This is a genomic window from Streptomyces sp. NRRL S-31 (genome assembly GCF_000718775.1).
Classification (GTDB): domain Bacteria; phylum Actinomycetota; class Actinomycetes; order Streptomycetales; family Streptomycetaceae; genus Streptomyces.
This window is the reverse complement of the sequence record NZ_JOCB01000001.1, coordinates 57,160-218,757: the sequence shown is the minus strand read 5'-3', so window position 1 is coordinate 218,757 and position 161,598 is coordinate 57,160. Positions and strand designations below refer to the sequence as shown.

At 71.3% G+C, this 161,598-nt stretch carries 145 protein-coding genes, 2 tRNA genes and 3 pseudogenes (1 of these 150 only partly in view); 104 read left to right on the top strand and 46 right to left on the bottom strand.

Annotated features, from left to right (window positions below):
* A partial coding sequence (locus IF37_RS0101005; RefSeq protein WP_367647021.1) for a zinc-ribbon domain-containing protein occupies positions 1-833 on the top strand: 833 nt, incomplete at its 5' end.
* Between the two features lie 100 nt (positions 834-933).
* Here the strand turns inward: IF37_RS0101005 and IF37_RS0101000 are convergent.
* Complete coding sequence (locus tag IF37_RS0101000) at positions 934-1,482, bottom strand: DUF4232 domain-containing protein (protein ID WP_030734492.1); 549 nt, start codon at positions 1,480-1,482, stop codon at positions 934-936.
* 804 nt (positions 1,483-2,286) lie between these two features.
* Between IF37_RS0101000 and IF37_RS0100995 the strand changes: the two genes are divergently transcribed.
* A complete protein-coding gene (locus IF37_RS0100995; RefSeq protein ID WP_079165482.1) occupies positions 2,287-2,943 on the top strand; it encodes a bifunctional 2-polyprenyl-6-hydroxyphenol methylase/3-demethylubiquinol 3-O-methyltransferase UbiG in 657 nt (218 codons plus the stop codon).
* Positions 2,940-3,947 (top strand): HNH endonuclease domain-containing protein, encoded by a 1,008-nt coding sequence (locus IF37_RS0100990; protein ID WP_030734486.1) that lies wholly within the window; start codon positions 2,940-2,942, stop codon positions 3,945-3,947. Before IF37_RS0100995 ends, IF37_RS0100990 begins: the two co-directional genes overlap by 4 nt.
* Positions 3,948-4,203: 256 nt before the next feature.
* Here the strand turns inward: IF37_RS0100990 and IF37_RS0100985 are convergent, their stop codons facing one another.
* Positions 4,204-4,548: a MerR family transcriptional regulator gene (locus IF37_RS0100985; RefSeq protein WP_030734483.1), complete on the bottom strand. Its 345-nt coding sequence runs from the start codon at positions 4,546-4,548 to the stop codon at positions 4,204-4,206.
* Positions 4,549-5,189: 641 nt separating this feature from the next.
* Between IF37_RS0100985 and IF37_RS0100980 the strand changes: the two genes are divergently transcribed.
* Complete coding sequence (locus tag IF37_RS0100980) at positions 5,190-5,564, top strand: hypothetical protein (protein ID WP_030734480.1); 375 nt, start codon at positions 5,190-5,192, stop codon at positions 5,562-5,564.
* 242 nt (positions 5,565-5,806) lie between these two features.
* On the opposite strand, the gene IF37_RS0100970 is transcribed toward IF37_RS0100980, so the two are convergent.
* The 8 genes from IF37_RS0100970 to IF37_RS0100935 all read right to left on the bottom strand — a co-directional run bounded on the left by IF37_RS0100970 (position 5,807) and on the right by IF37_RS0100935 (position 11,005).
* Entirely contained in the window at positions 5,807-6,112 is a 306-nt protein-coding gene (locus tag IF37_RS0100970) for a CBS domain-containing protein (RefSeq protein ID WP_030734477.1), read from the bottom strand.
* A gap of 131 nt (positions 6,113-6,243) precedes the next feature.
* Complete coding sequence (locus IF37_RS0100965; protein WP_030734474.1) at positions 6,244-7,734, bottom strand: DEAD/DEAH box helicase; 1,491 nt, start codon at positions 7,732-7,734, stop codon at positions 6,244-6,246.
* A 181-nt stretch (positions 7,735-7,915) separates the two neighbouring features.
* On the bottom strand, positions 7,916-8,119 hold the full coding sequence (locus tag IF37_RS0100960; protein WP_028799214.1) for a cold-shock protein: 204 nt from the start codon (positions 8,117-8,119) through the stop codon (positions 7,916-7,918).
* 369 nt (positions 8,120-8,488) lie between these two features.
* Positions 8,489-9,097, bottom strand: coding sequence for a hypothetical protein (locus tag IF37_RS0100955; RefSeq protein WP_030734468.1), 609 nt, complete (start codon positions 9,095-9,097; stop codon positions 8,489-8,491).
* Between the two features lie 28 nt (positions 9,098-9,125).
* Entirely contained in the window at positions 9,126-9,812 is a 687-nt protein-coding gene (locus tag IF37_RS38880) for a DUF6286 domain-containing protein (RefSeq protein ID WP_030734465.1), read from the bottom strand.
* Between the two features lie 52 nt (positions 9,813-9,864).
* A complete protein-coding gene (locus IF37_RS0100945; protein ID WP_030734463.1) occupies positions 9,865-10,272 on the bottom strand; it encodes an Asp23/Gls24 family envelope stress response protein in 408 nt (135 codons plus the stop codon).
* Positions 10,269-10,436, bottom strand: coding sequence for a hypothetical protein (locus tag IF37_RS44780; RefSeq protein WP_030173833.1), 168 nt, complete (start codon positions 10,434-10,436; stop codon positions 10,269-10,271). The genes IF37_RS0100945 and IF37_RS44780 overlap by 4 nt, the downstream gene beginning before the upstream one ends.
* 80 nt (positions 10,437-10,516) lie before the next feature.
* The gene (locus IF37_RS0100935; RefSeq protein WP_030734460.1) at positions 10,517-11,005 is read right to left on the bottom strand and encodes an Asp23/Gls24 family envelope stress response protein; all 489 of its coding nucleotides are present in this window, start codon (positions 11,003-11,005) and stop codon (positions 10,517-10,519) included.
* A gap of 153 nt (positions 11,006-11,158) precedes the next feature.
* Here IF37_RS0100935 and IF37_RS0100930 point away from each other — a divergent pair, with 153 nt between their 5' ends.
* From IF37_RS0100930 to IF37_RS0100900, 7 genes are all read left to right on the top strand, one after another.
* Positions 11,159-11,749, top strand: coding sequence for an RNA polymerase sigma factor (locus IF37_RS0100930; RefSeq protein ID WP_173456655.1), 591 nt, complete (start codon positions 11,159-11,161; stop codon positions 11,747-11,749).
* On the top strand, positions 11,740-12,399 hold the full coding sequence (locus tag IF37_RS0100925) for a hypothetical protein (protein WP_030734453.1): 660 nt from the start codon (positions 11,740-11,742) through the stop codon (positions 12,397-12,399). Before IF37_RS0100930 ends, IF37_RS0100925 begins: the two co-directional genes overlap by 10 nt.
* Complete coding sequence (locus IF37_RS0100920; RefSeq protein ID WP_030734450.1) at positions 12,396-12,773, top strand: hypothetical protein; 378 nt, start codon at positions 12,396-12,398, stop codon at positions 12,771-12,773. The genes IF37_RS0100925 and IF37_RS0100920 overlap by 4 nt, the downstream gene beginning before the upstream one ends.
* A 253-nt stretch (positions 12,774-13,026) precedes the next feature.
* Positions 13,027-14,145 (top strand): hypothetical protein, encoded by a 1,119-nt coding sequence (locus tag IF37_RS0100915; RefSeq protein WP_030734447.1) that lies wholly within the window; start codon positions 13,027-13,029, stop codon positions 14,143-14,145.
* 309 nt (positions 14,146-14,454) lie between these two features.
* The gene (locus IF37_RS0100910; protein WP_030734446.1) at positions 14,455-15,630 is read left to right on the top strand and encodes a glutathione-independent formaldehyde dehydrogenase; all 1,176 of its coding nucleotides are present in this window, start codon (positions 14,455-14,457) and stop codon (positions 15,628-15,630) included.
* 309 nt (positions 15,631-15,939) lie between these two features.
* Positions 15,940-16,878: an SRPBCC family protein gene (locus IF37_RS0100905; protein ID WP_030734444.1), complete on the top strand. Its 939-nt coding sequence runs from the start codon at positions 15,940-15,942 to the stop codon at positions 16,876-16,878.
* On the top strand, positions 16,875-18,050 hold the full coding sequence (locus IF37_RS0100900; protein WP_030734441.1) for a zinc-dependent alcohol dehydrogenase: 1,176 nt from the start codon (positions 16,875-16,877) through the stop codon (positions 18,048-18,050). Before IF37_RS0100905 ends, IF37_RS0100900 begins: the two co-directional genes overlap by 4 nt.
* Before the next feature lie 666 nt (positions 18,051-18,716).
* Here the strand turns inward: IF37_RS0100900 and IF37_RS0100895 are convergent.
* Together IF37_RS0100895 and IF37_RS0100890 are read right to left on the bottom strand one after the other, a co-directional pair.
* On the bottom strand, positions 18,717-19,463 hold the full coding sequence (locus IF37_RS0100895) for a hypothetical protein (RefSeq protein ID WP_030734438.1): 747 nt from the start codon (positions 19,461-19,463) through the stop codon (positions 18,717-18,719).
* Positions 19,460-19,864, bottom strand: coding sequence for a hypothetical protein (locus tag IF37_RS0100890; protein ID WP_030734435.1), 405 nt, complete (start codon positions 19,862-19,864; stop codon positions 19,460-19,462). The genes IF37_RS0100895 and IF37_RS0100890 overlap by 4 nt, the downstream gene beginning before the upstream one ends.
* Positions 19,865-20,305: 441 nt before the next feature.
* On the opposite strand from IF37_RS0100890, the gene IF37_RS0100885 reads away from it, so the two are divergent.
* Entirely contained in the window at positions 20,306-20,812 is a 507-nt protein-coding gene (locus tag IF37_RS0100885) for a hypothetical protein (protein WP_052844905.1), read from the top strand.
* Here the strand turns inward: IF37_RS0100885 and IF37_RS38875 are convergent.
* Positions 20,754-21,560 (bottom strand): IS5 family transposase, encoded by an 807-nt coding sequence (locus tag IF37_RS38875; protein WP_106981688.1) that lies wholly within the window; start codon positions 21,558-21,560, stop codon positions 20,754-20,756. The genes IF37_RS0100885 and IF37_RS38875 overlap by 59 nt on opposite strands.
* A gap of 351 nt (positions 21,561-21,911) precedes the next feature.
* Here IF37_RS38875 and IF37_RS45425 point away from each other — a divergent pair.
* Positions 21,912-22,049 (top strand): annotated as a pseudogene (locus IF37_RS45425) (site-specific integrase); the annotation flags it as partial.
* Positions 22,050-22,481: 432 nt separating this feature from the next.
* On the opposite strand, the gene IF37_RS38870 reads toward IF37_RS45425, so the two are convergent.
* A complete protein-coding gene (locus tag IF37_RS38870) occupies positions 22,482-23,774 on the bottom strand; it encodes a TerD family protein (RefSeq protein ID WP_253915587.1) in 1,293 nt (430 codons plus the stop codon).
* Between the two features lie 687 nt (positions 23,775-24,461).
* Between IF37_RS38870 and IF37_RS0100870 the strand changes: the two genes are divergently transcribed.
* The 18 genes from IF37_RS0100870 to IF37_RS0100790 all read left to right on the top strand — a co-directional run bounded on the left by IF37_RS0100870 (position 24,462) and on the right by IF37_RS0100790 (position 38,720).
* Positions 24,462-24,728 (top strand): CopG family transcriptional regulator, encoded by a 267-nt coding sequence (locus tag IF37_RS0100870; RefSeq protein ID WP_030734427.1) that lies wholly within the window; start codon positions 24,462-24,464, stop codon positions 24,726-24,728.
* Positions 24,725-25,168: a PIN domain-containing protein gene (locus IF37_RS0100865; RefSeq protein WP_030734423.1), complete on the top strand. Its 444-nt coding sequence runs from the start codon at positions 24,725-24,727 to the stop codon at positions 25,166-25,168. The genes IF37_RS0100870 and IF37_RS0100865 overlap by 4 nt, the downstream gene beginning before the upstream one ends.
* 1,267 nt (positions 25,169-26,435) lie before the next feature.
* Positions 26,436-27,548, top strand: a complete 1,113-nt coding sequence (locus IF37_RS41345; RefSeq protein WP_158727261.1) for a DUF262 domain-containing protein — start codon at positions 26,436-26,438, stop codon at positions 27,546-27,548.
* Between the two features lie 2 nt (positions 27,549-27,550).
* Positions 27,551-28,198: an MAE_28990/MAE_18760 family HEPN-like nuclease gene (locus IF37_RS44240; protein ID WP_158727260.1), complete on the top strand. Its 648-nt coding sequence runs from the start codon at positions 27,551-27,553 to the stop codon at positions 28,196-28,198.
* Between the two features lie 313 nt (positions 28,199-28,511).
* Positions 28,512-29,360, top strand: coding sequence for a helix-turn-helix transcriptional regulator (locus IF37_RS0100855; protein WP_079165478.1), 849 nt, complete (start codon positions 28,512-28,514; stop codon positions 29,358-29,360).
* Positions 29,361-29,457: 97 nt separating this feature from the next.
* Positions 29,458-29,847: an ATP-binding protein gene (locus tag IF37_RS0100850; protein WP_030734418.1), complete on the top strand. Its 390-nt coding sequence runs from the start codon at positions 29,458-29,460 to the stop codon at positions 29,845-29,847.
* Positions 29,848-30,022: 175 nt separating this feature from the next.
* Positions 30,023-30,874, top strand: a complete 852-nt coding sequence (locus IF37_RS0100845; RefSeq protein ID WP_030734414.1) for an RNA polymerase subunit sigma-24 — start codon at positions 30,023-30,025, stop codon at positions 30,872-30,874.
* On the top strand, positions 30,871-31,692 hold the full coding sequence (locus IF37_RS0100840; protein WP_030734412.1) for an integrase: 822 nt from the start codon (positions 30,871-30,873) through the stop codon (positions 31,690-31,692). The genes IF37_RS0100845 and IF37_RS0100840 overlap by 4 nt, the downstream gene beginning before the upstream one ends.
* A 183-nt stretch (positions 31,693-31,875) precedes the next feature.
* On the top strand, positions 31,876-32,223 hold the full coding sequence (locus IF37_RS0100835) for a hypothetical protein (protein ID WP_030734408.1): 348 nt from the start codon (positions 31,876-31,878) through the stop codon (positions 32,221-32,223).
* A gap of 5 nt (positions 32,224-32,228) precedes the next feature.
* Entirely contained in the window at positions 32,229-33,590 is a 1,362-nt protein-coding gene (locus IF37_RS0100830; protein WP_030734406.1) for an FtsK/SpoIIIE domain-containing protein, read from the top strand.
* 86 nt (positions 33,591-33,676) lie between these two features.
* Positions 33,677-34,375, top strand: coding sequence for a DUF2637 domain-containing protein (locus tag IF37_RS0100825; RefSeq protein ID WP_030734403.1), 699 nt, complete (start codon positions 33,677-33,679; stop codon positions 34,373-34,375).
* A 13-nt stretch (positions 34,376-34,388) separates the two neighbouring features.
* The gene (locus IF37_RS0100820; RefSeq protein WP_030734401.1) at positions 34,389-34,568 is read left to right on the top strand and encodes a mobile element transfer protein; all 180 of its coding nucleotides are present in this window, start codon (positions 34,389-34,391) and stop codon (positions 34,566-34,568) included.
* A gap of 14 nt (positions 34,569-34,582) precedes the next feature.
* A complete protein-coding gene (locus tag IF37_RS43275; protein WP_106980647.1) occupies positions 34,583-34,738 on the top strand; it encodes a hypothetical protein in 156 nt (51 codons plus the stop codon).
* Between the two features lie 19 nt (positions 34,739-34,757).
* Positions 34,758-35,057, top strand: a complete 300-nt coding sequence (locus tag IF37_RS0100810; RefSeq protein WP_030734398.1) for a hypothetical protein — start codon at positions 34,758-34,760, stop codon at positions 35,055-35,057.
* A gap of 88 nt (positions 35,058-35,145) precedes the next feature.
* Positions 35,146-36,489: a replication initiator gene (locus IF37_RS0100805; RefSeq protein WP_030734395.1), complete on the top strand. Its 1,344-nt coding sequence runs from the start codon at positions 35,146-35,148 to the stop codon at positions 36,487-36,489.
* Positions 36,486-36,698 carry an excisionase family DNA-binding protein gene (locus tag IF37_RS0100800; RefSeq protein ID WP_030734392.1) on the top strand — a complete coding sequence of 71 codons (213 nt, stop codon included), beginning with the start codon at positions 36,486-36,488 and terminating at the stop codon, positions 36,696-36,698. The genes IF37_RS0100805 and IF37_RS0100800 overlap by 4 nt, the downstream gene beginning before the upstream one ends.
* Positions 36,698-37,843: a tyrosine-type recombinase/integrase gene (locus tag IF37_RS0100795; protein ID WP_030734388.1), complete on the top strand. Its 1,146-nt coding sequence runs from the start codon at positions 36,698-36,700 to the stop codon at positions 37,841-37,843. The genes IF37_RS0100800 and IF37_RS0100795 overlap by 1 nt, the downstream gene beginning before the upstream one ends.
* A 154-nt stretch (positions 37,844-37,997) precedes the next feature.
* On the top strand, positions 37,998-38,720 hold the full coding sequence (locus tag IF37_RS0100790) for a DUF5677 domain-containing protein (protein WP_030734385.1): 723 nt from the start codon (positions 37,998-38,000) through the stop codon (positions 38,718-38,720).
* 97 nt (positions 38,721-38,817) lie between these two features.
* Here IF37_RS0100790 and IF37_RS0100785 read toward each other — a convergent pair.
* A tRNA-Gly gene (locus IF37_RS0100785) sits at positions 38,818-38,891 on the bottom strand.
* A gap of 519 nt (positions 38,892-39,410) precedes the next feature.
* On the opposite strand from IF37_RS0100785, the gene dcd reads away from it, so the two are divergent.
* Both dcd and IF37_RS0100770 read left to right on the top strand, forming a co-directional pair.
* Positions 39,411-39,986 carry a dCTP deaminase gene (dcd, locus tag IF37_RS0100775; protein WP_030734381.1) on the top strand — a complete coding sequence of 192 codons (576 nt, stop codon included), beginning with the start codon at positions 39,411-39,413 and terminating at the stop codon, positions 39,984-39,986.
* Positions 39,987-39,999: 13 nt separating this feature from the next.
* On the top strand, positions 40,000-40,503 hold the full coding sequence (locus IF37_RS0100770) for a phosphoribosyltransferase (protein WP_030734377.1): 504 nt from the start codon (positions 40,000-40,002) through the stop codon (positions 40,501-40,503).
* Positions 40,504-40,662: 159 nt separating this feature from the next.
* On the opposite strand, the gene IF37_RS0100765 is transcribed toward IF37_RS0100770, so the two are convergent.
* The gene (locus tag IF37_RS0100765; RefSeq protein ID WP_173456653.1) at positions 40,663-41,706 is read right to left on the bottom strand and encodes a YIP1 family protein; all 1,044 of its coding nucleotides are present in this window, start codon (positions 41,704-41,706) and stop codon (positions 40,663-40,665) included.
* A gap of 108 nt (positions 41,707-41,814) precedes the next feature.
* On the opposite strand from IF37_RS0100765, the gene IF37_RS0100760 reads away from it, so the two are divergent.
* A complete protein-coding gene (locus IF37_RS0100760; RefSeq protein WP_030734373.1) occupies positions 41,815-42,141 on the top strand; it encodes an antibiotic biosynthesis monooxygenase in 327 nt (108 codons plus the stop codon).
* Between the two features lie 77 nt (positions 42,142-42,218).
* On the opposite strand, the gene IF37_RS0100755 is transcribed toward IF37_RS0100760, so the two are convergent.
* Positions 42,219-44,486: a (Fe-S)-binding protein gene (locus tag IF37_RS0100755; protein WP_030734371.1), complete on the bottom strand. Its 2,268-nt coding sequence runs from the start codon at positions 44,484-44,486 to the stop codon at positions 42,219-42,221.
* A 194-nt stretch (positions 44,487-44,680) separates the two neighbouring features.
* Between IF37_RS0100755 and IF37_RS0100750 the strand changes: the two genes are divergently transcribed.
* From IF37_RS0100750 to IF37_RS0100730, 5 genes are all read left to right on the top strand, one after another.
* Positions 44,681-45,706, top strand: coding sequence for an MraY family glycosyltransferase (locus tag IF37_RS0100750; RefSeq protein ID WP_030734369.1), 1,026 nt, complete (start codon positions 44,681-44,683; stop codon positions 45,704-45,706).
* 94 nt (positions 45,707-45,800) lie between these two features.
* Positions 45,801-47,648, top strand: coding sequence for a molecular chaperone DnaK (dnaK, locus tag IF37_RS0100745; protein ID WP_030734367.1), 1,848 nt, complete (start codon positions 45,801-45,803; stop codon positions 47,646-47,648).
* Positions 47,645-48,304 (top strand): nucleotide exchange factor GrpE, encoded by a 660-nt coding sequence (grpE, locus tag IF37_RS0100740; protein WP_030734365.1) that lies wholly within the window; start codon positions 47,645-47,647, stop codon positions 48,302-48,304. Before dnaK ends, grpE begins: the two co-directional genes overlap by 4 nt.
* A gap of 33 nt (positions 48,305-48,337) precedes the next feature.
* The gene (gene dnaJ, locus IF37_RS0100735) at positions 48,338-49,510 is read left to right on the top strand and encodes a molecular chaperone DnaJ (protein ID WP_030734363.1); all 1,173 of its coding nucleotides are present in this window, start codon (positions 48,338-48,340) and stop codon (positions 49,508-49,510) included.
* Positions 49,511-49,514: 4 nt separating this feature from the next.
* On the top strand, positions 49,515-49,964 hold the full coding sequence (locus IF37_RS0100730; protein ID WP_030734361.1) for a helix-turn-helix domain-containing protein: 450 nt from the start codon (positions 49,515-49,517) through the stop codon (positions 49,962-49,964).
* Between the two features lie 67 nt (positions 49,965-50,031).
* On the opposite strand, the gene IF37_RS38865 is transcribed toward IF37_RS0100730, so the two are convergent.
* The gene (locus IF37_RS38865) at positions 50,032-51,501 is read right to left on the bottom strand and encodes a fibronectin type III domain-containing protein (RefSeq protein ID WP_079165477.1); all 1,470 of its coding nucleotides are present in this window, start codon (positions 51,499-51,501) and stop codon (positions 50,032-50,034) included.
* 295 nt (positions 51,502-51,796) lie between these two features.
* Between IF37_RS38865 and IF37_RS0100720 the strand changes: the two genes are divergently transcribed.
* Together IF37_RS0100720 and IF37_RS0100715 are read left to right on the top strand one after the other, a co-directional pair.
* Positions 51,797-52,903, top strand: coding sequence for a substrate-binding domain-containing protein (locus IF37_RS0100720; RefSeq protein ID WP_030734358.1), 1,107 nt, complete (start codon positions 51,797-51,799; stop codon positions 52,901-52,903).
* 163 nt (positions 52,904-53,066) lie between these two features.
* Positions 53,067-54,107: a LuxR family transcriptional regulator gene (locus IF37_RS0100715; RefSeq protein ID WP_052844901.1), complete on the top strand. Its 1,041-nt coding sequence runs from the start codon at positions 53,067-53,069 to the stop codon at positions 54,105-54,107.
* A gap of 45 nt (positions 54,108-54,152) precedes the next feature.
* On the opposite strand, the gene IF37_RS0100710 is transcribed toward IF37_RS0100715, so the two are convergent.
* Positions 54,153-55,163: a helix-turn-helix transcriptional regulator gene (locus tag IF37_RS0100710; RefSeq protein WP_173456650.1), complete on the bottom strand. Its 1,011-nt coding sequence runs from the start codon at positions 55,161-55,163 to the stop codon at positions 54,153-54,155.
* Positions 55,164-55,291: 128 nt separating this feature from the next.
* On the opposite strand from IF37_RS0100710, the gene IF37_RS43270 reads away from it, so the two are divergent.
* Together IF37_RS43270 and IF37_RS0100700 are read left to right on the top strand one after the other, a co-directional pair.
* Positions 55,292-55,453, top strand: coding sequence for a hypothetical protein (locus IF37_RS43270; RefSeq protein WP_173456636.1), 162 nt, complete (start codon positions 55,292-55,294; stop codon positions 55,451-55,453).
* Between the two features lies 1 nt (position 55,454).
* Positions 55,455-55,790 carry a hypothetical protein gene (locus IF37_RS0100700; RefSeq protein ID WP_030734352.1) on the top strand — a complete coding sequence of 112 codons (336 nt, stop codon included), beginning with the start codon at positions 55,455-55,457 and terminating at the stop codon, positions 55,788-55,790.
* Between the two features lie 139 nt (positions 55,791-55,929).
* On the opposite strand, the gene IF37_RS0100695 is transcribed toward IF37_RS0100700, so the two are convergent.
* Positions 55,930-56,343, bottom strand: coding sequence for a pyridoxamine 5'-phosphate oxidase family protein (locus IF37_RS0100695; RefSeq protein WP_030734350.1), 414 nt, complete (start codon positions 56,341-56,343; stop codon positions 55,930-55,932).
* A gap of 126 nt (positions 56,344-56,469) precedes the next feature.
* Here IF37_RS0100695 and clpB point away from each other — a divergent pair, with 126 nt between their 5' ends.
* Positions 56,470-59,067, top strand: a complete 2,598-nt coding sequence (gene clpB, locus IF37_RS0100690; protein WP_030734348.1) for an ATP-dependent chaperone ClpB — start codon at positions 56,470-56,472, stop codon at positions 59,065-59,067.
* A gap of 277 nt (positions 59,068-59,344) precedes the next feature.
* Complete coding sequence (locus IF37_RS0100685) at positions 59,345-59,875, top strand: YbjN domain-containing protein (protein WP_030734346.1); 531 nt, start codon at positions 59,345-59,347, stop codon at positions 59,873-59,875.
* A gap of 45 nt (positions 59,876-59,920) precedes the next feature.
* Here IF37_RS0100685 and IF37_RS0100680 read toward each other — a convergent pair whose 3' ends face one another.
* The gene (locus tag IF37_RS0100680) at positions 59,921-61,105 is read right to left on the bottom strand and encodes a pyridoxal phosphate-dependent aminotransferase (protein WP_030734343.1); all 1,185 of its coding nucleotides are present in this window, start codon (positions 61,103-61,105) and stop codon (positions 59,921-59,923) included.
* An 811-nt stretch (positions 61,106-61,916) separates the two neighbouring features.
* Here IF37_RS0100680 and IF37_RS0100675 point away from each other — a divergent pair.
* The 12 genes from IF37_RS0100675 to IF37_RS0100620 all read left to right on the top strand — a co-directional run bounded on the left by IF37_RS0100675 (position 61,917) and on the right by IF37_RS0100620 (position 74,607).
* Complete coding sequence (locus IF37_RS0100675) at positions 61,917-62,459, top strand: DUF2617 family protein (RefSeq protein WP_030734341.1); 543 nt, start codon at positions 61,917-61,919, stop codon at positions 62,457-62,459.
* A gap of 79 nt (positions 62,460-62,538) precedes the next feature.
* Positions 62,539-64,170 carry a polyamine aminopropyltransferase gene (locus tag IF37_RS0100670; RefSeq protein ID WP_030734339.1) on the top strand — a complete coding sequence of 544 codons (1,632 nt, stop codon included), beginning with the start codon at positions 62,539-62,541 and terminating at the stop codon, positions 64,168-64,170.
* Between the two features lie 144 nt (positions 64,171-64,314).
* Positions 64,315-65,163: an SRPBCC family protein gene (locus tag IF37_RS0100665; protein WP_030734336.1), complete on the top strand. Its 849-nt coding sequence runs from the start codon at positions 64,315-64,317 to the stop codon at positions 65,161-65,163.
* Between the two features lie 47 nt (positions 65,164-65,210).
* Positions 65,211-65,999, top strand: coding sequence for an aldose epimerase (locus tag IF37_RS0100660; protein ID WP_030734333.1), 789 nt, complete (start codon positions 65,211-65,213; stop codon positions 65,997-65,999).
* 10 nt (positions 66,000-66,009) lie between these two features.
* Positions 66,010-66,582, top strand: a complete 573-nt coding sequence (gene pyrE / locus IF37_RS0100655) for an orotate phosphoribosyltransferase (protein ID WP_030734330.1) — start codon at positions 66,010-66,012, stop codon at positions 66,580-66,582.
* Between the two features lie 143 nt (positions 66,583-66,725).
* Positions 66,726-67,748: a class II fructose-bisphosphate aldolase gene (fbaA, locus tag IF37_RS0100650; protein ID WP_030734326.1), complete on the top strand. Its 1,023-nt coding sequence runs from the start codon at positions 66,726-66,728 to the stop codon at positions 67,746-67,748.
* A 73-nt stretch (positions 67,749-67,821) separates the two neighbouring features.
* Positions 67,822-69,279: an MFS transporter gene (locus tag IF37_RS0100645; RefSeq protein ID WP_030734323.1), complete on the top strand. Its 1,458-nt coding sequence runs from the start codon at positions 67,822-67,824 to the stop codon at positions 69,277-69,279.
* A gap of 102 nt (positions 69,280-69,381) precedes the next feature.
* The gene (locus IF37_RS0100640; protein ID WP_030734320.1) at positions 69,382-69,795 is read left to right on the top strand and encodes a DUF3151 domain-containing protein; all 414 of its coding nucleotides are present in this window, start codon (positions 69,382-69,384) and stop codon (positions 69,793-69,795) included.
* Between the two features lie 153 nt (positions 69,796-69,948).
* A complete protein-coding gene (locus IF37_RS0100635) occupies positions 69,949-70,797 on the top strand; it encodes a tryptophan 2,3-dioxygenase family protein (RefSeq protein WP_030734317.1) in 849 nt (282 codons plus the stop codon).
* Positions 70,790-71,974 carry a kynureninase gene (gene kynU / locus IF37_RS0100630; RefSeq protein WP_030734314.1) on the top strand — a complete coding sequence of 395 codons (1,185 nt, stop codon included), beginning with the start codon at positions 70,790-70,792 and terminating at the stop codon, positions 71,972-71,974. Before IF37_RS0100635 ends, kynU begins: the two co-directional genes overlap by 8 nt.
* A 222-nt stretch (positions 71,975-72,196) precedes the next feature.
* Positions 72,197-73,105: an alpha/beta hydrolase gene (locus IF37_RS0100625; RefSeq protein WP_030734311.1), complete on the top strand. Its 909-nt coding sequence runs from the start codon at positions 72,197-72,199 to the stop codon at positions 73,103-73,105.
* 281 nt (positions 73,106-73,386) lie between these two features.
* On the top strand, positions 73,387-74,607 hold the full coding sequence (locus tag IF37_RS0100620) for a cytochrome P450 (protein WP_030734309.1): 1,221 nt from the start codon (positions 73,387-73,389) through the stop codon (positions 74,605-74,607).
* 136 nt (positions 74,608-74,743) lie between these two features.
* Here IF37_RS0100620 and IF37_RS0100615 read toward each other — a convergent pair whose 3' ends face one another.
* The gene (locus IF37_RS0100615) at positions 74,744-75,580 is read right to left on the bottom strand and encodes a hypothetical protein (RefSeq protein ID WP_030734306.1); all 837 of its coding nucleotides are present in this window, start codon (positions 75,578-75,580) and stop codon (positions 74,744-74,746) included.
* Positions 75,581-75,777: 197 nt separating this feature from the next.
* Here IF37_RS0100615 and IF37_RS0100610 point away from each other — a divergent pair, with 197 nt between their 5' ends.
* Positions 75,778-77,061 (top strand): adenylosuccinate synthase, encoded by a 1,284-nt coding sequence (locus IF37_RS0100610; RefSeq protein ID WP_030734303.1) that lies wholly within the window; start codon positions 75,778-75,780, stop codon positions 77,059-77,061.
* Between the two features lie 111 nt (positions 77,062-77,172).
* On the opposite strand, the gene IF37_RS0100605 is transcribed toward IF37_RS0100610, so the two are convergent.
* From IF37_RS0100605 to IF37_RS0100595, 3 genes are all read right to left on the bottom strand, one after another.
* Positions 77,173-77,823, bottom strand: a complete 651-nt coding sequence (locus IF37_RS0100605) for a hypothetical protein (protein WP_030734300.1) — start codon at positions 77,821-77,823, stop codon at positions 77,173-77,175.
* 111 nt (positions 77,824-77,934) lie between these two features.
* Positions 77,935-78,630: a GntR family transcriptional regulator gene (locus IF37_RS0100600; protein WP_030734297.1), complete on the bottom strand. Its 696-nt coding sequence runs from the start codon at positions 78,628-78,630 to the stop codon at positions 77,935-77,937.
* Positions 78,631-78,787: 157 nt separating this feature from the next.
* The gene (locus IF37_RS0100595; protein ID WP_030734294.1) at positions 78,788-80,158 is read right to left on the bottom strand and encodes an aspartate aminotransferase family protein; all 1,371 of its coding nucleotides are present in this window, start codon (positions 80,156-80,158) and stop codon (positions 78,788-78,790) included.
* Between the two features lie 192 nt (positions 80,159-80,350).
* On the opposite strand from IF37_RS0100595, the gene IF37_RS0100590 reads away from it, so the two are divergent.
* Positions 80,351-82,360 carry a serine/threonine-protein kinase gene (locus IF37_RS0100590; RefSeq protein WP_030734291.1) on the top strand — a complete coding sequence of 670 codons (2,010 nt, stop codon included), beginning with the start codon at positions 80,351-80,353 and terminating at the stop codon, positions 82,358-82,360.
* 101 nt (positions 82,361-82,461) lie between these two features.
* On the opposite strand, the gene IF37_RS0100585 is transcribed toward IF37_RS0100590, so the two are convergent.
* Positions 82,462-83,211: an SLATT domain-containing protein gene (locus IF37_RS0100585; RefSeq protein ID WP_030734288.1), complete on the bottom strand. Its 750-nt coding sequence runs from the start codon at positions 83,209-83,211 to the stop codon at positions 82,462-82,464.
* A 261-nt stretch (positions 83,212-83,472) separates the two neighbouring features.
* Between IF37_RS0100585 and IF37_RS0100580 the strand changes: the two genes are divergently transcribed.
* The 7 genes from IF37_RS0100580 to IF37_RS0100550 all read left to right on the top strand — a co-directional run bounded on the left by IF37_RS0100580 (position 83,473) and on the right by IF37_RS0100550 (position 89,941).
* Positions 83,473-83,814, top strand: coding sequence for a YbaB/EbfC family nucleoid-associated protein (locus IF37_RS0100580; RefSeq protein ID WP_037855302.1), 342 nt, complete (start codon positions 83,473-83,475; stop codon positions 83,812-83,814).
* 73 nt (positions 83,815-83,887) lie between these two features.
* Positions 83,888-84,487, top strand: coding sequence for a recombination mediator RecR (gene recR / locus IF37_RS0100575; RefSeq protein WP_030734281.1), 600 nt, complete (start codon positions 83,888-83,890; stop codon positions 84,485-84,487).
* On the top strand, positions 84,480-85,142 hold the full coding sequence (locus IF37_RS0100570) for a DUF5063 domain-containing protein (RefSeq protein WP_030734278.1): 663 nt from the start codon (positions 84,480-84,482) through the stop codon (positions 85,140-85,142). Before recR ends, IF37_RS0100570 begins: the two co-directional genes overlap by 8 nt.
* A 163-nt stretch (positions 85,143-85,305) precedes the next feature.
* Positions 85,306-86,577, top strand: coding sequence for an aspartate kinase (locus IF37_RS0100565; RefSeq protein ID WP_030734275.1), 1,272 nt, complete (start codon positions 85,306-85,308; stop codon positions 86,575-86,577).
* Positions 86,577-87,653 (top strand): aspartate-semialdehyde dehydrogenase, encoded by a 1,077-nt coding sequence (locus IF37_RS0100560; RefSeq protein ID WP_030734272.1) that lies wholly within the window; start codon positions 86,577-86,579, stop codon positions 87,651-87,653. Before IF37_RS0100565 ends, IF37_RS0100560 begins: the two co-directional genes overlap by 1 nt.
* A gap of 345 nt (positions 87,654-87,998) precedes the next feature.
* On the top strand, positions 87,999-88,655 hold the full coding sequence (locus IF37_RS0100555; RefSeq protein WP_106981686.1) for a SigE family RNA polymerase sigma factor: 657 nt from the start codon (positions 87,999-88,001) through the stop codon (positions 88,653-88,655).
* Entirely contained in the window at positions 88,652-89,941 is a 1,290-nt protein-coding gene (locus IF37_RS0100550; RefSeq protein ID WP_253915586.1) for a hypothetical protein, read from the top strand. The genes IF37_RS0100555 and IF37_RS0100550 overlap by 4 nt, the downstream gene beginning before the upstream one ends.
* Positions 89,942-89,969: 28 nt before the next feature.
* On the opposite strand, the gene IF37_RS0100545 is transcribed toward IF37_RS0100550, so the two are convergent.
* Entirely contained in the window at positions 89,970-90,761 is a 792-nt protein-coding gene (locus IF37_RS0100545) for an SURF1 family protein (protein WP_173456647.1), read from the bottom strand.
* A gap of 146 nt (positions 90,762-90,907) precedes the next feature.
* Between IF37_RS0100545 and IF37_RS0100540 the strand changes: the two genes are divergently transcribed.
* A complete protein-coding gene (locus IF37_RS0100540; protein ID WP_037855301.1) occupies positions 90,908-92,740 on the top strand; it encodes a prolyl oligopeptidase family serine peptidase in 1,833 nt (610 codons plus the stop codon).
* Positions 92,741-92,743: 3 nt separating this feature from the next.
* Here IF37_RS0100540 and IF37_RS0100535 read toward each other — a convergent pair whose 3' ends face one another.
* Both IF37_RS0100535 and IF37_RS0100530 read right to left on the bottom strand, forming a co-directional pair.
* Entirely contained in the window at positions 92,744-94,609 is a 1,866-nt protein-coding gene (locus IF37_RS0100535) for a TrkA family potassium uptake protein (protein ID WP_030734259.1), read from the bottom strand.
* Positions 94,610-94,748: 139 nt separating this feature from the next.
* Positions 94,749-96,803 carry an NAD(+) synthase gene (locus IF37_RS0100530; RefSeq protein ID WP_030734256.1) on the bottom strand — a complete coding sequence of 685 codons (2,055 nt, stop codon included), beginning with the start codon at positions 96,801-96,803 and terminating at the stop codon, positions 94,749-94,751.
* 168 nt (positions 96,804-96,971) lie between these two features.
* Here IF37_RS0100530 and IF37_RS0100525 point away from each other — a divergent pair, with 168 nt between their 5' ends.
* The 5 genes from IF37_RS0100525 (at position 96,972) to IF37_RS0100500 (ending at position 102,357) form a co-directional block, all read left to right on the top strand.
* Positions 96,972-97,385 (top strand): hypothetical protein, encoded by a 414-nt coding sequence (locus IF37_RS0100525; RefSeq protein WP_030734253.1) that lies wholly within the window; start codon positions 96,972-96,974, stop codon positions 97,383-97,385.
* Between the two features lie 445 nt (positions 97,386-97,830).
* Positions 97,831-97,920: a K(+)-transporting ATPase subunit F gene (gene kdpF / locus IF37_RS41145; RefSeq protein ID WP_037855298.1), complete on the top strand. Its 90-nt coding sequence runs from the start codon at positions 97,831-97,833 to the stop codon at positions 97,918-97,920.
* An 8-nt stretch (positions 97,921-97,928) separates the two neighbouring features.
* The gene (gene kdpA, locus IF37_RS0100510) at positions 97,929-99,590 is read left to right on the top strand and encodes a potassium-transporting ATPase subunit KdpA (RefSeq protein WP_030734251.1); all 1,662 of its coding nucleotides are present in this window, start codon (positions 97,929-97,931) and stop codon (positions 99,588-99,590) included.
* Positions 99,590-101,719, top strand: coding sequence for a potassium-transporting ATPase subunit KdpB (kdpB, locus tag IF37_RS0100505; protein WP_030734247.1), 2,130 nt, complete (start codon positions 99,590-99,592; stop codon positions 101,717-101,719). The genes kdpA and kdpB overlap by 1 nt, the downstream gene beginning before the upstream one ends.
* A gap of 5 nt (positions 101,720-101,724) precedes the next feature.
* Positions 101,725-102,357, top strand: a complete 633-nt coding sequence (locus IF37_RS0100500; RefSeq protein WP_030734243.1) for a potassium-transporting ATPase subunit C — start codon at positions 101,725-101,727, stop codon at positions 102,355-102,357.
* Positions 102,358-102,583: 226 nt separating this feature from the next.
* Here the strand turns inward: IF37_RS0100500 and IF37_RS0100495 are convergent, their stop codons facing one another.
* A complete protein-coding gene (locus IF37_RS0100495; RefSeq protein WP_030734241.1) occupies positions 102,584-103,150 on the bottom strand; it encodes a universal stress protein in 567 nt (188 codons plus the stop codon).
* Between the two features lie 275 nt (positions 103,151-103,425).
* Between IF37_RS0100495 and IF37_RS0100490 the strand changes: the two genes are divergently transcribed.
* The 6 genes and pseudogenes from IF37_RS0100490 to IF37_RS0100465 form a co-directional block, all read left to right on the top strand.
* On the top strand, positions 103,426-103,761 hold the full coding sequence (locus IF37_RS0100490; RefSeq protein ID WP_030734237.1) for an SAV_915 family protein: 336 nt from the start codon (positions 103,426-103,428) through the stop codon (positions 103,759-103,761).
* Between the two features lie 15 nt (positions 103,762-103,776).
* Positions 103,777-105,105 carry a diaminopimelate decarboxylase gene (gene lysA / locus IF37_RS0100485; protein WP_030734235.1) on the top strand — a complete coding sequence of 443 codons (1,329 nt, stop codon included), beginning with the start codon at positions 103,777-103,779 and terminating at the stop codon, positions 105,103-105,105.
* Between the two features lie 220 nt (positions 105,106-105,325).
* Positions 105,326-105,691, top strand: coding sequence for a hypothetical protein (locus IF37_RS0100480; protein ID WP_030734231.1), 366 nt, complete (start codon positions 105,326-105,328; stop codon positions 105,689-105,691).
* Positions 105,681-109,943 (top strand): DUF6531 domain-containing protein, encoded by a 4,263-nt coding sequence (locus IF37_RS0100475; RefSeq protein WP_253915585.1) that lies wholly within the window; start codon positions 105,681-105,683, stop codon positions 109,941-109,943. The genes IF37_RS0100480 and IF37_RS0100475 overlap by 11 nt, the downstream gene beginning before the upstream one ends.
* Positions 109,944-109,956: 13 nt before the next feature.
* Positions 109,957-110,400, top strand: coding sequence for a hypothetical protein (locus IF37_RS0100470; protein WP_030734225.1), 444 nt, complete (start codon positions 109,957-109,959; stop codon positions 110,398-110,400).
* A 2,592-nt stretch (positions 110,401-112,992) separates the two neighbouring features.
* A pseudogene (locus IF37_RS0100465) lies at positions 112,993-113,289 on the top strand (tyrosine-type recombinase/integrase); the annotation flags it as partial.
* Between the two features lie 97 nt (positions 113,290-113,386).
* Here IF37_RS0100465 and IF37_RS0100455 read toward each other — a convergent pair.
* The 3 genes from IF37_RS0100455 to IF37_RS0100445 form a co-directional block, all read right to left on the bottom strand.
* Positions 113,387-113,460, bottom strand: a tRNA-Pro gene (locus tag IF37_RS0100455).
* 66 nt (positions 113,461-113,526) lie between these two features.
* Positions 113,527-114,288 (bottom strand): Pr6Pr family membrane protein, encoded by a 762-nt coding sequence (locus IF37_RS0100450; protein WP_030734219.1) that lies wholly within the window; start codon positions 114,286-114,288, stop codon positions 113,527-113,529.
* 177 nt (positions 114,289-114,465) lie between these two features.
* Positions 114,466-115,392, bottom strand: coding sequence for a metallophosphoesterase (locus tag IF37_RS0100445; protein WP_030734216.1), 927 nt, complete (start codon positions 115,390-115,392; stop codon positions 114,466-114,468).
* A gap of 93 nt (positions 115,393-115,485) precedes the next feature.
* On the opposite strand from IF37_RS0100445, the gene IF37_RS0100440 reads away from it, so the two are divergent.
* On the top strand, positions 115,486-115,953 hold the full coding sequence (locus IF37_RS0100440) for a GatB/YqeY domain-containing protein (RefSeq protein ID WP_030734213.1): 468 nt from the start codon (positions 115,486-115,488) through the stop codon (positions 115,951-115,953).
* A 323-nt stretch (positions 115,954-116,276) separates the two neighbouring features.
* Here the strand turns inward: IF37_RS0100440 and IF37_RS0100435 are convergent, their stop codons facing one another.
* Complete coding sequence (locus IF37_RS0100435; RefSeq protein WP_030734210.1) at positions 116,277-118,622, bottom strand: transglycosylase domain-containing protein; 2,346 nt, start codon at positions 118,620-118,622, stop codon at positions 116,277-116,279.
* A 559-nt stretch (positions 118,623-119,181) separates the two neighbouring features.
* On the opposite strand from IF37_RS0100435, the gene wblA reads away from it, so the two are divergent.
* On the top strand, positions 119,182-119,520 hold the full coding sequence (gene wblA / locus IF37_RS0100430; protein ID WP_030734205.1) for a transcriptional regulator WblA: 339 nt from the start codon (positions 119,182-119,184) through the stop codon (positions 119,518-119,520).
* 443 nt (positions 119,521-119,963) lie between these two features.
* Here wblA and IF37_RS0100425 read toward each other — a convergent pair whose 3' ends face one another.
* Both IF37_RS0100425 and IF37_RS0100420 read right to left on the bottom strand, forming a co-directional pair.
* Positions 119,964-121,352: an ArsA family ATPase gene (locus IF37_RS0100425; protein ID WP_052844899.1), complete on the bottom strand. Its 1,389-nt coding sequence runs from the start codon at positions 121,350-121,352 to the stop codon at positions 119,964-119,966.
* Positions 121,349-122,326 carry an ArsA-related P-loop ATPase gene (locus IF37_RS0100420; RefSeq protein ID WP_030734199.1) on the bottom strand — a complete coding sequence of 326 codons (978 nt, stop codon included), beginning with the start codon at positions 122,324-122,326 and terminating at the stop codon, positions 121,349-121,351. Before IF37_RS0100420 ends, IF37_RS0100425 begins: the two co-directional genes overlap by 4 nt.
* A gap of 105 nt (positions 122,327-122,431) precedes the next feature.
* On the opposite strand from IF37_RS0100420, the gene IF37_RS44775 reads away from it, so the two are divergent.
* The 4 genes and pseudogenes from IF37_RS44775 (at position 122,432) to IF37_RS0100400 (ending at position 125,059) form a co-directional block, all read left to right on the top strand.
* Complete coding sequence (locus IF37_RS44775; RefSeq protein WP_173456645.1) at positions 122,432-122,602, top strand: hypothetical protein; 171 nt, start codon at positions 122,432-122,434, stop codon at positions 122,600-122,602.
* Positions 122,599-123,063, top strand: coding sequence for a RidA family protein (locus IF37_RS0100410; RefSeq protein WP_030734196.1), 465 nt, complete (start codon positions 122,599-122,601; stop codon positions 123,061-123,063). The genes IF37_RS44775 and IF37_RS0100410 overlap by 4 nt, the downstream gene beginning before the upstream one ends.
* Before the next feature lie 68 nt (positions 123,064-123,131).
* Positions 123,132-123,983: pseudogene (locus IF37_RS0100405) on the top strand (NUDIX hydrolase); the annotation flags it as partial.
* Between the two features lie 245 nt (positions 123,984-124,228).
* Positions 124,229-125,059, top strand: coding sequence for an MBL fold metallo-hydrolase (locus tag IF37_RS0100400; RefSeq protein ID WP_030734188.1), 831 nt, complete (start codon positions 124,229-124,231; stop codon positions 125,057-125,059).
* 5 nt (positions 125,060-125,064) lie between these two features.
* On the opposite strand, the gene IF37_RS0100395 is transcribed toward IF37_RS0100400, so the two are convergent.
* Both IF37_RS0100395 and IF37_RS0100390 read right to left on the bottom strand, forming a co-directional pair.
* Complete coding sequence (locus tag IF37_RS0100395) at positions 125,065-125,886, bottom strand: nucleotidyltransferase domain-containing protein (protein WP_030734185.1); 822 nt, start codon at positions 125,884-125,886, stop codon at positions 125,065-125,067.
* Positions 125,887-125,985: 99 nt separating this feature from the next.
* Positions 125,986-126,660, bottom strand: coding sequence for a Crp/Fnr family transcriptional regulator (locus tag IF37_RS0100390; protein WP_030734182.1), 675 nt, complete (start codon positions 126,658-126,660; stop codon positions 125,986-125,988).
* A 458-nt stretch (positions 126,661-127,118) separates the two neighbouring features.
* Here IF37_RS0100390 and nth point away from each other — a divergent pair, with 458 nt between their 5' ends.
* The 3 genes from nth (at position 127,119) to IF37_RS0100375 (ending at position 130,078) form a co-directional block, all read left to right on the top strand.
* A complete protein-coding gene (gene nth / locus IF37_RS0100385; protein ID WP_253915589.1) occupies positions 127,119-128,036 on the top strand; it encodes an endonuclease III in 918 nt (305 codons plus the stop codon).
* Positions 128,037-128,091: 55 nt separating this feature from the next.
* Positions 128,092-128,787: a CoA pyrophosphatase gene (locus tag IF37_RS0100380; protein WP_030734176.1), complete on the top strand. Its 696-nt coding sequence runs from the start codon at positions 128,092-128,094 to the stop codon at positions 128,785-128,787.
* Positions 128,788-128,878: 91 nt separating this feature from the next.
* The gene (locus IF37_RS0100375; RefSeq protein ID WP_030734173.1) at positions 128,879-130,078 is read left to right on the top strand and encodes a MarP family serine protease; all 1,200 of its coding nucleotides are present in this window, start codon (positions 128,879-128,881) and stop codon (positions 130,076-130,078) included.
* Positions 130,079-130,094: 16 nt separating this feature from the next.
* Here the strand turns inward: IF37_RS0100375 and IF37_RS45420 are convergent, their stop codons facing one another.
* The 5 genes from IF37_RS45420 to acs all read right to left on the bottom strand — a co-directional run bounded on the left by IF37_RS45420 (position 130,095) and on the right by acs (position 135,616).
* Positions 130,095-130,274, bottom strand: a complete 180-nt coding sequence (locus IF37_RS45420) for a hypothetical protein (protein WP_079165470.1) — start codon at positions 130,272-130,274, stop codon at positions 130,095-130,097.
* 139 nt (positions 130,275-130,413) lie between these two features.
* The gene (locus IF37_RS0100370; protein ID WP_030734170.1) at positions 130,414-131,349 is read right to left on the bottom strand and encodes an alpha/beta fold hydrolase; all 936 of its coding nucleotides are present in this window, start codon (positions 131,347-131,349) and stop codon (positions 130,414-130,416) included.
* Positions 131,346-131,834 carry a phage holin family protein gene (locus tag IF37_RS0100365; protein ID WP_030734167.1) on the bottom strand — a complete coding sequence of 163 codons (489 nt, stop codon included), beginning with the start codon at positions 131,832-131,834 and terminating at the stop codon, positions 131,346-131,348. Before IF37_RS0100365 ends, IF37_RS0100370 begins: the two co-directional genes overlap by 4 nt.
* A gap of 121 nt (positions 131,835-131,955) precedes the next feature.
* Entirely contained in the window at positions 131,956-133,404 is a 1,449-nt protein-coding gene (nhaA, locus tag IF37_RS0100360) for a Na+/H+ antiporter NhaA (protein WP_030734164.1), read from the bottom strand.
* Positions 133,405-133,618: 214 nt separating this feature from the next.
* Positions 133,619-135,616 (bottom strand): acetate--CoA ligase, encoded by a 1,998-nt coding sequence (gene acs, locus IF37_RS0100355; RefSeq protein ID WP_106981684.1) that lies wholly within the window; start codon positions 135,614-135,616, stop codon positions 133,619-133,621.
* A 304-nt stretch (positions 135,617-135,920) separates the two neighbouring features.
* On the opposite strand from acs, the gene IF37_RS0100350 reads away from it, so the two are divergent.
* Positions 135,921-137,186: a hypothetical protein gene (locus IF37_RS0100350; RefSeq protein ID WP_030734159.1), complete on the top strand. Its 1,266-nt coding sequence runs from the start codon at positions 135,921-135,923 to the stop codon at positions 137,184-137,186.
* A 3-nt stretch (positions 137,187-137,189) separates the two neighbouring features.
* Here the strand turns inward: IF37_RS0100350 and IF37_RS0100345 are convergent, their stop codons facing one another.
* Entirely contained in the window at positions 137,190-138,170 is a 981-nt protein-coding gene (locus tag IF37_RS0100345) for an ATP-binding protein (protein WP_030734156.1), read from the bottom strand.
* A gap of 101 nt (positions 138,171-138,271) precedes the next feature.
* Between IF37_RS0100345 and IF37_RS0100340 the strand changes: the two genes are divergently transcribed.
* Positions 138,272-139,096, top strand: a complete 825-nt coding sequence (locus IF37_RS0100340) for a hypothetical protein (RefSeq protein WP_030734153.1) — start codon at positions 138,272-138,274, stop codon at positions 139,094-139,096.
* A 434-nt stretch (positions 139,097-139,530) separates the two neighbouring features.
* Here the strand turns inward: IF37_RS0100340 and IF37_RS0100335 are convergent, their stop codons facing one another.
* Positions 139,531-140,361, bottom strand: coding sequence for an HAD family phosphatase (locus IF37_RS0100335; protein WP_030734150.1), 831 nt, complete (start codon positions 140,359-140,361; stop codon positions 139,531-139,533).
* A gap of 626 nt (positions 140,362-140,987) precedes the next feature.
* Between IF37_RS0100335 and ssd the strand changes: the two genes are divergently transcribed.
* The 7 genes from ssd to IF37_RS41320 all read left to right on the top strand — a co-directional run bounded on the left by ssd (position 140,988) and on the right by IF37_RS41320 (position 146,212).
* The gene (gene ssd, locus IF37_RS0100330) at positions 140,988-142,094 is read left to right on the top strand and encodes a septum site-determining protein Ssd (protein ID WP_030734147.1); all 1,107 of its coding nucleotides are present in this window, start codon (positions 140,988-140,990) and stop codon (positions 142,092-142,094) included.
* Positions 142,091-143,299 carry a TadA family conjugal transfer-associated ATPase gene (locus IF37_RS0100325; RefSeq protein ID WP_030734144.1) on the top strand — a complete coding sequence of 403 codons (1,209 nt, stop codon included), beginning with the start codon at positions 142,091-142,093 and terminating at the stop codon, positions 143,297-143,299. Before ssd ends, IF37_RS0100325 begins: the two co-directional genes overlap by 4 nt.
* A 78-nt stretch (positions 143,300-143,377) precedes the next feature.
* The gene (locus IF37_RS0100320; protein ID WP_030734140.1) at positions 143,378-144,244 is read left to right on the top strand and encodes a type II secretion system F family protein; all 867 of its coding nucleotides are present in this window, start codon (positions 143,378-143,380) and stop codon (positions 144,242-144,244) included.
* Positions 144,241-145,029 (top strand): type II secretion system F family protein, encoded by a 789-nt coding sequence (locus IF37_RS38850; protein ID WP_030734137.1) that lies wholly within the window; start codon positions 144,241-144,243, stop codon positions 145,027-145,029. The genes IF37_RS0100320 and IF37_RS38850 overlap by 4 nt, the downstream gene beginning before the upstream one ends.
* Positions 145,030-145,147: 118 nt before the next feature.
* Positions 145,148-145,348 (top strand): DUF4244 domain-containing protein, encoded by a 201-nt coding sequence (locus tag IF37_RS38845; RefSeq protein WP_030734133.1) that lies wholly within the window; start codon positions 145,148-145,150, stop codon positions 145,346-145,348.
* A 22-nt stretch (positions 145,349-145,370) separates the two neighbouring features.
* A complete protein-coding gene (locus IF37_RS0100305; RefSeq protein ID WP_030734130.1) occupies positions 145,371-145,712 on the top strand; it encodes a TadE family type IV pilus minor pilin in 342 nt (113 codons plus the stop codon).
* Positions 145,709-146,212: an Rv3654c family TadE-like protein gene (locus IF37_RS41320; protein WP_079165468.1), complete on the top strand. Its 504-nt coding sequence runs from the start codon at positions 145,709-145,711 to the stop codon at positions 146,210-146,212. Before IF37_RS0100305 ends, IF37_RS41320 begins: the two co-directional genes overlap by 4 nt.
* Here IF37_RS41320 and IF37_RS0100295 read toward each other — a convergent pair.
* Positions 146,118-148,631 carry a DEAD/DEAH box helicase gene (locus IF37_RS0100295; protein WP_079165467.1) on the bottom strand — a complete coding sequence of 838 codons (2,514 nt, stop codon included), beginning with the start codon at positions 148,629-148,631 and terminating at the stop codon, positions 146,118-146,120. The two genes, IF37_RS41320 and IF37_RS0100295, sit on opposite strands and share 95 nt — an antisense overlap.
* 76 nt (positions 148,632-148,707) lie before the next feature.
* On the opposite strand from IF37_RS0100295, the gene bldG reads away from it, so the two are divergent.
* The 8 genes from bldG to tmk form a co-directional block, all read left to right on the top strand.
* Positions 148,708-149,049, top strand: a complete 342-nt coding sequence (gene bldG / locus IF37_RS0100290; RefSeq protein ID WP_010986038.1) for an anti-sigma factor antagonist BldG — start codon at positions 148,708-148,710, stop codon at positions 149,047-149,049.
* Between the two features lie 180 nt (positions 149,050-149,229).
* Complete coding sequence (locus IF37_RS0100285; protein WP_030734118.1) at positions 149,230-149,661, top strand: ATP-binding protein; 432 nt, start codon at positions 149,230-149,232, stop codon at positions 149,659-149,661.
* A gap of 271 nt (positions 149,662-149,932) precedes the next feature.
* Positions 149,933-152,341 carry a sodium-translocating pyrophosphatase gene (locus IF37_RS0100280; protein ID WP_030734115.1) on the top strand — a complete coding sequence of 803 codons (2,409 nt, stop codon included), beginning with the start codon at positions 149,933-149,935 and terminating at the stop codon, positions 152,339-152,341.
* A 215-nt stretch (positions 152,342-152,556) separates the two neighbouring features.
* Positions 152,557-153,171: a hypothetical protein gene (locus tag IF37_RS0100275; protein ID WP_030734112.1), complete on the top strand. Its 615-nt coding sequence runs from the start codon at positions 152,557-152,559 to the stop codon at positions 153,169-153,171.
* Positions 153,172-153,246: 75 nt separating this feature from the next.
* On the top strand, positions 153,247-154,767 hold the full coding sequence (locus tag IF37_RS0100270) for a class I SAM-dependent methyltransferase (protein WP_030734109.1): 1,521 nt from the start codon (positions 153,247-153,249) through the stop codon (positions 154,765-154,767).
* A 567-nt stretch (positions 154,768-155,334) separates the two neighbouring features.
* Positions 155,335-155,532 (top strand): hypothetical protein, encoded by a 198-nt coding sequence (locus IF37_RS0100265; RefSeq protein ID WP_030734106.1) that lies wholly within the window; start codon positions 155,335-155,337, stop codon positions 155,530-155,532.
* A gap of 257 nt (positions 155,533-155,789) precedes the next feature.
* On the top strand, positions 155,790-158,627 hold the full coding sequence (gene topA, locus IF37_RS0100260) for a type I DNA topoisomerase (protein ID WP_030734103.1): 2,838 nt from the start codon (positions 155,790-155,792) through the stop codon (positions 158,625-158,627).
* A gap of 125 nt (positions 158,628-158,752) precedes the next feature.
* Positions 158,753-161,598, top strand: the 5' portion of a protein-coding gene (gene tmk, locus IF37_RS0100255; RefSeq protein WP_030734100.1) for a dTMP kinase. 445 nt of this gene lie beyond the right edge of the window; 2,846 of the gene's 3,291 nt are visible here — the first part of the coding sequence; the start codon lies at positions 158,753-158,755; its stop codon lies off the right edge, out of view.

Sequence of the window (161,598 nt, the reverse complement as noted above, 5' to 3'; positions counted from 1 at the left end):
GTCCACCCGCCATCCCGCCCACCACCCCCCGGGCCCCCCAGGCACCGGCGCCGGATCCCGTCCTGCCCGTACAGCCCGCCAAGCCGGTGGCCCCGCGCCCCGTCGTACGCCCCGTGGCGGTGCCGGACGAGGTGGCGGGGACGCCGTGTCCCTCCTGCGGCACGCCCAACGCGCCGGGCCGCCGGTTCTGCCGACGCTGCGCGACGCCGCTGAAGACGACCGCGCAAGCCGCTCCGCTGCCGTGGTGGCGGACCGTCTGGCCGCTGCGCCGCCGGGTGCGGGCGAGTTCGGGCCGGGGCGTGCGGCTCCTGGTGATCCTGGCCGTGGTGGCGGCACTGTGCGTGGGCGGCTTCCTGCTCCTGCCGGCCGGACGTGCCCTGATCGAGGACACCCGGGACAAGATGGGCAAGCCGAAGGCCGTCACCCCGGTGAGCGTCGAGGCTTCCGCCGAGGTCCCCCGGCACCCGGCGGCGAACACGACGGACGGGCTGAGCAACCGCTACTGGGGCTCACCCGCGCCGGGCGCCTCGATCACCTACACCTTCCGCAAGCCGTTCCGGCTGGTCGACGTGATCATCACCAACGGAGCGTCGAAGTCCCCGCAGGAGTACGCCGGCGAGGCCCGCGCGCTCGAGATGGACCTGGAGGTGACGACGGAGGACGGCGAGCAGCACCACAAGCGACTCACCCTCGCCGACAAACCGGGCTCCCAGACCATCCCCACCGGCATCAGCGACGTGACGAAGGTCCGCCTGGTCCTCCGCACGGCAACCGCCCTGGCCCCGGACCGCCATGTGGCCCTGGCGGAGGTGGAGTTCTTCGAACGAACCTGAGCCGCACGCGCCACCGCCGCCGTACCGGGCGTCCCCCTCGGCGCAGGGGGACGCCCGGTACGGCCGGACGGCGGCTGTGCGCTGGTACGCCAGACGGCGACTACCAGGAGAGGGCGTCCTGCGGGTTGTCCTGCCAGTAGGTGACGGTGGCGGCGCTATTGAAGAAGACACCGTCGTTCGGCAGCTTCAGGGTCTTCTCCTTGCCGGCCGGGTTGTCCTTCCCGTCGGCGAAGATCACACCGAGGGTCTTCTCGGTACCGCCGCCCTCGCCGTCGGGGGAGTAGGTCAGGATGCCGGCGTACGCGGACTCACCGGGCTTCAGCACCACCACGGCCTGCGGCGTCGTCTCCGGCGCCCACGGCAGCGGGGCCTGGGCGTCGGCGCCGGCCCTCAGGTAGGGGGCGCTGTAGGCGTAGCAGGGCTGGGTGCCGGTGTTGGTGGCCTTGAGCAGCAGGTGGTTGATCGGGCGGGGCGCCTCGGTGACGGACAGCGCGGTGTTCGCCGCGGTGCAGGTGACGACCGTGGCGGCCCGCTTGGTGGCGGCGGAGGCCGTCTGCCCGGCGGCCTGGACGCCGACGAGGGCGAGAGCGGCGGCGACGACCAGGGAGGAGGCGGCCGTACGGGAGGCGAAACGAGTGGTGATACGCATGAAGGGACTGCTTTCTCGATCGATACGGAGGCTGGACTTCCGTTTGCGAACCATGCCGGTAGGCCGAGTTGTGGCCGTACGGGAAGGAACACACGTGGACGGCGCCCGAAACACGCGCCGCGCCCCGCGAACGGAGTCGACCAGACCCGAACACCGCCTCCGGTGAGGCGCCGTGCCCGGATGTCCCAAGCCTGTGCCGAGCCCCGTCCCATCCGCCATCCCCCACGGCCTTTCCGGAACGCTGGAACGCCCGAACCACACATGACCTGCGGATACTCAACTCCTCTGGAACGCCGAACGGAACGCGGAACGGGCAACGCCGACCGAGGAGCGAAGGGCAGACCCAAGGCAGGACGACAGGGAGCCCCGCGTGACCGAGCAGGCGTGCGACGGACGTTCTTCGCGGGGCGGGGGTTGCGCGGCTAGGCATCGCGTAGCGGAAGGTGCGGTCTGCCACGGACAAGCCGTGTCCCACCCATCCCCGGAGTTCAACGTGAACGGTTCCGACACCCACCCACCGCACTGCTGCCGACGCGAGTCAGCGGTACGTGTACGCACCCCGCTGTTCGAGTGCGCCGACAGTGGCCGGGAAGGCTTGAGGACCGGGCCGCCCTGTAGGCACAGGAAGCCAACGCCCACAGCCGCGAAACGGCCTGGCCGAAGTGCCCGTACCTGCGCAGTCAGCCAAAGTCCAGGCGTCTGGCTGGGCGTTACGCATGGAGCGGGTGACGAGAACCGAACTCCGCACCCACCCTTCGCCTTGATACGTCGGCCGTTGTCGGTGCGGTCCCGTAGCTTGAGGCCATGGTTGGTACAGGCGAGAACCTCCCTCACCTCGGCGAGTCGTCGGCGGTGGGCCAGCCCGCTGCGGGCGTCCAGCCTTACTACGCGCAGCGCGCCGCATCACTGGGGCAGAGGTACGGGAGCGTCACCTTCGAGGACGTGCATGGCGGGATGTTGGATCTGCTTCCGCCCGCGCCGGCGAAGGTGCTGGACGTAGGTGCTGGCACTGGGCGGGACGCCGTGGCACTCGCACGGCGCGGTTACCAAGTGGTGGCGGCGGAGCCGGTCCATGAGCTTTGGGAGGTCGCGCAGAGCCTCAACCCGTGTGAGGACGTCCGTTGGGTCGAGGACTCGCTGCCCGCACTGGCCAACCTGCAAGGGCCTTTCGAGCTGGTGCTGCTGTCGGCAGTGTGGATGCACCTGGCGCCGGTCGAGCGTGGGCAGGCGATGGAGCGGCTGGCCACGCTGCTGGCTCCGGCGGGTCTGCTGGTCATCTCGCTTCGGCGCGGAGTCCCGCCGACAGACCGGGTGATGTTCGATGTGCCCGCGGAGGAGGTCGTGCGGGACGGTGAGCGGCAGGCGCTGCGGTTGGTGCGACTGGTAGACGAGGGCGCGGACCGGCTCGGCCGGGCCGAGGTGCGGTGGCAGACGGTTGTCCTGCGCAAGGGGGGCGAGTGAGCGGGCGCGAGTTCTACACCCAGGATTCCTCGGCGCGCGCGTCGTGGCGGTTGGCAGTGTTGATGGGGGCCAACTCGCGCACCTACAAGTTCGCTCTCGGGCAGGCCCTGCTGGAGTTCGGGCGGACCGGGCGAGAGGAGATCTCCCTTGCCGAGCTCGCCGCTGCCTACAGCCTGGGCCTGGTGCAACATTTGGCCCAGGACCCGCAGGCGCCGCAGACGGTGGAGCTGGGCGAGAAGGACTTCCTCACCGTCGCTGAGCGGGAGAGAGCCGCGACGCTGGAGGCCGGCCGACCCACCGAGCGTCTGCTGGCAGCCGCAGTGCGTTCCATACCGACGATGGTGATGCAGAAGTTCCACAATCTTCGCGGTGAAACTGCGGTGCCCCACACCTTCTACGAGCTGGCAGGGACGGGACGGCAGCGTGTCGTGCGCCTGACTCCTGACCTGCTCCGGCTGGCCCAGTCGGAACAAGGCCCAGGCCTTGCCGCGGAGTTGGGCGCGCGCTGGAGCATCGTTGAGAGCTCCTTCGCCGCCGGCGTCGGGCGCAGCCTCGTCGAGGAGGGTGTCACGGTCGACTGGGACACCCTTAAGATCACCGACAAACGCCGACGCCGCTCGGTGACCGGCATTGTTGACGCCACGGTCGGCTTTCAACACGGCCGCTGCCTGATCTGTAGCGATGTTCTGGCCCCGGGGGAAGCCGTAGCCGTCGACCACGTCTTCCCGTTCTCCCTGATGCGTCGCTTGGACAGCGTCGGCTCCTGGCACGGTCCGGATCTGGACGCCCTGTGGAACCTTGCCCCCGCACATGCAACCTGCAACGGAGCCAAGAGCGACCGACTGCCTACCCCGGCCGAACTCGCCCGCCTCGCGGCCCGGAATGACGCAATCATGCAGTCCCCCCATCCTCTGCGCCGCACACTGCAACTCAGCCTGACGCTGCCCGGCCGGAAGGCGTCCTCGTGGACCGAGTTCCTGGCAGCGGTGCAGACGGCAGTCTGATTCCGACCCCGGGGGTCCTGGGCCGATTACGGGCGGCGTGCATGGCTCAGAAGTGATCGCGACACATGAGCACCGCTTCAGGAGTTCGATCACGGCCTGCTTCTACTGCGGTTGGGCTGGAGCTGCTTTGGCGCGAGTGATCAGCCGACCGCCCCAGCCGCGACGTACCCCTTCTCTGACGTCAGGCGGCTGATTGCTGTGCGCGCGGCACTCCTTCGGCCAGACGGCGTTCCGGTCACGGCCCGAGCCCACGTGTTCAGCCGGCGCCGACACTGCCCGCCGATTCGCTGGCGGCACGGCGGTACTCGGCGTTGATGCGCTGCGCTTCCTCGAGCTGGTCCTCGAGGATGACGATGCGGCACGCCGCCTCGATCGGAGTCCCCTTGTCGACGAGCTCGCGGGCGCGCGCGGCGATCCGCAGTTGGTAGCGGGAGTACCGGCGATGTCCTCCCTCCGAGCGGAGCGGAGTGATCAGACGGGCCTCGCCGATGGCCCGGAGGAAGGCCGGGGTGGCGCCGATCATCTCGGCCGCCCGGCCCATCGTGTATGCGGGGTAGTCGTCGTCGTCCAGACGATCATTCAGTGGGTTGTCCGATGTCATGTCACCTCGCTGTGCAACGCGTCGAGGGGCCCTGGTGCCGTACGGCACCAGGGCCCCGAAGGAAATTGAACACCATCTGTCGGCCCTACTGCTGTGCCGACCTTCTGTTTCCGCTACCCGGCCCGGCAGAGGGGGGTGCGGGGGGATCGCAGCTGCTTGACCGGGGACCACCATCCATTCCGGGGTCTTGCGGTACCCGGGCCGAGGGCTTCTCGGACCGGGCGATCCTGATGGCGTCTGCTCCTCCGTTCCTCTCTGAACCAATCACTGAGTGAACCGGTACTGCTGTCGGCAGCTCCTCGAGGTGCGAGCCGCCCAGTGCGGCTCTCTGTCCCGTCACCTTCTGGGAACACTCTGGCTTCGAGGCCCGAGAGCCGCACTGACCTGCGTACTTCGTATTCAGCCACCCGCCAGTTCGTGTCTGGCGGGTCTCGTCGACCATGTCTACGAGAAGAACCATACACACGGCAGAAGCGAAAATCTACTCATGCAAAAGTAGATTCAGTCTTCTGGTGGAGGCAGGAGTCTGCCGCGACCGGGTCTCGCCGGTTGGCGGAAACCGCCTTCTGCCGAGTGCGCGACCGCTTCGGCCCCACGGGCGGTTCCTGATCCGAGCCGTGGGCCGCATAAGCTCTGCTGTCATGTCGAACCCTGATGAGCTGCTCGTCGCCATCTCCGCCGCGGTGGAGACCGAGCGAAGCAATCAGATGTCGCTGACCGTGGTCGTCGGTGGCGCCGTCATCACCGGCCGGCTCGCTCCCGAGGCCGTATGGAGGGAGCGGGTGGCGGAGGTCCTGAAGGACTCGGACCGTCTCGGCCCGTTCTCGGAGGTCTTCGCCCGCGGTCCGCGAGGGAACCGGCCCGGTCGCGGTGAGGCGCCCACGCATCTGCACTTCCATCTCGCCCGGATCCTTCAGGGCAGCCTCGGGATCCCGGAGACGGGTGGCATGTACCGAGTCGCCATCAAGGACGTCAGCGCATGGACCGTAGGGGATCTCATCCACTTCGACCGGTGAGACGCCGTCGCCGCCCCGCTGCCCCCCCCGGCCGGCTTCCGAGCGGACGGCGACACAGCGGTGGGGGCCCTGCCGACGCGCGTCGGCAGGGCCCCCACCGGGATCCCGAGGGCGGTCTCCCGCCCGTCATCTACTGCCCTGGGGCCGGCGCCGCCGAGGAGTGCGGACGCGGTTCGGAGTGCAGCGGGTCCACCCACGCCCACGGGCGCGCCCTCGGGGCGGTCGTGCCAGGTGAAGCGGACTCAGTACGAGAGGGCGGGTGCGCCCGCAACCGGGCCGTACCCGCCGACGCCGGGCGAGGGCAGCGGTCCGTCGCGGACGTCCCGCAGACGGATCCGGTCCGTGTAAGCGCGACTGCCGCGGACCACGGCGAGTCCGGCCCGGGTGACCAAGCCTGTGCTCTCGTCGTCCCCGTCGCACACGGTCAGGTACTCGACCCGGGCACCCGCCATGACGGCCAGGGCCACCTCGACGGTCATGTCGTCACTCACCCGAGGGCCGTGCCCTTCGATGTCCTCGACCGCGGTCACGGGAGCGGGGTCCGGCATACGGTGCTGCGTCCGCACTGGCCTCAAGGGTGTCTCCTTCGGTAAGGGATGATCTGCGTGGCTGCCCTCGCGGCCCCGGGAGACCGCGGCGGCTTGCGGGAGGCCAAGGAGCGCCGGGGACCGCGCCGGTCTCAGGCAGCCGAGTCCTTCCCGGGCAGCCGCTGTGCCCGTCGGCGCGCTCCCGCGCCGACGGGTCGGCCCTGGCCGTTGCGGCCCCGGCGGTCCCGGGACGGCGCGGAGGCGCGGCGGGTGCGTTCCACGACGGGCACGGTGATGACCACGGGAATCCCGGAGGGCGCCTGGGCGCCTGTGATCCGGCTCAGTTCCGCCTCGCCCGAGCGGACCGGGGTGACGCGCGGGGTGATGCCGGCCGACGCCATGAGCCGGGTCATGCCGCGGCGCTGGCCGGGGGTGACGAGGGTGACGACGCTGCCGGACTCCCCGGCGCGGGCCGTACGGCCGCCACGGTGCAGGTAGTCCTTGTGGTCGCTGGGCGGATCCACGTTGACGACCAGGTCGAGGCTGTCGACGTGGATGCCGCGGGCCGCGACGTTGGTGGCCACCAGGACGGTGACGTGACCGTTCTTGAACTGCGCCAGGGTCCGGGTGCGCTGCGGCTGGGACCGGCCACCGTGCAGGGCCGCGGCGCGGACACCGCTGTTCAGCAGGTGCTTGGTCAGCCGGTCCACGGCGTTCTTGGTGTCCAGGAACATGATGACCCGGCCGTCCCGGGCCGCGATCTCGGTGGTCGTGCGGTGCTTGTCCGCGTCGTGCACATGGAGTACGTGGTGCTCCATCGTGGTGACGGCACCGGCCGAGGGGTCGACGGAGTGCACCACCGGGTCGGTCAGGTAGCGGCGGACCAGCAGGTCGACGTTGCGGTCCAGGGTGGCCGAGAACAGCATCCGCTGGCCTTCCGGCCGCACCTGGTCCAGCAGGGCGGTGACCTGGGGCATGAAGCCCATGTCGGTCATCTGGTCGGCCTCGTCGAGCACCGTGATGCCGACGTCGTCGAGCCGGCAGTCGCCCCGGTCGATGAGGTCCTTGAGTCGACCGGGCGTCGCTACGACCACCTCCGCGCCGGCGCGCAGCGCACCGGCCTGCCTGCCGATGGACATTCCGCCGACGACGGTGGCGAGCCGCAGGTTCACGGAGCGGGCGTAGGGAGCGAGCGCGTCGGTGACCTGCTGGGCCAGCTCACGGGTGGGGACGAGGATCAGCGCCAGGGGCCGGCGCGGCTCGGCGCGCAGGCCCGCCGTACGGGCCAGTGTCGCGAGGCCGAAGGCGAGGGTCTTGCCCGACCCGGTGCGGCCGCGGCCGAGCACGTCGCGGCCGGCCAGGGAGTTCGGCAGGGTGGCCGCCTGGATCGGGAACGGCACGGTCACCCCTTCGTGGCCGAGCGTGGTCAGCAACGGCGCCGGCAGGTCGAGATCGGCGAACGCCTCGACAGCGGGCAACGCGGGCGTGACCGTCTTCGGCGGCGCGAACTCGCCTCCCGCGGGCTGCCGGTTTCCGTAACCGGTGGAGCGCCGCGGAACGCCGGAGCGGCCCGCGGCGGCGCTTCCTCCGGAGCGGTCGTATGTGCGATTGCCGCGTGCGCGACTGGTACGGGTGCGGTTCATGCGGAACCTTCCTCGATGCGGGCACGTATCAAGGAATTTCCGCAGCGGAACGAGCGGCGCAGAGAATCGCGAGAACGGGCCGGAAAATGGCAGGGGCGAATCACCCTGGGAGCGAAACGAGCTGGGGCCCGCACCCCAAGGTGCGGGCCCCAGTCGCGAAGTGTGCGGCAGTGCCGGTGCGTCAGGCGGGAACGATGTTCTCGGCCGTCGGGCCCTTCTGGCCCTGCGCGATGTCGAACGACACCTTCTGGCCTTCCAGCAGCTCGCGGAAGCCCTGGGTGGCGATGTTCGAGTAGTGGGCGAAGACGTCGGCGCCGCCGCCGTCCTGCTCGATGAAGCCGAAGCCCTTTTCCGCGTTGAACCACTTCACAGTGCCAGTAGCCATGTTGTTTCTCCTTCGGGGCGGTGTCAGGAATGCGCCCTGTGCGCATTCCGTGTCGCCGTGATGATCGGCCGTCGGAAAAACCTTCTGGCAACCACACCTGCAACTGATGACGACAGTAGCACGGTGCGACCGGCCTTGCGCGGTCGATAATTCCACTCCGCCGGGCGGCCGAGGAATACTCGTCATACCCCACACCTATTTCTCATTTCACGGAAACAGATATTGCTCTCCGCAGGCGTGGCCTTCCTGCCGTGCGCTTCCGCCCGCACCCCTGTGACCTCCCTCGACGGGGCGGGTGCCGCTGCCACCGCCGTCGGCGGGCGGTACGACGGCGAACGCGCCCGGGACTCCCATACCGCAATGAAGGTCTCACTCCACGCGGTGTGGTGTGTGGCGGGCGACCTGGAGGCGGACGTCGGCGTACAGGTCGGGGAGGCCGGTGGACCGGCGAGCGGTGCTGATCGGACCTTCGCAGAGGGCACAGAGAGCGGCGCCGGGCGCGCCCTCAGGGGTAAGGGTGAGCGTGACGTGGGCGCGGGGATGGGCAGGCCGGCCGGTGATGCGTACGGCCGCACGCTCGATCCCCGGCAGGGCACCGGCTTCGGCCGCGATCGCGTCGCCGAGCGCGCGGTCGCGCAGTTCGACCCCTTCCTGCGGTGGTGTGCCGCCGACGGGCAACCCTCCGGGGCGGCGTCGGCTCAGCTGGGCGAGCAGCCACCACAGGGCGAGCAGGGCGGCGAGGGCGAGGGCGGCGATGACCGCGGGCCACCACCACCAGCCCTGGCCGCTCCAGCGGGCCCGGTCGGCGGAGCCGAGCAGGACGTCGTCCGGGGTGATCAGGGGCCAGCCCGCGGGCGGGGTCAGATCGTGTCGCCGGTAGAGGTCGAGCCCGGCGAAGAGGACCAGCAGCCCGCCGCCGAGCAGGACCAGTCCGGCGAGGACCAGCAGAGTGCGGTTGAGTGCGGATCGCGACGTCATGGCGGACTCCCGGTGCTGCGGTTGTCGGTCAGCCGGTGCGTTGCCGCACCCGTACGACGATGCGGGGAGGACGGGCGAGGGCCAGCCGGTCGCGTTCCTCGTCGAGGACGGTGGTGAGGTCGTCCTTCACCTGTCGGGGGTCACGGAAGCGGACGTCCGCGCGCGCTGTGATGCGGTGACGGCGCACCCGGATGCGCGCCGCGCCGACTCCGGGGACCCGCAGGGCGGCGTCCCGCAGCAGGCCGGCGGCGCCGTCGCGGCCCAAGGAGGCCCGCAGCCGCGGACAGCCGGCGGGGCAGCGCTGGGGCAGCCGGTGGCGTAGCCCGGGGGTGAGGGCCAGGACGATCAGCCAGACGCCGACGGCAGCGGCCACGGCGGCTCCCGTGAGCATCCACACGTCGTCCACGGAGCGGGTGGCCAGTTCGTCGGCCAGGTGACGTCGCCAGGCCGCGGCCGGGTGCCCCGCCCGGACGGCGATGACATCGACCAGCGCGGCGACCGCCGCCACGAGGATCACCGAGGCGACCAGCGCGGCCGGGACGCGGCGCGCGGACCACGGCCGGTGGGACCGGTGCCCTGCGTCGCGCCCACCGGACGCGGGGTCCGGGCCGGACACGTCGCGTTCGGGGGGTTCGTGCTCCTTCGCCGGCGGGACCGCGGCACGCGACGCGGACGGCGTGGAGTCGCGGCCGGAAGGGCCGGGGCCGGGTGTCATCACGGGGCACCTTCCTCCACCGCGTGCCCGGCGGGCCGGGCCGCGTGGCCGCTCACCGGACCCGTCCCCGGCTCGTGTCGGCGGCGGTCATCAACCGCCGGACGGTGAGGACGACCTCTCCCACCCGCAGGCCGGTCAGCTGGGCCACTTTTCCGGCGACGTCCCGCTGGATCCGCTCGCACACCCGGGGGATGTCGATGGGGTAGGGCAGATCCATGGTCAGATGCAGGCGCACCGAACCGGTACGGACGGCGGCGGAGGCGCGGGGCGCCTCCGGGCTGCCCCGGTCGGGCGGTACGGCGGCGCGCCGGGTCTGCGCCGTGCGTGCGGCCTGGGCGGCGATACGGGCGACCACCCGGTCCGGGATGACGGTGGCGCCCCGCTCGGCAGGGGGCGGCAGGCCGGTGGTCCGCGCCGGTGGGCCCGACCCCGCGCCGGGGGACCCCGGCCGGGTCTTCACCGCTGCCTCCGGGTCCGGACGTCGAGGTCGCCCTGCACGACGAGACCGACGATCAGCCCCGCCGCACCCAGGAAGAGGACCAGCAGAAATGCCCAGAAGCCACCGAAGTAACCGGCGAAGCCCAGGGCCATGCCGGCCGCGAGGCCGGTCGTTCCCGCGTTCATATCGCACTCACCCGTCTCGCGGACGTACGTGTGCCGCCGTCCGCGCGATCACCCGCGCCCGCACAGGACACGGTGGTGGATCACTTGACGCGACCCTCGTCCGGTTCGGCCTGTTCCTCCTCGTCGGGGAGATGGACGTCGTCGACGGCGATGTTCACCTCGACGACCTCCAGCCCCGTCATCCGCTCCACGGCGTTGATGACATTGGTGCGTACGCCCCCGGCGACGTCCACGATGGAGACGCCGTACTCGACGACGACGTCCAGGTCGACCGCCGCCTCGCGCTCGCCGACCTCGACCTTCACTCCGCGCGTGACGGCTCCGCCTCCCCCTCCGCCGGGGACGCGTTCCCGCATGGCGCCGAAGGCGCGGGCCATCCCCGCTCCCAGGCTGAAGATGCCCGGTACCTCGCGGGCGGCCATGCCCGCGATCTTGGCCACCACGCCGTCCGCGATGGTGGTCCTCCCCCGTGTCTCGGCCGGAGCACCGGCCCCGGTACGGCCCTTCAGCGCGCTCACGCCCGCATCCGGCCGGTTGCCCCCGCCGACGCTGGTGATGTTCTCCGTCATGGCGGTCGCCTCGATCGATAGGTCGGACACCGGTGTGGTGTCCGTCGATATGTTGGACATCCGGGGCGGCGGATGTCTCACGCGCTGAGTGCGACGTGCTTTGTGAACGGCCTCTCGGGTACCCGGACGCTCCGAGCCTTGTGCGGGGGCGCCATGATGGAACGCGCTGTATCCCCATCGCCGCATCGCGGCCTCTTGGAACGCGACCTGCCGGACCGGCTGCTGGCCGTACGGGCGGCCGAGGGGGACGAGGACTCCTTCGCCGTTCTCGTCCGACGGCACGGCCGAGCCCTCCTTTCCCTGGCCCGCTGCATGCTCGGCAACCCCCAGGACGCCGAGGAGGCGGTACAGGACGCCTTCGTCAGTGCCTGGCGTCGACTGCCGGAATACCGTCACAGCGCGGAGTTCCGTACCTGGATGTACCGGATCACCGTCAACCGCTGCCTGACCATGCGCCGGCGCCGACCGCCGCCCGTCTCCCTGGACACCGTCGTCGAGCCCGCCGCGGGAGACGCCTGGAGCCAGCCCGCCCGGTCCGCCGAGCGGGACGCGGCCACCGCCGCCCTGTCTCACGCGCTCGCCGAACTGGACGCCGGCCAGCGGCTCTGCTGGATCCTGAGAGAAGTGCATGGCCTGTCCTACAAGGAGATCGCCCACGTGACGCGGACCAGCGAACAGACGGTGCGGGGCAGACTGTTCAGGGCACGCCGATCCCTCCAGGAGGCGATGGGCCCATGGCGCTAGACGACCCGCACGCGCGGCCTTGCGAACCCCCCGGAGCCGACGGGCCCGGTACCGGCCCGGCCGCCGCTGACTCCCCGCCGTTCGCAGGGGACGAGGTACTGCCCTGCGGCCGACTGCTCAGCCGGGTCTGGGAACAGGCCCGGGACGCGGCACCGGCCGCCGACCCGCACACCGTCTCCTGTCCACACTGCGGCGAGGCCGTCGAGGGACTGGCCACGGTGAGCGCGGCCACCCGGGCGCTGTGCGCCGAGGCTCCCGGCCTCCACGCACTCGCCGACCGCGTCATGAACATCGTCAGAGCAGAGGTACGGCTCGGGCGGCTGCTGCCTCTGGCCGACCCGGACCGGGACCTGCGGATCTCGGAGAGCGCCGCGGCGAGGGTATTGCGGCAGGCCGGGGACACGGTCCCCGGTGTCAGGGTCGCGACCTGCCGACTCGTACCCGAGGGCGAAGGCACCGATGTGCGGGTGACCATGACCCTGGCCGCCGCTCTCGACGGCCCGTTGCCCGACCGGGTCCGCCAGGTGCGCCGATCCGTCCTCCACTCGGCCGTACAGGACCTGGGTCTCGCCGTGACGGCCGTCGACATCACCGTGACCGACGTCCTGGAGCCGGAGCCGCTCCTCCCGCCCGGCGGTGGTCCGTCATGACCGTCGTCCGCACAGCCACCCTCCTCGGCGTCGCGGCCGAGGCGGCCCTCGCGGTTCCCGGCGTGACGGGCCTGCAACCCCGTCTCTCCCGTCGCCTCGCGGCAGCCGCCGCGCCCACCCCGACCGACGCCACGCCGTACGGCACGGCGCCCGAGGCGGGTGTCCGCGCCGACCGGGCGCCGGGCGGATCGGGATGGCACATCGAGGTGCGCTGCGTCCTGGCCGAGGGCCGGCGGGCACTGGACGTCGCCCGGAACGTCCACGACCGGGTGGAGGCCGCCGTCATCTCCCACCTCACCGCCCTCGACGCGGTGGAGCCGGTCACCGTCGAGGTCACCGTGACCCGTATCGCCACCCGGTACGACGGGGCGTGAGACCGGCTGTCCGGCGGGCAACCGGTGCCGCTTCCGCGGGCTTTCGAAGACGCTGCCCGCAAACAGGCGTGCGTACGGCGTGCGTCCGTTGTCCGGTGATCGATCACCGTGGCGGAGCCTTGCACCGAGGCAGTGGTTCCTGTCCCGGTTCGCCCGCCGACGGGGGCAGCGTGTCAGGGGGCGCCCTTGTTGTCGCACGGGCATCCTGGGGGCACTGGTGAGCGCCGGGGCAGCCGACGAGAAGGGTCCGGTCATGCGGGAGTCGTCGCAGGGCGTTACGGTCGTGGCTCTCCTGGCGGATCCGGACGCGCCGACGGAGATCGCGCAGCGCATGGCCCGGGTGCTTCCCGCTCGGCTCGCCGACAGGTCGGGCCAGGGGCGGCGGTTCGACGTCGAGGTGGTCAGCGAGCCGTTCACCGCGGGGACCGAGGACCTGTCGACGCTGACGCGCCGGATCATGGACCGCAGGCGTGCGGAGCATTGGGACATCGTCGTCGCCCTCACCGATCTTCCGCTGCACTCGCACGGGCGCAAGCTCGTGGTGGATCTGAGCCATGAGTTCGGCCTGGCACTGCTGTCCCTTCCGGCGCTGGGAGGTCTGCGGTTCCGCGGAAGGGCCCTGCGGGCGGTGGAGGAGACCGTGCTCAGCTTGGCGAGTCAGCGGGCCACCGGAGCCGGGGAACCTCCGCGGCGCCAGTCGCTGGGACGCTTCGTCAGTCGTCTTGCGCCCATTCACCCGGGCCCGATCGGTGAGGAGGAGACCGCCGATCTGCGGTACGTCGTCAGCGGGCCGGGCGGTTACCTGAGGGTCCTCGGCGGTATGGTCCGCGCCAACCGGCCGTGGCGGTTGGTGCCGGGTCTGTCGAAAGCCCTGGCGGCCGCCCTCGCCACGGGAGCGGTCGCCACCGTGAACTCCACCATCTGGAACCTGGCCACCTCCCTGAGCACGCCTCGCCTGGTGATCGCCACGGTCGGATCTGTCGCGCTCATGATCGGCTGGCTGATCGTGGACGCGAACCTGTGGCATCGAACGGATGAGGTCTCGCCGGAGGCGAGGAAGAGGGCGGCTCTCTACAACGCCTCGACGATCGTGACCGTGGGTATCGGGGTGACCGTCTGCTACGCGGGCCTGATGGTCATCAACCTGGTGTGGGCGCTGTTCATCCTCAACGACCGGCTGTTCGCTTCCACGACACGAACGCCGCTGCACGCCACGGAGTACTGGACGCTGTCCTGGTTCGTCGCTTCGGTCGCCACGGTGGGCGGCGCGCTGGGATCGGGCCTGGAGAGCGACGAGGCGATCCGGGCAGCCGCCTACTCCAAGCGCGAACAGGAACGTCGCCGCATGCTGGCGGACGACCACGACGACTAGCCGGTGGCCCGAGTCGGAGACGTGCCTCGCACCGGTGGCCGTCCGAGTACGGAAGAACCGCTGATCGATCGATGAAGGGCCGTTTCACGTCGCATGCCGACGGGGACCCGCACCGCACACCGCCGGAACGCCGAAGCTCCGCCGAGCAGGCCGGCGGCGGAACCACCGTTCCACCTGCTCCGGGTGAACGGCCCGCAGAGGCGTGCCGGAGCCACGGACCCCGTCAGAGCAACTTCCGAGAGCCAGGCTCTTCGCGCCGTCCCATCGAAGCCGTGCCGCGGTCATGCCGCGACATCAAGGGAAGTCATCATGAAAGCAGCGGTATACGAAGGACCGCGAACGGTCACAGTGAAGGACGTACCGGACGCGAAGATCGACCATCCCTGCGACATCATCGTCAAGATCACCACCACCAACATCTGCGGTTCGGACCTGCACATGTACGAGGGCCGCACCTCGTTCGAGTCCGGCCGCACCCTGGGACACGAGAACATGGGCCAGGTTGTGGACGTCGGCTCGGCCGTCCGCAAGGTCCGGGTCGGCGAGTACGTGGTCCTGCCCTTCAACATCGCCTGCGGGTTCTGCAAGCAGTGCGAGCGGGGTCTGACCAACTACTGCCTGACCATGCAGCCGGAACCGGACCTGGCGGGAGCCGCCTATGGATTCGCCGACATGGGCCCGTACAGGGGCGGCCAGGCGGAGCTGCTGCGCGTGCCCTACGGCGACTTCAACGCGCTGCGTCTGGGCGAGGACGCCGCCGAGCGGCAGACCGACTACGTGATGCTCGCCGACATCTTCCCGACCGGCTACCACGCCACCGAGATGGCCCACGTCAAGCCGGGCGACCAGACCATCGTCTTCGGTGCCGGTCCCGTCGGGCTGATGGCGACCTACTCCGCCCTCCTCAAGGGCGCCGGCCGCGTCTGGACGGCCGACCACCAGCCCGACCGGCTGCGCAAGGCGGAGGAGATCGGGGCCATCCCGATCAACACCGCCGAGCAGAACCCGGCGGAGGTCGTCAAGGAGGCCACCCTCGGACTGGGCGCCGACAACGGCTGCGAATGCGTCGGCTATCAGGCGCACGACCCCCAGGGGCACGAGGACGCCAGCCTCACGCTCAACGGCCTGATCGACTCGGTCAGGTTCACGGGCGACATCGGCGTGGTGGGCGTGTTCCTGCCCCAGGACCCCGGTGGCGCGGAGGCCCAGGGAGAGCTGGAGGCCCAGGGCAAGGTCCCGATCGACTTCGGAAAGATGTGGTTCAAGGGCCAGCACATGGGGACCGGGCAGGCGCCGGTGAAGAGGTACAACCGGGCGCTGCGGGATCTGATCGCCGGAGGGAAGGCGGAGCCGAGCTTCGTCGTCTCCCACGAACTCAGCCTGGACGAGGCCCCCACCGCCTACGAGCACTTCGACGCCCGTGACGAGGGCTGGACCAAGGTCGTCCTGCACCCCGACGGACACGGCAACGGCCACAAGCGGTAGGGAGCACAGGGCCGCCGCCCGCCTGCTCACCCGAGACCGGGCCGGTCGGCGAGTGGCGTCCGACCCCGGCTCCGGCCGGGGTCGGACGGGCGACTGCCGCCTGCGCTCCTGTCGTACCCGGCAGTGCCGAATCAACCGTGTCCGGCTCACCACTGCGACGCCGGCGGGTGACAGAAGTCGAGGATTGGTCGCGGTCCACGCGGAAACCCCGCCGCCGTTGTCCACTCCGCCGTCGGCCACTCCGCGCCTTTCACCTTCTCGCTCAAGCGGCCCGCCATCCGTTCACCTCACCGCACGTGGGGAGCCCTCATGAAGACAGACACCCGTTCCACCTCCCGCCTCCGGCACGATCCACTCGTCCGGGGCCTCGGCTGGGCCAGTGCGTTCCTGGGCGTACCGCAGGTCGTCGCCCCAGCGGGCTTCGCGCGGGCCCTGGGCGTGGGCGACGCCTTCCGGCACCGCTCGGCCACGACCGCCGTCGGGGTACGCGAGCTGGCGGCGGCGACCGGGCTGCTGGGCCGGCCGCATCCGGCCTGGCTCTGGGGCCGCGTCGGCGGCGACCTCATGGATCTGACGATGCTGACCCGGGCCCTGAGGAACCACAACGGCCGCGGCCTGGGCCGCACCGTCGCCGCGACCGCCGCGGTCACCGCCCTCACCGTCACGGACGTCTACGCGGCCGTGACCCGCACCCGTAGGAGCACCCCCATGGAACTGACCGCGGCCACCTCCGTCAGCCGGCCCCCGGACGAGGTATACGCCCTCTGGAGGGACCTGGAGCGGCTGCCGGACTTCATGGCGCACCTGGAAGAGGTGCGCGTCACCGGCCCGCGCACCAGTCACTGGCGGGCCGGCGCGCCGTTCGGCAAGGCGGTCGAATGGGACGCCGAGACCACGGAGGAGGTCGCCGGCCGGCTGATCGCCTGGCGGTCGGTGGACGGCGCCGACATCGACAACTCCGGCGAGGTCCGCTTCGAGCCCGCCCCCGGCGGCCGGGGCACGGAGATCCGGGTGACCCTGCGCTACGACCTGCCCGGCGGGGCGCTGGGCCAGGCCGTGGCGCGCTACTTCGGCGAGGAACCGCACCAGCAGCTGGACGACGACCTGCGCCGCTTCAAGCAGATCGCGGAGACCGGCGAGGTCGTCCGCTCCGAGGGCGCACCCGGCGGCAAGCGGGCCCGCGGAGAGTTCCCGCAGCACCCGGCCCGACCGCTGACCGAGGACGAACTGAAGGAGGCCCTGGCATGAAGGCGAACTGCTGGACGGGACGCAACTCGGTCGAGGTGCAGGACGTTCCGGACCCGTCGATCCTGAACAGCCGCGACGCCATCGTGAAGATCACCTCGACGGCGATCTGCGGCTCCGACCTCCATCTGCTCGACGGCTACGTCCCCACCATGCAGAAGGGCGACATCATGGGCCACGAGTTCATGGGAGAGGTCGTCGAGGTCGGCCCCGGCATCACCGACGGCAAACTGCGCGTCGGGGACCGGGTCGTCGTGCCCTTCCCCATCGCCTGCGGCGCCTGCGCGTCCTGCCGCGCGGAGCTGTACTCGTGCTGCGAGAACACCAACCCCAACGCCGGCATCTCGGAGAAGTTCTTCGGCCACCCCACCGCCGGCATCTACGGCTACTCCCACCTCACCGGCGGCTTCGCCGGCGGCCAGGCCGAGTACGCCCGCGTGGTCCTCGCCGACGCCAACGCCCTCAAGATCGAGTCGGACCTCACCGACGAGCAGGTGCTGTTCCTGTCCGACATCCTGCCGACCGGGTACATGGGCGCCGACATGTGCGACATCCGGGAAGGCGACGTCGTCGCCGTCTGGGGCGCCGGTCCGGTCGGCCAGTTCGCCATGGACAGCGCCCGGGTCCTGGGCGCGGAGAAGGTCATCGCGATCGACAAGGAGACCTACCGGCTCGACATGGCCGCCGCCCAGGGCTACACCACCATCAACTTCGAGAACACCGACGTACGGTCCGCCCTGCTCGAACTCACCGGCGGCCGGGGCCCCGACAAGTGCATCGACGCGGTCGGCCTGGAGGCCACCCACGGCGCCTCCCACGTCAACCTCTACGACCGCGCCAAGCAGGCGGTCCGCTCCGAGACCGACCGGCCGCACGCCCTGCGCCAGGCCATCCTGTCCTGTCGCAGCGGCGGCGTGGTGTCGGTCATCGGCGTCTACGGCGGACTGATCGACAAGTTCCCGGCGGGTGCCTGGATGAACAGGTCCCTGACCCTGCGCACCGGGCAGTGCCACGTGCACAAGTACATGAAGCCGCTGCTGGGCCTGATCGGGCAGGGCAGCATCGACCCCACCCGGGTCATCACCCACCGGCTGCCCCTGACCGATGCGCCGACCGGCTACGACCTGTTCAAGAACAAGAAGGACCACTGCGAGAAGGTCGTCCTCAAGCCGTGAGGGCAACACCGACGAACCGGCTCCATACGCCCGGAAGAACCGGCCGGCCTCCGGCCCGGGGCGTCGACGCCGATCACGCTGATCCACCTGCTCTACCGGCACTCCGACGAGGAGCGACAACGCGATGGGGCGGCTGGGCTGAACCACGCACAGTGGTCCGGCCAACAAACAACCCCCGGGTCTCGGACCTGGGGGTCCGTGTTGGAGCGGGTGACGAGAACCAAACTCGCGCTCTCAGCTTGGTGTTCCGAACGATTGCTAACGAGCGTAGGCGTAGATCAACACGGTGATCACCACGATGCCGAGCCAGATCGGTATCCCGGTCTTGGTGAATCGGCCGCGACTGTCCCTGGGCTGCGGCCTTCGACGCTTCGCCATGCCTCCCCCTCTGGTAGCGACGCTCTGCTACGCCTCAGGGTGTGGTCGGCTGGAATATGTGGGTAGAGCGCCAAGCGGACACGCCGCGCGGACATCGCACGTGTACAGAACCGCGACGCAGGGGGATGACTGACAAGTCTGGACCTGCATGACGACCGAGCCGTGCGTGGCTGAGTGCTTGCTCCCGCCCAGGTCGGCGTCTCCGGGAGAAGCTCTTCTCCCAGTCTTCTCCCAGCGACTTGGGTCCCGTGATCGAGACCACAAGTGAGTCCGTCACGGCCCTTCGCGCTACGTGTAGGTCACGACCACGATCGCTATGGCGATCCCAAGAAGGACGCCTATGCCAAGCCAACGCCACCGCCCTTCCCAGTCGGGCAGAACCACCGGCGGGGGTGGGGTAACCCTTGCCTCTACGCGCCTCGCAATCTCAGCGAGCGATATGGTCACGTGCTCTAGCTTGCCCGTCTGAGGGCTGTGCCCCTTCAGATTTCCAACCCGGTGCGTTGCCTCGCTGAGCTCGTTCAGACTGCCCTCCAGCCGGGTGGCAACCCTGTGCAGATTGTCGCTGCCTTGGGGGTCGAGAAGCCCTTCCAGGCGCCTGACCATGTGGTCGAGCTTGTCAAAGTCGAGCTTCTTGGAGGCGCTGGCCAGCTGTTCCGCGGCGAGACTCAGTTGGTGGGCGACGTCTTCGTTGATGCTCTTGCTTGCATGACCGAGTAGGCCAGCGACGTCTTCGTTGATACTCCGGGAAGCGCGCGAGATCTGGCCGGCGACGTCCTCGTTGATACTCCGGGCGGCCAAGGAGAGCTGGCTTGCCGTTTCAGGGGAGATGACGCCGTCTCGCAGGGCCTGTTCGAGCATCTGGGACAGCCCAGGCGCGATCCTCCCAATTTTCGTGAGCGTGACCCTGGTCTGCGGGTCGATCTCGTGATGAATGTTGATGTCACCGTGGTGGTCGCGGCCGACAAAGGCCCCGTTGCCGGAATTGATCTGGACGTGGTGTTGTTCTGGAAGCGCCGCCTCGTCGGTGGTCATCGGCCGTCTCGGGTGTTGATGTTGATGTCGCCGTAGTGGTCGCTGCCGATGAAGGCCCCAGAACCGTGGTTGTGCTGTGAGCCGATGTTGACCGTCTTCGTCGGTGCCGTCGTCTTGAGTTCCTCGATGTCGGCTCGGGCGTCGGGGTGAGCCTGGAGAAAGGCGGCAAGTAGTTCGGTCCACGCGTCTGTGACAGTGCGTCCCGTGATTTCATGCCGGGCCAGGGCTGCCACCTGCTCGTTCAGTACCTGTAGGGCAGCGGCCTCCTCTTGAGGGTTGCCACCGCGACGGAAGATAGACGAAATCCGAGTGCGCAAAGCGTCGGCCTGGCCTTGGAGCAGGTAGGAGAGGACTCCGCTGGCAGCTCCTGTACTCACGGCCATGACTGCTTCTTCGTACATAAGACGGTTCCCCCTTCGGCTGGTGGATGGCGCGCTCGTGCAGGGCGGTGCGACCTAGTTGGGGTCGCTGCGTGCGCCCGAGCCGATTGACTGTACTGGCCATGCCATAGCAGGGGCTGGGCAATGCAGGGTGCTGACCGAAAACCTCTGTTGAAGGCGTGTTCGCAGCTAGGCGGTTGCCCCCGGTCGCTTCGACTCCTTCGTCCCCAAGCAACTTGGGTGGGGGCGCTGCCTTGGGCTGATCTGGCTCTCACCTGGTGCAACGGTCCGCAGGCGTCCGCGGATGTCCGCCGCTGTTCGTCTGCGTTGTCACGCAGTTAGAGGTCGTTCTCTTTCCGAACCTCGTGTGCGGTTTCCGCTGGTCCGGCATGACATGGCGGCTGGCGAGGGAGTCTCGGTCCGTTGCTGATCGAGACGTCGTGGGGGTGGCGGATGCCGTCGATGCGGGCGGTGTTGGAAACGCGGCAGAAGGCCGCGGCGGTGCGGGTGGAGGAACTCGAAGCCGAGTTGGAGCGGGTGCGAGCGGCTCTGGCGGAGGCCGAAGAGGCGCTCAGGTGCCGGGTGATCGGCCTGGAGCAGTATCTGGAGGCGCTGGCCGAGGAGGAGGCGCCCGCCGTGGTGGTCGGCAGAGCACCGCAGAAGAAGCCGGTGGGGCCGCGCCGGGCGGTGCCCCACCGGGACAAAGCCTCCGGAACCGAGGAGTTGTCGGTGGACTACCAGGCGTTGATGGCCGCCGCCCTGGAGGCGGGAGGCGACGGGCTCGGCGCCCGGCGGGCGGCGGTGGTGCTGGGATGGGACAGTGCGTCCGCCTCCCGCGTCGAGGGTGCGAGGGCGCGGCTGAAGAGACTGGTGGAACGGGGCTGGCTGGTCGAAGTCAAACCGGGCAGGTTCACGCTGCCCGCAGCGGATCAGGGCTCTGCTGCCGGGCGGCCAGGCGGCGGCTCATGAGGGTGGTCATCGACCACAGGATGACGGCTTCGCTGGTGTCGGTGCGCCGTTCGTAGTCACGGACCAGGCGCCGGCTGCGCAGGAACCAGGCGAAAGATCTCTCCACCACCCAGCGGCGGGGCAGCACCTGAAAGCCCTGGACGTCGTCACTGCGGCGGACGACGTCCAGGACGAGTCCGAGGTGCGCGGTGGCCCAGTCGACGAGGTGGCCGGTGTAGCCGCCGTCGGCCCAGACCCGTGAAAGCCGCCGGAAGCAGCCAGTCGCCGCCGACAGCAGGGTCCGGGCGGCGTCCCGGTCGGTCGCGGACGCCGGCGTGACCCGCACGGACAGCAGCAGTCCGAGGGTGTCGGTGAGCAGGTGCCGCTTGCGTCCATTGATCTTCTTCCCGGCGTCGAAGCCCCGCGAGGTGAGGGCGACGGTGGCGTCCGCCTTCACCGACTGCGAGTCGATGACCGCCGCACTCGGCTCCTCATCACGGCCCTCAGCCCTGCGGACGGCACCGCGCAGCCGGTCGTGCAGCTCGGCGATCAATCCCGTGTCCCGCCAGCGGGCGAAGAAGGCATACACCCGTGGCCAGGGCGGGAAGTCCGACGGCATCGCCCGCCACTTGATGCCGTTGTCCACGAGGTAGCGCACCGCGTCGATCATCTGCCGGTGGCAGTAGCCCTCCGGCCGCCCGCCCCGGCCCGCCAGCCATCCAGGAACCGGCAGCAGATCCCGCACCAGAACCCACTCAGCATCGCTCATGTCCGAGCCGTACCGGGGCCGACGCCCCGGCCGGTCGGCCGCGTTCCCGAACCTGTGGGCGAGACAGTCACACCCAGGAGTGGACGGACTGGACCCGGCACCCATGACCACGCGACACTTCGACAACAGGGCCTCTTGCTCCTCGCTGGACTCGACATCCGCGAGCTACCAAGAGGCCCTTCTTCCATGCGTCCGCACCGGCCGACTCACCCGAACCAGGCCCCTGTTCGAACCCCGCCGATCAGCCGAGCGGATAGAGAACAGCCAGTTAGACACTCAATCGGGACACGGACCACCCGGAAGGTGCTGCGCGGGTTCGACTGGGGAGCCTGCTGCCTGCGTCAGATGGCTTTCTACGACCTTCGTCACACCGGACACACGCTGTCGACCCGTTCCGGCGCCACCCTCAAGGACACGATGGTCCGTGCCGGGCAGTCCTCCGAGAAAGCCGCGCTGATCTACCAGCACTCCGACGAGGAGCGCGTGCGAAGCACCACACCGACAACTGCGCGCATCACAAGGAGAAGCCCACCGGCAGCTAGCCGCCGCTTGTGGTGCGGATGTGGTGCGCAGCCCGCCAACCGGTCTAGACAACAAACAACCCCCCAAGTCTCTGACCAGGGGGTTTCTCATGGAGCGGGTGACGAGAATCGAACTCGCGCTCTCAGCTTGGGAAGCGACGGCGCTTGGGCAGGTCCCGTGGGCCCTGATTAGCGCAGATATTTGGTCCTTGAGGCGGTCGTGCGGGTCGGATTGCACCGCTGACCGTAGGTTTCCGTCCTTACGGGCACGCTATGGGCACGGCGCCGGAGCCATTGGTCTGCGGGACGGAGCGACGGACATTGGGAGGATCCCGGATCCAGGCGTCGGGCCCAGGACATGCGTGGTTGCGGTTGCGTAGGTGGGGTCGGCTTCCGGCTGTCATTCGACGTCGACTCCGTAGGCGCGGGTGAGGCCGTCGAGGCCGTCTGCCCATCCTTGACCGAGGGCCCGTAGCTTCCAGGCGGGTAGGCCGTCAACGGTGTGCCGATACAACTCGGCGACGATCATCGCTCGGATCTCCGGGTTGGCGGAGGGCTGAAAAGCCCATGCGGCCCCGGTCACGTAGTCCATGTGCAAGGCGGCGTGGGTGAGAGCGCCGCAGTTCAGGCCCGTGTCGACGTCCATGTTGATGGCGATGGCGACGCGGCGCACTCGCTCGGGCAGAACAGCCAGGTGAATGGTGGCGCGTTCGACGAAAAAGGAACCCTCCTGCCGCTTGCCCAGAAGCCGTGCGGCACCGTCCGCAGAGCAGGGCTGGTTGTAGAATACGAAGTCTTTGTCAGCCGCCACCCGGCCGTCCTCCCCGGTCAGGAAGAGGGTGAGGTCCGCGTCCGCGCCGGCGAAGCTGAACGCGGCGCGCAGCCCCTGCCAGGCGTCCTCGGGCAGGACCAGGGCTTGACCGGGGATGAGCGAGGCAGGCAGTGCGGGCGGTGTAACGGGTACAGGAGGCGGTCCTGCCGACGTCTCCTGCTTCCATTCGACGAACGGCTTGATCCGGTAGGAATCGGTGAGTGGCGCCCTGTCGTCGGGCGGGGTACCCGCGCCGAGGGTGACGTCGAGGTCGGCGAGTGACGGTTCGCCGGCGCCGGGTTCGTCCTGAGCATGGTCGAGCAGCTCCTGGAAGCCGGGCACGCGGCTGGTCTCCAGCGACTTGATCGAGCTGGACAGATTGCCCGATGCGGTGGTGGTGACGGAGCAGGCGACGTCCTGCCCGATGTCCTGGAAGCGCAGGGCGTCCTCGGGTTCCCGCCAGGGCGTGGACTCGATCGCCTGGCGCGTCCAGCGGCCGTAGGCCACGAAGCCGAGGCGCTGGGTGTCGGGCAGGCGGGTCAGTATGGCGCGGTCGATGGCGGTGATGCCGGGTGCCGTGGCGAAGCCTTCCTTCAGCGTGGCGACGATGTTGGAACCCATGGACGTCAGCCACCACAGGACGCGGTCCCGCTTGGTGAGGTTCTTCAGTGTCGGGCGTCCGGCGGGGGTGAGCCCGGGCGTCTGACCGGGCATAGAGTCGAGCTCCTGTTGCCGCACGACGACGGACAGAACCGCGCCGTCCACGCCTACGGCACAGCCGGCGGCCGGGCTGTCCGAGAAGGCGGTGTTCACCGCTTCGCAGACGGTGGCCTCGTCATTGGCAAGCAGGGCTTGCCACCAGTGTTCGGCGTCGTCCGTCAACTGATGGCGGATCTCTCGCAGTCGCGCCGTCTCGGCGGCCAGGTAGGCGGGCGCGTCCTGTTCCGCCCTTTGTCTGGCCGCAGCCTTCGCTGCGCGTGCCAGCCGCCCTACGCCCTGAAGATGGAACGTCCGGGCTTCGGCGAGCGCCCAGGACAGGCTCAGTTGGGGCGTTATCCGGGATGACGGGTGGATGCGCGGTGGGAAAGGACTCCAGATGAACGCTGGTCACCTGCCGCCTCAGCTCGCGCAACTGAGCGATGGCGGCATCGCGCTCCGCCTTTTGCTGAGCCCGTTCCGCCTGACGGCGCGCCCGGTCCAGTTGCGTGGCCGACGGGGCGACTATACGAGAGCGTGTCGCACGCCGCGTACTGGTGCGCCGTCGATTGCCGCCGAGGGAACTCGACGCGTAGAAGGGGCCGAGTCCGGTCGACATCCTGGCGCCGCCACTGCCCACGCTGAGCCTCGCCGCACGGGGCCCGATCGAGGTGCGCACTCCTCGAGTGGACACCCGCACACTCATCCCGGGCACACCGACACGGAAACCGAACCCCATGACATACCCCTCTCCCCAGCCACAGTCTGGCACCCGAAAGGGGGCGTGTGAGGTCGACTCGGCTGGTCCTCAGCAACACGACATGGGGAGGTCCTCCAGATACATCAACCCGGTACATGGACTACTCTTGGTACATGTCCATGAAGCGCACGAACGTCTACGCGGACCCCGAGGACCTGGCGATCATCAAGGAGGCCGCCAAGCGCCGAGGTATAAGCGAGGCCGAGATCATCCGCCAGGGCATCCACCTGGCAGCCATGGCGAACCGGGTCTGGGACGAGCCGCTGTTCTCGCGCACCTTCGAGGGGCCGGGGCGCACGCTGCCCAAGTCGGAAGTCCGCGACACGGTCGCTGAGGCTGTCCGGCGTGAGACCGGCTCGGGCTCCGGATCCGCCGCGTGATCATCGTCATCGCCGATACGTCCGGCCTTCTGGCAGCTCTGGACTCGGCTCACCCGGAACACCGGGCAGCGAACGAGGCCATCATGGCGGCGGGCCTGCTGGTCATGTCCCCGCTCCTGCTGGCCGAACTGGATCACGTGGCGACGCGTGAGCTCGGCAGGAAGGCCGCACTCAGCGCTGTCGACGACCTGCGGCGCTGGATGAGCCGGGGTCGTGTCGTCCTGCCGGAGATCACGGAGGACCACCTGGGCGCAGCCCAGTCCGTCCGTGTCCGTTACCGCGCGCTGGACCTCGACCTCGCCGACGCGGTGAACGTGGCGCTTGCCGCCGACTACGACACGGACGCGATTCTCACCCTCGACCGACGAGACTTCCGGGCCGTACGCCCGCTGGGCCGTTACAAGGCGTTCCGGGTACTCCCCGACGACCTCCCGCTCTGACACAGGGCCCCGGCGGTCAAGAGCCCGCTTCTACAAGGGGCTTGTGCCCGCCCACGCAGCATCGGCCCCTCAATGAACAAGCCCCAGGTCGCTGACCTAGGGCTCCAAAAGAGCGGGTGACGAGAATCGAACTCGCGCTCTCAGCTTGGGAAGCTGCGATCGTTTGGAGCTGATTCGGGCGCTGACCTAGGCGAACGGCCACGATGCGGTCTCGTCGAACCCGGCTGGTTTCACCGTGATTCCCCGCTGTTCCCCGCTCGATCTGGTGCGGTTGTGGTGCGAGTCTTGGTCCGTCTGCGCCTCGTCGGGCTAGCGGGCGTAGGCGTACAGCAGGACGACGACCACCACGACGCCCAGCCAGACCGGCATGCCGGTCTTGGTGAATCGGCCGCGGCTGTCCCTGGGCTGCGGCCTTCGACGCTTCGCCATACCTCCCCCTACGGTCGTGACGCTCCTCTATGGCTCAGAGTGCGGTTGGACGGAGCATGTAGGTAGAGCGCGAATTGGACACGGAGCATGGCAAGGTCCTGCGCGTACTGGTGCTCGCTGCACTGCGCTGGCGGATGCGGTCATGCGTGGGACAACTTGCCGGGTCCGCCACGCAGCCCAACCTGAGATGTCTTCTTGCCCCGGGTCTTGTCGGGGATCTTGGTGAGCTGGGTTTTTGCTGGTCAGGGCGGTGGGCTCGTGCGCCTGGTGGTCATCCTTGGCCGCTGTCGAGCGACCTCGGACGGCCCAGGGACGGCCCAGCTTCACCCGGTGCAGGAGCTCGCTCGACTGACGGCCGGCGCCCTCGGTGGCCCGGTCTGAACCTCAGCCGACGACAGTCAGCCATGACGGCGGGTGCGCTGACCGCCCACGCACGCGTGTGCCTCGCTACACCCCCACACGCCTCAGCCACGCTGCCATTGGCGTCGACCACAGCAAGCCACGACGGCCGGCCCGTGACCACGATGCCGAAGCCCTCACAGCTTGGGAAGTTCGGGTTCGCGAGGGCCAGTCGCTGGGTTGCCCTGCGCCCGAAGGTGCGTTGGTGCGTAGCTGGCTGCCGATTTGGTGTCCAGTGGTCCCCGTAGTTCCCCGCGCGATCTGGCATGTAGCTGGCACCCCGTCACCTTCGGCAGCCAGCCAACGGGGGTCCTTGGCCGCGGTCGTGGTGGTTGCTGTATCTCGCTACCTGCCCGTTGACGGTTGCCCCATCATCGTCTGAGCAGAGAGGATAGTCTGGCTCCTGCATCGCCAGAAAAGTGAATGTAAAGGATAGCCTGTGGGGATTCTTGAGGAAGTAGAGACCAGCCGTCAAAATATCCGATCTGACGGATATACCATGTCGATCGGAGAGGTGGTGAATCTCTACCGAGACAAGGAAATCCAAATCAGGCCAGAGTATCAGCGCCTGTTCCGCTGGCCTATCGAGAAGCAATCGCGACTGATCGAGTCCATTCTGCTTGACATCCCGCTTCCCACCATTTTCGTCGCCCAGCGCGAGGATGGTGTTTGGGAAGTTGTTGATGGTCTGCAGCGACTTTCCACGATCCTGTCATTTATGGGAGAATTGCGCGATGAGGCAACAGGCGCTACCCTTCCGCCGAGCAAACTCACCCGGACCAAGTATTTGCCTTCATTGGAGGGGATGAGCTACTCAGGAGAGGAGCCTAGGTTCTCTCCCGAGCTTAAGATCCATTTCAAACGGGCTCGCCTGGATTTCCGGATTCTGCTGCGCGAATCCGACGAACGAGTAAAGTACGAATTGTTCGACAGGTTGAATAGTGGCGGCGTTCCGACTTCACCGCAGGAAGTTCGAACTGCTCAGCTACTGATGACTAACGCCGAATTCTATGTTTGGCTAGATCGACTCCGTACCGAGGGGCCGTTTGCCGATTGTGTACCTTTGACGGATAGGCAGATTTCTGAGCAGTATGATCTAGAGCTTGCGACGCGCTTCTTCGTCCTAAAGAATGCAACACCATCCGAGCTGAACAGATTTTCCGACATGGATACATTCCTGTCAGATCAAATTTTGGACATGGCTACATCCGGCGATTTCGACACGGCGCAGCAACAAGTGATCTTCGAGGGCGTGTTCGGCGTTCTTTCGTCACTGGGGCCGGATGTCTTCCGGCGGTACGACGTTCGTCGCGAGAAGCCGTCTGGCGCTTTCAGCGTATCGGCCTTCGAGGCTATTACCCTCGGAGTGGCGGGTCACCTCGATGACTGGAAGAATCTTCGAGTCGACGAACAGGCGGATCGTCTGAGGAGTGCAGTATCTGAACTCTGGAAGGACGATCAGTTCAGAAAATATTCGGGGGCAGGAGTTCGCGCCACTTCTCGCGTACCAATGATGCCACTCGTAGGTAATCGCATTTTCAGTGTGGATTAGCGATGGCCTCGATTCGGACGATCGAGAACCTTGAATCCGTTCTGACGGAAGACTTGAAATGGCGCACACATGAGATGCAACTCTGGGAGCAAGTTGCCTCCTCGTGTAGATCGCATCAACTACCAGGGGTCCTCCGCGGCGGCGTAGCGCTTGTTTACGCGCATTGGGAAGGATACGTAAAAGAGGGTGCTCGTGCGTATCTTGAGTACGTGAGCAGGAAAGGCCTAAAAGTTGGCCAATTGAGGTCTGAAATAGCCGCGGTTGCCCTTAGGTCAAAACTAGGTCGCGGCGAGGCTTCAAAGAGTTCCTTGGCGCATACTGAGATTGTCGAGCTTCTCAGGAGCGCCGATGCCCTACCCGCTAATATTCCGTACAACTCGGCAATGATTAGAACGAGGTCGAACCTATATTTCGACGTCTTTGCCGACATTATGCATTCCATTGGCTGCGACGCGAGTCGACATGAGATCTACAGATCCATTATCGACAAACGATTGCTGCGCCATCGCAATGATATTGCTCACGGAAGGGAGGAATATGTCTCGCTCGCGGATTGGGTGGATATCAGAGACCGCGTGTTGGTCATCCTGAAAGATGTGCGCACTCAGATTTCTAATGCGGCGGCCAATGAAGAATACAAGCGGAAGTGAGGGCGCTTGAGGTCGGCACGGAGCGGCTTTGGGGTGACGCTGCTTTTGCGCGAGTGATCGTAGGCTTGTGGACAGCCTCAGCCACGACGTACCCCTTCTACGGTAAGCGGCTGATTGCTGTGCGCGGCACGGGCGCCGGCCGGGCTGGAGCGGGGCGGAGACAGGAGCGCAGGCCCGGCCGGGGGCCGGGCCGCGCGCGGGGAGCGGAGCGAGCCGCCTTGAACCAGTAGAGAAAGTTTGAATCACGCTCGGCTGGTGGTCGCTGGGTCTGGTCGTACCAGTGCCTGCTGGCTCGTGGTGTAGAACCCTGGACATGGGGAGTGAGCGGCGGGAGCGGATGAAGGCGCTGGGTGCGCGTCTTCGTGTGCTTCGTGGAGAGTCGGGTCTGACGGGTGCCGTGCTGGCGCAACGGGCCGGCGTAGGTCAGCCGACCGTGTCCAAGATCGAGACCGGGCGCATGGTGCCGAGCCGGGATGTGCTCGACCGGCTCCTGGGCGCCCTCGGCGTGGATGAGTCTGTCTCTCGTGAGGTGCGGGAGCTGCTGGCCGGCGTCGTTGCCGCCGAGGACGACGAGCCGACCGCTGTTGACGTCGCCGAGGGCACGACTGTTGACGAAGAGGTGCGGTCCGCTCAGTCGGTCCGCTCGTTCCAGTGCGTCGTTCTGCCGGCCATGTTGCAGAGCGCCGAGTACGCCCGGCACGTCTTCCAGAGCGCCCCGTGCTCGACACCCGAGACTGTCGGCCGGGCCGTCGCTGCCCGTGTGGATCGGCAGAGTGTGTTGTACGAGCCGGGGCGGGAGTCGGTGTTCGTGGTCACCGAGGCCGTCTTGCGGACCTGGCCGGGAAGTCCGGCGCTGATGCTGGCGCAGTTCGACCGGTTGCTGGCGGTGGAGAGTCTGAGCACGGTACGGCTCGGGGTGATTCCCTGGCGCCGGCCGGTGCCGGTGCTGCCGAGGCACGGCTTCACCTTGTGCGACCGGCGGGCGGTCGTGATCGAGACCTTCGACAACGAACGGGTGTCCACTGACGCTGCTGAAGTGGCCGCCTACGAGGAGACCTTCGAGCGCTTCGAGTGCGCTGCCGTCTTCGGTCATGAGGTGCGCGAGCTGCTGTTGCGGGTGATGAAGGAGTTCCGTGACCTGGGGGACACCCTCATCCCTTAGGGGAATAATTCCTCAGCATGCCTAGAATGCTGCTTGCTGCTAGGAATACTCTGCCGTCACGCTGTCTAGCCCCCTAGACGAACGGAGAGGTTCCCCCATGCTTACCAAGTGGTGCCGTGTCTTTCCCGGCCTGCCGGCAGAGGTGTCCAATGCCCGTCACTTCGTCGCCTCCCTGCTCGCGGAGCGTGGCCCGGTCGAAGACGCCGTCCTGGTCGTGAGCGAGCTGGCGACCAACGCCCTGCGGCATACGAGGAGTGGCATGCCTGGTGGGTGGTTCTTGGTGGTCGTCGGCCTCGGCGACGATCTCGTGCGCATCAAGGTGGTCGACCAGGGCGGCGATCGCGTGCCTCACCTGTGCCCCGTCACCAGTCGTGAAGAGGGAGGTCGTGGGCTACGGCTGATCGATGCCCTGGCGAAGAACTGGGGCTACACGATCTTGCCTGACGGGCGCTTCGTCTGGGCCGATCTGGTGCGGGCGAGCGTATGAGTGCACAGAAAGCGGTGCGATCGCGGGTTCGCGTAGTCGGCGGTGAGGTGTGAGCCCGAGAGGTGTCCCCCGGAGGAGATCACGCTTCTACGTCATCGGCGTGCGTACCGGGCGGCGGCTGCCTCCCATTCCGTCTAGGGCCCTAGACTCCTGGGTACTGCTAGGAGGTGAGGTCATGTCGGACGAGCTCCAACGGATCATGACGATCGATGATCCGTACCTGCTGTTGCGCGAGGTGACGACTCGCTTGGCGGACGCGCAGCAAGAGGTGACCGAGCTGGCCCGCCTTCGTCGCCGAGTGGTTCAGGACCTGCACGCCCAAGGGTTGTCGTACGCGCAGATCGCCGCGAAGGCCGGCCTGAGCCGCGGGCGGATCCACCAGATCCGGCACACCGGCCCAGCGCCGGAAGGGGCCTTCCTCGGCCGGGGCGCCGTCACCGTCGCCACACCGCTGCGGCGGGACGACGAACGCGGCCGGACCGTCGTCGCCGTGGACGACGTCAGTTCCGGCAAGCGGCTGGAAGACCTGGCGCGGTCGTACGGGCTCGACGTCGCCTCGGAGCATGTGCCGGTGACCGGCGAGATCGACCTCAACCGGGACGGCCTGATCGTGGTCTGCGGCCCCCGCATGTCCCAGGCCATGTGGGACACCTACGCCCAGGACCCGGTTCTCCAGTGGGAGCGTGCGGAAGACGGGCCCTGGACCGTGGTGGACCGGCAGACCGGCACCATGCACCGCTCGGGGCAGGACAGCGACCCGGCCCGGCCGTACGACGTCGGCTACCTCGGCCGGCTGCCGCGACCGGACGGCAACGGCTCGCTGCTCGCGATCGCCGGTATCCACACGCAAGGCTCCCTCGGTGTCGTGCAACTCCTCGCCAACGACCTGAACGTGATGTGGGGCCAGGTCGGCGACCGCCGGTTCTCCACCCTGGTGGGTGTCGAGTACGACCCCGAGACCAGCGAACCGCAGTCCGTGGAACTGCTCTGCCCCTTGTACCGGCACGACGAGGAGACGGCGGCGTGAGGGTCGACCTCGCCACGCTCCCCGCCGACCCGGAACGAGAGAACGAGGATTTCACCGCCGCCACTCCCGGCGCGGCCGTGCTCCTCGATGGCGCCGGCGTCGGCGGTGCCGAGACCGGGTGCACACACGGTGTCGCCTGGTTCTCCGGGATGCTGGGCGGCCTGCTGCTCCAAGCCATCGCCGGGTCCCCCACCCGTCCGCTCGCCGAGTGCCTGGCCGACTCGATCGACCGCGTCCGCTCGCTGCACAGCGACAGCTGTGACCTGACGTACCGGGCCAGTCCCACCAGTACGGTCGTCGCCGCACGGATCAACGGGGAAAGGCTGGAGTACCTGGTCCTCGGCGATTCCTCCTTGCTCCTGGAGGAGAACGATGGCGGTACGACCGTCGTCACCGACCGGCGCCTGGACGAAGTCGGCAAGCGACTGCGCGGGCCGGTCGACGCGCTGCCCACCGGCTCGCCCGAGCACTCCGCCGCGCTCGCCGACTATCGGGAGGCTTTGACGGGCCTGCGCAACCGGCCGGGCGGCTTCTGGATCGCCGGCCCCGACCCGCGGGCGGCCGAACACGCGCTGACCGGCACGGTGCCACTTGACTCGCTGTCCACCGTGACGCTTTTGAGCGACGGTGCAACTCGGCTCGTCGATCGCTTCCAACTCGCCGACTGGGCGCAGTACTTGGAGGTGCTCGCTTGCTCCGGTCCGGACGAACTGATCCGCGGTGTCCGAGAGACCGAGAAGAGCGACCCCGACGGCCGGCGCTGGCCGCGAGGTAAGGCGCACGACGACGCGACCGTCCTCCACTGGGCCATTCGGTAGCCCTTTCGCGCGGTTTCGCGGCCACACCGTATACCCCCCTGGACAGTTGATGGGCTGTCGGCTACCTTCACTGTCAACCCCCCTAGACAGTTGGGGGTGGTTGCCCCCGCTGCTGTCTAGGGGGCTATCCAAGTTGCTCGGCGCCGATCTCAGGGCGCCCGAAGACTCCGTGAGGTACTGACAGTGCGTGTGATCCCCGTAGACACCTCCGCCGCGACGCTGCTCGTCACCAAGCTCCCTGAGGTCAAGGTCAGGGACCGTCAGACCGGCGAGGTCGCCATGGACCCGGTGACCAACCAGCGGCTCATGACGCTGGAGCTGGTGTTCATCGCGGCCGGCGGCTCGGACATGATTAAGGTGACCATCCCCGAAGAGGGGATCGGAGACGGCCTGGTCATGGGCGCGCCGGTCATCCTGTCGGGCCTGGTCGCCCGGCCGTGGGAGAGCGAGTTCGGCGGGCGTAGCCGTCACGGCATCGCCTACCGGGCCGACGCGGTCATGGTCAACGCCCCGATTGCGGCACAGGGTTGATCGCCATGACTGACCTCGCCTGGGTGCTGCTGGTCCTGCTCCTCGTGGTCGCGCTGCTGGTGGTCCGTCGGCGGATTCCGGTGGTGTTCTGGTGGCTGGTCGGGTATCCGGTCGTCGCGTTGCGGGTGCTGCTGTCGTACCGGGCGACGATGGACGCGTGCGGTCTGACGGTCCCGGCTTCCGCCGTTCGGATCGCCACGGCCCGGGTGGTCGGACGGCAGGCGGCACCCGTCCCGCCTCGGCGGTCTTTCCCCCGGCCCAACGCATCCGGTCTCGTCATGCGGCTGCGCATGGCGACCGGGCAGGCGCCCGAGGACTTCACCGCCTCGGCCGACCGACTGCGCCATGCCTGGGGCGCCCACGCCGTCCACGTACGCCCCACGAAACCGGGCTGGCTCGAACTGCGGCTGGTCGGGTGGGACGTGCTCGCCGATGTGCGGCCCGCCCGGCGTCAGGCTGCGGCCGAGCCGCTTCGCCTGCCGCTGGCGCTGCGAGAGGACGGCGACTGGCACGTACGCGACTTTCGCACCGTGCCGCATGAACTGATCCTCGGTGCCACGCAGTCCGGAAAGTCCGTCTACCTGCGCAACTTGTTGTGCGGCCTGGCCCGGCAACGGGTCGTCCTCGTCGGGATCGACTGCAAATGGGGTGTCGAACTGGCGCCCTTCGCACCTCGGTTGTCAGCGCTGGCTGACGACCCGGATCGGGCGAACGACCTCCTCGACGTGCTGCTGGAAGAGATGGAGGACCGGTTTCGGCTGATCGGTCTCAGCGGTGCCGATCCGGATGCTGTTCTCACCTCGGACGTGTGGGGGCTGCCGGAGGCCGTGCGGCCAGTCCCGGTAGTGCTGGTCGTTGACGAGGTGGCGGAACTCTTCCTCGCCGCGAACAGGGATGACGAGAAGCGGCGGGACGCGATGGTCACCAAGCTCATCCGCCTCGCCCAGCTCGGTCGCGCGGCCGGCATCTACCTCGAAGTCTGCGGGCAGCGCTTCGGTTCGGAACTCGGCAAGGGCGCCACCATGCTGCGTGCCCAACTGACCGGCCGCGTCTGCCACCGCGTCAACGACGAAGCGTCGGCGAACATGGCCCTGGCCGACATCTCTCCCGAAGCAGCACTGGCCGCCACGTCCGTTCCGGCCGACCGGCCCGGCGTCGCGGTCGTCGGCGACTCGTCCGGCGGATGGTCCCGCGTCCGCTCTCCTCTTCTCTCGCTCGAAGATGCGGCGGCCGTCTGCCGCGACACCTCGGCTCTGGTCCCTGAACTGCCCCGGCTCGACCGCTTCCGGCCCGCCATCGCCGTCGCCTCGGCCGGGCCGTCCTCCTCGACCGGCGCCACGCCCACCGCGCGCCCGGTGACCGAGTAGCCCCCTCCCTTCCCTACGGCCGGCGTGACCGCCTCGCGCCATGTCCCTACCCCTCGCATGCCCGAAACAGGAAGGAACCGGAGCCGATGCGTGCCCACCTGGCCCGCGTGGACGCCGTCGTCGTCCAGGCCGTCATCGCGGGCGCCCTGTCCTTCTCCCACTTGCACGACCTCGCCGCAGCGGCCGGACAGGGCGGATGGAAGGCGTGGGCCTATCCCGTCAGCGTCGACCTGTTGCTGGTCGCCTCCTGGCGCCGAATGCGCCAGTTGCAGCGAACGGGGCAGGCGGCGGGCAGTCCCCGGCTGTGGTTCCTGGTGGCCCTTGCCGCCTCCCTCGGCGCCAACGTCGCCACCGCCGGACTCCTCGACCTGGACCACGTTCCCGCCTTGCTCCGCGTGGTGGTCGCGGGCTGGCCTGCCATCGCCTTCTTCGGCGGCACTCTGCTGGCCCACACACCGCACGGCCAGGAATCCCCGGGGCTCCCAGACTCGCCGATGGCTGCCCCGCACGAGGAACAGGACCCCGCTCCGGCTGCCATCGACGTTCAGGGGTCGGAGGAACTGCCGGCGCCAACCCCCGATCCAGCCCCCGCCGAACCGGAAGCCGTCCCGGCTCCACCTCCGCCCGGTCCCGCCGTCGCGCTCCCGCCCGCCCTCATCCAGCGCGCCCGGGCACTGGCCGACGAACAGCGCTCGACCACCGGCCGCCCCGCCGACCCCGACGCCGTCCGCGCCCGGCTCGGCCTTCCCCCGTCCATGACCGCCTCCGTCGCCGCCCACCTGTGAGAGGAGCACCGCCATGAACCGCCGCTTCCGCAACGTCCGCCGTATCGGCCCCGTGAACGTCGCCTCCTACATCGACCGCGGCAGGCATCGCCACCTGGCCGCCTGCACCGCACCCCGCTGCGACTTCTCGGCCGAGTACGACTCCCGCGCCGCCGCCGAACTCGCCGCCCGCACCCACCGCTGCTCGGCCTGACAGGAGATCACCGCATGCGCGTCCCACTCTGGCTCGCCCTGCTCTGCGTCGCAGTCCTGGGCGTCAAGCTCATCCGCCCGCCCTGGTGGCTCGTCGCCGTACTCCTCCTCGGCGGCTACCTGCTGACCGACAGCCTGCTGGCCCCCGTCATCGACTCCCTCCTCAAGTGACCCGTAAGGAGCCCTGCTCATGATCCGGCCGAAGATCCCCACCATGCCGCAACCGACCGTCCCGGTCGCCACGCCCGCCACTGTCATGGAGCCGACCGCAGTCACTCCGGCCAAGCCGTCGACGCCCGCTCCTCCGGCGCCGGCCCGCCCGACCATCCAGTTGACGCCCGGCACGGTGCTCGCCCTCGTCGGCGGCGGCACCGCCGTGGTCCTGGTCGTGGGTGCCGTCCTCGTCTCCACGCTGCTCGCCGTCACCGTGACCGCCACATCGGTCGCCGTGTGCGCCGTCGTTCTCCGCTCTCTCCTCACCCGCCGCTGAACCAACAACTCCTTTCTTCTGCCCTGACTGTCTAGGCCCCTAGACAGTCAGGCCAGGCAACACCCGCACCACAAGGAGGAACCTGCACATGCGCCCACCGGCTCCCCTCGGAGCCATCCGTCACCTGGCCACCCTCGCCCGGCACGGCGACCTCGGCTCCTATGCCCGGCAGATCCAGCGCCTGGGTGGCTGCGAGCGGCCCGTACGAATGGAAGGTCACCGACTCGACGTCCACGCGGCCACCGGTGAGATCGTCCGGGAGATCACCGACCGCGACCTTCCGGCCGGACAGCTCCTCATCCGCTGCAACAACCGTCGCGCCACCCGGTGCGCCACCTGCGCGGAGACGTACCGCAAAGACACCTTCCACCTCGTCACGGCCGGGCTGAGCGGTGGCAAGGGCATCGGCCCGGTGGTCGCCCGGCACCCCCGCGTCTTCGCTACCTTCACCGCGCCATCGTTCGGCCCGGTCCACAACCGCCCGGCCGGCGGCCGGTGCCGCTGCGGGCGTACACACACCGAGGACGACCCCACGCTGGGCACGCCGCTCGACCCGGAGCGCTACGACTACCGGGCGGCCGTCCTCTGGAACGCGCACGCCGGTGCCCTCTGGGGCCGCTTCACCACCTACCTCCGCCAGCAGATCGCCACCCGCGCGGGCCTCACCCGCTCCGCGTCGCGTGATTGCGTCAGGGTGTCGTACGCCAAGGTCGCCGAGTACCAGCGGCGCGGCGCCGTCCACTTCCACGCGGTCATCCGCCTCGACGGTCCGGGAGGCGCGGAGGACGACCCGCCGGCCTGGGCGACGACCGAACTCCTCACCGACGCGATCCGCTCGGCCGCCCGCCTCGCCGAGACACCCGGCCCGGTCATCGACGGCCGCGCCTACGCCTTCCGCTTCGGCGACCAGCTCGACATCCGCCCCATCCGCTCGGCGGACTTCGCGGGCACCTCGGAACTGTCCAGCCGGGCCGTCGCCGCCTACATCGCCAAGTACGCCACCAAGGGCGCCGAGACGGCCGGCACCCTCGACCGTCCCGTCCGCAACCCGATCACCGACCTGATCGGCTCCGGCGTCACCGACCACGCTCGCCGGATGATCCTCACCTGCTGGCACCTCGGCGCGCTCCCCGAACTCGAAGCGCTGCGCCTGCGCAAGTGGGCCCACATGCTCGGCTTCCGCGGCCACTTCTCCACCAAGTCCCGCACCTACTCCGTCACCCTCGGCGCCCTCCGCCAGGAACGCGCCGACCACAACGAAGCCCTTGCCCGCGCCCGCGCGGCCGAAGCGGGCCACCCCTTGCCCGACCCGGACACCGTCCTCGTCCTCTCCCACTGGCGCTTCGCCGGGACCGGACTGACCACCGCAGAAGCCTGGCTCTCCACCTCTCGCGCAACCGCGACCAGTACGGAAGGGGATCTCGCAGCATGAACGACCGCTACCTGTCCGTGGACCAGGTCGCCGAACTGCTCGGCACGACCGCTCGCTTCCCCCGGCGGCTGATCGAGGAGCGGCGCATCCGGTACGTGAAGGTCGGCCGTCACGTACGCATCCCCGAGAGTGCCGTGGAGGAGTTCATTAGGGCCCGCACGGTGGAGCCCGTCAGGGTCCGTCGCGCCGCTTTCCGGAGGGCTGCGTAGTGGGCAACAAGAAGGGTCGACGCCGTCGCTTCGGCGCGGTCAGGCAGTACCGTTCCGGCCGCTGGACGGCGTCCTACCTCGGCCCGAACGGCGAGCGCGTCCGAGCAGAGGAGACCTTCCAGACCAAGAAGGACGCCGAAGTCTGGCTGTCCCAGGTAGAGGCAGACCTCAGCCGCGGGGACTGGCGCGCTCCTGATGCGGGCGCGGTCAACTTCCGGGTCTACGCAGAGAAGTGGGTCGAGGAACGGGAGCTGGCCGTTCGCACGGAAGACCTGTACAAGCACCTTCTACGGCTCCACATCCTGCCGACGTTCGCGGAACTCGACCTGGACGAGATCACCGCTCCCCGCGTCCGTGAGTGGCGGGCGGAACGCCTGCGCACCACCAAGGCCAAGACCACCGTTGCCAAGGCGTACCGGCTCCTCAAGGGCATCCTTGAGACGGCCGTCGACGACGACTTGATCAGCCGCAACCCGTGCCGGATCAAGGGGGCGGGCAAGGAGTCCGCCACCGAGCGGCGCATTGCCACCGTCGCCCAGGTCGACGCCCTCGCCGACGCGATCGGTATCCGCTGGCGGCTCATGGTCTACCTCGGCGCATACGGCCCGATGCGCCCGGAAGAACTGGCCGGCCTCCGCCGCCGGGACGTCGACGCCGACAACCTCGTCATCCGTATCCGCCGCGCCGAGCCGGAGCGGACCAACGGCAAGCGCGCTCCCGGCCCGACCAAGTCCGACGCGGGCGCCCGGCCCGTCGTACTCCCGGCCTTCCTCCGCAAGGAGCTGAGGCAGCACCTCGCGTGGTTCGCCGAGAAGGGACCTGACGGCCTGGTCTTCGTCGGCGAGAAGGGGGCGCCGTTCCGTCGTACCTCCTTCGGACGGAAGTGGCGCCGTGCCCGAACCGCCGCCGGTCTCCCCGACGACTTCCGCTTCTACGACCTTCGTCACACCGGACACACGCTCTCGACCCGTTCCGGGGCCACCCTCAAGGACACGATGGTCCGCGCCGGTCAGTCCTCCGAGAAGGCCGCGCTGATCTACCAGCACTCCGACGAGGAGCGGCAGCGCGACGTTGCCGCCGGCCTGGACGACATGGTCCGCGCCGAGCGTGCCAAGCGAAGGTGCGATGAGGCTGGTCCGGTTTAAGGGGCCACCTTGCGCTGTGTGAGGGGTAGGGGGAGGCAACCCTCCCCCTACTCCCGTTGATTAGCGAACGGTCATGACGATGAGGGAATGAAATTCCGCGAACGGACATGCTCATAGCAAGTACTCTTGCTCCCCATTCGAGACAGGGGGGCGCATGAGTAACGTCACTCCGCAGCAGTACCGCGAGGCCGTTGAGAGGATGGTCGCCGACTATCGGGCGGCTGGTCCCGTCGAGACCAAGCAGCGCAGGTACCGGTCAGTTCTTCTCGCGCACGGTTGGTGCACTGAAGTGCATCGCCTTGCCGAGGCGGTTCTGCACCTCATCGATAGCGGATACCGCCACGAGACGCTCATTCTGCTCCGCACCATGGTTGAGACGACCGTCAGCCTGCAGTGGCTCTCGCAGAAGGGTGACGCCGGCGCGGTTGGCGTGTTCGCTGAGGGAGGCCGAACGAACCGGGCTGCCGCCGAGGACATGCAAAAGGCGTTCAATGTGCCGCAGGACCTGATCGACGCGATCAAAGGCGCTCCGGTTGAGAAGACCGATGAAAGCGAGATCTTCCGTAAATTTCAGGCGCAGTGTGACGAGCTGGACCCCAAGAGAGAGCTGTACTCGGTGTACCGCTTCCTCTGTGGTTACGCGCACCCCAGCGCAACGAGCGCGGCCGCTTTCACGGAGTGGACGACTGATCCTCCTAGCCTGCGCATCGCGCCGAAGGACGGACCGGCATCCGTGGCGGAAGCGACGCTGGCCATGTGTCTCATATGGGCTGGGCGAGCCTACGACGAGATGATCATAGGCAAGCCGCGGAAGCAGTTCTTGCGTTCGGTGGCGAAGGACCTCGGGCTGCCACATGCTCTGCCCCTGATCAACTAGGCCCTGGCGCGGCTGAAGTGGTGCGGATGTGGTGCGCGGCCCGCACAGTGGTCCAGACAACAAACAACCCCCAAGTCTCTGACCTGGGGGTTTCTCATGGAGCGGGTGACGAGAATCGAACTCGCGCTCTCAGCTTGGGAAGCTGATGTTCTACCATTAAACTACACCCGCGTATGTACGGACATGGTATCTGCTGATCCCTTGTCCGGACGCTCGCTCACTCTACATCATCGTCGCCTCCCGGTGCTGCGACGCGGGATGTTCCCGTGTGGGATTCGGCTGCGGGCGGCATGAGTTGGGGCGTACCGTGGGGGGCGGAGTGCCGCCTGGAGACTCGTCTCTTTGATCCCGTAATGTGGCTTTTGGCGTCCGGGGAGCAACGCCGGACGCGGCTCCTGGGGAAGGGACTTGAGGGACTTGATGGAACCCACCGTCGTCCGCTGCGCGGACGGGCACGTCTTCAGCACCGTTTCGTTCCCGATGCAGCAGGCCGGGCGGCTCGGCCCCGGCCGGCTCGTGCGGTGTCCGCGATGTGCCCGGCTCCGCAGCGCGGTGCCCGTGGTGCTTCAGAAGCGGTGAACGGAGAGGTCGGGACGCGGTCGGGGGACCGGCTGTAGTCGGAGTGTGACAGCGGGCGCGCGGAGCCGTCGCGATTGCGATGGTTGCGCGCGCCTTGCGTATCCTCGCTACGTGCTTCTCTCAGACAAGGACATCCGGGCCGAGATCGACGCCGGGCGGGTACGGATCGATCCCTATGACGAAACCATGGTGCAGCCGTCGAGCATCGACGTCCGGCTGGACCGGTACTTCCGGGTGTTCGAGAATCACCGCTACCCGCACATCGACCCCTCCGTCGAGCAGGCGGACCTGACGCGGCTGGTCGAGCCCGAGGGCGACGAGCCGTTCATCCTGCATCCCGGGGAGTTCGTGCTGGCCTCCACCTACGAGGTCATCACGCTGCCCGACGATCTCGCCTCGCGGCTCGAGGGCAAGAGCTCGCTCGGACGGCTCGGGCTGGTCACGCACTCCACCGCCGGGTTCATCGACCCGGGGTTCAGCGGCCACGTCACCCTGGAGCTGTCCAACCTGGCCACGCTCCCCATCAAACTGTGGCCGGGCATGAAGATCGGACAGCTGTGCATGTTCCGGCTGACCTCGCCCGCCGAGGCCCCGTACGGCAGTGAGCGCTACGGCTCCCGGTACCAGGGGCAGCGCGGGCCGACCGCCTCGCGGTCCTTCCTCAATTTCCATCGGACCCAGGTGTGAGGGCTACGACGACATGAGCGACGCAGACGTGCGGGAGAACCTGACCTACGAGCGGTTCGGCACGGCCGTCCGGGAGCTGGCGCAGTCCATCGCCGACGACGGGTACGAGCCCGACATAGTGCTGAGCATCGCGCGCGGTGGCGTCTTCGTCGCCGGCGGGCTCGCCTACGCCCTCGACTGCAAGAACATCCACCTGGTGAACGTGGAGTTCTACACGGGCGTGGGCACCACCCTGGAGATGCCGGTCATGCTCGCCCCCGTGCCGAACGCGATCGACTTCTCCGACAAGAAGGTGCTGATCACCGACGACGTCGCCGACACCGGCAAGACGCTGAAGCTGGTGCGCGACTTCTGCCTCGACACCGTCGCCGAGGTGCGTTCCGCGGTGGTCTACGAGAAGTCGCACTCCCTGGTGAAGTGCGAGTACGTGTGGAAGCGGACCGACGACTGGATCAACTTCCCGTGGTCCGTCGAGCCGCCCGTGGTGAAGCGGGCCGGGCAGGTGCTCGACGCCTAGTCCGGCGGCGGTCGGACGAGCGGCAGGCACGACGAGCGGCAGCTGCGACTAGCGGCAGCTGCGACTAGCGGCAGCTACGACAAGCGGCAGGTACGAGGAAGGGCCCCCGGCAGCCGGGGGCCCTTTCCCGTGGGTCGGCCGTGCGGGCGGCCGGCGTCGTCAGAACGTGCCCAGCTTCACGATCGACAGCAGGGCCACCAGCTGGATCGCCGACGCGCCCAGCGCCTTCGGCCAGGGCAGGTCGTGGGAGCGGGAGACCATCAGGGTCAGCAGGGCGCCCGCGCCGATCCAGGTGGCCCAGCCCAGGATCTGGACGAAGCCGGCGTCGCCGCCGAAGAACATGGCGACGATCAGGCGGGGCGCGTCCGTGAGGGCGGTGATCAGCATCGACAGGCCCACCGTGGGCTGCCAGGCGCCGTCGCCGCCGAGCTGGCGGGCCAGGGAGTGGGTGACCACGCCCAGGACGAACAGGCCGAGCACCATCACGACCGCCGTCACCAGCACGATCGGCACCGCGTTGGACAGCGTGGCGCTGATCGCGTCCTCGCGGGCGGTGTCGAAGCCGAAGACGGCGAGCAGGCCGTAGAGGAAGGTCACGACGAGGGCGGGGACCCACATCGTGTAGTCCCGCATGCGCAGGAAGGTGTCGTCGGGGGAGAGGATGATCCCCTTCAGCAGTTGCTTCCAGTGCAGCGGCGGGCCGACCGGGCCGGCGGGCGCGGCGGCGGCACCGGCGTGGTAGGTCGCGCCCTGGGTGTAGTCGGCGGCCTCGTCGACTGAGAACGCCTGGGTGTGGCCCGGGTTGTCGGCGGCGTAGGGGTCGTGCGCGCCGTGCCCGGGGGCCGCGTAGCCGCCGTCGCCGAAGTACTCCGGTCCGTCGTCGGCCGGTCCCGGGTAGCCGTACTGCTGTTGTCCCTGCCGCGGGTACGGCGGCTGGGGCGCCGACGGGTAGCCGTACGAGGGGCCCGACGGGGCCGGCCGTCCGTGCGGCGGTTGACCGTACGAGGGTCCGCCGGGCTGCGCGGGGCCGTGCCCGTGCCCGTACGACGGTCCCTGGGGCGCCTGCTGTCCTTGGGGGGTGCGGTCGTCCCGGCCCCCGCCTCCGTTCCTGAATCCAGCCACGTCATCGAACGTACCCGGTCCGGGCGGCCGGTGTGCCGGGCCCGGCGGTCCGCGGCCGGCTTTGCGGCCGACCTGTGACATCCCCTAAGGGGTCGTCAGGCGGGGTGCCGGGGGTTCTTCGGGGTTCCGCCGGGTTTTCCGGCAGGCCGGGTGCGGGTGGTGGGGGCGCCCGTGCGTCAGGATGGGTCCATGAGCGTAGTGAAGATCAACGTGTTGACCGTTCCCGCCGAGCAGCGGGAGGTGCTGGAGAAGCGGTTCGCCTCGCGGGCGCACGCCGTGGAGGGCTCCGACGGCTTCGAGTGGTTCGAGCTGCTGCGGCCGGTGGAGGGCACAGACCAGTACCTCGTCTACACCCGGTGGCGGGACGAGGAGTCGTTCCAGGCGTGGATGGAGGGTCCGATGAAGTCCGCGCACCAGGGCGGCGGTGAGGGCGGCGAGCGGCCGAAGCCGGCGGCCTCCGGCTCGACCCTGTGGTCCTTCGAGGTGGTGCAGCAGGCGGCGCCGAAGAACGGCTGACCGCACCGCCCGGCGGACGCGAAGGCGCCCCCTGCCTGTGCGGGTCAGGGGGCGCCTTCGCGTCCTTCAGGGGGCGGTCACTTCGCCGGTTCCGGCTCCGGCTCGCGCTCGTTCTCCGGCTCGCCCGCCGGGTCGGCCGGCGTCTTGACGGAGTCGAGCAGCAGCTGGGCGACGTCCACGACCTGGATGGACTCCTTGGCCTTGCCGTCGTTCTTCTTGCCGTTCACGGAGTCCGTGAGCATGACGAGGCAGAACGGGCAGGCGGTGGAGACGATGTCCGGGTTGAGGGAGAGGGCCTCGTCGACGCGCTCGTTGTTGATGCGCTTGCCGATCCGCTCCTCCATCCACATCCGGGCGCCGCCGGCGCCGCAGCAGAAGCCGCGCTCCTTGTGGCGGTGCATCTCCTCGTTGCGCAGACCCGGGACCTTGCCGATGATCTCGCGCGGGGGCGTGTAGATCTTGTTGTGGCGGCCCAGGTAGCAGGGGTCGTGGTAGGTGATGATGCCCTCGACCGGGGTGACGGGCACGAGCTTGCCCTCGTCCACCAGGTGCTGGAGCAGCTGGGTGTGGTGGATGACCTCGTAGTCGCCGCCGAGCTGCGGGTACTCGTTGCCGAGCGTGTTCAGGCAGTGCGGGCAGGTCGCGACGATCTTCTTCGCGGACTTCGGCTTCTTCGTCGCCGGGTCCTCGTCGTCCTCGCCGAAGGCCATGTTCAGCGCGGAGACGTTCTCCATGCCGAGTTCCTGGAAGAGCGGCTCGTTGCCCAGGCGGCGGGCGGAGTCACCGGTGCACTTCTCGTCGCCGCCCATGATCGCGAACTTGACGCCCGCGATGTGCAGCAGCTCGGCGAAGGCCTTGGTGGTCTTCTTGGCGCGGTCCTCCAGGGCGCCGGCGCAGCCGACCCAGTACAGGTACTCGACCTCGGTGAGGTCCTCGATGTCCTTGCCGACGACCGGGACCTCGAAGTCGACCTCCTTGGTCCACTCCAGCCGCTGCTTCTTGGCCAGGCCCCAGGGGTTGCCCTTCTTCTCCAGGTTCTTGAGCATCGTGCCCGCCTCGGACGGGAACGCGGACTCGATCATGACCTGGTAGCGGCGCATGTCGACGATGTGGTCGACGTGCTCGATGTCCACCGGGCACTGCTCGACGCAGGCGCCGCAGGTGGTGCAGGACCACAGCACGTCCGGGTCGATGACGCCGTTCTCCTCGGCGGTGCCGATCAGCGGGCGCTCGGCCTCGGCGAGGGCGGCGGCCGGCACCGCGGCCAGCTGCTCCTCGCTGCCCTTCTCCTCGCCCTCCGCCGTCTTGCCGCCGCCGGCCAGCAGGTAGGGCGCCTTGGCGTGCGCGTGGTCCCGCAGCGACATGATCAGCAGCTTCGGGGAGAGCGGCTTGCCGGTGTTCCAGGCGGGGCACTGCGACTGGCAGCGGCCGCACTCGGTGCAGGTGGAGAAGTCCAGCAGGCCCTTCCAGGAGAACTGCTCGACCTGGGAGACGCCGAAGACGTCGTCCTCGCCCGGGTCCTCGAAGTCGATCGGCTTGCCGCCCGAGGTCATCGGGAGCAGGGCGCCGAGGGAGGTCTCGCCGGTGGCGTTGCGCTTGAAGAAGATGTTGGGGAAGGCCAGGAAGCGGTGCCAGGCCACGCCCATGTCGGTCTTCAGGGCGACCGTGATCATCCAGATGAAGGAGGTGGCGATCTTCAGGCCGGCGAAGAAGTAGGTGAGGTTCTGGAGCGTGGAGACGTCCATGTCCCGCAGCCAGGCGACGACCGGGTACGAGATGAAGAACGAGGCCTCGTAGCCGTCGACGTGGTGCTGGGCGCCTTCGAGGGCGTGCAGCATGAAGATGCAGACGCCGACGATGAGGATGACGGTCTCGACGAAGTACGCCTGGCCGAAGTTGGAGCCGGCGAAGCGGGACTTGCGGCCCGGCTTGCGCGGGTGGCTCAGCTGGCGGATGACGATCAGGGCGAGGATGCCGATCACCGTCATCGTGCCGATGAACTCGACGTAGACGTTGTAGGGGGCCCACTCGCCGAGGACCGGCAGGAGCCAGTCCGCCTCGAACAGCTGGCCGAACGCGTTGACGATCGTCAGCAGCAGGGTGAAGAAGCCCACCGCCACGAACCAGTGCGCCACGCCGACGATGCCCCAGCGGTTCATCCGGGTGTGGCCGAGGAACTCCTTGGCCACGGTGAGGGTGCGCTGTGTGGGATCGTTGGTCCGCGTACCGGCCGGCACCGGCTGGCCCAGCCGCATGAAGTTGTAGATCTGTAGGAGGGCGCGGCCGAACAGTGCCACGCCGACCACGATCAGGACCAGCGACACGATGATCGCGGCGAGTTGCATTGGGGCTCCTGAGGCGGCCTCGGTCTGAACGAGCTGTCTGCGGACATTACTAAGCGGTAACTTATGTAGTCCGTCTGAGACTACCCCCATCTTCCTTCGGGATGCAGCAGAGCGTGGGGTGATCTGGGTCGCCGCCAGGCAATCGGATCGTGTTATTCGTACCGATTTGATACTTTCGCCCCTACCTTAGAGCCGTGCTCTACGGGATCGCCGCCGCCACCGCCGCCCTCCTCCTCGCCGCCGTTCTCGCGGCGGCGCTCCGGACGCCCGCCCTGCGGGCCGGTGTGCTGGACCGGCGCCGGCAGCGGCCCCTGCCGCTCCTCGGCGGGCTCGCCGTCGTCGCCGTCACCTGCCTGGTCGCCGGGGTGGGGGAGTGGAGCCGGGTCGCCCCGCTCGGCGAGGGCGTCGGCAGGCTGCTCGTGGCCGCCGCCGCGGTCGCCGGGCTGGGTCTGGTGGCCGACGTGTGGCGGCTGCGCGCGCGGGTGCTCGTCGCCGGTACGGCCGCGGCGGCGGCCTGCGTGGTGCCGTACGACGACACGGGCCTGCCGGGCGGGCTGCTGGCGGTCGGCTGGATCGTCCTCGCCTCCCTCGCCTTCAAGGGGCTCGACCACGCCGACGGGCTGGCCGGGACGGTCGGGGTGGTCACCGCCTTCGGGGTGGGCGCCTGTGCCGCCGCGGAGGTGATGGACGGGCTGGCCGTGCTGCTGAGCGTGGTCGCGGCCGCCCTCACCGGCTTCCTGATGCACAACTGGCATCCCGCGCGGATCGGGCTCGGCGCCTGCGGGTCGCTGTTCACCGGCTTCGTGCTGTCCTCCGCCGTCGTCTTCACGCGCGCGGGCTACGGTCTCGGGCCGAGCGCCGCGGTGGTGTTCTGCCTCGGCGCCGTCGCCCTCGCCGACACCCTGCTCGTGGTCGTCGCCCGCGGGGTGGCCCGGCGTCCGCTGCTCCGGCGCGGCCCGGACCACCTCGCGCACCGGCTGCGCCGGCTCGGACTGACCCCGCCGGGGTCGGTCGTGCTGCTGGGGGCCGCCTCCTTTTCCTCGGTGCTCGTGGGGGTACTCGTGCACGCGGGGTGGACGGGGGAGGGGGCCGCGCTCTGGGTGGCCGGTGCCGTGGCGGCCGTCGTCGCCGTGCTCGTCCTCCTTCGGACGCCTGTCCAGCCGCCCCGCCATACGACATCCACGCAGGTCAGCGGGCACTTGCGTGTCAGGAACGGATAAGAGTTGAGTCTGGCTGACTCAGGTCTATTGACGCGGGGACTCTCCTGGTGCATAGTTGAGCGCAGTCCACTCAAGTCAGCTGGAGGAACCAACCATGGCACGTGCGGTCGGCATCGACCTGGGCACGACTAACTCCGTCGTCAGCGTTCTGGAGGGCGGCGAGCCCACCGTCATCACCAACGCAGAGGGCGCCAGGACCACGCCGTCCGTCGTCGCCTTCGCCAAGAACGGCGAGGTGCTCGTCGGCGAGGTGGCCAAGCGCCAGGCGGTCACGAACGTGGACCGGACCATCCGTTCGGTCAAGCGCCACATGGGCACCGACTGGAAGATCGAGCTGGACGGGAAGCCCTTCAACCCGCAGCAGATCTCCGCGTTCATCCTTCAGAAGCTGAAGCGGGACGCCGAGGCCTACCTGGGCGAGAAGGTGACCGACGCGGTCATCACCGTCCCGGCCTACTTCAACGACTCCGAGCGTCAGGCGACCAAGGAGGCCGGTGAGATCGCGGGTCTGAACGTCCTGCGCATCGTCAACGAGCCGACCGCCGCGGCGCTCGCCTACGGCCTCGACAAGGACGACCAGACGATCCTCGTCTTCGACCTCGGCGGCGGCACCTTCGACGTGTCCCTGCTGGAGATCGGCGACGGCGTCGTCGAGGTGAAGGCCACCAACGGTGACAACCACCTCGGTGGTGACGACTGGGACCAGCGCGTCGTCGACTACCTGGTCAAGCAGTTCCAGTCCGGTCACGGCGTGGACCTGAGCAAGGACAAGATGGCCCTCCAGCGCCTCCGCGAGGCCGCCGAGAAGGCCAAGATCGAGCTGTCCTCCTCCACCGAGACCTCGATCAACCTGCCCTACATCACGGCGTCCGCCGAGGGCCCGCTGCACCTGGACGAGAAGCTCACCCGCGCCCAGTTCCAGCAGCTGACGGCCGACCTGCTGGAGCGCTGCAAGACGCCGTTCCACAACGTCATCAAGGACGCCGGCATCTCCATCAACGAGATCGACCACGTCGTCCTCGTCGGCGGTTCCACCCGCATGCCCGCCGTCGCCGAGCTCGTCAAGGAGCTGACCGGCGGCAAGGAGGCCAACAAGGGCGTGAACCCGGACGAGGTCGTCGCCATCGGCGCCTCGCTCCAGGCCGGTGTCCTCAAGGGCGAGGTCAAGGACGTCCTGCTGCTCGACGTCACCCCGCTGTCCCTCGGCATCGAGACCAAGGGCGGCATCATGACCAAGCTGATCGAGCGCAACACCACGATCCCGACCAAGCGCTCGGAGATCTTCACCACGGCCGAGGACAACCAGCCGTCGGTGCAGATCCAGGTCTACCAGGGCGAGCGCGAGATCGCCGCGTACAACAAGAAGCTCGGCATGTTCGAGCTGACCGGTCTGCCGCCGGCGCCGCGCGGCGTCCCGCAGATCGAGGTCTCCTTCGACATCGACGCCAACGGCATCATGCACGTGACCGCCAAGGACCTGGGCACGGGCAAGGAGCAGAAGATGACCGTCACCGGCGGCTCCTCGCTGCCGAAGGACGAGGTCGACCGCATGCGCGAGGAGGCCGAGCGCTACGCGGAGGAGGACCACAAGCGCCGCGAGGCCGCCGAGACCCGCAACCAGGGCGAGCAGCTCGTCTACCAGACCGAGAAGTTCCTCAAGGACAACGAGGACAAGGTCCCCGGCGAGGTCAAGACCGAGGTGGAGTCCGCCGTCGCCGAGCTGAAGGAGAAGCTCAAGGGCGAGGACACCGCCGAGATCCGCACCGCCACCGACAAGGTCGCCGCCGTCTCGCAGAAGCTGGGCCAGGCGCTGTACGCCGACGCCCAGGGCGCGCAGGCCGCGGGTGCCACCGCCGGTGCCGGTGCCGGTGAGGCCAAGGCCGACGACGACGTCGTGGACGCCGAGATCGTGGACGACGAGCGCAAGGACGGTGCCGCGTGACGGAGGAGACCCCGGGCTTCGAGGAGAAGCCCGACGTCCCCTCCGGCGCCACCTCCGACGACGCCGAGCCGAAGGCCGCCTCCTCCACCGAGGAGAAGGCGGCCCCGGCCGGGGACGCGAACGCAAGTGCCGGCCAGGTCGGCCAGCTGGACCAGGTGCGCACGGCGCTGAACGAGCGCACGGCGGACCTCCAGCGCCTCCAGGCCGAGTACCAGAACTACCGCCGCCGCGTCGAGCGTGACCGGATCGCGGTCAAGGAGATCGCCATCGCGAACCTCCTGACCGAACTCCTGCCCGTCCTCGACGACATCGGCCGCGCGCGGGAACACGGCGAGCTGGTCGGCGGCTTCAAGTCGGTGGCCGAGTCGCTGGAGACGGTCGCGGCCAAGATGGGCCTCCAGCAGTTCGGCAAGGAGGGCGAGCCCTTCGACCCGACCATCCACGAGGCCCTGATGCACAGTTACGCACCGGACGTCACCGAGACGACCTGCGTGGCGATCCTCCAGCCGGGGTATCGCATCGGCGAGCGCACCATCCGCCCCGCGCGGGTGGCGGTCGCCGAGCCGCAGCCGGGGGCGCAGACGGTCAAGGCCGAGGGGACCGACGAGGAACCCGCGGCCGGCGACGAGAAGGACAACGGCCCTGAGGAGGGCTGACGTAGACACCGAGTGGAAGGAGGGGCGTCGGGGATGAGCACCAAGGACTTCATCGAGAAGGACTACTACAAGGTCCTCGGCGTCCCCAAGGACGCCACCGAGGCGGAGATCAAGAAGGCGTACCGGAAACTCGCCCGCGAGTTCCACCCGGACGCCAACAAGGGGAACGCCAAGGCCGAGGAGCGCTTCAAGGAGATCTCCGAGGCGAACGACGTGCTCGGCGACCCCAAGAAGCGCAAGGAGTACGACGAGGCGCGCGCGCTGTTCGGCAACGGTGGCTTCCGCCCCGGGCCGGGCGCGGCCGGCGGCTCCTTCAACTTCGACCTGGGCGACCTCTTCGGAGGCAACGCCCAGGGCGGGGGCTTCGGCGGTGGACTCGGTGACGTCTTCGGGGGCCTGTTCAGCCGCGGCGGCGCCGCGGGCACCGGCACACGGACCCAGCCCCGGCGCGGCCAGGACGTCGAGTCCGAGGTCACGCTGAGCTTCACGGAGGCCATCGAGGGCGCCACGGTGCCGCTGCGGATGTCCTCCCAGGCGCCCTGCAAGACGTGCTCGGGCACCGGCGACAAGAACGGCACGCCGCGCGTGTGCCCGACCTGCGTCGGCACCGGGCAGGTCGCGCGGGGCTCCGGCGGCGGCTTCTCGCTCACCGACCCCTGCCCGGACTGCAAGGGGCGCGGCCTGATCGCCGAGCACCCCTGCCCGGACTGCAAGGGCAGCGGGCGCGCCAAGTCGTCGCGGACCATGCAGGTCCGCATCCCCGCGGGGGTGACCGACGGCCAGCGCATCCGGCTGCGCGGCAAGGGCGCGCCCGGCGAGCGGGGCGGCCCGGCCGGCGACCTGTACGTGGTCGTCCACGTCGGGGAGCACCCGGTGTTCGGACGCAAGGGCGACAACCTCACCGTCACCGTGCCGGTGACGTACCCGGAGGCGGCCCTCGGCGGCGAGGTGCGGGTGCCGACCCTCGGCGGCCCGGCGGTGACCCTGAAGCTGCCGCCCGGCACCCCGAACGGCCGGACGATGCGGGCCCGGGGCAAGGGCGCGGTCCGCAAGGACGGCACCCGCGGCGACCTGCTGGTCACCGTCGAGGTGCGGGTCCCGGCGGACCTGTCGGGGAAGGCTCGTGACGCGCTGGAGGCGTATCGCGAGGCGACCGCGGGCGAGGACCCGCGGGCGGAGCTGTTCGAGGCCGCGAAGGGAGCTTGAGGGTATGGACGGCCGTCGGCGTAACCCGTATGAACTGACCGAGGAGACCCCGGTCTACGTCATCTCGGTGGCGGCCCAGCTCTCCGGACTCCACCCGCAGACGCTGCGCCAGTACGACCGCCTGGGCCTGGTCTCCCCGGACCGCACCGCGGGCCGGGGCCGGCGGTACTCGGCCCGGGACATCGAACTGCTCCGCCAGGTGCAGCAGTTGTCCCAGGACGAGGGCATCAACCTGGCCGGCATCAAGCGGATCATCGAACTGGAGAACCAGGTCGTCGCGCTCCAGTCCCGGGTCGCGGAGCTGGAGTCGGCCCTGGACGGCGCGGCGGCGGCGATGCAGCAGCGCGAGGCCGCCGTGCACGCCTCCTACCGGCGGGACCTGGTCCCGTACCAGGAGGTCCAGCAGACCAGCGCGCTGGTGGTGTGGCGGCCCAAGCGCAAGCAGCAGGACTGACGCGCCTCGGCGCGCGACGAGAGGGGCCCGGACATCGGGCCCCTCTCGCGTTGTCCGCCCCGGCCGGTCAGGGAGCCGGGGCCACCGTGACGTCACCGGCGGCGGTGGCGGGCTCGGTGCCGTCCTCCACCGGCGGGGTGCCCAGTTCGGTCGCGACCACCACGTCGGCCTCACCGGTCATCTCGTAGCGCGAGTTCCAGGACGTGTCGACGGCCTCCACGAAGAAGCAGCGCTCCTCGCCGTCCGGCGTCGACTGGTACCGGTAGGAGGTGACGTCGGGCATCAGCCAGGCGTCCTGGGACGCGGAGCAGACCCGCTCCTCGCCGTCGCTCAGGACCCGGCCCGCGTAGACGGAGTACCGGAGCAGGTCGGGGGCCGGGTTCGGGTCCCACGTCAGCTCGAAGCCGTAGTCGGTCGGGGTGGCCTTCAGCCCGGTGACGGGCGGCGGCGGGGTGTCGTCCCGGCGCGCGCCGGTGAGGGCGGCGGAGCGGGCGGACTCGTTGCCCGCCGCGTCCACCGCGGTCACCTTGTAGGAGTACCGGGTGCCCACCGCCGCCGTGGCGTCCCGGTAGGACTCCTCCGTCGTCTCGCCGAGGCGGGTGTAGGTGCCGTCCGCGCTCGTCGCCCGGTACACCCGGTAGGAGGCCGCGCCCAACTGCACGCTCCAGCCGATGCGCAGGCCGCCCTGCTCGGAGGCGTCGGTGACCTCCAGGCCGGCCGGTGCGCCGGGCGCGGTCCGGTCGGCGGTGGTGACGGGCTTGTCCGCCGTGCCCGCGGACTCGTTGCCGGCCTTGTCGAAGGCGCGGACCTCGTAGTAGTACGTGTCGCCGGTCACCGGGAGGGTGGTGTCGGTGAAGCTGGTGGCGGTGGTCCCGGCCAGCGGCGCCGCCTCGTACGGGTAGCCCTTGAGCCGCCGGTAGACGCGGTAACCGGCGAGGTCCAGCTCGTTGTTCTTCGACCAGCCGACCTTGGCGCGGCCGGTCGCGGCGTCGTACGTCACCGAGAGCCCGGCGGGCACCAGGGGCTTGACCTTGTCGACGTCGGCGGTGGTGCGGGGCGTGTAGGCGAAGGAGACGTTCGCGGCGCCGGTCCAGTTCACGAAGTCCACGCGGAGCGTGTGCCGGCCGGCCGGGACGGTGACGTTGACGGTCTTCTTCTGGGTCGTGGACACGTTCTTCCACAGGTCGACCTTGCGGGTGCCGTCCAGGTAGACCCGGATGCCGTCCTGGGCGGAGACCGGCAGGGCGAACGGGCCGCCGGAACCGAAGTCGCGGGTCACGGTCCAGCGGACGCCGAAGTTGTCCTTGGGCAGTCCGGTCGCGGGGGCGCCGGTGCGCCAGTTCTCGTTGACGGTGCTGTCGCAGTCGGTCTTCTTCGGAGTGCCGGAGAAGGTGGTGTTCGCGAAGAACTGCCGGGTGTAGACCGGCGAGGCGCACTTCGGGGCGGCGGCGGAGGCGGACGGGGCGGCCACGCCGAGCAGGGCGCCGGAGGCGGCGAGCACGACCGCCGTGGCGGTCGCTCGTCTGGCTGAGTTCATTCGTTCCTCTGATCGAGTCGGAGTGCGGCTCGAGGCCGCCGCAGAGCACGACTCGTGTGGAACGGGGTTGGTTGTACGGATCTTTGCCGTTCCGTGAACTCCCCTTGCGTGGACGGCCCGTAAAGAGTCGTTGAAGGAGGTTTCGCGCAACCTCCACATGCGCAGCCGAGCGTGCTGTTGCGCACTCGTTAAGTGATTCTCCTTGACGCCGGGTGACGCCGGAGCGTTGTCTTTTCAGACACCTGGGTCGTATAGCAGCACCCACGTCCGGAACACACCTGAAGTGAGCCCTCGAATGCGTCGTATCGCCCTCTCCGTGGCCGCATCCACGATGACCCTCTCACTCGCCGGCTGCGGGGTGCTGAACGCGACGGGTGACGGCGCGAGCGCGAGCCCGACGAAGGGTGACGACATCACCGTGGGTCTGCTGCTGCCGGAGAAGGCGAACACCCGTTACGACAAGTTCGACTACCCGATCATCAAGGCCAAGGTCGCCCAACTCACCAAGAACAAGGGCAAGGTCGAGTACGCCAACGCCGACGCCAGCCCCTCCCGGCAGGCCGAGCAGCTCCGGAACATGATCGACGCCAAGGTCGACGTCATCCTGCTCGACGCGGTGGACGCGCACGGCATCGCCCAGGGGGTGAAGAAGGCGAAGGACGCGGGCATCCCGGTCATCGCCTACGACCGCCTCGCCGAGGGCCCGATCGACGCCTACATCTCCTTCGACAACGAGCTGGTCGGCGAGGTGCAGGGCCGGTCCCTGCTGGAGGCCCTCGGACCGGGCGCCGGCACCTCCGACAAGATCGTCATGATCAACGGCTCGCCCACCGACCCGAACGCCAGGCAGTTCAAGGAGGGCGCGCTCTCCGAGCTGAACGGCAAGGTGACGATCGCCGAGAGCTACGACACCACGAAGTGGAAGCCGGAGATCGCCGAGGCCAACATGGCCAAGGCGATCGCGGAGATCGGCAAGAACGACATCGCCGGTGTCTACTCCGCCAACGACGGCATGGCGGGCGGCGTCATCAAGGCCCTGAAGGCGGCCGGCGTCACCCAGCTGCCCCCGGTCACCGGCCAGGACGCCGAACTGGACGCGGTCCAGCGGGTGGTGAGCGGTGAGCAGTACATGAGCGTCTACAAGTCCTACCCGACCGAGGCCGAGGCCGCCGCGCAGATGGCCGTCGCCAAGCTCCAGGGCAAGGACATCCAGTTCGACGCTCTCACCCAGGACCGGGTGGACAGCCCCACCGTCAAGAACGTGCCGTCGAGGCTGCTCCAGGTGAGCGCGCTGACCCGGCACACCATCAAGGACACGGTCGTCGCGGACGGCATCTACTCGATCGACGAGATCTGCACCGCCAAGTACCGCGCGGCCTGCACGGCGATCGGGTTGAAGTAGCCGGCTGGAGCGGCCGACGGGGCGCCCGCCGCGGAGACCTGTCATACCCGGGCAGAGCGGTACTTTCCGGTGTCCCGTGCGGAGGGAGCCGTGTTGCGGACCCGGTCGGCGCCGCGCATAGTTGCGTCGCGGAAGAGGCAGCACACCGGGGGTGGAATGGGCGATGGCCGGGCACGGGGCGGAGGAGCACCCTCACGGTGCCGACCGGCTGTGTGAGGCCGGGGACCGGGTGTACTCCCGCGCGGTGCGCCGGGGACGGGTGCCGCGCACGGACGCCGGGCCCGTGCCCTGCCTGCTGGAGCTGGCCCTGCTGCATCCCGACCCCGACGACATGGACTGGCTGGTGCCGACCTCTCCGCAGGAGGTCATGACCCGGCTGCTGCGCGGGGTGTACGACGAGGTCAGCGCGAGCCAGCGGCGGGTGGGCTCGGCGGTGGCCGCGTTCGAGTGGTACGCGGGCCTCGGCGGGGGGACGGACGCCCCGGCACCGGCCGAGGGCAGCGCCATCCGCGTCCTGGACGGGCTCTCCCGCATCCAGGCCGCGATGGACGAGGCGACCGAGGCGTGCACCACGGAGGTGCTCACCGTGCAGCCCGGCGGCATCCGGCGGGAGGCCGAGCTGACCGAGGGCCTGCACCGGGCCCTCGCCCTGCGCGGCCGGGGCGTGCGGATGCGCGACCTCTACACACATGTGGCCCGGCACGGGCAGGGGCTGCTCAACTACCTGGAGCTGATGGGCGACACGGTGGAGGCCCGCACCCTGGACGAGGTCATCGACCGGCTCATCCTCTTCGACCGCACGGTGGCCTTCGTCCCCGCCAACGCCGACCGCACGATGGCCCTGGAGCTGCGCCACCCGGCCCTCGTCGGCTACCTGGTGACGGTCTTCGAGCGGCTGTGGCGGCTGGCGATCCCGCTCACCGCGCCCCTGCCCGACACCGGGATCGAGGGCATCTCGCACCGCGAGCAGTCGATCGCCGCGCTGCTTGCCGAGGGCCACCAGGACGCGGTGATCGCCGAGCGGCTGGGCATCAGCGTCCGCACCTGCCGGGCCCACATCGCGCGCCTGTCGGAGACGCTGGGCGCGGCCAGCCGTACCCAGCTGGGCGTCCGGATCGCCCAGGTCGGGCTGGACGGCCACCGACCGCAGCGGCCGGCCACCGCCCGCACCGGCCCCGAAGGGGAGCCCCCGCCCGCCCGGTGAGGTGACCGGGCCGCGCCCGCGCCGGGCCCCGGGCCGTCCGTGACCTCACTGGTCCCGGTTCAGCATGCCGGACTGCGCGATGAGGTAGCCGAGCTGGGCGCGGCTGCCGCTGCCGAGGGCGGTGGCCAGCTTGGCGATGTGGGCGCGGCAGGTGCGGACGTTCATGCCGAGGCGCCGGGCGATGGCCTCGTCCACATGCCCCTCGACCAGCAGCTTGGCGATGGAGTGCTGGATCTCGGTGATGCCGTCGGGGGCGGTCTCGTAGGGGGCGCCGGCGCTCAGCGGGACCGCGCGGTCCCACATGAACTCGAAGACCTTGATCAGATAGCGGACGAGTCCCGGGTGCCGGAGTTCCAGCGCGACCTGCCGGTCGTCGCGGACGGGTATGAAGGCCACGGTCTCGTCGCAGATGATGAGGCGCTCGACCAGCTCGTCGATGGTGCGGTACTCCGCCTTGCCGTCGACGAACTGGTTGACGTAGGCGAGCCGCTCGGGGCTGTAGCGGGCCGTGTGCTGGTAGAGGGTGCGGATGCGCACACCGCGTTCGATCAGCGGCTTGTCCCGCTCCAGCCCCTCCACGAGCCGGCGCTCCGGGTGGCGGGCGCTCGGCTGGACCGTGAGCACCTCGGTCCGGCACTGGGCCGTGGCCAGGTCGAGGGCGGTGTTGATCCGGTCCAGGCCCTCCAGCACGGTGATGGAGTGGGTGGTCGCCGTCGCCTGGGTGCTGAGGTTCATGAACGGCTCGAAGGCCGCCGCGAGTTCGGTGGACAGCCGGCGGCGCTCGCCGATCTCGCGTTCCAGGGGGTTGAGCCGCTGGGAGAGGGCGACCGAGGGCGGCACGGGCCGCAGCCAGTTCGCGTCGTCGGGGTCGGGGTGGAGCAGGGCGAACTCCATCAGGCACGGAGCGGCCTCCACGTCCGCGCGGGAGACACGTCCCGTCCGCAGCGCGCTCGCGTAGAGGCGGCTCCCCTCGGGGCACAGCTCCGTCAACGCATGGGGATGTCCGTCAATAGCCTGATTCGTCACCAAATCTCCACCCCCCAGGGTCCTGAACATGCAGGAACATGATGCACTGATTGTGTGGTCATGACGTGTCCGAATGAGCCATCGTCTTATCCGACGGGGGAAGAGGGGACCTTCAAGTGAGGACGAAGCCGACTATGCGTAAGAGAATGCTTCGCTCGGTGCTTGTCGCCGCCTTCTCCGCCGTTGTGGCCTTCGGATCGCTGAGTGGCCTCTCTGGCGAGAAGCGCGACGTCCGGGCGGACACCGTCTGGTCCGTCACGGCTCCGGTCAAGGGCGAGGACAGCACGTCCATGCACACGACCGACACCGTGTGGAGCTGACGTGACCACTCCACCCGACGACCGCTCCTTCCGTCGTGAGATGGCCACCGCCTACCGCTCCGGCTGGCACTTCATCGACCTGGTCACCGCCATCCCCCACAGTGGTGACTCGTTGATGGTGACGGTGTTCGGCGAGCCGGTCGTCGTGACGCGGGACGAGGACGGCGACCTACGGGCGTACCGGTGCCTGCGCAAGCCGCGTGGCGCGCCGCAGCCGGTGCGCTGTGCCATCCGGTACGGAATGATCTTTGTGAACCTGGACCAGCGGGACCACCGGCTCTCCGAGCCGGAGGAGTCCGACCTGAGGACCATCTCGGCCACCCCCCGCAGTGCCTGACGCGATTCCCCCGTCGTAACAGATCGCTCAGGTGCTTCCCCCCGCAGCGGCGTCACCGTGACCTGAACACGGTGACGCCGCTGCCGTTTTACGGGGACATTTCCCGGTATGGGCGCGCTTCCACGGTGGCTGAAACTGTTCACCCGTGCCCCAGGGCCCGGTCGACCTCGATCTCGATCACCACACGGGCCGGATTCAGGCGGGGCGCCCGTTCGTAGCGCTCGGCGTAGCGCCGCTCCGCCTCCGCCACCCGCTCCGGTTCGGCGCGCACCCGCGCCCGTCCCTCCAGCGTGGCCCAGCGCCGGCCGTCCACCTGGCAGACCGCGACCCGGGCGCCCTCGGGCCCGGCCGCGCGCACGTGCCGGGCCTTCGCGCTCGTGCCGCTGGTGATGACGCGGGCCAGCCGGGCGCCGGCGTCGTACGTGACCCCCACCGGCACCACGTGCGGGCTGCCGTCCGGGCGCAGGGTCGTCAGTGTGCACAGATGCCGCTCGCGCCAGAAGGCGAGGTACGGCTCGTCGGGGGAAGCCGGATCCACGGAGTGCCTCGTCATGCGCGCAACCTAGCCCCGAAGTGCTCCCCGGGAAACCGTGACGACACCTTGAGTGGAATAGACTCAACTTTGTGTACGCTGACTAAGTCAGCAGTCGCGAGGTCGACGAGGAGGAGAACGGACACCGTGGATGCCGAGCTGACCAACAGGAGCCGGGACGCGATCAACGCCGCGAGCAGTCGCGCCGTGACCGAGGGACACCCGGACCTCACCCCAGCCCACCTGCTGCTGGCTCTGCTCCAGGGGCAGGACAACGAGAACATCACCGATCTGCTCGCCGCCGTGGAGGCCGACCAGGCCGCCGTACGCGCCGGCGCCGAGCGGATCCTGGCCGGGCTGCCCAGCGTGACCGGGTCCACCGTCGCGCCGCCGCAGCCCAACCGCGAACTGCTGGCCGTGATCGCCGACGCCGGCGAGCGCGCGAAGGAACTGGGCGACGACTACCTGTCCACCGAGCACCTGCTGATCGGTGTCGCCGCCAAGGGAGGTGCCTCCGGTGAACTGCTCACCCGGCAGGGCGCCGACGCCAAGAAGCTGCTGGAGGCCTTCAGGAAGGCCAGGGGAGGACGCCGCGTGACCACCGCCGATCCCGAGGGTCAGTACAAGGCCCTGGAGAAGTTCGGTACCGACTTCACCGCCGCCGCCCGCGAGGGCCGGCTGGACCCGGTCATCGGCCGGGACCAGGAGATCCGGCGGGTCGTGCAGGTGCTGAGCCGCCGCACGAAGAACAACCCCGTGCTCATCGGCGAGCCCGGCGTCGGCAAGACGGCCGTCGTCGAGGGGCTCGCCCAGCGGATCGTCAAGGGGGACGTGCCCGAGTCGCTGAAGGACAAGCGGCTGGTGGCGCTGGACCTCGGGGCGATGGTCGCCGGTGCCAAGTACCGCGGCGAGTTCGAGGAGCGGCTGAAGGCCGTCCTCGCCGAGATCAAGGACTCCGACGGCCAGATCATCACCTTCATCGACGAGCTGCACACCGTCGTCGGCGCGGGTGCCGGCGGCGATTCGGCCATGGACGCGGGCAACATGCTCAAGCCCATGCTGGCCCGCGGCGAGCTGCGCATGGTCGGCGCCACCACGCTCGACGAGTACCGGGAGCGGATCGAGAAGGACCCGGCGCTGGAGCGCCGCTTCCAGCAGGTGCTGGTCGCCGAGCCCACCGTCGAGGACACCATCGCGATCCTGCGCGGTCTGAAGGGCCGCTACGAGGCCCACCACAAGGTGCAGATCGCCGACAGCGCGCTGGTGGCCGCCGCCACCCTGTCCGACCGCTACATCACCTCCCGCTTCCTGCCGGACAAGGCCATCGACCTCGTGGACGAGGCCGCCTCGCGCCTGCGCATGGAGATCGACTCCTCGCCCGTGGAGATCGACGAGCTCCAGCGTTCCGTGGACCGGCTGAAGATGGAGGAGCTGGCGATCGGCAAGGAGACCGACCCGGCCTCCCGCGAGCGGCTGGAGAAGCTGCGCCGCGACCTCGCCGACAAGGAGGAGGAGCTGCGCGGGCTGACCGCGCGCTGGGAGAAGGAGAAGCAGTCCCTCAACCGGGTCGGTGAGCTGAAGGAGCGCCTGGACGACCTGCGCGGACAGGCCGAACGCGCTCAGCGCGACGGCGACTTCGACACCGCCGCCAAGCTGCTGTACGGCGAGATCCCGCAGCTGGAGAAGGAGCTGGAGGCCGCCTCCGCCGCCGAGGAGGAGGCCGCCCGGGACACCATGGTCAAGGAGGAGGTCGGCTCCGACGACATCGCCGACGTGGTCGCCGCCTGGACCGGCATCCCGGCCGGCCGGCTGATGGAGGGCGAGACGCAGAAGCTGCTGCGCATGGAGGACGAGCTGGGCCGGCGGCTGATCGGCCAGGGCGAGGCCGTGCGGGCGGTCAGCGACGCCGTGCGGCGGTCGCGGGCCGGGATCGCCGACCCCGACCGGCCGACCGGGTCCTTCCTCTTCCTCGGCCCGACCGGTGTCGGCAAGACCGAACTGGCCAAGGCGCTCGCGGACTTCCTCTTCGACGACGAGCGGGCCATGGTCCGCATCGACATGTCGGAGTACGGCGAGAAGCACAGCGTGGCCCGGCTGGTCGGCGCCCCTCCCGGGTACGTCGGCTACGAGGAGGGCGGCCAGCTCACCGAGGCGGTGCGGCGGCGCCCGTACAGCGTGGTCCTGCTGGACGAGGTGGAGAAGGCCCACCCGGAGGTCTTCGACGTCCTCCTCCAGGTGCTGGACGACGGCCGGCTGACGGACGGCCAGGGCCGCACGGTCGACTTCCGCAACACCATCCTGGTGCTCACCTCCAACCTGGGCAGCCAGTTCCTGGTCGACCCGCTCAGCAGCGAGACGGAGAAGAAGGAGCAGGTCCTGGAGGTCGTCCGGGCCTCCTTCAAGCCGGAGTTCCTCAACCGGCTGGACGACCTGGTGGTCTTCTCGGCACTGACCAAGCCGGAGCTGGAGCGGATCGCCCAGCTCCAGATCGAGCGGCTCGCCAAGCGGCTGGCCGAGCGGCGGCTGACGCTGGACGTCACACCGGAGGCGCTGGCCTGGCTGGCGGAGGAGGGCCTGGACCCGGCGTACGGCGCCCGGCCGCTGCGCCGCCTGGTGCAGTCCGCCATCGGCGACCGGCTCGCCAGGGAGATCCTGTCCGGCGAGGTCAAGGACGGCGACACGGTCCGCGTGGACCGGTTCGGCGAGGGCCTGCTGGTCGGTCCGGCGACCGGCAAGACGCTCTGATCCCCGGCCGCCCCCGCCGGCGCCCCGAGGGCGTGCGGCGGGGGCGGGTGGTCCGACGACGCGGCGCGGACCGGGCTGATCCGCACCAAGCCGCACCAAGCCGAACGAAGCAGCGCGAAGCCGCACGAAGCAGCTCCGGCCCGGGGCGCGGACCGGCGGGCACCGCACCCGGTCGCCGGAACGGGTGCCGGCTCGGGGCCGAGCGGCGGGTCGGGGGTTGCCACCCCCCTCCCCGCATGGGGGAGGATGGCGGCATCCGCATGAAGGGAAAAACACGGTGAGCATCGACCCGTCCTCGATTCCGAACTTCGGGGGCCAGCCCGAACCGCAGCCCCAGGGACCGGCGGGCCCCGTCCTCCCGGATCAGGACCTGGTGAAGCAGCTTCTCGACCAGATGGAACTGAAGTACGTCGTCGACGAGGAGGGTGACCTCGCCGCGCCGTGGGAGCAGTTCCGCACCTACTTCATGTTCCGGGGTGAGGACGAACAGCAGATCTTCTCGGTCCGTACCTTCTTCGACCGCCCCCACCAGATCGAGGAGAAGCCCCAGCTCCTGGAGGCCATCGACGACTGGAACCGCCGCACGCTGTGGCCGAAGGTGTACACCCACACCCACGACGACGGCACCGTCCGCCTGATCGGCGAGGCCCAGATGCTGATCGGCACGGGCGTCGACATCAACCACTTCGTCTCCTCCACGGTCAGCTGGGTGCGGGCCGCGATCGAGTTCGACAAGTGGCTGGTGGAGCTGCTCGGCCTGGAGCAGGAGGTCGACGGCACGGAGAAGCCCGAGGACGACGGCGAGTAGGCGCGCGGCGTCCGGGTCCGGGGGCGGTGCCCCCGGACCGGGGCCTCACATGCCCCGCAGCCGGTCCGCCGCCTCCCGCAGCACCTCCTGCCGCTTGCAGAAGGCGAACCGCACGAACGGCGCCCCCGCCTCGCGGTCGTCGTAGAAGACGGAGTTCGGGACGGCGACCACGCCCGCCCGCTCGGGCAGGGCGCGGCAGAAGGCGAGACCGTCCGTCTCGCCGAGGGGACGGATGTCGGTCGTGATGAAGTACGTGCCGGCCGGCCGGAACACCTCGAAGCCCGCCGCCGTGAGCCCCTCCGCGAGGATGTCCCGGCGGGCGAGCATGCCCCGGCGGAACTCCTCGAAGTAGGAGTCGGGCAGGGCGAGCGCCTCGGCGACCGCGTACTGGAAGGGCCCCGAGGCGACGTACGTCAGGAACTGCTTCACCGAGCGCACCGCGCCGACCAGCTCCGGCGTCCCGGTCACCCAGCCGACCTTCCAGCCCGTGAAGGAGAAGGTCTTCCCCGCCGAGCCGATGCTCACCGTGCGCTCGCGCATCCCCGGGAAGGTGGCGAGCGGCAGGTGCCGGGCGCCGTCGAAGACCAGGTGCTCGTACACCTCGTCGGTCACCACCAGCAGGTCCCGCTCCACCGCCAGCGCGGCGATCGCGGCCAGCTCCGCGCGGTCGAGGACCGTGCCGGTGGGGTTGTGCGGGGTGTTGACCAGCAGCAGCCGGGTGCGGTCGGTGACGGCGGCGCGCAGCTCGTCCAGGTCCAGGCGGAAGCCGCCCTCGTGCGGCCGCAGGGTCACCGGCACCCGGCGCCCGCCCGCCATCGCGATGCTCGCCGCGTACGAGTCGTAGTACGGCTCCAGCGCCACCACCTCGTCCCCCGGCTCGACCAGTGCCAGCAGCGCCGCCGCGATCGCCTCCGTCGCGCCCGCCGTGACCAGCACCTCGGTGTCGGGGTCGTAGGACAGGCCGTAGTGGCGCTCCTGGTGCGCGGCGACCGCGGTGCGCAGTTCCGGGACGCCGGGGCCCGGCGGGTACTGGTTGCCGCGCCCGTCGCGCAGCGCCCGGACGGCGGCCTCCCGGATCTCCTCGGGGCCGTCGGTGTCGGGGAAGCCCTGCCCCAGGTTGATCGACCCGGTCGCCACGGCGAGCGCCGACATCTCGGCGAAGATCGTCGTCCCGAACTCGGCGAGCCGGCGGTTGAGGTGAGGACGTGCGCTGGAGGTCATGCCGGTCATCCTGCGCTCAAGCTCTGGAGTTCCTCAACTCCGCTTTGCCCGCCGCGGCGGCCGGGCATCCCCCCGGCACCGCGCGTGAGCGGTGACACGGCGAGGCGCCCACGGGGGGCCGCTTCGGGGGAGACGGAAGGAGGGTGACGCCATGATCGAGGGCATCATCCTGGCGATGATCGCGGTGGTTCTGGTCACGGCGGCCCAGGCCCGCCGGAACCGGCGGAACCGGGTGTCGCTCGGCAAGGGCGGCGGACGGAGCCGGGCGCGGCGCTGGTCGGCGTCGTCGGCGTCCTCGGCGGGATCGGCGGGATCGAGCAGCTGGTGGGCCGGTGGCGGCGACTCCGGTTCGTCGGGGGGCGGGCACCACGGAGGCCACCACGGCGGGCATCACGGAGGCCACTCCTGCGGCGGGGGTCACTCCTGCGGCGGAAGCTCCTCCTGCGGCGGGGGGTCGTCCTGTGGCGGGGGTTCGTCGTGCGGCGGCGGGGGCGGATGCGGCGGGGGCAACTGACACGGGAATCGAGCGTGGGTTCCGCACCCGATCGAGCGCCCGCCGGGCGGCACCTCCGGCGGGCGCTCGGCGTATCCGGACCCGCGCCCGGCGTACGCCATGGTTGAACAGTTGAGCTGAGGAGCCCCCTAGGGGATGGAAACCCCTATGAACTTGGGTAAAAACGCTGTGACGGCGCCCCTGTTCGTGGTTCTCTCTAGAACGCCGACGCAGCCCCTCGGACGCCCCCCGACTCGCCACTCAGGCCGGGCCGGCCGGGCCGACGTCGTCGATCTCCCCCTCCTTGCGTGTTAGCGGAGCCGATCCATGCTCACGACCCTGAACACCACCTACACCGATACGCGCGCTGCCGACCTCGCCTGGGCCCTGGGCCGCGAACCGCTGCCCGCCCTGGCCAGCCTCGACCTCGAACTGACCGGCGCCAAACTCCAGTTGAGGCTGCTCGGCGCGTCCCACCAAGTGCTCCTCGACGAGCGGCGGGGCATCTGCTCGGAGACGGTCGCGTGCATCCCCGGCTCCAGCACCCCGCTGCCGCTGGGCGTCGCCAAGCGGATCGACGACTGGGAGTACGAGTTCGCCGCCCGGGTCGAGGTGCTCACCCCCGGCTCGTTCGCGGGCCGCGCCCAGGAGCTGCTGGCCCTCGTCTCCGACCATCCGCACGGCCTCGCCGGCGTCTTCCCCGGCAGCCCGCACGCCTTCACCGCGATGCTCGCCCAGCAGGGGGAGGGCCAGGTGCACTGGCGCACCTGGCACGCCTACCCGCAGGACGGGCAGCTGGTGGCCACCTGGACCCGGGTCGGGGCGCGGAGCCGGGCGGCGCGGCGGACCGGACACTCGGCGGCGACATAAACCCGTCGTGCGCCGAGCGCCCCCGGATCCACGCGTGTGGGTGACGAAGCGTGGCGCGTCGGTGACGTAACGTCGCAACGTGATCGAACCGTACGCCCCCGCGCCCCCGGGTGCCCCGCCCGTCCGGACCGGCTCCGCCCGTACCGGCCCCGCACGGCTGCCCGTCCGGCCCGGCACCGGGCGGTTCCTGGTCCTCGTGTGCGGCTTCGTCTGCGCGGCCTGCGGACTCGTGTACGAACTCGAACTCGTCGCGTTCGCCTCCTACTTGATCGGCGACCCGGTCACCCAGGCGTCCGTGGTGCTGTCCGTGATGGTGTTCGCCATGGGCATCGGCTCCCTCGGGGCCAAGCGGCTGCGCCGGCGTGCGGCGACCGGCTTCGGCGCGGTCGAGTCGGCCCTCGCGCTGACCGGCGGATGCAGCGCCATGGTGCTGTACGCCGTGTTCGCCTGGACCGCCGGCTGGGGCGGCGCGTGGGCCTACGGTCCCCGCTGTCTCCTGGTCACCTTCGCCCTCGCCATCGGCCTGCTCATCGGCGCCGAGGTGCCGCTGCTGATGGAGCTGATCCAGCGCATCCGGCGGCAGGACGCCGGCGGCGCGGTGGCCGACCTGTTCGCCGCGGACTACGTGGGCGCCCTGGTCGGCGGCCTCGCCTTCCCCTTCCTCCTGCTGCCGTTCCTGGGCCAGCTGACCGGGGCGCTGCTGACCGGCACGGTCAACGTCGTCGCGGGCGGCGCCCTGGTCCTCGGCCTCTTCCGCCGCGACCTCACCCGCCGCGCCCGCTGGACGCTCCTGCTCACCACTCTCGCCGTCCTCGGTGTCCTCGGCTCCGCCGCCGCCCTCGCCGACGACTTCGAACGGGCCGCCCGGCACGCCGTGTACGGCGACGACGTCCGGGTGGCCGTGCGGACCGGCGTCCAGGAGGTCGTCCTGGCCGGGGGCACCCACGGGCGGCCCCTCGGCCTCTTCCTCGACGGCCGCCTCCGTGTCGGCGGCCCGGACGGACGCCGCTACCCGGAGGCGCTGGTCGCCCCGGCCCTGGCCGGTCCGCACCCGCGCGTCCTGGTCCTCGGCGGCGGCGACGGGCTCGCCGTCCGGGAGGTGCTGCGCCACCGCGGGGTGCGCCGGGTCGACGTCGTCGAACGCGACCCGGGCCTGGTCCGGCTGGCCCGCCGCGACCCGGGACTGTCCGCCGCCAACGGCCACGCCTTCGCCGACCCGCGGGTGCGCGTCGCCACCGCCGACGCGCTCGCCTGGCTGCGGACGGTGCGCGCACCGGCGTACGACGTGGTGGTCTCCGACCTCCCGGGCCCCGGCACCGCCGACGGCACCAAGCTGTACTCCCGGGAGTTCTACGGCCTGGTCCGCCGGGCGCTGACCGCGCACGGCCGGCTGGTGGTGCACGCCGGCCCCGTCACCGGCCGCCCCCGTGCCTTCTGGACGGTCGCCGCGACCCTCCGCACGGCCGGCTTCGCCGTCTCCCCCTACCGGGTGCCCGGCCCCGGCTCCGGCTCCCCGGCCGGTGCCGGCCGCGCGCCGGGCGACTGGGGCTTCCTGCTGGCCGCCCCGGGCCGCGACGCCCCACCGCTGCGGCTGGGCGCCCCGCGTCCGCGCACGCTGACCCGGGCGGACCTGGCGGCGGACGCGAGGGCGGCGGAGCGGACGCGGATCGACGGGTTGCGGGCGTCGACGCTGGCGCGTCCGCGCTACTGAGGCGGCTTGGGCCCCCGCCCCGGCCGGCCGGTTCGGACGGTGGGGACGCCCCGGCCGGCGGACGGGCGGTCGTACGGAGGTCCGGCGCGGAGCCCCCGGCACGGCAGGGTGCGTTCCGGCCCCGACTGGGTAGGCTCCACCGACATGGAGCACCAGGTCTTCGTCCCGGTCCCCGCCGAGAGGCTCGCCGCCGCGCTGGCCGACCCCGCGCGCGTCGCCCGGGCGATCCCCGGGCTACAGCAGGACGCCGGTGCCGAACTCGTCGCCGGCCGGCTGAAGCTGCGCGTCGGCGGACACTCCGTCACCTACCGGGGGGCGCTGCGGGTGACGCCCCGGCAGGACGGCACGTTCGCCGTCGAGGGCGAGGCCGCCGAGGCGCGCGGCACCGGCACGGTCCGGCTCGCCCTGACCCTGCGGACGGCGGACACCGACGGCGGCTGCACGGTCACGGTCGAGGGCACGGCCGGCGCGGACGGCCGGATCGCCGAACTGCCGGCGGAGGCGGTGGCCTCGACGGCGGCCAGGCTGCTGGACCGCTCCCTGGAGGCCCTGGCGGCAGAGGGCCGCGAACCCCGGGCGGAGGCCGGCTCCGCGCCCGAACACCCCGCCTCCCCCCAGGACTCCGCCCCGCAGGACCCGGCGTCCCGGCCCTCCGTCTTCGACACCGACGTCCCCCCGTCCTCCCTGGCCCCGGACACGGACGACGACCTCGGCACCGGTACCGACGGCCGCGACGCCGACCGCCCCGACCGGCTTCCCGGGGACTTCACCGACACGGGCGAGCCGCCCGCCGAGGCCGCGCACGCGCGCCGCACGATGATCGGCCGCAGCGCCGAGGAGGTCGACCACGCCCCGCCGCGCGGGCGGTACGCCCCCGTACCGGCCCCGCAGGGCGTCGCCGGCAACCAGGCCCTGCGCTGGGCGGCCCCCGCCGCGGCGCTCGCCGTCGCCTCGGCGATCGTGGTCACCCGCGCCCTGCGCAAACGGCGCTGAGCGGCGTCCCGCGCGCCCGGCCGAACGCCCCAGTAGGGTTCGGTCCCGTGAGCAACGAAGACATCACGCTGACCGCGGGCGACGCGGAAGTGACCGTACGGCCCGGCAACGGCGGCCGGATCGGCGGGCTGCGGATCGGCGGCGTCGAGCTGCTGCGGCAGGGCGAGCGCTACGGCTGCTTCCCGATGGTGCCCTGGTGCGGCCGCATCCGCGACGGCCGCTTCCTGGACGGCGGCACCGTCCGCCAGATGCCGCTCAACTCCCCGCCGCACGCCATCCACGGCACCGGGCGCGACGGCGCCTGGCGCACCGCGCGGGTCACGGAGGACGAGGCGGTGATCACCCGCGAGCTGACCGACCCCTGGCCGCACCCCGGCCGCGTCACGCAGAGCGTCGCGCTCGCCGAGGACCACCTGACGCTGACGATGTCCGTGGAGACGTACGACGACTCCTTCCCGGCGCAGCTCGGCTGGCACCCCTGGTTCCTGCGCAACCTCGGCGGCCGGGACGTCCGGCTGGACTTCGCGCCCGCCTGGCAGGAGGAGCGCGGCGCCGACCACCTGCCCACCGGCAACCGGATCGACCCGCTGCCGGGCCCCTGGGACGACTGCTTCGGCATGCCCGGCGGCGTCGACGTCACCCTCACCTGGCCGGAGCTGCTGGAGCTGAAGGTGACCAGCCGCGAGGAGTGGGTGGTGGTCTACGACGAGCAGGCCGAGGCGGTCTGCGTCGAGCCGCAGACCGGGCCGCCCAACGGCCTGAACACCCTTCCGCGCCTGGTCACCCCGCTGGACCCGCTGGAGGCGAGCACCACCTGGCGCTGGCGCCGGCTCTAAGCTGGTCGGCATGACGGACGTCGACGAAGCAATGCCGGCAGGCACCCGTGGCGCACTGCTGCGGCAGATCAAGGACAAGGCCGTGGTGCACGGCAAGGTGACCCTCTCCTCGGGGCTGGAGGCCGACTACTACATCGACCTGCGCCGCGTCACCCTCGACGGCGAGGCCGCCCCGCTGGTCGGCCAGGTGCTGCTGGACCTCACCGCCGACCTGGAGTTCGACGCGGTCGGCGGGCTCACCATGGGCGCCGACCCGGTCGCCGCCGCCATGCTGCACGCCGCCGCCGCGCGCGGGCGGCGGCTGGACGCGTTCGTCGTCCGCAAGGCCGCCAAGGCGCACGGGATGCAGCGGCGCGTCGAGGGCCCGGACATCGCGGGCCGCCGGGTCCTGGTGGTCGAGGACACCTCCACCACCGGCGGTTCCCCGCTGACCGCCGTGGAGGCCGTGCGCGAGGCCGGTGCCGAGGTGGTCGCCGTGGCGACCATCGTGGACCGGGCGACGGGCGCCGCCGAGAAGATCGAGGCCGGCGCGGGCGTTCCGTACCGTTTCGCCTTCTCGAAGGATGAACTGGGTCTGGACTGACGACGCGCATTGACCTGGACTTGACCGGCACGTGGACCATCGGTTCCCTTCTGGGAAGATGGGGCCGACGATGACGTCGCACCCTCAGGTCTAGGTCAGGGCCGTAACGCAGAACGCCAACCCGCAACTCAAGGAGCGGACAGATGCCCATCGCAACCCCCGAGGTCTACAACGAGATGCTCGACCGGGCGAAGGCAGGCAAGTTCGCCTACCCGGCCATCAACGTCACCTCCTCGCAGACCCTGAACGCCGCCCTGCGCGGCTTCGCGGAGGCGGAGAGCGACGGCATCGTCCAGATCTCGACCGGTGGTGCCGAGTTCCTCGGCGGCCAGTACAGCAAGGACATGGTGACCGGCGCGGTCGCGCTCGCCGAGTTCGCGCACATCATCGCCGAGAAGTACCCGGTCAACATCGCGCTGCACACCGACCACTGCCCGAAGGACAAGCTCGACGGGTACGTCCGTCCGCTGATCGCGCTGTCGAAGAAGCGCGTCGACGCCGGTCTCGCCCCGCTGTTCCAGTCGCACATGTGGGACGGCTCCGCCGAGACCCTGGCCGACAACCTCCGGATCGCGGAGGAACTGCTGGAGCAGGCCCGCGCCGCCCGGATCATCCTGGAGGTGGAGATCACCCCCACCGGCGGTGAGGAGGACGGCGTCTCGCACGAGATCAACGACGAGCTGTACACCACCGTCGACGACGCGATCCGCACCGCCGAGGCGCTGGGCCTGGGCGAGAAGGGCCGCTACCTGCTGGCCGCCTCCTTCGGCAACGTGCACGGCGTGTACAAGCCGGGCAACGTCGTGCTCCGCCCCGACCTGCTGAAGGAGCTGAACGACGGCGTCGCCGCCCGGTTCGGCAAGGCGTCCCCGTTCGACTTCGTCTTCCACGGCGGCTCCGGCTCCACCGAGCAGGAGATCCAGACCGCGCTGGAGAACGGCGTGGTGAAGATGAACCTCGACACGGACACCCAGTACGCCTTCACCCGTCCGGTCGCCGCGCACATGTTCCAGAACTACGACGGCGTCCTGAAGGTCGACGGCGAGGTCGGCAACAAGAAGGCCTACGACCCGCGCACGTGGGGCAAGCTGGCCGAGGCGAGCATGGCCGCGCGCGTCGTCGAGGCCACGCAGCACCTGCGCTCGGCGGGCAACAAGATCAAGTAACCGGAGGGTCCCGTACCTCCCGGCGGGCCCGGCGGCTGTCCCTGCCGCCGGGCCCCGCTGTATACCTGGGGGCATGCCCGACGTCCGGCTCGCCTCGCCCCAGGGCAAATGGATCCTGTTCACCACGGTCCTCGGCTCCGCCATGGCGCTGCTGGACTCCACCGTGGTCAACGTCGCCCTGCCGCGCATCGGCCAGGACCTGGACACGAGCCTGGCCGCCCTCCAGTGGACGGTCAACGCGTACCTGGTCACGCTGGCCGGTCTGATCCTGCTCGGCGGCTCGCTCGGCGACCGCTACGGCCGCCGCAGGGTCTTCGTCGTCGGGGTGGTCTGGTTCGCCACCGCCTCCCTGCTCTGCGGTCTCGCCCCGTCCTCCGGCGTGCTGATCGCCGCGCGGGCGCTGCAAGGCATCGGCGGCGCCCTGCTCACGCCCGGCTCCCTCGCGCTCATCCAGGCGTCCTTCCACCCCGACGACCGCAGCCGGGCGGTCGGGCTGTGGTCCGGCTTCGGCGGGATCGGCGCGGCCGTCGGCCCGTTCCTGGGCGGCTGGCTGGTGGCCGGCCCCGGCTGGCGCTGGGTGTTCCTGCTCAACGTGCCGCTGGCCCTGCTGTGCGTGCCGGTCGCGCTGCGGCACGTGCCGGAGTCCGCCGACCGGCGGGCCCACGGCCGGTTCGACGTCCTCGGCGCGGTCCTCGGCGCCCTGGCCCTCGCCCTCGTCACCTACGCGCTCATCGAGGCACCCTCCGGCTCCCCGGCGGTGGCCCTGACCGCGGCGGCGGGCCTGGCGGCGGCCGTGGCCTTCTGGTACGTCGAGCGGCACCACCCCGACCCGATGCTGCCGCCGGACATCTTCGCCTCCCGCCGGTTCACGGCCGTCAACCTCGTCACCCTGTGCGTGTACGCGGCCTTCGGCGGTTTCTTCTTCCTCACCGCGCTCCAGCTCCAGGTGGTGGCGGGCTACTCGCCGCCGGCCGCGGGCACGGCGCTGCTCCCCACCACGGCCCTGATGCTGCTGTTCTCCTCCCGCTCGGGCGCGCTGGCCGACCGCACCGGCCCGCGGCTGCCGCTGACGGTGGGGCCGCTGCTGTGCGCGGCGGCGATGCTGCTGATGCTGCGGGTGGGCGAGGGCGCGGACTACCTCACGGACGTCCTGCCCGCGCTGCTGGTGATGGGCGCCGGCATGGTCACGCTGGTCGCCCCGCTGACCGCCACCGTGCTCGCCTCCGTCGACCCCGCCCGGGCGGGCCTGGCCAGCGGCGTCAACAACGCGGCGGCGCGCGCGGCCGGTCTCGTGGCGGTGGCGGCGCTGCCGCTGCTGACGGGGATGGGCCCGGAGGCGTACCGGTCGCCCACGGCGTTCGACGCGGCGTTCGACCGGGCGATGCCGCTGTGCGCGGGGGTGCTGCTGCTGGGCTCGGTCGTGGCGTTCGCGCTGGTCCGTGCTCCGGAGCCGGGTTGCCGTCGTCCGGAGTGCCGTACGCACGGGAGTGTGACGGCGCCGCCGCTGGAGGGGGGCCGCGCGGGCGGGTGAGCGGCCGGCCGGGCGGTGCCGGTGGGCACGGGGGGCCGCCGGGACGGGCGGTCGGCACCCCGGGTCGAGGCGGCCGGTGTGCCCGTGCGCGAGACTGATCCCATGACGATTCACGAGAACCTTCTCGGCGGTCCGCCCCCGACCCACCTCCCCGACGACCCCGGGCCCCGTGAGGCCCTGGCGGCCGGCACCGCGCCGGCGGACGTCGCCGCGGCGCACCCCACCTCCTCCCTCGCCTGGGCACAGCTGGCCGACGACGCGTTCGAGCGGGGCTCGGTCGTCGAGTCGTACGCCTACGCCCGTACCGGCTACCACCGCGGCCTGGACGCCCTGCGCCGCAGCGGCTGGAAGGGACACGGCCCGGTGCCGTGGGAGCACGAGCCGAACCGCGGCTTCCTGCGGGCCCTGCACGCCCTCGCCCGGGCCGCCCAGGCCATCGGCGAGCAGGACGAGTACGAGCGCTGCACGCAGTTCCTGAAGGACTCCTCCCCGACGGCGGCCCAGACCCTGGGCTGACCCGCGGGCCGGTCACCGGTCGAGGCCCGTCCGGCAGCGGGCGGGCCTTGCCGTACCCGGGGGCATTGCGGAGGATGCGGGGTGGGGACCGGGGCCCCCGTGCCGGCATCGGCAGGGGCGGACCGCTACCCGGATCGACAACAGGAGACAGCGATGTCCCAACCGGCTCACCCCCCTCACCAGGCCGCTGAGCCCGAGACCCCGAACCTGGACTTCGCGGGGACGACGCCCTACGAGGACTACGTCAAGGCGGACGTCCTCACCCATCTCCAGCACACCCTCTCCGACGACCCCGGGGAGATGGTCTTCCTGGTGACCACCCAGGTCATGGAGTTGTGGTTCACGGTGATCGTGCACGAGTGGGAGACGGCCGCCCGGGCGCTGCGCTCGGACGACGTGCCGGCCGCGATCGCCGCGCTGAAGCGCTCGGTGCGCGAGCTGGAGGCCCTGAACGCCTCCTGGAAGCCGCTCGGCCAGCTGACCCCGGCGCAGTTCAACGCCTACCGGAGCGCGCTCGGAGAGGGCTCCGGATTCCAGTCGGCGATGTACCGGCGCCTGGAGTTCCTGCTCGGCGAGAAGTCCGCGGCCATGCTCGTACCGCACCGCGGCGCCCCCCGCGTCCACGCGGAGCTGGAGAAGGCGCTGCACGAGCCGAGCCTGTACGACGAGGTGGTCCGGCTCCTCGCGCGCCGCGGCCACGAGATCCCGGCGTCCGTGCTGCGCCGGGACGTCTCCGAGCGGTACGAGCCCGCGCCCGCCGTGGAGGCCGCCTGGACGGCCGTCTACGCGGGGGACGAGAGCGACGGACTCGCCCGGCTCGGCGAGGCGCTGACGGACGTGGCCGAGCTGGTGTGGCGCTGGCGCAACGACCACCTGGTCGCCACCCGGCGCGCGATGGGCGCCAAGACGGGTACGGGCGGCTCGGCCGGTGTGGCCTGGCTGGAGAAGCGCGCCCGGAAAAACGTCTTCCCCGAGCTGTGGACGGCGAGGTCCCATGTCTGAGCAGGTCCTGCGCGCCCGGAAGCTGGACGCCGAGGACGAACTCGCCGCCCTGCGCGAGCGTTTCGTCCTCGACGACACGGTCTACCTGGACGGCAACTCCCTGGGCGCGCTCCCCGCGCACGTCCCCGACCGGGTGGCGGACGTCGTCCGCCGCCAGTGGGGCGAACTGCGCATCCGCTCCTGGGAGGAGAGCGGCTGGTGGACGGCGCCGGAGCGGATCGGCGACCGGATCGCCCCGCTGGTGGGCGCGGCGCCCGGCCGGATCGTCGTCGGCGACTCCACGAGCGTCAACGTCTTCAAGGCACTCGTGGCCGCCGTCCGCATGGCGGGCGAGGACCGCGACGAACTCCTGGTGGACGCCACGACCTTCCCCACGGACGGCTACATCGCCGAGTCGGCGGCCCGGCTGACCGGCCGCACCCTGCGGGCGGTGACCCCGGCCGAGGTGCCCGGCGCGCTGGGCGACCGCACGGCCGCGGTGCTGCTGAACCACGTCGACTACCGCACCGGCCGGCTGCACGACCTCCCGGCGCTCACCGCCGCGGTGCACGCGCACGGCGCCCTCGTGGTCTGGGACCTGTGCCACAGCGCGGGCGCGCTGCCGGTGGGCCTGGACGAGCACGGGGTGGACCTGGCGGTCGGCTGCACCTACAAGTACCTGAACGGCGGCCCGGGTTCCCCGGCCTACCTGTACGTGCGCCGGGACCTCCAGGACCGCTTCGACTCCCCGCTGCCCGGCTGGAACTCGCACGCCGAGCCCTTCGGGATGGACCCCGTCCACACCCCGGCCACGGGCCCCGCGCGCGGCCGGGTCGGCACGCCGGACATCCTCTCCCTGCTGGCGCTGGAGGCGGCCCTCGATGTCTGGGACGGGGTGTCCGTCGCCGCCGTACGGGCCAAGTCCCTCGCCCTGACGGACTTCTTCCTGGAGTGCGTCGGGGCGTACACCGAGCCGGGCCGGGTGGAGTGCGTGACCCCCGAGCGGCACGCTGAGCGGGGCAGCCAGATCGCGCTGCGCTGCCCGGACGCGGGCGAGGTGATGAAGCGCCTGATCGCCCGGGGCGTGGTGGGCGACTTCCGCCACCCCGACGTCCTCCGCTTCGGCTTCACCCCGCTCTATGTGGGCTTCCGTGACGTGGAGCGGGCGGCCCGGGTGCTGGGGGAGGAGCTGGCGTAGCCGCCCGTGCGGGGGCGGGGGCGGGGGACCCGGTCCCGTCCTTCCCGCCCCCCCACGCCCCACGGAACCGTCCCGCTTTCGCGTGCCCGACCTGCCCGTGTCCGCGCACGTCACCGGCCTGGTACCGTCCCCGCCAACGGCCGGTGCCCCACCTGGTCCGCCGCACCCTCGCCCAGCGCCGAGAGCCTGGGGGGTACCCCATCGTCGCTGAGAGGTTGGAGCATGCCGGACGACGCCGCAGCCGCCCGCGCCGCCGCCGAGGAGGAGTCGGCCTTCTCGCACCCCCCGGTCGACCCCGACGCCACCGCCGCCTACGGTGACCACCCCGACCAGGTGATCGACTTCTACGCCCCCCGCCCCGGTCGGGACAGCGCCCCGCCCGGCTCCCCGGCCCCGCTGGTCGTCCTCCTGCACGGCGGTGCGTGGCGCGCCCGCTACGACCGGCGTCACCTCACCCCCTTCGCCGGCCACCTGGCCCGCCAGGGCTTCGCGGTGGCCAGCGTCGAGTACCGGCGCGGCGGTGGGCCGCCGGTCCCCGGCCCGGGGACCGACGACGGGGACGTACCGCCCGCCGGGCGCTGGCCCGACACCTTCGACGACGTCGCGGCGGCCATGGACGCCCTGCCCGCGCTGGCCCGCGAGGCACTGCCGCAGGCGGACCCCCGCCGTACGGTGCTGTCCGGCCACTCGGCCGGCGGTCACCTGGCCCTGTGGGCGGCGGCCCGGCACGTGCTGCCCGCCGACGCCCCCTGGCGCACCGACTCCCCGGCCGAGCTGCGCGGTGTCGTCGCGCTCGCGCCGATTGCGGACTTCGAGGTGGCCGAGGAACTGGGCGCGTGCGCGCACGCGTCCCTGCAACTCCTCGGCGGACCGGAGCACTTCGCCGGGCGCCGCCCGTACGCGGACCCCGCGCTCCTGCTGCCCACGGGCATCGCCACGACCGTCGTCCAGGGCCGTGCCGACCTGGTGGTCCCGCCCCGGGTGGCCGAGGCGTACGCGGAGGCGGCGGCGAAGGCCGGGGAGATGGTCGGGCTGACGCTCCTGGCCGACGTGGGCCACTTCCCGCTGATCGACCCGGCGGCCGACGCCTGCGCGGTGGCGACCGAGGAGATCGCCCAGCTGGCCTGGTGATTCCCCGGGCACCGCGCGGCCCGTAGTACCTGAGAAGGAGGCCGCGGGACCCGTCTCACTGGGGACGACCGCGGCCCGCCCGGGCGCCTACCGTTCTCCCCGTGACCGAGACGACCCAGACGCAAGGGGCGCCGCCGCGTCCGCCGGACGGCGCGTTCGAGCACCCGGCGCAGCTCGGTCAGGGCCGCCACCGGACGCCGCCCGGGCCGCCGGCACCAGCCGCGGGTTCGCGTACGAGGCGAGGCTGGTCACCCCGGGGTGAGCCGGGCTAGCGTCCGTCCATGACAGCTGCCGCGGACCCCGCCTTCGACCCCTGGGACCCGGCGTTCGTCGCCGACCCCCGCCCGGCCTACGCCGCACTGCGGGCGCGCGGCCGGGTGATCCGGTACGAGCCGACCGACCAGTGGCTGGTCCCGCACCACGCGGACGTCTCGGCGCTGCTGCGGGACCGCCGCCTCGGCCGCTCCTACCGGCACCGGTTCACGCACGAGGAGTTCGGCCGGACCCCGCCCCCGCCGGAGCACGAGCCCTTCCACACCCTCAACGACCACGGCATGCTCGACCTGGAGCCGCCGGACCACACCCGGATCCGGCGCCTGGTGTCGAAGGCGTTCACCCCGCGCACGGTGGAGCGGCTCGCGCCGTACGTCCACGCGCTGGCCGACGACCTGGTCGGCGCCCTCGTCCGGGACGGCGGCGGCGACCTGCTCACCGACCTGGCGGAGCCGCTGCCGGTCGCGGTGATCGCCGAGCTGCTCGGCATCCCCGAGGCGGACCGGGCCTCGCTGCGGCCGTGGTCGGCGGACATCTGCGGGATGTACGAGCTGAACCCCTCCCCGGAAACCGCGCGCCGGGCGGTACGGGCGTCGGAGGAGTTCTCCGCCTACCTGCGCGAACTGATCGCGGCCCGCCGGGCGGACCCCGGGGAGGACCTGATCTCGGGCCTGATCGCGGCCCACGACGAGGGCGACCGGCTCACCGAGCAGGAGCTGGTCTCCACGGTGGTCCTGCTCCTCAACGCGGGCCATGAGGCGACGGTCAACGCCACCGTGAACGGCTGGTATGCCCTGTTCCGCCATCCCGGCCAGCTCGCCGCGCTGCGCGCCGACCACTCCCTGGTCCCCACCGCCGTCGAGGAGCTGCTGCGCTACGACACCCCGCTCCAGCTCTTCGAACGCTGGGTGCTGGACGACATCGAGATCGACGGCACGACCGTCCCCCGGGGCGCGGAGGTCGCGCTGCTCTTCGGCTCCGCCAACCACGACCCGGCCGTCTTCGCCGACCCCGCCCGGCTGGACCTCGCCCGCGCGGACAACCCGCACATCTCCTTCAGCGCGGGCATCCACTACTGCGTCGGCGCGCCCCTGGCCCGCCTGGAGCTGGCGGCGTCCATGACGGCCCTGCTCCGGCGGGCCCCGACGCTGTCCCTGGCGGCGGAACCGCGGCGCCGGCCGAACTTCGTGATGCGGGGGCTGGAGGGGCTGGGCGTGGAGCTGAGGTGACGCCCCGGCCGAGGGCGCGGAACCCCCGGTGCGGAGGGCGGGCCGCAGGGCGTACGGCGAACACGCGGGCGCTTCGCCGTGCGGAGGGCCGTGCGAGCCGCCGTGCGGAAAGAGGCCGGGCCCGTACGGCGTACGGTCACCGTTCGGCGGGCAGCACCAGCGCCCAGGCGCCCTCCGCCACCCGCCAGGTCCGCCGGCGCACCGGCCCCGACACCGTGGCGTCCGCCCGGTAGCGGAAGTCCGTCCCGGTGACCGTCACCGTGCGGCCGGAGGCCAGCAGGGGGGCCGCCGCCGCGCCCACCGACAGCGGCCGTACCCGTACCGCGGCCACCCCGTCCGAGCCCGGTGTCACCGACACCGCCTCCACCGGCTGGTCGAGGTCGACCACCGTCTCCCCGTCGACCTCCACCCGGAGCCGGGACGGGCAGGGGGCGGGCGCCGCGGGCGGCCGGGCGGGCCGGGGCGCCAGGGTGCGGACCAGCGAGCGGTACCAGGGCCGGTCCGCGGCGGACGGCACCGGCCCGGCCGCCGGCCCCACCGTCAGCGGCGGGATGCCGAGCGCCCCCAGCACCACGCCGTCACTGTCGTCGACCAGGAGGTCCAGCCGCCGCGCCACGCCGTCCAGGACCGCCCGCGCCGCCGCCACCGCGCCCCCGGGCACCCCGAGCGACTCGGCGAGCGCGGTGTCCCCCACCGGCACCACCGACAGCGCGCATCCGGCCAGCTCCCGCTGCCGGTGCAGCAGGGCGACGGTCCGCGCCAGGGCCCTGCCGTCGCCGACCACGACCGGCCGCCGGGACCCCCTGCGGCCCAGTGCGCGGGCGAATTCCTCCGGGCCGTCCGGGAGGCACACCTTGGCCGCCGCACCCGCGCTGAGCACGTCTTTCGCGATGCGCACGGACTCCCCGTCCGCCTGCCGTGCCGCCGGATCGATGATCACCAGCAGCTGATCGGACGTCGCGGAAGTCGCCACCTCGGTCCTGCCTCGCTTCCTCGGGTAGCATCTTTGTGCAAGAGCCCCTTGCGCTATTGCGCCAGGGGCTTCGTCTATTCCGGGGCATCCGGTCCGACGGTTGTGCGACCGAAGACGGTCGCGGTGGTACGCGGCGGTGAACGTTACGCCCCTGCCCCCGACCTTGGACATGCCCCGCCCGGAAGGGGTGTACGCGCGTGCCCGCACTTGTGCTGCTCGGTGCTCAGTGGGGTGACGAAGGCAAGGGAAAGGCGACGGACCTGCTCGGTGGATCCGTCGACTACGTGGTGCGCTACCAGGGCGGCAACAACGCCGGCCACACGGTAGTCGTGGGTGACCAGAAGTACGCCCTCCACCTGCTCCCTTCCGGAATCCTGTCGCCCGGCTGTACGCCGGTCATCGGAAACGGCGTCGTCGTCGACCCGTCGGTCCTGCTCTCCGAGCTGAGCGGTCTGAACGAGCGCGGCGTCGACACGTCCAAGCTCCTGATCAGCGGTAACGCGCATGTGATCACGCCGTACAACGTGACCGTCGACAAGGTGACGGAACGCTTCCTCGGCAAGCGCAAGATCGGCACCACCGGCCGCGGCATCGGCCCGACCTACGCCGACAAGATCAACCGCGTGGGCATCCGGGTCCAGGACCTGTACGACGAGTCGATCCTGCACCAGAAGGTGGAGGCGGCGCTCGACGTCAAGAACCAGATCCTCACCAAGCTCTACAACCGGCGCGCGATCACCGCCGACCAGGTCGTCGAGGAGCTGCTGGGCTACGCCGAGCAGATCAAGCCGTACGTCGCCGACACGGTCCTGGTCCTCAACCAGGCGCTGGAGCAGGACAAGGTCGTGCTCTTCGAGGGCGGCCAGGGCACCCTGCTCGACATCGACCACGGCACGTACCCCTTCGTCACCTCCTCGAACCCGACCGCGGGCGGCGCCTGCACCGGTGCCGGCGTGGGCCCGACGAAGATCAGCCGGGTCATCGGCATCCTCAAGGCGTACACGACCCGCGTCGGCGCCGGCCCCTTCCCCACCGAACTCTTCGACGAGGACGGCGAGGCGCTGCGCCGGATCGGCGGCGAGCGGGGCGTGACCACCGGCCGTGACCGCCGCTGCGGCTGGTTCGACGCGGTCATCGCCCGCTACGCGACCCGGGTGAACGGCCTGACCGACTTCTTCCTCACCAAGCTGGACGTGCTGACCGGCTGGGAGCGGATCCCGGTCTGCGTGGCGTACGAGATCGACGGCAAGCGGGTCGAGGAACTGCCCTACTCGCAGACCGACTTCCACCACGCCAAGCCGGTCTACGAGACCCTGCCCGGCTGGAGCGAGGACATCACCAAGGCGAAGTCCTTCTCCGACCTCCCGAAGAACGCCCAGAACTACGTCAAGGCGCTGGAGGAGATGTCCGGCGCCCCGATCTCCGCGATCGGCGTGGGCCCGGGCCGGGACGAGACGATCGAGATCAACTCGTTCCTGTAGGCCCTGTAGGCCCTGTAGGCGCCCCGTGCGAGCGCCCGCCGATCCGCCACCCTGGCCGACCGGCGGGCGCTTAGCCGTTGTGCCCCGGGCACTGACGGACCGGTCCGGCGGTCAGCTGAACACGATCATCGAGCCCTGGGCCAGGGAGCGGGTCGCCGCCGCGTGGAGGCCGAGCCAGACGTGGCGCTCGCGGGCGAAGGGGCTGGGGTCGTAGGGCGGCGAGGCGGCCGGTTCCTCCAGCTCGGTGGGGGCCGCCGGCGGGGTGGGCGGCGCCGGCGGGTTGGCCGGGTCGATGCCGATCGACGGGGCCACGTACTGGAGTTCGCGCAGCAGGCTCTGGGAACTGCCCAGCGGGCCGCCGCCCGCGAGGAGTTCGTCGTTCGACAGCGGGTGCGGGAAGTCCACGGGGACGTACGCGCCCGCGTGGTCGTAGTGCCAGACCAGGTGGGACTGCTGGGCCGTGGACTCGAACATCTCCAGCAACTGCTCGTAGTCGCCGCCCAGTTCGTCGACCGGCGTCACCGGCAGCCCGCAGACCTGGAGCAGGTAGGCGCGGCGCAGGAAGTGCAGGGCGTCGTAGTCGAACCCGGCGACCGGGGCGACGTCGCCGGACAGGCCCGGCATGTACTGGTACACCGGCACCGGCGGCAGGCCGGCCGCGGCCAGCGCCGCATTGTACTGCGCGAGTTCCTCGGCGAAGGGATTGTCCGGGGTGTGGCACAACACGTCCACGAGCGGTACCAGCCACAGGTCACAGGCCAAAAGAAGGCTCCTCCATCGGCGGCGTGCCGTCACGCACGGCAGCGGGTGGTCAGGGAAGGGTAGTCGGTACCGGCGGGGGGCGGCTGCCCCTTACGGGGGCGTATCGGCCGTCTACCCGTCGGCCAGGTGTTCCAGCAGGGCCAGCGAGTGGGCGTTGGAGGCGGTGACGATCGCGCGGGCGGCCCCGGTCTCGCGGCGGGCCAGCGCGTCGACCAGCTCGGTGTGCCCCGCCCACAGCCGCCCGCGCAGATCGGGGAGGCGGAGCAGGTGCTGCACCGCGCAGACCCAGGACTGCACGCGCAGCCGGTGCAGGAAGTCGCCGAGGTAGGGGTTGCCGAACAGGGCGCTCAGCTCGCGCCAGAACCGCAGGTCGTAGCCGACGAGGATGGTCAGGTCGCCGGCGGTGGCCGCCCGCTGGGCCTCCTCGCCGCGGCGGCGCACGGTGGCCAGGGCCGCCGCCGTGCGGGGGTCCTCGGGCGGGGTGCGGAAGGCGGGGTGGTCGGCGGTGAGGACCCGGAACATGCCGTCGGTGACCAGGCCGCGGGCCTCGATCATGTTCCGGTAGTCGGCGAGCGAGTACTCGGGCACCCGGAAACCGCGGTGCTGGTCGGCCTCCAGGACGCCCTGCGCGGACAGGTCGACCAGCGCCTCGCGGACGGGGGTGGCGGAGACGCCGTACTGGTCGGCGATCTCCTTGACGGTGAACGCCCGGCCCGGGCGCAGCCGTCCCGCCAGCACCTCGTCACGGAGCGCGTCCGCGATCTGCTGGCGCAGGGTGCTGCGCGTCACGGTGCCGTTGCCGGGCATGGTCCGTGCCTCTCCTCACACGTCCGGGTGGCGTACCCGTCCGGACCCGCGCGGACCGCGGGTCCCTCCTCTCTTACGAGCACGCCACCTTACGCGTTCGAACGGGTCGGGTGGCAGCCGCGGTTCGGCTACCGTCCGTCCCCCGCCGCCGGTGCGGTCACACGGTGTGCTCGTCGGCCACGGCCAGCGCGGCGTCCAGCGCGGCGAGGCCCTCCTTCAGCTCGTCCTCGGTGACGTTGCACGGCGGGACGACGTGGGTGCGGTTCATGTTCACGAAGGGCCACACGCCGTGCCGCTTGGCGGCGGCGGCGAAGGCGGCCATCGGGGCGTTCGCCTCGCCGGACGCGTTGTACGGCACCAGCGGCTCGCGGGTCTCCCGGTCCTTCACCAGCTCCAGCGCCCAGAACATGCCGACACCGCGCACCTCGCCGACGCTTGGGTGCCGCTCGGCCAGTGCGGCGAGGCCGGGGCCGACGACGGTCTCGCCGAGGCGCCTGGCGTTCTCCACGACGCCCTCCTCCGCCATCACGTTGATCGTGGCGACGGCGGCGGCGCAGGCCAGCGGGTGGCCGGAGTAGGTGAGACCGCCGGGGTAGGGGCGCTTGCCGAAGGTCTCGGCGATCTCCCCCGAGATGGCCACGCCGCCGAGCGGCACGTAACCGGAGTTGACCCCCTTGGCGAAGGTCATCAGGTCCGGTACGACGCCGGACAGGTCGGCCGCGAACCACTCGCCGGTCCGGCCGAACCCGGCCATCACCTCGTCCAGCACGAACACGATGCCGTACTTGTCGCACAGTTCCCGGACGCCGGCCAGGTAGCCGGGCGGCGGGACCATGATCCCGGCGGTGCCGGGGACGGTCTCCAGGATGATCGCGGCGATCGTCGCCGGGCCCTCGAAGACGATCGTCGTCTCCAGGTGCTCCAGCGCCCGGGCGCACTCCTGCTCCTCGGTCTCGGCGTGGAAGCGGGAGCGGTAGAGGAACGGCGCCCAGAAGTGGACGACACCGGCGGCGGCGCCGTCGGAGGCCCAGCGGCGCGGGTCCCCCGTGACGTTGATCGCCTGCTGGGTGCCGCCGTGGTACGAGCGGTACGCCGAGAGCACCTTCGGGCGGCCCGTGTGCAGCCGGGCCATGCGCAGCGCGTGCTCGACGGCGTCCGCGCCGCCGTTGGTGAAGAAGATCTTGTCCAGGTCGCCGGGGGTCCGCTCGGCGATCAGCCGGGCCGCCTCCGAGCGCGCCTCGACGGCGAAGGCCGGCGCGAAGGTCGTCATCCGCGCGGCCTGCTCCTGGATCGCCGCGACGACCCGGGGGTGCTGGTAGCCGATGTTGGTGAAGACGAGACCGCTGGTGAAGTCCAGGTACCGGGTGCCGTCGTAGTCCCAGAAGTACGAGCCCTCGGCGCCGGCGACGGCGAGCGGGTCGATGAGGTCCTGGGCGGACCAGGAGTGGAAGACGTGCGCGCGGTCCGCGGCCTTCACCGCGGCGCCGGCTGCGGGGCTGGGCTGATCGGGGCTGGGCTGAGGGGTCATGCCGGTGAGGGTAAATGTCCGCGATGCGGAAGCGACATCGGCGTCTTGTTCCGTGGACGGGCGCAATCCGCGACAGGTTGTCGACGGACCGGCAGCGCCGGCGGGCGCCGCGCCCGTTACGGAACCCGGACACCGGTCCGGGCCCGGCCACTATTCTCGGTCGTCGGGACCGATGGGGAGGGCGGCACGGGGATGGAGAACCTGGGACCGGAGGACCCGCCGGGGGCGCCGGCCGGCGGCTGGGGGCGGATCGGGACGTACCGGCTGCTGGCGCGGCTCGGCGCGGGCGGCATGGGCCGTGTGTACCTGGCCCGTTCCGACCGGGGGCGGACCGTCGCCGTGAAGGTCGTCCGGCGGGAACTGGCCGAACAGGAGGAGTTCCGGGCGCGGTTCCGGCAGGAGGTGCAGGCCGCGCGCCGGGTCGGCGGGCACTGGACGGCGCCCGTGCTGGACGCCGACACCGAGGCGGCCGTGCCGTGGGTGGCGACCGGGTACGTGGCCGGTCCGAGCCTCCAGCGGGTGGTGGGGCACGATCACGGGCCGCTGCCCGAGCGGTCGGTACGGATTCTGGCGGCGGGACTCGCGCACGCGCTGAAGGACATCCACGCGGCCGGCCTGGTGCACCGGGACCTGAAGCCGTCGAACGTGCTGGTGACCATCGACGGGCCGCGCGTGATCGACTTCGGGATCGCGCGGGCGCTCCAGTCGGCGGCGCCGGGCGCGGAGGGGCTGACGCGGACCGGGTCGCTCGTCGGCTCGCCCGGGTTCATGGCGCCCGAGCAGGTGCGCGGGGACCGGGTCACACCCGCCTGCGACGTGTTCTGCCTCGGCTCCGTGCTCGCCTACGCGGCGACCGGGGTGACGCCGTTCGGGAGCGCCGACAGCGGGGCGCACGCGCTGATGTTCCGGATCGCGCAGGAGGAGCCGGACCTGACGGGCGTGCCCGAGGGGATCGCCGACCTGGTGCGGGAGTGCCTGCGCAAGGACCCGGGGAGCCGGCCCTCGCCGGACGTGATCCTGGAGCGGACCGGGGTGGAGGACACCGTGATCGGCGGACGGTCCCGGGACCCCTGGCTGCCGGGTTCGCTGGTCGCGCAGCTCGGGCGGCACGCCGTGCGGCTGCTGGAGGTGGAGAGCCCGGAGGGGGGCCCGGGGGAGCCGGCGGACGCGGGGGCCGCCGCGGGTGCGGATGCGCCGGGGGACGGTTTCCCGCTCGCACCGCCGGTGCCGGCCCCGTCGGCGGGTGTGGGCGCGGGCGCGGGTCCGGCCGCGGCCGCCGGTGGGGACATGGCGGGGGCGGTGCCCTCCGGTGCCGGCGGGTCGCCCGAGCACGCCGCTGTCTCCGACGGGGGACCGGGGGCCGCCGGGCACCGGTCCGCCCTCGCCGCCGGCCAGGCGCCGCCGGCCGGTGCGCCACCGATGCCGCCCGGGTTCGGGGCCGCGCCCCCGGCGCCGTACGGGGCACCGCACTCCCAGCCCCCGTACGGGTACGGGTATCCGCAGCGGGCCGGTGCCGGTTCGTGGGGCGGCGGGGGACAGCAGTCGTACCACCACCCCCTGGCCGGCGGGCCCGGCTCCACCCCGCCGTACGGACCATCGGTCGTCGGTGTGCCCATGGAGCCGGCGGAGCCGGAGCGGCGCAGCGCGCGGTCCACCGTGCTGCTCGTCCTGATCGCGCTGGTGGTGGCGCTGGGCGCGGGCGGCTCGGTGTACGCGTTGATGAACGGTGGCGGCACCGACGACCAGGGCGGCGGCGGGGCCGGCCCGGAGCCCGTCCACGGCTCCGCGCCCCCGGCCACCTCCGCCGCGCCCACCCCGACCGCGCCGGAGGCGTCGGCGTCCGCCTCCGGGACGGTCCCGGACGCCTACCTCGGCACCTGGCGGGCGGTCATCGGCAACGCCGACGGCACCAACAGCCGCGAGCTGACCATCCGGCAGGGCGAGGTGGGGGACGCCGTGCTGACGCTGGTCGCGGACGGTCCGGCCGAGGGCGGCGGGTCGTACCACTGCGTCTTCGAGGCCCGGCTCACCGGGCGGCCCGGCGGCGGACCGCTGGAGATCGGCCCGTCCACCGTCACCACCGGTACGCCCGCCACCGCCTGCACCCCGGGCGAGGCCACCGAGATCACGCTGCTGCCGGACGGACGGCTGAAGCGGACCATCGCGAACGGCGGGGGAAGCCTGACGTACACCAGGCGGTGACGGCGGGCCCGGCTACACCAGGCGGTGACGGCGGGCCCGGCTACACCAGGCGGTGACGTCGTGCCTGCCGTCGCTTACCTCGGCCCCTGCCGTGCTCGTGCCTACCGGGGTTCCGGCGGTCGCTGCCGGGGCATGTTCGGGCGGGTCCCGTTGGCCGGCGGCAGCGGGAGCCGCCCCGCCGTACTGCCGGTCTCCTGCCGGGGCACCGTCGCCACCGCCGTCTGGATGCCCAGCGGAGCCGATCCCGTGCGGAACTCCACCATCCAGTCGGTCGTCTCCGTGCGCACCAGCTCGGTGATGTCCTCCGAGAACCGCCGCAGCACCGACAGGCACCGTTCGGCCGCCTCGCTCGCCGTGCCCTCCGTCGGTCCCAGCACCTCGCGCACGCTCTCCGACGCCCAGTCGAACTGCAACAACTGCAACCGCCGCTGCACGGCCTGTGCCGTGGCCACGTCCCTCATCCAGCCGGACGTGACTCCGAAGAACCGGTCGGTGCCGACGCAGGCGACCGCGAGCAGCAGCGCCAGACAGCCCCACGGTGCCACCCCGTCGGCCGCCCCGGTGAGGTCCAGCAGGGGCAGGGCCGCCCCGGCCACCGCTCCGGCCGTCGCCCCGACCCGCAGCACGCGCGCCCCGCGCCGCTTCCAGACCCGGTCCCGCAGGTACCAGGCGGCCGTCTCCAGTGCCCGGCGCTCCACCCACCGGTACAGCTCGTCCAGCCGTTCGGCGGGTTCCCCCCAGTCCCCGAGCGGGAAGGCCCGCCCGGTCAGATCGCCCGGCCGCAGCCCGGCCGCACCCTCGCCCCGCCCGTCCTGAGGCGGACCCTCGGGCTGCATCTCCGGCTGACCCACCCGGCACTCCCAACTGATCACGACCGGTCACGTTGCGTGACATTCCCTGCCGACGCGCGGCCACCTTCCTACCGCCCAACGGGTGGCGGAGAAGGGGCTTTCCCGCCTTTTCCGCTCGGAAGAGGGTCTTGATCAGGTATAGGACTGCCGTGGTTTCCACTCGAAAGAGTGGCGGGGCAGTGGCCGCGTGGACCACGTAGGCTCGTTGACGACCGAGAAAACGTCGGAGACGACGACGCGGAAGACGGCGAGGAGCTGATCGTGATCCCCGGTGGCCAGCCCAATATGCAGCAGTTGCTCCAGCAGGCGCAGAAGATGCAGCAGGACCTTCAGCGGGCGCAGGAGGAACTGGCGAACACGGAGGTCGACGGGCAGGCGGGCGGCGGTCTGGTGCGGGCCACCGTCACCGGTTCGGGGGAGCTGCGCGCGCTCCGGATCGACCCGAAGGCGGTGGACCCGGAGGACACGGAGACCCTCGCCGACCTGATCGTGGCGGCCGTCCAGGCGGCCAACGAGAACGCGCAGACGCTCCAGCAGCAGAAGCTCGGCCCGCTGGCCCAGGGGCTGGGCGGCGGCAGCGGCATCCCGGGCCTGCCGTTCTGACGCCTCCGCCTTCCGGGCGAAGGCCGGAGCCGACTACCGTACGTACCGAAAGGTCTCCAGGAAGGGCAGTCCGTTGTACGAAGGCGTGGTCCAGGACCTCATCGACGAGCTGGGGCGGCTGCCCGGCGTCGGTCCCAAGAGCGCGCAGCGGATCGCCTTCCACGTCCTCCAGGCCGAGCCGACCGACGTGAAGCGGCTCGCGCAGGCCCTGATGGAGGTCAAGGCGAAGGTCCGCTTCTGCGCGACCTGCGGCAACGTGGCGCAGGAGGAGCTGTGCGGCATCTGCCGCGACCCGCGCCGCGACCCCGCCGTCATCTGCGTGGTGGAGGAGCCGAAGGACGTCGTCGCGATCGAGCGCACCCGTGAGTTCCGGGGCCGCTACCACGTGCTCGGCGGCGCCATCAGCCCGATCGAGGGTGTGGGACCCGATGATCTGCGTATACGGGAACTTCTCGCGCGGTTGGCCGACGGGTCGGTCACGGAACTGATCCTGGCCACGGATCCGAACCTGGAGGGCGAGGCGACGGCGACGTACCTCGCCCGGATGATCAAGCCCATGGGCCTGAAGGTCACCCGCCTGGCCAGCGGCCTCCCGGTGGGTGGTGACCTGGAGTACGCGGACGAGGTGACCCTCGGCCGCGCCTTCGAGGGGAGACGACTGCTAGATGTCTGACGCCACGCTGCACGACTCGGCGCAGAACCCGGACGACTTCGTGGTCCAGATCGCGGACCAGGTGGAGAGCTTCCTGGTGGCCGTCACGGAGGTGTCGAGAGGCGACGAGCCGGAATCGGCGGTCCCCTTCCTCCTCCTGGAGGTCTCCCAGCTCCTGCTGGCGGGCGGCCGGCTGGGCGCGCACGAGGACATCGTCCCCGAGGAGCGGTACGAGCCCGACCCGGGGCCCGAGCCGGACGTGGACGAGCTGCGCGAGAACTTCGCCCGGCTGCTGGAGCCGGTCGACGTCTACTCCGAGGTCTTCGACCCGTACGAGCCGCGCACGGCGCCGGTGCCGGCCCGGCTCTCGGACGACCTCGCCGACATCGTCACCGACCTGCGGCACGGCATGGTCCACTACCGCGCGGGCCGGACCACCGAGGCGCTGTGGTGGTGGCAGTTCTCCTACTTCTCCAACTGGGGTCCGACGGCCTCCGCGATGCTGCGCGCCCTCCAGTCCGTCCTCATCCACGTGCGGCTGAACCAGCCGCTGGAGGAGCTGGACGGCCTGGACACCGACCAGCCGGCCCTGGGCGACGAGACCCTGGAGTTCGAGGCGGGCCGGGTGATGGCACGGGAGATCGGCGGCCCGCTGGGCATCCCGCCGGGGAGGTAGCGGCCGGCGCGGCTGTGAGTCCGGGCACGTTCCGAGTGCCCGGGACCCCGCTGGGCAGGTTCCGGTAGCGAGCGTCCGATGTCTCACCATCCAAGATCAGGCCGGTGGATTTCGGACACTCGATAGACTGAGCCGACACAAACGAACCGAGCGAGGAGCGCACGTGGGCCTTGTCGTGCAGAAGTACGGAGGCTCCTCCGTAGCCGATGCCGAGGGCATCAAGCGCGTCGCCAAGCGGATCGTGGAAGCGAAGAAGAACGGCAACCAGGTTGTCGTCGTCGTTTCCGCGATGGGCGACACGACGGACGAGCTGATCGATCTCGCCGAGCAGGTCTCTCCCATGCCTGCCGGCCGGGAGTTCGACATGCTGCTGACCGCCGGAGAGCGGATCTCCATGGCCCTGCTGGCGATGGCGATCAAAAACCTGGGCCACGAGGCCCAGTCCTTCACCGGCAGCCAGGCCGGCGTCATCACCGACTCGGTCCACAACAAGGCCCGGATCATCGACGTCACTCCGGGGCGGATCAGGACGGCCCTCGACGAGGGCAACATCGCCATCGTCGCCGGTTTCCAGGGCGTGAGCGCCGACAAGAAGGACATCACCACGCTGGGGCGTGGCGGGTCCGACACCACCGCGGTGGCGCTCGCCGCCGCGCTCGACGCCGAGGTCTGCGAGATCTACACGGACGTCGACGGCGTGTTCACCGCCGACCCGCGCGTGGTGAAGAAGGCCCGCAAGATCGACTGGATCTCGTTCGAGGACATGCTGGAGCTGGCCAGCTCCGGATCCAAGGTGCTGCTCCACCGCTGTGTGGAGTACGCCCGCCGCTACAACATCCCGATCCACGTCCGGTCGTCCTTCAGCGGACTCCAGGGCACGTGGGTCAGCAGTGAGTCGATTGGGGACCAGAAGGTGGAGCAGGCCATCATCTCCGGTGTCGCGCACGACACCTCCGAGGCCAAGATCACGGTCGTCGGCGTGCCGGACAAGCCGGGTGAGGCCGCCGCGATCTTCCGGACCATCGCCGATGCCGAGGTCAACATCGACATGGTCGTGCAGAACGTGTCCGCCGCCTCCACCGGCCTGACGGACATCTCCTTCACCCTGCCGAAGACCGAGGGCCGCAAGGCCATCGACGCGCTGGAGAAGAACCGCCCCGGCATCGGCTTCGACTCGCTGCGCTACGACGACCAGATCGGCAAGATCTCCCTGGTCGGCGCTGGTATGAAGACCAACCCGGGAGTCACCGCCGCCTTCTTCGAGGCGCTGAGCGACGCGGGCGTGAACATCGAGCTGATCTCCACCTCCGAGATCCGCATCTCGGTCGTCACCCGCGCCGACGACGTGCCGGAGGCCGTCCGCGCCGTGCACACCGCCTTCGGGCTCGACTCCGACAGCGACGAGGCCGTCGTCTACGGAGGCACGGGCCGCTGATGGTGCCGACCGGCAGGCCGACGCTCGCGGTCGTGGGAGCGACCGGGGCCGTCGGCACGGTCATGCTCCGCATCCTGTCCCAGCGCGCGGACGTCTGGGGCGAGATCCGTCTGATCGCCTCCCCGCGCTCGGCCGGCCGCAAGCTGGCCGTGCGCGGGGAGGAGGTCGAGGTGGTGGCCCTGGCGGAGGACGCCTTCGCCGGCATCGACATCGCGCTGTTCGCGGTGCCCGACGAGGTCGCCGCGCGGTGGGCGCCGGCCGCCGCCGCGCGCGGTGCCGTGGTCGTCGACGCCTCCGGCGCCTTCCGCATGGACCCGGACGTGCCGCTCGTCGTGCCCGAGGTCAACGCGCACGCCGTACGGTCCCGCCCGCGCGGGATCGTCGCCGGTCCCGGCGGTACGACCCTGACGATGATCGTCGCCCTCGCCGCGCTGCACGCCGAGTTCGGCCTGCGCGAGCTGGTGGTGTCGTCGTACCAGGCGGTGAGCGGGGCCGGGCGGGCCGGGGTGGAGGCGCTGCGCGCCCAGCTGTCCCTGGTGGCCGGGACCGAGCTGGGCACGGGCCCCGGGGATCTGCGGCGGGCCGTCGGGGACGGCACCGGCCCGTTCCCGGACCCGGTCGCGCTCAACGTCGTCCCGTGGGCCGGGGCGCTGGGCGAGGACGGCTGGTCGTCGGAGGAGACCGGGGTCCGCGACGAGTCCCGTAAGGTCCTCGGCCTGCCGGCGCTGCCGGTCGCCGTGACCTGTGTGCGGGTGCCGGTGGTCACCGCGCACTCCGCGACCGTCCACGCCCGCTTCCAGCGCGAGGTCGGCGTCGACGGCGCCCGCGAGATCCTCGCGACCGCGCCGGGGGTGGTGCTGTGCGACGACCCGGCCGCCGGCGAGTTCCCCACCCCGGCCGACGTGGTGGGCACCGACCCGGCCTGGGTGGGCCGGCTGCGCCGGGCCCTGGACGACCCGGCGGCGCTCGAGTTGTTCGTGTGCGGGGACAACCTGCGCAAGGGCGCGGCGCTGAACTGTGCGCAGATCGCGGAGCTGATCGCGGCGGAGACGGCGGACGTCACCACTCGCGCGTGACCGCTTTGTAGGATCTTCGTAAAAGTGTGGCCGGGAGCATGGTCCAACCCCTTGAACCGTCCCTCGCGGCGACAGAGGATTTCCCTCCCCGCCCTCCGCAACCGTACGGAGGGCGGGGAGCGTCTTTGCGGTCACCCTTGAGGGACCGCGGGACGCGATGATCCTGGCGTGGGGACGCCGTGATCGGGGCGTGGGGACGCCCGTTCAAATGGGACGTAAGGGAAGAGCGGGACGCATGACGGCAATTGAGGCACCGTCGGTTGTCGCACATGTGACGCCCGGCACGTACAACCCCCGAGGGGGGAAGCGTGTCCAACTGACGTGGCAGAGGTACTCGAACTCAGTATGGCCCGCGGCGGTGCGGCCCTGCGGCCCCGTGCGGCGCTCCGGCCCCGCCCGTCCGGCGGCATGCCGGTGATCGCGCCCATGCCCGCAGCGCGGCCCACCCGCATACCCGGTCAGCGCGAAGGTGCCGAAGAGCCCGCGGGAGCCGTGGCGACCGAGGCCGCCGGGACATCCGTCGACCATCTCACCGAGACCTACCGGACGCACTACCGTTCGCTGCTCGGTCTCGCCGCCCTCCTCCTCGACGACACCGCCTCCTGCGAGGACGTCGTCCAGGAGGCCTTCATCCGGGTCCACTCGGCCCGCAAGCGCGTCCGCGACCCCGAGAAGACCCTCGCCTACCTGCGGCAGACGGTCGTCAACCTCTCCCGCTCCACGCTGCGCCGGCGCATCCTCGGCCTGAAGCTGCTCTCCAAGCCGATGCCCGACATGGCGAGCGCGGAAGAGGGCGCGTACGACCAGCTGGAGCGCCGGGACCTCATCAAGGCGATGAAGGGCCTCCAGCGCCGTCAGCGCGAGGTCCTGGTGCTGCGCTACTTCGCGGACATGACCGAGGCCCAGGTCGCCGAGACGCTCGGCATATCCCTGGGCTCGGTGAAGGCGTACGGTTCGCGGGGCATCGCCGCGCTGCGGGTGGCCATGGGGACACCGGCATGAGCGACCACGCCGAAGGGAGCGATCCCCGTGACGGCCACTTCGACGAACGCCACTTCCATGAGCACTCCCATGAGCACTCCCATGAGCACTCCCGTGGACGGCTCTCCCATGAACGGCACGAGCCCTACGCCTGGCGCGAGCCGACGGACCGGCACGGGCACGAGGACACGCCAACGCACGCTGGGAACGGAACTGTGAACCACGGACCCGACGACAAGGGCCCCCAGGGGCTCGGCCCGGGTATCGACGGGACGGACGGGCTCGGCTCGGACGAGCTGGCCCTGCGCCACCTGCTGCACTCGGCGGTCGACGACATCGAGCCGCGCACGGGCACGCTGGAGCACCTGCGCCGGGCCGTCCCGGCACGCCGGGCGCGCAAGCGCCAGGCGGTGGTCGGCGTGGCGGCCGCGGCCCTGTTCATCGGCACCGCGATCCCCGCCCTGGTGCACGTCTCGAACGCCGGCGGCGCCGACCCCAACACCGCCATGGCCGGCCAGACCTCCCAGGCCCAGGGCGGCACCGGCCAGTCGACGGACAAGGGCACCTCCGACAAGGGCGGCGGCCCCAAGCACCACGGGAGCGCGACCGTCAAACCCGGCAACGAGCCGGACAGGAGCGGCGAGAAGGACCACGCGACCGGCCACGGCGGTCCGGCCGCCGGCGGCGCCGGACCCTCCGCCACCCCGACCGTGGGCATCCCGCTGTGCACGGCGGCCCAGCTGGGCTCCGCCACCGCCGCCGTGACCGCACCCGACTCCGCGGGCGTCGTCTCCGGCACGTTCCGCGTCGTCAACGTCTCCGGCGCGGCCTGCACCGTCGGCGGCCCCGGCAGCGTCACGCCCGCGGCGCAGGGCGCCGCCGACCCGGCCAAGGTCGGTGCCGCCCGGCATGTGGCCGGGGACGCGGCGACGGCCCTGCCGGACCCGTCCCTGGAGGTCGCCACGCTGGTCCTCCAGCCCGGCGCGGCGTACGAGGAGAGGTTCGCCTTCGTGCCCTCCGAGACCTGCCCCACCACCGGTGGCGACACCAGCACCGGCGGCCCCGACACGGGCGGCCCGTCGCCGGACCCGACACCCAGCCAGGACGCGGGTACCACCGGCGCCGCCACGACCGACACCACGGGCGCGGTGGCCCCGACGCCCCAGCTGCTGACCGCCGACGGCACGGCCGACGGCAGCATCGCGGTCACCCACACGGCGCAGGGCGGCGCACCGTCGGCGACGGCGGTGGTACCGGGGGCGTGCGCGGGCACGGTCTACTACACGGGGCTGCTGGCGTCGACGTGACGGCCGGGCGGCGGGCGGCCGGCGCGGGTCAGCCGCTCGCGACCGGCGTCCGGTCCGGCTCCTGTGTCACCAGGCCCAGCGCGGCGTCCCGCTGGAACTCCAGCTCCCGCCGCAGCAACCGGAACCACATGAACACCACGAAGCCCGCGAACACGAACCACTCCCCGGTGTACCCGAGGTTCTGGAACGCCTTCAGGTCCAGCCCCGTACCGCTGGGCGCGCTGGCGGGCACGGCCTTCATCCCGGCGTCCCCCTCGTCCAGCGTCACCCACGCGTCGTACAGCCGGTACGGCACGAGGTTGACGAGTGACGCCGAGCTGATCGCCGAGGTCTGTCCGGCGGGCAGCCCGCCCTCGGCGCCGACCCCGTTGTCGCCCGGCGTCTCGGACGCCTGGAGCGCGCCGGTGACGGTGACCTCGCCGGCGGGCGCGGCGGGCGCCGCCGCGGGGTCCGCCGTACCGGGCAGCCAGCCCCGGACGACCGGCAGTGCCTTGCCGGAACCGGTGCGCAGCAGGGTGAGGACGTAGAAGCCGCGCTTGCCGTCCAGCTCCCGGCCGGGCACCAGCAGCTGCTCGCCGTACCGCCCGCTCGCGGTGACCCGCCGTCCCGAGGTGCTCTTGTCCACGGGCAGCATCGACTCCAGCGGGCGCGCCGCCTCGTGCCCGTCGGATTCGGCCTGCTCGGTCGCGGCGCGGTGGTCCTGCACCCGGCCCTCGAACCGGCTCAGCTGCCACGACCCCATGAAGACGCAGAACGGGATGGCGAGCAGCACGAAGACGTTGATGCCCCACCAGCGGGGTGTCAGCAGAAAGCGGTACACGCCCTCCACGGTACGGCGCCCGCGCCGGGCGCCCGCCCGCGGGTCGGCCCACGGCCCGGCCCGCGGGCGGCCCGCGGCCGGGAAGTTATCCACAGGCTGGGCGTCCGTGTTCCCCGATCGTCGGCGCGGCCAGGCACTATGGGCGCATGACTGGGGCCAAGAGTGAGAACAGGACAGCGGAGACGACAGCGGACATGCCGGACTGGGAGCGGCGCTTCCGGGCGCCGCGGGTCTCGCTGCCCGACTGGGCGGAGGACGCGCCGGACCGCTCCCTGTTCGTGTCGAACGCGACGGGCACGTACGAGCTGTACGCCTGGGACCGGGCGACGGGCGCGCAACGGCAGGCGACACACCGGCAGAACGGCACGACGGACGGTGTGCTCTCCCCGGACGGCGCGTGGATCTGGTGGTTCGACGACAAGGACGGCGACGAGTTCGGCATCTGGCGCCGCCAGCCCTTCACCGGCGGTCCGGACGAGCCGGCCGTGCCCGGCCTCGCCCCCTCCTACCCGGCCGGCCTGGCCCTGTCCCGCGACGGCGGCACGGCGGTCGTCGGCCGCTCCACGGACGAGGACGGCACGACGATCCACCTGGCCCGGGAGGGCGCCGAGCCGGTGGAGATCTACCGCCACCGCGAGTCGGCGGGCGTCGGCGACCTCTCACACGACGGCTCCCTGATCGCCGTCGAGCACACCGAGCACGGCGACGCCATGCACGCGGCCCTGCGCGTGCTCCGCCCGGACGGCACGACGGCCGCCGAGCTGGACGACACCAAGGGCGGCACCGAGGAGCTGGGCCTGGAGGTGCTGGGCTTCGCCCCGGTCGACGGCGACACCCGGCTGCTCGTCGGCCACCAGCGCCGGGGCCGCTGGGAACCGCTGGTGTGGGACGTGGCGACGGGCGAGGAGACGGACCTGGACCTGGAGCTGCCGGGCGACGTCGCCGCCGAGTGGTACCCGGACGGCTCCGCCCTGCTCGTCGTGCACGGCTTCGAGGCCCGCAGCGAGCTGTTCCGGTACGACCTGGCGGCCCGCGAACTGACCCGCATCCCCACCCCGCCCGGCACGGTCTCCGGCGCGACGGCCCGCCCCGACGGCAGCGTGGAGTACCTGTGGTCGTCGGCCGCCGAACCGCCGGCGGTGCGGTCCACGGCGGGCGGGGTGGTGCTGGACCCGCCCGGCATGGCGTGCCCGCCGTCGGTGGCCGTGGAGGACGTCTGGGTGGAGGGCCCCGGCGGCCGCGTCCACGCCCTGGTCCAGCGGCCGGCCGGCGCCACCGGCCCCCTGCCCACCGTCTTCGACCTGCACGGCGGCCCGACCTGGCACGACAGCGACTCCTTCGCGGCCGGCCCGGCCGCCTGGGTCGACCACGGGTACGCGGTGGTCCGGGTCAACTACCGCGGCTCCACCGGCTACGGCCGCGCCTGGACCGACGCCCTCAAGCACCGGGTGGGCCTGATCGAGCTGGAGGACGTGGCCGCGGTCCGGGACTGGGCGGTCTCCTCCGGCCTCGCCGACCCCGACCGGCTGGTCCTCACCGGCGCCTCCTGGGGCGGCTACCTCACCCTGCTCGGCGTCGGCACCCAGCCGGAGTCCTGGGCGCTGGGCATCGCGGTGGTGCCGGTCGCGGACTACGTCACGGCGTACCACGACGAGATGGAGGCCCTGAAGGCCATGGACCGCACCCTGCTCGGCGGCACCCCCGAGGAGGTCCCGGAGCGTTTCGCGGCGTCCTCCCCGCTGACCTACGTCGACCGGGTCGAGGCCCCGGTCTACATCTCGGCGGGGGTCAACGACCCGCGCTGCCCGATCCGCCAGATCGACAACTACGTCAAGAGGCTCCAGGCGCGGGGCGCGGTGCACGAGGTGTACCGGTACGACGCGGGGCACGGCTCGCTGGTGGTGGACGAGCGGATCAAGCAGGTGAGGCTGGAGCTGGAGTTCGCGGAGCGGCACCTGGCCGGCCGGAGCGCCGGCTGACGTTCACCGCAGCTCCGCGAGCCCCCTGCGGGTGGCGGCGACGACGACCCGGTCCCCCTTCCGGAGCACATGACCGGAAGGGGTGTCGGCCCGCCCCAGCAGCGCCAGCACCCGCCAGGCACCGGCCTGGAACGCCTCGTCGACCGTGCGCCCCTCGAGCCGTGGGTGCCCGTCCACGTCGACCGCGGCGAACAGCAGCACCCGGCGCTCCACGGCGACGGCCCCGAGCACCTGCCGTCCCAGCATCGCCCCGGCGAACGAGGGGGCGGCCAGGTGGGTGACGCTCCGGCTGCGGGTCAGGGCGTGCGGATAGGCGGCCCGGAGGGTGCGGTACACGGCGGTGGCGAAGTCGTCGTCGTACAGCCGCAGCACCACGCGCAGATCGGGCCGTACGGTCCGCGCGTACAGCGCGGCCTCCAGGTTGGTGGTGTCGGCGCTGGTCACCGCGAGCAGCGTCCGGGCCCGGTGGATCTGGGCCGCTTCCAGGACGCCCTCCTGGGTGACGTCCCCGAGCACCACCGGCACCCGCAGCCGACGGGCGGTGGCCAGGCCCCGCGCCTCCGGGTCGGACTCGACGCACACCACGGGGACGTCCAGCTCCCGCAGCCGGGTCAGCACCCGGGTGCCGATCTTGCCGAGCCCCAGCAACACCACGTGACCGCTCAGTCCGCGCGGCGGCCTGCGCACGGCGGAGGCGGTGCGGAAGGTGCCGAGCGCCTCCAGCGCGGTGGCCAGCAGCACCGGCAGCAGCAGCAGTCCGACCAGCGCGGAGAGGAGTTGCAGCAGCTGCCGGCCGAGGGGCTCCTTGAGGGCGGGGTCGTCGATGGCGAACAGGTCCAGCAGGGTGATGTAGCAGGCGCGCAACGGATGGATGCCGGTGACCAGCCACAGGGCGACCGCGAGGGCGGCCACACAGCCGACCAGCCCGGCCAGGGACCAGCGCAGCCGCCGGGAGAAGAAGGAGGCGAGCGGCATCACGCCGGTGCTCCGGCGGCCGGGCGCGGCGGACTCCGCACCGTGCGTGGAGGAGACGTGCTCCAGCACCACGGCGTGCCGCCCGGCGGCCTGCCGCACCTCGTCGTCGTCGGGGAGCAGCCGCGGCTGCTCGCCCGTGCCGTCCGGACCGTCCGGGCCGCCGGTGCCGGCCGGGTCGCCGCCCGAGAGCAGGGCGAGGGTGCACAGCCCGGTGCCGGACCCGTCCGCGGACAGCGGCCGTTCCACGGCCCGCAGCAGCAGGCCCTCGGCCTGCACGACCCGGCCGGTGCCGGCCACGGCGGTGGCGGCCAGCGCGGGCGCGGCCGTGTCGGCGTCGGACAGCACGGTCGTGGAGGTCTCCGCTCCGGTGCCCGGACCGTCCTCCCCGTCCCCGGCGGCCAGCGCGGCGGCCTGGTCCAGGAGTTCCTCGATGTGCTGGCCCAGCCGCCGGTTGTAGAGCCGCAGCACCAGCCGCAGCCGGGGGTTGAGCCGGCGGGCGGTCAGCGCCGCCCGGATGTTGGTCTCGTCGTCGTCGTACACGAGGGCCAGCGCGGCGGCCCGCGCCACCCCGGCCTCGGCGAGCACCGCCTCGGTCGGTTCGGCGGCCTCCAGCACGCCCTCGCCGTCGGCGCGCTGCCCGGCGGACGCCCCGGCCTGTGCGCCCGCGGCGGCACCGGAGGGCTGCCCGGTCCCGCCGGCCCGGCCGACGGAGCCCACCGCGGCGCTGACCACGCGGTCGAACAGCGCCGCCGACGCGGCCCGGGCCCGGCCGACGACCGGGGGCCGGGCGGTGCGCCCGTTCGGCGGCACGACCAGGGTGACCTGCTCGCCGTAGACCCCGCGCAGCTCGGCGGTCAGCCGGTGCGCGAGCCCGTCGTCACCGCACACCACCATGTGCGCCTGCGGGGACCCCTGTCCCCCTTGGTACGGAACACTCGCCACGAGGGGAAGGAGTGGTCCGGGCGGACGTGTGGTTCCCGCGCGGACCGGACGCCCGGCTGCCGGCGGGGGAGCGGACCCGGCGGGGGAGCGTCTACGCCTGCGGCCAGTCGAAGCGGTCCAGGTCCCGCAGCCAGGCCTCCGCGTTGCCGTCGGACGGGGCCCGCCAGTCGCCGCGCGGGGAGAGCGAGCCGCCGGCCGAGACCTTGGGGCCGTTCGGCATGGCCGAGCGCTTGAACTGGGAGAACGCGAAGAAGCGGCGGCAGAACACCTCCAGCCAGTGCCGGATCTCGGCCAGGTCGTACGCCACCCGCTTGGCCTCGGGGAAGCCGGGCGGCCAGGCACCGGCGTCCGGGTCGTGCCAGGCGTGCCAGGCCAGGAAGGCGACCTTCGAGGGGCGGAAGCCGTAGCGCAGCACCTGGAAGAGGGTGAAGTCGTGCAGCGCGTACGGGCCGATCTTCGACTCGGTGGACTGCATCTCCTCGCCCGGCACCAGCTCCGGGCTGATCTCGGTGTCCAGGATCGCGGCCAGCACCTCGCCGGTCTCGTCGTCGAACTGGCCGCTGGTGATGACCCAGCGGATCAGGTGCTGGATGAACGTCTTCGGCACCCCGGAGTTGACGTTGTAGTGGCTCATCTGGTCGCCGACGCCGTACGTGGACCAGCCGAGCGCCAGCTCGGAGAGGTCGCCGGTGCCGAGGACGATGCCGCCGCGCTGGTTGGCGAGCCGGAACAGGTAGTCGGTGCGCAGACCGGCCTGCACGTTCTCGAAGGTGACGTCGTAGACCGGCTCGCCGGCGGCGAAGGGGTGGCCGATCTCCTTGAGCATCAGCCGGGCGGTCGGCGTGATGTCCAGCTCGGCGGCGGTGACGCCGAGCGCGCGCATCAGCGTGTGGGCGTTGTCCTTGGTGTGGTCGCTGGTGGCGAAGCCGGGCAGGGTGAAGGCCAGGATGTCGCTGCGCGGCCGGCCCGCGCGGTCCATCGCCCGGGCGGCGACGATCAGCGCGTGCGTGGAGTCCAGACCGCCGGAGACACCGATGACGACCTTGGGTCCGCCGATCGCGGCGAGGCGCTGCTGGAGCCCGGCGACCTGGATGTTGTAGGCCTCGTAGCAGTCCTGGGCGAGCCGGTCGGGGTCGGCGGGCACGAACGGGAACCGCTCGACGCGCCGGCGCAGCCCGAGGTCGGTGTGGGGCGGGTCCAGTTCGAAGGAGACGGTCCGGAAGTCACCGGTGCGCGCGGCGTGCGCCCGGCGGTTGTCGTCGAAGGTGCCCATCCGCTGCCGTTCCTGCCGCAGCAGGTCGAGATCGACGTCGGCGACCGCGTACTGCTCGCCGAGCGGGAAGCGCTCGGTCTCGGCGAGCAGCACCCCGTTCTCGTAGATCATGGTCTGTCCGTCCCAGGACAGATCGGTGGTGGACTCGCCGAGCCCGGCCGCCGCGTAGACGTACGCGGCGAGGCAGCGCGAGGACGCCGAGCGGCACAGCAGCTTGCGGTCCTCGGCCCGGCCGACCGTGATCGGGCTGCCGGAGAGGTTGACCAGCACGGTCGCGCCGGCCAGGGCGGCCTCCGCGCTCGGCGGCACCGGCACCCACATGTCCTCGCAGATCTCCGTGTGCAGCACGAGCCCGGGCACGTCCTCGGCCGCGAACAGCAGGTCCACCCCGAACGGCACCTCCGCGCCCGCGACCCGGATGGTCCCGCCCCGCTCGTCGTGGCCGTCGGCGAGCTGCCGGCGCTCGTAGAACTCCCGGTAGGTGGGCGGGTACGACTTCGGTACGACACCGAGGACCCGGCCCCGGTGGATGATCACCGCGCAGTTGTAGATCCGGTGGCGGTGGCGCAGCGGGGCGCCGACGACCAGCACCGGCAGCAGCTCCGCCGAGCCCGCCACGACCGTGCGCAGCGCCTCCTCGACCCGGTCGAGCAGCGCGTCCTGGAGCAGCAGGTCCTCGATGGAGTAGCCGCACAGGCCCAGTTCGGGGTAGACGGCGACGGCGACGCCCTCGTCCGCGCACCGGCGGGCCTGGCGCAGGACCGTTTCGGCGTTGGCGTGCGGGTCGGCGATGACGGTGTGGCCCGTGCACGCGGCGATGCGCGCGAAGCCGTGCTGGTAGAGCGACCAGAAGTTCAACGGTGCTTCCTTCATGTTCAACAGACCGCGCTGATTCAACAGACCGCGCTGACGAAGCGGATCTCCTCCGGGAGGCAGCCTAGAACCCCGCCGCTACGCACCGCGGACCCGGCAGCGGGTACCCAGACGCGGCTGAGTATGTCCGCTCTGGCCGGTGACCGGGCCCGGCGGCACGGTGGAGGAATGCGACGACGACTGACGAAACCCCTTCTCCGGACGCTGACGGTCCTCGCCCCGGCCGCGGTCGCGCTCGTGGCGTGGGCCGCGTGGCTGGGCTGGGACCAGCGGCGGGACGTGGCGCCGGACGGCACGACGACCGGCCCGTACGCGGCCTGGCAGGTGATCGGGCTGGTGCTGACCCTGCTGCCGCCGGTGTACTGGGCCACGGCCCGGCACCACGCCGTGAGCGCGGTGCTCGGCGTCCCGGCCGGTCTGGCGGCCGCCGCCTTCGTCGACTGGTCGGACGACTCCAGCGGCCTCTTCGTGATCGGCGTCGCACTGGTCCTGGCCGGCGGCCTCGCCGCGACCGCCGCCGCCTCCGCCGTGATCGGCGTAGCCGTGCGGGCCCGGGCGGGCGGGTCCCGGTCCGCCGCGTGAGCCCGCCGGCGTCGCTCTGCGGGCCCGGGTGGGCGGGTGTCCGGTTCGCCGTCTGAGCCCGCTGTTGTTGTCGTGCGGGCCTGGGCGGGCGGGCACCGGTGGACCGCCTGAGCCCGATGCCGTTGTCGTGCGGGCCCGGACAGGCCGGCACCGGTGGGCCGCCTGAGCCCGCCGGCGGTGCACCGGGGGTCCGGGCCGGTGGGTTTCGGCCCGCGCCTGAGCCCGCTGCCGTCCGGGCGCCGTAAAAGACCCGTCAAAGCCGCGCGCACGGCCGTATGAGAGCCGTCAACGGGTGACCGGATCCGGCCGCGGAGGAGTTTTCCTTCAAGCGTCCGTTTCCCCGCACCTCACCCCAGGAGTCCGCGATGGCCGATCTGGCCTTCGTCGTCACCGTGCTCGTGACTTTCGCGCTGGTGGCACTCGTCGCCAAGGGGGTGACGAAGCTGTGACCGCCGAGAACGTCGTCGGCCTGGTCGTGGCCGTCGCCCTGCTGGGCTATCTCGTCCTCGCCCTGATCCACCCGGAGAGGTTCTGAGAGCCGACATGGGTCCCGTACCAGCGGGCGTGCTCCAGCTGCTCGCCCTCATAGGCGCGCTGGCGCTCGTCTACATCCCCTTCGGCACCTACATGGCCCGGGTCTACTCCTCCGGCCGGCACCTGCGGGTGGAGCGGTGGATCTACCGGGGCATCGGTGCCGACCCGGACACCGAGATGACCTGGCCCGCCTATCTGCGCGGCATCCTGGCCTTCTCGGCGGCCGGTGTCCTCTTCCTCTACCTGCTCCAGCGGCTCCAGGGCGTGCTGCCCGGTTCGCTCGGCTTCTCCTCGGTCGGCCCGGCGCAGTCGTTCAACACGGCCGTGTCGTTCGTGACCAACACCAACTGGCAGTCGTACTACGGCGAACAGACCATGGGGCACGTCGTGCAGACCGCCGGTCTGGCCGTGCAGAACTTCGTCTCCGCCGCCGTCGGCATGGCCGTCGCCGTGGCGCTGGTGCGCGGCTTCGCCCGCTCCCGCACCGGGGAGCTGGGCAACTTCTGGGCCGACCTGGTGCGCGGCACGGTCCGTGTCCTGGTGCCGGTCGCGGCGGTCGCCGCCGTGGTGCTGGTCGCCTGCGGAGTGATCCAGAACTTCTCCGGCATCCACGAGGTCGGCCAGTTCATGGGCGGCAGCCGGCAGTGGAACGGCGGTGCGGTCGCCTCCCAGGAGGCCATCAAGGAGCTGGGCACGAACGGCGGCGGCTACTTCAACGCCAACAGCGCCCACCCGTTCGAGAACCCGACCCCGTTCACCAACCTCTTCGAGATCTTCCTGATCCTGGTCATCCCGTTCGCGCTGACCCGCACCTTCGGCGTGCTGGTCGGCAGCGTCCGGCAGGGCTACGCGATCCTCGCCACGATGGCCGGGATCTGGCTGGGCTTCACCGCGCTGATGATGTGGGCCGAGTTCGCCCACCACGGCCCGGCGCTCCAGGCGGCGGGCGGCGCGATGGAGGGCAAGGAGGTCCGGTTCGGGGTCGGCGGCTCGTCGATCTTCGCCGTGGCCACGACGCTCACCTCGACCGGCGCGGTGGACTCCTTCCACTCCTCCTTCACCGGCCTCGGCGGCGGCATCACCATGCTCGGCATGATGCTGGGCGAGATCGCGCCCGGCGGCACCGGCTCCGGCCTCTACGGCATGCTGATCATGGCGGTCATCGCGGTGTTCATCGCCGGTCTGATGGTCGGCCGCACGCCCGAGTACCTGGGCAAGAAGATCGGCGCCCGGGAGATGAAGCTCGCCGCCTGCTACATCCTGGTCACCCCGGCACTGGTGCTGGTCTTCACCGCGGCCTCCATGGCGCTGCCGACCCCGCCGCACTCGATGCTCAACCCCGGCGCGCACGGCTTCTCCGAGGTGCTGTACGCCTTCACCTCCGCGTCGAACAACAACGGCTCGGCCTTCGCCGGCCTGAACGCCGACACCGACTGGTTCAACACCACGACCGGGCTGGCGATGCTGCTCGGCCGCTTCCTGCCCATGGTCTTCGTCCTGGCGCTGGCCGGCTCGCTCGCCGGACAGCGGCCGGTGCCGGTCACCGCGGGCACCCTGCGCACGGAGAAGCCCCTCTTCGCCGGCCTGCTGGTCGGCGCGATCCTGATCATCACCGGTCTCACCTACTTCCCGGCCCTGGCGCTGGGCCCGCTCGCCGAAGGACTGGCGTGATGACCACCCCCCTGAAGAAGCACGAGGACTCCATGTCCACACCCACCCTCGCGCCCCACCAGGACGCGCCGGCCGGGCACACACCCGACGAGGGCCGTGTCGGAGCGGGCCTCTTCGACCCCGGGCAGCTGGTCAGGTCCCTGCCGGACGCGATCCGCAAGCTCGATCCGCGGGTGATGGTCAAGTCCCCCGTGATGTTCGTGGTGTGGGTCGGGTCCGTACTCACCACCGTCTTCTCCGTCACCGACCCCGGCGACTGGTTCGGCTGGACGATCAGCGCCTGGCTGTGGCTGACCGTGATCTTCGCCAACCTGGCGGAGGCGGTCGCCGAGGGCCGCGGCAAGGCCCAGGCGGACACCCTGCGCCAGGCCAAGACCGGCACCGTCGCGCGCCGGCTGCTGCCGGGCGGCGCCGAGGAACGGGTCCCCGGGACCGAGCTGACCATCGACGACCTGGTGGTCTGCGAGACCGGTGACGTCATACCCGGCGACGGCGACGTCATCGAGGGCGTCGCCTCGGTGGACGAGTCGGCCATCACCGGCGAGTCCGCGCCGGTGATCCGCGAGTCCGGGGGCGACCGCAGCGCCGTCACGGGCGGCACCCGGGTCCTGTCCGACCGGATCGTCGTCCGCATCACGACGAAGCCCGGCGAGACCTTCATCGACCGGATGATCGGCCTGGTCGAGGGCGCGGCCCGGCAGAAGACGCCGAACGAGATCGCGCTGAACATCCTGCTGGCCTCGCTGACCGTCGTGTTCCTGCTGGCCTGCGCCACGCTGCCGCCGCTCGCGGACTACGCGGGCACCCACCTGACCATGGTGGTGCTGGTCGCGCTGCTGGTCTGCCTGATCCCGACCACCATCGGCGCCCTGCTGTCCGCGATCGGCATCGCCGGCATGGACCGCCTGGTGCAGCGCAACGTGCTGGCGATGTCGGGCCGCGCGGTCGAGGCCGCCGGCGACGTCTCCACACTGCTGCTGGACAAGACCGGCACCATCACCCTGGGCAACCGCCGGGCCGCCGAGTTCGTGCCGGTGAGCGGCACCACCGAGGCCGAGGTCGCCGACGCGGCCCAGCTCTCCTCGCTGGCCGACGAGACGCCCGAGGGCCGCTCCGTGGTCATCCTCGCCAAGGACAGGTACGGACTGCGGGAACGCCACCGGGGCGAACTGGCGCACGCCGAGTGGATCGACTTCACCGCCCAGACCCGGATGTCGGGCGTGGACGTCGACGGCCGCAGGGTCCGCAAGGGCGCCACGGCCTCGGTCGTCGCCTGGGTGGAGGAGCGGGGCGGCACGGTGGCGCCGGACGCCCAGGAGCTGACCGACCGGATCTCGGCGGCGGGCGGCACCCCGCTGCTGGTCGCGGTGGAGGACACCGACGGCGCCCGGGTCCTGGGCGTCATCCACCTCAAGGACGTCGTCAAGGACGGCATGCGGGAGCGGTTCGAGGAACTGCGCCGCATGGGCATCCGGACGGTCATGATCACGGGGGACAACCCGCTGACCGCGAAGGCGATCGCGGCGGAGGCGGGCGTGGACGACTTCCTCGCCGAGGCCACCCCCGAGGACAAGATGGCCCTGATCAAGCGGGAGCAGGCGGGCGGCAAGCTGGTCGCGATGACCGGTGACGGCACCAACGACGCGCCCGCGCTCGCCCAGGCGGACGTCGGCGTGGCGATGAACACCGGCACGTCGGCCGCCAAGGAGGCCGGCAACATGGTCGACCTCGACTCCGACCCGACCAAGCTGATCGAGATCGTGGAGATCGGCAAGCAGCTCCTCATCACCCGGGGCGCCCTGACGACGTTCTCCATCGCCAACGACGTCGCCAAGTACTTCGCGATCATCCCGGCGCTGTTCGCCGCGGTCTACCCGGGCCTGGACAAGCTGAACATCATGCGCCTGTCCTCGCCCGACTCCGCGATCCTCTCGGCCGTCGTCTTCAACGCGCTGATCATCGTCGCGCTGGTGCCGCTGTCCCTGAAGGGCGTGCGGTACAAGCCGGTCAGCGCCGACCGGATGCTCCGGCGCAACCTCTGCGTCTACGGCGTCGGCGGCCTGATCGCGCCCTTCGTCGGCATCAAGATCATCGACCTGCTCATCTCGCTGATCCCCGGGATCGGATGAAGGACATGAACAACTCCCTCGCTAACACCATCCGGTTGCTCGGCGCGGGCCTGCGGGCGCTGCTCGTGCTGACCGTGCTGACCGGCGTCGTCTACCCGCTCGCCGTCACCGGAGTGGCACAGGCGCTCTTCCGCGACCGGGCCGACGGCTCCGAGATCCGGGCCGACGGCAAGGTCGTCGGCTCCTTGCTGATCGGCCAGCAGGGCTACGGCCCGCGCTACTTCCAGTCCCGCCCGGCCGACGGCCTCGGCACCAACAGCCGCAACACGCGGTACGAGCTGACCCTGTCGGGCGCGACCAACCTGGCCGCCGACAACGAACGGCTCGTGCGCTCCGTCGAACAGGCGAAGGCCCGGGTGGTCAAGGAGAACACGGTCCCCGGCTACACCGTACGGCCGTCCGACGTCCCCGCCGACGCCGTCACCTCCTCCGGCTCCGGCCTGGACCCGGCCATCTCCCCCGAGTACGCCGCCCTCCAGGTGCACCGCGTCGCCGCCCGCAACGACCTGCCGGTCGCCCGGGTGGAGAAGCTGGTCGAGGAGCACACCCAGGGCCGCACGCTCGGCTTCATCGGCGAGCCCCGGGTGAACGTCCTGCAACTCAACATCGCGCTGAAGGAGCTCGCGTCCGGCGAGTGAGATCCGCGCGTCCGGCGGTGGGGCCGGCGGTACCGGGAGACAGTCCGGTACCGCCGGTTGTCGTATGGGGGACGGACGAGGTCCGGTTCCCCCGCGGCCACGGCCGACGAGCCGGCTCGCGCGCGGGGAAGGCGGGACGGACGGAACGGGCGGGACAGGCGGGGCGCACACCCCCACGCCGCGCTCAGGCACCAGGCACCAGGCACTAGCCATCAGGCATCAGGCATCAGGCGTCAGGCGGCGCGGTATCGAACTCGTGCTCCAGATGCCCGGTGTCCAGCCGCAGCCGCAGGGCGTTGCGCCGGTGCAGGGCCGTCAGCGCCGCCGCGAGCGGGGACGGCGGCACCGCGAGGACCGGACAGCCGGCGTGGGCCAGGCAGTAGCGGCCCACCGACGGCCACAGCGCCCGCCGCAGCCGCCCCCGCCCGCCGGCGCCGAGCACCAGCAGGTCGCCGTCCCGGTCCGCGGTCCGTACCAACGCCGGCCCGGGAGCGCCCCGTACGACGAGCGCCTGCCCCGGAACCCCGGTGTCCGGGCGGCCGAACACCTCGCCCAGCGCGTCGCGCAGCCGCTGCGCCGCCAGCAGCTCCCACTCCCCGGTCGGCACGGCCGCGACCGGCGGCCTGCGGGCGGTGAGCCCCGTGTCGGGCGGCTCCCAGGCCAGTACCGGCCACAGCTCCGCCCCGCGGCTTCGGGCCTCGCCGGCGGCGCGGGCCAGGGCGGTGAGACTGCCCGGGGAGCCACTCACGCCGACGACGACGCGCGGCAGGGGGGACGGACGGGACTCGGACATCTGATCCTCCTCGGAACGTCCTCCATCTCACCGCGGACCGGCGCCTCCAAACAGCGCTCGCGCCCGTTCCTGTCGCCCTCCTGACGACCCGTCCGCACCGTGCCCGCCGGGTCCGTCAGCATCCCGTCAAGGTCCGCCGGATCACCGTCAGCGTCCCGTCAGGGAGCGTCCGGCACCCGGCGGCACCGGGCATACCGTCGGGGCGAGCCCCGGTCCGCCTCCCCGCGTCCGGGGCCACCCCGAACCCACGCGCCCCGCCTTCCAGGAGGCACCCCATGGCACGACTCAGCCGCGACGACGACCCCGAACCCTCCGATCGGTTCCCGGCCGGACCCCTGTACGTCCCGGTCCAGCCGGGCCCCTCCGGGTGCGCGGCCCGGCTCTTCCGCACCCCGCTCGGCGACCGCACGGCGGTCGGCTTCACCTCCGAACGCCGGCTCACCGCCACCCTCGGCCCCGGCCAGGCGTGGATCCGGCTCGCCGGGCCCGCGCTGCGCGCCCTGGCCGCACCGCTCGGGGTCACCACCGTGACGGTGGACCCGCTGTTCACCGCCCCGCCCGCGACCCCCCTCCCCGCCCCGGTCCCCGTCCCCGCCCTCCGGGCCGCCTGAGAGGGGCCGACCACGATGACCACGGTCCACGAACCCGCCACCACCCCGGCCGACCTGTCGGTGTGGCCCGCCTCCACCACCGAACACCGCCCCGGTGACCTCGCGGTGGGCGGCGTACCCCTCACCGAGATCGCCGACCGCTTCGGCACCCCCGCCTACGTCCTGGACGAGGCCGAGGTCCGCGACCGTTGCCGTACCTACCGGGACGCCTTCCCCGACGCCGAGGTCCTCTACGCGGCCAAGGCGTTCCTGTGCCGGGCGATGGCCCACTGGGTGGACGAGGAGGGGCTCGGCCTCGACGTCTGCTCCGCGGGCGAACTCGAACTCGCCGTCACCACCGGCTTCCCGCCCGAGCGGATCGTGCTGCACGGCAACGCCAAGTCCCCGCACGACCTGGACACCGCCCTGCGGCTGGGCGTCGGCCGGATCGTCATCGACAGCCCCGCCGAGATCGCCCGGCTGGCCGCCGCCGTCGGTCCGGGCGGACACCAGAAGGTCATGGTCCGGGTGGTGCCCGGCATCAGCGCGGGCGGCCACGAGAAGATCCGCACCGGCACCGACGACCAGAAGTTCGGCCTCTCCCTCACCGACGGCCACGCCCAGCACGCCATCGCGCGCATCCTGGACCAGCCGCAGCTGGAACTCACCGGCCTGCACTGCCACCTGGGCTCGCAGATCACCAGCGTCAAGCCGTACCTCGTCGCCGTACGCCGCCTGGTCGGCCTGATGAGCCGGCTGCACGAACAGCACGGCCTGGTCCTGCCCGAACTCGACCTCGGCGGCGGCCATGGCATCGCCTACCGCCCCGGCGAGGAGTCCCTGGACCTGACCGCGCTGGCCCGCCGGGTCCGCGCCGGACTCGCCGACGCCTGCGCCACGGCCGGACTCCCGGTCCCGCGCCTGATCATCGAGCCGGGCCGGGCCGTCGTGGGCCCGGCGGGCGTCGCCCTGTACCGCGTGCTGTCCGTGAAACACACGGGCGGCCACGTCTTCGTCGCCGTGGACGGCGGCATGAGCGACAACCCGCGCCCGGCCCTGTACGGCGTCCGGTACGCCCCCCGGCTGACCGGCCGGCACAGCACCGCGGCCCCGGCCCGGACGACCGTGGTGGGCCGGCACTGCGAGGCCGGCGACATCCTCGCCGCCGACGTGGACCTCCCGGCCGACGTACGCCCCGGCGACCTGCTCGCCGTCCCCGTCGCCGGCGCCTACCACCTCTCCATGGCATCCGGCTACAACCTGGTCGGCCGCCCACCCGTCATCGCCGTACACGACGACTCCGCCCGCCTCCTGGTCCGCCGCGAGTCCCTGGCGGACATCCGACGCCGGGACGTGGGCCTGTGACCGGCGACCGGTACGGCGGCAGGGGACGGGCCGGGCCCTCAGGCCGAAGGCCGCTTTCGTCTTCGTCTTCGCCTCCGGGACCTCTCACCTCGCCCGCATTCGCCGGGCGAGTGTTCCCACCACCGGCACATTGCCCGTGCCTGCCGTCGGCATGACCCTTTCTTGACCTGCCTCCCCTAGGGTCGGCACCCGCACCTGCGAACCGGGGGAGACGACAGCGATGGGCGAGGGCAAGGTGCCCGGCAAGGTACTGGACATCAAGACCGCCGACATCAAGGCGGCGGCACCGGCCTTCCACCAGGGAGCCATCGATCTGGGCAAGGCGCTGACCACGCTGATCCAGACGCTGGACGGCCTGGGCGAACCCTGGGGCCACGACGAGCAGGGTGACAAGTTCGGCAACGCCTACAAGCCGCAGCAGAAGAAGATCGAGAGCGCGGCGGGCATCCTGGTGCTCGGTCTGACGAGCATTCACGAGGCGATGGTGGACATGGCCGACGGGCACGTGGACAACGACCAGCTCATCGCCGGCATGTTCACGCGGGTGAAGACCGGCGAGCAGAGCGACGGTGCCGGTGAGCGTTGAGGACAAGGCCCGCCACATCCTGCTCAAGCTGGGCCTGTGGTGGCCGGAAGCCGACTCCGGCAAGCTGCGGGAGGCGGCGAAGGCCTGGCGTGCCTTCGCCGACGCGGTGGACGACGTCCGCGCTCCGGTGCACCGCAGCGCGTCGTCGATCATCCACAACAACACCGGCGAGTCGATCGAGGCGTTCGACAAGTTCTGGGGCCGCTACGCGAAGGAGCAGGACGGCGGCTGGCTGAGCGATCTCGCCAAGTCCTCGCGGGAGATGGCCAAGGCGCTGGACAAGTTCGCCGACGCCATCGACGACGCGATCAACAAGCTGTGGACGCAGATCGGCATCGACGCCGCCGTGATCGCGGGCGGGGTGACGCTCGCCTTCTTCACCGCGGGCCTCGCCTCCGGGGCGGCCGTCGCGGCGGCGGACGCGGTCATCGAGTTCGGTGCGACGATGGGCATCGCCGTCACCACGACGGTGGCCGAGATCGCCGCGGGCACCCTCGTCGCCGCCGCGTTCGGCGGTGTCGAATCGGTCGCCGTGGACCTCGCCGTGGCCCAGCCCCTGAAAATCGCGACCGGCCTCCAGCAGGGCCTCAGCCTGGACGAGGTGAACCAGGCCGCCAAGGACGGCATGATCTTCGGCGGCGCGCTGGGAGCGGGCGGCGGCCTGCTGAAGGCGAGCATGGAAGGCGGGCTGGCCGACACCACCCCCCTGTTGCTGCGCCCGCCGTCCCTCCGCCCCGACCTGGTCGAGCTGGGTCCGGCGGCTCGTAACGCCGAGCGCACCCCGTGTGTGGGCGAGCCGATCGACGTGGCGACCGGCGCCATGCTGATGACGCAGACGGACCTGACCCTGCCGGCCGCCCTGCCCTTCGTGTTCACCCGGACCCACCTCTCCTCTTACCGGGGCGGCGTCTGTTTCGGCCCGACCTGGGCCTCCACCCTGGACGAGTGCCTCCAGATCGACGGCGAGGGCGTCGTCTTCGCGGCGGCCGACGGCATGCGCCTGGTCTACCCGGTACCGGAACCCGGTGTTCCCACGATGCCGGCCAAGGGCGCCCGCTGGCCGCTGGAGTGGGACGGCAAACCGGACGGCGCGATGACGGTCACCGACCCCTCGACCGGCGTCACCCGGACCTTCGCCGCCCCTGTCCCCTCACCCACCTTCGGCGTCTTCCACCTCGCCCTCGACTCCTGGTCCGACCGCAACGGCAACCGCGTCGACATCGAACGCGACGACGACGGCATCCCCTTCGGCATCCACCACTCCGGCGGCTACTACGTCGCCGTCGACACCCAGGGCCCGCGCATCACGGCCCTGCGCCTCCTGGACGAGCCGCCCTCCCGCTACCACCCGAGCGCCGCGACCGACGAGGGCACGGTGGTGATGCGCTATGCCTACGACACCGCCGGCAACCTCACGGAGGTCATCAACTCCAGCGGCGAACCCCTCCGCCTCACCTACGACACCGACGGCCGCGTCACCCGCTGGACCGACCGCAACGGCACCTGGTTCTCCTACGTCTACGACGACCGCGGCCGGGTGCTGAGCACCGAGGGCGTCGACGGTATCCTCTCCGGCACCCTGACGTACGACGACACCGCCCGCACGACCACGTACACGGACTCCCAGGGCCACACCTCGGTCCACCGGTACAACGCCGAGGGCCAGGTGGTGGAGGAGACGGACCCGCTCGGGCACGTCACCCGCACGGAATGGGACGAGTACGGAGCCCAGCCACTGTCGGTGACCGACCCGCTGGGCCACACCACCCGGTACACCTACGACGACGTCGGCAACATCACCGAGCTCGCCCTGCCCGACGGTTCCTCGGCACGGGCCACCTACAACGCGATCGGACTGCCGACCGAGGTGATCGAGCCGGGCGGCGCGGTCTGGCGGCACGGCTACGACGAGCGGGGCAACCTGCTGACCACGGTGGACCCGCTCGGCGCCGAGACCCGGTACACGCACGACGACGCCGGCCGGCCGACGGCGATCACCGACGCCCTCGGCCACACCCGGACGGTGACCTACGACGCGGCAGGCCTGCCCGTCTCCCTCACGGACGCACTCGGCCACACGACGACGGTTCGCCGTGACACCTTCGGTCGCATCACCAAGGTGACCGACCCCCTCGGCAACAGTGTCAGTATGGGCTGGACGACCGAGGGCAAGCCGTCCTGGCGCGAACAGCCGGACGGCGCCCGCGAGTCGTGGACGTGGGACGCCGAGGGCAACCCCCTCGCGCATACCGACGCGGCGGGCAACACGACCCATCACACGGCAACCCACTTCGACGTACCCGCCACCCAGACCGAACCCGATGGCAGCCGCTACGAGTTCTCCTACGACAGTGAACTCCGGCTGACCGCGGTCACCAACCCCCAGGGCCGCACCTGGACGTACACCTACGACGAGGCCGGACGTCTGGTCGCCGAGACGGACTTCAACGGCCATGCGCTGACGTACACGCACGACGCGGCTGGACGGCTGGCCTCCCGTACCAACGGCGCCGGGGACACAGTGCGCTTCACACGGGACGCGGTGGGCCGGGCGGTGGAGCAGCGGGCCGGCGAGGAGGACGTCACGACGTTCTCCTACGGTCCCGACGGCGGCTTGGCGCAAGCCGCCAACGGCGACGCTGTGGTCGTCCTGGCACGGGACGCCCTCGGCCGCGTGATGTCCGAGACGGTGAACGGGCGTACGACCACGCACGGCTATGACGCCCTGGGACGCCGAACCCGGCGGACAACCCCCTCGGGATTGACCTCGGCCTGGACGTACGACGCGGCAGGGCGTCCGCTCGCCCTGCGCTCAACCAGTGGCACGCTGGACTTCGTCCACGACGCGGCGGGCCGTGAGACGGCGCGCCACATCGGTGCCGAGGTCACACTGACGCAGGCCTGGAGTGGGACGGGAAGACTGCTCGCGCAGACCCTGTCAACGGGAGTGGAAGCCACGGCCCACCGCCTCCTGCAGCACCGCACCTACGCCCACCGAGCCGACGGTTACATCACCGAGATCCGCGAGCTGACCTCGGGCACGCGCCGCTTCGACCTCGACACCAGCGGCCGGGTCACCGGCGTCCGAGCGCACGGCTGGAACGAGGACTACGCCTACGATGCGGCCGGAAACGTCATACGCGCCACCGCCCCCGGCCACGTCACCTCGGGCGACCGGGAGTTCGACGGCACCCTGGTCCGCTCGGCCGGCCGAACCTCGTACGCCTACGACGGGCACGGCCGTTTGATCCGCAGGACCCGCAGACTGCTGAACGGCCAAAGCCGCACATGGACCTACGTGTGGAACGCCGAGGACCGGCTGACGCGGGTCGTGGAACCGGACGGTGACTGCTGGCACTACGCCTACGACCCGCTCGGCCGCCGCGTCTCCAAGCAGCGCATGTCGAAGGACGGCACGGAATCCGACCGCACGGAATTCTCCTGGGACGACTCGGCCCTGGCCGAGCAGACCGTTCCGGACGGACGAGTCACCACCTGGGACTACGCGCCGGGCACCCATCGCCCGGTGGCCCAAACCGATCATTTGCCGCACGACACATCGGGCAACACCTCGTTCCTGACCCGACTGGCCGAGGAGTCGGATCGCGGATCCGCGCCCCGGTTGTATGCCGTGGTGACGGACTTCCTCGGCACCCCCATGGAACTGGTCTCCGGCGCGGGCGATCTCGTCTGGCAGCGTCGCACCACTCTCTGGGGCACCGGTTTCCCGCCCCCGGAGCCCGACACCGGCTCGGTCGACTGCCCGCTGCGCTTCCCGGGCCAGTACGCCGACGACGAGACCGGGCTGCACTACAACCTCCATCGTTACTACGACCCGGAGACAGCCCGGTACATCAGCCCGGACCCGCTGGGACTGGCACCCTCCAGTAATCCCCACGCCTACGTGGTCAACGCCCTCGGCTGGACGGACCCGCTGGGCCTGGCCCCCAAGTGCGGAATCGACCTGTCCAGCGCCACCCCGCACAGCGGCCGGTTCCCCAATTCCGCGAAGCCCGACGAGGTCCTGGTGCGCCGGAAGCATGACGGGAGCGTGACGGCCTACGCTGTGTACGACGATCAGGGACTGCCCATCAAGCGCGTCGACGTCGACCCGGACTCCAAGCCGCACGGCGGGGTGCCGGCACCCCACGTGCTGGAGACCACCAGGAACGTGAACCCTAAGACCGGCCAGACGTTCCTCACGTGGAAGAAGATGCCCAGGCCTGCTCGCCCCGACGAGCTCCCCCAGTGAGTGCGAAGGACGGATGATGGACCCCCTGAAAGTTAGGGATGTGCGGGAGTGGACGCAGGCGGTCGGCGACGACGTCGACTACCTCGACTACCTGTCGCAGCAGGCGGGACTGGGTGAGTGGGCCGCGTTCTCCCGCGCGTTCATGCCTCGCTTCGTGGAAGTGGAAGGATGCGTCCTGTGGGACCGCGTCTACGAGCCTGACAACTTCCGTACCTGGCACGAGCGGCTACGGGGGGACGCCACCTCGATCGAGGCCATGCTGAACCGGTTCCGCTTGGCGCTCTACATCGACATCCCGGAGGATCCCGACTCCGAGGCCGCGGCCCATGCCCTGGCCGAGGAGATCGCCCGCTCCTGGCACAGCTGCCTGCACGACGCCTTCCCGGACCGCTCGTTCCACGTCACCGCCACCGAGACGGAGGACGGCCCGGTCGTGAGCTTCACGACGCTCCGCTGACACAGCGGGAGCACCGCGGAGACGGCCGCCCACTGACCGGGTTGCGCGGTGCTTGGTGTCTCCTCGATGCCTTGGCCGATCGGCCGGCGTCTGCTGCCCGTCAGGCCGCTACCGGGGAGTCAGAGGGACGGTCTGCGGCCGGCCGGTTAGCCCTTCGAGCCGTCTGATGCCCGCAATTCGCGAAGGTGCATGTGGCCGGGATGCGGCGGCGTAGCGGTCAGGTTGGCTCGGCTGCAACCACCCGAGTGGCCGATCAGGATCTTCTCCTAATTTCTCCCAAACGGTTTCCGGAAACCACTCAGGGGCCTGATCCACTAACTGGATCAGGCCCCTGACCTGGTACTACGGCGTCGGGGTGGCGGGATTTGAACCCACGACCTCTTCGTCCCGAAGCAACTTGGACGCCCCTTGACCTTGGGCCGCTGCGTCTCTCACCTGCTCCGGTGGTCCGCAAGCGTCCGTGCTTGTTCGCCGCTGTCCGTCGGCGTTGTCACGCAGTTAGACACTCAGCCGGCCAACCCAACCAGGCGCTTAGAAGATGCGGGCGGACCTGGGTGGCAGGGGCTGTCGGCACCTTGCCAGTGCTGCGCTGGAATGTTGAGTGCCGTTGCCGTCAGCGTTGCCGTTACTTCCGTCGACGGCCGCGCCTCCTGACCACGGAGTTACTAGTGTCCGGCCTCTTAGAAGTCAGCAGTGGTCCGCCTGCGCGCGAACGCCAACCCCCGTTAGACCACGCGGATCCGTAGCCCAGTACCGTCATTTCCAACCGAGACGGCCTGGTACGGACCGCTGCTCGCACTCGCCCCTCTGGCGACCGAACCCCAGGCATCGCGAAGTTGGTGGGCTCTTCGAAGGTAGCTGCTGATCCTTCCCTCATGGAGATTCTCATACATCCCCTTCTCAACTCCTCGGAAGATTTCGAGTGAGGCCCCGTCGGGGAGTGGCATAGAGTAATTGACACCGACGAACCGGTGCGAAGCAATGTTGGACTCGGCGCTAACGGTGAAACTTTGCCAGTCCGGAGCTGGATCGTCTATAGGTAGACGCTGAAGGTCTGCGGCTCGTGGGGACGTGAATTGCGATGCAGATGTATTGTCGCCTGCGAACCGTAGGATAGAGTGCGCTGCGTTTCTCGCCAGAACCCGAAACAGCCACTTCTTCCCATCCTCGGGCACTTGAAAGATGACAGGAAGTTCATCCAAACTTGCCTCGTACGCAGCATGCGCGGACCGCAATTCAGAATCGCTGTCCTGTAATGCTTGAGATCCTCGAAGCTCCCGCTGTCGTGCACGGAACTGCTCGAAAGTAGGCTTGCCCGACGTCCACCGCTGAGGACCTGGATCCTCGGACAGTAGTGAATCAAGTTCTCCCGGAGTTCCTGCCCATAGGTCATCATTCCCAGGCGGATCGAGAACATCGATAGCGATGCCTGCAGTGGACAGGCGAGACGCAACAATTAGGCTCGGTAGAGTTCTAGCCCCTACCTCAATGGAACCTACTTGAAGAGAAGCTGTGGCCAGCTGTTTCCTCGAATGATAGGAATTACCGTGAGTGCCCTTGCATTCCAAAACGTATACCTTGCACCCTGAACGCGACGATCCGACACGACGGCCGACCAAAAAATAGTCAGGGCGCATCGTTGCCTTATTCTTCTGCCGGACTAGGCCGACTCCTTCAAGGAAGCCAGCTGCGAGGGCAACATCTACGTCAACACTGGAGAATAGCCAGCCGGGATATTGTCGCTCAAGAATCCGTTTGGCCACTACAAGGGCCAAACCAACACCCAACTGCTCTGACTGCGCCACCTTGTGATGGTGAACTATATCGGAACCCGCCGGAGTTAGAGCCAGTACCTGTTTTTGATTGCTTTTAAGGGTGGCGCAGTAGCGTACATGCGCCCAATGGCGTGCTATGTCGGCGAAGGGCGAAGCGGTAATGAATGTGGTAGCCAATCCCAACTCGCGCAAAACCTCTGCCGGGCTGGATTCAATACCGGTGAATAAGTCAGGCGGAATTGAGTATACGGGTTTACGGTAAAGGTTCGAAGCGCCGCGCTTAGGGCCGACGCGCTCTCGAGCTTCTTTCTCGACTTCTTCCGCCAGTTCGGGCGTTGAATTAACAATGAGCTTAGAAGGGGTTCCCAGCTCTCGCACTAAGGCACTGAAGTCAAGATGCACGCTTCCCCCAGATGCGTCGCACTGCTGAGCAGATCGACCGTAGATGCCAAGACAGGCTGGCACAAGACCGCCTGTCGCGTTGTAAGGGTGCGCCGGCGCCGTGGGTGCCGCGTCGGCGGCTGTACCGCTTGCGCGGTCTCGGGGTCGGTGAGGCGCAACGGCCGAGCGAGCATGAGGCCACAGGGTGGAGCTGCCGGGGTGTGGCGAGGCGATGGGCACTGCACGGCCACAACTGATCACTGGAGGCCGTGACCTGCGGCCGCCTTATCGATCAACGCCGTGACCTGCTACTGAGCTGTCGGTAGCTGTCGACGTTGGCCAACGCTGAGCGCCCTTCCAAGGCCCTAGGACGGCCCGGGAGGGCGCTCGTGCCGTGGGACAGCCCTCTCCGTGGGGGCGGCTGTGGGTGGTGTCTTTCTCCTTAGCCGTGGGCAAGCCTCTCGATGCCGCCAACGTCCGCCGTGCCTTCCGCCAGGCGCTCAAGGGCATCGACGGGATCAGCCCAGAGGAGTGGACACCGAGGGAGCTTCGGCACAGCTTCGTGTCTCTGCTCTCCGACCGGGGTGTCCCGCTGGAGGAGATCTCGCGGCTCGTCGGCCACTCGGGGACCGCCGTGACCGAGGAGGTCTACCGAAAGCAGATCCGGCCCGTGATCCAGACCGGCGCCGTGGTCATGGACGGCATCTTCGGCACGCAGGAGCGGCTGCCGTAGGCACGCGGGAAGCGGTAGTCACTCAGATAGACACGCAGGCAGAAAAAAGAAGACCACCTAGGAACGTTCCTAGGTGGTCTACCTGCTGTTGCGGCTGTCGGGGTGGCGGGATTTGAACCCACGACCTCTTCGTCCCGAACGAAGCGCGCTGCCAAGCTGCGCTACACCCCGGTGTCGCTGCTTCCCGCGGCGACGTCGTTTACTTTAGCCCACTGGTGGCTGTAGACGAAATCCGATTCAGACGGGGTGGCGGGTCGGGGTCGGGCGGGCGTGGTCCAGGGCCACCAGGAGGACCGCCAGGGCGTAGATCGCGAGGCCCAGGAGCAAGGCGTTCGCCAGGGTGCCGCGGTAGCCGTGGGCCGTCACGTCGAGGAAGGGATAGAGGTAGCGGGACGGGTCGGACGGTGGCATGAACGCGGCCCGGATGAGGAGGGTGAAGGCCAGGTAGGCCAGGGGGTAGAGCAGCCACGCCGCGGCCTGGCGGAGGCGCAGGCGGGCCGCGGGGGTGAGGAAGAGCCAGTCCAGCACCGCCGCCGCCGGAACCAGTACGTGGAGGATCTGGAGGGCCGTCCACTGGGCGTGCCAGCGCTCCGGGGCCGTGGTCGCGCCGGTCATGGAGAACGGGGGCGTGGTGTGGGTCAGGAGCAGGTGGTAGACCAGCGCGCCGATCACTGCGTAGAGGAGCGTGGCGCCTGTCACCGCGGACGGGAGCGCGCGGCGGGCCCGCCAGGACCTCGTCGCCGACAGGAGCATGACCACGGCCAGCAGGATGCTGCTCTGGACGCTGAAGTAGCCGAGGACGCGGGACGGAGGGCCCAGGAGCAGTTCCAGTGCGACTCCGCCGGCCGCCGCCACCGCGGTCGCCAGGCGGAATACCGCTACGGCCGGGCGGCGGACCGGGGCCACCACCGCCGTGGCCGGCACCGGGGCGGGCAGCAGTACGGGCGGGCCCGGGACCGCGGGCAGGTCCGGGATGTCCCTGGGTATCGGGGCGGTCATACCCCTCACGCTAGGAGCGGGTGAGGGGCGCGGCCATGTGGGTTGGGCCGGGTGGGGTACGGCCCGGGACGGGCGGTGGATCGGTGGCCCGGGTGGATCGGCGGTTCGGTTCCGCGGGCTCCGCCGGGTGGGGCGGTGGGGCGGATCAAGAGTCCCGCCCGACCCGCCTGGTCTTTCCTACCGCCGCTCGACCAGCGTCAGCAGCGTCGACTCCGGGGGGCACGCGAAGCGGACCGGTGTGTAGCGGTTGGTGCCGCAGCCCGCCGAGACGTGGAGGTAGGACGTACGGCCCTCCGCCGTGTGCGTGGAGAGGCCCTTCACGCGGTCCGTTTCCAGGTCGCAGTTGGTGACCAGGGCGCCGTAGAAAGGGATGCACAGCTGGCCGCCGTGGGTGTGGCCGGCCAGGATCAGGGGGTAGGCGTCCGCCGTGAACGCGTCGAGTGTGCGCAGGTACGGGGCATGGACCACGCCCAGGGAGAGGTCGTGCGTGCCCGACGGACCGCCGGCCACCTCGGCGTAGCGGTCGCGCTTGATGTGCGGGTCGTCCAGGCCGGTCAGCTCGACGGAGACACCCTCGACCTTGAGCACTCCGCGCGTGTTCGTCAGGTTCAGCCAGCCCGCCGCGTCGAAGCCGTCCCGCAGGTCCTCCCACGGGTTGTGGATCACACCCACCGCCGGTGCGTTGCCGTTCAGACCGTGGCGTCCGCTCGTCTTCTCCAGCAGGTAGCGGGCCGGGTTGCGGAGCTTGGGACCGTAGTAGTCGTTGGAGCCGAAGACGTACGCGCCCGGGAACTCCATCAGCGGGCCCAGGGCGTCGAGGACCTCGGGGACGCCCTCGGGGTCCGACAGGTTGTCACCGGTGTTGATCACGAAGTCGGGGCGCAGCCCGGCCAGCGACTGCAACCAGCGCTGCTTCTTGCGCTGGCCGCTCACCATGTGGATGTCGGAGACCTGGAGCACGCGCAGCGGACGCATGCCCGGGGGGAGGACGGGGACGGTCACCCGCCGGAGACGGAAGGAGCGGGCTTCGAAGCCCGCCGAGTACACCAGCCCGGCGGCGCCTGCCGCCATGATCCCCAGGGGAATTCCGTATCGCGCGCGCATACTCCCATCGTGTCAGACCTGTTGGGCGTGGTGAGAACGGCCGCCTGGTTAATGCGCGGGCGTGGGCGGCCGTGCACCTGCGACAATCAGGCCATGACCACCACGCTCAAGTCGAAGCTCCACGACGACCTCAACGCCGCGATCAAGCAGCGCGACGAGCTGCGCTCCTCGACGCTCCGGCTGACGCTCGCCGCGATCACCAAGGAGGAGGTCGCGGGCAAGGAGAAGCGGGAGCTCTCCGACGACGAGGTCCTCAAGGTGATCACCCGTGAGGCGAAGAAGCGCCGGGAGGCCGCCGACGCCTTCGCGCAGGGCGGTCGTGCCGAGCAGGCCGAGCGGGAGAAGGCGGAGGGCGAGGTGCTCGCCGAGTACCTGCCCAAGCAGTTGTCCGACGAGGAGCTGGACGCGATCGTCGCCCAGGCCGTGGAGGAGGCCAAGGCGGGCGGTGCCGAGGGGCCGCGGGCCATGGGTGCCGTCATGAAGATCGTGAACCCCAAGGTGGCCGGCCAGGCCGAGGGCGGCCGGGTCGCCGCCGCGGTGAAGAAGCTGCTCCAGGGCTGAGCGGCGCAGCTGAGCGAGGCAGGCCGAGCGAGGCAGGCCGAGCGACGCGGGCCGAGCGTCGAACGGCCGGTTCCGTCTACTGCCGCCTGCCGCCTGCCGCCTGCCGCCTGCCGCCTGCCGCCTGCCGCCTGCCGCCTGCCGGCCGTCGGTCGCCGCTCGCCCCCCTCTCCCGGTACGACAGCGGGGCCGCACCCCCTCCGAGGTGCGGCCCCGCTGTCGTACGTACGCCCGGGTCCACCGGGTCCACCAGGCGCGCCAAGCGCTGCCCCGCTGCCCTGCGCAGCCACCCGCGCCAACGCCACCGGCGCTGATGTCACCGGCCGCTAATGCCGACGGCCCCCATGCCCGTTCCCGTTGTTCCCGCCGTTCGTCTGGCCCTGGAGGATGTTGCCGGGGAGGGAGAAGGTCGGCGTCGGGAACGTGCCGCCGGTGGTGCCGGCGTTCGCGTTGCCGGCGGTGGTGGCTCCGTCAGCGGCGCCCCCGTTCGTCAGACCGCCGAGCAGTCCCCCGATCACCTGCGGCGTCGGTTCGCCGTTGTTGCCGTCCGTCGCCCCCCCGTTGCCTTTTCCCTGATCACCGTCCTCGTGGGAGTCGTCGGGGATGTCGACCAGGTGGAAGTCCGGGGCGGGTTTGCCGTCCAGCGCGCCGCTCATCATGTCGCGCCAGATCGGACCCGGGACCTCACCGCCGTAGACCTTGTCGTGCGGGACGCCGCCGATGGTGATGCCGGTCATCTTGCGCTTGTGCTGCGGGTCGCCGACCCAGACCGCGCCCGCCATGTTCGGGGTGTAGCCGACGAACCAAGCCGCGTAGCGCTCGTCCGTCGTACCCGTCTTTCCGGCGCTCGGGCGGCTGCCGAGGCCGGCCTCCTGGCCCGTGCCGTCCTCGACCACGCCCTTGAGGAGGGTGCTGACCGTGTCGGCGGTCTTCTCCGACATCGCCCGTGAGCAGGTCGTCTTCGGCACCGCCAGGGACTTCTGCGCACTGCCGATCTTCTTGGTGACCGACTCGATGGCGACCGGGGTGCAGTACGTGCCGCGCGAGGCGAAGGCGGCGTACGCGCTCGCCATCGTCAGCGGGGACATCTCCTGGGTGCCGAGCGCGATGGAGGGCGCCTGGCGGATCTGGCGGCCGTCCGCGCGCTGCACGCCCATCTTCTTGGCCATGTCGACGACCGGGCAGATGCCGATGTCGCTGATGAGCTGCACGTAGTAGGTGTTGACCGACTTGGCGGTCGCCTCCTTCATGCCGTACGGGCCGCTCTCCTCCTCGTTCTCGTTGGTCAGCTTGGTGGGCTTGCGCGGGTCGTCGCGCCACACCTTGCCGTCGCACGCGGACACCGGGCTCGGGTACGTCATCTCGTACGGCGACGAGTACTCCTGCGTCGGCTGCTTCCCGCCTTCGATGGCCGCCGCGGCGACGATCGGCTTGAACGTGGAACCGGGCTGGTAGCCGACGCCGCCGCCCATGTCGTGGTTGACGGACAGGTTGATCGTCGTCTCGTCGTTGCGGATGTTGACGCCGTACGGGCGGGACTGGCCCATGGCGAGGATCCGGCCGGTGCCGGGCTCCACGATGGTCGCGGCGGTCGCCACGGCGTCGCTCTTGTAGACGTGGTCCTTGATGGACTCCTGCGCGGACTCCTGCGCCTGCGGGTCGAGCGTCGTACGGATGGTCAGGCCGCCCCGGTTCCAGAGCTTGGCCCGCGCCTCCTTGCTCTTGCCGAAGACCGGGTCGGTGAGGACGACCTGGCGGACGTAGTCACAGAAGAAGCCGGCGCTCTTCACCGCGGTGATGCAGCCGTTCTTGGGGCGGCTGGTGTGCAGGCCGAGCGGCTTCCGCTGTGCCTGGTCGGCCTCCTGCTGGGAGATGTCGCCGAGTTCGGCCATGCGCTGGAGCACGACGTTGCGCCGCTTGGTGGCCTCGGCCTCGTCGTTGACCGGGTCGTACCGGCTCGGCGACTGCACGATGCCGGCCAGCAGCGCCGACTCCTGGAGGTTCAGGTCCTTGGCGTGCTTGGAGAAGTAGCGCTGGGAGGCGGCCTCGACCCCGTAGGCCTGCTCACCGAAGAAGGTGATGTTCAGGTAGTTCTCGAGGATCTTCTTCTTGCCGAGCTTGTCCTCGATCTGGATGGCGTACTTCAGCTCGCGGATCTTGCGGCCCAGGGTCTGCTGGGTGGCCTCGGCGACCTTGGTCGGGTCGTCGCCGGCCTCCTCGATGAAGTAGTTCTTCACCAGCTGCTGGGTGAGCGTGGAGGCGCCCTGGGCGACCCCGCCCTCCTGCGCGTTCTTGTTCAGGGCGCGCAGCACGCCCTTGAGGTCGACGGCGCCGTGCTTGTAGAAGCGCGAGTCCTCGATCGCGACGATCGCCTTCTGCACGTACGGCGACATGTCCTTGAGGTCGACCACCGTACGGTCGCGGGAGTAGACGGTCGCGATCTGTCCGCCCCGGGCGTCCAGGATCGTGGTGCGCTGGCTCAGCTGAGGACTCTTCAGGTTGGCCGGAATCTCGTCGAAACCCTGGACCGAGCCCTTGGCCGCGAGGCCCAGCGCGCCGGCCGCGGGCAGCGCGATGCCCGCCATGACGGCTCCGGCGAGCACACTGACACCGAGGAACTTGGCGGCCTGCTGCATGGGCGACAGACCACCACCCGAGCGCTTCTTTGGCATGGGGGCAGCCTAATCCGTACTGTTGAGCGTTCCGAGGGAGCGACTGCTCCTCGGGATGTTACGGGTGCCGGATCGTGACGAAGGGACCGCGAACGCGCCGGGGCGCGCCGGTCTCCGTCACGGCACGGCAAAGCAGAACGTCTACGTTCCCATTCGCCGGACACGCACACAGGCATTGGCCTAAGCTGCTCTCAACTGTCACAGCCGTGCGGTCATGTATCCATACGTCCGGTGACCCCGAATCGTTCCGGACAGAGCCCGAAATCCCTCGGGAGCGCGCCCTTTTCCGAGGGGGACGAGCCCGGAACCACCGCGTGCGCCGCCTGGCGACCGCTGTGACGTGCCACGACTGCCCCGGTTTGCCGGGATGATCACGCATGTCGTCAGGTCACTCCCGCGGGTGATCTGCCGCTTACCCATAGTCCGTTCGGGCCATTCAAGATTGGGCCCGACGGGGGTGTTGCCGTGCCCCCACCTTCCGTAACGTCCTCAACTGGCGGCGGTGAATATGCCGCTGCCGCCGTGGGGGAGCCTCGATTCGGGAGAGGACGGCACCGGTATGGGCTGGGTAACCGACTGGAGTGCGCAGGCTGCCTGCCGCACTACTGATCCGGATGAACTGTTCGTTCAGGGAGCGGCGCAGAACAGAGCCAAGGCGGTGTGCACCGGGTGCCCGGTACGCACCGAGTGCCTGGCCGACGCGCTGGACAACCGCGTGGAGTTCGGCGTGTGGGGAGGCATGACGGAGCGCGAGCGCCGCGCACTGCTGCGCCGGCGGCCCACCGTGACCTCTTGGCGCCGACTGCTGGAAACCGCCCGCTCGGAGTACGAGCGGGGACTCGGGATCGTTCCCCTCGACAACGACGAGGTGTACGAGAACTACGCGGCGGTCAGCTGAGGGCGTTCCCTCCGGCACGCTGCGAGCGCAGACGAGGGTACGTCGCTTCGGCCCGGCCGCCTCGTCGCGGGTCGACCGCCCGGCCTCCCCTCCTGGCAGCAGCCACCGTGCGTGTGTGCGAGACGCCCTGCGCCGGCTGTCCTGTGCGCGCCGTCTTGGGCGTGCCCGTCACGGCCGTGCACACTACGCCGGTGCCAGCCGTGCGCGCGTCCACTGGTGCGCGCCTGCCGTGTGTGTGCCCGTCGTGTGCGCCGACGCCTGCCACAGTGGGGGCGTGGGGGAGCCGGTACGACGGGTCGACGGCCGTCGGCCCTGGTACGCCGCGAAGGCCGCCGTCCATGTGCTGGCGCCCGTGTCCCTGTTCGGGGTCTTCGCGTCCTCGTGTCCGCGTTCGTGTTCCCGTCCGTGTCGTCGGCGGGTGCCGATTCGTGCTGCGTGTATGCCTATATGTGCTCCGGCTGTCCGGGCCGCCAGGCTCCTTCGCCCGCCAGGCGGTCGCCGATGTCGCGCAGGCCCGTGAGGTCGTGGACGTCGCCGGGCAGCGCGGGTACCTCGACCACCGCGACCTCGGGGTGGCGGGCGGTGAAACGGTCGCGCGTGCGCTGCTCGCGCGAGAGCAGATGCATGCGCTCGGCGTGCAGTCTCAGCAGGCCCGCGGCGAGTTGGTCGACCGAGCGCTCCATGTCGGCGGGGGAGCCTTCCTCGGGAGCTGCGGTGGCGTTCTCGGATGCGAGAGAGGGTGAACTGCCGTACGTGTCGGGAGAGTTACGAAGTCCAGCTTTCCCGTCCTCCTGATCCACAATGCGGGGGTCCTCAAGATTTTCCGCGGCGGCGAGCGCCCGCTCGGCCGACAGCCGGCAGGCCCCGCTGCCGTGGACCCGGTTCAGCACCAGCCCCACCAGCGGCATGTTCTCCGCGGCCAGCCGCTGCACGAAGTACGCCGCCTCGCGCAGCGCGTCCCGCTCCGGGGCCGCCACCACCAGGAACGCCGTGCCGGGTGCCTGGAGCAGTTTGTAGGTGGCGTCCGCGCGCGTGCGGAAGCCGCCGAAGGTGGTGTCCATCGCGGCCACGAACGTCTGCACGTCCTTCAGCAGCTGACCGCCCAGCAGCTTGCCGAGCGTGCCGGTCATCATCGACATGCCGACGTTGAGGAAGGCCATCCCCGCACGACCGCCGAGCTTGGCCGGAGCGGTCAGCAGGCGGATGAGCCGGCCGTCCAGGAAGGAGCCGAGCCGCTTGGGCGCGTCCAGGAAGTCCAGCGCCGAGCGGGACGGCGGGGTGTCGACCACGATCAGGTCCCACTCGTCCCTCGCCCGCAGCTGGCCCAGCTTCTCCATCGCCATGTACTCCTGCGTGCCCGCGAAGCCCGCCGAGAGCGACTGGTAGAAGGGGTTCGACAGGATCGCGGCGGCCCGCTCCCGGTCCGCGTGCGCCTCCACGACCTCGTCGAAGGTGCGCTTCATGTCGAGCATCATGGCGTGCAGCTCGCCGTCGCCGTCGGTGCCCTTCACCCTGCGGGGCACGTTGTCGAGGGAGTCGATGCCCATCGACTGGGCCAGCCGCCTGGCCGGGTCGATGGTCAGCACGACCACCTTGCGGCCCCGCTCGGCGGCCCGCAGCCCGAGGGCCGCCGCGGTCGTCGTCTTGCCGACCCCGCCCGAGCCGCAGCACACCACGATCCGGGTGTCCGGATCGTCCAGCAGGGAATCCACGTCCAGCACGCGCGCGGGGGAGAGCCGGCGGGCCTGCTCCGGCCCGTCGGCCGTCTTGGGTCCCTCGGTGACCTCAAGCGCCTCGGGTACCTCGGGTGTCCCGGCCGGGTCCGGACTCATGACAACCCCTGCTTCCGCAGCTCGGTGGCGAGTTCGTACAGGCCCGCGAGGTCCATGCCCTCCGCGAGCAGCGGCAGTTCGTGCAGCGGCAGGTCCAGCTCGGTGAGGACCGCGCGCTGCTCCTGCTCCAGTGCGTACCGCTCGGCGTACTCGGCGGCCTGCTCCAGCAGCGGGTCCACCAGCTTCTCGGCGTTGCCGCCGCGCCTGGCCCCGCCCAGGCCGGCCGTCGAGAAGGCCCGTGCGACGGAGGAACGCTCCACGGTCCGTACGAGTTCCAGGTCCGCGGCGTCCAACACCTCGGGCCGCACCATGTTCACGATGACCCGGCCCACCGGCAACCGCGCCGCGCGGAGTTCGGCGATGCCGTCGGCGGTCTCCTGGACCGGCATCTCCTCCAGCAGCGTCACCAGGTGCACCGCCGTCTCCGGCGACTTCAGGACGCGCATCACGGCCTGTGCCTGATTGTGTATCGGGCCGATCTTCGCGAGGCCCGCGACCTCGTCGTTGACGTTCAGGAAGCGGGTGATGCGGCCGGTCGGCGGGGCGTCCATGACGACGTAGTCGTAGATGAACCTCCCGGACCGGTCCTTGCGGCGCACGGCCTCGCACGCCTTGCCGGTCAGCAGGACGTCCCTGAGACCGGGCGCGACGGTGGTGGCGAAGTCGATCGCGCCGAGCTTCTTCAGGGCCCGGCCCGCGCCGCCCAGCTTGTAGAACATCTGGAGATAGTCCAGAAGGGCCAGTTCCGGATCGATGGCGAGGGCGTACACCTCCCCTCCGCCCGGAGCTACCGCGATTTTCCGCTCTTCATAGGGCAGCGCCTCCGTCTCGAAGAGTTGTGCGATGCCCTGCCGGCCCTCGACCTCCACGAGAAGCGTCCGCTTCCCCTCGGTCGCGAGGGCCAGCGCGAGTGCGGCGGCGACCGTCGTCTTTCCGGTCCCGCCCTTGCCGCTGACGACCTGGAGCCTGCTCACGTATTCGAGACTAACCAGTCCGGCCGACACTCACGCGGGAGGCTGTGGACAACGGGGTCGTGGTGGGCCTCCGGACCCTCCCCGCGCAGCGGCTACAGTCGGCCCATGACCAAGAAGTGGGAATACCAGACCGTGCCGCTGCTCATCCATGCCACGAAGCAGATCCTGGACTCCTGGGGCGACCAGGGCTACGAGCTCGTCCAGGTCGTGCCCGGGCCGAACCCGGAGTCGCTCGTGGCCTACCTGAAGCGCGAGAAGCAGGAGCAGGGCGCGTGAGCGAGGTCGAGGCCAAGCTGGCCGAACTGGGTCTGACCCTGCCGGACGTCGTACCGCCGCTGGCCTCCTACCAGCCGGCCGTGCGGTCCGGAGTGTACGTCTACACCGCCGGCCAGCTGCCGATGGTGGAGGGAAAGCTGCCGGTCACCGGCAAGGTGGGTGCCGAGGTCACCGCGGAGGAGGCCAAGGAGCTGGCCCGCGTCTGCGCACTGAACGCGCTCGCCGCCGTGAAGTCCGTCGCCGGTGACCTGGACCGCATCGCGCGCGTGGTGAAGGTCGTCGGCTTCGTCGCCTCCGCGGCCGACTTCACCGGTCAGCCCGGTGTCGTCAACGGTGCCAGCGAACTGCTCGGTGAGGTCCTCGGCGACAAGGGCGTGCACGCCCGCAGCGCGGTCGGTGTCGCGGTCCTGCCGCTGGACGCGCCGGTCGAGGTCGAGATCCAGGTGGAGCTGGCCCAGTAGCGCTCCGCCCGCCCCGCTGACCTCGGGAACCTCTCGAACAATCGCCCTATACGGGATAGCCTCCGCCCATGGCGAACGGTCAGTGGTATCCCCCGGAATGGCCGGACCGCATCCGCGCGCTCGCGGACGGCACGCTCACCCCGGTGACCCCCAGGCGCGCGGCCACGGTGCTGCTCCTGAAGGACACCCCGGACGGCCCGGTCGTCCACATGCTGCGCAGACGCGCCTCCATGGCCTTCGCCGGAGGCGCGTACGCGTATCCCGGGGGCGGGGTCGACCCGCGGGACGACGACCGTCAGATCCGCTGGGCTGGCCCCCCGCGCGCGTGGTGGGCCGAACGGCTCGGCGTCGACGGCGCGGGTGCCCAGGCGATCGTCTGCGCGGCCGTTCGGGAGACGTACGAGGAGGCCGGGGTGCTGCTCGCCGGGCCCGACCCGGACTCGGTCGTCGGCGACACCACCGGGGACGACTGGGAGGCCGACCGCGCCGCCCTGGTCGCGCGCGAGCTGTCCTTCGCCGAGTTCCTCGACCGGCGCGGCCTGGTGCTGCGCTCGGACCTGCTGGGCGCGTGGACCCGCTGGATCACCCCGGAGTTCGAGGCCCGCCGGTACGACACCTGGTTCTTCGTGGCCGCCCTCCCCGCCGGGCAGCGCACCCGGAACGCCTCGACCGAGGCCGACCGCGCGGTCTGGATCCGCCCCGAGGAGGCCGCCGCCGGGTACGACGCGGGCGAGCTGCTGATGATGCCGCCCACCATCGCCACCCTGCGCCAGCTGCTGCCGTTCGGCACCGCCGCCGAGACGCTGGCCGCCGCGCCGGCGCGCGACATGACGCCGGTGCTGGCGAGCGCCCGCGTCCAGGACGGCGAGATCGTCCTGTCCTGGCCCGGGCACGACGAGTTCACCAAGCACGTCCCGACGGCCGCCGAGCGCGGGGCACGGACGGTGCCGGGGGCGCCGCCGGCACCCGCTGAGCCCGCCGGGCCCGCTGCGTCCGGGTCTCCGGCGGGTGCTCCGGCGGACACCCCGACGGGCGGCGACGGGACCCTCACCGCGTCCACGACCGCAGCCACCCCCGCGTCCGCCCCCGCGTTTACGACCTCGTCCGCGACCGGGTTCGCGGACGTCCCCACGATCACCCCCTCGACCGCCGGTGGAGGCCCCGCATGACCGACGCAAGCGCCCTGCCGGGCCAGCCCCGGGGCGGAGCCCTGTCGGGCCGGGCCACCGCACGCGCGGTCAACGTCCTCGCGCCCAACGCCTCGGCGATGACCCTGGACGGCACCAACACCTGGATCGTCGCCGAGCCCGACTCCGACCTGGCCGTGGTGATCGACCCGGGCCCGCTGGACGACGGCCACCTGCGCAACGTCGTGGGCACCGCCGAGCAGGCCGGCAAGCGCATAGCCCTGACCCTGCTGACCCACGGTCACCCCGACCACGCCGAGGGCGCCGTCCGGTTCGCCGAACTGACGGGCACGCGCGTGCGTGCCCTCGACCCGGCCCTGCGGCTGGGGGACGAGGGCCTGGCCGCCGGTGACGTGATCACCGTCGGCGGCCTGGAGCTGAGGGTCGTACCGACCCCCGGGCACACCGCGGACTCGCTGTCCTTCCACCTCCCCGCCGACCGGGCGGTGCTGACCGGTGACACCATCCTCGGGCGCGGCACGACGGTCGTGGCGCACCCCGACGGCCGGCTCGGGGACTATTTGGACTCCCTGCGGCGGCTGCGGTCCCTGACGGTGGACGACGGCGTGCACACCGTCCTGCCGGGCCATGGGCCGGTCCTGGAGGACGCCCAGGGCGCCGTGGAGTTCTACCTCGCCCACCGCGCCCACCGGCTCGCCCAGGTGGAGACGGCGGTCGAGAACGGCCACCGCTCCGCGGCCGAGGTCGTCGCCCGGGTCTACGCCGACGTGGACCGTTCGCTGTGGCCGGCGGCGGAACTCTCGGTCCGGGCGCAGCTGGACTACCTCGGCGAGCACGGGCTGATCTGACCGGGTCAGTCCGGGCGGGGCGCCTTGACGCCGTGCACGCGCGCGTACTCGGCGGCCAGCCAGGGCCCGAGGTCGTCCACGTACGACCGCAGGACGACCGGGTCGCCTTCGGGCTGCGTGCCGTGCTCCGCCGCCGCGCGCAGCTGTGCGGCCCGCTCCGGGTAGTACTCGGAGAACGCCCCGGCCATCCGGCGCAGGTCGCTGGTCCAGCCCTGCCAGCGGGGCATGACCAGGGTGAAGCCGGTGCGGACGAGGTGCCGGGACATGAAGCGCACGAGCGGCCTGCGGGCCTCCTCGGTGTCCGCCGCCCCCTCGATCCGCTCCCGCCAGCGCGGCAGCCGCCGGGCGAGGTCGCCGTTGGTCTCGCGGGCGAGCAGGGAGTCGGGACGGTAGCGGGGCAGGTGTTCGGCGAGGTCGGCGCCGAGCAGCGGGGTGCACAGACAGGCGAGGAACCAGCCCAGGTCGTACCGTTCCGGGTCGCTCAGCAGCCGTGCGCGGCCGTGCAGCAGCGTGCCGACGCCGTCGATCTGCCCGAACTCCTCGTCGAGCGCCTCCCCGAGGGCCCGTACGGCGTCCCGGTCGGCGTCGGACGGCTCCTTGCGCAGGGCGACCAGGAGGTCCAGGTCGCTGCGGCCCACGCGCGCGGTGCCGCGCGGGATCGACCCGTAGACGTAGGCGCTGTGCAGCCGTGTCCCGAAGACCTCGGGGAGCCGGTCACGCGCGGCGGCCACGACCGGGCGGAAGGCGTCCGGCACGCGCGCGAGGGAGCCTTCGCGGACGATGAAGCCCTGGGCGTCGAGCCCGGGGCGGTGAGGGGTTCCGGTCATGCCCTCACCGTTCCCCGCCCGACAGCGGCTTCCGGGGGCCGCGGGACAACGGGGCCCGCCCGCGGGGAAGCGCGGCCCCGGAGGGCCGGGTAGCGGGCGTCAGCGCGACCTCTTGGCCAGCCGCTCCACGTCGAGCAGGATCACGGCCCGCGCCTCCAGGCGGAGCCATCCGCGCTGGGCGAAGTCCGCGAGGGCCTTGTTCACCGTCTCGCGGGAGGCGCCGACCAGCTGGGCCAGCTCCTCCTGGGTGAGGTCGTGGACGACGTGGATGCCCTCCTCCGACTGCACGCCGAAGCGGCGGGAGAGGTCCAGCAGGGCCCGCGCCACCCGGCCGGGGACGTCCGAGAAGACCAGGTCCGACATGGCGTCGTTGGTCTTGCGCAGGCGGCGGGCGACGGCGCGCAGCAGGGCGCCGGCCACCTCGGGGCGGACGTTGAGCCAGGGCTGGAGGTCGCCGTGGCCGAGGCCGAGCAGCTTGACCTCGGTCAGCGCGGTCGCGGTGGCCGTGCGGGGGCCCGGGTCGAACAGCGACAGCTCGCCGATCAGTTCGCCGGGGCCGACGACGGCGAGCATGTTCTCCCGCCCGTCGGGGGAGGTGCGGTGCAGCTTGACCTTGCCCTCCGTGACGACGTAGAGCCGGTCCCCGGGGTCGCCCTCGTGGAACAGGGAGTCGCCGCGTGCGAGCGTCACCTCACTCATGGAGGCGCGAAGCTCCGCGGCCTGCTCGTCGTCGAGAGCCGCGAAGAGCGGGTTGCGCCGCAGAACGTCGTCCACGAGTTCTCTCCTTGTCGACCTGCTCAGGGGATCTTTCTCCCCCATGTACCAGGGGACCGTGTTCCCCATTTTGCCGGACGGTCCAAACAGTGTGATCTGTCACAAGGATGCCGCACAGGTGTCCCGGGGTAAGCGTCAGGGGTCCAATCGGGGTCCGGTCGGACAGGTCCGGGGCGGATGTCGGTGCCGGGCTTTAGGCTGGCCGGGTGTCCAAATCGCCGGTGAGAACACAGGCCAAGGGGGCTGGGTGGGTGGTCGTACGTCGCGATTCCGCTGTGGGCGAACAGGCTCGCGGAGGAAGTAGTAAAACGGGCAAATCATCAAATAAGGGTGTCGTCGACGTGGAGAAGGTCCCCGAGAACGCCGCACCCGCCGAGCAGAGGGCGGAGGGGGCGGCGAAGAAGCCGGTGAAGACGGCGGCGAAGAGGCCGGCGAAGTCGACGACGGCGAAGAAGCCGGTGAACGCGACGACGGCGAAGGCGGCCGAGAAGGCGGTGAAGAAGGCGGCGTCCGCGAAGACCGCCGGTGTGAAGACCGCCGCCGCGAAGGTGTCGCCCGCGAAGACCTCGCCCGTCAGGAAGACCGCCGTCACGCCGCCGGGCGGCGAGTCCCCCACCGCCCTGGTCCGCCGCGCCCGCCGCATCAACCGCGAACTGGCCGAGGTCTACCCCTACGCCCACCCCGAGCTGGACTTCGAGAACCCCTTCCAGCTGCTGGTCGCCACCGTGCTGTCGGCGCAGACCACCGACCTGCGCGTCAACCAGACCACCCCGGCGCTCTTCGCCGGGTACCCCACCCCCGAGGACCTCGCCGCCGCCAACCCGGAGGTGATCGAGGAGATCCTGCGCCCCTGCGGCTTCTTCCGCGCCAAGACCAGGTCGGTCATAGGGCTCTCCGAGGCGCTCGTCGAGAACTTCGGCGGCGAGGTGCCCGGGAGGCTGGAGGATCTGGTCACCCTGCCCGGCGTGGGCCGCAAGACGGCCTTCGTCGTCCTCGGCAACGCCTTCGGCCGGCCGGGCATCACCGTGGACACCCACTTCCAGCGGCTGGTCCGGCGCTGGCAGTGGACCGCCGAGACCGACCCGGACAAGATCGAGGCCGCCGTCGGCGCGCTCTTCCCGAAGAGCGACTGGACCGACCTGTCCCACCACGTCATCTGGCACGGCCGCCGGATCTGCCACGCCCGCAAGCCCGCCTGCGGCGCCTGCCCCATCGCCCCGCTCTGCCCCGCGTACGGCGAGGGCGAGACCGACCCGGAGAAGGCGAAGAAGCTGCTGAAGTACGAGAAGGGCGGCTTCCCGGGCCAGCGGCTCAAGCCCCCGCAGTCCTACCTCGACGCGGGCGGCCGTCCGGCGCCGCCGCTGGGGGCCGCGTGACGGAACGATCTCGGGGTCCTCGGGCGTTGCAGAGGGCAGAGCGACGGGGGTGGCGATGACCAGTACGAGTGACACACAGGGCGGTCCGGTGACGGTCAGCAAGGAGGGGCTGCCCCACTGGCTCGCACCCGTCGTACGCGCCGCCGAGACGGTCCAGCCGCTCCAGCTGAGCCGCTTCCTGCCGCCGGAGAACGGCTCGGGGCGCCAGTCGGCCGTGCTGATCCTGTTCGGCGAGGGGGAGCGCGGCCCCGAGCTGCTGCTCATGGAGCGCGCGGGCTCGCTCCGCTCGCACGCCGGCCAGCCGTCCTTCCCGGGCGGCGCGCTGGACCCGCAGGACGGCGATCCGCAGGGCGACGGCCCGCTGCGGGCCGCGCTGCGCGAGGCCGAGGAGGAGACCGGGCTCGACCCGTCCGGGGTGCAGCTCTTCGGTGTGCTGCCCCGGCTGTACATCCCGGTCAGCGGCTTCGTCGTCAGCCCCGTGCTGGGCTGGTGGCGCGAGCCCAGCCCGGTCGGCGCGGTCGACCCGAACGAGACCGCCCGGGTCTTCACCGTCCCCGTGGCGGATCTCACGGACCCCGCCAACCGTGCCACCGCCGTCCACCCCCGCGGTCACCGCGGCCCGGCATTCCTGGTCGAATCGGCCTTGGTGTGGGGCTTCACCGCCGGGGTGATCGACCGTCTGCTGCACTTCGCGGGCTGGGAGCGCCCCTGGGACCACGCAAAGCAGGTCCCGCTCGACTGGCACGCATGACAGGGTGATCCCCGTGCTGTATCCCCCCGGGGGCATCCCCGGGCCCCGGCCGAGCTGCTGGGAGCGGAGTGAGTAGGCGAGGCCTGAAGCAGTGAACGCGCTGGACATCCTGTTGCTCGTCGCGGCCGTGTGGTTCGCGGTGGTGGGCTACCGCCAGGGCTTCGTCGTCGGCATCCTGTCGGTGATCGGCTTCCTGGGCGGTGGCCTCGTCGCCGTGTACACGCTGCCCGTCATCTGGGACGCCATGACCGACAAGGCGGAGGTCGGCGCCACCGCGGCCGTCGTGGCCGTGATCGTCGTCATCGTCTGCGCCTCGGTGGGCCAGGTCCTGACCACCCATCTCGGCAACAAGCTGCGCCGGTACATCACCTGGTCCCCCGCCCGCGCCCTGGACGCCACCGGCGGGGCGCTGGTCAACATCGTCGCGATGCTCCTGGTGGCCTGGCTGATCGGCTCCGCCCTGGCCGGTACGACCCTGCCCACGCTCGGCAAGGAGGTGCGCGGCTCCAAGGTGCTCCTCGGCGTCTCCCGGGCGCTGCCCGCGCAGGCCGACACCTGGTTCGCGGACTTCTCCTCCGTGCTCGCGCAGAACGGCTTCCCGCAGGTCTTCAGCCCCTTCTCCAACGAGCCGATCCAGGACGTCCGGCCGCCCGACCCGGCGCTCGCGGGCGGCCCGGTGGCCCTGCGCGCCCAGCGCTCCATCGTCAAGGTCACCGGCACGGCGCCGAGCTGCGGCAAGGTCCTGGAGGGCACCGGCTTCGTCTTCGCCGACCGCCGCGTGATGACCAACGCGCACGTGGTCGGCGGGGTCGACGCGCCGCGGGTGCAGATAGGCGGCCAGGGCCGCGGGTACGACGCCAAGGTGGTGCTGTACGACTGGAAGCGCGACATCGCCGTGCTCGACGTACCGGACCTGAAGGCGACCGCGCTGCGGTTCACCGCCCAGGACGCGGCCGGCGGGGACGGCGCGATCGTCGCGGGCTTCCCGGAGAACGGCTCGTACGACGTGCGCGCCGCGCGCGTGCGCGGGCGCATCACGGCCAACGGCCCGGACATTTACCATCGCGGCACGGTCCGCCGCGATGTCTACTCCCTGTACGCCACCGTCCGCCAGGGCAACTCCGGCGGCCCGCTGCTCACACCGGCCGGCGAGGTGTACGGCGTGGTGTTCGCCAAGTCCCTCGACGACGCGGACACCGGCTACGCCCTGACGGCGGACGAGATCCGGGCCGACATCGAGCGGGGGCGCACGGCGAACGAGCAGGTGGGCACGGACAGCTGCGCCCTGTAGGGCGGCTCGGCGGCGTTCAGCTCCGCGGGTGACGCAGGCGCACCGAGACCCAGCGGGCCCGGCGGCGCAGGATGTGCGGGATCCCCACCCGCAGGTCGCCTTCCGCGAGTTGCGCGGTGCCTCGCTGAGGCGTGCTCAGGCCCGTGGCCGAGCGGCGATTGCGGGGTGCGTCACTGTAGTCGTGCGTCCAGCCCATACCCCGACGTGTGCCCTCGCCCGAAGGTCCATAACCGCCTCCGCGCCCCCCAATTGGCCTATGCGGCAGGCATGTGGCCGTTCGACGGACAACTGTTCACGATTCGGATACTCCGTGCAGCCAATTGCTCACAGAACGGTCACCGATCGGGTTCCGGATCCTTCAGCCAGTTGACGAGTTCGGCGGAGAACGCCGCCGGGTCCTCCTCGTGCGGGAAGTGACCGAGACCGTCGAACAGCCGCCAGCGGTACGGCGCTTCGACGAACTCGCCCGAACCGGCCGCGCTGCGCGTGCGGGTCACCGGGTCCAGCGAGCCGTGCAGATGCAGGGTCGGCACCCGTACCGGCCGCTTCATCCGGCGGTAGAACTGCACGCCGTCCGGGCGGGCCAGCGAGCGCACCAGCCAGCGGTACGGCTCGATCGAGCAGTGCGCCGTGGAGGGGATGCACATGGCCCGCCGGTACGTCTCCACGGCCGCGTCCTCCGGCGGTCGCGGCCCGGACCAGTCCCGGATCAGCCGGCCCACCAGCGCCCCGCCGTCGGCGGTCAGTTGCCGCTCGGGCAGCCACGGCCGCTGGAACCCCCAGATGTAGGAGCTGGCGGCCGTCTGCCGGGCGTCCCGGAGCATCGCCGCGCGCCAGCGCCGCGGGTGGGGCATGGAGGCGACGGCGAGGCGCCGGACGAGCTTGGGCCGCATGGCCGCCGCCGTCCACGCCAGGTAGCCGCCGAGGTCGTGACCGACCAGCGCGGCGTCCGGCTCGCCGAGCGAGCGGATCACCCCGGTGACGTCCAGGGCCAGGTTGGCGGGGTCGTAGCCGCGGGGCGTGCGGTCGCTGCCGCCGACGCCCCGCAGGTCCATCGCCACCGCCCGGTAGCCCGCGTCCGCGAGCGCGGCCAGCTGGTGCCGCCACGTCCACCAGAACTGGGGGAAACCGTGCAGGAGCAGCACCAGGGGACCGTCGCCCAGCTCGGCGATGTGGAACCGGGCGCCGTTGGCGGCGACGTCCCGGTGCGTGACCTGCCTCCCGTCCGGGAGGTCGATCCGCACGGGCGAGGAGGCGGCTGGGTCCGTCATGACGACGAGCGTGCCACAGCCTCGAGGGCGGCGGGAGCGCGGTCCTCGGGCAGCTCCGGACGCGGGTGCGGCTTGGCGTTCTGCAACACCCCTGCCGTCTCCTTCATCGAGGCGGCCACCTTCTGCGGGCCCTGGCCCCGCTTGGCCTTCTTGGCGAACGCCACGCCGATGAGCGCGAGGAAGCCGGCGACGAGCACGTTGGCCGCGAAGGACAGCAGGAAGCAGACGGCCAGGTTCCAGCCGCTCCAGGTCCTGATGCCGTACGCCAGGGCGAAGTTGAGCATCGGCAGGGAGAACACCAGCACCGCGCCGGCGACCGAGAACGCGCCGCCGCTCATCGCGCCGCGTTTCACGTCCTGCTTGAGCTGGGCCTTGGCCAGTGCGATCTCGTCGTGCACCAGCGCCGACATCTCGGTCGTCGCCGAGGCGAACAGCTGGCCGATGCTGCGTTCGGCGCCGACCGGGCTGCCGTCGGGTGCGCTCATCGCGTTCTCCCTCAGAGGTCTGTTGTGCCGCACGTGCGCCGCGCGGGACGGCCGTGGTGCTCGTACGCCGTCCGGGTGCCGTCGCGCGTGCGGCCGTCTTGTTTTGTACCGTCTCGTCAGATCATGCCGGACGGCCGCCCTCCTCGCCTGCCCCGCCCGGCACTTCCGCAAGCCCGTGGCGTGCCCCGGCGGCCCGCTCGGCGGCCAGCCGCCGGTGTTCGGCGGCCTTGCGCTCGTGGATCTCCGCCATGCGCAGGTGGTACGCCGGGTCGTCCTGCTCGTAGACGTCCGGGATGCCGTCGCTGTCCTCGTCGCGGTCCTCGTCCTCGCACAGCCTGCGGTACCGGGCGTTGCGCAGCTTCAGCAGCACGGTCGCGCACACCGTCGCGATCAGCGATCCGGTGATGACGGAGGCCTTCACCTCGTCGGTGAGCACGGTGTCGCCCTCGAAGGCCAGCTCGCCGATGAGCAGCGCGACCGTGAAGCCGATCCCGGCGAGCACGGCCACCGCGAAGACGTCGGCCCACGCCAGCTCCTCGCTGAGCCGGGCGCGGGTGAAGCGGACGGTCAGCCAGGTGCCGCCGAAGATGCCGGCCGTCTTGCCCACGACGAGACCGAGCACGACACCGAGCGTCTCGGGCCGGGTGAATACGTCCCCGAGCGCTCCGCCGGATATCGACACACCAGCGCTGAACAGCGCAAACAGCGGTACGGCCAGCCCGGCCGACAGGGGTCGCACCAGGTGCTCGACGCGTTCGGCCGGCGAGTGCTCCTCACCCTGACGGGTGGTGCAGCGCAGCATCAGGCCCATCGCCACACCGGCGATGGTGGCGTGCACGCCGCTGTTGTACATCAGCGCCCAGACGACGACGGCGAGCGGTACGTACACGTACCAGCCGCGGACGCCCTTGCGCAGCAGCAGCCAGAAGACGGCGAGGCCGGCGGCGGCCCCGCCGAGGGCGGCGAAGTCCAGCCGGTCGGTGAAGAAGACCGCGATGATCAGGATCGCGAAGAGGTCGTCCACGACCGCGAGGGTGAGCAGGAAGGCGCGCAGGGCGCTGGGCAGGGAGGTGCCGATGACCGCGAGGACGGCGAGCGCGAAGGCGATGTCGGTGGCGGTGGGCACCGCCCAGCCCTGCGTGGAGCCGTTCCCGGCGAGATTGGTGAGCGTGTAGACGAGCGCGGGTGCGGCCATCCCGCACAGCGCCGCCACCACGGGTAGCACGGCCGCCTTGGGGTCGCGCAGATCACCCGCGACCAGCTCGCGTTTCAGCTCGATGCCGGCGGCGAAGAAGAACACGGCGAGCAGTCCGTCGGCGGCCCAGTGGGCGACGCTCAGGTGCAGGCCGAGGGCTTCGGGACCGAGGGAGAAGTGGGCGACGGCCGCGTAGCTGTGGCGCAGGGCGGGGATGTTCGCCCACACCAGCGCCGCCACGGCGGCCAGGAGCAGCAGGACGCCGCCGACGGTCTCGGTGCGCAGGGCGTCCGCGACGTAGGTCCGCTCGGGCAGGGACAGCCGGCCGAGGGCCTTGCGGGCGGTGGTGCGGGTGCGGGTGCGGGGCGCGGTCACGGGAGACCTCCGGGGCAGGCGGAACTCACATGCCGACCAGACTTCCCGGCGCACCCGTCGTGTCGCGCGCGGCGACACTTTCTTTAGCTTACCTAAGCTGGCGCGAGCTTACCCGAGCCGGCGTGCGCCGGGTCCGTGCTCCTCACCGTAGACGCCCGAGGGGTGCCCGGCACGTTCACCGGCCGGGTGCCCCTCGGGGTGCCGAACGTCCCGCTCAGTCCTCGCTGGAGCTGGCGGGCAGCTTGGACTGGATGAGCGTCATCACCGTGCTGTCGGTCAGGGTGGTCACGTCACCCAGCTGGCGGTTCTCGGCGACATCGCGCAGCAGACGGCGCATGATCTTGCCGGAGCGGGTCTTCGGCAGCTCCGCCACCGGCAGGATCCGCTTGGGCTTGGCGATCGGGCCGAGCGTGGCGCCGACGTGGTCGCGCAGCTCGCCGACGAGCGCGTCGTCCTCCGACGCCGAGCCGCGCAGGATGACGAACGCGACGATGGCCTGTCCGGTGGTCTCGTCCGCGGCGCCCACGACGGCGGCCTCGGCGACCGCCGGGTGCGAGACGAGTGCCGACTCCACCTCGGTGGTGGAGATGTTGTGCCCGGAGACGAGCATCACGTCGTCCACCCGGCCGAGCAGCCAGATGTCCCCGTCGTCGTCCTTCTTCGCTCCGTCACCGGCGAAGTACTTGCCCTCGAAGCGGGACCAGTAGGTGTCGATGAACCGCTGGTCGTCGCCCCAGATGGTGCGCAGCATGGACGGCCACGGCTCGGTCAGCACCAGGTAGCCGCCACCGCCGTCGGGCACCTCGTTCGCCTCGTCGTCGACGACGGTCGCGCTGATGCCGGGCAGCGCGCGCTGCGCCGAACCGGGCTTGGTCTCGGTGACGCCGGGCAGCGGCGTGATCATCATGGCGCCGGTCTCGGTCTGCCACCAGGTGTCCACGACGGGCGTCCGGTCGGCGCCGATGTGCTTGCGGTACCAGACCCATGCCTCGGGGTTGATGGGCTCGCCGACCGAGCCGAGGACGCGCAGGCTGCTCAGGTCGAACTTGGCGGGGATGTCGTCGCCCCACTTCATGAACGTCCGGATCGCGGTCGGCGCCGTGTAGAGGATCGTGACCTTGTACTTCTGCACGATCTCCCAGAACCGGCCCTGGTGCGGGGTGTCCGGCGTGCCCTCGTACATCACCTGCGTCGCGCCGTTGGCCAGCGGGCCGTAGACGATGTACGAGTGCCCGGTCACCCAGCCGACGTCGGCCGTGCACCAGTACACGTCCGTCTCCGGCTTGAGGTCGAAGACCGCCCAGTGGGTGTACGCCGCCTGGGTGAGGTATCCGCCGGAGGTGTGCAGGATGCCCTTCGGCTTCCCCGTCGTACCGGAGGTGTAGAGGATGAACAGCGGGTTCTCCGCCTCGAACGCCTCCGGGGTGTGCTCGGCGGACTGCCGGCCCACCAGGTCGTGCCACCACACGTCCCGGCCCTCGGCCCAGCCGACCTCCTGGCCGGTACGGCGCACCACCAGCACGTGCTCGACGTTGTCGACCTTGTCGATCGCCTCGTCCACGGCCGGCTTGAGCGCGGACGGCTTGCCGCGCCGGTAGCCGCCGTCGGAGGTGATGACGACCTTGGCGTCCGCGTCCTTGATCCGGGTCGCGAGCGCGTCCGCCGAGAAGCCGCCGAAGACGACCGAGTGGGCCGCGCCGATCCGGGCCGAGGCCAGCATCGCGATCGCGGTCTCCGGGATCATCGGCATGTAGATGGCGACCCGGTCGCCCTTGCGAACGCCCAGCTCCAGCAGGGCGTTCGCGGCCCGGGAGACCTCGTCCTTCAGCTCCGCGTAGGTGATCGAGCGGCTGTCGCCGGGCTCGCCCTCGAAGTGGATGGCGACGCGGTCGCCGTGGCCGGCCTCCACGTGCCGGTCCACGCAGTTGTAGGCGACGTTCAGCTCGCCGTCCTGGAACCACTTCGCGAACGGCGGGTTGGACCAGTCCAGCGTCTCGGTGGGTGCCTTGGCCCAGGTCAGGCGACGGGCCTGCTCGGCCCAGAAGCCGAGTCTGTCAGCCTTGGCCTGTTCGTACGCCTCCGCGGTGACATTGGCGTGCGCGGCCAAATCGGCGGGCGGCGCGAACCTGCGTTCTTCCTTGAGCAGGTTGGCCAGGCTCTCGTTGCTCACGACATCTCCCATTCCAAGGGTGTCCGTTGTGTCCCAGGCCACAGCTCATCAGACCCGGGGGTCCGATGACAAGGGTCGACCGGAAAATTGGTTTAGACCTTTTCGTGGGGCGGAGCAATCGTTGGCAAAAGGGTCGTAACGCCACGTAAAGGTAAAGTCTAGTTTTCTGGGGCAAATAGAGCAGGCAATCGCGCGTCGGGGTGAAGTAGTCATTTGATCGGCTTGTCGTACTAATTCCTTCTCGCTCTCATGCGACCTTGGCGGCGCCGCCGGGACAAGCCCGGCACATCACCAGAAACGGCCCTTGTCAGCGTGTGCCTGAGAGAAGGAAGAAGGTGGGCGGAAGATGGCCGCCACCCAGAGGATCACCGTCGGCGCCATGGTCGCCGCGGCCTGTGCGGCGTCGCTCGCCGGTTGCGCGACCGACTCCACCAGCACCAAGGAAGGGGCGCACGGCCCGGAGCGGGGGGCGCCCGCACCGGGCAGCGTGTTCCGGCTGATCGGTGACGGATCCACCGCGTACACCGGTTCGCAGCCGCACCTGCCCGCACCCGAGCGGCTGAGCCCCGGTCAGAAGCCGCCGCAGTTCGTCGTGTTCTCCTGGGACGGCGCGGGCGAGGACAGCCAGAAGCTGTTCTCGCACTTCCGCGAGGTCGCCAAGGAGAACAACGCGACCATGACGTACTTCCTCAGCGGCGTCTACATGCTGCCGAAGGAGAAGCGTGACCTGTACAAGCCGCCGCAGCACTCGCCCGGCAGCTCCGACATCGGTTTCAACGACGAGCAGGGCATCACCGACACCCTCGAGCAGGTCCGGCAGGCGTGGCTGGAGGGCAACGAGATCGGCACCCACTTCAACGGCCATTTCTGCGGGCCCGAAGGCGGCGTCGGCACCTGGTCGGTGGAGGAGTGGAAGAGTGAGATCGCCCAGGCCAAGGCGTTCGTGAAGTCCTGGCGGAGCAACACCGGCATGAAGCGGGAGGCGTCGCTGCCCTTCGACTACGACAAGGAGCTGATCGGCGCCCGCACCCCCTGCCTGGAAGGGCGGAAGAACTTCACGAAGGCCGCCCGCGAACTCGGCTTCCGCTACGACTCCAGCGGAGTCAACGATCAGGTCTGGCCCAAGAAGAAGGAGGGCCTGTGGGACCTGTCGATGCAGCTGGTGCCCTTCCCGGGCCACACCTACGAACAGCTCACCATGGACTACAACTTCATGGTCAACCAGTCCGGCACCCAGACCCAGGGCGACCCCGACAAGTTCGACTACTGGGGCGACCAGATGCGCGACGGCCTCCTCCAGGGCTTCTACCGGGCCTACGACGGCAACCGCGCGCCGTTGATCATCGGCAACCACTTCGAATCCTGGAACGGCGGCACCTATATGCGCGCCGTCGAGGACGTGGTGAAGCAGGTGTGCGGCAAGCCCGAGGTGCGCTGCGTCTCCTTCCACCAGCTGGCCGACTGGCTGGACGCCCAGGACCCCAAGACCCTGGAGAGACTGCGCACCCTGGAGGTCGGCGAGGCGCCCCGGCAGGGCTGGGCGTCCTTCCTGTCCGGCCGCCCCGCTCCGGCACCCAAGGGCGTGCCCGGGGCGCCGGCGGACAAGCGGTAGCCGTCAGACGGGCGTTGCCAGGCTCTCGCCGAGCACGAAGTGGGGGTCGACCTGCGCCGCCAGGTCGACCCCGGTGCGCTCGTTCCCCCAGGACTCGGCGTTCTTCAGGTGGAAGTGCACCATCTGGCGGGTGTAGCGCTCCCAGTCGCGCTGCTCGTAGGTGGCGTCGGCGGTGGCCCGGAGAGTGCCCAGGGCGCGGGCGTTGGCCTCCTCCAGTTCGTCGAACCGGGGCGGGCGGCCCTTCTCCATGGCGCGCACCCAGTCCGAGCGCCCGACCGTCACGAGCAGGTCGTCCCCGACCTCTTCGCGCAGGAAGTCGATGTCGTCCGGCTCCTGGATCTTGTTGCCGACGACCTTCAGGGCGACGCCGAAGTCCCGGGCGTAGTCCTTGTACTGGCGGTAGACGGAGACCCCCTTCCGGGTCGGCTCGGCGACGAGGAACGTCATGTCGAAGCGGGTGAACATGCCGGAGGCGAAGGAGTCGGAACCGGCCGTCATGTCGACCACGACGTACTCGTCGGGACCGTCGACGAGGTGGTTCAGATACAGCTCCACCGCTCCCGTCTTGGAGTGGTAGCAGGCGACCCCCAGGTCGGCGTCCGTGAAGGGGCCGGTGACCATCAAACGGACGGCGCCGCCGTCGAGTTCCACCGGACGGGCGCACGCGTCGTAGATCCGGTTCGGCTCCCGCACCCGGACCAGTCGCGAACCCTCCCCGGGCGGAGTCGTCTTGATCATCGTCTCGGCGGAGGCGATGCGCGGGTTGCTGCCGCGCAGGTAGTCCTTGATCGACGTCAGCTGTTCGCCCATGGCGGGCAGCGCCGCCGCCTCCTCGTCGCCGAGGCCGAGTGCGGGGCCGAGGTGCTGGTTGATGTCCGCGTCGATGCCGACCACCGGGGCTCCGGCGGCCACGAGATGGCGGATGAAAAGGGAGGAGAGCGTGGTCTTGCCGCTGCCGCCCTTCCCGACGAAAGCAATTTTCATGTTCACCAAGGGTAGTCGGACGATGGCTCTGCGTGTCACGAGGAAGTGAAGAAGACCACTCCTTCGTGGGGCGGGCCGGGGAGGTGCGTAGTGTCGTACTCATGAGTACGACAGGCGCGACCGCCGATCCGCTCGCGGCCCTGGGCGCACTGCCCGGAGTGGCCGATTCCGTGGAGTCCGTGCGCAAGGCCGTGGACCGGGTCTACGGGCACCGGATCATGCGGCGCCGCAGCAACGAGATCACCTCCGAGGCGGCCCTGCGCGCCGCCCGTGGCTCGGCGGCGCTGTCCGGCGCGGACTGGGCCCTGGAGGAGGTGCGCCGGCGCACCGACTTCGGTGCGGACCCCGAGGCCCGGGTGGTGGGCGCGGCCCTGCGGCTCACCGCCGAGGCGGGACAGCTGCTGTCCGTCTGGCGCCAGTCGCCCCTGCGGGTGCTCGCGCGGCTGCACCTGGTGGCCGCGGCGAGCGGTGACGACCGGGTGGGTAGGCCGCGCCAGGCCGGCGAGGCGGTGGACGAGCCGTTGATCGAGCTGCCGCTGCCGGACGCGGCGGAGGTGTCGGGCCGGCTGGAGGGGCTGGCCGACCTGCTCATCGCCGGCAGTTCGGCCCCCGCGCTGGTGACGGCGGCCGTCGTGCACGGCGAGCTGCTCGCGCTGCGGCCCTTCGTCTCGTACAACGGCCTGGTCGCGCGCACGGCCGAGCGGATCGTGCTGATCGGCAGCGGCCTGGACCCGAAGGCGGTCTGCCCGGCCGAGGTCGGCTACGCCGAGCTGGGCCGCGCCTCCTACCTGGCCGCCCTGGACGGGTACGTCTCCGGTACGCCCGAGGGCATGGCCGCGTGGATCGCCCACTGCGGGCGGGCGGTGGGCTTCGGTGTGCGGGAGTCGACGGCGGTGTGCGAGGCGCTCCAGCGCGGCGCCGCCTGAGCGGGCCTGATGGCGTTTTCGGGGGCGGTGTCGTCCGCTACGGAAGCCCGTCGGCGTTTCCGGCGCGGCGTCGCCCGAGGGGTCTGCCGGTGAGCCTCCGGGTACCGGCCGCTCAAGGGTTGCGGCGGTACGAATGCTCGTACCGCCGCTGGCATGCTCACCGGGTTACCAAGCGTCCTCGATATGTCGCCCATCAGGTCGGGATGCTTTGCCCGTCACCTGGTGCGGCTGGCCCGTAATCGACGGGTCGACGTCGCGTGGGTGCCCGATGTCCATGCTGGGTCCGTGGGGCCGAGTGCGTAGTGGTAGGGGATCCTCTCGGATGTCCTTTGGTCTCGCGGGCCTACGTTCTTTGTACCGCGGGCCGGGGTGAAGCGGAACCCTTGCCCGCACTTCTTTACTTTCAGTCCCGAACGGGATGAAACGGGCGCCGGTCAGACCGTGCCGCGGCGCCGGCTGGCGTACCAGACGAGTCCGGCGGTCGCCGCCGCCGCGCCTATGGCAGCCGCCGCGACCAGGGCCGGGCGGGGCGGCACGGAGAACGCCGGGAGCCGCTTCTTGAGCGGGACCGGACGGCGGAACTCCAGGACCGGCCACCCCTGTGAGAGCGCCTCGCGGCGCAGTGCGCGATCGGGGTTCACGGCGTGCGGGTGCCCGACCGTCCGGAGCATCGGCAGGTCGGTCGCCGAGTCGCTGTAGGCGTAGCAGCGGTCGAGGTCGTACCCCTCGGACGCGGCCAGTTCCCGGATGGCCTCGGCCTTGGTCGGGCCGTAGGCGTAGTACTCCACCTCCCCCGTGAAGCAGCCGTCCTCGCCCACGACCATGCGGGTGGCGACCACCCGGTCCGCGCCCAGCAATGCGCCGATCGGCTCGACCACCTCCGCGCCCGAGGTGGACACGATCACCACGTCCCGGCCGGCCGTGTGGTGCTCCTCGATGAGGGAGGCGGCCTCGTCGTAGATGATCGGGTCGATCAGGTCGTGCAGGGTCTCGGCGACGATCTCCCGCACCTGCTGGACGTTCCAGCCGCGGCACAGTGCCGAGAGGTACTCGCGCATGCGCTCCATCTGATCGTGGTCCAGGCCGCCGGCCAGGAACACGAACTGGGCGTACGCGGTGCGCAGGGCGGCCCTGCGGTTGATCAGTCCGCCTTGGTAGAAGGACTTGCTGAAGGTGAGCGTGCTCGACTTCGCAATGACCGTCTTGTCCAGGTCAAAGAAGGCCGCTGCGCGGGGCAAGGAGTGGTTTTCCACGCCCCTGAGCATAGGCGCCCACCATTCGGCGTAAGGTGGGGCGCGTGGGTTTGCCTGAGAGGGCTCTCGGGTACACCATGGAAGTCACGGATCGTTCGCGACCGTGCTAACCCGGTCCGACTCCTCCCCCCCCCGAGTCGGCCGTGGGGACGACCCCCGCTCTCCCCCCCGGCGGGGGTCGTCGCATGTCCGGACGGGTTTTCGTCCGCCTCTCCCGCCTTTACGCGGCCACGCGGCCGGCGTTGCGCCGCCGTGACCGCGCCTTCGGCATGCCCGCGATCGGTTACTCCCGGTAATCACAGGACTGCTCTATGGAAGTCGCGCACGGACCGGCGCGGCTGCTCCATGGAAGTCGCGCACGGACCGGCGCTGGGTCACCGGTATGAGTGACGAAGTTATTCACAGGGTGGGCGGTGTCCACAGTTTTCGACCAAGATCCACATCTTTTCGCGGATCCCTGCACCGTGATTCCAGTGCGCTCCTGTCGCGGCGAGTTCATGGCCGGTTCCGATTGCCGGAGCGTGTTTGGCCGATTCCTGTCGGCCGTTCATATGGAGGCCGCGCGCCGGTTCTCCACATCTTCCGGGAATCGCGTGCCCGCCGGGCCGCGCGGCCCGCCCAGCGAAGGGGGAACACCCGTGACCGGAACCGTCACCCGCATCCCGCCACCCGACCCCGGGAACCGGCCCGGACGGCCGCTCATCGTCACCGAGGACGCCGTACTCCTGGACGATCTCCTGCGCCTGTGCGCGGCGGCGGGCGCCACACCCGAGGTCCGTCCCGGTGTACCGGAAACCGGCGACGGCTGGGCGGCGGCCCCGCTGGTGCTCGTCGGCGACGACGCCGCCCGCCGGATGGGCGGGGCCGCGCGCCGGACCGGAGTGGTGCTGGTCGGCCGTGACCAGGACGACCCGGGCGTGTGGAAACGAGCCGTCGAGATCGGCGCCGACCACGTCCTGATGCTTCCCGACGGCGAGCCCTGGCTGGTCGACCGCATCGCCGACGTCGCCGAGGGCCTAGGCCGCCCGGCCCTCACCGTCGGGGTGATCGGCGGCCGGGGCGGGGCCGGGGCGTCCACGCTCGCCTGCGCGCTCGCCGTCACCTCCGCGCGTGAGGGACTGCGCACCCTCCTGGTGGACGCCGATCCGCTCGGCGGCGGACTCGACGTCCTCCTCGGCGGCGAGGGCGCCGAGGGGCTGCGCTGGCCCGCCTTCGCCGCCTCCCGCGGCCGGGTCGGCGGCGGCGCCCTGGAGGAGTCCCTGCCCGAACTGCACTCCCTGCGCGTGCTGAGCTGGGACCGCGGCGACTGCGTCGCCGTTCCCCCGCCCGCGGTGCGCGCGGTACTGGCCGCCGCCCGGCGGCGCGGCGGCACGGTCGTGGTCGACCTGCCCCGCCGCCTCGACGACGGGGTCGCCGAGGCTCTCGCCCAGCTCGACCTGGCCCTGCTCGTCGTCCCGGCCGAACTGCGGGCGGTCGCCGCCGCCGGCCGCGTCGCCTCCGTGGTCGGCATGGTCGTGCGCGATCTCAGGGTGGCGGTCCGCGGGCCGTACGCGCCGGGCCTGGACGACGACGAGGTGGCCCGGCTGCTCGGCCTGCCGCTGGCCGGCCAGGTGCCCGTCGAACCGGCGCTGCTGCGGCCGCGGGGCGGCGCGAAACCCCCGGGCGCGACCGGCCGCGGTCCGCTCGCCCGCTTCTGCGCGCACTTCCTGGAGCGCGCGCTGGTCGAGGCGGGGGGCACCCGGTGACCCTTCCCGGACTCGACCGGGCCGACGGCGGGGCCCTGCTCGACGGCGTCCGCCGCTGGCTCGCCGAGAGCGGCGCCGAACCCACTCCCGCGCGCGTGGCCCAGGCCCTGCGCGAACAGGGCCGGGTCCTCGGTGACGCCGAGGTCCTCGGCGCGGCCGAACGCCTGCGGTCCGAACTCGTCGGCACCGGCCCCCTGGAACCGCTGCTCGCCGACCCGGACGTCACCGACGTCCTGGTCTCCGCCCCGGACCGGGTGTGGGTGGACCGCGGCGGCGGCCTGGAGCTGACCGCGGTCACCTTCCCGGACGCGGCGGCCGTACGACGTCTCGCGCAGCGGCTGGCGGCCGTGGCCGGACGCCGGCTGGACGACGCCCGGCCCTGGGCGGACGCCCGGCTCCCGGACGGGACCCGGCTGCACGCGGTACTGCCTCCGGTCGCCGTCGGCTGCACCTGCCTGGCCCTGCGGGTGGTCCGGCCCCGGGCGTTCACCGTCGAGGAACTCGTCGCGGCCGGGACGGTGCCGCCCGGCGGTGACCGCGTCCTGCGGGCGCTGCTCGCGGCCCGGCTGTCCTTCCTCGTCAGCGGCGGCACCGGATGCGGCAAGACGACCTTGCTCAGCGCGTTGCTCGGACTCGTCGGACCGGGCCAGCGGATCGTGCTCGCCGAGGACTCGGCCGAACTCAGGCCGGACCACCCGCACGTCGTCCGGCTGGAGACCCGGCCCGCCAACCAGGAGGGCGCCGGCCTGGTCACCCTGGAGGACCTGGTGCGGCAGGCACTGCGGATGCGCCCGGACCGGCTGGTCGTCGGCGAGGTGCGCGGACCCGAGGTCGTCCATCTGCTCGCGGCCCTGAACACCGGCCACGAGGGCGGGTGCTGCACGGTCCACGCCAACGCCGCCGGTGACGTACCGGCCCGGCTCGAGGCGCTGGCCACCGCCGCCGGACTGGACCGGGCGGCCCTGCACAGCCAGCTGGCGGCTGCCCTGTCGGTGGTGGTGCACCTCGTGCGGGACCGGTCCGGGCGGCGCCGGATCGACGAGGTGCACGTCCTGGAGCGGGACACCGGCGGGCTGGTGCGGACGGTACCCGCGCTGCGCTGGGGCGAGCGGGCGTTCGCGCGGGAGCGGGGGTGGGAGCGGCTGCGGCGGCTGCTGGGGCCCTCGGGCGAACTCGCCGACGCGTGCGTGAGGGACGAGCCGTGAGGGAGCCCCGCGGGTTCCGAGCGGTGGGAGAGGCGGCGGAGACGACGGAGATGAAGGGGCACGGAAGTGATCGGTGAGATGTGCATGGCGGGCGCGCTGCTCTGTCTCGCCCTGCTGGTCCGGCTGCTGGGCGGCCGGCACCAGGGGATGCGGCGGGCCCGGCTGCTGTTGGCCGGTGGTGGGGCGGCCGGTGGCGGGGTGGTCGCGACCGGGCCGCCCCTCTGGGAGCAGGCCGTCACGGAGCTGCGGCGCCGGAGCGACCGGTGGGGCGCCGAGTGGGCGGCGCTCGCCGCCGGGATGCTGATCGGCCTCTTGGGCGCCTCGGTGATTCCGGTCGTCGCGGGGGCGGCCGGGGTGCCGGTGCTGCGCCGGGTGCGACTGGCCCGGCAGGAGCGGAGCGCCACGGAGCGGCGGGCCGACGCGGTGATCGTCCTGTGCGGGGCGCTCGCCGGGGAGGTGCGGTCGGGGCGGCAGCCGGGGGCGGCCCTGCTGCGGGCCGCGCGGGACTGCGACGGGCTCGGCGACGCACAGGCCGCCGTGGTGGCGGCGGCGCGGTTCGGCGGAGACGTGCCCGGCGCGCTCGCCACGGCGGCGCGGCAGCCGGGTGCCGAGGGACTGCTCGGCCTCGCCGCCTGCTGGCGGGTGGCGGTGGACCAGGGTGCCGGACTCGCCGCGGGCCTGGACCGGCTGGACGGTGCCCTGCGCGCCGAGCGGGACCAGCGGGCCGACCTGCGGGCCCAGTTGGCGGGTGCCCGGGCCACCGCCGTGCTGCTCGCCGCGCTGCCCGCCCTCGGACTGCTGCTCGGCGCGGCCATGGGCGCGGATCCCTTGCGGGTGCTGCTGCACAGCGGGGCCGGTCTCGGCTGTCTGACGGCCGGGGCGGTCTTCGAGGCGGCCGGGATGTGGTGGGCGACGCGGATCGTGCGGGGAGCGGAGGCGGTGTGAGCGGGGAAGTTGTCCACAGGCTGGGGATGGCCGGAATCGCGGTGCTGATCCTCGCCTGGGGTGTGCGACGGCTGGAGCTGGTGCGCCGACGACGTCAGGCGCGGCGCCGGGTGGCCGATCTGCTGGGGCTCGGTGTGTGCTCCGGCAGGGTGCCGTTCGTCATCCCGGGCGCGGTGCGGCGGTGGCTGCCGGCGGCGGGTGCGGCGGGTGCGGCGGGTGGCGCGTGGGTGCTGGTCGGCGGGGCCGCCGGGGCCGTGCTCGGGCTGGGGGTCGGGGTCGTGCTCTGGCGGTGGCGGGACCGTCGGGCGGCAACCGGCCGGCCGGAGACGAGCGACACCGCCGAGGCCGCGCGTCGGCTCCCGCTCGCGGCCGATCTGCTGGCCGCCTGCATCACCGCCGGTGCCGGTCCGGTGATCGCCGCCCACGCGGTGGGAGAGGCCCTCGGCGGACCCGTCGGGCAGGCCCTGGCACGCGGTGCGGCGGAGGTCCGGCTCGGCGGCGCCCCGGCGGACGCCTGGCGGAGCCTGGCTCTGCTGCCCGGCGCCGGCGCCCTGGCGCGGCTGCTGGAGCGGGCCGACGAGTCCGGGCTTCCCGCGGCCGGCCCGGTCACCCGGCTGGCGTCGGACGCGCGCGCGGAATGGGCCCGCGCGGCGACGGCCCGGGCACGCCGGGCGGCCGTGCTGGTCTCCGCACCGGTCGGCCTCTGCTTCCTGCCCGCGTTCGTCGCGATCGGGGTGCTGCCCGTGGTGATCGGACTGGCGGGCGGGGCGATGGGAGGGAGGTGACGCCGGGCACGCGCATCGGATCGACGCGGAGAACGGCTACGGAGACCAGTCCTTACGGGGACCAAGTCCTTACGAGGACCGAGAGCTTGAGGAAACCGAGACCTTACGGGGGTTCGAGATGTTCGGAAAGATCAGGGAAGCGGTGGTCCGGTGGCGCGGAGCGTGCCGTCAGGACGCCGGAATGGTGACGTCCGAGTACGCCATGGGGATCATCGCGGCCGTCGGGTTCGCGGTGCTGCTCTACAAGGTCGTCACCAGCGGGCAGGTGCAGGCGGAGCTTCAGGACATCGTGAAGAAGGCTCTCAGTGCGCGCATGTGAGCGGGGCGGGGACCGGGGGTTCGTGACCGCGGAGGCGGCCGTGGTGCTGTCCGTGCTGGTGGCGTTCACGATGGCGTTGGTCTGGGGGCTGCTCGCGGTGGCGGCGCGGATCGAGTGCGTGGACGCGGCCCGCGCGGGCGCCCGGGCCGCCGCCCGTCAGGACCCGCCCGCCGCGGTGGTCACGGTGGCCCGGGAAGCGGCGCCACGGGGAGCACGGGTGACCGTCGCCCGTGAGGGCGACCGGGTCCGGGTGACGGTGGTGGCCCGCCCGCCGATGCTGGGCGGACTGCCGCTCGAGGTCCGCGAGGAGGCGGTGGCGCTCGCCGAGGAGACCGTGGGGGCGGCGGGGGAGGCGGGACCATGAGGGGGGAAACGGCCGGCGTGCGTGCCCTGTGGGGCCGCGTGGAGCCGCCGGGCGGCCCGTGTGGCCGTACGGTCCGGGGGCAGGAGCCCGACCGGGGGTCCGGCCGGGGGCCTGGGCGGGAGTCCGACCGGGGGTCAGCCACCGTCTGGAGCCTGGGGGCCATCGCCCTGCTGTGCGCGGTGTTCGGTGCCGTGCTCGTTCTCGGGCAGGCCGTCGCCGTACGGCACCGGGCGGCCGGCGGCGCCGACCTGGCCGCGCTGGCGGCGGCGGACCACTGGGCCGAGGGCGGCACCGCGGCCTGCGCCCGGGCCGAGCGGCTCGCCGCGGTCCAGGGGGTACGGCTGGTGCGGTGCGCGATCGTCGGCGACACCGCGGAGGTGACGGCGGCGGCGGGCAGGGGGCCGTTCACTGCGGAGGTCGGTGCGAGAGCGGGTCCGGCGGCCCCGCATCAGCTTCCTCCGCCGGCTTCTCCTCCGGTGCGCCCCGCAGCAGCACCGTGAGGAGCCGTACCGCCCCCCGTTTGTGGAGAGGGTCGTTGCCGTTGCCGCACTTGGGGGACTGGATGCAGGACGGGCAGCCGGCCTCGCACTCGCAGGAGGCGATGGCCTCACGGGTGGCGGCGAGCCAGGCGCGGGCGGTGTGGAAGGCGCGCTCGGCGAAGCCCGCGCCACCGGGGTGGCCGTCGTAGACGAAGACCGTGGGGAGCAGGGTGTCGGGGTGCAGGGGGACGGACACCCCGCCGATGTCCCAGCGGTCGCAGGTCGCGAAGAGGGGCAGCATGCCGATGGAGGCGTGCTCGGCGGCGTGCAGGGAGCCGCCGAGGATCTCCGGGCTGATCCGGGCCTCGTCCAGCTGGTCCTCGGTGACCGTCCACCACACCGCGCGGGTGCGCAGCGTACGAGGAGGGAGGTCGAGTTTCGTCTCGCCCAGCACTTCGCCCGTGATCAGGCGTCTGCGCAGGTAGGAGACCACCTGGTTGGTGACCTCCACCGAGCCGTAGCAGAGCCGGCCCGAGCCCCACGGGATCTCGGTGTCCGTCTCCAGGACGGAGATCGACGTGGTGTCGCGGGCCACCGTCGAGTACGGCGGGTCGGCCCGCTCCACCAGGGCGACCGAGTCCTCCAGGTCCAGGGCGCGGACCAGGTAGGTGCGGCCCTGGTGCAGGTGGACGGCTCCCTCGTGGACCGCGGAGTGCGCGGCGCCCGCGTCGACCGTGCCGAGCAGGCGGCCCGTGCCGGCCTCGACGACCTGCACCGGTCGCCCGCCCGCGCCGCGGATGTCGGTCAGGTCGGCGGCCCGCTCCCGGCGCGTCCAGTGCCACGCCCTCGTCCGTCGGCGCAGCAGTTTCGCGGCCTCCAGCTGCGGCAGCACGTCGGCGCAGGCGGGACCGAAGAGGTCCAGGTCCTCCTCGGTCAGCGGCAGCTCCGCGGCGGCGGCGCACAGGTGCGGGGCGAGGACGTAGGGGTTGTCGGGGTCGAGGACCGTCGATTCCACCGGCTGGTCGAACAGGGCCTCGGGGTGGTGGACGAGGAAGGTGTCCAGCGGGTCGTCCCGGGCCACGAGGACGGCCAGGGCGCCCTGCCCGGAACGGCCCGCGCGGCCCGCCTGCTGCCACAGGGAGGCGCGCGTGCCCGGGTAGCCGGCGATCACCACCGCGTCCAGGCCGGAGACGTCCACGCCCAGCTCCAGGGCCGTCGTGGCGGCGAGCCCGAGGAGTTCACCGGAGTGCAGGGCGCGTTCCAGGGCGCGGCGCTCCTCGGGGAGGTAGCCGCCCCGGTAGGCGGCGACCCGCCGGACCAGGGAGCGGTCGACCTCGGCCAGCCGCTCCTGGGCGATGACCGAGATCAGCTCGGCGCCGCGCCGGGAGCGGACGAAGGCGACCGAGCGCACGCCCTGCACGGTGAGGTCGGTCAGCAGATCGGCGGTCTCGGCGGTGGCGGTGCGCCGTACGGGTGCGCCCCTCTCGCCCTGGAGTTCGGTGAGCGGGGGCTCCCAGAGGGCGAAGACCAGCTCGCCGCGCGGGGAGGCGTCGTCGGCGACCTCCACGACCGGCAGGCCGGTCAGCCGCCGGGCGGCGACCGCGGGCTCGGCGGCGGTCGCCGAGGCCAGCAGGAACACGGGGGAGGAGCCGTAGCGGGCGCACAGGCGGCGCAGCCGGCGCAGTACCTGGGCGACGTGCGAGCCGAAGACGCCCCGGTAGGTGTGGCACTCGTCGATGACGACGTACCGGAGCGACTTCAGGAAGGAGGACCAGCGCGGGTGGGACGGGAGTATCCCGCGGTGCAGCATGTCCGGGTTGGTGAGGACGTAGGTGCCGTACTGGCGGATCCACTCGCGTTCCTCGACCGGGGTGTCGCCGTCGTACACGGCCGGACGCACGGCGTTGCCGAGGGGTTGTGAAAGTTCCTTCACCGATCGGCACTGGTCCGCCGCGAGCGCTTTGGTGGGGGCCAGGTAGAGGGCGGTGGCGCCGCGGCCGTTCGGGGCGGCCGCGCCGTCCAGCAGGGCGGAGAGGACGGGCACGAGGTACGCCAGGGACTTGCCGGAGGCGGTGCCGGTGGCGACGACCACCGAGTCGCCGTCCAGGGCGTGCTCGGCGGCCAGCGCCTGGTGCGCCCACGGGTGCTCGATGCCGCACGCCTGGACGGCCGCGATCACCTCGGGCCGAATACGGTCAGGCCAGACGGCATGGCGGCCCTCGCGCGGGGGCAAGTGCTCCGTATGAGTGATGCGCGCAGCCCGGCTCGGCCCGGAGGCGAGGCGGTCCAGGACCGCGCCCGGAGACGGGTGGGACGCCGGGTTCGCCGGGGTTCGATCGGATCGGTGATTCTTGGCCATCGGCACCGAGTGTGTCACTGGCGTGACGGACAATGGGGTCAAGGCGTCGTGCACGCCTGCCGGTAAGTGATTGAATGCCATCGCGGCTGGCGAAGCGTTCGGGGCCAAGCCGAGGTGCCCCAGGGCGACCGCTCGATAGCAAGGTGCTGGAGGATCCGTGGACCTGTCCCTGTCGACCCGTACCGTCGGCGATCGTACGGTCGTCGAGGTCGGTGGCGAAATCGACGTATATACCGCGCCCAAGCTGCGCGAGCAGCTGGTCGAGCTGGTGAACGACGGGAATTTCCACCTCGTCGTGGACATGGAGGGCGTGGACTTCCTCGACTCCACCGGGCTCGGCGTTCTGGTCGGCGGCCTGAAGAGGGTTCGTGCCCACGAGGGCTCGCTGCGCCTGGTCTGCAACCAGGAGCGCATTCTCAAGATCTTCCGCATCACCGGCCTCACCAAGGTGTTCCCGATTCACACCTCGGTCGAGGAAGCGGTGGCGGCGACCGACTGATCGACCACCGACCGATTCCGGACCGGTCGCCGGCGCCGGGCCCCTGTCGGGGCCGGGCGTCGGCCGGTCCCGTCCTGGGCATGCGCACGCGGCGGCCCGGGGCACAGAACTGCACCAGGGGGGTGTGGGCGCTCGGCGGCCCAGCCCCCGACCGCACGCCCGTAGTCGCGAGGGGGATGCATGGCCACCGTCGAACTCCGCTTCAGCGCGCTGCCCGAGCACGTCCGGACCGCCCGGTTGGTGGCGGCAGCGGTGGCGCGCAGGGCCGGAGTGGACGAGGCGGTGCTCGACGAGGTGCGCCTCGCCGTCGGTGAGGCGTGCTCCCGCGCTGTCGGACTGCACCAGAACAGCGGCGTCACGGCGCCGGTGAAGGTGGCGCTGATCGAAGAGGAGAAGCAGTTCTCCATCGAGGTCGGCGACGAGGCGCCGCACGCCACGCCCGGCGGCGACACGCCCGGCGCGCAGGACGGCGAGGCGGAGGTCGAGGAGGACGAGATGGGCCTCGCGGTCATCAGCGGCCTCGTCGACGACGTGGAGGTCACCACCGGGCAGAACGGCGGACTGATCCGTATGACCTGGCCGACCGCGCCGCCGGCCGCCGCCCTCGCCTGACCCCGGAACCACCGCACAGGGGCCCTGCCTGAGCAGGGCCCCTGTCGTGTTTTATGATCCTCTCCGAATTCGTGAATGAATTCACGATCAAATACCCCGATAATTCGATCAAGCATTCATGCGCCCGTCAATGCCTTTGAGGCGTTACCTCATTCGGGTTCGCTGTTCGCGCGGGCAGGCCGATTTCGTTTACCGTCCCCTGTTTAGATCACTCATGGGTACCTACAATCCGTCCACATCTTGAGCTCAGCCCAAGCGTCAAGGAGGACGAATGGCGGGGCTTTCTACCCCCTATCAGTCGGCCCACCCCACGTCCCTCGCGGCCGCGGTTCTGACCGACGACAATCGGATCATCGTGGCCGTCATCGCGGCGGTCGCCCTGGCCGCGCTGGTGGTCGCGGGGATCCTGGTGCGGCAGGTACTCGCGGCAGGTGAGGGCACCGACAGCATGAAACGGATCGCCGAGGCGGTCCAGGAAGGAGCCAAGGCGTATCTCGCCCGGCAGCTCCGCACGCTCGGCGTATTCGCCGTCGTGGTCTTCTTCCTGCTCCTGCTGCTGCCCGCCGACGACTGGAATCAGCGGGCCGGCCGCTCGGTGTTCTTCCTGATCGGAGCGGTGTTCTCGGCGACCACCGGCTATATCGGTATGTGGCTCGCCGTGCGCAGCAACGTACGGGTCGCCGCGGCGGCCCGCGAGGCCACTCCGGCGGACGGCGAACCCGAAAAAGATCTCACCACCGTCTCGCACAACGCGATGAAGATCGCATTTCGCACGGGCGGCGTCGTCGGCATGTTCACGGTGGGGCTCGGCCTGCTGGGCGCCTCCTGTGTGGTGCTGGTCTACGCGGCCGACGCGCCGAAGGTGCTGGAGGGCTTCGGCCTCGGTGCCGCCCTGATCGCGATGTTCATGCGGGTGGGCGGCGGCATCTTCACCAAGGCCGCCGACGTCGGCGCCGACCTGGTCGGCAAGGTCGAGCAGGGCATTCCGGAGGACGATCCGCGCAATGCCGCGACCATCGCCGACAACGTGGGCGACAACGTCGGCGACTGCGCCGGCATGGCGGCCGACCTCTTCGAGTCGTACGCCGTGACCCTGGTGGCCGCGCTGATCCTCGGCAAGGCCGCCTTCGGCGACTCCGGGCTGGCCTTCCCGCTGCTGGTGCCGGCCATCGGTGTGCTCACGGCGATGATCGGCATCTTCGCGGTCGCCCCGCGCCGCGCCGACCGCAGCGGCATGACCGCGATCAACCGCGGCTTCTTCATCTCCGCGGTGATCTCGCTGGCGCTGGTCGCGGTCGCGGTCTTCGTCTACCTGCCGTCGAAGTACGCCGACCTCGACGGCGTCACCGACGCGGCGATCAAGGGGAAGGACGGTGACCCGCGCATCCTCGCGCTGGTCGCGGTGGCCATCGGCATCCTGCTCGCCGCCGTCATCCAGCAACTGACCGGCTACTTCACCGAGACCAACCGGCGCCCGGTGCGGGACATCGGCAAGACCTCCCTCACCGGTCCGGCCACCGTCGTCCTGTCCGGCATCTCGGTCGGGCTGGAGTCGGCCGTGTACACGGCCCTGCTCATCGGGCTCGGCGTGTACGGCGCGTTCCTGCTCGGCGGCACGTCGATCATGCTGGCGCTGTTCGCGGTCGCCCTGGCCGGCACCGGCCTGCTCACCACGGTCGGCGTGATCGTCGCCATGGACACCTTCGGGCCGGTCTCGGACAACGCGCAGGGCATCGCCGAGATGTCCGGCGACGTCGAAGGCGCGGGCGCGCAGGTGCTCACCAACCTGGACGCGGTCGGCAACACGACCAAGGCCATCACCAAGGGCATCGCCATCGCCACCGCCGTCCTCGCCGCGTCGGCGCTGTTCGGGTCGTACCGCGACGCGATCACCACCAACGTGCAGGACGTCGGCACGAAGCTGACCGGGCCGGGCTCACCGCTCAGCCTGTCCCTGGACATCTCGCAGCCGAACAACCTCGTCGGCCTCGTCGCGGGCGCCGCGGTCGTCTTCCTCTTCTCCGGACTGGCCATCAACGCCGTGTCGCGCTCGGCCGGCTCCGTGGTCTTCGAGGTGCGGCGGCAGTTCCGCGAGAAGCCGGGGATCATGGACTTCACCGAGAAGCCCGAGTACGGCAAGGTCGTCGACATCTGTACCAAGGACGCCCTGCGGGAGCTGGCCACGCCCGGTCTGCTCGCCGTCATGGCGCCGATCTTCATCGGGTTCACGCTCGGCGTCGGCGCGCTCGGCTCCTACCTGGCCGGTGCCATCGGGGCGGGCACGCTGATGGCGGTGTTCCTGGCCAACTCCGGCGGCGCCTGGGACAACGCCAAGAAGCTGGTGGAGGACGGCCACCACGGCGGCAAGGGCAGCGAGGCCCATGCGGCCACGGTCATCGGGGACACGGTCGGCGACCCCTTCAAGGACACCGCCGGACCCGCGATCAACCCGCTGCTGAAGGTCATGAACCTGGTCTCGCTGCTGATCGCACCCGCGGTGATCAGGTTCTCCTACGGCGACGACAAGAACCTCGGCGTGCGGATCGGGGTCGCGGTCCTGGCGCTGTTGGTGATCGTCGTCGCCGTGTACGTCTCCAAGCGGCGCGGCATCGCCGTCGGGGACGACGAGGAGAGTGCCGAGCGGGTCTCCAAGTCACCCGACGCGGCCGTCGTCTCCTAGACCGGTCCGGTCGGCCCTGGTCAACGGGCGGGCGGGTGGCGCGTGCCGACGCGCCGCCCGCCCGCCCGGCGTGTGTGCGGTCGCCCACGTCGTGAGCCTTCTCTCCCCTGGTGCAAAAAGTCACAAAAGCTGACTGATCGCTTGCCGGGCGCGGGGAGGGGGGCCGTCCGCCGTGTAGATTCCGGGGGCCGAGAGCCATGGAAGGGACCGATCCGGTGAACAAGAAGCTCGCGGCCGCACTGTCCGGCGGTGCGGTACTGGTGGTGGCGGTGTCCGGGTGTACCAGCGGCGGCGGTGACGAGGGTCCCGACCCCAAGCTGGTGTCCTGGGCCAAGACGGTGTGCGACGCCGTGCCCGCGCAGAGCGCGAAGATCAAGTCGGCCAACGCGTCGATCGCCGCCATCGCACGGGACAGCAACCTTCCGCCCCAGAGCGCCCAGAAGACGTACGTGTCGGCGTTCCAGGACCTGGCCGACGGCTACAAGGCGCTCGCGGACGCGCTCGACACCGCCGGGGCGCCCCCCGGGGTCGAGAGCGGTGCCAAGCTCCAGCAGGACGCCGCCAAGAACCTCGCCGGCCTCTCCACGTCGTACGCCGAGCTGAAGAAGCAGGTCGACGGACTCGACACCAAGAACCAGGGCAAGTTCGCCAAGGGCCTCAAGGAGGTCGCCCTCCAGACCAAGGAGGTCGGCAAGCAGGGCGACAACGGCACCCAGGCGCTGAAGCGGCTGGAGCAGGGCGAGGTCAAGCAGGCGATGGCCAAGCAGCCCAGCTGCAAGGTCGCCGCGTCCGCCACGGCACAGCCGACGGCGTCGGCGACGGCGGGCTGACGTCGGCGGGCTGACGTCGGCGGACGGGCCGCGCGGAGTCGGCCCCGGGCAGCCGCCCCGGGCCACAATGGGGGCGTGACTGACTCCGGACTCGCCCCCCTGCCCGCTTCCGACCGGCCCGACATCGCCGCGCGCCTGAGGGACGCGCTGCTGGCCGCCTCCTTCACCGCCGACGGGCTGCTCGACCTGCTCGGCGCCCCCGCCTACGCGGCGCTGGCCCGCAGCGAGACGGTGCCCGCACTGCGGGCGACCCGCGGCGACACCCCGCTGGAGACGCTCGTACGGCTGTTCCTGCTCCAGCAGCCGGTGCCGCACGCGCGCGTGGCGGCGATCCTGCCGGCCGCGGAGGCGCTGGAGGCCGGCTGGCTCACGCGGGTGGGCGGCGACGAGGTGGCCGCGACCGTGGACGTGCGGCCGTACGGCGGCCCCGGCGGCGAGGACTGGTTCATCGTCTCCGACCTCGGCTGCGCGGTCGGCGGTGCCGGCGGCATCGGCCAGCGCGACGAGGGCGTCGTCCTCGGTGTCGGCGGCGCCTCCACGACCCTGGCCGGCATCACCGTCCGCACGCCCGTCGCCGCCGCCCTCGACCTCGGCACCGGCTCCGGCATCCAGGCGCTGCACGCCGCCCAGCACGCCACGCGCGTGACGGCGACCGATCTCAACCCGCGCGCGCTGCACACGACGGCGCTCACGCTCGCCCTCTCCGGCGCGCCGGCCGCGGAACTGCGCGAGGGGTCGCTGTTCGAGCCGGTCCGGGACGACGAGGCGTTCGACCTGATCGTGTCCAACCCGCCCTTCGTGATCTCCCCCGGTGCCCGGCTGACGTACCGGGACGGTGGCATGGGCGGGGACGATCTGTGCCGCTCGCTCGTTCAGCAGGCGGGGGAACGGCTGACCGAGGGCGGCTTCGCGCAGTTCCTCGCGAACTGGCAGCACGTGGCGGGGGAGGACTGGCAGGACAGGCTCAGGTCATGGGTGCCGCGCGGGTGCGACGCCTGGATCGTGCAGCGCGAGGTGCAGGACGTCACGCAGTACGCCGAGCTGTGGCTGCGGGACGCCGGCGACCACCGCGGTGACCCGGCGGATTACCAGGCGCGGTACGACGCCTGGCTCGACGAGTTCGAGGCGCGCAAGGTGAAGGCGGTCGGCTTCGGCTGGATCACCCTGCGCAGGACCGGATCCGCCGAACCCGTCGTCACCGTGGAGGAGTGGCCGCACCCGGTCGAGCAGCCGCTCGGCGAGACGATCCGGGCGCACTTCGACCGGCTCGACTATCTCCGGGACCATGACGACGCGGCGCTGCTGGACAGCCGCTTCAAGCTCACCTCCGAGGTGGTCCAGGAGCAGGTCGGGCTGCCCGGTGCCGAGGACCCGGAGCACGTGGTGCTGCGTCAGCACCGCGGGATGCGCCGGGCGACCAAGGTGGACACGGTGGGCGCCGGGTTCGCGGGCGTGTGCGACGGCACGCTGAGCGCGGGCCGCATCCTGGACGCCATCGCGCAGCTCGTCGGCGAGGACCCGGTCCTGCTCCGCGACCGCACCCCGGCGCAGATCCGGCTCCTGGTGGAGCAGGGCTTCCTGGAGCCGGTGGGCTGAGCGGGCGCGGCGAATCCCGCGGCGGCGGAGTGGCCCGGCGGGGTGGCCCGGCGGGTGCCGGTTCCGGTGCCGGGCCGTGGGGCCACGTGACCGTGGGGCCGGGGGCGTTGCGCTGCGGCGCGGACGCCGTACGCCGGGGCGCCCGCGCGCCCTGGCCACGGTCCGCGCGCACCTTGGACACGGTCCGCGCACCTTTGGACACCGCCCGCGCGCCGTGGCGTACGTGCCGCTCGCCACGGCGTACGGTCCGCCCGCCCTGGTCACGGCCTGTGCGCCCTGGTCACGGTCGCCCGCCCTGGACACGGTCCGGACGCCGGACGACCGGGCCGTGAGCGCCGTCGTGCCCCGGGGGTGCGGGTCCGGAGCGTCCGCCGCCGGGACGGGTGTGACACGTTTCCGGAAAACGGCCGGAAAAATATGGCCGACGCGACCGGAACCCGTTTGATCGCATGTACGTTCGAATTCGTGTCGGTCCTCCGTTCACCCCGGTGTCGCCCGTCCGTCGCCCGCGCGTGCCACCCTCCCGGCGCCGGGCGGTGCCGGCGCAGGGGAAGAGGTGGGCGGACGATGGAGAGTGCACCGGCGATCTTCGCGGGAGCGGTGTTCGCCCTGTTCGGGGCCGGTCTGCTGGTGTGGACCGGGACACGCCTCAGGCGCCGGGAACCGGTGGCCCTCGGTGTGAGCCGGGTCGCATCGAGCGCCTTCGCGGGGGTGGCCGGGACGGTCGCGCTGGCCTTGGCCGGGTACTGCCTGACCCGGCTCTGAGCCCGGTGGACGCCGTGTCCGGTGGGTAAGGGGAGCGTCACGCTCCGGACAGGGATGCCGGGGTGACCGGGCGGTCCGGGCGGCAGGAATGGCGGTAGTCGGGTTACCGTTCGAGTGGCCGTTGTGGGCTTTTCCCGTTTGACACGGGGGCGGGATGTAGCGTCACACTCCGCAGCGTCACACGAGCCAGCAGTACGCCGCGACCCCGGGACCAAGGCCTGGGGAGGCCCCAGCGTCGACCGGAGAGAAGAGCGAAGTTGTCCCCGACCAGCGAGACCGCACAGGGCGGTCGCCGACTCGTCATCGTCGAGTCGCCTGCCAAGGCGAAGACGATCAAGGGCTACCTCGGCCCCGGCTACACCGTCGAGGCGAGTGTCGGGCACATCCGTGACCTTCCCAACGGCGCCGCAGAGGTGCCGGAGAAGTACACCGGCGAGGTCCGCCGCCTCGGTGTGGATGTCGACCATGACTTCCAGCCCATCTATGTGGTCAACGCCGACAAGAAGGCGCAGGTCAAGAAGCTCAAGGACCTGCTGAAGGACTCCGACGAGCTGTTCCTCGCCACTGACGAGGACCGGGAGGGCGAGGCGATCGCCTGGCACCTCCAGGAGGTCCTGAAGCCGAAGATCCCGGTCAAGCGCATGGTGTTCCACGAGATCACCAAGGACGCCATCCGCGAGGCCGTCGCCAACCCCCGCCAGCTCAACCAGAAGCTGGTCGACGCCCAGGAGACCCGCCGCATCCTCGACCGCCTCTACGGCTACGAGGTCTCCCCGGTGCTCTGGAAGAAGGTCATGCCCCGGCTGTCGGCCGGCCGTGTGCAGTCCGTCGCCACCCGGCTCGTCGTGGAGCGGGAACGCGAGCGCATCGCCTTCCGTTCCGCCGAGTACTGGGACCTGACGGGCACCTTCGCGACCGGCCACGCCGGGGACCCGTCGGACCCGTCGGCGCTGGTCGCCCGCCTCCAGAACGTCGACGGCAGGCGGGTCGCCCAGGGCCGCGACTTCGACTCCCTGGGACGGCTCAAGAGCCAGAACACCCTCCACCTCGACGAGGCGACCGCCCGCGCCCTCGCCGCCGCCCTGGAGAACACCCGCTTCTCCGTGCGGTCGGTCGAGTCCAAGCCGTACCGCCGCTCGCCGTACGCCCCGTTCCGTACGACGACGCTCCAGCAGGAGGCCAGCCGCAAGCTGGGCTTCGGGGCGAAGGCGACCATGCAGGTCGCGCAGAAGCTGTACGAGAACGGCTACATCACGTACATGCGTACGGACTCCACGACGCTGAGCGACACCGCGATCACCGCGGCCCGCGCCCAGGTCACGCAGTTGTACGGCGCCGACTACCTGCCGCCGCAGCCGCGTACCTACGCCGCCAAGGTCAAGAACGCGCAGGAGGCGCACGAGGCGATCCGTCCCTCGGGTGATCGTTTCCGCACGCCGGCGGAGACCGGCCTGAGCGGTGACCAGTTCAAGCTCTACGAGCTGATCTGGAAGCGGACCGTCGCCTCCCAGATGAAGGACGCGACCGGGAACAGCGTCACGGTGAGGATCGGCGGTACGGCCGCCGACGGCCGCGACGTCGAGTTCAGCGCCTCCGGCAAGACGATCACCTTCCACGGCTTCCTGAAGGCCTACGTCGAGGGTGCCGACGACCCGAACGCCGAGCTGGACGACCGCGAGCGCCGGCTGCCGCAGGTCGCCGAGGGCGACGCGCTGTCGGCCGAGGAGATCACGGTCGACGGCCACGCCACCAAGGCCCCGGCCCGCTACACCGAGGCCTCGCTGGTCAAGGAGCTGGAGGAGCGCGAGATCGGCCGCCCGTCGACCTACGCGTCGATCATCGGCACGATCCTCGACCGCGGCTACGTGTTCAAGAAGGGCACGGCACTCGTCCCGTCCTTCCTCTCCTTCGCCGTGGTGAACCTCCTGGAGAAGCACTTCGGGCGGCTCGTCGACTACGACTTCACCGCCAAGATGGAGGACGACCTCGACCGCATCGCGGCCGGTGAGGCGCAGGCCGTGCCGTGGCTGAAGCGGTTCTACTTCGGCGAGGGCCAGGACGGCGTCGGCAGCGCGGCGGAGGCCGGCAACGGCGACGGGGACCACCTCGGCGGCCTCAAGGAGCTGGTGACCGACCTGGGCGCGATCGACGCGCGCGAGGTGTCGTCGTTCCCGGTGGGCAACGAGATCGTGCTCCGCGTCGGCCGCTACGGCCCGTACATCGAGCGCGGCGAGAAGGACACCGAGCAGCACCAGCGCGCCGACATCCCGACCGACCTGGCGCCGGACGAGCTGACCGTCGAGCTGGCCGAGGAACTGCTGGCCAAGCCCAGCGGGGACTTCGAGCTGGGCGACGACCCGGAGACGGGTCACCAGATCGTCGCCAAGGCCGGCCGCTACGGCCCGTACGTCACGGAGATCCTGCCCGAGGGCGCCCCGAAGACCGGCAAGAACGCGGTCAAGCCGCGGACGGCCTCGCTCTTCAAGTCCATGTCGCTCGACACGGTGACCCTCGACGACGCCCTGAAGCTGATGTCGCTGCCGCGTGTCGTCGGCACCGACGCCGAGGGCGTGGAGATCACCGCGCAGAACGGCCGTTACGGCCCGTACCTGAAGAAGGGCACGGACTCGCGCTCGCTCCAGTCCGAGGAACAGCTCTTCACGATCACCCTCGAAGAGGCGCTCGCGATCTACGCCCAGCCGAAGCAGCGTGGCCGGGCCGCCGCCAAGCCGCCGCTGAAGGAGCTGGGCGACGACCCGGTCTCCGGCAAGCCGGTCGTGGTCAAGGACGGCCGCTTCGGCCCGTACGTCACCGACGGCGAGACGAACGCGACCCTCCGCTCCGGTGACAGCGTCGAGACGATCACCCCTGAGCGTGGTTTCGAGCTGCTCGCCGAGAAGCGCGCCAAGAGTCCGGCGAAGAAGACCGCGAAGAAGGCGGTGGCCAAGAAGACCGCCCCGGCGAAGAAGACCGCCGCCAAGAAGACGGTCGCCAAGAAGACGACGACCGCCGCGAAGAAGACGACGACCGCGAAGAAGGCCACCGCGAAGAAGGCGGCGGCGGCCAAGACGGCGGCCTCCGGCACGGAGGACTGACCCCGCGCGGGCACCGCCCCACCGGTTCGCGCAACGAACGCCCCGGCACCCTTTTCCGGTGCCGGGGCGGTCGTACGTCCGGACACGTGAGGTGTGCTGTCAGTCGCTACGGATAGGCTGAACGCATGACGCGAGCCGAGCAGCCACCGGCCCCCACCACCGCTGAGGACGATGCCCTGGTCGCGGACTCCCGCGAGCGCGCCGTCCGTTCATTGCTGCGGCGACCGCAGTTGAGGCGCTTGTGGAGCGCGCAGCTGGTGAGCGGTGTCGGCGACACCCTGTCCCTCCTCGTCCTCGTCCTCCTGGTCCTCCAGGCGGCGATCGCCGAGGGAGCCTTCGGCGGCGGCTACCGAGGCGTGGCGTTCGCAGTGGCGACGGTCTTCGGCGCCCGCGTCCTCGCCACGCTGCTCTTCGGTGCCGTCCTCCTCGGCCCGCTCACCTCGCTCACCGCGCAGGAGGGCCCGCTCGACCGCCGCTGGACCATGGTCGGCGCCGACGGCGTGCGCGCCGCGCTGCTGATCGTCGCGCCCCTGTGGATCGACTGGATCCCGGACAACGCGCTCGCCGTCCTGCTGGTCACTGCCTTCGTCACCGGCGTCGCCGAGCGGCTGTGGACGGTGTGCCGGGAGGGCGCCGCGCCCGCCCTGCTGCCGGCCCCGCCCCCGGAGGGCGCGACCGTACGGCCGCTGCCGGACCACCTGGACGCCCTGCGCCGGCTCGCGCTGCGCACCGGCTTCCTCGCGGTGCCGCTGGCCGCCGCCGTCCTGGTCCTCGCCGCGCTGCTGAACAACCTGCTGGGCACCGGAGTGGCCTGGTTCGACCAGCACCAGGCGGCCCTCGGGTCGTACGTGGCGGCGGGCCTGTTCGCCGCCTCCCTGTCCGTGCTGACGTACCTGGAGCTGCCCGGCACCCGCACCCCGCGCCCGCGGTCCCCGCTGGAGGGCCTGCGCCGCCCGCGCACCGGCACCGGCGTCGACAAGGGCCGCACGGGCGCCGTCCCGCTGCTGGTCCCGGCCTGCGCCGCGGTCGCCGGGGCCATCGCCGCGGCCGTCTCGGTGTGCGTGCTGCACGCCAAGGACCTCGGCGGCGGCCCGGTGCTGTACGGCCTGCTGGTGCTGGGCCTGACCGGCGGTGTCGCCCTCGGCATCCGCACCGCCCCCGCGCTGCTGCCCTCGCTCTCCCGCCGCCGCCTGCTGGCCCTGGCCATCGCCGTCACCGGCATCGCGCTGCTGGCCGCCGGACTGGTCCCGGACGTCACCACGGTCCTGCTGATCGTCACGCTGGCCGGCGCCGCCGCGGGCGTGGCCGCGAACACCGGGCACACCCTGCTCGACCAGGAGACCGAGGACTACCGCCGGGCGCGCACCACCGAGCACCTGCACGCCGTGGTCCGCGTCTTCACAGCGCTCGGCGTCCTGATCGCGCCCCTGGTCGCGGCGCTGATCGGCCCGCACCGGCTGGAGAACGGCAAGTTCGTCTTCGCGCACGGCGGCGCGGCGTTCACGCTGATGCTGGTCGGCGCGCTGCTGCTGCCGGTGGCCGCGCTGGTGCTCGCCAAGGTCGACGACCGGTCCGGGGTGCCGCTGCGTCAGGACATCAGGGACGCGCTGCTCGGCGGCGACGACCCGGTCACGGTTCCGGCGGCCAACGGCTTCTTCATCGCCCTGGAGGGCGGCGACGGCGCCGGCAAGTCCACCCAGGCCGAGTCCCTCGCGGAGTGGATCCGCGCCAAGGGCCACGAGGTCGTGCTCACCCGCGAGCCCGGCGCCACGCCGGTGGGCAAGCGGCTGCGCTCCATCCTGCTGGACGTGTCCTCGGCCGGCCTGTCGCACCGCGCCGAGGCGCTGCTGTACGCCGCCGACCGCGCCGAGCACGTCGACACGGTCGTACGGCCCGCCCTGGAGCGCGGCGCGGTGGTCATCTCCGATCGCTACATCGACTCCTCGGTCGCCTACCAGGGCGCAGGCCGCGACCTGTCGCCGACCGAGATCGCCCGCATCAACCGCTGGGCCACCAACGGGCTGGTCCCGCACCTCACCGTCCTGCTGGACGTCTCCCCGGAGACCGCCCGCGAGCGGTTCACCGAGGCGCCGGACCGGCTGGAGTCGGAGCCGGCGGAGTTCCACGCGCGCGTGCGGGCCGGTTTCCTCACGCTGGCCGCGTCCGACCCCGGCCGCTACCTGGTGGTGGACGCCGGGCAGGAACCCGAGGCCGTCACCACCGTGATCCGCCACCGGCTGGACACCGTGCTGCCGCTGTCCGAGGCCGAGGTGAAGGCCCAGGAGGAGGCGCGCAGGAAGGCCGAGGAGGAGGCCCGCCGCAGGGCCGAGGAAGAGGCCGCCCGCAAGGCCGAGGAGGAGCGCCTGGCGCGCGAGCGCGAGGAGCAGCTCGCCAAGCTGCGCGCCGAGGAGGAGGAGCGCAAGCGGCGCGAGCTGGAGGAGGCGCAGCGGCGCGAGGCCGAACGGCAGGCGGAGGAGGCCCGGCGGCGTGCCGAGGAGGCCGCCCGCCGTGCGGAGGAGGAGCGGCTGCGGCTGCTCGCCGAGGAGAAGGCCCGCGCCGAGGAGGAGGCCCGCCGCAAGGCCGAGGAGGAGCGGCGCCGCCGGGAGGCCGAGGAGGAGGCCCGGCAACGCGCGGAGGAGGAGGCCCGGCAGGCCCGGCTGCGCGCCGAGGAGGAGGCCCGCCGCCTGGAGGCGCAGCGCAAGGCCGAGGAGGCGCTGCTGCGTGCCGAGGAGGCCCGCCGGCAGGCCGCCGCAGCCGCCGCGGCGGCCGACGCGGCGGCCCGCGGGCCGGTCCCGTCCCTGCCGACGGCACCGGATACCGCCCCGGATGCGGCCACGGTCGCCACGCCCGTGGTGAAACCGGACGCAACGGCACCGGGTGAGGACGCGCGGGGCACGGACACGCGTGGCATGGACGACACGGCGGTGCTGCGGCCGGTGCGTGAGGACCGCCGGGACGCTTACCAGGACTC

Coding starts and splice junctions, on each gene's coding strand:
- IF37_RS0101000 (WP_030734492.1), bottom strand. CDS start 1,482: ATGCGTATCACCACTCGTTTCGCCTCCCGTACGGCCGCCTCCTCCCTG.
- IF37_RS0100995 (WP_079165482.1), top strand. CDS start 2,287: ATGGTTGGTACAGGCGAGAACCTCCCTCACCTCGGCGAGTCGTCGGCG.
- IF37_RS0100985 (WP_030734483.1), bottom strand. CDS start 4,548: ATGACATCGGACAACCCACTGAATGATCGTCTGGACGACGACGACTAC.
- IF37_RS0100980 (WP_030734480.1), top strand. CDS start 5,190: ATGTCGAACCCTGATGAGCTGCTCGTCGCCATCTCCGCCGCGGTGGAG.
- IF37_RS0100970 (WP_030734477.1), bottom strand. CDS start 6,112: ATGCCGGACCCCGCTCCCGTGACCGCGGTCGAGGACATCGAAGGGCAC.
- IF37_RS0100965 (WP_030734474.1), bottom strand. CDS start 7,734: ATGAACCGCACCCGTACCAGTCGCGCACGCGGCAATCGCACATACGAC.
- IF37_RS0100960 (WP_028799214.1), bottom strand. CDS start 8,119: ATGGCTACTGGCACTGTGAAGTGGTTCAACGCGGAAAAGGGCTTCGGC.
- IF37_RS0100955 (WP_030734468.1), bottom strand. CDS start 9,097: ATGACGTCGCGATCCGCACTCAACCGCACTCTGCTGGTCCTCGCCGGA.
- IF37_RS38880 (WP_030734465.1), bottom strand. CDS start 9,812: ATGACACCCGGCCCCGGCCCTTCCGGCCGCGACTCCACGCCGTCCGCG.
- IF37_RS44780 (WP_030173833.1), bottom strand. CDS start 10,436: ATGAACGCGGGAACGACCGGCCTCGCGGCCGGCATGGCCCTGGGCTTC.
- IF37_RS0100935 (WP_030734460.1), bottom strand. CDS start 11,005: ATGACGGAGAACATCACCAGCGTCGGCGGGGGCAACCGGCCGGATGCG.
- IF37_RS0100930 (WP_173456655.1), top strand. CDS start 11,159: ATGATGGAACGCGCTGTATCCCCATCGCCGCATCGCGGCCTCTTGGAA.
- IF37_RS0100925 (WP_030734453.1), top strand. CDS start 11,740: ATGGCGCTAGACGACCCGCACGCGCGGCCTTGCGAACCCCCCGGAGCC.
- IF37_RS0100920 (WP_030734450.1), top strand. CDS start 12,396: ATGACCGTCGTCCGCACAGCCACCCTCCTCGGCGTCGCGGCCGAGGCG.
- IF37_RS0100915 (WP_030734447.1), top strand. CDS start 13,027: ATGCGGGAGTCGTCGCAGGGCGTTACGGTCGTGGCTCTCCTGGCGGAT.
- IF37_RS0100910 (WP_030734446.1), top strand. CDS start 14,455: ATGAAAGCAGCGGTATACGAAGGACCGCGAACGGTCACAGTGAAGGAC.
- IF37_RS0100905 (WP_030734444.1), top strand. CDS start 15,940: ATGAAGACAGACACCCGTTCCACCTCCCGCCTCCGGCACGATCCACTC.
- IF37_RS0100900 (WP_030734441.1), top strand. CDS start 16,875: ATGAAGGCGAACTGCTGGACGGGACGCAACTCGGTCGAGGTGCAGGAC.
- IF37_RS0100895 (WP_030734438.1), bottom strand. CDS start 19,463: ATGACCACCGACGAGGCGGCGCTTCCAGAACAACACCACGTCCAGATC.
- IF37_RS0100890 (WP_030734435.1), bottom strand. CDS start 19,864: ATGTACGAAGAAGCAGTCATGGCCGTGAGTACAGGAGCTGCCAGCGGA.
- IF37_RS0100885 (WP_052844905.1), top strand. CDS start 20,306: ATGCGGGCGGTGTTGGAAACGCGGCAGAAGGCCGCGGCGGTGCGGGTG.
- IF37_RS38875 (WP_106981688.1), bottom strand. CDS start 21,560: ATGAGCGATGCTGAGTGGGTTCTGGTGCGGGATCTGCTGCCGGTTCCT.
- IF37_RS0100870 (WP_030734427.1), top strand. CDS start 24,462: ATGTCCATGAAGCGCACGAACGTCTACGCGGACCCCGAGGACCTGGCG.
- IF37_RS44240 (WP_158727260.1), top strand. CDS start 27,551: ATGGCCTCGATTCGGACGATCGAGAACCTTGAATCCGTTCTGACGGAA.
- IF37_RS0100855 (WP_079165478.1), top strand. CDS start 28,512: ATGGGGAGTGAGCGGCGGGAGCGGATGAAGGCGCTGGGTGCGCGTCTT.
- IF37_RS0100850 (WP_030734418.1), top strand. CDS start 29,458: ATGCTTACCAAGTGGTGCCGTGTCTTTCCCGGCCTGCCGGCAGAGGTG.
- IF37_RS0100845 (WP_030734414.1), top strand. CDS start 30,023: ATGTCGGACGAGCTCCAACGGATCATGACGATCGATGATCCGTACCTG.
- IF37_RS0100830 (WP_030734406.1), top strand. CDS start 32,229: ATGACTGACCTCGCCTGGGTGCTGCTGGTCCTGCTCCTCGTGGTCGCG.
- IF37_RS0100825 (WP_030734403.1), top strand. CDS start 33,677: ATGCGTGCCCACCTGGCCCGCGTGGACGCCGTCGTCGTCCAGGCCGTC.
- IF37_RS0100820 (WP_030734401.1), top strand. CDS start 34,389: ATGAACCGCCGCTTCCGCAACGTCCGCCGTATCGGCCCCGTGAACGTC.
- IF37_RS43275 (WP_106980647.1), top strand. CDS start 34,583: ATGCGCGTCCCACTCTGGCTCGCCCTGCTCTGCGTCGCAGTCCTGGGC.
- IF37_RS0100810 (WP_030734398.1), top strand. CDS start 34,758: ATGATCCGGCCGAAGATCCCCACCATGCCGCAACCGACCGTCCCGGTC.
- IF37_RS0100805 (WP_030734395.1), top strand. CDS start 35,146: ATGCGCCCACCGGCTCCCCTCGGAGCCATCCGTCACCTGGCCACCCTC.
- IF37_RS0100800 (WP_030734392.1), top strand. CDS start 36,486: ATGAACGACCGCTACCTGTCCGTGGACCAGGTCGCCGAACTGCTCGGC.
- IF37_RS0100790 (WP_030734385.1), top strand. CDS start 37,998: ATGAGTAACGTCACTCCGCAGCAGTACCGCGAGGCCGTTGAGAGGATG.
- IF37_RS0100770 (WP_030734377.1), top strand. CDS start 40,000: ATGAGCGACGCAGACGTGCGGGAGAACCTGACCTACGAGCGGTTCGGC.
- IF37_RS0100765 (WP_173456653.1), bottom strand. CDS start 41,706: ATGTCACAGGTCGGCCGCAAAGCCGGCCGCGGACCGCCGGGCCCGGCA.
- IF37_RS0100760 (WP_030734373.1), top strand. CDS start 41,815: ATGAGCGTAGTGAAGATCAACGTGTTGACCGTTCCCGCCGAGCAGCGG.
- IF37_RS0100755 (WP_030734371.1), bottom strand. CDS start 44,486: ATGCAACTCGCCGCGATCATCGTGTCGCTGGTCCTGATCGTGGTCGGC.
- dnaK (WP_030734367.1), top strand. CDS start 45,801: ATGGCACGTGCGGTCGGCATCGACCTGGGCACGACTAACTCCGTCGTC.
- dnaJ (WP_030734363.1), top strand. CDS start 48,338: ATGAGCACCAAGGACTTCATCGAGAAGGACTACTACAAGGTCCTCGGC.
- IF37_RS0100730 (WP_030734361.1), top strand. CDS start 49,515: ATGGACGGCCGTCGGCGTAACCCGTATGAACTGACCGAGGAGACCCCG.
- IF37_RS38865 (WP_079165477.1), bottom strand. CDS start 51,501: ATGAACTCAGCCAGACGAGCGACCGCCACGGCGGTCGTGCTCGCCGCC.
- IF37_RS0100720 (WP_030734358.1), top strand. CDS start 51,797: ATGCGTCGTATCGCCCTCTCCGTGGCCGCATCCACGATGACCCTCTCA.
- IF37_RS0100715 (WP_052844901.1), top strand. CDS start 53,067: ATGGCCGGGCACGGGGCGGAGGAGCACCCTCACGGTGCCGACCGGCTG.
- IF37_RS0100710 (WP_173456650.1), bottom strand. CDS start 55,163: ATGTTCAGGACCCTGGGGGGTGGAGATTTGGTGACGAATCAGGCTATT.
- IF37_RS0100695 (WP_030734350.1), bottom strand. CDS start 56,343: ATGACGAGGCACTCCGTGGATCCGGCTTCCCCCGACGAGCCGTACCTC.
- IF37_RS0100680 (WP_030734343.1), bottom strand. CDS start 61,105: ATGACCGGCATGACCTCCAGCGCACGTCCTCACCTCAACCGCCGGCTC.
- IF37_RS0100675 (WP_030734341.1), top strand. CDS start 61,917: ATGCTCACGACCCTGAACACCACCTACACCGATACGCGCGCTGCCGAC.
- IF37_RS0100665 (WP_030734336.1), top strand. CDS start 64,315: ATGGAGCACCAGGTCTTCGTCCCGGTCCCCGCCGAGAGGCTCGCCGCC.
- pyrE (WP_030734330.1), top strand. CDS start 66,010: ATGACGGACGTCGACGAAGCAATGCCGGCAGGCACCCGTGGCGCACTG.
- fbaA (WP_030734326.1), top strand. CDS start 66,726: ATGCCCATCGCAACCCCCGAGGTCTACAACGAGATGCTCGACCGGGCG.
- IF37_RS0100645 (WP_030734323.1), top strand. CDS start 67,822: ATGCCCGACGTCCGGCTCGCCTCGCCCCAGGGCAAATGGATCCTGTTC.
- IF37_RS0100640 (WP_030734320.1), top strand. CDS start 69,382: ATGACGATTCACGAGAACCTTCTCGGCGGTCCGCCCCCGACCCACCTC.
- IF37_RS0100635 (WP_030734317.1), top strand. CDS start 69,949: ATGTCCCAACCGGCTCACCCCCCTCACCAGGCCGCTGAGCCCGAGACC.
- kynU (WP_030734314.1), top strand. CDS start 70,790: ATGTCTGAGCAGGTCCTGCGCGCCCGGAAGCTGGACGCCGAGGACGAA.
- IF37_RS0100625 (WP_030734311.1), top strand. CDS start 72,197: ATGCCGGACGACGCCGCAGCCGCCCGCGCCGCCGCCGAGGAGGAGTCG.
- IF37_RS0100620 (WP_030734309.1), top strand. CDS start 73,387: ATGACAGCTGCCGCGGACCCCGCCTTCGACCCCTGGGACCCGGCGTTC.
- IF37_RS0100600 (WP_030734297.1), bottom strand. CDS start 78,630: ATGCCCGGCAACGGCACCGTGACGCGCAGCACCCTGCGCCAGCAGATC.
- IF37_RS0100595 (WP_030734294.1), bottom strand. CDS start 80,158: ATGACCCCTCAGCCCAGCCCCGATCAGCCCAGCCCCGCAGCCGGCGCC.
- IF37_RS0100590 (WP_030734291.1), top strand. CDS start 80,351: ATGGAGAACCTGGGACCGGAGGACCCGCCGGGGGCGCCGGCCGGCGGC.
- IF37_RS0100570 (WP_030734278.1), top strand. CDS start 84,480: ATGTCTGACGCCACGCTGCACGACTCGGCGCAGAACCCGGACGACTTC.
- IF37_RS0100560 (WP_030734272.1), top strand. CDS start 86,577: ATGGTGCCGACCGGCAGGCCGACGCTCGCGGTCGTGGGAGCGACCGGG.
- IF37_RS0100555 (WP_106981686.1), top strand. CDS start 87,999: ATGGCCCGCGGCGGTGCGGCCCTGCGGCCCCGTGCGGCGCTCCGGCCC.
- IF37_RS0100550 (WP_253915586.1), top strand. CDS start 88,652: ATGAGCGACCACGCCGAAGGGAGCGATCCCCGTGACGGCCACTTCGAC.
- IF37_RS0100540 (WP_037855301.1), top strand. CDS start 90,908: ATGACTGGGGCCAAGAGTGAGAACAGGACAGCGGAGACGACAGCGGAC.
- IF37_RS0100535 (WP_030734259.1), bottom strand. CDS start 94,609: ATGGTGGTGTGCGGTGACGACGGGCTCGCGCACCGGCTGACCGCCGAG.
- IF37_RS0100530 (WP_030734256.1), bottom strand. CDS start 96,803: ATGAAGGAAGCACCGTTGAACTTCTGGTCGCTCTACCAGCACGGCTTC.
- IF37_RS0100525 (WP_030734253.1), top strand. CDS start 96,972: ATGCGACGACGACTGACGAAACCCCTTCTCCGGACGCTGACGGTCCTC.
- kdpA (WP_030734251.1), top strand. CDS start 97,929: ATGGGTCCCGTACCAGCGGGCGTGCTCCAGCTGCTCGCCCTCATAGGC.
- kdpB (WP_030734247.1), top strand. CDS start 99,590: ATGACCACCCCCCTGAAGAAGCACGAGGACTCCATGTCCACACCCACC.
- IF37_RS0100500 (WP_030734243.1), top strand. CDS start 101,725: ATGAACAACTCCCTCGCTAACACCATCCGGTTGCTCGGCGCGGGCCTG.
- IF37_RS0100495 (WP_030734241.1), bottom strand. CDS start 103,150: ATGTCCGAGTCCCGTCCGTCCCCCCTGCCGCGCGTCGTCGTCGGCGTG.
- IF37_RS0100490 (WP_030734237.1), top strand. CDS start 103,426: ATGGCACGACTCAGCCGCGACGACGACCCCGAACCCTCCGATCGGTTC.
- lysA (WP_030734235.1), top strand. CDS start 103,777: ATGACCACGGTCCACGAACCCGCCACCACCCCGGCCGACCTGTCGGTG.
- IF37_RS0100480 (WP_030734231.1), top strand. CDS start 105,326: ATGGGCGAGGGCAAGGTGCCCGGCAAGGTACTGGACATCAAGACCGCC.
- IF37_RS0100470 (WP_030734225.1), top strand. CDS start 109,957: ATGATGGACCCCCTGAAAGTTAGGGATGTGCGGGAGTGGACGCAGGCG.
- IF37_RS0100450 (WP_030734219.1), bottom strand. CDS start 114,288: ATGACCGCCCCGATACCCAGGGACATCCCGGACCTGCCCGCGGTCCCG.
- IF37_RS0100445 (WP_030734216.1), bottom strand. CDS start 115,392: ATGCGCGCGCGATACGGAATTCCCCTGGGGATCATGGCGGCAGGCGCC.
- IF37_RS0100440 (WP_030734213.1), top strand. CDS start 115,486: ATGACCACCACGCTCAAGTCGAAGCTCCACGACGACCTCAACGCCGCG.
- IF37_RS0100435 (WP_030734210.1), bottom strand. CDS start 118,622: ATGCCAAAGAAGCGCTCGGGTGGTGGTCTGTCGCCCATGCAGCAGGCC.
- wblA (WP_030734205.1), top strand. CDS start 119,182: ATGGGCTGGGTAACCGACTGGAGTGCGCAGGCTGCCTGCCGCACTACT.
- IF37_RS0100425 (WP_052844899.1), bottom strand. CDS start 121,352: ATGAGTCCGGACCCGGCCGGGACACCCGAGGTACCCGAGGCGCTTGAG.
- IF37_RS44775 (WP_173456645.1), top strand. CDS start 122,432: ATGACCAAGAAGTGGGAATACCAGACCGTGCCGCTGCTCATCCATGCC.
- IF37_RS0100400 (WP_030734188.1), top strand. CDS start 124,229: ATGACCGACGCAAGCGCCCTGCCGGGCCAGCCCCGGGGCGGAGCCCTG.
- IF37_RS0100395 (WP_030734185.1), bottom strand. CDS start 125,886: ATGACCGGAACCCCTCACCGCCCCGGGCTCGACGCCCAGGGCTTCATC.
- IF37_RS0100380 (WP_030734176.1), top strand. CDS start 128,092: ATGACCAGTACGAGTGACACACAGGGCGGTCCGGTGACGGTCAGCAAG.
- IF37_RS45420 (WP_079165470.1), bottom strand. CDS start 130,274: ATGGGCTGGACGCACGACTACAGTGACGCACCCCGCAATCGCCGCTCG.
- IF37_RS0100370 (WP_030734170.1), bottom strand. CDS start 131,349: ATGACGGACCCAGCCGCCTCCTCGCCCGTGCGGATCGACCTCCCGGAC.
- IF37_RS0100365 (WP_030734167.1), bottom strand. CDS start 131,834: ATGAGCGCACCCGACGGCAGCCCGGTCGGCGCCGAACGCAGCATCGGC.
- IF37_RS0100350 (WP_030734159.1), top strand. CDS start 135,921: ATGGCCGCCACCCAGAGGATCACCGTCGGCGCCATGGTCGCCGCGGCC.
- IF37_RS0100345 (WP_030734156.1), bottom strand. CDS start 138,170: ATGAAAATTGCTTTCGTCGGGAAGGGCGGCAGCGGCAAGACCACGCTC.
- IF37_RS0100340 (WP_030734153.1), top strand. CDS start 138,272: ATGAGTACGACAGGCGCGACCGCCGATCCGCTCGCGGCCCTGGGCGCA.
- IF37_RS0100335 (WP_030734150.1), bottom strand. CDS start 140,361: ATGCTCAGGGGCGTGGAAAACCACTCCTTGCCCCGCGCAGCGGCCTTC.
- IF37_RS0100320 (WP_030734140.1), top strand. CDS start 143,378: ATGTGCATGGCGGGCGCGCTGCTCTGTCTCGCCCTGCTGGTCCGGCTG.
- IF37_RS38845 (WP_030734133.1), top strand. CDS start 145,148: ATGTTCGGAAAGATCAGGGAAGCGGTGGTCCGGTGGCGCGGAGCGTGC.
- IF37_RS41320 (WP_079165468.1), top strand. CDS start 145,709: ATGAGGGGGGAAACGGCCGGCGTGCGTGCCCTGTGGGGCCGCGTGGAG.
- IF37_RS0100295 (WP_079165467.1), bottom strand. CDS start 148,631: ATGGCATTCAATCACTTACCGGCAGGCGTGCACGACGCCTTGACCCCA.
- IF37_RS0100285 (WP_030734118.1), top strand. CDS start 149,230: ATGGCCACCGTCGAACTCCGCTTCAGCGCGCTGCCCGAGCACGTCCGG.
- IF37_RS0100280 (WP_030734115.1), top strand. CDS start 149,933: ATGGCGGGGCTTTCTACCCCCTATCAGTCGGCCCACCCCACGTCCCTC.
- IF37_RS0100265 (WP_030734106.1), top strand. CDS start 155,335: ATGGAGAGTGCACCGGCGATCTTCGCGGGAGCGGTGTTCGCCCTGTTC.